Source organism: Allobosea sp. 2KB_26 (assembly GCF_052115715.1).
Taxonomy (GTDB): Bacteria; Pseudomonadota; Alphaproteobacteria; order Rhizobiales; family Beijerinckiaceae; genus Allobosea.
On record NZ_JBFRHE010000006.1, the window covers coordinates 1 to 230,686 of the forward strand.

197 protein-coding genes, 1 tRNA gene, 1 pseudogene and 1 riboswitch (1 of these 200 cut by a window edge) are annotated in these 230,686 nt (G+C 64.7%); of the genes and pseudogenes, 87 read left to right on the top strand and 112 right to left on the bottom strand.

Features of this window, described 5'->3' with window-relative positions; translation table 11 throughout:
• Positions 1-218: 218 nt before the first annotated feature.
• From AB4099_RS17485 to AB4099_RS17505, 5 genes are read left to right on the top strand one after another with little or no spacing between them, the layout of a single operon-like run.
• Positions 219-950 (top strand): amino acid ABC transporter ATP-binding protein, encoded by a 732-nt coding sequence (locus AB4099_RS17485; RefSeq protein ID WP_441479210.1) that lies wholly within the window; start codon positions 219-221, stop codon positions 948-950.
• Positions 951-963: 13 nt separating this feature from the next.
• Positions 964-1,998: a Gfo/Idh/MocA family protein gene (locus AB4099_RS17490; protein WP_441478961.1), complete on the top strand. Its 1,035-nt coding sequence runs from the start codon at positions 964-966 to the stop codon at positions 1,996-1,998.
• Positions 1,999-2,013: 15 nt separating this feature from the next.
• Positions 2,014-2,862 (top strand): shikimate dehydrogenase family protein, encoded by an 849-nt coding sequence (locus tag AB4099_RS17495; protein ID WP_441478962.1) that lies wholly within the window; start codon positions 2,014-2,016, stop codon positions 2,860-2,862.
• Positions 2,859-4,766, top strand: coding sequence for a bifunctional sugar phosphate isomerase/epimerase/4-hydroxyphenylpyruvate dioxygenase family protein (locus AB4099_RS17500; protein ID WP_441478963.1), 1,908 nt, complete (start codon positions 2,859-2,861; stop codon positions 4,764-4,766). The genes AB4099_RS17495 and AB4099_RS17500 overlap by 4 nt, the downstream gene beginning before the upstream one ends.
• A 10-nt stretch (positions 4,767-4,776) precedes the next feature.
• Positions 4,777-5,607, top strand: coding sequence for a 3-oxoadipate:acetyl-CoA acetyltransferase (locus tag AB4099_RS17505; RefSeq protein WP_441478964.1), 831 nt, complete (start codon positions 4,777-4,779; stop codon positions 5,605-5,607).
• Between the two features lie 240 nt (positions 5,608-5,847).
• Here the strand turns inward: AB4099_RS17505 and AB4099_RS17510 are convergent, their stop codons facing one another.
• Both AB4099_RS17510 and AB4099_RS17515 read right to left on the bottom strand, forming a co-directional pair.
• A complete protein-coding gene (locus tag AB4099_RS17510; protein ID WP_441478965.1) occupies positions 5,848-6,945 on the bottom strand; it encodes a pyridoxal phosphate-dependent aminotransferase in 1,098 nt (365 codons plus the stop codon).
• 35 nt (positions 6,946-6,980) lie between these two features.
• Positions 6,981-7,991, bottom strand: coding sequence for an amino acid ABC transporter substrate-binding protein (locus AB4099_RS17515; RefSeq protein ID WP_441478966.1), 1,011 nt, complete (start codon positions 7,989-7,991; stop codon positions 6,981-6,983).
• Between the two features lie 200 nt (positions 7,992-8,191).
• Here AB4099_RS17515 and AB4099_RS17520 point away from each other — a divergent pair, with 200 nt between their 5' ends.
• Genes AB4099_RS17520 through AB4099_RS17530 form a run of 3 tightly spaced genes read left to right on the top strand, consistent with a single transcriptional unit; the run spans position 8,192 to position 10,875 of the window.
• On the top strand, positions 8,192-8,992 hold the full coding sequence (locus AB4099_RS17520; protein ID WP_441478967.1) for an HpcH/HpaI aldolase family protein: 801 nt from the start codon (positions 8,192-8,194) through the stop codon (positions 8,990-8,992).
• A 16-nt stretch (positions 8,993-9,008) separates the two neighbouring features.
• Positions 9,009-9,923, top strand: a complete 915-nt coding sequence (locus tag AB4099_RS17525; protein ID WP_441478968.1) for a cupin domain-containing protein — start codon at positions 9,009-9,011, stop codon at positions 9,921-9,923.
• 10 nt (positions 9,924-9,933) lie between these two features.
• Positions 9,934-10,875, top strand: a complete 942-nt coding sequence (locus tag AB4099_RS17530; protein ID WP_441478969.1) for a DUF6282 family protein — start codon at positions 9,934-9,936, stop codon at positions 10,873-10,875.
• A gap of 164 nt (positions 10,876-11,039) precedes the next feature.
• Here AB4099_RS17530 and AB4099_RS17535 read toward each other — a convergent pair whose 3' ends face one another.
• The 5 genes from AB4099_RS17535 to AB4099_RS17555 all read right to left on the bottom strand — a co-directional run bounded on the left by AB4099_RS17535 (position 11,040) and on the right by AB4099_RS17555 (position 15,514).
• Entirely contained in the window at positions 11,040-12,023 is a 984-nt protein-coding gene (locus AB4099_RS17535; protein WP_441478970.1) for a Bug family tripartite tricarboxylate transporter substrate binding protein, read from the bottom strand.
• A 95-nt stretch (positions 12,024-12,118) separates the two neighbouring features.
• Positions 12,119-12,922: a DNA-binding transcriptional regulator gene (locus AB4099_RS17540; RefSeq protein ID WP_441478971.1), complete on the bottom strand. Its 804-nt coding sequence runs from the start codon at positions 12,920-12,922 to the stop codon at positions 12,119-12,121.
• 101 nt (positions 12,923-13,023) lie between these two features.
• The gene (locus AB4099_RS17545) at positions 13,024-14,007 is read right to left on the bottom strand and encodes an NAD(P)H-quinone oxidoreductase (protein ID WP_441478972.1); all 984 of its coding nucleotides are present in this window, start codon (positions 14,005-14,007) and stop codon (positions 13,024-13,026) included.
• Positions 14,007-14,648 (bottom strand): fumarate hydratase C-terminal domain-containing protein, encoded by a 642-nt coding sequence (locus tag AB4099_RS17550; protein WP_441478973.1) that lies wholly within the window; start codon positions 14,646-14,648, stop codon positions 14,007-14,009. The genes AB4099_RS17545 and AB4099_RS17550 overlap by 1 nt, the downstream gene beginning before the upstream one ends.
• Positions 14,645-15,514, bottom strand: a complete 870-nt coding sequence (locus AB4099_RS17555; protein ID WP_441478974.1) for a fumarate hydratase — start codon at positions 15,512-15,514, stop codon at positions 14,645-14,647. The genes AB4099_RS17550 and AB4099_RS17555 overlap by 4 nt, the downstream gene beginning before the upstream one ends.
• Before the next feature lie 185 nt (positions 15,515-15,699).
• Here AB4099_RS17555 and AB4099_RS17560 point away from each other — a divergent pair, with 185 nt between their 5' ends.
• Complete coding sequence (locus tag AB4099_RS17560) at positions 15,700-16,710, top strand: Ldh family oxidoreductase (protein WP_441478975.1); 1,011 nt, start codon at positions 15,700-15,702, stop codon at positions 16,708-16,710.
• Between the two features lie 51 nt (positions 16,711-16,761).
• On the opposite strand, the gene hpxZ is transcribed toward AB4099_RS17560, so the two are convergent.
• From hpxZ to AB4099_RS17595, 7 genes are all read right to left on the bottom strand, one after another.
• A complete protein-coding gene (hpxZ, locus tag AB4099_RS17565; RefSeq protein ID WP_441478976.1) occupies positions 16,762-17,166 on the bottom strand; it encodes an oxalurate catabolism protein HpxZ in 405 nt (134 codons plus the stop codon).
• Positions 17,167-17,310: 144 nt separating this feature from the next.
• Entirely contained in the window at positions 17,311-19,098 is a 1,788-nt protein-coding gene (locus tag AB4099_RS17570) for a peptide ABC transporter substrate-binding protein (protein ID WP_441478977.1), read from the bottom strand.
• Between the two features lie 461 nt (positions 19,099-19,559).
• Positions 19,560-21,002: an aldehyde dehydrogenase family protein gene (locus tag AB4099_RS17575; protein WP_441478978.1), complete on the bottom strand. Its 1,443-nt coding sequence runs from the start codon at positions 21,000-21,002 to the stop codon at positions 19,560-19,562.
• A 74-nt stretch (positions 21,003-21,076) separates the two neighbouring features.
• Complete coding sequence (locus AB4099_RS17580; RefSeq protein ID WP_441479211.1) at positions 21,077-21,844, bottom strand: amino acid ABC transporter ATP-binding protein; 768 nt, start codon at positions 21,842-21,844, stop codon at positions 21,077-21,079.
• Positions 21,844-22,512, bottom strand: coding sequence for an amino acid ABC transporter permease (locus tag AB4099_RS17585; RefSeq protein ID WP_043235261.1), 669 nt, complete (start codon positions 22,510-22,512; stop codon positions 21,844-21,846). Before AB4099_RS17585 ends, AB4099_RS17580 begins: the two co-directional genes overlap by 1 nt.
• Positions 22,513-22,599: 87 nt before the next feature.
• A complete protein-coding gene (locus tag AB4099_RS17590) occupies positions 22,600-23,412 on the bottom strand; it encodes a transporter substrate-binding domain-containing protein (RefSeq protein ID WP_441478979.1) in 813 nt (270 codons plus the stop codon).
• Positions 23,413-23,471: 59 nt separating this feature from the next.
• Positions 23,472-25,172, bottom strand: coding sequence for a thiamine pyrophosphate-binding protein (locus tag AB4099_RS17595; protein WP_441478980.1), 1,701 nt, complete (start codon positions 25,170-25,172; stop codon positions 23,472-23,474).
• A 107-nt stretch (positions 25,173-25,279) separates the two neighbouring features.
• Here AB4099_RS17595 and AB4099_RS17600 point away from each other — a divergent pair, with 107 nt between their 5' ends.
• Positions 25,280-26,035 carry an IclR family transcriptional regulator gene (locus AB4099_RS17600; RefSeq protein ID WP_441478981.1) on the top strand — a complete coding sequence of 252 codons (756 nt, stop codon included), beginning with the start codon at positions 25,280-25,282 and terminating at the stop codon, positions 26,033-26,035.
• 99 nt (positions 26,036-26,134) lie between these two features.
• Here AB4099_RS17600 and AB4099_RS17605 read toward each other — a convergent pair whose 3' ends face one another.
• From AB4099_RS17605 to AB4099_RS17625, 5 genes are all read right to left on the bottom strand, one after another.
• Complete coding sequence (locus tag AB4099_RS17605) at positions 26,135-27,430, bottom strand: NAD(P)/FAD-dependent oxidoreductase (protein ID WP_441478982.1); 1,296 nt, start codon at positions 27,428-27,430, stop codon at positions 26,135-26,137.
• Between the two features lie 136 nt (positions 27,431-27,566).
• A complete protein-coding gene (locus AB4099_RS17610) occupies positions 27,567-29,042 on the bottom strand; it encodes a protein adenylyltransferase SelO (protein ID WP_441478983.1) in 1,476 nt (491 codons plus the stop codon).
• 68 nt (positions 29,043-29,110) lie between these two features.
• Positions 29,111-31,738, bottom strand: coding sequence for an AAA family ATPase (locus AB4099_RS17615; protein ID WP_441478984.1), 2,628 nt, complete (start codon positions 31,736-31,738; stop codon positions 29,111-29,113).
• Between the two features lie 3 nt (positions 31,739-31,741).
• Positions 31,742-32,866: a metallophosphoesterase family protein gene (locus AB4099_RS17620; RefSeq protein ID WP_441478985.1), complete on the bottom strand. Its 1,125-nt coding sequence runs from the start codon at positions 32,864-32,866 to the stop codon at positions 31,742-31,744.
• Positions 32,867-32,972: 106 nt separating this feature from the next.
• Complete coding sequence (locus tag AB4099_RS17625; protein WP_441478986.1) at positions 32,973-33,911, bottom strand: GlxA family transcriptional regulator; 939 nt, start codon at positions 33,909-33,911, stop codon at positions 32,973-32,975.
• Positions 33,912-34,031: 120 nt separating this feature from the next.
• Between AB4099_RS17625 and AB4099_RS17630 the strand changes: the two genes are divergently transcribed.
• From AB4099_RS17630 to AB4099_RS17640, 3 genes are all read left to right on the top strand, one after another.
• Positions 34,032-34,841 carry an SDR family NAD(P)-dependent oxidoreductase gene (locus AB4099_RS17630; RefSeq protein WP_441478987.1) on the top strand — a complete coding sequence of 270 codons (810 nt, stop codon included), beginning with the start codon at positions 34,032-34,034 and terminating at the stop codon, positions 34,839-34,841.
• Positions 34,842-34,960: 119 nt separating this feature from the next.
• Complete coding sequence (locus tag AB4099_RS17635; protein ID WP_441478988.1) at positions 34,961-35,593, top strand: VOC family protein; 633 nt, start codon at positions 34,961-34,963, stop codon at positions 35,591-35,593.
• 439 nt (positions 35,594-36,032) lie between these two features.
• Entirely contained in the window at positions 36,033-36,947 is a 915-nt protein-coding gene (locus AB4099_RS17640; protein WP_113511141.1) for a pirin family protein, read from the top strand.
• 44 nt (positions 36,948-36,991) lie between these two features.
• Here the strand turns inward: AB4099_RS17640 and AB4099_RS17645 are convergent, their stop codons facing one another.
• The 4 genes from AB4099_RS17645 to AB4099_RS17660 are packed head-to-tail and all read right to left on the bottom strand — an operon-like array spanning position 36,992 to position 40,564.
• Positions 36,992-37,270, bottom strand: coding sequence for a GNAT family N-acetyltransferase (locus tag AB4099_RS17645; protein WP_113511140.1), 279 nt, complete (start codon positions 37,268-37,270; stop codon positions 36,992-36,994).
• Between the two features lie 54 nt (positions 37,271-37,324).
• A complete protein-coding gene (locus AB4099_RS17650) occupies positions 37,325-37,789 on the bottom strand; it encodes a DoxX family protein (RefSeq protein WP_441478989.1) in 465 nt (154 codons plus the stop codon).
• 22 nt (positions 37,790-37,811) lie between these two features.
• Positions 37,812-39,389 carry a DHA2 family efflux MFS transporter permease subunit gene (locus AB4099_RS17655; RefSeq protein ID WP_113511138.1) on the bottom strand — a complete coding sequence of 526 codons (1,578 nt, stop codon included), beginning with the start codon at positions 39,387-39,389 and terminating at the stop codon, positions 37,812-37,814.
• Between the two features lie 26 nt (positions 39,390-39,415).
• Positions 39,416-40,564 carry an HlyD family secretion protein gene (locus tag AB4099_RS17660; RefSeq protein ID WP_113511137.1) on the bottom strand — a complete coding sequence of 383 codons (1,149 nt, stop codon included), beginning with the start codon at positions 40,562-40,564 and terminating at the stop codon, positions 39,416-39,418.
• 256 nt (positions 40,565-40,820) lie between these two features.
• Here AB4099_RS17660 and AB4099_RS17665 point away from each other — a divergent pair, with 256 nt between their 5' ends.
• Positions 40,821-41,786 carry a LysR family transcriptional regulator gene (locus tag AB4099_RS17665; protein ID WP_113511136.1) on the top strand — a complete coding sequence of 322 codons (966 nt, stop codon included), beginning with the start codon at positions 40,821-40,823 and terminating at the stop codon, positions 41,784-41,786.
• A 604-nt stretch (positions 41,787-42,390) separates the two neighbouring features.
• Here the strand turns inward: AB4099_RS17665 and AB4099_RS17670 are convergent.
• The 5 genes from AB4099_RS17670 to AB4099_RS17690 form a co-directional block, all read right to left on the bottom strand.
• Positions 42,391-43,626, bottom strand: coding sequence for an FtsX-like permease family protein (locus AB4099_RS17670; protein WP_441478990.1), 1,236 nt, complete (start codon positions 43,624-43,626; stop codon positions 42,391-42,393).
• Positions 43,623-44,285 carry an ABC transporter ATP-binding protein gene (locus AB4099_RS17675; RefSeq protein WP_441478991.1) on the bottom strand — a complete coding sequence of 221 codons (663 nt, stop codon included), beginning with the start codon at positions 44,283-44,285 and terminating at the stop codon, positions 43,623-43,625. Before AB4099_RS17675 ends, AB4099_RS17670 begins: the two co-directional genes overlap by 4 nt.
• 34 nt (positions 44,286-44,319) lie before the next feature.
• Positions 44,320-44,784, bottom strand: coding sequence for a hypothetical protein (locus tag AB4099_RS17680; RefSeq protein ID WP_441478992.1), 465 nt, complete (start codon positions 44,782-44,784; stop codon positions 44,320-44,322).
• A gap of 28 nt (positions 44,785-44,812) precedes the next feature.
• The gene (locus tag AB4099_RS17685; protein WP_441478993.1) at positions 44,813-46,558 is read right to left on the bottom strand and encodes an alkaline phosphatase; all 1,746 of its coding nucleotides are present in this window, start codon (positions 46,556-46,558) and stop codon (positions 44,813-44,815) included.
• 407 nt (positions 46,559-46,965) lie between these two features.
• Positions 46,966-47,739 (bottom strand): SDR family NAD(P)-dependent oxidoreductase, encoded by a 774-nt coding sequence (locus AB4099_RS17690; protein ID WP_113511130.1) that lies wholly within the window; start codon positions 47,737-47,739, stop codon positions 46,966-46,968.
• A 104-nt stretch (positions 47,740-47,843) separates the two neighbouring features.
• On the opposite strand from AB4099_RS17690, the gene AB4099_RS17695 reads away from it, so the two are divergent.
• Positions 47,844-48,767 (top strand): AraC family transcriptional regulator, encoded by a 924-nt coding sequence (locus tag AB4099_RS17695; protein ID WP_441478994.1) that lies wholly within the window; start codon positions 47,844-47,846, stop codon positions 48,765-48,767.
• 131 nt (positions 48,768-48,898) lie between these two features.
• Here AB4099_RS17695 and AB4099_RS17700 read toward each other — a convergent pair whose 3' ends face one another.
• The 7 genes from AB4099_RS17700 to AB4099_RS17730 all read right to left on the bottom strand — a co-directional run bounded on the left by AB4099_RS17700 (position 48,899) and on the right by AB4099_RS17730 (position 57,885).
• Positions 48,899-50,737 carry a GH39 family glycosyl hydrolase gene (locus AB4099_RS17700; protein ID WP_441478995.1) on the bottom strand — a complete coding sequence of 613 codons (1,839 nt, stop codon included), beginning with the start codon at positions 50,735-50,737 and terminating at the stop codon, positions 48,899-48,901.
• A 71-nt stretch (positions 50,738-50,808) separates the two neighbouring features.
• On the bottom strand, positions 50,809-51,639 hold the full coding sequence (locus tag AB4099_RS17705; protein ID WP_113511127.1) for a 5-deoxy-glucuronate isomerase: 831 nt from the start codon (positions 51,637-51,639) through the stop codon (positions 50,809-50,811).
• Positions 51,632-52,696 (bottom strand): ABC transporter ATP-binding protein, encoded by a 1,065-nt coding sequence (locus AB4099_RS17710; protein WP_113511126.1) that lies wholly within the window; start codon positions 52,694-52,696, stop codon positions 51,632-51,634. The genes AB4099_RS17705 and AB4099_RS17710 overlap by 8 nt, the downstream gene beginning before the upstream one ends.
• The gene (locus tag AB4099_RS17715) at positions 52,689-53,759 is read right to left on the bottom strand and encodes an ABC transporter ATP-binding protein (protein ID WP_441478996.1); all 1,071 of its coding nucleotides are present in this window, start codon (positions 53,757-53,759) and stop codon (positions 52,689-52,691) included. Before AB4099_RS17715 ends, AB4099_RS17710 begins: the two co-directional genes overlap by 8 nt.
• 4 nt (positions 53,760-53,763) lie before the next feature.
• On the bottom strand, positions 53,764-54,897 hold the full coding sequence (locus AB4099_RS17720; protein WP_441478997.1) for an ABC transporter permease: 1,134 nt from the start codon (positions 54,895-54,897) through the stop codon (positions 53,764-53,766).
• Between the two features lie 7 nt (positions 54,898-54,904).
• The gene (locus AB4099_RS17725) at positions 54,905-55,891 is read right to left on the bottom strand and encodes an ABC transporter permease (RefSeq protein ID WP_113511123.1); all 987 of its coding nucleotides are present in this window, start codon (positions 55,889-55,891) and stop codon (positions 54,905-54,907) included.
• 80 nt (positions 55,892-55,971) lie between these two features.
• Positions 55,972-57,885, bottom strand: a complete 1,914-nt coding sequence (locus tag AB4099_RS17730) for an ABC transporter substrate-binding protein (RefSeq protein WP_441478998.1) — start codon at positions 57,883-57,885, stop codon at positions 55,972-55,974.
• Between the two features lie 138 nt (positions 57,886-58,023).
• On the opposite strand from AB4099_RS17730, the gene AB4099_RS17735 reads away from it, so the two are divergent.
• The 3 genes from AB4099_RS17735 to AB4099_RS17745 all read left to right on the top strand — a co-directional run bounded on the left by AB4099_RS17735 (position 58,024) and on the right by AB4099_RS17745 (position 60,768).
• On the top strand, positions 58,024-59,133 hold the full coding sequence (locus AB4099_RS17735) for a LacI family DNA-binding transcriptional regulator (protein WP_441478999.1): 1,110 nt from the start codon (positions 58,024-58,026) through the stop codon (positions 59,131-59,133).
• A 56-nt stretch (positions 59,134-59,189) separates the two neighbouring features.
• Positions 59,190-59,321: a hypothetical protein gene (locus AB4099_RS17740; protein WP_441479000.1), complete on the top strand. Its 132-nt coding sequence runs from the start codon at positions 59,190-59,192 to the stop codon at positions 59,319-59,321.
• Between the two features lie 139 nt (positions 59,322-59,460).
• On the top strand, positions 59,461-60,768 hold the full coding sequence (locus tag AB4099_RS17745) for a TAXI family TRAP transporter solute-binding subunit (protein ID WP_441479001.1): 1,308 nt from the start codon (positions 59,461-59,463) through the stop codon (positions 60,766-60,768).
• Between the two features lie 249 nt (positions 60,769-61,017).
• Here AB4099_RS17745 and AB4099_RS17750 read toward each other — a convergent pair whose 3' ends face one another.
• Positions 61,018-61,257 carry a hypothetical protein gene (locus AB4099_RS17750; protein WP_441479002.1) on the bottom strand — a complete coding sequence of 80 codons (240 nt, stop codon included), beginning with the start codon at positions 61,255-61,257 and terminating at the stop codon, positions 61,018-61,020.
• 218 nt (positions 61,258-61,475) lie between these two features.
• Between AB4099_RS17750 and AB4099_RS17755 the strand changes: the two genes are divergently transcribed.
• Positions 61,476-62,348, top strand: coding sequence for an undecaprenyl-diphosphate phosphatase (locus AB4099_RS17755; protein WP_441479003.1), 873 nt, complete (start codon positions 61,476-61,478; stop codon positions 62,346-62,348).
• 436 nt (positions 62,349-62,784) lie between these two features.
• Positions 62,785-64,029 carry an O-antigen ligase family protein gene (locus AB4099_RS17760; protein WP_441479004.1) on the top strand — a complete coding sequence of 415 codons (1,245 nt, stop codon included), beginning with the start codon at positions 62,785-62,787 and terminating at the stop codon, positions 64,027-64,029.
• A 479-nt stretch (positions 64,030-64,508) separates the two neighbouring features.
• On the opposite strand, the gene AB4099_RS17765 is transcribed toward AB4099_RS17760, so the two are convergent.
• The 3 genes from AB4099_RS17765 to AB4099_RS17775 all read right to left on the bottom strand — a co-directional run bounded on the left by AB4099_RS17765 (position 64,509) and on the right by AB4099_RS17775 (position 71,603).
• Positions 64,509-67,679 (bottom strand): efflux RND transporter permease subunit, encoded by a 3,171-nt coding sequence (locus AB4099_RS17765; protein WP_441479005.1) that lies wholly within the window; start codon positions 67,677-67,679, stop codon positions 64,509-64,511.
• A gap of 9 nt (positions 67,680-67,688) precedes the next feature.
• Entirely contained in the window at positions 67,689-68,972 is a 1,284-nt protein-coding gene (locus AB4099_RS17770) for an efflux RND transporter periplasmic adaptor subunit (RefSeq protein WP_441479006.1), read from the bottom strand.
• Between the two features lie 414 nt (positions 68,973-69,386).
• On the bottom strand, positions 69,387-71,603 hold the full coding sequence (locus tag AB4099_RS17775) for an amylo-alpha-1,6-glucosidase (RefSeq protein WP_441479007.1): 2,217 nt from the start codon (positions 71,601-71,603) through the stop codon (positions 69,387-69,389).
• 361 nt (positions 71,604-71,964) lie between these two features.
• On the opposite strand from AB4099_RS17775, the gene tkt reads away from it, so the two are divergent.
• The 8 genes from tkt to AB4099_RS17815 are packed head-to-tail and all read left to right on the top strand — an operon-like array spanning position 71,965 to position 82,839.
• Entirely contained in the window at positions 71,965-74,064 is a 2,100-nt protein-coding gene (tkt, locus tag AB4099_RS17780; RefSeq protein ID WP_441479008.1) for a transketolase, read from the top strand.
• Positions 74,061-76,889 (top strand): bifunctional transaldolase/phosoglucose isomerase, encoded by a 2,829-nt coding sequence (locus AB4099_RS17785; protein ID WP_441479009.1) that lies wholly within the window; start codon positions 74,061-74,063, stop codon positions 76,887-76,889. Before tkt ends, AB4099_RS17785 begins: the two co-directional genes overlap by 4 nt.
• A 27-nt stretch (positions 76,890-76,916) precedes the next feature.
• Positions 76,917-77,939 (top strand): phosphogluconate dehydrogenase (NAD(+)-dependent, decarboxylating), encoded by a 1,023-nt coding sequence (gene gnd, locus AB4099_RS17790; RefSeq protein WP_441479010.1) that lies wholly within the window; start codon positions 76,917-76,919, stop codon positions 77,937-77,939.
• Between the two features lie 5 nt (positions 77,940-77,944).
• Positions 77,945-79,558: a glucose-6-phosphate dehydrogenase gene (gene zwf / locus AB4099_RS17795; RefSeq protein WP_441479011.1), complete on the top strand. Its 1,614-nt coding sequence runs from the start codon at positions 77,945-77,947 to the stop codon at positions 79,556-79,558.
• Positions 79,555-80,379: a Cof-type HAD-IIB family hydrolase gene (locus AB4099_RS17800; protein ID WP_441479012.1), complete on the top strand. Its 825-nt coding sequence runs from the start codon at positions 79,555-79,557 to the stop codon at positions 80,377-80,379. Before zwf ends, AB4099_RS17800 begins: the two co-directional genes overlap by 4 nt.
• A 23-nt stretch (positions 80,380-80,402) precedes the next feature.
• Positions 80,403-81,341 carry a class I fructose-bisphosphate aldolase gene (locus AB4099_RS17805; RefSeq protein ID WP_441479013.1) on the top strand — a complete coding sequence of 313 codons (939 nt, stop codon included), beginning with the start codon at positions 80,403-80,405 and terminating at the stop codon, positions 81,339-81,341.
• Positions 81,341-82,072 carry a 6-phosphogluconolactonase gene (gene pgl / locus AB4099_RS17810; protein WP_441479014.1) on the top strand — a complete coding sequence of 244 codons (732 nt, stop codon included), beginning with the start codon at positions 81,341-81,343 and terminating at the stop codon, positions 82,070-82,072. The genes AB4099_RS17805 and pgl overlap by 1 nt, the downstream gene beginning before the upstream one ends.
• 8 nt (positions 82,073-82,080) lie before the next feature.
• Complete coding sequence (locus AB4099_RS17815; RefSeq protein WP_441479015.1) at positions 82,081-82,839, top strand: ROK family protein; 759 nt, start codon at positions 82,081-82,083, stop codon at positions 82,837-82,839.
• A 755-nt stretch (positions 82,840-83,594) separates the two neighbouring features.
• Here the strand turns inward: AB4099_RS17815 and AB4099_RS17820 are convergent.
• The gene (locus AB4099_RS17820) at positions 83,595-84,026 is read right to left on the bottom strand and encodes a GNAT family N-acetyltransferase (protein ID WP_441479016.1); all 432 of its coding nucleotides are present in this window, start codon (positions 84,024-84,026) and stop codon (positions 83,595-83,597) included.
• Between the two features lie 516 nt (positions 84,027-84,542).
• On the opposite strand from AB4099_RS17820, the gene AB4099_RS17825 reads away from it, so the two are divergent.
• Genes AB4099_RS17825 through AB4099_RS17835 form a run of 3 tightly spaced genes read left to right on the top strand, consistent with a single transcriptional unit; the run spans position 84,543 to position 87,641 of the window.
• A complete protein-coding gene (locus AB4099_RS17825; RefSeq protein WP_441479017.1) occupies positions 84,543-85,595 on the top strand; it encodes a type III polyketide synthase in 1,053 nt (350 codons plus the stop codon).
• Positions 85,592-86,098 (top strand): isoprenylcysteine carboxyl methyltransferase family protein, encoded by a 507-nt coding sequence (locus AB4099_RS17830; protein WP_441479018.1) that lies wholly within the window; start codon positions 85,592-85,594, stop codon positions 86,096-86,098. The genes AB4099_RS17825 and AB4099_RS17830 overlap by 4 nt, the downstream gene beginning before the upstream one ends.
• Positions 86,082-87,641, top strand: a complete 1,560-nt coding sequence (locus tag AB4099_RS17835; RefSeq protein WP_441479019.1) for a DHA2 family efflux MFS transporter permease subunit — start codon at positions 86,082-86,084, stop codon at positions 87,639-87,641. The genes AB4099_RS17830 and AB4099_RS17835 overlap by 17 nt, the downstream gene beginning before the upstream one ends.
• Positions 87,642-87,924: 283 nt before the next feature.
• Here AB4099_RS17835 and AB4099_RS17840 read toward each other — a convergent pair whose 3' ends face one another.
• Together AB4099_RS17840 and AB4099_RS17845 are read right to left on the bottom strand one after the other, a co-directional pair.
• Positions 87,925-89,250 carry an MFS transporter gene (locus AB4099_RS17840; RefSeq protein ID WP_441479020.1) on the bottom strand — a complete coding sequence of 442 codons (1,326 nt, stop codon included), beginning with the start codon at positions 89,248-89,250 and terminating at the stop codon, positions 87,925-87,927.
• A 564-nt stretch (positions 89,251-89,814) separates the two neighbouring features.
• A complete protein-coding gene (locus AB4099_RS17845; protein ID WP_113512762.1) occupies positions 89,815-93,543 on the bottom strand; it encodes a vitamin B12-dependent ribonucleotide reductase in 3,729 nt (1,242 codons plus the stop codon).
• A 733-nt stretch (positions 93,544-94,276) separates the two neighbouring features.
• On the opposite strand from AB4099_RS17845, the gene AB4099_RS17850 reads away from it, so the two are divergent.
• Positions 94,277-94,687 carry an NADH:ubiquinone oxidoreductase subunit NDUFA12 gene (locus AB4099_RS17850; protein WP_113512760.1) on the top strand — a complete coding sequence of 137 codons (411 nt, stop codon included), beginning with the start codon at positions 94,277-94,279 and terminating at the stop codon, positions 94,685-94,687.
• 64 nt (positions 94,688-94,751) lie between these two features.
• Here the strand turns inward: AB4099_RS17850 and AB4099_RS17855 are convergent, their stop codons facing one another.
• Positions 94,752-95,672 carry an alpha/beta fold hydrolase gene (locus AB4099_RS17855; RefSeq protein WP_441479021.1) on the bottom strand — a complete coding sequence of 307 codons (921 nt, stop codon included), beginning with the start codon at positions 95,670-95,672 and terminating at the stop codon, positions 94,752-94,754.
• Between the two features lie 172 nt (positions 95,673-95,844).
• On the opposite strand from AB4099_RS17855, the gene AB4099_RS17860 reads away from it, so the two are divergent.
• Positions 95,845-96,420, top strand: a complete 576-nt coding sequence (locus AB4099_RS17860) for a CGNR zinc finger domain-containing protein (RefSeq protein WP_441479022.1) — start codon at positions 95,845-95,847, stop codon at positions 96,418-96,420.
• Between the two features lie 174 nt (positions 96,421-96,594).
• Positions 96,595-97,161 carry a DUF2155 domain-containing protein gene (locus AB4099_RS17865; RefSeq protein WP_441479212.1) on the top strand — a complete coding sequence of 189 codons (567 nt, stop codon included), beginning with the start codon at positions 96,595-96,597 and terminating at the stop codon, positions 97,159-97,161.
• 20 nt (positions 97,162-97,181) lie between these two features.
• Here the strand turns inward: AB4099_RS17865 and aat are convergent, their stop codons facing one another.
• The 5 genes from aat to AB4099_RS17890 form a co-directional block, all read right to left on the bottom strand.
• A complete protein-coding gene (aat, locus tag AB4099_RS17870) occupies positions 97,182-97,856 on the bottom strand; it encodes a leucyl/phenylalanyl-tRNA--protein transferase (protein ID WP_441479023.1) in 675 nt (224 codons plus the stop codon).
• Positions 97,857-98,025: 169 nt separating this feature from the next.
• Positions 98,026-99,387, bottom strand: a complete 1,362-nt coding sequence (gene accC / locus AB4099_RS17875) for an acetyl-CoA carboxylase biotin carboxylase subunit (protein ID WP_113512813.1) — start codon at positions 99,385-99,387, stop codon at positions 98,026-98,028.
• A 29-nt stretch (positions 99,388-99,416) separates the two neighbouring features.
• Positions 99,417-99,875 carry an acetyl-CoA carboxylase biotin carboxyl carrier protein gene (accB, locus tag AB4099_RS17880; RefSeq protein ID WP_113512752.1) on the bottom strand — a complete coding sequence of 153 codons (459 nt, stop codon included), beginning with the start codon at positions 99,873-99,875 and terminating at the stop codon, positions 99,417-99,419.
• A gap of 82 nt (positions 99,876-99,957) precedes the next feature.
• Positions 99,958-100,416 (bottom strand): type II 3-dehydroquinate dehydratase, encoded by a 459-nt coding sequence (aroQ, locus tag AB4099_RS17885; RefSeq protein WP_113512750.1) that lies wholly within the window; start codon positions 100,414-100,416, stop codon positions 99,958-99,960.
• A gap of 124 nt (positions 100,417-100,540) precedes the next feature.
• Positions 100,541-101,356 (bottom strand): DsbA family protein, encoded by an 816-nt coding sequence (locus AB4099_RS17890; protein WP_441479024.1) that lies wholly within the window; start codon positions 101,354-101,356, stop codon positions 100,541-100,543.
• 350 nt (positions 101,357-101,706) lie between these two features.
• On the opposite strand from AB4099_RS17890, the gene AB4099_RS17895 reads away from it, so the two are divergent.
• Entirely contained in the window at positions 101,707-102,897 is a 1,191-nt protein-coding gene (locus AB4099_RS17895; protein WP_441479025.1) for a pyridoxal phosphate-dependent aminotransferase, read from the top strand.
• Between the two features lie 86 nt (positions 102,898-102,983).
• Positions 102,984-105,251 (top strand): mechanosensitive ion channel family protein, encoded by a 2,268-nt coding sequence (locus AB4099_RS17900; protein WP_441479026.1) that lies wholly within the window; start codon positions 102,984-102,986, stop codon positions 105,249-105,251.
• 4 nt (positions 105,252-105,255) lie between these two features.
• Here the strand turns inward: AB4099_RS17900 and AB4099_RS17905 are convergent, their stop codons facing one another.
• Both AB4099_RS17905 and AB4099_RS17910 read right to left on the bottom strand, forming a co-directional pair.
• On the bottom strand, positions 105,256-105,621 hold the full coding sequence (locus tag AB4099_RS17905; protein WP_441479027.1) for a hypothetical protein: 366 nt from the start codon (positions 105,619-105,621) through the stop codon (positions 105,256-105,258).
• Positions 105,622-105,679: 58 nt separating this feature from the next.
• Positions 105,680-108,448: an Rne/Rng family ribonuclease gene (locus AB4099_RS17910; RefSeq protein WP_441479028.1), complete on the bottom strand. Its 2,769-nt coding sequence runs from the start codon at positions 108,446-108,448 to the stop codon at positions 105,680-105,682.
• Between the two features lie 615 nt (positions 108,449-109,063).
• Between AB4099_RS17910 and AB4099_RS17915 the strand changes: the two genes are divergently transcribed.
• The 5 genes from AB4099_RS17915 to AB4099_RS17935 all read left to right on the top strand — a co-directional run bounded on the left by AB4099_RS17915 (position 109,064) and on the right by AB4099_RS17935 (position 116,012).
• Entirely contained in the window at positions 109,064-110,344 is a 1,281-nt protein-coding gene (locus AB4099_RS17915; protein WP_113512740.1) for an N-acetylmuramoyl-L-alanine amidase, read from the top strand.
• Positions 110,345-110,547: 203 nt separating this feature from the next.
• Positions 110,548-112,998, top strand: coding sequence for a penicillin-binding protein 1A (locus AB4099_RS17920; protein ID WP_113512738.1), 2,451 nt, complete (start codon positions 110,548-110,550; stop codon positions 112,996-112,998).
• Between the two features lie 120 nt (positions 112,999-113,118).
• On the top strand, positions 113,119-113,631 hold the full coding sequence (locus AB4099_RS17925; protein ID WP_113512736.1) for a DUF1697 domain-containing protein: 513 nt from the start codon (positions 113,119-113,121) through the stop codon (positions 113,629-113,631).
• Positions 113,632-113,751: 120 nt separating this feature from the next.
• Positions 113,752-114,880, top strand: a protein-coding gene (prfB, locus tag AB4099_RS17930) for a peptide chain release factor 2 (RefSeq protein WP_113512734.1) whose coding sequence is annotated in 2 segments (ribosomal slippage) — positions 113,752-113,820 and positions 113,822-114,880 — 1,128 coding nt in all. Because the reading frame shifts where the segments join, the coding sequence is not laid out codon by codon here.
• Positions 114,881-114,896: 16 nt separating this feature from the next.
• The gene (locus AB4099_RS17935; RefSeq protein WP_441479029.1) at positions 114,897-116,012 is read left to right on the top strand and encodes an SGNH/GDSL hydrolase family protein; all 1,116 of its coding nucleotides are present in this window, start codon (positions 114,897-114,899) and stop codon (positions 116,010-116,012) included.
• 479 nt (positions 116,013-116,491) lie between these two features.
• On the opposite strand, the gene mdoH is transcribed toward AB4099_RS17935, so the two are convergent.
• Together mdoH and AB4099_RS17945 are read right to left on the bottom strand one after the other, a co-directional pair.
• A complete protein-coding gene (mdoH, locus tag AB4099_RS17940) occupies positions 116,492-118,651 on the bottom strand; it encodes a glucans biosynthesis glucosyltransferase MdoH (RefSeq protein WP_441479213.1) in 2,160 nt (719 codons plus the stop codon).
• Positions 118,652-118,656: 5 nt separating this feature from the next.
• Positions 118,657-120,093 carry an OpgD/OpgG family glucan biosynthesis protein gene (locus tag AB4099_RS17945; protein WP_441479030.1) on the bottom strand — a complete coding sequence of 479 codons (1,437 nt, stop codon included), beginning with the start codon at positions 120,091-120,093 and terminating at the stop codon, positions 118,657-118,659.
• Between the two features lie 451 nt (positions 120,094-120,544).
• Between AB4099_RS17945 and glmU the strand changes: the two genes are divergently transcribed.
• Positions 120,545-121,915 (top strand): bifunctional UDP-N-acetylglucosamine diphosphorylase/glucosamine-1-phosphate N-acetyltransferase GlmU, encoded by a 1,371-nt coding sequence (glmU, locus tag AB4099_RS17950; RefSeq protein WP_441479214.1) that lies wholly within the window; start codon positions 120,545-120,547, stop codon positions 121,913-121,915.
• A gap of 121 nt (positions 121,916-122,036) precedes the next feature.
• Positions 122,037-123,863 carry a glutamine--fructose-6-phosphate transaminase (isomerizing) gene (gene glmS / locus AB4099_RS17955; RefSeq protein WP_441479031.1) on the top strand — a complete coding sequence of 609 codons (1,827 nt, stop codon included), beginning with the start codon at positions 122,037-122,039 and terminating at the stop codon, positions 123,861-123,863.
• A gap of 19 nt (positions 123,864-123,882) precedes the next feature.
• On the opposite strand, the gene AB4099_RS17960 is transcribed toward glmS, so the two are convergent.
• Entirely contained in the window at positions 123,883-124,281 is a 399-nt protein-coding gene (locus AB4099_RS17960) for a YbaN family protein (RefSeq protein WP_441479032.1), read from the bottom strand.
• A 165-nt stretch (positions 124,282-124,446) separates the two neighbouring features.
• Between AB4099_RS17960 and AB4099_RS17965 the strand changes: the two genes are divergently transcribed.
• A complete protein-coding gene (locus AB4099_RS17965; RefSeq protein ID WP_441479033.1) occupies positions 124,447-125,130 on the top strand; it encodes a DUF502 domain-containing protein in 684 nt (227 codons plus the stop codon).
• Between the two features lie 37 nt (positions 125,131-125,167).
• Here AB4099_RS17965 and AB4099_RS17970 read toward each other — a convergent pair whose 3' ends face one another.
• A complete protein-coding gene (locus tag AB4099_RS17970) occupies positions 125,168-126,001 on the bottom strand; it encodes an AraC family transcriptional regulator (RefSeq protein WP_441479034.1) in 834 nt (277 codons plus the stop codon).
• Positions 126,002-126,088: 87 nt separating this feature from the next.
• Positions 126,089-128,191: an ATP-dependent DNA helicase RecG gene (gene recG, locus AB4099_RS17975; protein ID WP_441479035.1), complete on the bottom strand. Its 2,103-nt coding sequence runs from the start codon at positions 128,189-128,191 to the stop codon at positions 126,089-126,091.
• A 145-nt stretch (positions 128,192-128,336) separates the two neighbouring features.
• Between recG and AB4099_RS17980 the strand changes: the two genes are divergently transcribed.
• A complete protein-coding gene (locus AB4099_RS17980; RefSeq protein ID WP_441479036.1) occupies positions 128,337-128,633 on the top strand; it encodes an FAD assembly factor SdhE in 297 nt (98 codons plus the stop codon).
• A 20-nt stretch (positions 128,634-128,653) separates the two neighbouring features.
• On the top strand, positions 128,654-132,202 hold the full coding sequence (mfd, locus tag AB4099_RS17985) for a transcription-repair coupling factor (protein WP_441479037.1): 3,549 nt from the start codon (positions 128,654-128,656) through the stop codon (positions 132,200-132,202).
• A gap of 115 nt (positions 132,203-132,317) precedes the next feature.
• Here mfd and AB4099_RS17990 read toward each other — a convergent pair whose 3' ends face one another.
• Entirely contained in the window at positions 132,318-133,334 is a 1,017-nt protein-coding gene (locus AB4099_RS17990) for an AMP-binding protein (RefSeq protein ID WP_441479038.1), read from the bottom strand.
• Between the two features lie 10 nt (positions 133,335-133,344).
• Positions 133,345-135,198, bottom strand: a complete 1,854-nt coding sequence (locus tag AB4099_RS17995; RefSeq protein ID WP_441479039.1) for an extracellular solute-binding protein — start codon at positions 135,196-135,198, stop codon at positions 133,345-133,347.
• A 243-nt stretch (positions 135,199-135,441) separates the two neighbouring features.
• Between AB4099_RS17995 and AB4099_RS18000 the strand changes: the two genes are divergently transcribed.
• The gene (locus tag AB4099_RS18000; RefSeq protein WP_113512717.1) at positions 135,442-136,239 is read left to right on the top strand and encodes an invasion associated locus B family protein; all 798 of its coding nucleotides are present in this window, start codon (positions 135,442-135,444) and stop codon (positions 136,237-136,239) included.
• 192 nt (positions 136,240-136,431) lie between these two features.
• Here AB4099_RS18000 and hspQ read toward each other — a convergent pair whose 3' ends face one another.
• A complete protein-coding gene (gene hspQ / locus AB4099_RS18005; protein ID WP_043242591.1) occupies positions 136,432-136,761 on the bottom strand; it encodes a heat shock protein HspQ in 330 nt (109 codons plus the stop codon).
• A gap of 116 nt (positions 136,762-136,877) precedes the next feature.
• The gene (locus tag AB4099_RS18010) at positions 136,878-137,936 is read right to left on the bottom strand and encodes an HpcH/HpaI aldolase/citrate lyase family protein (RefSeq protein ID WP_113512797.1); all 1,059 of its coding nucleotides are present in this window, start codon (positions 137,934-137,936) and stop codon (positions 136,878-136,880) included.
• Positions 137,937-138,203: 267 nt separating this feature from the next.
• Between AB4099_RS18010 and AB4099_RS18015 the strand changes: the two genes are divergently transcribed.
• Positions 138,204-139,175, top strand: a complete 972-nt coding sequence (locus AB4099_RS18015; RefSeq protein ID WP_441479040.1) for an AEC family transporter — start codon at positions 138,204-138,206, stop codon at positions 139,173-139,175.
• A 36-nt stretch (positions 139,176-139,211) separates the two neighbouring features.
• Positions 139,212-140,345, top strand: coding sequence for a CaiB/BaiF CoA transferase family protein (locus AB4099_RS18020; protein ID WP_441479041.1), 1,134 nt, complete (start codon positions 139,212-139,214; stop codon positions 140,343-140,345).
• Between the two features lie 11 nt (positions 140,346-140,356).
• Here AB4099_RS18020 and AB4099_RS18025 read toward each other — a convergent pair whose 3' ends face one another.
• Complete coding sequence (locus tag AB4099_RS18025; protein WP_113512711.1) at positions 140,357-141,544, bottom strand: UbiH/UbiF family hydroxylase; 1,188 nt, start codon at positions 141,542-141,544, stop codon at positions 140,357-140,359.
• A 237-nt stretch (positions 141,545-141,781) separates the two neighbouring features.
• Between AB4099_RS18025 and AB4099_RS18030 the strand changes: the two genes are divergently transcribed.
• Positions 141,782-142,756 carry a quinone oxidoreductase family protein gene (locus tag AB4099_RS18030; RefSeq protein ID WP_113512709.1) on the top strand — a complete coding sequence of 325 codons (975 nt, stop codon included), beginning with the start codon at positions 141,782-141,784 and terminating at the stop codon, positions 142,754-142,756.
• 86 nt (positions 142,757-142,842) lie between these two features.
• Positions 142,843-143,922 carry a hypothetical protein gene (locus AB4099_RS18035; protein ID WP_441479042.1) on the top strand — a complete coding sequence of 360 codons (1,080 nt, stop codon included), beginning with the start codon at positions 142,843-142,845 and terminating at the stop codon, positions 143,920-143,922.
• 440 nt (positions 143,923-144,362) lie between these two features.
• Here the strand turns inward: AB4099_RS18035 and rimO are convergent, their stop codons facing one another.
• The 3 genes from rimO to AB4099_RS18050 form a co-directional block, all read right to left on the bottom strand.
• Positions 144,363-145,682, bottom strand: a complete 1,320-nt coding sequence (gene rimO, locus AB4099_RS18040) for a 30S ribosomal protein S12 methylthiotransferase RimO (protein ID WP_441479215.1) — start codon at positions 145,680-145,682, stop codon at positions 144,363-144,365.
• A 587-nt stretch (positions 145,683-146,269) separates the two neighbouring features.
• Positions 146,270-147,628 carry a sensor histidine kinase gene (locus AB4099_RS18045; protein WP_441479216.1) on the bottom strand — a complete coding sequence of 453 codons (1,359 nt, stop codon included), beginning with the start codon at positions 147,626-147,628 and terminating at the stop codon, positions 146,270-146,272.
• Complete coding sequence (locus tag AB4099_RS18050; protein WP_441479043.1) at positions 147,625-148,305, bottom strand: response regulator transcription factor; 681 nt, start codon at positions 148,303-148,305, stop codon at positions 147,625-147,627. Before AB4099_RS18050 ends, AB4099_RS18045 begins: the two co-directional genes overlap by 4 nt.
• A gap of 341 nt (positions 148,306-148,646) precedes the next feature.
• Between AB4099_RS18050 and AB4099_RS18055 the strand changes: the two genes are divergently transcribed.
• Entirely contained in the window at positions 148,647-148,817 is a 171-nt protein-coding gene (locus tag AB4099_RS18055) for a hypothetical protein (protein ID WP_441479044.1), read from the top strand.
• A gap of 18 nt (positions 148,818-148,835) precedes the next feature.
• A complete protein-coding gene (locus tag AB4099_RS18060; RefSeq protein ID WP_441479045.1) occupies positions 148,836-149,237 on the top strand; it encodes a class I SAM-dependent methyltransferase in 402 nt (133 codons plus the stop codon).
• A 76-nt stretch (positions 149,238-149,313) separates the two neighbouring features.
• On the opposite strand, the gene AB4099_RS18065 is transcribed toward AB4099_RS18060, so the two are convergent.
• The 18 genes from AB4099_RS18065 to kdpF all read right to left on the bottom strand — a co-directional run bounded on the left by AB4099_RS18065 (position 149,314) and on the right by kdpF (position 167,386).
• Positions 149,314-150,186, bottom strand: a complete 873-nt coding sequence (locus AB4099_RS18065) for a sulfurtransferase (RefSeq protein WP_441479046.1) — start codon at positions 150,184-150,186, stop codon at positions 149,314-149,316.
• On the bottom strand, positions 150,183-150,620 hold the full coding sequence (locus AB4099_RS18070; RefSeq protein ID WP_113512696.1) for an OsmC family protein: 438 nt from the start codon (positions 150,618-150,620) through the stop codon (positions 150,183-150,185). The genes AB4099_RS18065 and AB4099_RS18070 overlap by 4 nt, the downstream gene beginning before the upstream one ends.
• Positions 150,621-150,690: 70 nt before the next feature.
• Positions 150,691-151,737: a sulfate/molybdate ABC transporter ATP-binding protein gene (locus AB4099_RS18075; RefSeq protein WP_441479047.1), complete on the bottom strand. Its 1,047-nt coding sequence runs from the start codon at positions 151,735-151,737 to the stop codon at positions 150,691-150,693.
• A gap of 12 nt (positions 151,738-151,749) precedes the next feature.
• The gene (gene cysW, locus AB4099_RS18080) at positions 151,750-152,625 is read right to left on the bottom strand and encodes a sulfate ABC transporter permease subunit CysW (protein WP_441479048.1); all 876 of its coding nucleotides are present in this window, start codon (positions 152,623-152,625) and stop codon (positions 151,750-151,752) included.
• The gene (gene cysT, locus AB4099_RS18085; protein WP_441479049.1) at positions 152,618-153,508 is read right to left on the bottom strand and encodes a sulfate ABC transporter permease subunit CysT; all 891 of its coding nucleotides are present in this window, start codon (positions 153,506-153,508) and stop codon (positions 152,618-152,620) included. Before cysT ends, cysW begins: the two co-directional genes overlap by 8 nt.
• Positions 153,468-154,502, bottom strand: a complete 1,035-nt coding sequence (locus tag AB4099_RS18090; RefSeq protein ID WP_441479050.1) for a sulfate ABC transporter substrate-binding protein — start codon at positions 154,500-154,502, stop codon at positions 153,468-153,470. Before AB4099_RS18090 ends, cysT begins: the two co-directional genes overlap by 41 nt.
• Positions 154,503-154,753: 251 nt before the next feature.
• Entirely contained in the window at positions 154,754-156,214 is a 1,461-nt protein-coding gene (gene cysG, locus AB4099_RS18095) for a siroheme synthase CysG (RefSeq protein ID WP_441479051.1), read from the bottom strand.
• Positions 156,211-156,450, bottom strand: a complete 240-nt coding sequence (locus AB4099_RS18100) for a hypothetical protein (RefSeq protein WP_441479052.1) — start codon at positions 156,448-156,450, stop codon at positions 156,211-156,213. The genes cysG and AB4099_RS18100 overlap by 4 nt, the downstream gene beginning before the upstream one ends.
• Before the next feature lie 3 nt (positions 156,451-156,453).
• The gene (locus AB4099_RS18105; protein WP_441479053.1) at positions 156,454-156,963 is read right to left on the bottom strand and encodes a DUF934 domain-containing protein; all 510 of its coding nucleotides are present in this window, start codon (positions 156,961-156,963) and stop codon (positions 156,454-156,456) included.
• Complete coding sequence (locus AB4099_RS18110; protein WP_113512680.1) at positions 156,950-158,620, bottom strand: nitrite/sulfite reductase; 1,671 nt, start codon at positions 158,618-158,620, stop codon at positions 156,950-156,952. Before AB4099_RS18110 ends, AB4099_RS18105 begins: the two co-directional genes overlap by 14 nt.
• Positions 158,621-158,623: 3 nt before the next feature.
• The gene (locus AB4099_RS18115; RefSeq protein ID WP_113512678.1) at positions 158,624-158,980 is read right to left on the bottom strand and encodes a DUF2849 domain-containing protein; all 357 of its coding nucleotides are present in this window, start codon (positions 158,978-158,980) and stop codon (positions 158,624-158,626) included.
• Positions 158,980-159,294 (bottom strand): 2Fe-2S iron-sulfur cluster-binding protein, encoded by a 315-nt coding sequence (locus AB4099_RS18120; RefSeq protein ID WP_113512676.1) that lies wholly within the window; start codon positions 159,292-159,294, stop codon positions 158,980-158,982. Before AB4099_RS18120 ends, AB4099_RS18115 begins: the two co-directional genes overlap by 1 nt.
• Positions 159,295-159,472: 178 nt before the next feature.
• Positions 159,473-160,168: a response regulator gene (locus AB4099_RS18125; protein ID WP_441479054.1), complete on the bottom strand. Its 696-nt coding sequence runs from the start codon at positions 160,166-160,168 to the stop codon at positions 159,473-159,475.
• Entirely contained in the window at positions 160,165-162,879 is a 2,715-nt protein-coding gene (locus AB4099_RS18130; RefSeq protein ID WP_113512672.1) for a DUF4118 domain-containing protein, read from the bottom strand. Before AB4099_RS18130 ends, AB4099_RS18125 begins: the two co-directional genes overlap by 4 nt.
• A gap of 10 nt (positions 162,880-162,889) precedes the next feature.
• A complete protein-coding gene (gene kdpC, locus AB4099_RS18135) occupies positions 162,890-163,483 on the bottom strand; it encodes a potassium-transporting ATPase subunit KdpC (protein WP_113512670.1) in 594 nt (197 codons plus the stop codon).
• Between the two features lie 23 nt (positions 163,484-163,506).
• Complete coding sequence (gene kdpB, locus AB4099_RS18140; RefSeq protein WP_441479055.1) at positions 163,507-165,543, bottom strand: potassium-transporting ATPase subunit KdpB; 2,037 nt, start codon at positions 165,541-165,543, stop codon at positions 163,507-163,509.
• A gap of 20 nt (positions 165,544-165,563) precedes the next feature.
• The gene (kdpA, locus tag AB4099_RS18145) at positions 165,564-167,273 is read right to left on the bottom strand and encodes a potassium-transporting ATPase subunit KdpA (protein ID WP_441479056.1); all 1,710 of its coding nucleotides are present in this window, start codon (positions 167,271-167,273) and stop codon (positions 165,564-165,566) included.
• A gap of 26 nt (positions 167,274-167,299) precedes the next feature.
• A complete protein-coding gene (gene kdpF / locus AB4099_RS18150) occupies positions 167,300-167,386 on the bottom strand; it encodes a K(+)-transporting ATPase subunit F (protein WP_069880828.1) in 87 nt (28 codons plus the stop codon).
• A 261-nt stretch (positions 167,387-167,647) separates the two neighbouring features.
• Between kdpF and AB4099_RS18155 the strand changes: the two genes are divergently transcribed.
• The gene (locus tag AB4099_RS18155) at positions 167,648-168,199 is read left to right on the top strand and encodes a flavin reductase family protein (RefSeq protein WP_441479217.1); all 552 of its coding nucleotides are present in this window, start codon (positions 167,648-167,650) and stop codon (positions 168,197-168,199) included.
• Between the two features lie 45 nt (positions 168,200-168,244).
• Here AB4099_RS18155 and AB4099_RS18160 read toward each other — a convergent pair whose 3' ends face one another.
• From AB4099_RS18160 to AB4099_RS18215, 12 genes and pseudogenes are all read right to left on the bottom strand, one after another.
• Entirely contained in the window at positions 168,245-168,505 is a 261-nt protein-coding gene (locus tag AB4099_RS18160; protein WP_113512664.1) for a hypothetical protein, read from the bottom strand.
• Between the two features lie 113 nt (positions 168,506-168,618).
• A pseudogene (locus tag AB4099_RS18165) lies at positions 168,619-168,807 on the bottom strand (helix-turn-helix domain-containing protein); the annotation flags it as partial.
• Positions 168,808-169,110: 303 nt separating this feature from the next.
• A complete protein-coding gene (locus AB4099_RS18170; protein ID WP_441479057.1) occupies positions 169,111-169,590 on the bottom strand; it encodes a hypothetical protein in 480 nt (159 codons plus the stop codon).
• Positions 169,591-169,767: 177 nt separating this feature from the next.
• Positions 169,768-170,601: a GNAT family N-acetyltransferase gene (locus AB4099_RS18175; protein WP_441479058.1), complete on the bottom strand. Its 834-nt coding sequence runs from the start codon at positions 170,599-170,601 to the stop codon at positions 169,768-169,770.
• A gap of 110 nt (positions 170,602-170,711) precedes the next feature.
• Positions 170,712-171,356 carry an amino acid ABC transporter permease gene (locus AB4099_RS18180; RefSeq protein ID WP_441479218.1) on the bottom strand — a complete coding sequence of 215 codons (645 nt, stop codon included), beginning with the start codon at positions 171,354-171,356 and terminating at the stop codon, positions 170,712-170,714.
• Complete coding sequence (locus AB4099_RS18185; RefSeq protein ID WP_441479059.1) at positions 171,353-172,021, bottom strand: amino acid ABC transporter permease; 669 nt, start codon at positions 172,019-172,021, stop codon at positions 171,353-171,355. The genes AB4099_RS18180 and AB4099_RS18185 overlap by 4 nt, the downstream gene beginning before the upstream one ends.
• A 3-nt stretch (positions 172,022-172,024) precedes the next feature.
• Complete coding sequence (locus tag AB4099_RS18190) at positions 172,025-172,822, bottom strand: transporter substrate-binding domain-containing protein (protein WP_441479060.1); 798 nt, start codon at positions 172,820-172,822, stop codon at positions 172,025-172,027.
• Positions 172,823-172,846: 24 nt separating this feature from the next.
• Complete coding sequence (locus AB4099_RS18195) at positions 172,847-173,950, bottom strand: ABC transporter ATP-binding protein (protein WP_441479061.1); 1,104 nt, start codon at positions 173,948-173,950, stop codon at positions 172,847-172,849.
• Positions 173,951-173,960: 10 nt separating this feature from the next.
• Complete coding sequence (locus AB4099_RS18200; protein WP_441479062.1) at positions 173,961-174,794, bottom strand: ABC transporter permease; 834 nt, start codon at positions 174,792-174,794, stop codon at positions 173,961-173,963.
• Entirely contained in the window at positions 174,791-175,681 is an 891-nt protein-coding gene (locus tag AB4099_RS18205) for an ABC transporter permease (RefSeq protein ID WP_441479063.1), read from the bottom strand. The genes AB4099_RS18200 and AB4099_RS18205 overlap by 4 nt, the downstream gene beginning before the upstream one ends.
• A gap of 5 nt (positions 175,682-175,686) precedes the next feature.
• Positions 175,687-176,754 (bottom strand): ABC transporter substrate-binding protein, encoded by a 1,068-nt coding sequence (locus AB4099_RS18210; RefSeq protein WP_441479064.1) that lies wholly within the window; start codon positions 176,752-176,754, stop codon positions 175,687-175,689.
• 170 nt (positions 176,755-176,924) lie between these two features.
• Positions 176,925-177,782, bottom strand: coding sequence for a LysR substrate-binding domain-containing protein (locus AB4099_RS18215; RefSeq protein ID WP_441479065.1), 858 nt, complete (start codon positions 177,780-177,782; stop codon positions 176,925-176,927).
• Between the two features lie 210 nt (positions 177,783-177,992).
• Here AB4099_RS18215 and AB4099_RS18220 point away from each other — a divergent pair, with 210 nt between their 5' ends.
• The 5 genes from AB4099_RS18220 (at position 177,993) to AB4099_RS18240 (ending at position 184,017) form a co-directional block, all read left to right on the top strand.
• On the top strand, positions 177,993-179,033 hold the full coding sequence (locus tag AB4099_RS18220) for an agmatinase (RefSeq protein ID WP_441479066.1): 1,041 nt from the start codon (positions 177,993-177,995) through the stop codon (positions 179,031-179,033).
• Positions 179,034-179,131: 98 nt separating this feature from the next.
• A complete protein-coding gene (locus tag AB4099_RS18225) occupies positions 179,132-179,302 on the top strand; it encodes a hypothetical protein (protein WP_441479067.1) in 171 nt (56 codons plus the stop codon).
• Between the two features lie 78 nt (positions 179,303-179,380).
• Complete coding sequence (gene acnA, locus AB4099_RS18230; protein WP_441479068.1) at positions 179,381-182,029, top strand: aconitate hydratase AcnA; 2,649 nt, start codon at positions 179,381-179,383, stop codon at positions 182,027-182,029.
• Between the two features lie 44 nt (positions 182,030-182,073).
• A complete protein-coding gene (locus AB4099_RS18235) occupies positions 182,074-183,042 on the top strand; it encodes a Bug family tripartite tricarboxylate transporter substrate binding protein (RefSeq protein ID WP_441479069.1) in 969 nt (322 codons plus the stop codon).
• Between the two features lie 72 nt (positions 183,043-183,114).
• Complete coding sequence (locus AB4099_RS18240) at positions 183,115-184,017, top strand: GntR family transcriptional regulator (protein ID WP_113512637.1); 903 nt, start codon at positions 183,115-183,117, stop codon at positions 184,015-184,017.
• 50 nt (positions 184,018-184,067) lie between these two features.
• Here the strand turns inward: AB4099_RS18240 and AB4099_RS18245 are convergent, their stop codons facing one another.
• From AB4099_RS18245 to AB4099_RS18285, 9 genes are all read right to left on the bottom strand, one after another.
• A complete protein-coding gene (locus AB4099_RS18245) occupies positions 184,068-185,081 on the bottom strand; it encodes a Gfo/Idh/MocA family protein (protein ID WP_113512635.1) in 1,014 nt (337 codons plus the stop codon).
• Positions 185,078-185,965 carry a sugar phosphate isomerase/epimerase family protein gene (locus tag AB4099_RS18250; protein WP_441479070.1) on the bottom strand — a complete coding sequence of 296 codons (888 nt, stop codon included), beginning with the start codon at positions 185,963-185,965 and terminating at the stop codon, positions 185,078-185,080. Before AB4099_RS18250 ends, AB4099_RS18245 begins: the two co-directional genes overlap by 4 nt.
• Positions 185,962-186,798 carry a carbohydrate ABC transporter permease gene (locus tag AB4099_RS18255; protein WP_441479071.1) on the bottom strand — a complete coding sequence of 279 codons (837 nt, stop codon included), beginning with the start codon at positions 186,796-186,798 and terminating at the stop codon, positions 185,962-185,964. Before AB4099_RS18255 ends, AB4099_RS18250 begins: the two co-directional genes overlap by 4 nt.
• Positions 186,795-187,700 carry a carbohydrate ABC transporter permease gene (locus AB4099_RS18260; RefSeq protein WP_441479072.1) on the bottom strand — a complete coding sequence of 302 codons (906 nt, stop codon included), beginning with the start codon at positions 187,698-187,700 and terminating at the stop codon, positions 186,795-186,797. The genes AB4099_RS18255 and AB4099_RS18260 overlap by 4 nt, the downstream gene beginning before the upstream one ends.
• Positions 187,701-187,764: 64 nt before the next feature.
• On the bottom strand, positions 187,765-188,985 hold the full coding sequence (locus AB4099_RS18265; RefSeq protein ID WP_441479073.1) for an ABC transporter substrate-binding protein: 1,221 nt from the start codon (positions 188,983-188,985) through the stop codon (positions 187,765-187,767).
• Entirely contained in the window at positions 188,958-189,944 is a 987-nt protein-coding gene (locus AB4099_RS18270; protein WP_441479074.1) for an alpha/beta hydrolase, read from the bottom strand. The genes AB4099_RS18265 and AB4099_RS18270 overlap by 28 nt, the downstream gene beginning before the upstream one ends.
• On the bottom strand, positions 189,944-190,594 hold the full coding sequence (locus tag AB4099_RS18275; RefSeq protein WP_441479075.1) for a GntR family transcriptional regulator: 651 nt from the start codon (positions 190,592-190,594) through the stop codon (positions 189,944-189,946). The genes AB4099_RS18270 and AB4099_RS18275 overlap by 1 nt, the downstream gene beginning before the upstream one ends.
• A 336-nt stretch (positions 190,595-190,930) precedes the next feature.
• A complete protein-coding gene (locus tag AB4099_RS18280; RefSeq protein WP_441479076.1) occupies positions 190,931-191,521 on the bottom strand; it encodes an NUDIX hydrolase in 591 nt (196 codons plus the stop codon).
• Positions 191,522-191,861: 340 nt separating this feature from the next.
• Positions 191,862-191,936, bottom strand: a tRNA-Lys gene (locus AB4099_RS18285).
• Between the two features lie 110 nt (positions 191,937-192,046).
• On the opposite strand from AB4099_RS18285, the gene AB4099_RS18290 reads away from it, so the two are divergent.
• The 15 genes from AB4099_RS18290 (at position 192,047) to AB4099_RS18360 (ending at position 204,282) form a co-directional block, all read left to right on the top strand.
• Entirely contained in the window at positions 192,047-193,027 is a 981-nt protein-coding gene (locus tag AB4099_RS18290; protein ID WP_441479077.1) for a threonine dehydratase, read from the top strand.
• Positions 193,020-194,102, top strand: a complete 1,083-nt coding sequence (locus tag AB4099_RS18295; protein WP_441479078.1) for a hypothetical protein — start codon at positions 193,020-193,022, stop codon at positions 194,100-194,102. The genes AB4099_RS18290 and AB4099_RS18295 overlap by 8 nt, the downstream gene beginning before the upstream one ends.
• Before the next feature lie 41 nt (positions 194,103-194,143).
• Entirely contained in the window at positions 194,144-194,455 is a 312-nt protein-coding gene (locus AB4099_RS18300) for an FtsB family cell division protein (protein WP_113512615.1), read from the top strand.
• Between the two features lie 298 nt (positions 194,456-194,753).
• The gene (gene pdhA, locus AB4099_RS18305; RefSeq protein ID WP_244523678.1) at positions 194,754-195,734 is read left to right on the top strand and encodes a pyruvate dehydrogenase (acetyl-transferring) E1 component subunit alpha; all 981 of its coding nucleotides are present in this window, start codon (positions 194,754-194,756) and stop codon (positions 195,732-195,734) included.
• Positions 195,735-195,813: 79 nt separating this feature from the next.
• A complete protein-coding gene (locus AB4099_RS18310; protein ID WP_113512611.1) occupies positions 195,814-197,223 on the top strand; it encodes a pyruvate dehydrogenase complex E1 component subunit beta in 1,410 nt (469 codons plus the stop codon).
• Between the two features lie 4 nt (positions 197,224-197,227).
• Positions 197,228-197,611 (top strand): hypothetical protein, encoded by a 384-nt coding sequence (locus AB4099_RS18315; protein WP_113512609.1) that lies wholly within the window; start codon positions 197,228-197,230, stop codon positions 197,609-197,611.
• A complete protein-coding gene (locus tag AB4099_RS18320) occupies positions 197,602-198,933 on the top strand; it encodes a pyruvate dehydrogenase complex dihydrolipoamide acetyltransferase (protein ID WP_441479079.1) in 1,332 nt (443 codons plus the stop codon). Before AB4099_RS18315 ends, AB4099_RS18320 begins: the two co-directional genes overlap by 10 nt.
• Positions 198,934-199,014: 81 nt before the next feature.
• Complete coding sequence (locus AB4099_RS18325) at positions 199,015-199,542, top strand: hypothetical protein (RefSeq protein ID WP_441479080.1); 528 nt, start codon at positions 199,015-199,017, stop codon at positions 199,540-199,542.
• Between the two features lie 32 nt (positions 199,543-199,574).
• Positions 199,575-200,174 (top strand): hypothetical protein, encoded by a 600-nt coding sequence (locus tag AB4099_RS18330; RefSeq protein WP_441479081.1) that lies wholly within the window; start codon positions 199,575-199,577, stop codon positions 200,172-200,174.
• Position 200,175: 1 nt separating this feature from the next.
• The gene (lpdA, locus tag AB4099_RS18335) at positions 200,176-201,615 is read left to right on the top strand and encodes a dihydrolipoyl dehydrogenase (RefSeq protein ID WP_441479082.1); all 1,440 of its coding nucleotides are present in this window, start codon (positions 200,176-200,178) and stop codon (positions 201,613-201,615) included.
• A gap of 72 nt (positions 201,616-201,687) precedes the next feature.
• Entirely contained in the window at positions 201,688-201,936 is a 249-nt protein-coding gene (locus AB4099_RS18340; protein ID WP_113512598.1) for a GlsB/YeaQ/YmgE family stress response membrane protein, read from the top strand.
• A 46-nt stretch (positions 201,937-201,982) separates the two neighbouring features.
• Positions 201,983-202,327 (top strand): GlsB/YeaQ/YmgE family stress response membrane protein, encoded by a 345-nt coding sequence (locus tag AB4099_RS18345; protein ID WP_441479083.1) that lies wholly within the window; start codon positions 201,983-201,985, stop codon positions 202,325-202,327.
• A 71-nt stretch (positions 202,328-202,398) separates the two neighbouring features.
• A complete protein-coding gene (locus tag AB4099_RS18350) occupies positions 202,399-202,683 on the top strand; it encodes a GlsB/YeaQ/YmgE family stress response membrane protein (protein WP_113512596.1) in 285 nt (94 codons plus the stop codon).
• 91 nt (positions 202,684-202,774) lie between these two features.
• The gene (lipA, locus tag AB4099_RS18355; protein ID WP_113512594.1) at positions 202,775-203,779 is read left to right on the top strand and encodes a lipoyl synthase; all 1,005 of its coding nucleotides are present in this window, start codon (positions 202,775-202,777) and stop codon (positions 203,777-203,779) included.
• A gap of 14 nt (positions 203,780-203,793) precedes the next feature.
• Positions 203,794-204,282 (top strand): type II toxin-antitoxin system RatA family toxin, encoded by a 489-nt coding sequence (locus AB4099_RS18360; RefSeq protein ID WP_113512592.1) that lies wholly within the window; start codon positions 203,794-203,796, stop codon positions 204,280-204,282.
• Here the strand turns inward: AB4099_RS18360 and AB4099_RS18365 are convergent.
• Together AB4099_RS18365 and AB4099_RS18370 are read right to left on the bottom strand one after the other, a co-directional pair.
• Positions 204,254-204,751: a CinA family protein gene (locus tag AB4099_RS18365; RefSeq protein ID WP_113512590.1), complete on the bottom strand. Its 498-nt coding sequence runs from the start codon at positions 204,749-204,751 to the stop codon at positions 204,254-204,256. The two genes, AB4099_RS18360 and AB4099_RS18365, sit on opposite strands and share 29 nt — an antisense overlap.
• Positions 204,752-204,762: 11 nt before the next feature.
• Complete coding sequence (locus tag AB4099_RS18370) at positions 204,763-205,968, bottom strand: bifunctional 2-C-methyl-D-erythritol 4-phosphate cytidylyltransferase/2-C-methyl-D-erythritol 2,4-cyclodiphosphate synthase (protein ID WP_441479084.1); 1,206 nt, start codon at positions 205,966-205,968, stop codon at positions 204,763-204,765.
• A gap of 164 nt (positions 205,969-206,132) precedes the next feature.
• Between AB4099_RS18370 and dusB the strand changes: the two genes are divergently transcribed.
• From dusB to hflX, 7 genes are all read left to right on the top strand, one after another.
• On the top strand, positions 206,133-207,155 hold the full coding sequence (dusB, locus tag AB4099_RS18375) for a tRNA dihydrouridine synthase DusB (RefSeq protein WP_441479085.1): 1,023 nt from the start codon (positions 206,133-206,135) through the stop codon (positions 207,153-207,155).
• Positions 207,156-207,231: 76 nt separating this feature from the next.
• The gene (locus AB4099_RS18380) at positions 207,232-208,317 is read left to right on the top strand and encodes a two-component system sensor histidine kinase NtrB (protein WP_441479219.1); all 1,086 of its coding nucleotides are present in this window, start codon (positions 207,232-207,234) and stop codon (positions 208,315-208,317) included.
• An 18-nt stretch (positions 208,318-208,335) separates the two neighbouring features.
• Positions 208,336-209,787, top strand: coding sequence for a nitrogen regulation protein NR(I) (gene ntrC, locus AB4099_RS18385; protein WP_441479086.1), 1,452 nt, complete (start codon positions 208,336-208,338; stop codon positions 209,785-209,787).
• A 130-nt stretch (positions 209,788-209,917) separates the two neighbouring features.
• Positions 209,918-212,200: a sensor histidine kinase NtrY-like gene (locus tag AB4099_RS18390; protein ID WP_441479087.1), complete on the top strand. Its 2,283-nt coding sequence runs from the start codon at positions 209,918-209,920 to the stop codon at positions 212,198-212,200.
• Positions 212,197-213,564, top strand: coding sequence for a nitrogen assimilation response regulator NtrX (ntrX, locus tag AB4099_RS18395; RefSeq protein ID WP_113512580.1), 1,368 nt, complete (start codon positions 212,197-212,199; stop codon positions 213,562-213,564). The genes AB4099_RS18390 and ntrX overlap by 4 nt, the downstream gene beginning before the upstream one ends.
• A gap of 212 nt (positions 213,565-213,776) precedes the next feature.
• Positions 213,777-214,025 (top strand): RNA chaperone Hfq, encoded by a 249-nt coding sequence (hfq, locus tag AB4099_RS18400; protein ID WP_069880868.1) that lies wholly within the window; start codon positions 213,777-213,779, stop codon positions 214,023-214,025.
• Positions 214,026-214,029: 4 nt separating this feature from the next.
• Positions 214,030-215,415 (top strand): GTPase HflX, encoded by a 1,386-nt coding sequence (gene hflX, locus AB4099_RS18405; RefSeq protein ID WP_441479088.1) that lies wholly within the window; start codon positions 214,030-214,032, stop codon positions 215,413-215,415.
• 95 nt (positions 215,416-215,510) lie between these two features.
• Here hflX and mazG read toward each other — a convergent pair whose 3' ends face one another.
• A complete protein-coding gene (mazG, locus tag AB4099_RS18410; RefSeq protein ID WP_441479089.1) occupies positions 215,511-216,356 on the bottom strand; it encodes a nucleoside triphosphate pyrophosphohydrolase in 846 nt (281 codons plus the stop codon).
• 37 nt (positions 216,357-216,393) lie between these two features.
• On the opposite strand from mazG, the gene arfB reads away from it, so the two are divergent.
• Both arfB and AB4099_RS18420 read left to right on the top strand, forming a co-directional pair.
• On the top strand, positions 216,394-216,813 hold the full coding sequence (gene arfB, locus AB4099_RS18415; protein WP_441479220.1) for an alternative ribosome rescue aminoacyl-tRNA hydrolase ArfB: 420 nt from the start codon (positions 216,394-216,396) through the stop codon (positions 216,811-216,813).
• Between the two features lies 1 nt (position 216,814).
• Positions 216,815-217,372, top strand: coding sequence for a regulatory protein RecX (locus AB4099_RS18420; RefSeq protein ID WP_441479090.1), 558 nt, complete (start codon positions 216,815-216,817; stop codon positions 217,370-217,372).
• Between the two features lie 23 nt (positions 217,373-217,395).
• Here AB4099_RS18420 and AB4099_RS18425 read toward each other — a convergent pair whose 3' ends face one another.
• Positions 217,396-218,376 (bottom strand): Bug family tripartite tricarboxylate transporter substrate binding protein, encoded by a 981-nt coding sequence (locus tag AB4099_RS18425; protein WP_441479091.1) that lies wholly within the window; start codon positions 218,374-218,376, stop codon positions 217,396-217,398.
• A 183-nt stretch (positions 218,377-218,559) separates the two neighbouring features.
• Here AB4099_RS18425 and AB4099_RS18430 point away from each other — a divergent pair, with 183 nt between their 5' ends.
• The 4 genes from AB4099_RS18430 to AB4099_RS18445 all read left to right on the top strand — a co-directional run bounded on the left by AB4099_RS18430 (position 218,560) and on the right by AB4099_RS18445 (position 224,405).
• A complete protein-coding gene (locus AB4099_RS18430) occupies positions 218,560-219,075 on the top strand; it encodes a class I SAM-dependent methyltransferase (RefSeq protein WP_113512570.1) in 516 nt (171 codons plus the stop codon).
• Between the two features lie 37 nt (positions 219,076-219,112).
• Positions 219,113-220,657, top strand: coding sequence for a VOC family protein (locus AB4099_RS18435; protein ID WP_441479092.1), 1,545 nt, complete (start codon positions 219,113-219,115; stop codon positions 220,655-220,657).
• 103 nt (positions 220,658-220,760) lie between these two features.
• A complete protein-coding gene (locus AB4099_RS18440; RefSeq protein WP_441479093.1) occupies positions 220,761-222,383 on the top strand; it encodes an ABC-F family ATP-binding cassette domain-containing protein in 1,623 nt (540 codons plus the stop codon).
• A gap of 216 nt (positions 222,384-222,599) precedes the next feature.
• Positions 222,600-224,405 (top strand): aminodeoxychorismate synthase component I, encoded by a 1,806-nt coding sequence (locus AB4099_RS18445; RefSeq protein ID WP_441479094.1) that lies wholly within the window; start codon positions 222,600-222,602, stop codon positions 224,403-224,405.
• Between the two features lie 11 nt (positions 224,406-224,416).
• Here AB4099_RS18445 and AB4099_RS18450 read toward each other — a convergent pair whose 3' ends face one another.
• From AB4099_RS18450 to AB4099_RS18475, 6 genes are all read right to left on the bottom strand, one after another.
• Positions 224,417-225,082: a class I SAM-dependent methyltransferase gene (locus AB4099_RS18450; protein WP_441479095.1), complete on the bottom strand. Its 666-nt coding sequence runs from the start codon at positions 225,080-225,082 to the stop codon at positions 224,417-224,419.
• Between the two features lie 12 nt (positions 225,083-225,094).
• Positions 225,095-225,862, bottom strand: a complete 768-nt coding sequence (locus AB4099_RS18455; RefSeq protein ID WP_441479096.1) for an ABC transporter ATP-binding protein — start codon at positions 225,860-225,862, stop codon at positions 225,095-225,097.
• Entirely contained in the window at positions 225,859-226,884 is a 1,026-nt protein-coding gene (locus AB4099_RS18460; protein WP_441479097.1) for a FecCD family ABC transporter permease, read from the bottom strand. Before AB4099_RS18460 ends, AB4099_RS18455 begins: the two co-directional genes overlap by 4 nt.
• 8 nt (positions 226,885-226,892) lie before the next feature.
• On the bottom strand, positions 226,893-227,921 hold the full coding sequence (locus AB4099_RS18465) for an ABC transporter substrate-binding protein (RefSeq protein ID WP_441479098.1): 1,029 nt from the start codon (positions 227,919-227,921) through the stop codon (positions 226,893-226,895).
• 276 nt (positions 227,922-228,197) lie between these two features.
• Positions 228,198-228,408: riboswitch (cobalamin riboswitch) on the bottom strand.
• 90 nt (positions 228,409-228,498) lie between these two features.
• Positions 228,499-229,626: a ribonucleotide-diphosphate reductase subunit beta gene (locus AB4099_RS18470; protein ID WP_441479099.1), complete on the bottom strand. Its 1,128-nt coding sequence runs from the start codon at positions 229,624-229,626 to the stop codon at positions 228,499-228,501.
• Between the two features lie 125 nt (positions 229,627-229,751).
• Positions 229,752-230,686 carry the final stretch of a ribonucleoside-diphosphate reductase subunit alpha gene (locus tag AB4099_RS18475; protein ID WP_441479100.1) on the bottom strand. Its footprint extends 1,972 nt past the window's final position, so 935 of the gene's 2,907 nt are visible here — the last part of the coding sequence; the start codon falls outside the window, past its right edge; the stop codon is at positions 229,752-229,754.

The following is a 230,686-nucleotide window of genomic DNA, read 5'->3' on the forward strand; positions in this document are numbered from 1 at the left end:
AAGGAGATCAACGCCGCGATCAACGCCTTCATCRACAAGATCAGGGCCAATGGCGAACTCCAGAAAGTCTACGACAAGTGGATGAAGGTTCCCGTCCACAAGTTCCCGGACAGCCTCGAAGGCATCTCCTTCACCGCAAGCTGAGCGCGGCAGGACAGAACGGAGGAGAGGCCATGAACAGCCAGTCCGCGACTGCAACCATTCAAGGGACTGACGCCATGATCAAAATGGCGGGCGTCGAGAAATGGTATGGCGAGTTCAAGGCCCTGACCGACATCAACCTGTCGGTCCGCCAGGGTGAGAAGATCGTCCTGTGCGGGCCGTCAGGTTCGGGAAAATCGACCCTGATCCGTTGCATCAACCATCTCGAACCCTACCAGAAGGGTGAGATCCGTGTCGGTGGGACGGTTCTCAGCGATGATTCCAGGATCATCGATGCCGTTCGCCGCGAAGTCGGGATGGTGTTTCAGCATTTCAATCTGTTTCCGCATCTGACGGTGCTGGAGAACTGCATGCTGGCGCCGATGCGTTCGCTTCGCGCCAGCAAGGCGCAGGCCGAAGCCACGGCGAGGCGCCTGCTCGGCCGGGTCAAGATCGCCGAACAGGCGGAAAAATATCCAGCCCAGCTCTCTGGCGGACAGCAGCAGCGCGTCGCGATCGCGCGGGCCCTGTGCATGCAGCCGAAGGTCATGCTGTTCGACGAGCCGACCTCGGCGCTCGACCCCGAAATGGTCAAGGAGGTGCTCGACACCATGATCGGGCTCGCCGAGGAGGGCATGACGATGATCTGCGTCACCCACGAGATGGGATTTGCGCGCCAGGTCGCCGACCGCGTCATCTTCATGGCGAGCGGTGCGATCGTCGAAGAAGCGCCGCCGGCTGCGTTCTTCACCAATCCGCGCCACGAGCGTACCAGGCAGTTCCTCGGTGAGATCCTGCACAAGCACTAAGGAGGAGGCCCGGATGGCCGATCTGCAATCAAGGCCGCTGCGTCTCGGTATCCTCGGTGCGGCGAACATCGCACGCAGCTTTGCGAGCGGTGTCGCGCCGTCGAAGACTGTCACGGTCGCTGCCGTTGCCAGCCGCGATGCCGGGAAGGCCGGACGCTTTGCGATGGAATGCGGCATTCCGCGCTTCCATGGCTCCTACGAAGCCTTGCTGGCCGATCCGGAAATCGACGCGATCTACAATCCGCTGCCGAACTCGCTCCATGCGGAATGGTCGATCCGGGCCATGCAAGCCGGCAAGCATGTGCTCTGCGAGAAGCCGCTGGCGATGAACGCGACCGAAGTCCGCGCCATGGCCGCTGCTGCGCGCCAGCACGGACGCCATCTCGTCGAGGCCTATCCCTACCGCGCACAAGCCCAGACGCTGAAACTGCGCGAATTGCTCAACGCGGGCGCGATCGGCAAGGTTCAGCTCATCCGGTCGAGTTTTGGCGTCGCCTTCTCCGACCCGGCGAATATCCGCCTGAAGCCCGAGGTCGGCGGTGGCGCCCTTCTCGACGCGGGCAGTTATGCCGTCAGCCTGGCGCTTCTCGTCGCAGGCGCACGGCCTGAGCGCGTCAGCGCGACCGCGCGCTGGAGCGAAACCGGCGTCGATCGCAGCGTTGCGGCCACGCTGGAATTTCCGGGCGGAGCGCTTGCGCAGATCTCGTGCAGCTTTGCCACAGCCTATCACCGCCATGCCCTGATCGCGGGGGAGGCCGGAACGATCGAGACGACCTATCTCAACCATCCCCCACTCGGCGGACCGCCTATGCTGACGATCCGGCGCGGAACGACCGTCCAGACCGCGCCCGAGACCATCGAGGTTGCGCCGGGCAATGGGTTCCTCGCGGAAGCGGAGTCGTTCGAGCGGCTGGTGCGGCGAGGGCCCGAGCACTGGACCGGCGCGACCCTGGCGGAATCCATCGATATTGCGATGACGCTGGATGCGATCCTGGCCAGCGCCCGGTCGGGCGCAGCCGTCAGCGTCGCTGCCGAGATCAACACCTAGGAAAGCCAGTTCGTCATGATTCGCGGCACGACGAAACTCATCGCCCATCTCGGCTATCCGACCGAGAGCTTTAAGGCGCCGATGATCTACAACCCCTATTTCGAGCGAGAAGGGATCGACGCCGTCGTGGTGCCGATGGGCTGCAAGGCGGATGATTATCCGGCCTTCCTCAGGCTCTTCTTCAGGCTCTCCAACGCTCACGGCGCCCTTATCACCATGCCGCATAAGGTGACGACAACCGGGCTCGTCGACGAGGTGCAAACCACTGCGGCGATTGCGGGAGCCTGCAATGCAGTGCGGCTCGATGCCGACGGCCGGTTGGTCGGCGACATGTTCGACGGCGAGGGCTTCGTGCGCGGTGTGCTGGGCAAGGGCCGCGTGCTCAAGGGGGCACGTGCGCTTGTCGTTGGCGCCGGCGGCGTCGGTTCGGCAATCGCGGCCTCGCTCGCCAAGGCGGGTGTGGCGGCGCTCGGCTTGTTCGATAGCCATGCGCCCTTGGCGAATGGCCTCGCTGACAGGCTTCGCAAGCACTATCCGGAACTGGTCGTCACGGTCGGCTCGAATGATCCGGCCGGCTTCGAAATCGTGGTCAACGCCACACCGCTCGGCATGAAGGCCGGCGATGCCCTGCCGATGGATGTCGCGCGCATCGCGCCTTCGGCCTTTGTCGGGGAGGTGGTGATGAAACAGGAGATCACCCCCTTCCTGGCCGCCGTTCGTGCCCGTGGCTGCGCTTTCCAGATCGGCGTTGACATGCTGTTCGAACAGATCCCGGGCTATCTCGAGTTCTTCGGATTCCCCACGACGACATCGGAGGATCTGCGCTCGGTCGCACAGCTCGGCTATGAGGAGACGCGCTCATGATCCCTTCCATCGCTACCGTCTGCGTCTCCGGTACGCTTCAGGAGAAGCTCGAGGCCATTGCGGTGGCCGGCTTTCGTGCCGTCGAGATTTTTGAGAACGACCTGATCGCCTTCCCGGGCTCGCCGGCAGAGGTTCGCCGGATCTGCAGCGATCTCGGGCTTGCGATCGTGACCTGCCAGCCGTTCCGCGATTTCGAGGGCATGCCCGATGCGCGGCGGGTGCGGACATTCGACCGGGCGGAACGTAAATTCGACCTCCTGCAGGAGCTCGGGACCGACCTGCTCTTCGTCTGCTCGAGTGTCTCGCCCGAGGGCTTGAGCGGCATCGACCGGCTCGCCGGCGATTTCGCCGAGCTTGGCGAGCGGGCCGCCAGACGAGGCTTGCGCGTCGGCTATGAGGCGCTGGCCTGGGGACGCCATGTCTTCGACTATCGCGATGCCTGGGAGATCGCGCGCCGGGCCGGTCGCGACAATGTCGGCATCATCCTGGACAGCTTCCACATCCTCTCGCGCGGGCTCGATCCCACCAGCATCGGCACCATCCCGCGCGACCGGATTTTCATGGTGCAGATGGCGGACGCCCCCAAGCTGCAGATGGATCATCTCTCCTGGAGCCGCCACTGGCGCTGCCTGCCGGGGCAGGGCGATCTCGATCTGGCCGCCTTCATGAGGGCGCTCGCGTCGACCGGCTATGACGGCGTCCTGTCGCTCGAAATCTTCAACGACCGATTCCGGGCCGGCTCTGCCCGCTCGGTGGCGCTCGACGGCCATCGTTCTTTGCTCTGGCTGTTCGACGAGACGGCACGGGAGCTCGGCCGGCCGGTGCCCGGCGCGGTCGCAATGCCGGCGCCCGAGCCTGTCGAAGCGGTCGAGTTCATCGAGTTCGCCATCGCCGAGGCCGAACGGCCGGGCTTCCAACGCCTTCTGAGCGCGCTCGGATTCCGCCGTGTCGGTGCGCATCGCTCCAAGGATGTCGATCTCTGGAGCCAGGGCGATATCCGCATCGTACTCAACAGCGATATCGACGGTTTCGCCCATAGCTACCAGATCACGCATGGGACCTCGGTCTGCGCGATCGCGCTGAGGGTTGCAGATGCGGGCGCGGCCACAGAACGCGCGACGGCCTTGCTCGATGTGCCTCATGCGGGCGCGGTCGGGCCGGGCGAGCTCGACATCCCGGCGGTGCGCGGCCTTGGCGGCAGCCTGCTCTATTTCCTGGATCAGTCTTCCGCCCTGGGGCGCTGGTCGGAGGTGGATTTCGGGCCCACTGGCGCGAATGGCTCAAGCGCCGGATTGGTGGGTGTCGACCACATCTCGCAGAGCATGCAGTACGAGGAAATGCTGACCTGGCTGCTGTTCTACTCGTCGCTGTTCAAGACGACGAAGACGCCGAGCCAGGCGGTGATCGATCCAGGGGGCGTCGTCCAGAGCCAGGTCATCGAGAGCGGACTGGACGGGCAGGCCGGCCATGGCCTGAGGCTCATTCTCAACGGCTCGCAAAGCCACCGGACGCTGTCGGCCCGCTTTATCACTGATTTCTTCGGCTCCGGCGTGCAACATATCGCCTTCGCTACAAACGACATTCGGGCGACCGTCGAGCGGGTGGTGGCCAATGGCGTCGCCATGCTGCCGATCCCGGAGAACTACTACGATGACCTCGAAGCGCGGTCCGATCTGCCTCCCGAGGAGATCGATGCGCTGAAGGCGCTCAACATTCTCTACGACCGCGATGCCGGCGGCGATTTCTGGCAGGCCTATACCGCGACGCTCGATGGCGGGTTGTTCTTCGAGATCGTCCAGCGCAATGGCTATGGTGGCTATGGTGCGGCCAATGCGGGCATCCGCCTGACCGCGCAGGCGCGCCTGTCCCGCCCGATCACCGTGCCCGCGCCCACCCATGCTTGAAGGCGCTGCCATGACCACACCCTGCATCATTACTGTCGCGATCACCGGCTCGCTGCCGACCAAGCGCGACAATCCCGCCGTTCCGATCACGATCGCCGAGCAGGTCGAGTCGACGCAGGAGGCCTTTGAGGCGGGGGCGACGCTGGCGCATTGCCATGTCCGCACCGACGAGGGCACGCCGACCTCCGACCCTGAGCGTTTTGGCCGCCTGCTCGAGGGGCTGCGCAAACATTGCCCAGGCATCATCGTGCAGCTCTCCACCGGCGGGCGCTCTGGGGCGGGCAGGGAACGCGGAGGCATGATTCCGCTCAAGCCCGACATGTGCTCGCTCTCGACCGGCTCATGCAATTTTCCGACGCGGGTCTATGAGAACAGCCCGGATCTCGTCGACTGGCTGGCGGCGGAGATGCTGGCCCACGGCGTCAAGCCCGAGATCGAAGCCTTCGATCTCTCGATGATCTTCAAGGCTGCCGAGATGGGCATCGCGGGCGCGATCAACGGGCCCCTGCATGTCCAGTTCGTGATGGGCGTGAAGAACGCGATGCCGGTCGACCGCGCCGTGTTCGAATTCTACATCGCGACATTGAAGCGGCTGGCGCCTGACGCGACCTGGACGGGCGCCGGAATCGGGCGCGACCAGATCACGCTGAACCGTTGGTCACTCGAACTCGGCGGTCATTGCCGCACGGGGCTGGAGGACAATGTCCGCCTCGACCGAGACACGCTCGCGCCGTCCAATGCCGCCCTCGTGAAGCGCATCGCCGAGATGGCAGGCAGCTACGGCCGCCACGTGGCGTCGGTCGCAGAGGCGCGGAGGCTGCTGTCGCTGCCGACGGCGTGAGGCCGTGGCCATTCAAGCTCCAGGTTGACGCTCCGCGACGTGGGGCGGGCAGCATGTGTTTGTCTGTCCCAGGGCAGCATCGCGGTGGCCGAAGAAGGGCGCCGTAGAAGGGCGCCGTAATGGCCCATGGCGGAAGCACCAACTCGCCATGCTCGGGTCGGCTTTAGCCACGCCGGAGCGCTGCAGCACGAAGCGGCGCCTGCCGGGCGCCGCCTGGGACAATGAAACGCTTGCGTTGGATCAGCCGACGGCCCGCTTCAGCACCGTGACCAGGGCAGCCATCTCATCCCTTGCACCGATCGAGATGCGCAGGGCGCCCTGTGTACCCGGGACATCGAACATCATGATGTGGATGTTTGCCGCCTTCAGTGCCGAGAAGAATTCGGCGGCCGGTGCGGGCGTAAGGACCGCCAGGAAATTCGCGGCGCTGGGCAAGGCCACGAAGCCAAGATCCTTCAACTGGTCCGCGAGCCAGTCGCGGCCGTCCGCGGTTCTGCTGAGCAAGTCGGTGAGATAGGCGGGCTCCTTCAAGGCCGCTTCGGCTCCCGCCAATGCTACGGCGTTGACGCTGAAATTCGTGCGGATCTTGCGATAGGCATCAGCCAGCGCCGGTGAGCCGACGATGCCGTATCCGACGCGGATGCCGGCAAGACCGAATGCCTTCGAGAAGGTGCGCGTCGAGATCCAGGGGCCGCTGCGGCGGCGCAGGATGGCGAGCACGTCCGGCCCGCCGGCATGATGGCCGAACTCGAAATAGGCCTCGTCGAAATGCAGCAGGACATGATCCGGGACGCCGGCGACGAGTTGCTCGACATCGGCCTCATCGAGCATGCCGCCGGTCGGATTATGCGGCGAGGCGACGAAGACGAGGCGTGTCCGGACGGTGATGGCGCTCAGGGTGCCCTCGATGTCGACGAGGCCATCGCGCCGGTTCGGAACAGCGACGAGCTGTGCGCCGCGCATTGCGGCGCCCTTGGCATAGGCTGGAAAGCCGGGATGCGGCGCCACCGCCTCGTCGCCCGCGTCGAGGGCCAATTCGGCGCTGGCGAAGAGGAGTTCGTTCGAGCCGGCCCCCAGCACGATCTGCGCTGGCGGTACGGAAAGGCGCGAAGACAGCGCTTCGATCAGCGTGGCGCCGTCATGGTCGGGGTAGCGATTCACCTGGCCGGCGGCGGCGCACATCGCCGCCACGACGCTCGGAGCGGGCGGCTCCGAGGACTCGTTGAGATGCAGGCTGACCGGCGGCGGCGCTCCCTCCGTGGGAGCGGGAGTACGCCGCGCCGGGACATTCTGCAGGCGTGCAATACGCGGAACCGGGATGACGGTGGGGTTCGACACAGGTTTCTCCGTAGTGGGCGCGGCAACGCGAGTGGTCAGCGTACCGGTGGCGAATATTGCAGGCCGCCCTTGCTCCAGAGATTGTTCAGCCCGCGCGCGATCCCCAGCCGCGAGCCCGCGCCGACATTGCGGTCGTGGGATTCGCCGTAATTGCCGACCTGCTTGACGATCTGCATCGCCCAATCGTTCTTCAGGCCCATCGGCTCGCCGAACTTGCCCTCGCTGCCAAGCAGGCGGCGCACCTCGGGAGAGCCGGAGGCGGCGAGCTGGTCGGCATTGGCCGAGCTGACACCGAGCTCTTCCGCAGCAACCATCGCAAAATAGGACCAGCGGACGATGCTGTTCCAAGCCTCGTCGCCCTGCCTCACGACTGGCCCGAGCGGCTCCTTCGAGATCAGTTCGGGCAGGATCACGAATTCTGCCGGGTTGACCAGCTTCAGCCTGTAGGCCGACAGCGCCGAGACGTCGTTGCTGAAGACGTCGCAGCGTCCCGACTCGAAGGCCTTGGCAGCCTGATCGCCCGATTCAAAGCTGACGGACTCGTATTTCATGCCATTGGCACGAAAGAAGTCGGCGATGTTCAGTTCCGTGGTCGTGCCGGTCGGCACGCAGACCGACGCGCCGCCAAGCTCCTTGGCGGAGCCCGCATTGAGCGACTTGCGGATCATGAAGCCCTGGCCGTCATAGTAGTTGATCCCGGCGAAGCGCAGGCCGAGTTGCGTGTCGCGCGAGAGCGTCCAGGTCGCCTGACGCGAGAGCACGTCGATTTCGCCGCTCTGCAGCGAGACGAACCTGTCCTTCGGACTGAGGGGGATGAACTTGACCTTGCTCGCGTCGCCCAATGTGGCGGCGGCGACGGCCCGGCACAGGTCGACATCGAATCCGGTCCAGCGACCGGCCTCGTCCGGGACGGAGAAGCCCGCCACACCCGGGCTGACGCCGCAGAGCAGCTGACCGCGCTCGCGGACCTTTTCGAGTGTGCCGGCCTGGGCGGAAACCGCCAGCGCCAGAGTGAAGCCCAAGGCCGTGGTCAAGCGAGCGTACATGTGATGATCCTCCCCATTTGTCTGTGGTGGTGGGCGATCCATCGGCCGACCACAACGGGGTTCTTTGTTCGTTTCATTGTTTGAAACGATGGGCGCCGCGCGCGCCATTTCACGATGCGAAATGTGCGGAGATCGCCATGCTGCGCCGGCGCCGGATGCGATGATGGCCCATCCCAGCCGCTCGATCCCGTGCCGAGTCCATGCAGAACACGCCCCACAATTCCTTCCGGCGCCGCTTGCTCGATCGCGAGTCCTTGATCGGCAGCTTCATCAAGACACCGACCGGCCACGCCATCGAGATCCTCGGCGCAGTCGGCTTCGACTTCGTCGTCATCGACCAGGAGCATGCCCCCTTCGATAGGGGCTCGACCGATGTGGCGCTTCTCGCGGCCCGGGCTGCCGGGGTCGCCGGGGTCGTGCGTGTTCCGGTGCTTTCGCATGACGCGATCCTCTCGGTCCTGGATTGCGGCGCGGTCGGCGTCCTGGCGCCGCATGTCTCGAGTGTCGCGCAGGCTCGTACCCTTGCAGCCGCCTGCCGCTATCGGGGCGGCGCGCGCGGTTTTTCGGGCGTGACCCGGGCCGGCGGTTATGGCGCCTTGAAGATGTGGAGCCATGTTGAAGCGGCCGACGCCGCTACGGCCGCCATCGCGATGATCGAGGATCCCGCTGCACTCGAGGAGATCGACGCGATCCTCGCCGTCGATGGGCTCGACGCCGTCTTCATTGGCCGTGGCGACCTCACGGTTGCTTTCGGTGCGCCGACACGGGACGCGCCTGTGGTCCGCGATGCGGTGGACAGGATCATCGCCGCAGCGAAACGGGCGAACAAGCCGGTCTGCGTCATGACCGATGGCGCCGATGAGGCCGCCGATTTTGCCGAGCGCGGTGCAAGCGCCTTCATCGTCTCGTCCGACCAGGGCTTCCTGAGGAAAGCGGCCGGCCACGCATTCAGCGAGATGTCGGCGATGAAAACCCGTGCTTCGCAGGCTGCTGTCGGCTGAACTGGAGAGATTTTCGATGTTCCACCCAACCGATCCCCGCGCCAAACTCGCGACCGGGGCGCCTGCCAAGGCTTCTCCCGTTTCGGCCTATGCCGGCGCGGATTATGCGCGCTTCTATGCGCAGGAGCCGCAGGAGGCCGGGCCCGATGCCCGCACCTGGATCGCGCGCGGGCAGAATTTCATCGTCGCTTATTCGGAGGTGCGCGCAGGGGCGAGCCTGGCGCGCATCGGCCAGCCGGATGAGTATTGCGTGATCCTGCCGGACGCTGCCATGGGCGCGTCCCTCTCTGCCCGCGGGGAGAGCCTCGCCGCGCCGGGCGCATCCATCCTGTTCGTGCCGCCCGGAGATTCCGAGGTCACGGCAGCCAGCGATGGCCGCGTCATCCGGATTTTCTCCACTGCTGCGGCCGATCTGGCGGCGGCCTGCTCCAATGCCTCGTCCTATGCCGAGCCGCATGCCAATGTCGCGCTCCTGGAGCCTTGGCCCGAACCGCGCGGTGGCTGGAAGCTGCGGCGCTACAGCCTGGAAGGTGAGGGGGGCGAGAGCCGCTTTGGCCGGATTTTTCGCTGCACGACGCTGATGGTGAACATGCTCGATCCGCGGCTCGGGCTGCGCGACATCACCAAGCTCTCGCCGCATCACCATGACGATTTCGAGCAGGGCTCGCTCGTTATCGACGGCGCCTACATCCACGATATCCGCTGGCCCTGGACGCCAGATATGAGGATCTGGCGCGAGGATGAGCACGAGTTGATGGCGGCTCCGTCGCTGACGGTCATCCCGCCGCCCTCGATCCACACGTCCCGGTCGGTGCTGCCCGGCCTCAATCAGATGATCGACATCTTCTCCCCGCCACGCATGGATTTCTCGGAAAAGCCCGGTTGGGTGATCAACGCCGCAGATTATCCAATGCCTGGCGAAACGCCCTGAGGACTTCAGCATGCTTCTGGACAAGGCCCCCCAAATCGACCGTGCCCGGCAGGTCGCGGATCTGCTCGTCGGTGCGGTCGATCTGCACTGTCACAGCGGCCCCGCCGCGATGCCGCGCATCCTCGACCATCATGAGGCGATGCTCGACGCTGCCTCGGCGAAGTTCCGCGCCCTTGTCTACAAGGACCATTTCTACCTCGGCACCTCGCATGCCGTGATGCTGGAAAAGCTCTTCCCCGACAATGGCCTGAAGCTGTTCTCCGGCGTGGCGCTGAACAATGCCTCGGGCGGGTTCAATCCGCATGCCGTCGATCATTGCATCAAGATCGGTGGCAAGATCGTCTGGTTGCCGACCCTCTCGGCCGCGAACCATATCGCGGTCCTGGCGTCAGGCGCCGTCAAGACCTTCCCCAAGACCGCAGGGAAGATGCTGGATGCGCTGCCGCTCACCGCGCTCGATGCGAACGGCACGGTGACGGACGCGGTCAAGCAGATCCTCGACCTGATCGCCGAGGGGGACATCGTTCTTGCGGGCGGCCACCTCCATGCCTCTGAACTCCACCTCGTGTTCGAGGAGGCGCGTGCGCGCGGCGTCCGCAAGATGATCGTCAACCACCCGACCTATATCGTGGGCTGCACGGATGCCGACATCCGCCAGCTCGTTTCGCTCGGTGCCTATATGGAGCACTCGATCTGCATGTTCGTCGAAGGGCGCTCGAAGAAATACGAGATGTCCGACCTCGCTCATCTGATCGAGGTCGCCGGTGTCGAACGCACCCTGCTGTGCTCCGATCTCGGCCTGCTCGGTTCGCCGCGCCCGGTCGATGGCTACCGCGAGATCGTCGGTGGGCTGCTCGACCTGCAGTTCGGCGAGAAGGATATCAGGACCATGATTGGCGGACATGCGGCAGCATTGCTGAATCTCGACGTCGCTTCACCGAACGCCGCCTGATCCTGAGAACGCAGAAACCCCGGGTGAGCGGTTGCGCTCGCCCGGGGTTTTTCTTTGCGGTGAAGGTTTGGATGATCGGCCCGGATATCGTATCGGGCGCGATGATCTAACCTTCTGTTTGCTTCGGCTGTCCCGAAAGCCGCATTCCGCGTTCGGGGCGATGCTTAGTCGAGGGCGATGGCGGCGGTGCGGATGACCTCGCTCCATTTGGCGATTTCCTGCGCCTGGGCCTTCCGGACGACGTCCGGTCCGCCGCCGAGCGAGCGCACGCCGATCGGATCGAGCTTCGCCCGGCCCTCCGCGCTCAGCACATAGTCGTTCACGATCGTGCTGATCCGGCGCGAAATCGGCTCGGGAAGGCCCTTGGGGCCGACGATCGCATACCAGGAGGAGGCGTTGACACCTGTCAGTCCCGCTTCCGACAGGGTCGGCACATCGGGCAGTTGCGGCGCGCGCTCTTCGGCCGTGACCGCGAGTGCGCGGATGGCTCCGGATTTCACATGCGGAATATAGGGCGGCAGGAAATCGACGGCGACATTGACGATTCCTGCGAGGAGATCGGTCGCCAGCGGCGCAGACCCGCGGTAGGGCACATGGGTCATCTGGAAACCGCCCTTGCGCTGGATCAGTTCGCCGGCGATGTGCCCCATCAGGCCGAAGCCCGGGCTTCCGAAAGTGAGCTTGCCCGGATTGGCTTTGCCGTAGGCGATGAGCTCAGACAGTGTCTTGACCGGCAGGGAAGGGTGCGTCGCCACCACAACCTGCACATCTCCGATCATGGCGATCGGCTCGAAATCGACGAGCGGGTCGAAGCTGAGCGTCTTGTAGAGCAGCTTGTTGGTGACGAGCGGCCCAGACGAGGAGACGAACAGCGTATGCCCGTCGGGGGCGGCGCGCACGACGCTGGCCGCGGCGAGGTTTCCGCCGGCACCAGGTTTGTTCTCGACGATGAAACCTTGCCCCAGCTCTGCGCGGAGCCTCTCCGCGAGCAGGCGGGCCACGACATCGGTGGCCGCGCCGGCCGGGAAGGGGACGATGATGGTCACCGGCCGTGCCGGCCAGCTCTGACCGAGCGCGCCCCGCGTGCTCGCCAGAGCACCGAGGCCGACGAGCGACGCCGCGAACGCGCGGCGAGAATACAATGACATGGTGGCTGTTCCTCCGGAGCGGCAACCGATCGTTCGGCGCGGTTGTGCCTCGGAACTATGCGCGGCTTCCTGGCGATGGAGGTTGGGAAGGCGGCCTATTTCTCATCCTGAAACGCGACGCCCATTGATTGCGACAGCGCCTTGAGTTGCGTCTCGATGCTTGCCGCCGCCTTCTTCAGGGGATGGATGATCCGCGCGCGGTCATCGGGTGTCGCCACGACGGACCGGAAGAAGGTGACGCCGAAGGTCGCTAGCACGCGCTCGCCCAGCATGATGGGAACGGCAATCGTCGCAGAAGTGCGCGGCTCGACGGCAGGGTCGCGCTCGGTGTAGCCGCGCCAGCGTGCCTGGGCGATCAGCCGTTCCAACTCCTCGTCGCCGAGGCCGCTGTTCTCGGGGTCCAGGGAAGCCAGCATCGCAGAGCGCACGATCGTACGCTCCTCTTCGGGACAGAATGCGAGATAGGCCCGCCCGAGCGCGCGCCCTCCCAGGCTCAGCCGATGGCCGAGTGTCGCGTGGAACGGGGAAATCGGACTGTCGGGTATGGTGCTGAAACGCACGATCACGGCGTCGTAGTCGAGGACGCAGACGGCGCAGGGCCATTTGATTTGCCGGGTAAGGGCCGTCGCCCAGGGGCGCGCGGCCTCGATCACCATCGGCGCACCGTGGAAGCCGGCGCTCAGCCGGTTCACGCCGGAGGTCACCTGATACCCCCGCACACGGCTGTCGCGCATGACATAGCCGGTGGCGATGAGCGTTTCGAGGAGCCGCACGATCGTCGGCTTGGGCAGGCCCGTTCGCCGATGGAGATCGCCGACCGTGGCCAATCCGCTGCGGTTGATTTCGGCGAGAAGGTCGAGCGCCTTGACGACGGACTGGACGGGAGTGAACGAGGGCAAGAGGCGGTCCCAGCCAGACGGATTGTTATGCGTGATGCTGGGGCATCCGCCTGCTCGATGCCAAGGAGACCTGCTGCCCGAAGCGATGTCAAACGCTGGTGTCAGCCATCGAGCGTGAGGACGACCTTGCCCACCTGTTCGCCGGCGTCCATCAGGGCATGGGCGTCCCGTACATCGCGCCAGTCGAAGGTTGCGCAGATGTGGTTGCGAATGCGCCCGCTCTCAAGCAACGGCCAGACATGGGCGACAAGCTCCGACGCGATCCGCCCCTTATAGGCCGCAGGGCGCGGGCGCAGGGTCGAACCGGTCAGGGTCAGGCGACGCCGGACGATGTTGCGGACATTGACTTCCGCCACCTGGCCGAGATGGCTGGCGATCAGCACGACGCGGCCGTCGGGCGCAAGCAGCTGTAGCTGCTTCTCGGTGTAGGGGCCGGCCTGCGCGTCGAGCGCGACGTCGACCTGCTCTGCGCCGATTGTCGCAACGATCTCGGCCGCCCAGTCCTCCCGATAATTTACTGCGTGATCGGCGCCGATCTCCCGGCAGATGTCGAGCTTCGCGGCTGTTCCTGCCGTCGCGATCACGCGGGCCTGCCGCAAGCTCTTGGCGATCTGGATCGCTGCCATGCCGACGCCGCTGGTGCCGCCTTGCACGAGCAGCGTTTCACCTTCCGCGAGCCGTCCAAGCCAGATCACATTGTTCCAGGCGGTGAAGAAGGCTTCAGGCAGTGCCGCAGCTTCAGTGAAGCTCGCTCCCTTCGGCATGGGCATGCACTGAACCGCGGGCACGGCGCAGAGCTCGGCATATCCGCCGCCATTGGCGAGCGCGCAGACTGCGTCACCCGTCCTGGGCCATTCCACCTCCGCGCCGACGGCTTCGACGATGCCTGCAACGTCGAGGCCAGGCAGGTCGGTCGCGCCGGGCGGTGGCGGATAGAGCCCGCGCCGCTGCTGCACATCCGGGCGGTTCACGGCCGCGGCCCGGACCCGGATGAGGACGTCATTGGGGCCAAGCGCAGGGGACGCGCGCTCGCAAAAGGCCAGCACCTCCGGCCCACCGGGCCGGGTGATCTCGATCGCTTGCATCAGTGTTTCTCGTCGACGGGGGTAGTGGGAGCCCGCAGGGCCTGCAGGATTTCCGGCAGGCGCGCCTGGGCGGAGGTCATCAGGCGCTCATAGATCGAGTTGCCATGGGCATCGATCGCAACCGTCACCGGTCCGAAACCTCCCAGCCTGACGCGGTTCAGCCGGAACTGCATGATCAGGTCGTTCCAGGCGCTGTCGACGACCTCTTCGACGCCTTCGCTGAGCAGCGCCGACGCGCCACCGACGAAGGAGAAATAGACGCAGCCGATCTCGAGCATGGCGTCAGCGCTTTCGCGCGACAATCCGCCCTTGCCGCCGACGGAGGTCAGGCCGAGCTCCCGGATCAAGGCAGGCATCAGGCCGTTGAAGCGGCTCGAGGTCGTTGGATTGACATAATGGAGGCGTCCCGGCCTGCCATCCACTTCGTCATAGCTGACGCCCATATGGAAGAAAGCGCCGCCCCGCATCGGTGTCGGCATCTCGCGACCGGCCGCGACCTCGGACACCATGCGCTTCTGCGTGGGCATGCCGACTGTCGCCACCGCTTCGCCATCGAGCAGGAAGAGATCGCCCAGCTTCAGAGCCCGAGCCGCGGCAGGTGTCAGCGGTAGCTTCAGGCGGGGCAGGTCGAAGGAGCTCATTCGATCCGCTCCACAACGCCTGAATTGTGGATCTTCGCACGCGTCCGCCGGTTGATCCAGCAATTGAAGGAGACTGCGACAGGGGTGAAACCGTGGCCTGACGCGTACTCGACATGCACACCGAAGGTCGTGGTCGAGCCGCCGACGCCCATGGGCCCGAAACCGGTCTGGTTGACCGCCCTTGTCAGGCGCACCTCCATATCGGCGACCATCGGCTCCGGATTATGGTGGCCGAATGGCCGCAGCGTCGCGTCCTTGGAGAGCTTCGCGGCATGGTCGAAGGTGCCGCCGATGCCGACGCCGATCACCACGGGAGGGCAGTGCTGACCGCCGGCACGCATGACCATATCGAGGATGCAGCGTTCGATCTCATCGAGGCTCGGGCTGACCAGCGTCTCGATCGCAGCCCAGCGGCCCCCGCCGAGCGCCTTCGGCGCGCAGGTGATATCCATGTAGTCGACATCGCCAAGCAGGTCATAGGAGACCAGCGGCATGTCCTTGCCCTTGTAGCTGCGCTCATTCGTCAGCGGATTGGTGACGAAGCGCAGGATCGGCGGCTGGATCGTCTGGACCAGGTGCTCGAAGCCATCGGCGATGGCCTGGCGGATGTCGCCTTGCATCTGGACACCCGATCCGATCTTCACGGCATAGCTCGGAACCCCTGCATCCGAGCACAGGAAGCGCCCGGTCCGCTCTGCCGTTTCCGCACTGTCGAGCATGAAGGCCAGCGTCTTGCGTGCATGGGGCACGGTCTCGGTCTCGACCGCATTGCGCAGGGCGCTCTTCGATGTCTCCGGGATCCGGCGCAGCGACCAGTCATAGAGATTGGCCGTGACCTCCTTCACCAGATCATATGTTATCGCCATGCGCCGCTGCCCAGTTCACCTCTCCCCAACCTAGCGGGCCCGGACAGGGGGATGGTTCAAAGCGCCGGCGTTTCGCACGATGAAATGAGCGCGCTGTGCATACTTTGCTATCCAGCCCCTCCTAGGATCGATCGAGTTTCACAGTCACAGGCCTGATGATGTCGCAGATACCAAGCGCCGTTCCGATGCGCGTTGCCGATCTTGTCGCGGAGGTTGCCGCTGTCTTTGCCGGCGCCGGACTCTCTCCCGCCGGCGCGAGCCGTATTGCGGAAGCCCTGGTCGAAGCGGAGCAGCAGGGCCTGAGCTCTCACGGGCTGATGCATGTGCCGCTCTATATCGAACGCCTGCGCAAGGGCTCGGTCTCGTCGCATGACGAAGCTCTGTGCGTGAGCGACCATGGCGCCGTTGCGGTTCTCGACGGCCGCCACATGCTCGGTCATCTGGCCGCCGAGCAAGCCATGGCGCTTGCCATCGCAAAGGCCCGGAGTTTCGGCATTGGCGCGGTCGCCGTGCGTCATGGGTTTCACTTCGGTGCCGCCGGCCGCTACGCCGCCCAGGCTGCCCAGGCCGGCGTGATCGGGATTGCGATGTCGAATACGCGGCCGTTGATGCCGGCCCCTGGCGGGGCTGAGCCGGCTGTCGGCAACAATCCGATCGCCATTGCCATTCCGACGGCGGACGAGCCCGCGGTGGTCGTCGATGTCGCCATGAGCGAAGGCGCTCTCGGCCGCATCCGCCATCACCAGCAGCGCGGGGAGCCGATTCCAGCGAACTGGGCCGTAACATCGGAAGGGCTTCCGACCACCGATCCAGCCGAGGCGATCAAGGGGCTGCTTCTGCCCACCGGCGGTCCCAAGGGATTTGCCCTCGCGCTTGCGGTCGACATGCTGTGCGGGCTCCTGTCAGGTGGTGCCGTGGGCGCGGAGGTGAAAGCGCTCTACGGCGACGCCGCGCAACCGAATGACTGCTCGTTTCTGTTCCTGACCCTGAATCCGGGCGCTTTCGGCGCTGAGGCCTTGCCGCGCCGCGCCGCGGCCGAGCGGGAGCGCATCAGCAACGGGCGCCGTGCGCCCGGTGCTGCGGCCATTCGTGTGCCCGGCCAGGCAAAATGGGAGAACGCCAAGCTCCGGCAGGAGATCGTGGCGGTCGACAGCCGGACGCTTGCCGCGCTGAGGGCAAGCGCCATTGGAAGCTGACTGGGGACCAGGGGCCCCCGACTGTCAAAGCGAAACAAGCGGCGCGGCTGCTCACCAGAGCCGCGGCCCGTCCATCGTTGATACGTGAGCGGAGATCACCTTCCAGCCGAGATCGGGGAAGCGCGCCCAGGTCTGGCTCTGCCGGCCGATTATGTCCTGCCCGCGGACCTTGAACTCCAGGTTCACCGTGGCAACGTCCCGCCCCAGAGTGAGAATCTCCAGCCGCAGCCGCTCTTCCTTGATGCCGGGGCCTGGCGGGCGAGCGGCGCGGTGCGCGTGGATCTCCGAGAAGCCATAACCATTCTCGTGCAACGCATAGCGGATGGTGTGCGGACTGTCCCAGAATGCTGCATCCAGCACAGCCACATCCTTGTCGATCAGCGCTTGCTCGTAGCGTTCGAACAATGCGGTGATTTCGGCAACGACATCGGGCAAATTCGGTGTCAGATCGGCCACGGTGCAGCCTCCATGAATGGTGCGCCGACGATCAAGCTGGCCCCCGTGCCCCGACACCGGATGATCAGAATTTCGCCCGCCCCCATCCGAATGGGGGCGGGCGGTGAAGCGATGGACCAGATTCGGTCGCGGAGTGCTGGACGGCTAGGTGCGGTACCAGCTCGCAAGGTTCCAGGTCGTGACTTCCCAACCCGAGATATCGGGCACCAGATTGTTCGCCGACGCGCCTACGATCGTGCGGGACAGGAGCGGCAGGATGATGTTGGCCTCGCAGAAGATCTCGTTGACCTTGATCAGCAGCGCGGCGCGCTTCACAGGGTCGAACTCCTTCTGCGCAGCCTTGTAGGCGTCATCCGCTTCCTTGCTGCCATAGCGCGAGACGTTGCGGCCGAGCCACTTGTTCTCTTTGTTGGCGATCTCCCAGGACACGAACTGGTTCAGGAAGCGCTCCGGATCAGGCTGCGGCTGCGTCGTGGTGTACATCTCCATGTCGCAGTAGAGCTTGGTGTAGGTGTCGGGATTGGAGACGTCCGAGGAGAAGAACACGGACGCGGTCACCGACTTCAGCTCGAGATCGATGCCGGCGCGCTGGCAGGCCTGCTTGATGATCGCCTGCGTCTTCTGGCGTGGCGCGTTGATCGAGGTCTGGAAGACGTATTTGAGCTTCTTGCCATCCTTCTCGCGGATGCCGTCGGCGCCCTTTTTCCAGCCGGCGTCATCGAGGATCTTGTTCGCCTTCTCGACGCTGAATTCATACTTCAGCTTCGGCGACTTGAACTGCTTCGGCTCGTTGACGAAGCTCGCCGTCGCGGCTCCGCCACGGCCGTAGATGAACTTCTGGATCGAGTCGCGGTCGATCAGCAGGTTGATCGCCTGGCGCACGGCCGGGTCGCTCAACGTCGGGTGCTTGGTCTTGACGCTGGAACGCTCGCCGTCGACTTCGGTCCACGGGTCCGTGGGGTTGAGGATGATGAACTCGACGTCGCCACCGGGAACCACCACCACGCGCCCGCGGCCACCGGTTTCCATGCGCTTGAGGATCTCGTCCTCGACCTGCATGTTCCAGGCATAGTCGTATTCGCCGGTCTGCAGCACGGCACGTGCGGCCGAGACCGCATCGCCGCCGCCCTTGACCTCAAGCGTGTCGAAATGCGGCTTGTTCTTGACGTGGTACTCGGTATTGCGTTCACCCGTGAGCAGGTCGCCCGGCTTGAACTCGACGAACTTGTAGGGGCCGGTGCCGACCGGCTTCAGGTTGGCCGGAGCCTCGCGCGACTTGGCGCCCTTGTACTCACCGAAATGATGCTTCGGGATGATCATGCCGGCGACGCCGACGAAAGCATCCGCCCAGAACGGCGTGGGATCCTTGAAGATCACCTTGACGGTGTGGGAATCCACCTTCTCGACCTTGATGTCCTTGTAGGCGCCGGTGGTGTAGGCGGCTGTCGCCGGATCGGCGGCATATTCCCAGGTGAAGACGACGTCGTCGGCCGTGAACGGCTTGCCGTCGTGCCATTTGACGCCCTGCTTCAGCTTCCAGATCACTTCCTTGCCGTCGGCAGAAAGTCCGCCATTGGCCTTGGTCGGGATCTCGGCGGCGAGCTGCGGGACGAGATTGCCCTCCTTGTCCCAGCCGGCGAGCGGCTCGAAGAACACGCGCGAGGCGATCTGGTCCTTGGTGCCGGAGGCGAAATGCGGGTTCAGCAGGGTGGGCGCCTGCCAGAGCAGGATCTTCAGCGGCCCGCCGCCGCCGGCCTTGGTCGGCTTGTAGTCGTCGGCCGGCTGCGCCATCGCAACGCCATTCCAGGCCAGCATCTGGGTCGCAATCGGTGCGCTCAGCCCGATCGCCACCATTTTTTGCACGAAGGAGCGCCGCGACAGGCCGCCTTCCTTCACATCCGCGATCAAACCTCGCAGGTCGTGTTCGTTCATAAATACCCTCCGCCGACAGGCCATTGACAATGTTCCGGGGGTCTTGCGCCCCCTGCTTTTCCCTCAAGCAGCCGCCAGCAAGGCATGGGCCAGCGAAAGCGTCAACTGGGCGCTGCAGAATGGCCAATGCTACATGGGCCGATCGTGCCGGCGTTCATGCAATGAAGCGTATCGGCGTGGATCACGGCGCAGCCGCAGCAAGCAACCGGGCTTCATGACATGGCTTTGGAGAAGGTTTGGGCCGACGCCAAGGGGGTGGCAGAAGGCAAACGATAGACATGCCCCGAACCCGAGGCGCGGGCCGAAACCAGCCGAAGGTCATTTCGAGATCGAATGGGCTCCCGCCAGCGTGCTGCCAATACCCGCGTTGCAGCATACGCCGGACGTCTGCCATCCCGGCGCAGTGGGCATTCGGAAGAATGCCCGTGATTCGGCCAGCCGTTTCTCCACCTCTCCGGCGGCTAGACCGGAAGCGTGTAGGCGGTCTTCACGGTCGTGTAGAATTCCTGCGCGTAGCGGCCCTGTTCCCGGGGACCGTAGGACGAACCTTTGCGGCCACCGAAGGGCGCGTGATAATCCGTGCCCGCGGTCGGAAGATTGACCATGACCGTTCCGGCCTCCGCGTTGCGTTTGAAGTGGCTCGCATATTTGAGGCTGCTGGTGCAGATGCCGGCCGAGAGACCGAACCTGGTATCGTTGGCGGCGACAAGCGCGGCGTCATAATCCTTGACGCGGATGACTGCTGCGACGGGGCCGAAGATCTCCTCGCGGGCGATCCGCATGGTCTGGTCAATGTCGGTGAACAACGCCGGCGACAGATAGAATCCAGGCGTGGAGCGCGCGAGAACCTCACCGCCGGAAGCGAGCCTGCCGCCTTCGTCCTGACCAAGGCGGATATAGCGCAGGTCCTGGTCGAGTTGCCTCTGGTCGACCACGGGTCCGATGCTTGCTGTCGGCTTGAGCGCATCGTCGACGACGAGCCCGCGAATGGCATCCATCAAGCGTTCCACGAAGCGGTCATGGATCTTGTCGGTGACGATCAGTCGGGACGCGGCGGTGCAGCGTTGGCCGGTCTGGTAGAAGGCGCTATTGAGCGCACAGGCAACCGCCACGTCGATATCGGCATCGTCGAGCACGACAAGCGGGTTCTTGCCGCCCATTTCGAGCTGCATCTTCTTCATCCGGTCGGATGCGACGCAGGCCTCTGCGACCTTGCGGCCGGTGGTGACAGAGCCGGTGAAGGAGATCGCGTCCACGTTATCGCTGCGCAGGATCGCCTCGCCGACGACAGATCCCGATCCCATCACGAGGTTGAAGACGCCGGCCGGGAGGCCGGCTCTGGCAAGTATGTCAGCCAGCGCATGCGCGGAACCCGGCACCAGTTCGGCAGGCTTGAGGACGATGCAGTTTCCATAGGCGAGGGCAGGCGCGATCTTCCAGGCCGGAATCGCGATGGGAAAGTTCCAAGGCGTGATCAGGCCGACGACGCCAACGGGTTCGCGGGTGATGTCGACCTCGACGCCTGGACGTATCGAGGCCAACCTGTCGCCTGCCAGGCGCAGGCACTCACCGGCAAAGAAGTGGAAGATCTGTCCGGCCCGTACGACCTCGCCAATGCCGTCGGCCAGCACCTTGCCCTCCTCACGGGAGAGCAGCATCCCGAGTTCGTCCTTGCGAGCGAGAATCTCGTCGCCAACGCTCTTCAGGATATCGTGCCGGAGCTGGATCGAGGAGCGCGACCAGGCCGGGAAGGCCGTCGCTGCCGCCTCGATGGCGTCTTGCACGTCGGCATGACTGGCCTGCGCGTAATGGGCGACGATGTCATTGGTGTTCGACGGATTGATGTTGGCGATGGCCTCACTTGCGTGACGCCACTCTCCGCCAATGTAGTTCGGCTGGACCATTGCAGGGGACTCGTGTGGCGGCGCACCGGCAGATGAATGCCGGCGCTGCGCGAGGGGAAGGCAATCGCGAAGGATCAATCGTTGATGATGGCCCGCAGGAAGCGGCGGGTGCGTTCCTCGGCCGGGTTCTCGAAGAAGGCGCGGGCTGGGGCCTCCTCGACGATCTGTCCGGCGTCGAGCAGCATGGCCCGGCTGGCAACGCTCTTGGCGAACCCGATCTCGTGGGTCACCACGACCATTGTCATGTTGTGCTCCTGGTGCACCTTGCGGATGACCTGGAGAACCTCCTCGCGCATCTCGGGGTCGAGCGCCGATGTCGGCTCGTCGAACAGCATCAGGGTGGGGTTCATCGCCAGCGCCCGGGCGATCGCCACGCGTTGACGCTGCCCGCCTGAGAGCTGGAACGGATAGACATTCGCCTTCTCCGCCATGCCGACCTGTTCGAGCAGCTTTCTGCCCTGTTCCGTCGCGATGCGGGGCGGCGTCCCGAGAATCTTCATCGGCGCGATGGTGATGTTCTCAAGCGCCGTCATGTGCGGGAACAGATTGAAGTTCTGGAAGACGAAGCCCGTGGACAGGCGAATTTTCTGCAACGTATCGGGATTGGCCGTTTCGACATTGCGCCCGCCCACGGAGATGTCGCCGCGATTGATCGTCTCGAGGCCGTTGATGCAGCGCAGCAGCGTGCTCTTGCCGCAACCGCTGGGGCCGCAGAGCACCAGCACTTCGCCCTGTGCGACGTCGAGGGAAATGCCGTTGAGCACGCTGACGGCACCATAGGATTTGTGGACGTCGCGAATACGGATGAAGGCCTGAGCCGAGGCTGCCGGTGCGCCCGTCATCAGATCGGTTGCCATTTTTGAAGCCTTTCGAGCATCCGCATGAGCAGGGCGTACCCCCAGATAAGCGCCACATACAGAACGGCTGCGCCAGTATAGAACTCAAGCGGGCGGAAGAATTGGACCGTCAGTTCCTGAGCCCGGAACATCACCTCCGGTACCGCGATCAGCACTGTTACGGTCACGTTCTTGATGACTGTGATGTGGACATTGGTGAGGGACGGCAGGGTCGCGAAGAACGCCTGAGGCAGCGTGATGTAACGCATCACTTTCCAGCGCGAGAACCCGAGGGATTGTGCGGCCTGGGTTTGCGTGGCCGGGATCGCCTCAAGGCCGCCGCGAAACGCTTCGCAGGCAAGTGCAGCCCCGTTCAGGGATAGCGCGATGATCGAGCTCACGGTCGGAGAAAACGAAACTCCTGTCAGGATCGGCATGACATAGTGGATCCAGATCAGCAGGACCACGACGGGAAGCGTGCGGAACAGGTCGACGAAGACCACCGAGGCGCCGCGCAGCAACCAGCGCCGCGACATGCTCATCGCCGCCAGTACGACGCCGAGAATGGTCGTGATGATGATGCTGGGAAAACTCGTCCACCACGCGTGCCAGAGTCCGCCCGCGAGATAGGGCCCGTATTCGGTCAGAACGCCGAATTGAAATGTGTAATTCATGATCTCATTCGACCAGCATTTTCCGGAGCAGAGACGTGCCAGGGGGCGGATATGCGACGGGCGTCCGCCCCTTGCCTGGTTCGTCGGCTAGCGCGGCCCTACAGCCAGTTCAGGCGGCAGGTTCCATTTCTCGGCGAGGGTGCGGTACCACCCCCGCAGCTTCATGGAGCGGACATAGGTGTCGAGGAAGACCAGAAGGTCGAGATCGGCATATCGTACAGCATGGTTCATGCTGGTCCATTCCGTCTGATCGCTGGCGAACTTGATATTCCGCAGCTCGGCCGGGCGCTCCTGAGCGCGCAACTCATTCGAGACGGAATCGCCGATATAGGCCGTCGACCGCCCTTGCATGACCTCGAGCACCGCCGCTCCCGTATCGGAAAGCGGCGTGACCTTCGCCTTCTTGAAGGTGCGCTGGGCATATTGCTGGGCAGCGGTGCCCGAGACCACGGAGAGGACATTGCCCTCCTTGTCCAGGTCCGCGAAGGACCGTACCGGGCTATCGGCGCGAACCATGGCTGTGGACGAGAGGTAACCGAAGGCCTCTCCAAACGCGACCGCCGTTGCGCGCTCGGGCGTCGCTCCGAGCCCGCTCATGATGACGTCCCATTTGCCGGCCTGGAGGCCGGCCACGAGGCCGCTCCAGGTCGTGTTGACGAGCTCGACCTTGATGCCGGTCATCGCCTCGAGATTGCGAATGTCGTCGACGATGAGGCCTTCGTACTGGCTGGTCTTCGGGTTCAGCAGGACGAACTTGTTCCAGGGCGCGACGCCGACGACCAGCTTCTTCTCGGATATGATCCGATCGAGCGTGGGGCCTGCGGAAGCTCCGGAGGCAGACAGCGCGACGACCGCTGCGACAGCGGCCGACGCAAGTGTGTTGGCGATGGTTCTCAGCATGCTCTTCCCCTTTTGTGGCGCTGTTGAACAGATCGGCTCTCGTGAGGTGATCGACCGCATCAATGGACCGCGTCGCGGGCGAGGATGGTCTCGAAGCCGACGATCGGTGCCGTGGCGTTGGGATCGATGACGACGTCGATGACGAAGGGACCATCGGCAGCAAGGCCTGCGGTCAGGGTCGCGGCGATCGCCTCCGGATCCGTGACGCGCTCGCCGCGGCATTTCAGGGCTCGACCGACTTCCGAATAGTCGATGTCGAGGAAGTCGCACTCGAGATAGCGGCCCATCACCTTCTGCTCCCAATGCCGCTGGAAACCGAGGGTGCCGTTGTTGAACACGACGACGAGGAGATCGACGCCGTAGCGGGCGGCGGTTTCGAGCTCGTTGATGACGTAGCCAAAGGCGCCGTCGCCGGTCACGCAGACGACCTTGAGCGACGGATCAGCCATTTTGGCGCCGATGGCGGCGGGCAGGCTCCAGCCGATTCCGCCGGTTCCTCGCGGCGAGAGGATGAAGCGCCCCGAACCCGGCACATCGATATGGCTCATCGCCCAGCCGGTGATGTAGCTGGCATCCGTGACGATGAGGGTCTTTTCGTCGACCTGCGCCGAGATTTCGGCGAGCAGGCGTTCGGGCCGGATCGGCGTCTGCGTCGATTCCGCGACCGGCCGGAACTCGGCCCTCCAGTTCGCCGTCAGCTGGTCGATTCGCGCCCTGGTCTTCGGGTTGGTTCGGGCCAGGCCGCGATCGGCGCAATGGGCCATCAGATCGCGCAGGGTATCACGCACGTCGCCGACCATGGCGATGTCGGTCGCGAAATTTCGGCCGATTTCGGCCGGGTCGATATCGAGATGGATCAGCTTGGTTTCAGGCTTGGGCAGCGACCAGTCGCTGTAGCAGATCTGGCCGGTACGCGAGCCGAGCACGAAGACGACGTCGGCCTCGGCGAACAGTGCGTTGGAGATCTGCCCGCGACCATAGCGCCCACCCGTGGTGGACCCGAGCGGGCCCACAGCAAGAGGGTGTGCATCGGCAATAGCTCCGCGCCCGGTCATGGTTGTGGCGACCGGAATGTCGAACAGTTCCGCCAGCATCCGGATTTCCTCTTCGGCACCGGAGATGATCGATCCGCCGCCCGCGATCAGCAGCGGTCGCTGGGCCGTCGCGAGCAACTCGGCCGCCTTCTCGATGGATTCGCGGCTGGCCCGGACCCGGTTGGCCGGGAAATGCGTGTAGGCTTGGTCGGCCCAGGTCTGGGCTTCGGCTTCCGCGGCCAGGACATCGCCAGGGCAAAGCAGGACCACGGGGCCCGGCCGCCCCGATGTTGCGATCCGGAAGGCCTTGCGCACTGCGTCGGCCGCCTGCTCCGGAGCGTCGATGCGTGTCACGTCCTTCACGTAGGGCGCAAGGGCAACCGCATGATCGAGCGCGCTGCTGGCGTTCTTGTTCTTGAGGCGCAGCGGGTGGTCCTGGACGAGTGCGATCACCGGCACGGAGGAGCGCTGTGCCTCCAGCAGACCGGTGATCAGATTGGTCGCGCCCGGTCCGAAGGTGGCGGCGCACACGCCTGGCCGGCCGGTCACCTGGGCATAGCCATGCGCCATGATTGCCGCATGCTTCTCGTCGCGCACCGTGACGATCCGCGTGAATGCGCGGTCGACGGCGTGGAACACATGGATCGGATCCTCCATGCCGAACAGGCAGGTCACCCCGTAGCTCTTCAGGGTTTCGTAAAGTAGCGCGCCGCCGGTGCCCCGCATGGGTGTCTCCTCTTGACAGTCGGAAAAGTGTTGCTTATTACGCAACATGTTGATTATTTATCGTACGCAGGACATCTGCGCGGCGTCAAGCCGCCAAGCGAGCGCTCATGAAATCGATTGAGAAGGCCGTTAGTGCACTGCAATTGCTCGTCAATTCGGGAGGCGAGCTGCGGGTTGGTGAGACCAGCCGTCACTTGAAGGTCACCCGCAGCAGCGCCTCGCGACTGCTGGCTTCGCTGGCGAGCGGGGGGCTGATCGAGCAGGATGCGGCGACGCAGCGCTACAGGGCGGGCATCCTGGCCGTGCAGCTGGCTGCCAGCTTTCACCGGAATTTCGATCTGGTGGAACAGGCGCAAAAGGAAATGGAGGAGCTCGCCCGTCAGACCGAGCACACGGTGTGGTTGGGCGTGTTGTCCGGCACCGAGGTCGTCGTCCTCAAGACGGCGCGCGGCTCGCAGCCGATCCAGTTCACGGTCGAGCCTGGCCACAGGCTACCCGCGCATGCAGCCGCCATGGGGAAGGCGCTTCTCGCCGTCAAACCAGACGCGGAGATACGCAGTCTCTTTGCTGCAGCGCTCGACCCCGTGACGAAGCAGACTCTGGTCTCGATCGACGATTTGCTGCGCGAGGTCGCGATGTCGCGATTGCGCGGCTATGCGATCTCGAACCAGGAACTCTTCGACGGCGTGAAAGCCATCTCCGTTGCCTTTGAGGATCCGCACAAGGGCATGAACATCGCCATCAGCGTTTCCTACCCGCTATTCGCCTTCGAAGGCGGGAGCGACCAGCCGGTCGTCGATGCGCTGCTCCTGTTCGCCCATCACTTCGGTTCCCGGATCGGGGACAAACGCTGGACGAAGTAGGACACGCTGACGAGAAAGCGCCGCGGGCGACGTGATCTTATGGGCATCCGATGCCGGCGCGGCATGCCAGCCCGGGGGCTCTTCTTCCCTTGGGGGCTGCTATCGCGGTTTCGGCAGGCCTTCGTTTTCGCGCCCCTGCGTGATCAGGCGCGAGCTTCTCTGGTCGCGCGTATGCACCCACAGCCAACTCAACGCCACACTCACCCGATTGCGGACGCCGATCAGGAAATAGATATGGGCGAGGCCCCATAGCCACCAGGCCAGTGCGCCGCGGAGCTTGAAAAGGCCGAAATCGATCACCGCAAGCCGCTTCCCGATCGTCGCCAGACTGCCCGCGTGCTTGTAGCGAAAGGCGGGCAGCCCACGCTCTCCGCGAAGCCGGAGGCGGATTGCCTTCGCGACGTATTGTCCCTGTTGCTTGGCTGCGGGCGCGATGCCCGGAACAGGGCTGCCATCGGGCGCAGCCACGCTTGCCGTGTCGCCAATGACGAAGATTTCGGGTCTGCCTGGTACGGTGAGATCTGGCTCGACCTTGACCCGTCCGGCCCTGTCCGCGGGAGCATCCAGCCAGCCGGCTGCGGGGGACGCCTGCACGCCGGCAGCCCAGATGATCGTCGCCGCGGCAAGCGTCGTGTCGCCATAGACCACGCCCTCGGCGGTGCACTGCGACACTGGTTGTCCAAGGAAGATCTCGACGCCGAGCCTTTCAAGGGCGCGATGGGCATAGGCGGACAGGTCGGGCGCGAAGCCGCCAAGCACGCGCGGAGCGGCTTCGATCAGCACCACGCGCGCCCTGCGGGTATCGATGTTGCGGAAGTCCTCGGGAAGGGTGGAGCGCGCCAGTTCGGCAATCGTGCCCACCAGTTCGACGCCGGTGGGGCCGGCACCGATGATGACGAAGGTGAGCAGTGCAGCCTGTTTCAGCGCATCCGTTTCCCGTTCCGCCTTCTCGAAGGCGAGGAGAATGCGGCGCCTGATCGTCGTGGCGTCCTCGAGGGTCTTCAGGCCGGGCGCGAAGGGTTCCCAATCATCATGCCCGAAATAGGCATGTCGCGCGCCGGTCGCCACGATCAAACTGTCATAGGCAAGCGTGGATCCGTCGTCGAGGATAACGCGCCTGGCCTCGGGGTCGATGTCATTGACGCTGGCCAGGAGTGTCGTGATTTCCGGGCGCTTGCGCAGGAGATGCCGGATCGGCCAGGCGATTTCCGACGTCGCGAGCGAGGCGGTGGCCACCTGGTAGAGAAGAGGCTGAAACAGGTGGTGATTGCGACAATCAACGATGGTGATCCGGACAGGCGCGCCGGCGAGGCGGTGGACCGCCTCGAGCCCGCCGAACCCGGCGCCGACCACGACCACATGATGGCGGTCGGAGAATGCATCTTGTGTCGCCACAGAAGGATACTCGAAATGACGGGCCGGCTTACCGAGAGTAGGGGGCTTGAGAGCGAGCCGACAAGGCGAGATTTGGCAACGGGCCCGTCGTTAAGCGTTTCGAACAGACCCCGGCCCGGAACCAGCCCGGCAGAATTCAGGTTCCGCAGAACGTCGCGAGCACGCGCTCATGAGCCGCCGGGGGGCGGGCGTAGTCCTCCCGCCCTGGCTGCTCGTCATAGGGATTTGCCAGAACCGCCAGCAAGTCCTCGAAGGGAGCGAGATCTTGCCGCTCCACGGCCGCCTCGATTGCGACCTCGACACGATGGTTGCGGGGGATGAACAGCGGGTTCACTGCGCGCATCGTCTTCACCCGTTCCGCGGGAGAAATGGCTTCGCGCGCCAGCCGTTGCTGCCAGGCGCTTTCCCAGTTGTCGAACTCCGCGGGATTGCCGAACAGGTCGCGGCAAGCGCTCCCTGCCGCAGCCGCTGTCCCATCCGAGCTCAACCGCCGGAATACGAGCGTGAAATCGGCCTGGCCGCGCTGCATCGTGTCGAGCAGGGTCTTGATCATCACGACATCATCCGCCTCATCGGCGAAAAGCCCGAGCTTGCGGCGGAAACCACCGATCAATGCACTTTGGAACTGCTCATCGAACTGGTTCAGCGCCGCCTGGGCCAACTCAACCGCGTGGTCCTGGTCGTCGGCCAGCAGGGGGAGCAGCGCTTCGGCGAATCGTGTCAGATTCCAGCGCGCGACGGGCGGCTGGTTGCCATAGGCGTAACGCCCGCGCTCGTCGATGGCGCTGAACACCGTGCCCGGGTCGTAGGCATCCATGAAGGCGCACGGCCCATAGTCCAGCGTTTCGCCCGCAATCGACATGTTGTCGGTGTTCATCACGCCATGGATGAACCCGATCTGCATCCAACGCGCGACAAGTGCAGCCTGTACGGCGATGACGGCCTCCAGCAAGGCCAGATACGGTGCTGTGCTGGCCCTGACATCAGGATAGTGCCGGGCGATGACGTGGTCGGCGAGGAGGCGCAGTCCCTCGACATCACTGCGGGCCGCGAAGAACTGGAATGTCCCAATCCTGATATGGCTGGAGGCGACGCGGGTCAGCACCGCTCCGGGGAGCAGCGTCTCGCGCCTGACCGTTTCGCCCGTCAACACTGCGGCGAGCGCGCGCGTCGTCGGCACGCCCAATGCAGCCATCGCCTCGCTGACGATATACTCCCGCAGCACCGGCCCCAGTGCCGCCCGCCCATCGCCCCGACGTGAGAACGGTGTCAGCCCTGCACCCTTGAGCTGGATGTCGCGGCGCTTGCCATCGCGATCGATCACCTCTCCGAGCAGGACGGCGCGTCCGTCGCCGAGCTGCGGGCTGAACCCGCCGAACTGGTGACCGGCATAGGCCGTGGCAATGGGCTCGGCCCCTTCGGCAACACGGTTGCCTGCAAGCATCTCCGTGCCGTCGGGACCCGCCAGCCAGACCGGATCAAGGCCGAGCTGTTCCGCGAGCGCCGTGTTCAGCCGCAGGAGCCGCGGCGAACGGACTGCGCTTGGGGTTACTCTCGCGAAGAAGCGCTCGGGGAAGCGGACGTAGGAATTGTCGAAGGGAATGGCGGTCATAGGACGTAGATAAGCCTTGGCAGCAACAGGGCAACTCTGACCCCGGGCCCGTATCCTCTCGGGCGAGGCTAAATGCGCCTGATCGGAGCGCCGAGCTGGATGAAATCCTTCTCTCGACAGGTCAGGATGAGGATCTGCAGGGAACCGGCGGCCTTGTTCAAGACGAGGTGCATCCGGTCGAGACGCTCTTCGTCGGTGTTGACCAGGGCGTCGTCGAGGATGACGATGGATGGTTGGCCAAAGCCCCGCAGGATGTCGGCCAGTGCCAGGCGCGTGATTACCGCTGTCTGCTCTCTGGCGCCCATGCTGAGCTGTCTGAAGGGCTCTTCGATTCCAGCGCGGACGAAGTGCTCGATCTCGAGCGTGTCTTCATTGAGCACGATCTGGCTGTCGGGATGGAGCAGGCGCAAATAGGGCGCAACCCGTTCACGCACCGGGCCGAGCCAGCGGTCCTTGGACTCGCGCTGCGCGTCCGCCAAGGTCTCGTAGAGAAGTCGGGCGCCATCGGCCTGGGCCCTTGTCGTGCCGAGCTGCTTTTGCTTGAGCGCGATCTGACCTTCGATCTCGGCCAGCTGCTCACCTAATCCATCGCGACCAAGCGCCCTCAGTTCGATCTCGAGATCGCGAGCCTCGCGGGCCGTCCTCTCAAGATCGGCGCGGATATTCTCAGCTGCGTTCCGGGCTCTGGAGAGGGCCAGAGAGGCGGCTTCTGGGTTCGCCTGCTCAAGTGCGCGAATGGCAGCCTGTTCAACCTCCTTGGCGGTGCTGTGGGCCGATTGGGCTGCGTCAAAGCTAGCCTGCAGCTCGGCATCCGAGATCTTGGAGCGAGCCTCGATGAGGTCGCGCACCTTCTCGTTGGCGTTCGTGATTGCGGCATTCAGGCGTTCGTTCCAGACCGCTGCTTCAAGCGTGGCCTTGTCATGCTGGGCGCGGTGCCGGGCCGCGGCGTCTTCGGCGGCCTTCTCGTCCTGGATGCCGATCCGTTGGGTCTCGACGGCCCGGGCGCGGCTCTCATCCGAGGCTTCACCTGCGTCGATGTCCCGCGCAGCAAACTGGGTGGCGATCGCGCGCTGGTTCTGGGTCTCCTGTCGAAGGGCCTCGAGCCCCTTGGGGGCTGTGGCGCTGATCAGTTTCCTCTGCAGCTCCGCTTCGGCAATCGCTTCGGCCTTGTGCAGCACTTGCGATCTTGCCGCCTCGAAGCTGGCGCAACCGGTCTTGCGCAGCTCGCTCTGGAACACGCGTTCCGCTTCACTCAAAGTTTGCGCGAGATCATCGACGCCGCCCCCTGGATGGACGACCAACTGGCCGAACCCTTCGAGTTCGATCGTGGCGTCCTTTGCCAGCAGCAGGGGCGCACCCGGCGAAATTGGCTTTCCGTCCGAAGAGACGCTTTGTCCGGCGTTCGGCTTGAATTCGATCCGGACACTCGCCGCCTCGAGCCGGGCCCTGGCTTTGGCAACCTGTTCGGCGGCCCGCTCCAGCGTGTCGATCTCGGCCTTCGTGACGGTGATGGCTGCAGCTGCGGCCAATGCGGTCATGCGCTTGCTGTCAGCCTCTTCAGCGCTCCTGAGATCGAGTTCCAGGCGGGTGAGGAGATGCAGCGCGCGGCTGCGATCGATGGCCTGCTGGACCGCGGCGAGAGCTTCGTCCGTAGCAGCCCGGGCAGCCCGGGCTTGCGCCAGCGCCGCAGTGGTCGTGGCGGTCGTTCGTTCGAGCCGGCTTACAAGGCTCTTGGCATCCTCGGCATCGTGAGTGGCCTGGGCCAGCGCTGCGCGCGCGGCATCGGCCATTTTCACGAGCGTTTGCCGCGATGAGAGCCGTTCCGCAGCTGCCTCGGTCTCCGCCTTACAGCGTGTCGTGTCGCGGCGGGCGTCAGCAACGATCGTCTCAAGCATCTCAGCCTGTACCATCGCCTCCTGCGCAGAGGCGAGAGCGGACAGGGCTTTCTCGAGAGACGCGTCCTTGTGATAGCGCGCGATGATCTCGCGCTTCCTTGCGAGTTCGCCGACCTTGCTGTCATGGGCCGCGAGGCGAGAGGACATCTCTTCGCGACGAGCGGAGAGGGCGTCGACATCGTCGAGCAGCGCCTTGTAGTCACCGCGCGGCTTGTAGCGCTTGTCCCAGTAGGTGCTGCGCCGGGCCTCGGCTGCAGCAATGAGAGCTCTTCCGCGCTCTCCGCCTATGACCTGACCGACTTCGGATTCAAGTGCCGAGGAGAGCGAGTCCCGGCCGGCGCCGATACCGAGCGCCTGATGGGAGAGCCCTTGCTCGACCCAGAGAAGCCCGAAGATGCCCTGGTGATCCTGCGGTTTGGAAGCACCGCGGCCGGGTGGCGTAAACCCGAACAACTCCGCCAGGCGATCATCGGCCGCGTCGCCGATGTGACGTTCGTTGGCCCCGATCAGCTCGGCCTCGGGTTTCTGGCAGAAGGCCTTGCGAAGCGACCAGGCCTGCCCATTGAGCTCGAAGTCGACTTTGACCTGGGGCCGGACATTCTGGTTGTAGGGCAGCATTGCCTGGGCGGCTTCGCCACCGACGCGGTGACGCTCGAAGAAGGCGGCTCGCAGGGCTGCGAGAATGGTCGACTTACCGGCTTCGTTGTCTCCCGAGATGACATTGAGGCCATCCTGGAGGTCGCCGATGACGACGGATCGGAGCTTCCGGAAATCCTCGATCTCCAGGCGGCGAAGGAACATGACTCAAGCGCCCTTGGAGAAATGGTCGAGATACATCATGCGAAGCGCCATGCGCGCAGCGCCAGCCTCCGGATCGCTGTCATTGGCTGCCTTGGCGCGCAGCCGCTCGACAGCGGTGCGAACGAAGCCGGATTTGTCGAGCGCATCGAGATCATCGGAGGTCGGCTCATCGACCAAGCCGCTGTCGTCGATCTCGAGATGGTGAAGGCGGGCCTCCCAGGAACGAAGCTCGCTTTCGAGGCGCCGGCGTTCGGCAAGGCTAACACTGCCTGCCAGCGAGAGCGAGACCACCTGGTGGCGATGGCTCGCGGCGAGATCGCTGAGCGTTTCGATGGCGCGATCGCATGTGCCGTCGATGAGTTCGACCGCGACCTTGTTCCAGCGAAAGTGCCCGACAGCGACGGTCTCGACGATCTCCGACGCACGCGGTCCGGGGATGTCGACGATGTTAACCGACCCGGCGTCGTTGGCCTTGTGACGGTCAGGTTCGGGCGTCCCGGAATAATAGGTCCGAAGGGCGATCTTCAAAGCTCCGTGCCAGTCGCCGAGCGCAAGATAGCAAAGATTGGCTGTCTCGGATCGATCCTCCGGGATTTCGTTCGACGATTCCGCGGCGCCCGGCAATCGATTGGCAACGCTGCCATGGGCCAGGCCAATACGGCATGCTCCATCCGGGGACGGCGCATCGACGAACCAGGTGGTCTGGTCGATGGCCTCTCGTCGGCGACGCAAGGGGGCGGGCAGAACGACAGCCCTCCCGCTCCAGAGATCGAGCGGTTCCGGCTTGTCGGCGATGATGACGTTCGCCGCGGGGCCCATGGCCTGAATCCGTGTCCAGACACTGTGGGCCAGGGCCGCGTCATGGTTTCCGGGCAGGAATATCCACTGTCCCTTGAAGGCGGCGAGGGCTTCGAGCGTGCGCACGATGGTCCGGTCCGAGACCGAGTTGCTGTCGAAGGCATCGCCTGCAACCAGCACGGCATCGACCTGTCGCTCATGCGCCAGGCTGGCAATCGTCTCGACGGTCTTGATCCGCTGTGATCGCAGTTCCGCCCCGGGATCGCCGACAATGTTGGAGAACGGCTTACCGATCTGCCAGTCGGCGGTATGAAGAAAGCGAAATGCCACTGCGTCCCCCAGCCAAGTCGCCACCATCGTCGCTGGGCGTGAAAATGCAAGCTTCGGCTGCCGGTTTCTCGGGGACGGGTGGTTCCCGATGACCGCGATCGCCGCGCTAGCCCGTGGCGCGTGCGTTGCGCCGGATAGCCTGTGGCGGCTGGCCATAGTTTCTCAAAAAGGCACGCCGCATCCGCTCGCGGTCGGCGAAGCCGGTTTGCTCGGCGATGGTCTCGACGGGATGGCCAGTCTGCTCCATCAACAGGCGCGCGGCTTCGACCCGCAGGTTCTCCACCGCCTTGGCTGGGGACTGGCCGGTCTCAGCGCGGAAGGCGCGGCTGAACTGGCGGGGGCTCAGCCGGGCGGCCTCCGCGAGATCCTCGACGCTCAAGCGCGACTGGAGATTGCTCCTGGCATAGTCGAGTGCTGACTGAACCCGGTCGGACTTGGCGTCCATGTCGAGCAAGGCGGAATGCTGCGACTGGCCGCCGGCGCGGCGGAGATAGACAACGAGTTTTCGTGCCGTCAGGCGTGCGACTTCAGGGCCGAGATCCTTCTCGATCATGCCGAGCGCGAGATCGATGCCTGCACTTGCGCCGGCGGATGTCCAGATCGGACCATCGACGACGAAGATGCGATCGGGATCGACCTTGATCCTGGGATAACGTGCGGCGAGATCCCTGGCGCTTGCCCAATGGGTCGTCGCCTGGCGTCCGTCGAGCAGGCCGGCCTGGGCCAGCACGAAGGCACCCGTGCAGATCGAGGCGACCCGGCGTGCCTTGGTCGCCGACCGGCGCACGAAGTCGACCATCGCGGGCGACACCTCCGATCCCGCGAGATCGCCACCGAAGATCATGGTGTCATGGGGTGCGTCGTCGAAGGGGTCGGTCTCCAGCATCAGGCCGAGTGAGCTCTTCACAGCTCCTCCGCTCTGCGACATCACCCGCACGTCATAGAAGGCATGGGGTACCGAAAGGTTGGCGAATTCGAAAGCCGAGAGCGCAGCGAAGCTCATCAGCTGGAAGCCCGGCGAAACGACGAAACCGATCCGATGCATGGCACACTCCGATCAGGTCTTTGATGTCCTGAAAGGTGGTATAAATGACATTTGAGACGCGAGCAAGCAGCCCTAGATTTCGTCGCCATGGAGCCCCCTTGGGGCAATGGAGATGAAACAATGAGCCAGGGATTCAAGGGTTTCGCACTGATCACCGGCGCCTCGTCCGGTATTGGCGCGATCTACGCCGAGCGTCTGGCACGCCGTGGCCACGACCTCATTCTCGTGGCGCGCAATGCCGAACGGCTGCGCAAGCTGGCCGACAGGATCGCAGCCGAGACGGGCCGCAAGGTCGAAGTGATCGCTGCGGATCTCGGCAAGCGCGACGATCTCGCCAGGGTCGAGGCGGAACTGAGGAGCGATCGGCGGATCACCACGCTGGTCAACAATGCCGGTGTCGGTGCGACGGCTCCGCTCCTGCAGTCGGACATCGAGGGGATGAGCGACATGATCGCTCTGAACGTCGACGCCTTGATGCGCCTGACTTACGCCGCCGTACCGGGATTCGTCGAACGCGGCGGCGGAACGATCATCAATATCGCTTCGATTGTCGCGGTCGCACCGGAGCGCCTGAACGGCGTCTATGGTGGCTCCAAGGCCTTCGTCCTGGCCTTCAGCCAGTCCTTGAAGCATGAACTGTCGGACAAGGGCGTGCGGGTTCAGGTCGTGCTGCCGGGAGCGACGGCCACCGACTTCTGGGAGATCGCCGGAAAGCCGGTCGAGTACCTGCCGAGCGAGATCGTGATGACAGCTGCGACGATGGTCGACGCGGCCTTGGCTGGCCTGGACCTGGGTGAGTTCGTCACCGTGCCGTCCCTGCCGGATGTGGCTGACTGGGCTGCCTTTGAGGAAGCACGGCAGGCGCTGCTGCCCAATCTTTCCCGCGCCGAACCGGCTGCTCGCTATGGCGTCAGGCCCGAAGCGGCGTAAGCTTCCCGATGGGCGGCCGGTCGAAGGGCGACATATGTCTCAATCGCCTGGATCTCTGTCATTTCAGGCGATTGGAGCTGTGTCGCAACTCTCACTCATCTGCATGGAAGGAGTTCGACATGAGCGATACTCAACTGCGCAGCGAAACTGCAGACAAGAGCCTCGGAGCCCTGGCGGCCGACCTGAAGCTTGAGGTCGTGAGCATCCCCGTTGCGGATGTCGATCGCGCCAAGCGCTTCTACGATGGCTTGGGCTGGCGCCTTGATGCCGACATTGCAGGCGACAATTTCCGGGTCATCCAGGTCACGCCTCCGGGCTCGCCCGCTTCTGTCATTTTCGGCAAGGGCAACACGGTGGCCCCCTATCTCATCGTCTCCGATATCGTGGCGGCGCGCGCTGCGCTCGCCGCTCGCGGAGCCGAGGTGAGCGAGATCTACCATTACGGCGAGCAGGGAGACCGTCGCAGCGGGCCCGAGCCGACACGGCGCAGCTACGCGTCGTGGCTCTCGTTCAAGGATCCGGACGGCAACGAATGGCTGCTGCAGGAGGTCACCCACCGTCTGCCCGGACGGGTCGAGGCGGGCGATACAAGCTTCGCCTCATCCAGGGAGCTCGCAGCCACGCTCCGGCGTGCGGCGGCCGCGCATGGCGAGCACGAGAAGCGGAACGGCGGCCGGCATGATGAGAACTGGCCGGACTGGTATGCCGAATACATCGTGCAGGAACAGGCCGGCAAACCGCTGCCGACATAAGGATGTGCTGCGACGTCATCGGCCGCTCGTTGGGCCGGAACTGCTCACAGATCCGGTTGAAGCGAGCGGCCAGCGCGTGACCCGCATTGCTTGCTCCTGAGCCGCGGCGCGCCCGTCAGGATCAGGAGACCGCGTCCGGATTGGCGATGGCCCGCCACGATGACCTTTCGGCGGGCCGTTCGCGAGAGCGGAGGGTTATGCCGCGTCGGCGGCGGCAGCGCTCCTTGCAAAGCCCAGCGCCGGATCGATGAAGTTCGCCGACGGCGGCGGAAGCGCTCCGCTCCCGAACTCTCTGTTCTCGCTGGTCGAACAATGGCGCTGTGCATGATCTCGCCATCCTCGACGGTGAAGCTCATAATCTACTCCCGGAAACGAGGCCGATGATGCGCCGCGGCGATCGATCCGGTTTCCGCTTGGTCCGTGCGCAAGGGAGAAGCCGATGAGCTGGATGCCGACGGAAGACCCGATCACGGGCGATCGAAAATCCTGCGATGCGCTCGAACTCGTTATCGTTCCGCGTGTGCGCGATCTCGGCGGCTTCAATGTCAGGCGCGCCTTGCCGCACGGAAGGCGCCAGATGGTCGGCCCCTTCATCTTCTTCGATCATTTCGGGCCTGTGCAGTTCATCGCCGGTCATGGCATGGATGTCAGGCCGCATCCCCATATCGGTCTTGCAACAGTCTCCTACCTGTTCGACGGCCGCATCATGCACCGGGACAGCGAAGGCAATGTGCAGGAGATCAGCCCGGGCGCCATGAACCTGATGACGGCGGGACGGGGCATTTCCCATTCCGAGCGCACGCCGGAAACCGACCGCGACGGGACCCATACGATGCTCGGGCTGCAAAGCTGGATTGCGCTTCCTGTCGCGCAGGAGGAGATTGCTCCCTCCTTCCAGCATTACGGCGCGGCCGATCTGCCGACCATCCGGGACAAGGGCGTGAAGGCGCGGATCATCGCCGGTTCCGCCTTCGGCACGACGGCGCCCGTCAGCATGGCATCCGAGTGGTTCTATGTCGAAGTGTCGCTTGGCGCAGGCATGAGCGTTCCGCTCGACGCCGATCACGAGGAGCGTGCGATCTATGTCGTCGGCGGCGAGATCGATATCGCGGGCGACCTGTTCGAGGGCCCGCGCCTGTTGATCTTCAAGCCGGGCGACCGGATCACGGTGCGCGCGACCAAGCCGACGACAATGATGTTCCTGGGTGGCGCCGCGCTCGAAGGGCCCCGTTACATCTGGTGGAACTTCGTGTCATCGAGCAAGGAGCGCATCGAGCAGGCCAAGGAGGATTGGAAGCAGGGACGTTTCGGGCATGTACCGGACGAGAGCGAGTTCATTCCTCTTCCGGAATAATCGGGCCGTTCGCAGCGGGAGCGCGGGCGGTTCCTCACCCGCGCTCAGCCGTCGATGATATCGTCATATTCAGGATGCCTGCTGGCCCAACCCGCCATGAAGGAGCAGCGGAGGACGATCTTTCGCCCGCTGGCACGGATGAGGTCGAAGGTCCCTTTCGCCAGCCTGGAGCCGATACCCTGGCCCGACAGTTCCTGTGGTACCTCCGTGTGGGTCAGCACGACACGGTTTGCGTCGAGCCGATAATAGGCCAGCGCCAAGCCTCCATCGACTGCGAGCTCGAAGCGATTCAGATCCGGCCGGTCGATGACGGTGCCGTCCATGGCTTGCTTCCTTCCGTTTCAGCTCACGCGGGTCCGATGCTGCTCCGTTCCCGGTCATCGGGAACGGAGCCGCCCGAGCAGGATGCGGATTTGACGACGTCCGCCTCCCATTGCCAAGGCGAGCAGAATGCCGCCGAACAGGCCGGCATTCTGGAGCAAGATCACGCTCTGGGGCAGGGGGATGGGGCCTGCATCATTCCAGGGGGCATGCGCAATCAAGGTCGCCATCGCAGTAAATCCCGCGAGCAGTCCCGCGCCGATCCAACTCGTCCGCTGCCAGATCAGCAGGGCTGATCCGCCCAGCTGTGTCCCGATGACGGCGACTGCCATGAGGGTCGGTAGCGGCAATCCATTATGGGTCATTTCCTGTACTGCGCCGCCAAAGTCGAACAGCTTGCTGACTCCGCTGAAGATGAAGGCTCCGGCAAGCAGCATGCGTGCGAGCAGATATCCCGAATGATGTGTCTCGACTTCGGGCGAAGCCCGGTCGCTGGACGAAGATGGTGCTCTGATAGGCATGGGGTGTTCTTTCCCTGCGTGATTACAAGAGCTTCCCGGGCAGCATCGTCCGGCGGAAGCCAAGGGTGATCAGGAGCGACGCGAGCATCATGACGCCGAGCAGCAGGAACGCGTCGCGATAGGCCAGGACGAAGGCTTCCCGCTGCAGCGTGCGGGCGATGAGAGCGGTAGCGGCCCGCGTCGCCTCGATCTCGGGTAAGTGCGACGAGAACATCTGCGACAGCGCCTCGATCCGCTGCGTCGCCTGATGGCTTGCGGCTGTCACATGTTGGCCGAGCAGGTTTGAATGCACCTGTTCCTGAATCCGGACGAAGGTGCCAACTGCGGCCACGCCAACCGCCGAGCCGACCGTGCGCAGGATGTGAACGAGCGATGCGATCCAGGGAATTTCGCGTAGCGCGATGTCTTCGGTGATCATGACCATGATCGGAATGGCCAGGAATGGCGCTGCGCTGGACTGTACGACAAGCGGAATGAGAACCTGGTTCGCGTTCCACTGGCTCGTGAGGCCGGCCATCATCAGGAGGCCAGCGCCCTGCAGCACAGCGCCGAAGAGCAGCAGGCGGCGTGGATCGACCCTGTAGCAGAGGCTGGCTACGAGCGGCATCAGGAGCAACTGCGGCAAGGCGGAGGCCAGAAACACGCTGCCGCTCTCGAGTGCCCTGTAGCCCTGCACCCGCGCGAAATATTGCGGCAGGACGAGAGCCGACGACATCACTGCGATGCGCGTCAGGAACATCATGAACAGTCCGAGCCCGGTATTGCGTCGCCAGAGCAGACGGGGATCCACCAGCGGATCGTGATGCAGGAGCGCATGGACCAGAGCGCCGCCGAGAAGAAGCACGGCTGCGGCTGCCAGTCCGGTCATGAGCCCCGAGGCGAACCAGTCGAGGCGGTTTCCCTGATCCAGCACAGTGACGAGAGCCGCCAGCCCGAGCGAAAGCGCGATCAGGCTGAAGCCGTCGGGCCGCCGAAAGCGCATGTACTTGATCGGATCGCGCGTCAGGCCGTAGGACCCGGCGAACAGCGTCAATGTTCCCGGCAGCACGTTCAGCCAGAACAGATACTGCCAGGTGAAGTGATCCATCACCCAAGCTTCGATCGACACCGAGAGGCTCGGCGTGAAGGCTGAGATCAACGCATAGAACGATAGGCCATACAGACGCATAGGCTGAGGCAGATGGCGCATCGTCACCGCATAGGCCATCGGGATCAGCACGCCGGCGCTGAGCCCGCGCAAGGCCTGGACCATCAGCAGAACCGTGAGTGACGGACTGAACGGCGCAGCCAGCGAGAAGAGCGTGAAAAGCAGGGAACCAAGAAGCACGCCGCGGGCTGGGGACAGGATCCCGCGTAACCAGACCGCGGCCGGAATGGCGGCAACTTCCGCCGTTATGTAGGCGGTCGTGATCCAGGAGCCTTCATCGGCTCCGATACCGAGCGCGCCCCGAATGTCGGCGAGGCCGATTTCAGTCAAACGCGCATTCACGAGCGCGGTGAACGTGCCGAGCAAGACCGCGGCGACACCGACAAGTGCGCGCAGGCTCGGTGCGGCCACCACTGGACGTGCAGCAGCTGCGGGATGGATTGCCGTGGCCATGGATCGAGCCTCCCAAGGTAGCGGGCTCAGCGTTGAGTCTGTTCCGGCGCCAACCGGTCGGTGTGGATCGTCGTGACGACCGACATTCCGGGACGCAGCAGTCCCTCCAGCTCCGGCGTCGGATCGAGCGCGATCCGGACTCCGATGCGCTGGGCGACCTTGGTGAAATTGCCGGTTGCGTTGTCTGCCGGCAGCAGGCTGAACTCCGCGCCGCTGGCGGGCGACAGACGCTCGACGCGGCCCGTCAGGGCGCGGCCCGGGAAGGTATCGATCGTCACGCTGACGGCCTGGCCTGGCCGGACCTGCGAAAGCTGGGTTTCCTTGTAATTGGCCACGACATGAACCCGTGGCAGCGGCACGATCGAGATGAGCTGCGAACCCGTGCGGACATATTGTCCTTCGCGAACCGAACTCGCGTTGGTGATGCCGTCGATCGGAGCGGAAATTCGCGTGTAGCCGAGATCGACGCGCGCAAGGTCGAGGGCCGCGCGCCGGCTTTGCAGTTCGGCACGAGCCTGCTGATCCTGGGTGCCGAGCACCGCGAGCTGTTGGCGCTGAACTGAGATTTCAGCCCGCTTCTCCAATAGGCGCGCATCGAAGCGCTTCGTATCGGCGACGGCGAGTTCGAGCCGCTGAGCCGTCGTCCAGCCATCGCGTGTCAACGCTTCCTGTCGACCGCGTTCCTGAACGGCACGGTCGCGATCGGCGAGGATGGCCGCGATACCGGCCTCCGATTGAGCGATGACATGATGCTGCAGTTCGGTCCGGCTTTCGATATTGCGCAGCGCGGCATCCGCCGCTGCGACGCCGGCTTCTGCCTGCCTGACCCGAGCCGCGTGTTCCGTATCCTCGATCGCGAACAGGGCATCACCCGCCTTTACCGGCTGAAAGTCCGCGACCGCGACCTGGGTAATCCGGCCGCCCGTTTGGGCGCTGATGGGGACGGTGTCGGCACGAAGATAGGCGTTGTCGGTCGTCTGGTCGGTAAGTCCCGCAATCCAATGTCCCCAGCCCAGCGGGATGACGATGGCAAGCCCGACGCCCCCCACCAGCACGGAGGTACGGGCGAGGTTGATCAGCGCGCGGCGCGGCTTTCTCTTGTGCTGCGCCGGTTGTTCGCTTGTCGTGGCGGGGTGCCCCTCTGGCGGGCGAAGGCGGGCGATTGCAGCGCTCATATCGATGTTCCCCACCGGCCAATCTGATTTGCCGGGTGCGGCCCGAATATGGGATCTCAGCGCTTATGATTGAAATGAAATGACGCCATTTGAAGAATGAGCCACAATCATATCATCTGCATCGGCGACGACGTGGCACGTCATGAACTTGAGAGAGCCGCCGGGGTGCTTCGGCTGCTGGCTGTGACGTCGGGAATGCGCCAGACGAGGCTGCTGCAAAGGCCGACCGGTTCCCCCATGGACAACGCTCCGACCCATGAGCATCATTCATAAGCTTGATTTGAATCTCATCCGCATATTCGATGCGGTCATGGAGGAGCGGGGTGCGTCGCGCGCCGCCGCTCGCCTGGGCTTGACCCAGTCGGCCGTCAGCCACTCGCTGAACAAGCTACGGCGCATCCTCGACGACGAGTTGTTCGTACGCGGCCCCGGCCGAATGCACCCGACTCCGCGCGCCGAAGAGCTGGCGCAGCCGATAAAGAGCGCGCTTCGTCAGATCGAGGCGGCGTTTCACGGGCCGGTTTTCGATCCGGGTTCATCCGAAACGCGATTTGTCATTGCGACATCCGACTATGTCATCGGCGCCTTGATGCCGAGCGTTCTTTCAAAGTTGCGACGGATTGGGCCCGGGCTGCGCTTCTGGCTGCGCCCGTTCAATGATCTCAATCTGGTGGAAGAGCTCGATCGCGGAACCCTGCATCTCGTCATCGGAGCGTTCGGGCGCGTTCCATCCCGGTTCGTCATGGAGCCACTCTTCACTGGACCGAATGTCTGGGCCATGCGGAGAGGCCACCCCGCTGCGACCGGCATCTTTGGGATGGAGGAACTGGCGGAGTTTCCCCATCTCGACATTCTCATTGCGGGCCAAGGAGCAATGACGGCGGGCGGAACAATCGATCAGGAAGGTCTCGAGCGGGCCTATGTCAGCAGCAACCCTCTCCAGCTCGAAGCACTGATGGCGGAGCATGGCCTGACGCGCAAGGTCGGAGCGATCGTGTCACATATTCTCACGGTGCCCCCGATTATCGCCGCCACCGATATGATCGCGTTCGTCCCCCAGCAGCTGGCGGAGCAGAACCCAGCTCTTGAATTCCGCGATCCACCTTATCCGAGCCCGGCGCTTCAGATCTCGATGCTTTCGCATCGCACGATGGGCGCGCACCCATCGGTTGCCTGGTTGCGGCAGGAATTGGTCCAGGAGCTTGCGAGCCTATCGGGCTAGGCGTGCTCCGACCGCAATGGATCCTGGGGACCATGCGCGCATTCGGGGCCTGTGCCGGCCAGCGCAGGGGCAGGGGCGGGGGGAAGGCCTCTGCAGGACCCGCGGCCTATCTCTTCGGAAGGGTGAGTTCATTGCCGCGGTGGCCGGGGCATAACGTGCAGCGTCGCCCCTAGACGTCACTCCCACCTCGTTTCAATTCCCAGGTCAGTATCGCCAGTGCGAGCCGTTCGAGCTCCAGGTCTGTCATCGGATTATGGGCGGCGGCGGCGTGGATCTCACCGGCACGCGCACAAGCACGCAGGTAATCAGCCTCCGAATTCAGCACGATCGGGCGCCGGCCAGGGAACTCGGGAGCGCGGTTTCGGCGGCGCTCTGGTCGTTCGTCACGCATTCCTGATCATCGCGTTTTTGACCGCCATCGATTGCCATCCTCGAATGCCATCATGGTGCGGCGAGAGGTTAGGCTCATCGCGGCCGATGACAACCCTGCGTTGCGGTCATTGGACGGTTTCGTTAACCAACCACTAACCGCCGGGAATGGCACCATGATCAGCCCCGGCCGTTCGGCCTTGGCCTTCGGCAGTGAAACGGAAGCAGCGGCGCTTCAGTCGCGCAGTCCCGATGCGATGGGACTGGCGAATGAAGCGACGGCCGGCAGCAGGCTGAGAACGGTGCCGATGACGAACAGCAGCCCGATCTGCAGGAATTCAGGCTTGTCCAGCGAGATCGCGAGGCGAAGCCCGGTCTGTGCCTCGATCAGGCCTGACAGGACACCGGCGGCAGCGCCACCGAGCAGCAGCCCTGTGATACAGCCGAGCGCCATCAGCAGGGCCATTCCGATCCAGATCACGAGCAGGACATAGAGCCGGGGTGCGCCCATGGCACGCAATACGGCGTAGCGCCGCCGCCGCAGCCCGGTCACGGCAATCAGCAGCAGAAGGATCGAGGCCAGCACCAGCGTCGCGTTCAGGGTGGAGGCGAAGACAAGGACACCACGGGCGTCACCGAGCGAGCGATAGATCCCGACCAGGACTTCGGCGGGAAAGAACGCCATGGTCCCACCCTGGCGGTACTGGCTGCGCAGGGCATAGGCCCCGGCCACGCTGCGCGGCTTGACGACGATCGCGGGCACGCCGGGCACAGGCACGCCATCGAAGGGCGGCCCGATCGACTCAATTCCCTGCGCATGTCCATTGCCGAGCCCGTGAACCTCCCAGACGCTTTCGATCGGCACCAGGATCGCGCGGTCCCAGGGCGATCCGAGCGGGGGCAGGCGTCCGACGATGGTGTAGTCGTGGCCGGCATGGCGATGGCCTGCCTCGTCTTCAGCCTCCTCGCCCGGCTTGTGCGTCTGGCCGGCAACGCCATGCGACGGCGTGATGCTCTCGCCGAGCCGATAGTCGACATCGGCGCCGATCAAGGCTTCGCCTTCCCTGGCGAAGAGGCGCCCCTCGCTCGGTGCGACGCGGCCCCAGCGTGTGGCAAAGGCCGCGGTCGTGCCGATGATCGGATAGCCGCGCGTGACGTCTCCGAAGGCGATCGGCGCGAAGGCTGCGACACGCTCATCCCTCGCCAGTGACTGGAGGACGCTCCCCTCCATCAGCGGGATCGCGTCGAGTTGCAGATAGACCGTCGACATCAGCAACTGGGTCTGGCTGCCGGGCGCACCGATGAGCAGGGCGAAGTCATCCGCAGCTGCGGCCGAGCTCTGTCGCAGCGCGCGCTCCTGCGCGCCGATCGCCACGCCGACTGCAACCGCCAGCGCCACCAGGGCAACGATCGCGGCCGCCGTCCAACGCAGCGCACGAAGATCGGCGAGGACCATTGCAAAGGGGTTCATGCGGCCTGCTCCATGATCGGAGTGGCGGCCTTGATGTCGAGCCGCCGCTTCAGCCGTGCCAGCAGTGCGGCGTCATGCGTGGCGCAGATCAAGGTGGCGCCGGCCTCATTGGCCGCATCGACCAGCAAGGCGCCCACCTCATCGGCATGGGCCGCATCCAGACTGGCCGTGGGTTCGTCGGCGAGGATCATGGCAGGCCGCCGGCAAACTGCGCGTGCAATCGCGACCCGCTGCTGCTCGCCACGTGAGAGAGTGCCTGTCCGGCGGCGCAGATCAGCGAGGCCCATGCGCGCGGCGACGATTTCGGCATGCTCCCGCTCGGCCGGGCCAACCCTCCAGGATGAGAAGGTCGTGGGCAGCGTGATGTTGGCGAGGATGTCGAGTTCCGGGATCAGGTGGAAATCCTGGAAGACGAAACCGAGCGTCGAGAGACGCCAGCGGTCGCGACCGCCGGGCGACAGGGAGGAGACCTCCGTCTCGCCCCAGGAGACCTTGCCTGCGCTCGGCACGATCAGCCCTGCGATCAGGTGCAGAAGCGAGGTCTTGCCTGAGCCCGAGGGACCGCGCAAACCGATATGAGCGCCGGAAGGCACTGTGAGTTCGGGAATGTCCAGCACGCGGAAGGGGCGCCCGTCGCCGCCGCGATGGTCGAGCGTCACGCTTGAAAGCCGCAATATCTCGGCGGCGGATCGCTCAGGCGAGTGTGAAGCGGGCATCGACGAGTCTGATCTGGCTGACGAAGCCGGTTTCCGGGTCCGTGGCCGAGCCTATCTCCAATCGACCGGACACGACGACCTTGCGGCCGGCGCTGACCATCGGCGTGATCTCCTTCATGAAGACGACGACGATGTCGACAGGCCAGTCGGCATCCGACTGGCAGAACGGGCAGATCGCCAGCGGCTCGCGCGTGAGCACGAAGAAGCGGCTTTCAGGCTTCAGCGGGGGCGCCATGTAGCCGGTCAGGCGCACCTCCTGTCCGCGCAGGGCCGTGACGCGGTCGGAAAACTGGAAGCCGAGCACACCGAAGGATTTGTAGAGGCTGTCGAAGGCGATCGTGGCTGGCTCCGCCGCACGGACCTCGCTGCAAAGCAGGGCCACCGCGAGACCCATCAGGGTCACGCGGCGGGTGGTCAGCATCTCATGGCGTTGCCGTTGCATCGCTCGTCCCTGTCGGCGGCTGGTCGGCTCACTTGCCGCCGAGCGCCAGCGCTTCCGCCATGACGCGGAAGACATAGGTGTTGGGCTTGTGGCCGCGGAACTTCTCGGCGCCGGGGCCCATCGCGGTCAGGATCACGTCGTCGGCGGCGTGGACGCCGCTATTGGCGTCGAAGGGCAGATTGCCTGTCCGGCGCGCGGCCAGCGGGCCGGTGCAGTCCTTCTCGTTCGCGATATTGGTCTTGCCGTCCGGGCCCTTGACCGCCGGTACGCGTTCGCCGGTCATGTCCGGGCGGCCGGTATCGCAGGTGTCGGGATAGCTGCCATAGACCACCGCGAGGCGGCGCGAGGTGTCGACCTTGGTGGGGTAGCCGTCCGCGTCGAGCGGGCCGTAATTCGGCGGCACGGAGTCGGCGTAGACGCCGAGCTTGTCGCGCAGAAGCTGGCCCGGACGGTCGTCGTCATAGGTGCCGATGATCGAGATCGGGTGGGCGTGATCGGGCACCACGATGATCAGGGTGTCGTTGCGGTCGCCGGCGAAGTCCTTCGCCGCCTTCACCGCGTTGTCGAGCATGATCGTATCGAACACCGAACGCTCCCAGTCGAGCGAATGGCTGTACTTGTCGATGCGGGCCGACTCGACCATCAGGAAGAAACCGTCCTCATTGCCCTTGAGCATGTCGAGCGCAGCCTTGGTCTGCTCGACCACGTCCGGCTGGTCGGGGAACTTCGCAACCGTGCCCTTCTTGGTCAGCCGCAGATCGAACGCGCCGTCGATGTTACCGGTGTTGTAGAGGCCGAGCAGCTTTTTCGAGCCGGCGGCGACAGCCGCGTTCATTTCCGTCTTGGTGGTCGCGAGCGTGTAGCCCGCCTCCTTGAACTTGGCGATGAAGTCGAGCTCATCGGTCCGCTTCGAACCGGGTGTCGTCTTGGACAGGAAGTTCGGGGAGCCGCCGCCCATGATCACGTCGGGCTGCACATCGTGGAACATCTTGACGATATCGTTGAAATCCGAGCGGCGTCGGGTGTGGGCCACCATCGAAGCCGGGGTCGCGTCCTCGATTTCCGAGTTGGTGACGACGCCGATCGCCATCTTGCCGCGGCGCTTGATCACCTCGGCAATGGTTTCGACCTTGGGATGGTCGAGTGTCAGGGCGTTCTTGGCGCAGTAGACGCCGAGCGCATTGACGCAGGATTTGTGGCCCGTGGTGTAGGCATGGGCTGCATTGGCGCTGTCGGTCACGATCGAGTCCGTGCCCGAGGTCGAGATCAGCGCCATGTTGGACATGTCGTCCATGGCGAGCTCGCCATTGTAGCGACCTTCGTCCCAGCCCTTGGAGAGAATACGGGCCGCGGTGCGGTTGGCGACCGACATGCCGTCACCGATGAAGAGGATGACGTTCTTGGCGCGACGCGGCTGGGTGGTGGCGAAGACCTCCCATTTGACCGTCGCCTTGTTGGTTCCCTGCGTCGCGTCGACGGTATAATTGCCCGCCGGAAGCGTCGCGCCACGCAGCCACAGCGCAGAATGCTTCTGGCCTTCCTCGTTCTGCATGAAGGTCGTGGCCTTGCCGAAGATTTCGGCGGCCGGCTTGCCGTTGATCGTGACCGCGACGTCGGCCGAGGTCGGAGCGTTCGGGAACTCGACCTTGAAGTCGAAGCGCGAGCCCTCGAGGATTTCGGCACGGTTGATGGGATAGATCGTCTGCGCGGCGACCGGGGCCGCAGCGAAGGCGCTGCCAAGTGCTACCGCATGCCAAAGCGTTCTCAGTTGCATCCCCAACCTCCGATAATCCGTGATCCCTTGGATGGGGTGAGCTAGTTGCAGCCGCACATGACAGGATGGCGACAGCCCTGCATGTTGTTGCGCAGAATAGCACCCGGCTCGGCCCGCCCCAATAACGACGGGCATCAAAGGACGGTCTGCAGACCGATGCGCTGCTGCGCCACTCCGGAGATGGGCGGCCTCGACACCTGCGTCCCGGGCATACGCGACGCGACGGCTGGCCGCCGGGAACATGTCATCATGGCGGGAGACGACGGCTCGCTCTGAGACGCCGGCGCGTTCGCAGAAGAATCGCCCGGGATCGTCGGGGGGGCGGGTTGGGCGAGTGTCCAGCTGCCCGACTTCCCGTGCAGCTTGGATGGTCGCGGCTCGACCTCAGGAGGCGCTGCGGTTTCGCCTCAGCAGGCGAAGGACAGTCTGGCGCCGCCGGACGCTTCGATGGACTGTCCGGTGACCCATCGGAATTCATCCGAGAGCACGGCTGCGATCACGGCGCCCACATCGCTGGCTTCTCCGAGACGCCCCAACCCGGTCTTCTCGACGATCGACTGAATGATCTCCGGATAGCGATCGAACGCATCGTCGCCGATCCGGGTCCTGGTGGCGCCCGGCGCAACGGCGTTCACGCGGATGCCGCGGCGGCCGAACTCCTTGGCCATGTAGCGGGTGAGCACGGTCAGGCCGCCCTTCATCGATGCATAGGCGGAATAGCCCGGCTCCATGCCGCTCTGCAGGGTCGAATTGCTCGTCACATTGACGATGGCACCGCCGTCAGCAAGCACTGGAAGCAGAGCCTGGGTCAGAAAATAGGGGCCCTTGAACAGCACCCGCATGAAGGAGTCGAAGAGCTCCTCGCTGGTGTCCTCGAACAGGGCCATCTGTCCGAAACCGGCATTGTTGACGAGGTAGTCGAAGGAGCCTGTGTTCCATTCGCGCTGCAGCACTGCCGTTGCCTCATCCCGGAACGCCGCGAAGCTGTCGCTGCGCCCGACATCCAGATGCAGGGGTATCGCCTGGGCGCCCCTTTGCCTCGCTGCTTCGACCACATCGCGCACGCGATCCTGGTGGCTGTTGTAGGTGACGATGGAATCGACGCCGCGCTCAGCGAGCGCGACGGCCGTTGCAGCGCCGATGCCCGAGCTGGCGCCGGTGATGATGGCGATCTTGCGCATGGGAACTCTCCTTGCAGGTCTGTTGCGATGGCGAAGACCTAGGCCAGCGATGCAAGATGATCTATAATGCATCATCCGAAATTCATTACGGATCGTCCAAAGCTATGGAACCACTCGCCGATGTGATCGCCTTGCTTCGCCCTCGCGCGGCCGGGACGAAGATGATTCAGGGGGCCGGGCGCTGGGGCGTGCGATATTCGCGCATGGACTATGCCGGCTTCGGCCTGGTGGTGGCCGGAGGTTGTTGGCTCGCCGTCGACGGTGATGAACCCCATCGCCTGGCCCGAGGCGACTTCGTCCTGATGCCGGCCGTCCCAGGGTTCACGATCACCAGCGACCTGGAGGTCGAGCCTCTTCCGCTTGATGCATATGAAGCGGTTGCACGGGGAGCCAGCGACGTCCGGCATGGCGACGCGGAGCGCGAGGCCGAGTTCAAGCAGCTTGGCGGCTATTTTCAGCTGGAGCCCGGCAACCGCGGGCTGTTCGCCGGCCTGTTGCCCGGCCTCGTCCATATCCGGGCTGCCGATCCGGCGGCGGAGCGCCTCGTTAGGATGATCGACCTGATCACCGACGAAGCGCTCGCCAACCGGCCGGGACGCGACCTCGTGATCGACCGGCTCATCGAGGTCCTGCTGGTGGAGGCGCTCCGCTTCCACGCAGCGAGCGCAGGCGTAGCGGCGCGGCCAGGGCTTCTGGCGGGGCTCGCGGATCCGCTTCTCGCCCGCGCCCTGCGGCAACTTCATGGCGATGTGGCGCGCGGGTGGTCGGTGGATGCGCTGGCCCGGCAGGCGGGCCTGTCCCGCTCGGCCTTCAGCGAGCGCTTCAATCGGAAGGTTGGGGTGCCGCCGATGCAATATCTGATCGAGTGGCGCATCGCCTTGGCCAAGGCGATGCTCCAGCGCGACGCGCCGCCGCTCGAGGCTGTTGCGGCCGCGGTAGGCTATCAATCGGCCAGTGCCTTCAGCACCGCCTTTCGCCGCGAGGTCGGCAGCTCACCCAGCCATTTCATGCGGGCAGCTGCTGCTTGAGCGCGGCTTGGCGATGCCGACGCCGACCGCGCGTATTGTGCTGCGGTCTGCGTCTGCCAGCGTTCTGGCGCAGCGGCCGGTTTGGCACGCCGCAGGGATCGAAGCTCTTCCTTCTCAGGTGAGGGATCGGCTCAGGCCTTGATCGTCGTCGACTCCTGGCTGGTCCGGCCGAACAGGTCCCGCGCCCTGACGCGGTAATGCCCCTCTGATTGGGTCGGATGCAGGTAAACGCTCGACAGCAACCCGACCGGGTTGATGACCTGCCACGGCCCGTTCTCCGTCGCGCTCCAGAGCACGTCGAAGAACTGCACGCTGCCATGCATTGCGGGCTCCCAGAACAGCACCGTGTTGCTGCGGCCGTTGAGGCCGCCGAAGCGGCGCGCCTTCAGCCCTGTCGGCGCCTGCGGCACCTCGCCATCGCGCCGCACCAGGGCGACGAGCGCGACCGAAGGCAGGGGCATGTCAAGCGGCAGCGTGCAGCTCGTCTGTGCCCCGCCAATCTGGAGATGCTCGATTGTCAGTGCTGGCTCCTGGGCGAGTCGCATCGCCTCCAGCTCGGCCGGGTTCGGCAGATCGGGCGCGCCGAGATCCTCCCAGACGGTGAAGGGGTCGCCCTTGCCATGAGCAATCCGGAACGTGGCGAGTGCGTAGGCTCCCGGCTGGAGGCCGGCGAAGTCGATCTCGGCCTTGCTCTCACCGGACTGCCAGATGCGGTCGACGCTGTTATAGAGCAGCACGGTTGCCCCGGACGTCTCGTTCTCGTGGCCGAGCGCGGTCGCCATGGCGCCCAGGCCGCTGCGATCCGGATCGAGCCCCTGGTTGCCGAGGACGATGCGCCGTTCGCTCAGCAGTCCCAGCAGTTCCATGATGCTGAGCGCCGGCTTCTTGATCAGCTCGAACGGTTCGGGATTGGCTTGCCTGGCTTCCAGGGCGCCAATATCGGTCTTGTGTTCGGCCTGCGCGGCGCGGACCGGGCGGCTGCCAAAATAGGTCAGATGCGTGCGGTGCCCCCAATGGCCGACGAAGCCATTGTCGTTGCTGAGTATTTCGTAGTCGACGCCCTCGGCATCGACCATCAGTCGCTGGTGCTGATCGATGATCTTGGCGGCCAGCCCGGCGAAATAGGGCATGCCATGCCAGGTATGGCAGAGATTCCAGCCGATCTGCGGGTCGCATTCGTCGTTGATGAAGGGAAGGGCGGCGAAGCGCGGGTGGTGCTCGCGGATGTAGTCGACCGCCATCATCTCGTGCCGGACGATGGAGAGGCTGTTCGGGGTGAGATCCTCGGCGTGTTTCTTGGCGCCCTTCTCATGGACCGAGATGAAATCGAGTCTGACGCCAGTCTCCCCGGTGAAGAGGTTCGTGCCGGTGTCGCAATGGGCCAGGAAGGATTTGAAGATCGGCGGGATGCGCCGCGCGACGCCGGGGCCGCCGAGCTTGAGCGCGGGATCGACCGCCTTCAGCGCCTCCGAGCAGGCATCATAGTAGTTGTTGAAGCCGATCTCGCCACCGAGCTTCCACCAGATATCGGGCTCGTTCCAGGTTTCGAAATACCATTGCCGCAGTTCGTCAGCGCCATAGCGTGTGCTGTAGCGCTGAGCCAGTTCGGTGATGAAGTCGCGCCAGTGATGCGCCTGCTTCACGTCGTTGAAGTCAGTGTAGATGTAGGAGGGGTTGCCCATCAGCTCGAGGAATGGGCGGATACGGTGCTCCAGCATGATGTCGAGTGCCGCATCGAGCCGCGACCAGTTGTAGCTGCCGAAGGCGGACGCTGTGACGAGGTCGAGCATGTAGTGCACGCGCATGTATTCGATGCCGCGATTGGGCACGCCGCCGACATAGGCCAGCGTCTGCGCCATTTCCGGCTCCAGCAGCAATTCGCCCGGCGAAAAACCGGTGCTGCGCCAGAAGCGCCGGAAGGCTTGCGTCGGAGCTGAGAGGTCGACGCGGATGCGGGTCGTATCGGACATGACGGATCCTTCGCAGAGAGGCGGATGAAGGTGAGTTGCCGGCTAATGTGATGGGATGGCGCGCTTGGCTCTCACTTGAACTTGTCGCGCATCGACTGGATGCCGGGGATCGCCGCCATCAGATGGGCGTGTCGATCATCAAAATGCTGAACCAGCCCGCGGCTCGTCTTTCCGACCAGGATTGTGAAGATGTAGCAGCGATGGCCGGGCGAGGTGACGGTTGGGTGATAGCCCTTGTCGACGAGGATCGTGTCGCGATCCTGGACCATGAAGCACTCGGCCTTGCCGTCGGCATAGATGATCTGAGCGCCGAAGCCCGTCCCTGGGTCGTAGCGGTAATGGTAGAGTTCGTCATGGGCCGTCTCGCCCTCGCGGTCGGCATCGTGCTTGTGCGGGGGATAGCCCGACCAGCAGCCGGGATCGGCATAGAGTTCGCTGACCAGGAGATTGCCGGCGCGGCCCTCGCCGTTCTGGCCGAGAATGTGGAAGATGCGACGGCGGCTATGGGTCTCCGGCGAGCCGACATCGACCATGGAGACCTCGTCCGGGGCGATCCGGAAGGGCTTCAACTTGGTGTCGTGGAGCCCGCCGGCGACGGCGATTTCGGCTGGCCCGCCGCCGTTCTCGATCCGTATTGCGCTCCCGACCGGCGCATAGACGGAATCCGCTTCGCCCGACCAGATGTCGCGCCGCCGCCCCACACCCGCAAAGCGCTGGCTATCGACGATGATGTCGACCGTGCCCGAGAGCACGACATAGACGCTTTCATGCTTGCGCAGGGTTTGCTCCAGCGCATCTCCCGGTTTGAGCTTCAGGAGATTGAAATAGACATGCGGCAGGGCGGGGTCGTCGGTGACGATCGCCTTGTTGGCATTGTCGCTGTCTCGAACGTGCTTAGGCATGAGCGGCTTGTCCGGGTTGGATGGATTCGACGCCGTTGAGCGAGAGTTGTTCGGCGTGGTGACAGGCGACGCTGCGGCCACCGAAATCGCGCAGGGGCGGCGGCGTGGTGCGGCAGGTTTCGGTGGCGAAGCGGCAGCGCGGATGGAAGGCGCAGCCGGAGGGGCGATTGGCGGGATCGGCGACCTCGCCGGGCAGGCGGATGCGCCGCCCCTGCCGGCGCTGCGCCGGATCGGGGATCGGCAGGGCCGAGAGCAGCGCCTCGGTGTAGGGATGGAGCGGCTTGGCGAAGAGCCTGTCCGAGGGCGCGACCTCGACCACCTGGCCGACATACATCACGACGACTCGGTCACAGATGTACTCGATGACGCTGAGATCGTGGCTGACGAAGAGATAGGTCAGCCCGAATTCCTCCTGAAGATCGCGCAGGAGGTTGAGCGTCTGCGCTCGAACGCTGACATCGAGCGCCGAGACCGCCTCATCGAGTACGACGAGGCGCGGACGCGTTGCGAGCGCCCGGGCGATGCCCACGCGCTGACGCTCGCCGCCGGAGAAGGCGTGCGGATAGCGCCGCGCATATTCCGGCCTGAGACCGACCTTGGCGAGCAGGTCTCGGACGGTCGCTTCGATCTGGTCGGGCGGGACGAGCCGATTGACCTTCAGCACCTCGCCGACAATGTCGCGCACCTGCAAACGAGGGTTCAGCGAGGATTGCGGGTCCTGGAAAACGATGCGCAGGTCGGTGCAATAGGCCAGCCGCTCGTTCTCGGAGAGCTGGTCGAGATCGACACTGCCGCCATCCTTCTTGCGATAGCGCATCGTGCCCGCGCTGGGCTCGTGGATGCCGAGCAGCAGGCGCGTCACCGTCGACTTGCCGCAGCCGGATTCGCCGACGAGGCCGAGCGTCTCGCCCTGCCTGATCTCGAAGGAGACATCGTCGACGGCCCGGATCGGATTTGAGGTCTTGCGCTGGAACAGCGTCTTGCGCGGCTTGAAGACCTTGGTCAGGCCCCGCACCTCGAGCAGGATATCCGGGGACATTTGCGCGCGATCAAGCATGGCTGGTGCTCCCCTCCGTCGCCACCGAATCTGTTGATGGAGTGCGCTGGAGCACGCAGCGGACGTCGCGCCGCGGCCCGAGCGTGATCGTGCCGGGGTCCTCGATCTCGCAAAGGCCCTTGATCGCGAGGTCGCAGCGCGGATGGAAATCGCAGCCGGCCGGCCGATCGAAAGGCGAGGGCACCATGCCGCGAATGGCGGCGAGGCGGGTATGTCTTCCGGCGCCGAGGCGCGGTACCGATTTCAGCAAGGCCTGCGTGTAGGGATGGCGCGGATCGGCGAAAATCTCGTCAACCGTGCCGCGCTCGACGATCCTACCGAGATACATCACCGCGACATCGTCGGCGATCTCGGCGACGACGCCGAGATCATGGGTGATGAACAGGATCGAGAGCCCGTATTCGCGCTGCAGTTCCTGCAAGAGGTCGATGATATTGGCCTGCGTGGTGACGTCGAGCGCAGTGGTCGGCTCATCGGCGATCAGGAGGCGCGGCTGGCAGGAGAGAGCGAGCGCTATGCAGACGCGCTGGCGCATGCCGCCGGAGAATTCGAATGGATAATTGCCCAGCCGCTCCGCTGGTTTGGGAATGCCGACACGGCCGAGCATTTCGACAGCCCGCGCCTCGGCCTCGCGCCTGGAGAGGCCGAGATGACGACGGATCACAGGCACGAGCTGCTGGCCGATCGTATGGACCGGCGAGAGCGCGGCCATCGGCTCCTGCGAGATCAGCGAGATGTCCTTGCCGCGCAGCCCGCGGATCTGTCGACCGCGTGGATCGAGCGCGCCGATGTCGATCGCCTCGCCTGCGCGGTCGGTATAGGTGATGTGGCCGGCGGCAATGCGCCCGCTCGGCGGCAGCAGGTTCATCAGGGCCCGGCCGGTAATGCTCTTGCCCGAGCCGGATTCTCCGACGAGGCAAAGCGTGCGGCCGCGCGGCACGTCGAAGGTGACGCCGTCGACCGCGCGTACGAGGCCGTCATCGGTGCCGATCTGGACCTTGAGGTCCCGCACGGTGACCAGTGGCTCAGGCTGTGCCACGGCAGTCACCGGAAGAGCTGACATGCGCTCAAGCATAGGGATCGGCCGCATCGCGAATTCCATCGCCGAGGAAGTTGAGGGCGAGCACAGCGACGACCACGGCCGCGCCGGGCGCGAGCAGCCAGGGCGCGGTGGTCAGCGCCAGGATGCTCTGGGCATCCTTGAGCAGCACGCCCCAGCTCACGACGGGATCCTTCAGGCCGATGCCGAGGAAGGAGAGCGCCGTCTCGGCAAGGATCATGCTCGGGATCGCCAGCGTCACCGAGGCGACGATATGGCTGGTGAAGGAGGGCACCATGTGCCGCCAGATCACGCGTTGCTTGCTGCAGCCGTCGAGCCGCGCTGCGAGCACGAAGTCCTCGGTGCGCAGCGAGAGGAAGCGCCCGCGCACCACGCGCGCCAGGTCCGTCCAGCCGATCAGCGAGAGGATGATGGTGATCCAGAGATAGACCAGCAGCGGGTCCATATTGGCCGGTACCGCGGCAGCGAGCCCCATCCAGAGCGGGATGGTCGGGATCGACTTCATGAAGTCGATGCTGCGCTGCACAACCTCGTCGATCCACCCGCCGTAATAGCCCGACATGCCTCCCAGCAGCAGGCCGAGGAACAGGCTGATCGCAACGCCGACGAGGCCGATCGACATCGATATGCGCGCGCCGTGGATGGTTCGCGACAGCACGTCCCGGCCCAGCCTGTCGGCTCCCCACAGATACATCGGCTGCGACGGGTCGGCGGGGCCGATCAGGTGACGGTCCCACGGGATCAGGCCGAAGAGATGATAAGGCTCTCCCCTGGCGAAGAACACGACCGGATTGAACGAGTTCTGGTCAACCACGAAGCTCCGCTTCAACGCCACAGGGTCGAAGCTCATCTTGTAGCCGTTGACATACATGAAGCGCAGCTCGCCGCCGGCATCGCGGCCGAAGAACTGCAGCGGCTGAGGCGGCCCATAGGTGTAGCGGGCGTTGTAGGTATTGGCCGAGAACGGCGCGACGAACTCGGCGAAGAGCGCGACGAGATAGAGGCCGAGCACGACGAAGGCGCTGGCATAGGCGAGCCTGTGCCGGCGGAAGCGCCGGAAGATCAGCGCCCATTGGCCGGTCTCGGCGAGCTTGCGGCCGGCAGGCACTGCGGCGGCGATGGGAGCGGCGAGATCGGTCATCGACGCCTCACGCGTAGCGCACGCGCGGATCGAGCCACGCGAGCAGGAGGTCGGAGATCAGGGTGCCAATGACGGTGAGCGCGCTCAGCATCAGGATGAAGCTGCCGGCGAGGTACATGTCCTGTGCCAGCAGCGCGGACAGCAGAAGCGGCCCGGCGGTCGGCAGGCTCATCACCACCGAGGTGACGATCGCGCCCGAGACGAGATTGGGCAGCACCCAGCCGATGGTCGAGATGAACGGATTGAGCGCAACCCTGACCGGGTACTTGAACAGCAGCTCCATTTCGCCGAGGCCGTTGGCGCGTGCGGTCTGGACATAGGGCTTGTAGAGCTCGTCGATCAGATTGGCGCGCATCACCCGGATCAGGGCCGCGGTGCCATGCGTCGCCAGGACGAAGACCGGCAGCCACAGATGCATGGCGAGGTCGCCGACCTTGGCGAGGCTCCACTCGGCGTTGACATAGGCTGGCGAGAACAGCCCGCTGACGCTCATCCCGAAATAGCGGGAGAATACGTACATCAGTGCGAGCGCCAGCAGGAAGCTCGGCACAGCGAGGCCCAGGAAGCCGAGGAAGGTCACGACATAGTCGAGCCAGGAATAGCGCCGGACCGCGCTGTAGATGCCGATCGGCAGCGCGACGATCCAGGTGACGATGAGCGTGATGCCGGAGAGCAGGACGGTCATTCCAAACCGGTCCCACATCAGCTCGGAGACCGGCTTGTTCCACTCGAAGGACTCGCCGAAATCGCCGCGGAACAGGATGCCGGAGATCCAGAGCCAGTATTGCACATACCAGGGCTGGTCGAGGCCGTAGCGCAGCTTCAGCGCCGTCAGCGCGTCACTGTCGAGGGCGCCGCCCTGTTCGGCAAACTTGGCACTGAACGAGGTCAGGAAGTCGCCTGGCGGCAATTGGATCACCAGAAAGGCGACAACCGAGACGGCCGCGAGCGTCGCGAACGTATAGACGAGCCGTCGCAGCACGTAGCGAAGCATCGCAGCCTCCAGCGCATTCGGATCGAGGGGAGGGCCTGGAGCCGATCGAGGGCCCCAGATCCATCAGCTGAGCGCGGGTCTCATTCGTAGAAATACTGCTCGGGATTGGTCGGCCCCGGCGTCATGTAGAAGAACGTGTCCGGCATCACCTCCGGGACGTTGCGCATGTTGTTCTTCACGACGCCGTAATTGTCGGCCTCCATATTGGTGCCGATGACGTAGAACTGGTCGCGCGTGATCTCGAGGATCTGCTTCATCACCGCGAACTGGCCGGTCGCGCCAGGTGTCTTCTGCATCTGGACGTAGAGAGCCTGCTGCTTCTTGACGTGCTCAGGCGGCTCTTCGGCGTTCGGATCGTTCGGGTTCTGGAAATAGATACCCCAGGCCGAGGCGAAGGCCGCCTGGTTCTCATAGGGGAAGTACCATTTCGGATCGAGCAGGCCGAGGAAATCGTACCCGCCGCCGCCGATCCAGACGAGGCCATCCTGTTCATTGGCAAGCATCCGGGCAAAGGCGAAGGATTCCTCGACCGCGCGCACCTGCATCTCAACGCCGACCGCCGCCCAGTATTTGCGGACGAGTTCCAGCGCATCGATCTGGTAGCGCCGCGAGGTTGCGGCATCGATGGCAAAGGAGATGCGCTTGCCGTCGGGGCCGAGCCGGAAGTTCTGCGCATCGCGCTTGCTGAAGCCGGCCTTGTCCAGCATCTCGTTGGCAGCCTTGGGATCGTACTTGGTGTATTGCGTCGCCATCTGCTCGTCATAGAGCGCCGTGCCTGGACGGGGAGCCGCCTGATAGGGCTGCGATTGCCCGGCATAGATCAGGTCGTTGAGCTCCTCCCGGTTGATCGCGAGCGAGAGGCCGACGCGGAACTCCTTCTTGCGAAAGATCTCGCGCAGCACCGGGTTCTTGCTGGTCTGGTTGAGGGCGATGCACATCGCGTTCGACCAGGCAGGCTGCGCCTTGAAGAGACGGTAGCCGCTGCGCTCGCGGTTCTGGGCCAGCACGATCCGCGTCTCCAGCCCGTTCAGGCGCTGGTTCTGCATGTCGAGCTCGCCATTGATCGCCTTCAGGACGATCGCCTGCTGGTCGCCCATGATGTCGAAGGTGACGCGGTCGATATAGGGCAGTTGCTGCCCGTTCGGGTCGACCTTGAAATAGTAGGGATTGCGCTCCAGCACGACCTGAGTGGTGCCGCCATAGGGCACGGTCAGCTTCCATGGATCGAGCACCGGTCGCCCTGTATTGCGCCAGCGGCCGGGGAAGCTCGTCTTGTTCAGGAAGAGGGCAGACCAGTTCGCCGCCTTCGCCTCGGCGACCAGCTTGTCGATACCGTCGGGATTGTACTTCTTGTGGAACTGCTTGAGGTAGTGCGCCGGCGCCGCGGCGAGGATATCGGAGCCGAATGTCGTTGCCATGTTCTCGAGCAGCATGCCGTTGGGGCCGCTGAAGCGGAATCTCACGGTGCTGTCGTCGATTTTCTCGACGATGACGGGATCGCTGCCGCTCCTGAGCCAACGCGGCACAGCCGGCGTCAGCTCCTTGTTCATCAGCACGTCCTGATACCAGAACATGATGTCGTCGGCGGTGAAGGGGGCGCCGTCGGACCAGCGCATGCCCTTGCGCAGATGAAAGACGTATTCGGTGCCATCGGGATTGATGTCGATCTTCTCGGCGACATCGGGAACCACTTCGGTCCAGGCCGGGTTCCAGCGCACCAGACGGGTGTAGCCGATCGAGCGCTCGATCAGAGAGTCGCTTCCACCCATCAGGGCCTGCCGCCAGGTGCCGCCGTACTTGCCGGATTTCTCGACCGGTTTGAGGACAAGCGGTTTTTCGGGCAGCCGTTTCTCAACCGGTGGGAGCTTGCCGTCCTTCACGAGCCCGGCGAGGGCCGCAGGTTCCTTGAAATCCGCCGCAGATGCGGTGCCTGTCCATGCAATGAAAAGGCATAGGGCTGCGCGGCCAAGCGCGCCTTGGCAAATACGTCCCATCGCTTCCTCCGCTGCGCCTTCTGGTCTGGCCGGGCGCTATTGGAGGTACGTTATCGTTAACGTATAATCGGCGTCAAGCCTCGGCGGCACCAAAATTGGACATCTGAGACTATCGGGTTTAATTGCTGCATTTCGTGATTGATCCATGCCGTTTTAGTGCGCTACATCGGATTTTTGGCACGAGCAGTAATGCCACTGGAAAGAGATAACGTTATCGTAAATGATGCCGAGATGATCATTAAGCCGACTCCGCGCTCAGCGACGATCACCGATGTCGCCGCTGCCGCTGGCGTATCGCCAATGACGGTCTCGCGCGTCCTCAATGGACGCGACGGAGCGGGCGAGGAGACGCGTCAGCGGGTCATCGAAGCAGCACACGCTCTGAACTACCGGCCGAACGCCTTTGCCAAGAGTTTGAAGAACGATCGTTCGAATACGGTGGGCATCGTCGTGCCTGATATCGTCAACCCGTTCTTTCCCGAGATCATCCGTGGAGCGGAGCTTGCTGCTCGCCCCGCCGGCTACACGCTTCTGTCGTGCAATGTGGTCGAGGACCCCGAGCGCGAGGCGGAAGTGCTCGACACCTTGCTTGATAAGCGGGTCGATGGCGTCATCATCTGCAGCGCTCGCCTGGATGATGAGCGGCTGATGCGGGCTATCGAGCCGCACCGCGCGGTCGTGCTGATCAACCGCAGCCTGCCGAAACGTGCCGTCGGCACGATCGAGGTGGATTATCGCATTGGCGTAGAGGCGATCGTCACGCGGCTGATCGGGCAGGGGCGCCGCCGCTTTGCCTTTGCTGCGGGGCCGGCCAACTCCCATGGCGGCAGGAGGCGGCGCGACGGTCTCGAGGCGGTCCTGTCTCGTCATGGCCTTTCGCTGGCGCTCGACATGCCCTGTACGCCCGACCTCCAGGGCGGAATCGATGTTGCCGCCAGGGTCGTGCCCTTGGCTGCAGAGATCGATGTGGTGCTCTGTTACAACGATCTCATTGCGCTAGGCCTGATGAAGCAACTGGAGGCAGCGGGAGTGGCTGTCCCCCATCAGGTGGCCATCGTCGGATGCGACGACATTCCCGCTGCTTCGCTCGTCTCGCCGCCGCTGACGACGCTGCGGATTGCGAAGCAGGATCTCGGCGAAATGGCCATGCGGATGCTGCTGGATCGGATCGCCGGCCGCAATGCGCAGCAACGGATCATCATCGAGCCCGACGTGATGCTCCGCGCGACGACGCCGTCCGACCGCTAGAGACAAGCTCCTCGGGCGCGTCACCGTCGTTCTCACCGAGGCCGGCGTTGTCGGGCGTGAGAGTGTATACGGCACTCGGCCTGCTTCTGCGCCAGGTCACATTGCGCTGCGAGGAATGGATCACCTTGATGCGCCGTCCGGAGATGGACGGCAGCGGGCGGCTGCCTCATCATCACCCGCAGGCGTGATGGGTGCAGACGTCCCAGTCAATGAGAGCAGTTCTGTCTTCCCGTCGTGTCTGGCCGTCGGACAGCCTGCACGATTCCCGCAGCGGCCTCGTCGCTGGCCGGTATCGGCCAGATCGGCGGATGATTGAGGAACAGGGTTGTGCGATTTGCAGCATGGACAGCGGGTTTTCTCGTCGTTGCCGCTATTGCCGCGACGATCCATTTCTGGTCACCCCACGCGACCGTGCGGGTGACGACGGGAGCGCTTGGCACTGACGCGCAGCGTCTCGTTGGCGCCCTCATCACGGAGACGACCAGGGATCATCCCCGGATCAGACTTCAGCCACTGCCGGTCAAGGATCTGGCTGCGAGCTCGAAGGCGATCGAATCTGACGAGGCGGATCTCGCGGTGATCCGCAGCGACGTGTCGCCACCGACCAACGGACAGACGATTGCGATCCTTCGTCGCGACGTCGTCGCTTTCGTTCTGCCGCCGAAATCGCCCATCGACAGTATCGGTAAGCTTTCCGGCAAGACGATCGCAATCCCGCAGGGCCGTCTGCAGGACGTCAACGCCGCGCTACTCGATGTCATCCTAGGCTATTACAATGTCGCGCCTGGCGACGTGAAGCGGGTGTTTCTCCCGCCTGACGACATGATTGCCGCGGTTCACCAACGGCATATCGCGGCCATCCTTGCCGTCGGGCCGGTCGGGCCGGGGGAGGTCGTCGGCGCAGTCCTCGCCATGGCCAAGGGGACCGCAGGCACTCCGACGATCCTGGCATTCTCTGACGCCGATGCCTTCAATCGACGCTTTCCGGCCTTCGAATCCTACGATGTTCCGGAAGGCGCGTTCAGATCGCACCCCGCGACCCCCGACGACACCGTGACGACACTCGCAGTGACCTACCGACTTGTCGCGCCCGACACGATGCTCAATCTCGTCGCAGGGGCGATAGGCCGGACCCTCTTCGTCTCAAAGACCAAGCTGATGGCGCTCACGCCCTTGGCGAGCCAGATCGAGGCCCCCGATCCGGATAACAAGAATCCAATCCTGCCCATCCATCCCGGCGTCGCCAACTATCTCAGCAACGGTGAACAGAGCTTCTTCGACGAGTTCCAAGGCTATTTCTATCTTGCCGCGGCTCTCCTCAGCGTCCTGGGTTCGCTGACAACGATCGTCCTGGGGCGTGTGAAGATGTCGCGGATGCGCCAGGAGCAGAAGCGGATCGGGCAGTTCATTCAGATTGCGGACCAAGCCCGCAAGGCCGATGCCGAAGGGCTTGAGGCCCTGGACCATTCCCTTCATCAACTGGTCGATGAAGCCGTCGCGTCCGGGGGGCGTTCAGGCGAGGATGCCACGATGGCCCTTGCCGTCAATCACGCCCGCTACTCCATCACGGCGCGCCGGGCATCTCTGAGCCCCCAAAGCGGGAAGGCGCTAGCTCTCAAGGCGATGCCTTCGTAGGCGCGCTCGCGTCAGGTTCTACGCGGCGGGAGCCTGGTCGCCACCGTCTCGTCGCGCGCATGCGCATGGCCCATCGCCGTGCCTGATCAAGAGGTCGTGGCCATGTCCTGCGCGCGTTCGATACACAGGTCGGGGTGGAACGCACAACGACTGGAGGTTGCCAGCCGTTGTCATCGCTTCGTCTGCGGCGCGCTTCATCCAATCGAGGCCGCGATGCTCAAGCCCCTTGGTCACCGCGCAACTGATGCGTCACGCTCCGACAGCGTCACTGACGCACTTCTTAGTGAAACTTGACTTCGCGGCGCCCGACAGTTTTCGTTCGGCGACAGTCACGTCGCACGCTTTAGCAGCGTCGCTTTCGCATTTTTTCATGAAGCTCGTCAGTGCAGCACCGGCAAGCTTCTTGTCGGCGGCGGAAGCCTTGCAAGTATCCGCCATCGCGGTCGTCGCGCTCAGAATAAGGCCGGCCAGAACGATTGCTACGCGCATGTATAATCTCCCTGCGATGGACCATCTGCCGAATTGTAATCCGATTCTCCCGTGAGAACAGATGGAAGCGCAATGGCGGCGTGCAAGCGCACCTTCGTGGAGCCAGAGTGGCCAAACCTGAGTAGCCTCCCGCAGGTGGCATGCTTCGACAGCGTCAAGACAGACATGTAAGAGGAGAGAGCTGGCCGAGTGCCGGAACTCGGCGAAGGGCGTTCCAGATGGCCGATGCATGTTCCGCCGGTATCGATACCGGATTCGCTGCGCTGGATTTCGGACAGATGATCGTTCTCGGACTCGTTCAAGGGGTCAGCGAGCTGCTGCCGATCTCCTCGACGGCCCATATGCGCGTCGTTCCCGCCGTGCTGGGATGGCCGGACCCAGGATCGGCATTCTCGGCCTTGATGCAGTTGGCGGCCCTCACCGCTGTGGTGACGTATTTTCGGCGGGACGTCCGCGAGATCGCGACAGGTTCATGGCGTGGCTTGACGCGCCGCGAGACTGGCGGACCTGAGTTCAGGCTGGCGGTTGGAATTATTCTGGCGACGGTCCCGATCGTGCTGGCCGGCGTGCTGCTAGCGCCGTTGCTCAATGCCTGCAATTCACCCTTGCGCTCGCTTTGGGTCATCGGCGCGAGCTCCATTACAATGGCGCTGCTCCTGGCCGCGACCGAATGGTTTGCGCGCCACAAGCGGACAGCGGGGCAAGCTACGCTTCGAGATTTCATTCTGATCGGTGTGGCTCAGGCCGGCGCGCTCATTCCCGGGGTGTCCCGCTCAGGGTCGACCCTGACAGCTGCGCTCGGCCTGGGTTTCAAGCGAGCTGAGGCTGCGCGACTGTCCTTCCTCATCGGCCTGCCGGCGATAGCGCTGGCGGGTCTGAAGGAAGCGGCGGAACTGGCGAGGGCCGGCATCGACGCCCATGCGGTCTCGCTGCTGGCGGTGGGGCTCTTCGCCGGCTCGCTGGCTTCCTTTGCTGCGATCTGGGGTCTCATGCGCTTTCTGGAACGCATGTCGAGCTGGCCGTTTGTTGTCTATCGCGCCTGTATGGGCATCCTGCTTCTGGCCGGCGTTGCGACGGGGTGGTTGCACTAGGCGCTTCGACAGACCCTTCGCCAGCACCTTCTTCGACGGGTGGATTCGACTGGCCGGACGATCGTGCCTCCGCCGGACGGCGGGCTCGCGGGCAATTCCAGCTGCCTGGCGACAGCCCCTGCCGCAAACGCGGACTGTCCCCCTTCGCCCCTCGGCTTGCGCATTGCGTGAATGATGCCGGCTAAGCATCAAAATTTGATGCTCTCGACACGGAACGAAGCATTCGCCGCCACTCACGGGGTGGGAAAGGCTCGTGCAGCAGGCGGCAGGTCCTGGCCAGGGCGCGCAGGCGACGCGCCCTCAACACCCTTTGGCCTCTCGCAGGCGGAAAACCGGCCTCCCCATAGGCTGCGGCCGAGCGGTCCAGCCGATTGGACGCCTCCGTTCTGCTGGCACGGGAAATGCCCACCATCCCCGCGGCAATCAGGAACAGATAGTGGCTATCGCGACCCCGACACCAGCTTTGGACGCTCTGGAAGGAACAGGCCACGGACTTCTTGCAGCCCTGCCGGTCATCATGGTCTTCGCCAATCGCTCGTCTCCGCTCGTGCTTGGGCTTGCCGCCCTGCTCCTGACGGCATCGCTCGTTGGACACGGGCTGGGGCCGACACTGACCCGCAAGGCATCGGCCCTCTGGCTTTCTCCCCTCGGCAGGGTCGGGATGATTGCGCTGGGCTGGGCGGCGGTCTCCACGGCATGGAGTGCGGAGCCTGGCAATTCTCTACGGGCCTTCGGCGAACTGCTGGTGCCCGTGCTCGCGAGCATGATACTCGCCGCATGCTGGCAGATCAGGAAGCCGCCCGACTGGTTCGTCCCGGCACTGTCGGTCGGGCTATGCCTGTCCGGCCTTCTGATCATCGTCGAGGTGAAGCTCGGGTTTCCCTTCCGCACCGCCTATGGGGGCCGCCTCGACCTCTACGTAGAGAACCGCCCGACCATCACGGCCCTGCTTCTCCTCTGGCCTCTCTTGATTTGGCCATGGCAGCGTGCGTTGGCGACCCGCATCGCCATGGTGGCGATCATCGCTGGTGCCGTCACCGTCTCCTATAGCGGCGCGGCAAAGCTCGGGCTCGCCGCCGGGCTGGCGGCCTCCGGGCTCACCTGGCTGCTGCCCCGTCATGCGCCGCGCCTCGGCATCGGAGTGTTGATAGGTCTTCTCTGTATCCAACCATTCGTCGGGACGATCGCGGGCGCACTCCTGCCGGAGCCGCTCGTGAAGGCCACGGAAGAAGCCCATTCACGCGAACGCATCGCCATCTGGCAAAGTTTCGGCGATGTCGCCCGGGCACGCCTTGCGACCGGTATCGGCTTTGGCGCGTCGGCCCGAGCAGGGCAGGATGCGGTCGCTGGCGAGATCGTCTCCGATCGCAGGGAGATGCTTGATGTCGGGCATCCGCATGATGCCCTGCTGCAGGGATGGGTCGAACTCGGGCTTCCCGGTGCCGCGCTGATCGCCTGGATGCTGGTGCTGCTCTGTGCCCTGCTGGAAAGGGCAACCAAGCTGAATCGTCTCTCAGGGCTCGGGCTGTTTGCCAGCGCATCCGCGATCGGCCTCGTGGGCCATGGCGCCTGGCAGGGCTGGTGGGTCGCAGCCATTGGTCTGGCCTGCGCGCTGCTCGCCCTCCCGGTTCGCGCGCCCGCCGGGCCATGCTCACCATCTCCTCCTGGACGAGGCCCATGAAAGCACTCACGATCCTGATGCTGGCCTCAGTCGCCACGCCGTGCGCGGCATGGGCCTCAGACTGGCGCTACTGCTATGCCTCATCGGACATGGACCGTCGCTTCTATGTTTCGCAGCCTTTCGCGGCGTCGAAGGGGCTCGAGACTTTGGAAAACGAGCTGCGATCCTGGCTCGACGAACGATCCATCCGCCATGACAGCATTGGCTGCCCGCGTGGAAGCGACAGGCAAAGCGTCGAGTCATCCATTCGTTCGGCTGCCGCCTATAACGAGCGAAATGGGCGAGCGACCAGTCGCATCGATTGGGGTCCCTGACCGGAGAGCCTAGGCCTGGCGTCGCCCACGCCAGGATGCCGGGCAGGGCCTTTGCCAACACAAGCGGCTGCGACGAGCGCTCAGCACTATCGGCCAACCTCAAGCCCGATTAGCTCTGCGACCCTGCGGCTACGCGCGGCCAGTTCCGCGCGTAGCCGGCGAGCCCTAACCGGCATGGCCGCCGTCATCGCCCTGAGCAAGCCTGGGGGATGGCACAGGGGCGGGAACGGCGCCAGCCAAGCGGGGCGAAGGCTGGCGACCTTTCGTCATCCGGTGCGACAGGCGGTCGAGATAGAGATAGACCACGGGAGTGGTGAACAGGGTCAGCACCTGGCTCACGGCGAGCCCTCCAAACATGGCAAATCCGAGCGGCTGGCGCAGCTCCGACCCTGTTCCGTGGCCGAGCATGAGGGGCACGGCACCAAGCATGGTGGCCATGGTCGTCATCATGATCGGACGGAACCGCACGAGCGCAGCTCGGCGTATGGCATCCTCGCTGGAGAGGCCGTCCCGGCGCTCGCCCTCGATCGCGAAGTCGACCATCATGATGCCGTTCTTCTTGACGATGCCAATCAGCAGGATGACGGCAATCAGCGCGATCAGGCTGAAATCGTAGCCCAGGAGCATGAGGGTGGCGAGAGCACCGATCCCGGCCGACGGCAAGGTCGAGAGGATCGTCAGAGGGTGGACATAGCTTTCGTAGAGAATCCCGAGAATGAGATAGACGATGACCAGGGCGCCGACGAGCAGGAGCGGCACTGTCGACAGCGACTGCTGGAAAGCCTGGGCTGTCCCTTCGAAGCCGAAATTGATCGTCGGCGGCAGGTCCATCGCATGCAAGGCTTGCGTGATGCTGTTGGTGGCGTCGCCAATCGAGGTGCCCGGCGCCAGATTGAAGCTGATGGTGACCGAGGGAAATTGGCTCTGATGGCTGATCTGCAGCGGCTGAACCGGTACGGTGCTCCAACGCGCCAGCACCGACAGAGGCACGTCGGCGCCCGTCGAAGACTTCACATAGAGCTTGTCCAGCGTGCCGACATCGCCCTGGAGCGACGGCAGAACCTCCATGATGACGTCGTTGGTCGAGAGTTGGGTGAAGTATTGTGCGATCTGGCGCTGACCGAAGGCATCATCGAGGGTGTTGTCGATGGCGGCCGGCTGGATGCCATAGCGTTGCGCCTGGGCCCGGTTGATCGTCAGGGTGAGCGTCGTGCCGGAGGTCTGCTGGTCCGAGGCGACGCCGGCGAGGCCCGGAAGCGACTGGAGTTTGGCCAGCACCTTGGGAGACCAAATGCTCAGTGCGGCGACGTCGGGGCTGGTCAGGCTCATCTGGAACTGGGTGCGCGACACCCGACCGCCGACCCGCACATCCTGCGCCGCCTGGAGGAACAGATGCGCGCCCTCCACGGTCTCCAGCTTGGGCTGGAGCCGGCGTATGATTTGCCCCGCGCTTGCCTGGCGCTCATCGCGCGGCTTGAGCGTGATGAAGACGCGTCCGCTGTTCAGTGCGTTGCCAACGCCCCCGACGGCCATGGCGACGCTCGCGACATCCGGATCGGCCTGGACGATTTCACCGAGAGCTCGCTGGCGGCCGAGCATCTTGGCAAAGGAAATGTCCTGCGCGGCTTCCGACTGGCCAGTGATCAGTCCCGTGTCCTGCTGCGGAAAGAAGCCCTTGGGAATCCAGATGAACAGCAGCACGGACAGCACGAGGGAGGTGCTGAAGACGAGCAGCGTAACCAGACGGAACCGCAGCGCGGTATCGAGCGCGCGTTCATATCCATGGGCCAGAGCATCGAAACCGCGTTCGCTCCAGGCGTAGAGCCGGCCCCGCTGAAGGGCTTTCTCGCTGCGCAGGAAACGAGCGGCCAGCATGGGGATAAGCGTCAGCGAGACGAAGGCCGAGATCAGGATCGTCATCGCAAGCGTCAGCGAGAATTCGCGAAACAAGCGCCCGATGATCCCCCCCATCAAGAGCAGGGGCAGCAGGACGGCGATCAGTGACAGGCTGATCGACAGAATAGTGAAACCGATTTCGCCGGAGCCGGCGATGGCGGCGGAAAGGGCGTCTTCTCCCTCATCGATATGGCGCTGAATGTTCTCGAGCACGACGATTGCATCGTCGACCACGAAGCCCACGGCGATGGTCAGGGCCATGAGCGACAGGTTGTCGAGCGTGAAGCCGGCGATCCACATCATCGCGCAGGCGCCGAACAAGGCGAGCGGCACTGTCAGGCTTGGAATGGCAGTGGCCCTGAAACTGCGCAAGAACACGAAGATCACGGCGATCACGAGAACGATGGTGAGCAAGAGCGTGTTGCGCACGTCGTAAACCGCGGCGCGAATGGTTTGCGTCCGGTCGCTCAGAACGCCGATCTTGATGCCGGGCAACATGCTGGTCGTCAGGCGCGGCAGTTCGGCATTGATCCTGTCGACCGTGTCGATCACGTTGGCGCCAGGCTGCTTGAATATGATCAGGAATATGCCGCGCTTGCCATTGGCCCAGGCGGCTTGCTTGTTGTCCTGGGCTGCGCTGACGGCCTGGCCGATATCCCTGACATAGAGTGGCGAGCCGTTCTGATAGGTGACGATGACATCGTTCCACTTCGACGCTTCGGTCAGCTGGTCGTCGGTATAGATCGTATAGCTGCGAGTGGGGCCGTCGATGTTGCCGGTGGGGTTGTTGCTGGTCACGCCGTTGAGCTGGGTGCGCACATCCTCGAGCGTCAGCCTTTTGACGACCAGTTTGCCCGGATCCAGCTGCACGCGGATCGCAGGCTTCTGCTGCCCCCCGTAAAGAACCTGCGCGACGCCGGGGACCTGGCTGATCTGCTGGCCGAGTTTTGTTTCGACTTCATTGTCGACGGTCGTCAGCGGCAATGTATCTGACGTCGCCGAGAGCAGCAGAATAGGGGAATCGGCAGGGTTGACCTTCCGATAGGTCGGCGGGCTCGGCAAATTTGCAGGCAATTGTCCAGACGCGGAATTGATGGCTCCTTGTACGTCGTTTGCCGCACCGTCGATGTTGCGGTTCAGGTTGAACTGGAGCGTGATCTGGGTCGAGCCGAGCGAGTTCACGGACGTCATCTCGGCTACGTCTGCAATCTGCGCGAACGCGCTTTCCAGCGGCTGGGCAACCGACGAGGCCATGATCTGGGGGCTGGCGCCAGGTAGTTGCGCGGATATCTGGATGGTCGGGAAATCCACCTGCGGCAGCGGGGCCACGGGTAGCAGCGGGTAGGCGGCAATGCCGACCAGCAGAATGCCGGCCATCAGAAGCGAGGTCGCAACCGGATGTTTGATGAAGGGAGAGGATAGCCCGCCTGTCGCAGCCATGCCGAACCCTCACTTCTGCGCCCGGGTGTTCGGCCCCGCATCGGGAGAGGGCGTGACCGACGAGATTTGTGTGCGACCCGCTCCAACCGGGGGCGCTTGATCCGGCCTGCGACCATCGCCGACGGCCCTGAGCAGAACGCCCGGCTGAACGCGATAGGCGCCGTCGGTCACCGTTCGTTCGCCGGGCTGAATCCCTTCGCTGACCACCGCATCGCCATTGCCGGTCTGAGCGACCTTGATTGGCCGCATCTGCGCTTTACCGTCGGCGTCGACGACATAAGCGAACAGCCCATCAGGACCATGCTGCACCGCGTTCTCGGAGACCAGCACAACGTCCTTCAATGTGCTGAGGCGCAGCCTGACGGTGACGGACTGGCCCGGCCACAACGCGTTGTCCTCATTCGCAAATGTCGCCTTGAGGCTGATCGTTCCCGTGGGCACGTTGACCTGGTTGTCGGTGTAGGAGAGCGTGCCCCGCGACAAGATGGTATGGCCGTCCTCCGCCATTGCCAGGACCGGAGCGGCCCCGGTACCGAGCGCCGTGAGAATGACCGGGATATCATCCTGCGGCGCCGGGAAAACCACGCTGATCGGCTGGACCTGCTCGATCGCGACGATGCCGGTGGCATCGCTCGGTTGGACGACATTGCCTTCATCGACGAGGCGGAAGCCCGCTCGCCCTCGCAACGGCGAAACGATGCGGCAGAATTGGAGATTCACATTCGCGGCCTCGACGGCGGCCTGGTCGCTCTCCACCGTCCCCTTGTCCTGGGCGACGAGTGCCACCTGCGTGTCCAGCGTCTGCTGCGGTATCGCCTTCTGCGCGGCCAATCCCTTGTAGCGGGTCAGATCGACCTCGGCGCCCTGCAGCAAGGCCCGGTCTCGCGCGAGTGCGCCCTTGGCCTGGTCGAGTGCTGCCTGGTAGGGGCGCGGGTCGATCTGGGCCAACAGATCGCCTGCATCCACCATATTGCCTTGGGTGAAGCCAATCTTGATGATCCTGCCGGCGACCTGCGCACGAACGATGACGGTGTTGAGCGCCTGCACCGTGCCAAGCGCATCGAGATACATCTCGAAATCGCCCTTCCGGGCCGCGGCGAGCGTGACCGGGACGCCTTCATCCTGTGCCGGCCGTTGCGCCGTTGCCTTGTCCGCGGAGCCGAGGAGCCCGGTCAGCCTGTCTGCCAGATGGCCGCGCTCGAGATACGCCCCGCCGAGGACAAGGACGACCAGAACGCACAGCGCGATCCTCCTGCGGCCCTTTGGCGTCGGCGGACGCTCGGTCTCGCGCATGGCACTACATCCTGACGCGATGGTCTCAGTCGACCACGGGCTGGAGATGCGGGAACTTCGACAATACTCGTACGTTCCGGCATTTCCGCGGCTCGCACGCGATTGTGAGCGTCGAGCACATTGCTGGCCCGCCGTCATGTTGGGCGCTTGAGCCGATGCCGTTGCCGTCGCTGTCGTCTTTCACGTCGCGTTCGCGGACGCCCCCGGCTCGATCTCCAACGCGCAACCGATCCTTCACTGCGCAGCCGCAGCCGCCGCAATGCGTGCAGGCGCCCCAACGAGATTTGCCTGCCGAGACAGCGCGACGGGCTCTCCGCCAACGCTCGGCCGACGGCTTCCGCGCCGGACACTCTTCCGTGCATACGCGGGCTAAGGTCGGCGCGGCGCTTTTGGCCGGGCAGCGTTTCCCATTCGCTATTCGCCACTCGCCAGGCGCAACTCGCCTCGCTCGGTCACCGCCGGGCCGGCTTCGGTGGCCCTGGCCTCGGTGATGAGGATGCTCTGCCACTCCACCGCTTCGCGATGGCCCTTGAGCACGTCGAACTTGGTGTCCTTTCCGTCGCGCCAGAAGCGGATATCGAAGCGTCGGCGGCCGAGCCGAAGATCGATCAACGTCACATCGGGCATCCAGTCGGGCAAGGCAGGATCGACATAGAGCTTGCCGCGCGGGGCATCCTGCTGCAGCCCGAGGATCGCTTGCAGCAGCACGAAGGGGGTGCCTGCCGCCCAGGCCTGCGGCACATTGGCGCCAAGATATTGCACCGGGAAACTGGTCGGGTCGCGCTGCAGGCCGCCATAGAGCTCGGGCAATTGGTTCAGAAGGAAATGGCTGGCCGCGCCGCTGATGTCGCGAGCGATCGCCGCGGCCTCGGCGGCGAAGCCGTAACGCCGCATGCCGAGCGCGATCAGCGAGTTGTCATGAGGCCAGACCGCGCCAGTCTGGTAGTTATAGGGGTTGAAAGCGGGATGGCTCGCCGACAGGGTGCGGATGCCCCAGCCGCTCCACATGTCCGGGCTCATCAGCCGTTTGACCACGGCTCCGGCGCGCTCAGGGGCGATGATGCCGGACCACAGGCATTGTCCGACATTGGAGGCGACCGACAGGACCTTTTTCTTCTCGCCATCCAGGGCATAGGCATAGAAACCGCTCGCCTCGTCCCAGAAGACCTCGTTGAACGCCTTGAACAGGACGGCTGCCTTCTTGCGCAGACGTTTGGCCTTCCTGGTGTTGCCAAGTTCGTCATAAATCTCGGCCATGCGCAGCCACGCGTCATAGACATAGCCCTGTAGCTCGCACAGCGCCTTGGGGCCGCGCACCAGCGTGCCGTCGGGATACATCACCGCGTCGCCGGAGTCCTTCCAACCCATGTTCTCGTAACCCGCGGTCGAGCGCGTCTGATATTCTTGGAACCCGTCGCCGTCGCGATCGCCAGAGTCATCGATCCAGGCGAGGGCGGCTTCGGCGTTCGGCAAATGCCGCTCGATCAGGGAGCGCTCTCCGGTCGCCCGCCAGGCCGCGTGCAGTGCCACGAGATAGAGCGGCGTGGCGTCCGCCGTGCCGTAATAGGGCGTGTGCGGGATCAGCTTGAAATGCGCCAGCTCGCCATAGCGCAGCTCGTGCAGGATCTTGCCCGGCTCGGCGTCGCGATAGTCGTCGCGCGCGGTCGCCTGGTACTCGCCCAGCACCTCCAACGCCCCCTTGGCGAATTCAGGGTAGACGATCATCGTCTGCAGCGAGACGATCAGCGTGTCGCGGCCGAACAGCGCCACGAACCAGGGCAATCCTGCGGCGGGCACGAAGACCATATGGTCCGTGCCCTCCAGCGGCAATCGCAACGCCGCCATGTCCTGCACACCCTGGCTGTAGCAGCGGTAGAATTCCTCATTGCTGGTTTCGATCTTCAAAACTGTGCGCTGCCATTCGGTCATCTTGCAGGCATGGTCCGATGTCGGGCTGGTATGGGCGCAGGCACGCGGCGCCAGTTTGCGCTTCCCGCCGTCCTCCAGGTCGTAGATGAGGCAGCGATGCCAGGCCTCGCCCGGTTTCAAGGCGATGTCGAAGCTCAGACGCCCATTGGCGGTCACCGTCGGCTCGCCGCCGCCATCGGCGGTGTGGATGATCACCGCGCGGCCGAAATCCTTGTTGCGATAGGTGATCCGCAGCACCTGGCGCTTGTCCGACCAGGTCGTGATGATGCGTCCGCGACGTACGATGTGGTCGCCCTTGACCTCGAAAATATCGGCGAAATCGGCGCGGATCGCCAGTTCGAGGTTGAAGCGCACGGGGATCTGGCCGTTGTTGGTGAGGTCCAGGTCCTCATGCAGCCCGCCCTCGATATGGCGGCCGATTGTCAGGCCAAGAGTGCGCGGCGCGATCGGCCCATCCTCGGTCAGGAAGGCGCGGTTGGTCAGGAAGATGCGCGCCGCGTGATGCGCTACCGCGCCACCGTTCAACAGGTCCCAGGGCTCGCCATTGGCATAGATCGCCCAGGCACTGATCAACCGTGTGTCGCGGAAAAACAGGCCGTGATTGCTTGGCCAACTGATCTGTCCATCAGGTTCCGTCAACAGCACCGTCTGGCCCTGGTGGATGGCGATCTGCTGCGGGCCGACCTGAACCTTGAATGTCATGCGAGGTCCTCGTTCCAATGCCGGCCCGACCTGGCGTTCCCGGCGTGCCCAAACGGTCTCGCAGGCGGCCTCGTCTGGCTGCGCGTCATGCTCAACGCCGGAAAAGGCTAAGAAGTTCGTTCCTCTCCGAATTTATGCGGGCGCCCGGCGGGTCGCCGGTCGCCCCCTCGTGAATTCGGCGAGGGAACCAATCGTGGAACCAATCGACAGCGAGGGCGTTTCAACGCCGGAGCTACTCATATGGCGTGGCACATCGCCTTTCGCGCCGGTGAGACGTTGTCCTTCCAGCCTGACACCACGTTCTCATGCTGGCCCATCCCGCATGAGCGCCGCCTGACGCACTCTGGTCGATGGAGGACGTATGGATCGGGATCATGGCGGACGGGATAACGCGCTCGGATCGCTCGACGAACTCTGCATCAATACGATCCGCACCCTGTCCATGGATGCCGTTCAGCAGGCCGATTCCGGCCATCCCGGCACGCCGATGGCTCTTGCGCCCGTGGTCTACACGCTTTGGCAGCGTTTCCTGCGGTTCGATCCGGAGGATCCGACCTGGCCTAACCGCGATCGTTTCGTGCTCTCCAACGGCCACGCCTCGATGCTGCTCTATTCCATCCTGCATCTGACGGGCGTCATGGCGGTCGACCCAGAGGGTGACCGGCTGCCGAAGCCCGCGGTCACGCTCGACGACATCAAACGCTTTCGCGAGATTGACAGCAAATGCCCGGGCCATCCCGAATATGGCGTGACCACGGGGGTCGAGACCACCACTGGCCCGCTGGGCCAGGGCTGTGCCAACAGCGTCGGCATGGCGGTCGCCGGGCGCTGGCTGGCCGAGCGCTTCAATCGGCCGGCGGCCACCCTGTTCGATTACGCCGTCTATACCCTGTGCGGCGACGGCGACATGATGGAGGGGGTGGCGAGCGAGGCCGCTTCGCTGGCCGGACATCTCAAGCTCGGCAATCTCTGCTGGATCTACGACAGCAACCACATCACGATCGAAGGCAACACGGCTCTCGCCTTCCGCGACGATGTCGCGGCGCGCTTCCTCAGCTATGGCTGGGACGTCACGCGCGTGAGCGATGCCAATGACATAGATCGCATCGCTCGCGCGATCGAGACCTTCCAGCGCACCGCGGATGTCCCCAGCCTGATCATCGTCGAGAGCCATATCGGCTATGGCGCGCCGCATAAGCAGGACACGAGCGCCGCCCATGGCGAGCCGCTCGGCGAGGACGAGATCCGCCTGGCCAAGCGCAGCTACGGCTGGCCTGAAGATGCCAAGTTTCTCGTGCCTGAAGGCGTGCGCGAACATTTTCGCCAATGCATGGGCCAGCGCGGGCGCCAGCTGCGGATGCGTTGGCAGACAGACAGGATCGCTTATCGCGCCGCCCATCCCGATCTCGCGGGCCAATTGGACAGCATGGGGAGGCGCGGGCTTCCCGATGGGTGGGCCACTGACTTGCCAACCTTCCCCACCGACCCCAAGGGGCTGGCGAGCCGTGAGTCATCGGCCAAGGTCTTGAATGCCATCGCGCCGCGCTTCCCCTGGCTGATCGGAGGCGCGGCTGATCTGGCTCCATCGACCAAGACGCGCCTGACCTTCGATGGGGCAGGGGACCTGGAAGCCGGCAGCCCGGGCGGGCGCAACATGCATTTCGGCATTCGCGAACATGCCATGGGCGCGATCCTGAACGGGCTCGTCTTGTGCGGGATCCGGGCCTACGGCTCGAGTTTTCTGATCTTTTCCGACTACATGAAGCCGCCGATCCGGTTGAGCGCCCTGATGAGCCTGCCGGTCATCTTCATCTTCACCCATGATTCCATCGGCCTTGGCCAGGACGGCCCAACCCATCAGCCAGTCGAGCAGCTTCTGTCGCTGCGCAGCGTTCCTGGCCTCATCACGCTCAGACCGGCCGATGCCAATGAAGTGGCCGAGGCTTGGCGCGTCATCATCGGCTTGAAACATCAGCCCGTCTGCCTGGTGTTGAGCCGACAGGCGCTCCCGACCATCGACCGCGCGCGCTATGCGCCTGCAGCCGGTGTCGCGAAAGGTGCCTATGTCCTCGCCGATTCTGCCGAGTCCAGGCCGGAGGTGATCTTGATCGGCACCGGCAGCGAGGTGTCGCTCTGCTTGGCCGCCCATGAGCAGTTGACGCGCGAGGGCATCGCCGCGCGCGTCGTCAGCATGCCCTCCTGGGAACTGTTCGAACAACAGGGGCAGACCTATCGCGATCAGGTTCTGCCGCCGGCAGTCACAGCCCGCGTCTCTGTCGAAGAAGGTTCGGTGATCGGCTGGGACCGCTACACCGGCAGCGCCGGCGCCAAGATCGGCATGCACACCTTTGGCTCGTCGGCGCCGATCCAGGATCTCATGACGAAATTCGGGTTCACGCCCGACGCGGTGGTCGCCTCGGCCAAACGTCAGTTGGCGCGCACCAAGGAGACGACCGCATGAACCCGTTGAAGCAGCTCGAATCCTGCGGCCAGGCGCCCTGGCTCGACTATCTCAAGCGCAGCCTGATCGAGACGGGCGAGTTGAACACCCTGATCGCGCGCGACGGGGTGAAGGGCGTCACTTCCAACCCGTCGATCTTCGAAATGGCCATCGGCGAGAGCGACGACTATGCCGGGGCCCTGCAGCAGTTTCAGGCCTTGGGCGACCACCCGGTTTCGGCGATCTACGAACATCTGGCGATCGCCGATATCAAGGCCGCCGCTGATCTTCTGCTCCCGGTCCATGTCCTGACCCAGGGGAGCGACGGCTATGTCAGCCTGGAATGCTCCCCGTATCTCGCCAACGACACCGAGGCGACGATCGCCGAGGCACTGCGGCTCTGGGCCGCGGTGGATCGGCCAAACCTCATGGTGAAGGTGCCGGCGACGCCGGCCGGGCTTCCGGCGATCCGCCGCCTGATCGGCCAGGGCTTGAACATCAACATCACCTTGCTGTTCTCGGTCGCTGTCTACGAGCAGGTGGTGGACGCCTATATTTCCGGGCTCGAGGATCTGGCGCGGATCGGCGGCGATGTCGCCAAGATCGGCAGCGTCGCGAGCTTCTTCATCAGCCGCATCGATATCGGCATCGACAAGCGGCTGGACAAGATCGCGGACGTCAAGGCAGCGGACGCATTGCGCGGCAAGGCAGCGATCGCCAATGCCAAGCTTGCGTACGTCCGCTGGAAGAACCTCTTTTCCGGACCGCGCTGGCAAGCCTTGGCGGCCGCCGGCGCCGAGCCGCAGCGGCTGCTCTGGGCTTCGACCAGCACCAAGAACCCAGCTTACCGGGACACGCTCTATGTCGAGGCGCTGATCGGCCGCGACACGGTCAACACGATGCCGCCCGCGACCATGAGCGCGTTCCGCGACCACGGCGAGGTGACGCCTGATGCGATCGAGCAGGATGTCGCCGGTGCCCGCGCGACGCTGGCGATGCTGGAAGGCCTCGGCGTCTCGATGGCCACGGTCACCGCCGAGCTGGTCACCGATGGTGTGCAGCAGTTCGCCGGCGCCTTCGACAAGCTGCTTGGTTCGGTGGCGCGCCGCCGCCGGGCCTTGATCGAAGGGGGCCGTACTGGCTTGGCGATCGAGCCGGGCTCGCCCGATATGACGGCTGCTTTCGATGCGGAAATGGAGACCTGGCGCCGGGATGGCCGCATCCGCCGGCTCTGGGCCGGCGACAAGGCGCTGTGGACCAGCCAGGACGAGGGCGACTGGCTCGGCTGGCTCGGGATCGTCGAACGGGAATTGGCCGATATCGGCCGGATGAGCAGCTTTGCCACAAGCGTGCAGCAGCGGGGCTTCACCGATGTCGTCCTGCTCGGGATGGGCGGGTCGAGTCTCGGGCCGGAGGTGCTGGCCGAGGCCTTCCCACCGCGGCCCGGCTGGCCGCGCTTCCATATGCTCGACAGCACCGATCCCGCCCAGATCAAGGCCGTTGACGCGGCGGTCGATCTCGCGAAGACCCTGTTCATCGTCTCCTCGAAATCCGGCGGCACGCTCGAGCCCACAATTTTCATGAACTATTTCCTCGCGCGGGTCGGCACCGTCAGGGACAAGGACACGGTTGGCGAGCAATTCGTCGCGGTCACCGATCCCGGCTCCGCCCTGGAGCGGCGGGCCAGGGAACTACACTTCGCTCATGTCTTCCACGGCGTGCCGTCGATCGGCGGCCGCTATTCCGTCTTGTCGAAATTCGGTCTGGTGCCGGCGGCCGCTATCGGTATCGACGTCAAGCGCCTGCTCGAGACGGTGTTGCCGATGGAGCGCTCCTGCGGCCCCGATGTGCCGCCGCTGGAAAACCCGGGCGTCCGGCTCGGCATCGCCATGGGGGTCGCCGCCAAGCAGTTCGGCCGCGACAAGGTGACGATCATCGCTTCGCCCGGTATCGCTGATCTCGGCGCCTGGCTGGAACAGCTTCTGGCCGAGAGTACGGGCAAGCAGGGTCGTGGCCTGATCCCGGTGGCCGACGAACCGCTCGGCGCTGTCGGGCGTTATGGCGGTGACAGGTTCTTCGCCTTTCTGGAGCTCGAAGGGGATGCCGACCCGGCACAGCGCCAATTGGCCACTGCTCTGGAACAGGCGGGCCATCCGGTCGCGCGCCTCGCCGTCAAGGATATCTGGCACATCGGCCAGGAGTTCTTCCGTTGGGAGATCGCCACTGCCGTCGCTGGCGCCATCATCGGCATCAACCCCTTCGACCAGCCGGATGTGGAGGCGAGCAAGACCCGGACGCGCGCCTTGACCGAGGCCTATGAGGCCTCGCGCAGCCTGCCGGTGGAAACGCCGGTGTTCCGCGAAAACGGCCTGGCGCTCTATGCCGATCCGCGCGACGCGGCCGAACTTGGCCGGCACAATACGCTGCCCGGCTATCTCAAAAGTCAGTTCGGCCGGGTCCGGGCAAACGACTATGTCGTGTTGCTCGCTTATATCCGGCGCGATCAGGCCACCTCCGACGTTTTGACCGCGATGCGCGGGCGCATTCGCGATCGCACCCAGGCCGCTACCTGCCTTGGCTTCGGGCCGCGTTTCCAGCACTCGACCGGCCAGGCCTACAAGGGTGGACCCAATTCCGGCGTGTTCCTGCAGGTCACCTGCAATGATCCCGCCGATATCGAGGTTCCAGGCCATACCTACAGCTTCGGCGTGGTGAAGGCAGCGCAGGCGCGCGGCGATCTCGAGGTGCTGGTGGAGCGCGGTCGACGCACGCTGCGGGTCCACATCGGGGATGTCGATGCCGGGCTGGCCGAGCTTGCACGGGCACTGGACGAGGCTCTCGCGTGAGCGGCATCTGGTTCAGGAGTTGGTCAAATGCAGATCGGTGTGATCGGGCTCGGCCGCATGGGCGGCAATATCGTCCGGCGTCTGATGAAGGCGGGCCACCATTGCGTGGTGTTCGACGCCAACGCCGCGCCGCGTGACGCGCTGGCCAAGGACGGGGCGACCGCGGCCGGTTCGCTCGAGGCGCTGGTCAAGGCGCTCGCCAAGCCGCGGGCTGTCTGGGTGATGCTGCCGGCCGGCGAGATTACCGAGGAGACAGTCGCAAGCCTCGGCTCTCTGATGGAAGCAGGCGACATCATCATCGATGGTGGCAATTCCTTCTACAAGGACGACATCCGTCGGGCCAGGACGCTGGCGGAGCGGCGGTTGCACTATGTTGATTGCGGCACATCGGGCGGCATCTGGGGCATCGAGCGCGGCTATTGCATGATGATCGGCGGCCCGAAGGACGCGGTCGGTTACCTCGACCCGATCTTCTCGGCCCTTGCACCCGGGTTCGGCGACATCCCGCGTACGGCTGGCCGTGACAATACGGATTCCAGGGCCGAGCGCGGCTATATCCATGCTGGACCGTCCGGTGCCGGCCATTTCGTCAAGATGATCCACAACGGCATCGAATACGGCCTGATGCAGGCTTATGCTGAGGGCTTCGACATCCTGCGCAACAAGAACTCGAAAGACCTGCCCGAGGACGAGCGCTTCACGCTCAACATGCCCGATATCGCCGAGGTCTGGCGCCGCGGCAGCGTGGTGGCGTCCTGGCTGCTCGATCTCAGCGCGGCGGCGCTCGCCAAGGATCCGCAGCTCGAGCAGTTCTCCGGCTATGTTCAGGATTCCGGCGAGGGCCGTTGGACGGTCGAGGCGGCCATCGAGGAAGCGGTTCCAGCCGATGTGCTGTCCACCGCGCTCTATGCCCGGTTCCGTTCGCGCCAGGTCCATAGCTTCGGTGAGAAGATGCTTTCGGCCATGCGCTTCGGCTTCGGTGGCCATGTCGAAGGGCAGGAAGCCATCGATCCTGCGCCAAAGTCTGCGACCGGCCCCGCCACGGAGTAGACGCCATGTCCGAGCACGATCCGGCCGAGAGAGCCCATGGCGCGCAGGTGATCACCTGTCCTCCACGGCGCCAGGCCAAGCCGGCCGATCCCTGCGCCATGGTTATCTTCGGCGCGAGCGGGGATCTGACGCGGCGGTTGGTGGTGCCGGCGCTCTACAATCTCGCCCGGACCAAGATCCTGCCAGAGAATTTCGCGCTGATCGGCGTCGCCCGCGCGGAGAGCACCACTGAAAGCTGGCGCCAGGGTCTCTATGATGGGCTGAAGAGCTTCGTTGGGAATGCCGCGACCGAATTCGATGTCGACAGCATCGACGAGGCGGCCTGGAATCAGCTGGCGGCGGGGATGTCCTATGTCCAGGGCGATGTCACTACGCCGGAGGTCTATGAGACGCTACGCGACGCGCTGGCGGAGGCCGAGAAGGCCCATGGCACGCGCGGCAATGTCATTTTCTATCTGGCGCTGGCCGACCGGTTCTTCGGACCTGTGGTCGATGAACTCGGCAAGGCCCGGATCACCGCCGAGCCCGAGGACCAGAAGGGCCAACGCCATTTCTGGCGCCGGGTCGTGATCGAGAAGCCGTTCGGCCATGACCTGCCCTCGGCGCGCGCGCTGGACGTTCGCATCCTGCACCGGCTGCGCGAGGATCAGATCTTCCGCATCGACCATTTCCTGGGCAAGGACCCTGTTCAGAGCATCATGGCGTTCCGCTTCGCCAATGGGCTGTTCGAACCGGTCTGGAACCGCGACCGGATCGATCACGTCCAGATCACAGTGGCCGAGACGGTGGGCGTGGAGCAGCGGGGCAAGTTCTACGAGGCCACCGGTGCGCTGCGTGACATGGTGCCGAACCACGTCTTCACCCTTCTGTCGATGGTGGCCATGGAGCCGCCGGTCGGCTTCGATGCCGCCTCGATCCGTTCGAAGAAGGCCGAGCTCTTCGCCGCCATGCCGGCGGTCGTGCCGAAATACGCCGTCCGCGGCCAATATGGCGGGGGCACGGTGCTCGGCAAGCCGGCAAATGCCTATCGCCATGAGCCTGACGTGGCCGCTGATTCCGACGTCGAGACCTTTGTCGCCATGCGGCTGGAGATCGACAATTGGCGTTGGGCCGGCGTGCCGTTCTTCGTCCGGACCGGGAAGCACATGTCGGCGCGCAAGACCGAGATCGCCATCTGCTTCAAGCATGCGCCCTATGCGGCGTTCCAGGCGACACCGGTCGACAGCCTCCAGCCGAACTGGTTGGTTCTCAACATCTCGCCCGACGAAGGCATTTCCCTGCAATGCGAGGTCAAGCGTCCCGGGCCGCAGGTCGATCTCGCCACCGTGCGCATGGATTTCCGCTATGACGACTGGTTCCCCAAGGAGCCGAATGTCGGCTACGAAACGCTGCTCCATGACGTCATGACCGGTGACGCAACGCTGTTTATGCGCGCCGACATGGTGGAGCAGGCCTGGCGCATCGTGCAGCCGGTGCTCGACGACTGGGCCGCAGGTCAATCCGAGATGCAAGTCTACGCTTCCGGCAGCGATGGTCCGCAAGCGGCTGACAACCTGATCGCGCGCGACGGCGCCCGGGCCTGGCGTCCGGTCGACGGACCCACGGGGCCAAAACGGTGAGCCGGCCCCGCGACATCAAGCTTCTGCTGGCCGATGTGGACGGCACGCTGGTCACGCCGGACAAGATGCTGACCGAAGCGACGAAGGAGGCGGTGCGCGATCTTGGCCGCGCCGGCATCCAATTTGCGGTCACCAGCGGCCGGCCGCCGCGCGGCATGAGCATGCTGATCGAGCCGCTGGCGCTGGTCGGGGCACTCGCGGGGTTCAATGGCGGCGTGTTCGTCCATCCCGACCTTTCGGTCATCGAGAGCCACCGGCTCGATCCGACGACCGCGATCAAAACCCTGAAACTGCTGCAAGATCAGGGGCTGGATGCCTGGGTTTATACCGAGCAGGCCTGGCTGGTGCGCGACAAGGCGGCGGCCCATGTAGCGCGCGAGGCCTGGACCGTGAAATTCGACCCAGAAATGGTACTGTCCTTCACAGCGGCCCATCTGGCCCATGTGGTGAAGATCACGGGCGTATCCGACGATCTCGAGCGAGTCGTTGCCTGCGAGAAACTGGCGCAGACCCTTCTGGGCACCACCGCGAGTGCAGCCCGTTCGCAGCCCTATTATCTCGACGTCACCCATCCCCAAGCCAACAAAGGCACGGTGGTGACCACGCTCGCCAAGCTCCAGGGGCTTAGACCAGAGCAGATTGCGACGATCGGCGACATGCCGAACGACGTCCTGATGTTCGCCAAGAGCGGCTTCTCCGTCGCCATGGGCAATGCCAGTGCCGCGGTAAAGGCGAAAGCCAGCGCGGTGACCGAGAGCAATGAGAACGAGGGATTCGCCAAAGCTGTACGGACACTGGTCCTGCGGCAGGCCACGGCCTGACCGACGCGATAGGAGAGATAACGATGACACCGGCGGTGAAGGAGATCCTGAGCTGGTATGGCGCGGACAGCCCAGGCACATTGACCAACCTGGCGCGGCTCCTCAACCACGGCCGATTGGGTGGCACGGGCAAGCTCGTGATCCTGCCGGTGGACCAGGGCTTCGAGCACGGGCCGGCGCGCTCCTTCGCGGCCAACCCACCGGCTTACGATCCGCGTTACCATTTCGAGCTGGCGATCGCGGCGGGCTGCAATGCCTATGCGGCGCCTCTCGGCTTCCTGGAGGGCGGTGCGCGCGATTTCGCCGGCGATATCCCGCTGATCCTCAAGATCAACGACAACGACTCGCTGCGCGACGACAAGGATCCGAACCAGGCCCTGACGGGCGGCGTGCGCGACGCCCTCAGGCTCGGCTGCTGCGCCGTCGGTTTTACCATCTATCCGGGCTCGATCCATGAACTGGCGCTCTACGAACAGTTGCGTCTCTGCGCCGCCGAGGCCAAGCGCCACGGACTGGCGGTTGTGGTCTGGTCGTATCCGCGGGGCGCGGCTCTGAGCAAGGACGGCGAGACCGCGGTCGACGTCATCGGCTATGCCGCCCAGATCGCTGCCCAGCTCGGCGCCCATATCATCAAGGTGAAACTGCCGTCGCGCCATGTCGAGCAGGAGGCTGCCCGCAAGGTCTATGACGACAAGCAGATTCCGATCGCAACCCAGGCTGAACGGGTCCGTCACGTGGTCGACTGCGCTTTCGCCGGCCGCCGCATCGTCATCTTCTCCGGTGGGGCCGCAGTCTTCGACAATGACAAGCTGCTCGACGAGATTCGCGCCATCCATGCGGGCGGCGGCTTCGGCTCGATCATCGGCCGCAACTCGTTCCAGCGTAGCAAGGCAGAGGCGCTGACCATGCTCGGCGCGGTCATGGACATCTATGCCGCGGCACCGGCGGGCAAGGTGTCGTAATGACCCGTCCATCCCCGGCCCAATGCGAGATCCTGGCCGATCCGGAAGCGCTCGCGCGCCGGGCGGCAGAGTGGCTGCTCGCGGCCGCGCGGGCCAAGGACGGCGTCTTCGCCGTCGCGCTGTCCGGCGGATCGACACCGCGCCGGCTCTATGAGCTCCTGGCCGAGCGGCCCTCTCGCGAGGCCTTCCCCTGGTCGCGCAGTCACTGGTTCTGGGGCGACGAGCGTTTCGTCCCGCCCGATGATCCCCAGAGCAATTTCCACATGGCGCGCGAGGCGATGCTCGCCCATGCGCCGGTGCCGGCGGCCAATGTCCATGCCGTGCCGACCGACGGTCTTGGCCCGACGGAGGCGGCTGCGGCCTATGAGCGCGCGCTCAAATCCTTCTACGGCGCCGAGCAGCTCGATCCGTCCCGACCACTCTTCGATGTCACCCTGCTTGGGCTTGGGCCGGATGGTCACACTGCTTCGCTATTTCCGGGTACGAATGTGCTCACCGAGCGACGGCTCTGGGTTGCCGCGGTGCTCGGCGCCAAGACGGAGGCGCGCATCACGCTGACCTATCCGGCTCTCGACAGCAGCCGGCAGGTGGCTTTCCTGGTCGCCGGTGAGGAGAAGCACGCGATCCTCAAGCGTTTCCTCGGCGGCGATGCGGCCCTGCCGGCCACCCATGTTCAGCCACTTGGCAGCCTGCATGTCTTCGCCGACGTGGCGGCCGGTGCCGATTCCTAGGGGCAGCGATGAAGAGCAAGCGCATCCATTCGGCCTCCCGCGCTGCCGGCCTCCTGCGTACCCTGGCGATCGATATCGGCGGCACCGGGCTGAAGGCTTCGGTGCTCGATGGTGCCGGACACATGGTGGTGAAGCGTCTGCGCGTGCCGACGCCCCATCCCTGCCGGCCGGAGATCCTGATGCGGGCGATCGCCGATCTGGTCGCGCCGCTGGCCCCGTTCGACCGCATCTCGATCGGCTTTCCCGGTGTCGTCCGTGACGGCAATGTGGTGACATCGCCCCATTTCGACGCCGATGCCTGGCGCGATTTCCCGCTGGAACATGCGATATCCCATCATTTCGGCAAGCCGGCGCGCCTGCTCAACGATGCCGAGGTGCAGGGCCTGGGGATCATCGCCGGACGGGGCCTCGAAGTGGTCCTGACGCTTGGCACCGGCGTCGGCAGCGCGGTGTTCAGCCAGGGCGCGCTGACCCCCCATCTGGAGCTCGCCCAGCATCCGATCCGCAAGGACATGACCTATAACGACTACGTTGGCGACGCGGCGCGTCACGACCTGCGCAAGAAGAAATGGAACAAGCGTGTCGTCAGGATGATCGCCATCGTCGACAGCCTGCTGCACTTTGACGTGCTCCATATCGGTGGCGGCAATGCCGCCAATCTCCATGTCGACCTGCCCGCTAATGTCCGTCTCGCCTCCAACGACGCCGGTCTTACCGGCGGCATCCGGCTCTGGGACGAGGCGGTCTGGGCGGCGGTCCGACGGTGACGCAGCGCACCGGGGGACGTCTGGCGGGTGCGTGCGCGGATGAGCTGTCAGAGCAGCAGCCGAAAGCGCTCTTCGTCATCCCCGGCCGATTGAGCGAAGCGAAGGGGGTAGCGGGACACGGGGGGCGACAGCCGGCGCTGTCGGTCCATGAAATCAGCCTGAAGACGATGGAGACCCGGTGCCTCGCTGCGTTTGGGCTCTGAGTTGCAGCCTTGGATCGCATGCCCCTCGCAGCGCTCGGCCGGGGATGACGTGGTGGGCTGCAGGCAGTGGACGCTGCTCCTCGCGCCTCTTGCTACCCGGCACGTCTCTTTCCCTCCTTGGTGGGTGGGGCAGACCTGGATGGGCCGTGCCGGCTCAACTCGTGGTCACAAACCGAATGTTGCCGCGCCGGGACAGGACATGGGGGCCACGAGATTGGTCGCCAGCCCCTGTCGGAGCCCGCGGGCATGGACGACCGTATTGGCCCTGGTGGTTATCGCTGGGCGCTTCTCCATCAGACGACCGCGGCAGGCGGGCAGGAGCCGTGCCAGATCGCATGCCGGCCAAGCTGCGGTGAATGTCGAGATAATCCGCTGCCATGCGCTCGACGGAGAACCTCTCCCCGAAGGCGGCCCGTACCCCAGTACGCGACAGCGCGCGGGCGAATTTCGCGTGCCCGCCCTTGCGGCATTTGCCGCTGGACTTACGTCCATTTTGGCGCCTTCACTCGAAAGAAACGGCGCGCATCTCATAACCGAACCTCGGAACCCCGGTTATTTCAGTGGAATTAGCCCGGCATCTGTAGATTTGAAACCGCAAGCGTCGAAGTAAAATGCCCTAAGGTGCGGGTCGAAATCTACGTGGAGCCATTCGCAGCCGGTCTGTTTCGCACGCTCGACCGCTTCCTCAATCAGGGCTTTCGCGATGCCTTGGCGCTGAAGTTCTGGCGATACCATAGTGTCCAGAACGAAAGCATGGACACCGCCATCCCATGCGATGTTCACGAACCCGATCAGTTTCTCTGATCGACGGGCACAGACCCAGCCAAGACTGTACCGGTTGACTTGTAACCACCAATCATCCTCAAACATCCGATGTTCAAAGCATTCGGCATGGAGAGCATTGACCTCAGTACTTTCGAACGTCCCTCGCCACTCGGTAATCTTGTCGGTCGAGCCTGAGCTTTTCGATGACATTTGTTCCATGCCCGCTGCTACATCAGGCGTTTCGTTCCGCGTCAATGCCCGGCTACTAGTCCGATGCGAAGAGCAGCCCGAGCCCTGGACGCCGCGGTCCTCGATGGACAGGTCGCGGATGAGCGATTTCCGGTCAGCGCATCGCAGGGATTAGCGGTGATGAAGCGGCAGCGACCCAAGATGGAACGTCTTCCCGAAATTGCGCGGATCAATCAGAACGAGGCCATCGTCGAAGTGCTCCGCGAGGCAGAGCGACCGGCGGACTACACCTGCCGGAAGGCTGGACGAAGCCGTAATGGAGACGCCTGCTTGATTTCATCCATTCTTACGGGATGTCAGCAAACAATGTGGCGTGCGACGCGACCGTCGCGGACATAGCGTTTGTCGGTTGCTGGTCTCCCTTTCGCCCGCGTCGTAATCACGCAGCCTGCCTCTGGAACTTGAGGGCGCGGTGAAGCATAGTTGACATGGCGCTGCAGGTCCGCCCGCATCGGGCGGCACCGCCCGCCATGCCTGGAAGTGGCTATGGCTCACCCGGTCAAGCTCGTTTCCGTCGCGACGGCTGTCCCGCCCCATGAGTTTCGCCAGCGCGATGTGGCAGCAGCCGCCCATCGGAGCTTTGCCGGCCGCTATCCCGATTTCGAGCAGCTTGCGCGCGTCTTCGAAAGTTCGGGCATCAGCCGCCGATATGCCGTCCGGCCGATCGAGTGGTATTTGCAGCCATTGGGATGGCCCGAGCGCAGTGCCGCCTACATCGCTGGCGCTTGCAACCTGTTCGTGGATGCAACGACGAAGGCGCTGGGCGCCGCCAACCTTCAGGCGTCCGAGATCGACACGATCGTGACGGTCTCATCGACGGGCATAGCGACCCCCAGCCTCGATGCCCGTGTCGCCGAGAGACTTGGTTTCCGAAGCGACGTCGAACGTGTGCCGGTGTTCGGCCTGGGATGTGCCGGCGGCGTATCGGGCTTCTCGATCGCGTCTCGATTGGCCGCGTCCCGTCCTGGTTCGACAGTCCTGCTCGTGGCGGTCGAGATCTGCACGCTGGCATTCCGACTCGATGTTCTGACGAAGGCCAACATCGTTGCGACCGCCTTGTTCGGCGATGGCGCCGCAGCCTGCATCCTGAAGGCAGGGCTGGATGGCATCGCCACGGTCGAGATGACCGGGCAGCACATGTGGCCCGACACGCTGGATATCATGGGATGGACTATCGATCCCCAGGGCTTTGGCGTGATCTTCGACCGGGCGATCCCGCCCTTCGCGGAGGAGCGGATCAATCCCGCCATTGCGGGGATCCTGGAGCGTGAAGGGCTATCGCTGTCCGACATCGATCTGTTTGCCTGTCATCCCGGCGGGAAGAAGGTGATCGAGGCCCTGGAAACCGCGTTGGCGCTCGGGGAAGGAGCGCTCGACCATGAACGTTCCGTCCTGTCCGACTATGGCAACATGTCAGCTCCGACGGCCCTCTTCGTCCTCCAGCGCGCGATCGCGGCAGGCCTGCCCCCGCGCACCCTGCTGACGGCAATGGGGCCGGGCTTCACCGTGAGTTGCGCCTCCCTGAGGCAAGCGGCATGACGCCGGCCATCCTGTTGCTGGCCCTGGTGACTGCCGAGCGGATCGGAGAACTCTGGCTCGCGAACAGAAATACGTCTGCCTTGCTCGCCAAGGGCGCAGTGGAGAAGGCTGCGGGCCACTACCCGCTGATCGTCCTGCTGCACGCAACCTGGCTGATCGGGCTCTGGGGGCTCGGTTGGGCACAAGCGCTCCATCTCGGCTGGCTAACGGTTTTCTGCCTGCTTCAGGGGCTGCGCCTTTGGGTGCTAGTGACGCTGGGCCGTCGTTGGACGACCCGCATCATCGTAACATCGGGCGAGACGCTCGTGGCACGGGGCCCTTATCGCTTTGTGTCGCACCCGAACTACATCGTCGTCATCGGCGAGATCGCTGTCTTGCCGCTGTGCCTTGGCCTGCCATGGTTTGCGCTTGTCTTTTCGATCGCCAACGGTCTCGTCCTGGCGATCCGCATCCGCGCGGAGAATGCTGCGCTTGACGAGGCTCGTCATGCCGCCACTGGCTGATGCGATGGGCGAAAGGCGCGTCACCGTGGCGACATGGATCGGCTTTGCCGCCATGTGCATCGGCATGTTCATGGCGATCCTCGACGTGCAGGTCGTCGTCACGTCCCTGCCGACGATCCAGAGCGCACTGGACATTCCGCCCGACCAGATGAGTTGGGTCCAGACCGCCTATCTCATCGCCGAGGTCATCGCGATTCCGCTGACGGGTTTCCTGACCCGCGTTCTCTCGATGCGCTGGCTGTTCGTCGTGGCGCTCGCCGTCTTTACCGCAGCCTCCATCGGCTGTGCGGCGAGCCAGTCGTTCCCAGCCCTGATCGCCTGGCGCGTCCTCCAGGGGTTTTCAGGCGGCACACTGATTCCCGCGGTTTTTTCGGCTGTCTTTTTGCTGTTCCCGCCGAGCAAGCAGCCCATCGCGACGACGTTGGCTGGCGTCTTTGCCGTGCTGGCGCCAACGGTCGGGCCGATCGTCGGTGGTTGGATCACGCAGACTTATTCCTGGCATTGGCTGTTCCTGATCAACGTCATTCCCGGCATCCTCTCAGCAGGATTTGCTGGTTTCCTCCTGCCACGTGACAAGCCGAGTCTCACCGAAGCGCGCACGCTCGATGCCCTGTCTCTGGTGATGATGACGATCGCGCTGGCAGCGCTCGAGATCGCCCTGAAGGAGGCACCTCAGCGCGGCTGGATCTCGGGTCTGATCCTGGGGCTCATCGCGCTAAGCCTGGCGAGCGGTTTCGGCTTCATCAAGCGGACGTTGCAAGCCGACGATCCGATCGTTGATCTGAGAAGCTTTGCGGACCGAAATTTCACGATCGGCAGCATCCTCAGCTTTGTTCTCGGCATCGGGCTGTTTGGATCCGTCTATTTGATGCCGGTCTTCCTGGCCTTCGTGCGCGATCACAATGCGCTCGAGATCGGTCAGATCATGCTGGTGACCGGCGTCGCCCAACTTGCCATCGCGCCGGTCGCCGTCGCTCTGGAGCGTCGTGTCGAGGTCCGCCTGTTGACCGGCATCGGCTTTGCGCTCTTCGCCCTCGGCTTGGGACTGAGTGCACTTCAGACCCCGCAGACCGACTATGACGCGATGTTCTGGCCGCAGGTGGTCCGTGGCCTGGCAATCATGTTTTGCCTTCTGCCACCGACGCGTCTTGCATTGGGGCAGCTTCCTCCGATGCGTGTTCCAGACGCCAGCGGCCTGTTCAACCTGATGCGAAACCTTGGCGGCGCGATCGGTCTCGCCCTGATCGACACCGTCATCTACAGCCGCTCGCCTGTGCACGGAACGGCGATCATGGAACGGCTGCAACGAGGCGAGGTCGAGACGGCGACGTTCATCGGTGTGCCCCTGGAACTCATGGCAGCGCGCCCGCCCGGGCCGCTCGACGCTCAGGCCCAGGCGCTGCTTCAGCCACTGGTTGAGAAGGCAGCTCTCGTCCTGTCGATCAACGAGGCCTGGGGACTGGTTGCCGTCCTCACGATCGCAGCCCTGGCGTTTGTTCCCTTTGCCAGGAAGGCGCCGATCGGCGATCAGGTTCGCGTCTGAGGGGCTTGGCGCCGAGCGATGCAACAAGCACAGTGCCAGAACCCTCTGCTTCACCGGCTCGAACGGGCTCCACAACTGCCGGAAACGAACTCAGCGCTGCATAATGGCTTGGGGGCAAGGTCACAGACACTCTCCGGGGCGAAACACACCCTGTCCCCAAACCTTGTTCTGTCGACCTCGCTTGGGGGCCGGAGAGCTTCTCATTGGCCCACCCCTCTGGCGCTCCGTCCGGCTCGTGGCGCGCCGAGTCGGCGGCGCCAGCGGCAGCCAGGGGGACCGTGCCCTATTCGTATTCGCCCTCAATGTCCCTCCCGGTATAGTCCGTCATCAGCGCTGTCGCGATCAGACTGAGCACCGAGCAGGCGAGAATGTAGAAGGCGATCGCGTAGGCCGTTCCATACCTGCTGAATAACCACGCGGCGATGAGCGGAGCCGGGCCGCCGGCGATCACGGAGGCGAGCTGATAGCCGAGCGACGCGCCGCTATAGCGCAGCCGACCGGTAAAGGATTCCGCGATCAGCGCCGCTTGCGGTCCATACATCATGTTGTGCGGCACGAGCGACATCACGATGGCGATGAAAATCAGCGCCGCAGAGCCCGTGTTCAGCAGCCCAAAATAGATGAAACCGAACACGCCGACAGTCGCCGCGCCAATCATGTACATGCGCTTGCGTCCGATCAGATCAGAGATATGGCCGAAGAGGGGGATCGAAACGAAGGACAGCATCGAGGCTGCCAGCACGGCGATGAGGAGAAAGTCGCGCGATACCTTCAGCGTCCCGACGCCATAGGAGAAGATGAAGGCGGTGAAGATGTAGAAGGGCGCCTGCTCCGCCTGGCGCAGAAGCGCGCAGAGCAGGATCTCTTTCGGCTGGTGCCGCACGACCTGCAACATCGGTGCGCGCTCGACTTTGTTTTCAGCAACGAGCTTGCTGAAGATCGGCGTCTCCATGATGCCCAGCCTGATCCAGAGGCCGACGGCAACGAGCAGGAGGCTCAGGAGGAACGGAATGCGCCAGCCCCATGTCAGGAACTGATCGCCGGATAGCCAACTGAACACGAGGACTGCGAGATTGGCGAGGAAGAGGCCGCAAGGCACGCCGAACTGCGGCCAGGATGCGATGAAACCGCGATGGCTGGAGGTCCGCGCCCATTCCATCGAGAGCAGCACGGAACCGCCCCATTCACCGCCCACGCCGACGCCCTGGATAAAGCGCAGCGCCGTCAGGATGATCGCGCCCCAAATGCCGATGCTGTCGTAAGTCGGAACGAGCGCGACCAGAAAGGTCGCAATTCCCATTAGCATGAGCGTTGCGATGAGCGTCGATTTGCGGCCGATCCGGTCGCCATAGTGGCCGAAGATCGCCGCGCCGACCGGCCGGGCGAGAAAGCCGACCGCATAGACGGCAAATGCCTCGAGCGTACCGACGAGCGGCTCCGATCGCGGGAAAAACAGCCGCGCGAAGACGAGGCCGGTCACCGTGCTGTAAAGGAAGAAGTCATACCATTCGATCGCGGTACCGACCGTGCTCGCTACGATGGCACGTCGAAGCTGTCTGCCATGCTCCTGCTCGGACAGCATGCCGGCGCCAAGATCCATGGTTGTCATGATCAGCCTCCACGCATCGTCGCTTCCGCTGCATAGGCCATCTCAGGAGATAGTGAGGCATAGCTCCTTCCTCAAGCTCTGCAGACGTTTACGATGTCTGCTTCATGACGCCTCACTGATGAGTTCACATGCGAACCAATGTTCGTGGCGATCCAAGAGTCTCCTGACCTGTCGCTGAGAGACTTGTGGCCTTCGCGGAACTCGGGTGGGAAGGGCACCACACGGCCGCGCCAGAGCATGTTGTCGATCAGGCCGCTGGGCCAGGTAAGGCGCAGAGTGGCGGCATGGAAGTCCGAGACATCGAAGCTGGAGGGGCGGCGAGGCCGCGAGCTCATGCGCTTTGCGCGCGGTCAAGCGAGGCAAGCTCCTGAAGAGCGTGGAGTACGCGTCCTATCGAGAGGACATTCTCGGGCGACAGATCCACGTCCGTCCCTGAAAATCCAAAGCCCGGCCGAAGCCGGGCCTCTCTGTTCGTTCAGCGGCTTGATGACTCCACTCGGGAGACCGACCGCAGCGGTGCCGCGAACGTCCGGGTGCGGCGCCTACACAACCGGTCGGAGCAAATCAGGAGCACCCGGTCGTCGAGCCGCAGGTGTTGCACTTCAGGCAGGTGCCGTTGCGGACCAGTGTGAAGTTGCCGCACTCGCCGCAGGAGTCGCCGACATAGCCCTTCATGATCGCTTCGGCGCGACGCTCCGAGGCGGTCGGCTGGCCGGCGGGGGCCGCGAAGCCGAGCTTGGCCAGTTCGGCTTCGCCCACGGCCTCTTCTTCGGCGTCCGGCTTCAGCGCGGTCGCACCTGCCGTTGCGAAGGAGGTGACGTTGCTGCTGCTACGAGCGACGGCCTCGTGGACGATTCCGCCCTGGATGGCGAGCAGGTTGATCGGCTTGCCACGGCGGAATCCGGTCGAGGCCAGCGGGGTCGAGGTGATCGGACCGATAGCATCCGGCGCCTTGTCCTGGCCGACGCCGCCGCCGATCACGTCATGGCCGATCTCGCTCGGGTCGACATGGGCGAGGTCGTTGCGCGAGAGATAGCTGATCGCCAGCTCGCGGAAGACGTAGTCGAGGATCGAGGTGGCGTTCTTGATCGACTGGTTGCCCTGCACGAAGCCTGAGGGCTCGAAGCGCGTGAAGGTGAAGGCCTCGACATATTCTTCCAGCGGCACGCCGTATTGCAGGCCGAGCGAGACTGCGATCGCAAAGTTGTTCATCATCGCCCGGAAGGCAGCGCCCTCCTTGTGCATGTCGATGAAGATCTCGCCGAGGCGTCCGTCCGAGTATTCGCCGGTGTGCAGGTAGACCTTGTGCCCGCCGACGACGGCTTTCTGGATATAGCCGGTGCGACGGTCCGGCATCTTCTCGCGTTCGCGCTTGCGTTCGATCCGTTCGACGATGCGCTCGACGATCTTCTCGGCGACATGGGTGGCGCGCGCCGCCATCGGCTGCTGGTGCAGCGACTCGACCGCGTCCTCGGCGTCGTCATCCTCGTCCGAGATCAGGGCCGAGTTCAGCGGCTGCGATAGCTTCGAGCCGTCGCGGTAGAGGGCGTTCGCCTTCAGGGCCAGCTTCCAGGAGAGCAGATAGGCGCTTTTGCAGTCCTCGACGGTGGCGTCGTTCGGCATGTTGATGGTCTTCGAGATCGCGCCCGAGATGAAGGGCTGCGCCGCCGCCATCATGCGAATGTGGCTCTCGACCGAGAGATAGCGCTTGCCGATGCGCCCGCACGGATTGGCGCAGTCGAAGACGTTGTAATGCTCGAGCTTGAGGTGCGGCGCGCCTTCCAGCGTCATCGCTCCGCAGACATGGACATTGGCGGCCTCGATCTCGGCCTTCGAGAAGCCAAGGAAGGGCAGGAGCTCGAACGACATATCGTTCAGCTTCTCGACCGGGACCTTGAGCTCATTGACGAGGAAGTCCTCGCCCAGCGTCCACTTGTTGAAGACGAACTTGATGTCGAAAGCGGCCTTCAGGTCCTTCTCGACGGCGTCGATCTTGGCCTGCGGGAAGCCTTTGGCCCGAAGCGAGCCGTGATTGATGCCGGGCGCCTGGGCAAGCGAGCCATGGCCGACGGCATAGGCCTCGATCTCGGCGATCTCGGCCTCGCGATAGCCGAGCGAGCGCAGCGCGTCGGGAACGGCGCGGTTGATGATCTTGAAGTAGCCGCCGCCGGCAAGCTTCTTGAACTTCACCAGCGCGAAATCGGGCTCGATGCCGGTGGTGTCGCAGTCCATGACGAGGCCGATCGTGCCGGTCGGCGCGATCACCGTCGTCTGAGCATTGCGATAGCCGTACATCTTGCCGAGCGAGAGGGCCTCGTCCCAGACGGCGCGGGCGCGTTCCGACATGGTGGCGCTGGAACCGCCGAGGCGGGCGAGCGTGCCATGGTCGAGCGGCACCGGCGTGACCTGCAGGCCTTCATAGCCGGAGGCCTGCCCATGCGCGGCGGTGCGGTGGTTGCGAATGACGCGCAGCATGTGGCTGGCGTTCTTCTTGTATCCGGGGAAGGGGCCAAGCTCGCCCGCCATTTCGGCCGAGGTTGCGTAGGAGACGCCGGTCATGATCGCGGTGAGGGCGCCGGCAAGCGCGCGGCCTTCCTCGGAATCATAGCCAAGGCCCATGGTCATCAGCAAGCCGCCGATATTGGCATAGCCGAGGCCGAGCGTGCGGAACTCGTAGGACAGCTCGGCGATCTCGCGGCTCGGGAACTGCGCCATCGTCACCGAGATCTCGAGCACGACGGTCCAGAGCCGGCAGAGATGCTCATAGGCGGCGACGTCGAAGCTCTTGGTCTCGCGGTCGTAGAACTGCAGCAGATTGGCGGAGGCCAGATTGCAGGCGGTGTCGTCGAGGAACATGTATTCCGAGCACGGGTTCGAGGCGCGGATGCGTCCCGAGGCCGGGCAGGTATGCCAGTCGTTCATCGTGGTGTTGAAGTGCAGGCCGGGATCGGCGCTCGCCCAGGCGGCATAGCCGATCTTCTCCCAGAGATCGCGAGCCTTCAGCGTCTTCAGGACCTTGCCGGTGGTGCGGGCGGTGAGGTTCCAGTCCGCATCCGCTTCCACCGCGCGCAGGAAGTCGTCGGTCAGCGAGACCGAGTTGTTCGAGTTCTGGCCGGAGACAGTGAGATAGGCTTCCGAATCCCAGTCGGTGTCGTAGATGTCGAACTGGATGTCGGTATAGCCCTGGCGGGCGAATTGGATGACGCGCTTGATATAGTTGTCCGGCACCATCGCCTTGCGAGCGAGCTTGACCTCGCGCTTCAAGGCCGGGTTCTTCTCGGGGTCGAAGCAGGAATCGCCGTCGCCTTCGCAATTCACGCAGGCCTTCATCACGGCCTTCATGTGCTTCTGGACGATTTTCGAGCCGGTGACGAGCGCAGCGACCTTCTGCTCCTCGCGCACCTTCCAGTCGATATAGGTCTCGATATCGGGGTGATCGACATCGACCACGACCATCTTGGCGGCGCGGCGCGTCGTTCCGCCCGATTTGATGGCGCCCGCGGCGCGATCACCGATCTTGAGGAAGGACATAAGGCCGGAGGAGCGGCCACCGCCGGCGAGCTTCTCGCCTTCGCCACGCAACATCGAGAAGTTCGAGCCGGTGCCGGAACCATATTTGAACAGGCGCGCCTCGCGGACCCAGAGGTCCATGATACCGCCTTCGTTGACGAGATCGTCGGCCACGCCCTGGATGAAGCAGGCATGCGGCTGCGGATGCTCGTAGCTGGACTTCGACTTCACCAGCTTGCCGGTCTTGAAGTCGACGTAAAAATGGCCCTGGCCGGGGCCGTCAATGCCATAGGCCCAGTGCAGGCCGGTATTGAACCATTGCGGCGAGTTCGGGGCGACGCGCTGGGTGGCGAGCATGAAGCGCAACTCGTCATGGAAGGCCGCGGCATCTTCTTCCGAGGAGAAATAGCCGCCCTTCCAGCCCCAATAGGTCCAGCAGCCGGCGAGGCGGTCAAAGACCTGCTTGGAGGAAATCTCGGAGACGTAGCGCTCGCTCTCCGGGAGTTGGGCAAGCGCCGCCTCGTCGGGAACAGAGCGCCAGAGGAAGGAGGGAACCTCGTTCTCCTCGACACGCTTCAGCGCTGCCGGCACGCCCGCCTTGCGGAAGTACTTTTGCGCGAGCACATCGCTCGCCACCTGGGACCAGGCCTCGGGAACCTCGATGCCTTCGAGACGGAAGACGATCGAGCCGTCAGGATTGCGGATCTCGCTGACAGCCGAACGGAAGGGAATCGCGGCGTAGGGCGACTGTCCGGTGGTGGTGTAGCGGCGCTCGATGCGCATGATCTTGGTCCCCAATGCATGCCGCGGGCGAAAATGCCCCGCGCGGCCGGTTGATCACCGGCTCCTGATGTCAGCCCAACTCGGTTTGATGCCCCTGGATTCCGCAGCGGTGTTTCCCGCCGTCGGTACTCCGGACGCCACCAGACAGACCGTACGCCACCGTTCGCCGCCGCCAGGGATGGCATGCCACGCGGTGATCACCTCGACCCGTCCGGGAACTCTCTCGCGGGTGTCGAAGGCGTCTCCGCCAGCCGTCACGCGACTGACAAAAACTAGTCCCGACTGGGGTGGTCCGTCAAGGATTAGTGCGCCGCAAACCCTGTGGACACGACATCTTGTATGTATCTGTGTGTTCTGGGGATAAGTTTCAAGCCGCCAGCTAAGCACCCGGAATCACGAGCGGAATCGGTACGCCTGGGCGAAGGGTGGACGATCTCGCAGGCGGCGGAAAGCATAAAATTCGCGGCAGTCATGGTTGACCATGGGTGAATGGGCCCGTCCCGCCTGACCATCGCAAGCGCCATCTGCAGAGCCTGCGCCAAGTGCCTGGAGACAGGTAATCTTCGCGTTTCGAACCGTGCCTGGAGCGTGTTCGCAAGGTGGCCGAATCATGGTGGCGCGCCTTCCGGCGACGCGCCCTTCCGACGAAACTGCCGTGAATCCTCCTGCGGGCTGGACAGGGCCGGATGCTCTCGCCATAAGTCGCGCGACGCGGACCGGGCGGACGAGAGCCATGAAGCAAACGTTGCTGCAGATCTTTACCTGGTGGAACGGCCAGACCATTGGCACGCGCTTCCACACCTGGCGCTTCGGCGAGAAGGTCGGCCAGGACGAATTCGGCAATACCTATTACCGCACCAAGGGTGGGGTGAAGGACAAGGCGCTGGGCCTGCAGCGGCGCTGGGTGGTCTATAACGGCCCGGCTGAAGCTTCGACCATTCCGGCTGGCTGGAATGGCTGGCTGCATCACACCGTCGATATCGCTCCCTCCGAGGAGAGCTATCAGCCGCGCGAGTGGCAGAAGCCGCATCAGCAGAACTGGACGGGAACGGCGCAGGCCTATCGTCCTCAGGGCTCGACCCTGGCCGAAGGCGAGCGGCCACCAGCAACCGGCGATTACGAGGCCTGGACGCCCGGGCGCTGACGCCTGAACGGACGGTTTGAAAAGGGGCCGCGGCGAATAATCGCCGGCGGCCCTTTCGATTCAATCAGGCGCTCACTCGGCCCTTCGGCAGTCGCTTCATGAAGGCGTCGATTCGTTCCGCGATCTCGCCGGAATGGGTCTCCAGCGCAAAATGTCCGGCATCGAACAGATGCACCTCCGCAGTCGGCAACTGCTCCTTCAGATAGTCGACGCCCGTCAGCATGAAGAATGGATCGCTCTTGCCCCAGACGATCAGCGCGGGGGGCTGATGCCGGGCGAGATAGGCCTGCCAAGCCGGGTAAGCGGCAAAATTGCTCTGATAGTCATACAGAAGCTGCAGCTGGATGTCCTGATTGCCCGGGCGATCCAGCCCGGCCTGGTCATGGTGCCAGGCATCCGGTGAAAGCCGCTCCAATCTGGTCGCGCCATGCGTGTACTGGAACTTCGTGCCGTCGGCCTTGAGCAGATCGCGGAAGGGCCTTTCGGTATCGGGCGTCCAATTGCGCCAGAACGGCTCCATGTCCCGGCGGGCCTCCGCGCTCCAGGCGCCTGCATTGGCCACGGCATTCTGAATGATCAGCGCGCGAATGTGCTCCGGATGCTTGAGCGCGAGGCGAAAGCCGATCGGACCGCCATAGTCCTGGATATAGAGCGCATAGCGGGTGAGGCCGACCTGCTCCGTGAAGCCGTCGATCACCTCGGCGAGCCTGTCGAAGGAGTAGGCGAATTCGCTCGGCGCAGGCGCGGAGCTGTGACCGAAGCCGGGATAATCGGGCGCAACGACGCGGTAGCCCTTGGCCAGCAGCGGCAGCAGGTCGCGGAACATGTGCGATGAGGACGGAAAGCCGTGCAACAGCAGGATGGCGGGAGCGTCCCGAGGTCCGGCCTCTCGATAGAAGATGTCGAGGCCCTCTATGCGGGCAGTGCCGTAGCGGACCGCGACTGAYGGGGCGAGGATGGGCACAACGGACGGTGCGGTGGACATGAGGGGGCTCCGAGAATGTGAAACATGGCGACTGCGGCAGAACTGATGGACGATCGTATTCGAGTATGTAACCTGTCATTATGCGATTTAACGGTGTCATTTGACATGTAACCTGTCAACAAATAAATTAGAGGTTACAAACGACATTGACCGATGGCCTCCGGAGCGGCTCTTGCCTGCGACCCCAACCAATGATGATTTCCGGGACGGCTTTCCCTTCATGGGCGGCCGACCTTGGCTCGATCTGCTCAACACCAGGCCGGTAACCGAGACCGGACCTCGTGATCTGCTCGGTGAGCCGCAGTCCATGGCTGCGTGGCTCGCCGCGGCCGGGCTAGGCGAGGGGGAGACGCCCGAATCCGGTTTTGAGCTCAAGGGCTTGCGTGAAACCCTTCGTCCGGCCTTTGACCTGTTGCAGCAGGGCAAGCCGCTGCCGGAAGCGTCGCTCGCTGCGATCAACCGCCTGCTCGTGCCGGTGACCGAGCGCTATCAGTTGCACAGGGGTGACGAGGGCTATGCGCTCATGGCCGTGGCGAATCGGGGCCTCGGAGCGGCATCGAGAATCGCACTCGATTTCGCTCGCTTCGTCTGCGACCACGAGCCGGCACGGCTCAAGCACTGCGCCAACCACGACTGCGTGATGGCGTTCTACGACAGAGGGCGGAACAATACGCGGCGCTGGTGCACGATGAGCACCTGCGGCAACCGCGACAAGGTTGCCCGCTTCCGGGCGCGCAAGAGCCCGTGATGTGGTGCCGCCGCAGGTCCCACTGTGGCCCGGCTGCCCTTTTTCCGCTGCGATTGCCGTGTTAAGCCGCAGCCCCCGTCTTCTGGCGGGAGGGGAGATTCGTAGCAGAAGATGCGGTCCGTCAGCAGATTGTCGAAGGTGGCGGCCCTGGCCGCGCCAGCTCTCGCGGCCCTGATGGCCGCCCAGCCTGCGAAGGCCGACCGCATCCGCAATCCGACTGCGGTTTTTGCCGGCCTCGACAAGATCACAGGCCGGATCATCTCCTTCGAGGTGGCGATCGACGAAACCGTTCAGTTCGGTGCGCTGCAACTGACGCCGCGCGTTTGCTGGACCCGCCCGCCGACCGAGAACCCGCAGACCACCTCCTTCGTCGAGGTGGACGAGGTGACCTTCGCCAACGAGTACCGGCGCATCTTTACGGGCTGGATGTATGCCGCGAGCCCCGGTCTGCATGGTGTCGAGCACGCGATCTATGATGTCTGGCTGACAGACTGCAAGGGCGGTACCGAGCTTGTGGTCGATCCCAAGGATCCGGAAGCGCCGCCGCCGCCGGAAGAGCGCAGGCCGCGCACGCCGCCGCGCGACGTCAACCAGTTGCCGCCGGGCACGCAGCTTCCCCCGGGACAGCGCATGGATGTGGCTCCGCCGCGTGGCGTGCCGGTTGAGCCCCGTCAGGCGCCGAGCCAGCGCTTCTTTCCGACCAATCCTGTTCCCGGACGCGATCCCGCCGGCAACAACTGAGGCAGGGGCTGGGGCTGAGCTCAAATGAACTCAGCCAGGGCCTCGCGACCACTGATGTCCTGGCCCTTTGGCCAGCTCCACCATTCAGCGTCATGTGCGATCGCAGCTTCGAGCAGCATGCGATAGGCCTCGCGTGGCACCTCCTGTGTGCCGAACTGGGCCAGGTGCGTGGTCTGGAACTGGGCATCGAGCAGGCGGTAACCGCCGCGCTTCAGCCGGGCCACCAGATGGACAAGCGCGACCTTCGAGGCGTCCGTCGCCCGATGAAACATGCTCTCGCCGAAGAACGCTGCACCTAGGGACAGGCCGTAGAGCCCGCCGACAAGCTTTCCATCGCGCCAGCATTCGACGCTGTGGGCGTTCCCGAGCTGGTGAAGTGCGCCAAACAGCTCCCTGATCCGCGTATTGATCCAGGTATCGGGCCGGTCCGGACGTGCTTCGGCGCAGGCCGCGATGACCTGGTGGAAAGCAGTATCGACGCGGATCTCGAAAGGATCGGCACGGACCGTACGGGCAAGGCGTGAAGGCAGATGGAAATTCGCGAGCGGGATCACGCCTCTGACCTCAGGCTCGACCCAGAACAGGTTTGGATCGTCGGCGCTCTCCGCCATCGGGAAGATGCCGGCTGCGTAAGCGCGCAGCAGGATTTCCGGTGTGATCACGGGCGAGCGTACTGGCGCTGAACGAGCCTTCATCTGCAGATGGGAGCGTGAGCGCGGCGCCAAGTCAAACGCGAAAGCTGCGCTCTTTCGTCATGGCCGGCCCCGTCGCGACAGTCCCCGTCACTATGGTGCGGCTTGCGACCGGGACATCGTGGGGTGTCGATGCCCGCCATTGGGCGGGCATGACAGGGCGTGACCGACGTTATTGTCCTTCGGGCCCCATGCCGCCCGCGGCCAGGAACTTCTCGAGCCAGTGGATATTGTAGTCGCCGTTCAGGATGTCGGGATTACGTACGAGCGTACGGAACAGCGGCAGGGTCGTATCGACACCATCGACGACGAACTCGTCGAGCGAGCGGCGCAGGCGCATCAGGCATTCCGCCCGGTTGCGACCATGCACAATCAGCTTGCCGACCAGAGAATCGTAATGCGGCGGGATCGAGTATCCCTGGTAGGCCGCAGAATCGACGCGGACGCCAAGCCCGCCCGGCGTATGGAACGAGGCGATCTTGCCGGGCGAGGGGCGGAAATTCGCGGGATGCTCGGCATTGACGCGGCACTCGATGGCGTGGCCCTCGATGATGATGTCGCTCTGCTTGAGCGAGAGCGGCGCGCCGGCGGCAATACGGATCTGCTCGTTCACCAGATCGATCCCGGTGATCATCTCGGTGACCGGATGCTCGACCTGGATGCGGGTGTTCATTTCGATGAAATAGAACTCGCCGTCCTCGTAAAGGAACTCGATCGTACCGGCGCCGAGATAACCGAGATCGGCCATCGCCTTGGCGCAGATCGTGCCGATCCGGTCACGCTCGCCGGCATTGAGCGCAGGCGAGGGCCCTTCTTCCCAGACCTTCTGGTGGCGGCGCTGCAGAGAGCAGTCGCGCTCGCCGAGATGGATGGCATGGCCGCGGCCGTCGCCAAGGATCTGGATTTCAATGTGGCGCGGCTTCTCGAGATATTTCTCGATATAGACAGCGTCATCGCCAAAGGCGGCCTTGGCCTCGGTCCGTGCGGTCTGGAGCGCAACGACGAGATCATCCTCGCTGCGCGCCACCTTCATGCCGCGTCCGCCGCCGCCGGCCGCCGCCTTGATGATGACGGGAAAGCCGATATCACGCGCGATGCGCAGGGCTTCCGCATCCTCGCTGACACCGCCCTCTGAGCCGGGGACGCAGGGAATGCCGAGGCGCTTGGCCGTGCGCTTGGCCTCGATCTTGTCGCCCATCACCCGGATATGCTCGGCCTTGGGGCCGATGAAGGCGATGTTGTGCCGATCGAGAATCTCGGCGAAGCGGGCGTTCTCCGACAGGAAGCCGTAGCCGGGATGGACCGCATCGGCGCCTGTGATCTCACAGGCCGCGATCAGGGCTGGAATATTGAGATAGCTTTCGCGGGCGCTCGGGGGGCCGATGCAGACGCTCTCATCGGCGAGGCGCACATGCATGGCATTGGCATCCGCGGTGGAATGGACCGCGACGGTCGCAATGCCGAGCTCCTTGGCCGCGCGCAGGACGCGCAGCGCGATCTCTCCGCGGTTGGCGATCAGGATCTTGTCGAACATCTTCGGCTCGTCCGCGCCCGCTGCCACACTCACTCGATCACCAGAAGCGGCTCGCCGTACTCGACCGGCTGCCCGTCCTCGACCATGATCGCCGTGACCTTGCCGGCGCGCGGCGCGACGATGTCGTTGAAGGTCTTCATCGCCTCGACGAGAAGGACGCGTTCGCCCGCCTTCACCTCCTGGCCGATCTCGACGAAGGGCTTCGCTTCGGGCGAGGGGCGGCGATAGGCGGTGCCGACCATCGGGGAGGGAACGGTACCGGGGTGGGCGGCGGCCGACTTGGCCTCGACCGGCGCGGTCACGACCGGTGCATGGACCGCGGCCGGGGCATGCGAGGCGACGGGCACCTGCACGGTTGCAGAGATGGTGCGGGCCACTCGGACGCGCAGATCACCCTTCTCGACCTCGATCTCGGACAGGTCGGTCTCGTTGAGGAGCTGCGCGAGTTCGCGCACCAGTTCGGGATCGATCGGGCTCTTGGTCGCCATGGCGGGTTTCACCGTCTTCGTCGTCTTGGTTGAGAGGATGGGCAGCCGCGAGGCGCCACCCTGCTGGATTGAACCGGCCCGTTCAGGCCGCCGTCTTTTCCGCGCGCTTCTGGAGAAGCGGCACGATCGCGTCGAAAGCAAGATCATAGCTGGCGACGCCGAAGCCGCAGATCACGCCGACGCAGACCGGCGCCATGTAGGAATGGTGCCGGAATTCCTCGCGGGCGTGCACATTTGAGACATGGACCTCGATGGCGAGCGCCTCGGTGCCCTTGATCGCATCGCGCAGGGCGACGGAGGTGTGGGTGTAGGCGCCGGCATTGATGATGATGCCGGCTCCCGCCAGCCCTGCCTGCTGCACGCGGGTGACAAGCTCGCCTTCGAAATTGGTCTGGCTGAAGGTCAGCTCGACCCCGGCAGCGGCGGCCCTCGCCTTGAGACGTTCCTCGACGCCGGCGAGCGTCACCGAACCGTAGGTTCCGGGCTCGCGGGTGCCGAGCAGATTCAGATTGGGTCCGTTCAGGACGTGGACGGCGACCATGGCTCGCGTTGATTCCTCAAGCCGCGAAGCTGCGGCGTCGGCGTCGTCTTAACCGGAACGGCGGGACAGGGGAAGCCTGTGACACCGGCCTGCGATGAGAGCCACCACAGGCCGGCCGGTTTCATCAGCCGCTGCAGGTGGCCTTGCCGCATTTGCGGACGGCTTCGATCTTCTCCTTCAGCGCTGCAGCGCCAACGGCGCCGAAGACAACTTCGTCACCGATGATGAAGGCCGGTGTGCCGGTCAGGCCGAGCCGATCGCCGAGAGCGACAGTGGACTCGATCGCGGCGCGCGTCGCAGGCGCGTCCATGTCCTTGCGGGCGCGCTCGACATCCGCGCCGGCGTCCTTGGCGATCTCCAACGCCTTGGCACCGTTGATCCGGCCCTTGGTCGCCATCAGCTTGTTGTGGAAATCCCAGTACTTCTGGCCCTGGAGCTGGTTCTTCACGGCGATGGCGACACGGCTCGCCTCGACCGAATCGGGTCCAAGGATCGGGAAATCCTTGATCACGACGCGCAGCTTCGGGTCGTCCTTGGCGAGCGTGCGGACATCGTCGAGCGCCCTTTTGCAGAAGCCACAATTGTAATCCATGAACTCGATCAGGGTGACGTCACCCTGCGGATTGGCGGCGATGATCGATGTCGCGGGATCGACGAGGTTCGCCTTTTCGCTGGCGACGGCGCTGCGCTGCGCCTCGGCCTGGGCGACCTGATTGCGCCGCTCGAGCTCGACGAGCGCTTCCTGGATCAGTTCAGGGTTCTTCAGCAGCGTCTCGCGAATGAGATCGGTCACGGCCTTGCGTTGCTCGGGGGACAGGGGCTGTCCCTGCGCCTGAACCGGACCGGCAGCCAGCGTTACGGCGAGGCCGAGCCCGCCCAGGACCAGACCCGCGCGCCTGATTCCAGCGAAGGCCAGGCGGAGCAGGGGGAACAGAGCCATGTCGTCATCCTTTCGGGCTCGCCGGCCTTTGGCCGCGGCGAGCGTTGAACCGGTCATCTTGCGCCCCTTCTCCGCTCTCGCGTGGGCAGCGTCAATTCACAGCTTTGCCAGCGGTTGCGGCGGGAGCATGACCTGACCTGCGCGTGGGGTCGCTCAGCACCATCACGAGTGCGATCTTCAGCCACCTTTTGTCGCCGGGTTGGAGGCAGGTTGACGCGCAGACTGGCCTCTCGAAGGAGGGGGTGTCGTCTCCTGCGCCCACAAACGGCTTCCCACGCTCCCTCCTGATGCTTTAGGGCACTGCTTCAAGTGGCGGGCGGGGCTCCGCCGGTTCCCGACGCGAGATCTGCATGACGACCGATGCTCACCGCCTTGCGACGCCGCCCGCGCTCTCCGCCCGTGCGGCCGAGGTCGCGCCCTTCATTGTCATGGACGTGATGAACCAGGCTGCAGCGATCGAGCGAGCCGGTGGTTCGGTCGTGCATATGGAGGTCGGGCAGCCCTCGGCGCCGACACCGGCCAGCATCCGCGCTGCAGCGGCGCGCGCGCTCGAGCATGGTCGCATCGGCTATACGCAGGCACTCGGTACCGATTCTCTTCGGGACCGTATCGCGCGCCACTATCAGGACGCCTATGGCGTCAGCATACCGGCCGAGCGTGTCATCGTGACCACCGGTTCGTCGGGTGGCTTCATTCTCGCATTCCTCGCCTGTTTCCAGCCGGGTGCGCGCGTCGCAATCACGGCGCCGGGCTACCCGGCCTATCGCAATATCCTGACCGCGCTGGGGCTGGAGCCGGTCGCGATCGAAGTCGGCCCGGAGACCCGCTACGCGCTGACCCCGGACCTGATTGCGAAGGCTCATGCCGAACGCCCGCTCGCGGGCGTCCTGACCATGAGCCCGGCGAATCCGACCGGCGTGGTGATGGCACCGGACGCGATCGCGGCCGTTGCCGCCGAATGCCGCCGGCTTGGGCTGTGGTACATTTCCGACGAGATCTATCACGGGTTGACCTATGAGACGCCTGCGACGACGGCGCTCAGCGCCGATCAGGACGCGATCATCGTCAATTCGTTCTCGAAATATTACTGCATGACCGGTTGGCGCGTCGGTTGGCTCGTGGTGCCGCAGCGCATGGTGCGCACGATCGAGCGGCTGCAGCAGAATTTCTCGATCTCGGTGCCGTATCTCAGCCAGGTTGCGGGCGAGGCGGCCTTCGAGGCGACTGCCGAGTGCGAGGCAATCAAGGCCGGCTATGCCGCGAACCGCGCCTATCTGCTGAAGGCCTTGCCCGAAATCGGCCTCGGCGATTTCCTGCCTGTCGACGGGGCCTTCTACATCTATCTCGACATCGGGCGATATTCGAACGATTCCATGGCCTTCTGCCGCGACGTGCTTGAACAGGCTCATGTCGCGATCACGCCTGGCCTCGATTTCGACGAGGCGCGTGGCGCCCGCACGGTGCGACTTTCCTTCGCGGGTTCGCTGGCCGAATGCGAGGACGCGGTCTCGCGCATGCGCAACTGGCTGAAACAGCGCTGAGGGCCAGTAACGACGCCAGCGCGGAATGCTTGCCAAACGCCTGTAATCCCGTCCAAGTCATAGGAGACACGAGGGAGCCGGTTTTGATGCGAATTTTCTTTGCGTCTTCACGCGGCCATGCCTTGCCGTCGGCGCTGGTTCTCCTTGCCTTTCTGCTCATGCTCTTCGGATCGGTATCGGCAGCGTTCGCCCAGGCGTCCGGTGACAACAGCGTGACCCTGATCCTGCGCGGGGACGAGGCTCCCGACGCGCTGCGCAAGACCATCACGACGCTGGAGGCGGGGGGGCGCAAGGTCATTCTCCGCATGGCTGGTCCCGGCGAGGCCGTCGCAACGGCACCGGCGGCAGCGGCAACACCTGTTAAGCCCGCGCCAACGGAAACGCGCGTTGCGGTCGCCGAAACGCGCCTCGAGGAGGTTGCCAACCATTTCGTCGACGGCTTCGACTATGGCAACGCGTCGATCCCGTCCGCGACGCGGATACCGAGCGACTGGGCCCGCGCCTGGGCCGCCAATCAGAATGGCGCCACGGGATTATCGGCGGCGGTCCGCATCCTGCTCATCCTGTTTGCTGCTGCGGCCTTCGCCGTCATCCTCTGGAACATCACGCGTGGCTTGATCTCCAGGCGCCTGGTGCCTCGGGACGATACGCTGTTCGAACGTTTCGTTGCCTCCTCAATCGGCCTTCTGCACGATTTCGTCGCGCTCGTGGCGCTATGGCTTGCCGGGCGCACCTTGGTGCACTGGCTTCTGCCGCAGCTCGATTTCGCGCAACACATCGCCACAGCCGAACTTTACGGGTTGGGGATGTTGTGGTCGTTCGCGATGGCCGGGCGGTTCTTGCTTGCGCCGGGGCACCCGGCGCGGCGCATCCTGCCCCTGCCGCGCGCCGAACGGCATTTCGCTCTGATCATGATCTATGCGTTCTTCGGCCATATCGCTCTGGTCGTGAACGCACTCGGCGAACGCTCGGCCTCGGATCCGGCCTCTATTGCTGGATGGTTCGCACTGTCCTCGCTGCTGCTGACAGCCTATAAGGTCTGGTGGTTCTGGTATGCACGGCATGACCTTGTCAGCTTGGCGCAACCCGGCACCCCGGCAAGCGGCTTGCGCCGCGGGGTGGCTGCGGCGACGCCCTGGCTCTTGATGGCGAGCGCCGTGTTGATCTGGGCCGTGGGCCGCAGTGCGGCGGTCATGCCTGATGGCGCGCATTGGGGCGTGAAAGCGGGAACCACGCAGTTCATCGTCGTGCTTGCGCCGATCGTGGCGTCGGGGCTCGGGGCGCTGATCCGCTCTTGGCTGAACTGCCGCGCTGCGGAGCAGACCCCGATCTCGCGTGCGCTGGGCAGGACCTTGCAATCGAGCGTGGTGGGCTTCGTCTGGCTCTGCGCACTCTATTTGCTGGTCCGGCTCTGGAGCGGTTTCGTCATGGACGCCGATGCGCCCGATACCGTGTCGTTCGGTCAGCGCCTCCTCAGCGTCGCCACCCTGGCATTCATGGGATGGATCGCGCTGACCTTCCTGCGCGCCTTCTTCGACGCCTATACGCCGAGCGCAGTGCATGCCGGGCCGGCTGATGAGGATGCGCCCCACGACGACCATGTGCCGTCCCGGCTCGGCACGGTGCTCCCGGTGCTGCGCGGTGTCGTGCTCGGGGCCGTGATTGGACTGACCAGCCTTGTGGTGCTGTCGCGGCTGGGTGTCGACATCGGGCCCCTCCTGGCCGGCTTCGGCATCCTGGGACTTGCGGTTTCCTTCGGTTCGCAGGCGCTCGTGCGCGATATCGTCTCCGGCTTCTTCTTCATGGTCGAGGATGCCTTCCGCGTCGGCGAATATGTCGATACGGGGCGGCTGAAGGGCACGGTCGAGAAGATTTCGCTACGCTCGGTACAGCTGCGCCACCAGAGCGGCCAGATCCACACGGTGCCCTTCGGTCAGATTCCGTCTCTGACCAATGCTAGCCGTGACTGGGCGACGGTGAAGTTCAACGTCCGGCTCGACCGCTCCGCCGATATCGAGAAGGCGCGCAAGACCATCAAGAAGATCGGCCTCGCGTTGCTGGAGGACCCGGAATTCGGACCTCACTTTATCGCGCAGCTCAAGATGCAGGGTGTGGCCGAGATCGCCGACACCGCGATCGTCATCCGGCTGAAATTCACTGCCAAGCCGGCTCAGGCCGGCGCGCTCCAGCGCGAGGCGTTAAAGCGGATGTACCAGGCGCTCAACGATGCCGGCGTAGCCTTTGCCTCGAACGCGGTGACCGTCAGGGGCGGTGAAGGGCAGGCTTCTGCCGGGGCCGCTGCATCGATCACGACCATCCAGCCGCCGACGCCGCTGGCGCCTTCAGCCGGGTAGGCCCTCAACGGCTGGCCTCGAGGATGAAGAAGAAGCCGAAGCCAATGGCGGTCAGCAGGAGGCCAAGCCCGAGTCCGAGGCGGGCGGCAGAAATCTGGGCGATGAGCTCTGTGCGAAAGCCCGCTCTTTCCGCCTCATGCTCACGGCCATGTTTGTGGAACTGGCTGGCATAGAGATCCGGAGTCATCTGGTGGCCGACCGGCCGGTTCTCCTCGAGCTCAAAGCGGATCGCTACGAAGGCGATGAAGAGGCCGAGCAAGCCGACGCCGAACCAGCCGATCGCCTGCAAAGCCAGCCAGGCGAGACAGAGCAGCGCCGCGACGCTGACGACGAGGAGCGCCAGTCGCTCAAAACTTCTCGGCGGCGGCATCGACGGTCACCCCCATAACGAAGAAGGCCGCTGCGAGTGATCGCAGCGGCCTGAGGTCTTACTTGCGTCCGGCGAGCTTGTTCCACCAGCCGCCGCGCTTCGGACGGTCCGGATCCGGCGGGGTCAGTACGACCGCGACGGGTTCCTCGACGACACGCGGGGCGGCGGCGGGCTCGGGAGCCGGTTCAGCTTCGGAGGCGATCGGCGTCTCGACCGGAGCAGCCGGAATTTCGGCCACTGGAGCGGGGGCCTCGGCTGCGACACCGTCCTCGGTGATCGGGACGACCTTCTTGCGTGCCCGGCTGCGCTTCGGCTTCTCGGCCGGCGCGGCTTCCGCGACAGTCTCCGTCACGCCTTCGGCAGCCTTCGTGGCTTCGGGGGCTGCCTCCTGCTCGGTTTCGGCCTTGGTCTTGCGAGTGCTGCGGCGGGCGCGGCGCGGCTTGGTCTCCTCGACGACTTCAGCTGCAACCTCAGCGACAGGCGCTTCGACCGGCTCGGCTACAGGAGCGGGGATGGCTTCCGCGACAGCGGGGCTGTCGGCGTGCTCGTCGCCCTCCTCGTCGCCTTCATCGCCTTCGGCATCGCTGCCGCCTTCGAGCTGCTGGCCATTGGCATCGCGCTCGCCACCACGCCGGCGCCGGCGACGACGGCGGCGCTTGCGTCCGCCGTCCCCACGGGCTTCGCCATCTCCGCGGGCTTCGCCATCCTGGCGTTCCGCAACGGCGTCCCCCTGTGCCGCGTCCTCCTGCTCGTCTTCGCTTCCTCCGGCGGCCTCCGCCTCGGCTGCTGCATCGAGCGCATCGTCATCGACATGCGCGATCGCCTCGGCCTTGAACGGGCTCGGAACGACACGGCCTTCATTGCCGACGAACTCGCCGCGCTCGACCTCGAAATAGCGGGTGCCGAGCAGGGTGGCGTCGGCCGAGACCGTGATCGCGATGGCGAAGCGCATCTCGAGATCGGTGAGATGCGCGCGCTTCTGGTTCAGAACATAGAGCGCCACTTCCGGCCGCGTCCGGACCGAAAGATTGTGCGAGGCGCTCTTGATCAGGGTTTCTTCGAGCGCGCGCAGGATCTGCAGCGCCACCGAGGAGGTCGAGCGGATCATGCCGGCACCAGCGCAGTGCGGGCAGGGGACCGAGGAGCTCTCGAGAACGCCGGTGCGGATGCGCTGACGCGACATCTCCAGCAGGCCGAAGGCCGAAATCCGGCCGACCTGGATGCGCGCGCGGTCGTTCTTGAGGCAGTCCTTGAGCTTCTTCTCGACTGCACGGTTGTTGCGGTTCTCCTCCATGTCGATGAAATCGATCACGATGAGACCGGCGAGATCGCGCAGCCTGAGCTGGCGGGAGATTTCTTCCGCCGCTTCCAGATTGGTCTTGAGAGCCGTGTCCTCGATATTGTGTTCGCGGGTCGAGCGGCCCGAGTTGATATCGATCGCGACCAGAGCTTCGGTCTGGTTGATGACGATGTAGCCGCCGGATTTCAGCGTGACGGTGTTCGAGAACATCGCGTCGAGCTGGCTCTCGACGCCGAACGAGGCGAAGAGCGGGGTCTGGTCGCGATAGGCCTTCACGCTCTTGGCATGGCTCGGCATGAGCATGCGCATGAAGTCTTTTGCCTCGCGATAGGCCTCTTCGCCGGCGACATGAACCTCGTCGATATCCTTGTTGTAGAGATCCCGGATCGAGCGCTTGACGAGGTTTCCTTCCTCATAGACGAGCGCCGGCGCGACGGAGCCGAGCGTGAGTTCGCGCACGCTCTCCCACATCCGCATCAGGTACTCGTAGTCCCGCTTGATCTCGACCTTGGTGCGCGAGGCGCCTGCCGTGCGCAGGATGATGCCCATCCCCTCCGGCACCTCCAGTTCCTGGGCGATTTCCTTGAGGCGCTTGCGGTCCTCGGCATTGGTGATCTTGCGGGAGATGCCGCCGCCCTTGCCGGTGTTCGGCATCAGGACCGAATAGCGGCCGGCGAGCGAGAGATAAGTGGTGAGCGCCGCGCCCTTGTTCCCGCGCTCTTCCTTGACGACCTGGACCAGGATGATCTGGCGGCGCTTGATCACCTCCTGGATCTTGTACTGGCGGCGCGAGTGGCGCGGGCGCTCCGGCATATCGTCCAGGGCGTCGCCGCCGCCGAGTTGCTCCGGCTCTTCCTGCGGCTCGTCGTGGCCATGATCCTCGCTGTCTTCGCCGTTCTCGTCCTCTTCGTTCTCGGACGGGCGGCGCGCTTCCTCGGTGTCCGCAGAAGCCTCGTCGGTTTCTGCAGACACTTCGATCACGGTCTCGAAGGTCAGGGGCGCAGCGTTCTCGAGGACGGCCTCGTCGCTCGATTCTGCGACGGCAGGTGCAAAATACTCGCCGAAGGCGGGCGCGCCCTCGTTGACCATGGCGGCTTCCTTGCCGTCGGTCTCGACGACATCGGCGCTGACCGTCTCGTCGTTGCTCGCCTTCTTGGCGCGTCCGTCGCGGTCACGCCGGCCACGGTCGCGGCGGCCACGCTTCTCGCGGCGCTCCTCATCGCGCTCCTCTTCGCGGTCGGCGCGTGCCTCCTCGGCGAGCAGGGCCTGCCGATCGGCAACCGGAATCTGGTAGTAATCCGGATGGATTTCGGAGAAGGCGAGGAACCCGTGACGGTTGCCGCCATATTCGACGAATGCGGCCTGGAGCGAAGGTTCGACCCGCGTCACCTTCGCCAGATAGATATTGCCCCGCAGCGGCTTGCGGCTGGCAGATTCGAAATCAAATTCCTCGACGCGCGAGCCGCGCACCACCACGACCCGGGTCTCTTCCGGGTGTGTTGCGTCGATAAGCATCTTGTTGGCCATAAGAGATTTCCATTGGCGCAGCCGCCGACAGAACCCGCCGGGCTGCGGAAGGATATCCGCTGCCGCGGGCAGGGGCGCCGCGCATGAGCCGGCTTGAACCGGCATGTTGCAGGAGGGAGTGAGGGATCAGGACGCAATGGCGGATCGGGAAGCCTGCCCGGGCAAAAAGCCCGCCGCAGTCCCGAAGGTATGGACGATGCACCGATGAGCTAAGCGGCGTCGTATGCCCCGACATCTGACCTAACCTGCAGTGCGTGCGTCGAAGACGATTGCACCGCGTTTGCACGCTCGCGAAAGACTGCCATGCGCCGAACCTCATGCCTGACGCAGGCCGTCCGCGGACGATCCGTTGGCGGCTGCCCTGCCGCGACAAGTCCTGAAAGGGCCTGTCGCTTCGCCGTGTCCCGGACGCCAACGGATCCTCGAATCCGGATGCGCGCTACGGGTGGCTTTGCAATGCAACCACCCCCATTACAGACAGGTGACAGTGATTTGCAAGTCACATCGTTTGGGCAACATCATGGCGGTGGCCCCCGGGCGGTTCTCGCCATCACAATTGCGTGGTAACCGGCTGTTAAGCTTCTGCGTCGCTATGGTTAAGCCTTGGTGACGCCAATGGGATCCATTCGCCTGACGTTCCATTCCTACAGCGCTGGCCTGAACCGGCTGACGGTTTCAGGCGTGGTCCGTCTGATGCTCGGGTCCTGGTTGATTCTGGCGCCATGCGCGCCGGCAGGCGCCAATCCTGCGTCCAGGCCCGCGAATGAGTTTCCGGTCGCGACCGATGCCAGGATCGAGCAGGCCGGCGAGGTCGTCAGGCTCATCATGGCGCTCTCGCGTCCCGTCGAGATCAGCGCCTCGGTGATGGCCGCGCCGGATCGGGTGGTGATTGATCTGCCCTCGGTCAATTTCCAGGTTCAGCCGAACGCGGCACGCAAGGGGGCCGGATTCGTCAGTGCCTTCCGGTTCGGGATGTTCACGGCCGATCGGTCCCGCATCATTCTGGATCTGGCTCAGCCAGCCGTCGTCGCGAAGGCTGAGGTCCGCAAGGTACGCGGCGGATTCGGTGAACTGGTCGTCGAGTTGAAGCGCACGAGCAGGGCCGAGTTCCAGGCGGCTTCGGTTCGCCCGGCACCGCAGTCGCAGGAGGGGCCGACTTCACAAGCGCCCAAGCCGCATGGGGAAACACGCCAGCTCGTGGTGATCGACCCCGGGCATGGCGGGATCGATCCCGGTGCCGTGGTTGCCTCGATCGCCGAGAAGTCGGTCGTGCTCGCCTTCGGACTGGCTCTGAAGGAGCAGCTCGAAGCCGGCGGCCGCTATCGCGTGATGATGACGCGCGATGACGATACCTTCGTGCCATTGGGGCAGCGCGTGAAGATCGCCCGCGCCGCCGGCGCTGATCTCTTCATCTCGATCCATGCCGACTCGCTGTCACAAGCGCAGGATGTCCGCGGTGCAACGATTTATACCGGCTCGGAGCGCGCCACCGACGCCGAATCGGCGCGGCTCGCGGCCAAGGAAAACCAGGCGGACGCCGTCGCGGGCCTCGACGCAGCCGAGGATGTGCAGGACGTCGCGGGCATCCTGATGGATCTCGCCAAGCGAGAAACGCGGACGTTCTCATCGGTCTTCGCGCGAAATCTGGTCGAGAAACTCGGCGGTTCGGTCAAGCTGCACAAGGTACCCTTGCGTTCTGCAGGATTTCGTGTCCTGACCGCGCCGGATGTTCCCTCCGTGCTGATCGAGCTCGGCTATATGTCGAGCCCCAAGGATGCGGAGTTGCTGAATTCGCCGTCCTGGCGAGCACAGGCAGTCGGGGCGGTCCACAACGCGATCGATGGCTATTTCACCAGTACGCTTTCGGCTGGAAAAGCTGCCACGAACCAACGTTGAGACCTGTTGATGCGGTTGGCGAAGATTGTGGTCGTTAGGCCACGGTTCCGCCATCTCAGCCGTGTTATAGACCTGATTTGGAAGCGACGAGGACGAGAGCTGGGAGCGAGACGGTGGCAACCGATTCTTGCACGAGATCGGCTCTGTTGCGGCGAACCCGGCGAGACCGGTCACTGCACAGCAATCAGGGGCATGGGCCTTAGATGCGGTTTATTCTGCGACTCTTCGGGTGGCTATTCGCTGCGGGCACGATCGTATTCGTCATCGGCGCCGTCGTGGCCGGCGGGTTCATCTGGCATTATTCGAAGGATCTGCCCGACTCGGCGCAGCTGCGGAACTATGAGCCGCCGGTGATGAGCCGCGTGCATGCCGGTGACGGCAGCCTGATCGCCGAATTCGCCCGCGAGCGCCGCCTCTATCTGCCGATCCAGGCGATTCCCAAGCTGGTCGTCGACGCCTATCTCTCGGCCGAGGACAAGAATTTCTACAAGCATATGGGCGTCGACCCCGAAGGGCTTGTCCGCGCTGCGATCACGAATTTCCGCAACCGCGCGTCCGGCCGCCGGCCGCAGGGCGCCTCGACCATTACCCAGCAGGTTGCGAAGAACTTTCTCGTTGGTTCGGAACAGTCGCTGGAGCGCAAGATCCGCGAGGCGCTGATCGCGCTGCGCATCGAGGGAACCTATTCCAAGGACAAGATCCTGGAGCTCTACCTGAACGAGATCTATCTCGGAGCGCCGGCGCCGGGGCAGGGCAGCTACGGCGTTGCCGCTGCGGCACTGAATTATTTCGGCAAGTCGGTGCATGAGCTGAACCTGCAGGAGGTCGCCTATCTCGCGGCTCTGCCCAAGGCTCCGACCGACCTTCATCCCTTCCGCAATCGCGAACGGGCGATCGAGCGTCGCAACTATGTGCTTGATCGCATGGCCGAGAACGGCGTGGTCAAGCGCGAGGAGGCCGAGGCCGCCAAGAAGCAGCCGCTCGGCGTCAACCCGCGTACGGTTTCGCCCAACAACATCGCGGCCGGCTATTTTGCCGAGGAGATTCGCCGCGAGCTGCAGGATCGCTATGGCGAGAAGAAGCTGCTCGAGGGCGGCCTCTCTGTGCGCGCCACCGTCGATCCCAAGATGCAGCTGCTTGCCCGCAAGTCGCTGGTCGACGGGCTCGTCCGCTTCGACGAGGCGCGCGGTTGGCGTGGCGCCAACCAGAAGCTCGACATCAGCGCGCGCGACTGGGGCATTGCGCTCGGCGACCTGCCGGTGCTCGGCGATGTGGCACCCTGGCGCCTCGCCGTCGTGCTCGACGTGAATGGCGACAGCGCCCGGCTTGGCCTGCATCCGGGGCGCGAAAATTCCGGCCACCTCCGGACCGAACGCGATACCGTGACGCTGACGGGCGAGGGCATCCGCTGGACCCGACGCGCCCGCGTTGCCCAGGCCGTGTCGGTCGGCGACGTCGTCTATGTCGAACCGATGGACAGCAGGCCCGGCCAGGTCCGTCTGCGCCAGATGCCTGAGGTCAACGGCGCCATCACCGTGATGGATCCGTATTCAGGCCGCGTGCTGGCCATGGTCGGCGGCTTCTCGCATGATCAGTCGGAGTTCAACCGCGCGACGCAGGCGCTGCGCCAGCCGGGCTCGTCCTTCAAGCCTTTCGTCTACGCCACTGCGCTCGACAACGGCTATACGCCGTCGAGCATCGTGCTCGACGCGCCGATCGAGGTCGATCAAGGCGGTGGTCTCGGTGTCTGGCGGCCTGAGAACTATGACGGCAAGTCGACCGGGCCGCGCACCCTGCGCTACGGCATCCAGTTCTCCAAGAACCTGATGACTGTGCGCCTTGCCAAGGATGTGGGCATGCCGCTGATCGCGGAATATGCCCGCCGCTTCGGCGTCTATGACGACATGCTGCCGGTGCTCTCGATGTCGCTCGGCGCCGGTGAAACCACCGTGATGCGCATGACGGCGGCCTATTCGATGCTGGTCAATGGCGGCAAGCGCATTCGTCCGACCTTGATCGACCGCATCCAGGATCGCTTTGGTGGCACGATCTATCGTCACGACCAGCGCATCTGCGAAGGCTGTAATGCCGACAAATGGGCGAGCCAGAAGGAGCCGCGCCTGATCGACAATCGCGACCAGGTGCTCGATCCGCTGACCGCCTACCAGATGGTTTCGCTGCTCGAAGGCGTGGTCCAGAACGGCACGGCGCAGGTGGTCAAGTCGGTCGGCAAGCCGCTCGCGGGCAAGACCGGCACGACCAACGAGGCCAAGGACGTCTGGTTCGTCGGCTTCTCGCCTGATCTCGCCGTCGGCGTCTATATGGGCTTCGACAAGCCGAAGTCGCTGGGCAACTCGGCGACCGCCGGCCAATATGCCGCTCCGATCTTCCGCGACTTCATGATGGCTGCGCTGAAGGACAAGCCGGCGACGCCGTTCCGCGTGCCGGCCGGCATCAAGTTGATCCGCGTCGATCCGCGCAGCGGCATGCGTGCCGGTGGCGAAGGCGGCATTCTCGAAGCCTTCAAGCCGGGTACCGCTCCGCCTGACAGCTACTCGGTCATTGGCGCTGCTGGCGAAGGTGGCGGCGCACCGCTCAACGTCTCTCCCGGCGGCGGGCGTAGCGTAGGGTCGGGCACCGGCGGCCTTTACTAGATCCATTTTCGCCGGCGTGGGAGCGAAGGTCAGATCGGCCCTGTGTCTCGTGCCGGCGTTCTGTATCCCGGTCGGCGAGGGCGCCGGCATCGGGGCGAACTCTGCATTCGACGAGGCGTCATGACGGCCTATGTAGCTTTGTTGCGCGCGGTCAATGTCGGGGGAACGGGAAAACTCCCGATGAGCACTTTGAAGGCGATGTGCGAGGAAGCCGGCCTGCGGCAGGTGCGCACTTATATCGCCAGCGGCAATGTGGTGTTCATGAGCGATGCGGACGAAGCGCAGGTCAAGTCGGTGCTTGAGGACAAACTCCGGACCTACGCGGGAAAGCCGGTCGGTGTGCTGGTCAGGTCTGCAGCCGAGATGTCCGGGGTGCTGGCGCGCAATCCCTTTGCGGACAAGCCGGGCAACCGCACCGTGGCGATCTTCGTCGACGAGCCGCTTCCCGCTGACGCCCTGGACCATGCCCGCGGTATCCGGGGTGAACTGATGCATCTCGCACAGCGCGAAGCCTATATCTTCTATGGCGACGGGATGGCGGATTCACGCTTGCGCATCCCGGCCTGCGACGCCGGCACGGCGCGCAACATGAACACGGTGGCGAAGCTGGTGGAGATGACGGCATCTCTCTGATCGCCTCGCGGAGGCGGGAAAGCACTCTGCGCCGTTTACACCCGCGCCTTTCGCCCCTATCTGAACAACTCCGTCCGGCATGCCGGATCGAATCCCATCAAGGAAAGCTCTGCCGGCATCATGCGTCCTGAAGTTCAGACCCAACTTGATAACGCCAAGCAGTCGATCGGACTGCTGAGGAGGCATCTTTGACTGGGATGTCGCACAACGACGCCTCGCGGAGCTGAACGCGCTTTCCGAAGGCCCCACCTTCTGGGACGATGCCGAGCAGGCACAAAAGCTGATGCGCGAGCGGACCTCGCTCGAAGACCAGATCAACGGCATCCTGAAGCTCGAGCGCGATCTCGACGACGCCCTGACGCTGATCGAGCTGGGCGAGATGGAGAGTGACGCTGCCTCCGTCACGGAAGGCGAAGGCGCGATCAAGGCTGTCGAGCAGGAAGCCGCACGGCGGCAGGTCGAGACCTTGCTCTCCGGCGAGGCCGACATGCTCGACACCTATGTCGAAATCCATCCCGGCGCCGGCGGAACTGAAAGCCAGGACTGGGCTGAGATGCTATTGCGCATGTATCGGCGCTGGGGCGAGCGGCGGAAGTTCAAGGTCGAGATGCTCGACTATCAGGATGGCGATCAGGCCGGCATCAAGTCGGCGACGCTGCAGTTCAAGGGCCATAATGCCTATGGCTGGCTGAAGACCGAATCGGGCGTGCACCGACTTGTGCGCATCTCGCCGTTCGATTCGAACGCCCGCCGGCAGACCAGCTTCGCATCCGTCTGGGTCTATCCCGTCGTCGACGACCGAATCGTCATCGACGTCAAGGAATCGGATTGCCGGATCGACACCTATCGCGCCCAGGGCGCTGGTGGGCAGCACATCAACACGACCGATTCGGCGGTGCGCATCACGCATATCCCGACTGGGATCGCGGTCACCTGCCAGCAGGAGCGCTCGCAGCACAAGAACCGCGCCAAGGCGTGGGACATGCTTCGCGCCCGCCTCTACGAGGTCGAGCTGAAGAAGCGCGAGGAAAAGGCGAATGCCGAGGCGGCCTCGAAGACCGATATCGGCTGGGGCCACCAGATTCGCTCCTATGTGCTGCAGCCCTATCAGCTGGTGAAGGATCTGCGCACCGGAGTGAGCTCGACGGCACCGTCGGACGTGCTTGACGGTGATCTCGACCCGTTCATGGAAGCGTCGCTGGCACAGCGCGTCTATGGTACCGAGGTCGAAGTCGAGGATATCGACTAGAGCAATGAGCGGGAGCATGACGGTGGAGAAGTCTCGCTCCCGCCTGCATAACGGCCTGATCAATCTTGGCGTGTCGCTGGCCAGCCTGCTGGTGTTTCTCGCGTTTTGCGAGCTTGTTCTGTTCCGTTTCGTGCTGCCGGGCAGCGACGTGCCGCGCAACGACTTCGTCAACGAACTCGTGCGCTATGCTCCGAACCAGACCGGCGTCTGGCGAGTACGCGACGAGATCGCGGCGCCGTTCTCGATCAACGCCAAGGGCTGGAATTCGCCCTTGCCGGATTATCCGGCAGAGCGCGTTCCGGGGCGTCGGCGGGTCGCCTTTGTCGGCGACAGCTTTGTCGAGGCCCTGCAGGTTCCGGTCGGGCGCAGCTTCGCCGACGTGATTCAGGGTGGCCTTGCCAGCGTGGGCCCCGTCGAGGTCTACCGCTACGCCATCGCAGGCGCGCCCTTCAGCCAATATATCCAGATGATCGACCGTGAAGTGCTGGCGGCGAGGCCGGACCAGATCGTCGTGCTGCTGGTCCATAACGACTTCGACGAGAGCTTCGTCTTCACGCCGGGCCGGTATACGTCGAGCTTCCTGAAGCTGCGTGTCGAGGGCGGCAAGGTTCAGGGCGAGATCGCGCCTGAGCCCTGGCGTCCCCGCGCCGTGGAATGGCTCAGGCAGACCGCAACGGCACGCTATTTCCTCTACCGCTGGCAGGTGCGTCCGCAGGCTCTCCTGGATGCCTTCCTCGGGCCTGCCCAGGCCGAGGACACGCGTTTTGCGGCCAATATCGATGTCGCGTCGGTGCTCAGTCGTGAGGCCGATATCCGCGCCGCGACGGATTACATGATGGTCCGTCTGGCGGCGCAGGCTCGCAGCATCGGCGCCAAGTTGTTGGTCGCGATGGATGGCGATCGCAGCGCGATCTATGCCGGCCGCCCCGACAGCCCGGCGCTGAAGCTCAACCGTATCGCGGCCGAGGCAGCCTCACGGGCGGGAATCGCCTTCCTCGACCTGCATCCCGTCTTCGCCGAGGACTGGGCTCGCAACCAGCGGCGGTTCGAGTTCGCGGCGGATGCCCACTGGAACGAGAATGGCCACGCCGTCGCCGCTCGGGCGATCCAGGATGTCCTCACCAAGCAGTGAGCAGCCCGAAGACTTAAGTGCCAGACGGCGAATGCGCGTTGGCACGAGGCTGGTGATTTCGGCTGGGATGATGCGGATACGCGGATCTCCTGGCGGCTGGAAAGTTCCCAAGCCCCTGACTGAGCCAATGAGGGCGCTCTTCCCGCATGGGACATGCTCCGCGCAGCCGTAGCAGCGTGGTCGGAAACACGCTGTTTTGAATGCTGCGTGGTCTGGGAGACTCGGCCGTTTGCGAGGCCGTCAAGGCCAGGAAGAGCTAGCCGGGGGATGAATTGTCGAAGGCAGGCACCGGGGGGCGGGTTCCATCGCATGGCGCGTGCGCGACGATTGGTTCCGGTCCCCTGCCGTCTGTCCGAAGCTGACGAGCTTGCTCTGTCTTATATCAGCGGACCGGAAATGGTATCCGGTCCGATGATCTTAACCCTTTGTGTTTGCATCGGCTTTCCCGAAAACCGCAATCCACTTTTCGGGCCGATGCCTTAGTCCTTTGATGGCTGGAGCGAGGACAGCAAGCCAACCAGAGCGCGGTCGTGAAGCACGACCATACGTTCCCTCGGCTTCAGCCAGATCGCCGCCTCGTCGATCGTCTCCGCGTCGACCAGCTTTGCCTGTGCGACGGCGCGCTCGGGTTCGACTTCACCGCGACGGCGCGGATGCCCCTCGGGGAGCATCATGTCGTGCTCGGCGCGCAGGCGCGGATCGGCATGCAGCGCCTTGAGGCCGTCGGCTTCGTCGAAGCCCGCCTTGGCGAATTCCTCCTGCAGCGCATTGGCACGCAGCGCGATCGCCGGCGGGTCGCCTTCCTCCGGCGTCACCAGGAGCTTGTGCCGCTTCAGCCAGAGCCCGAGCGCGAGCTGGCCCGATGCCCAGGACAGCGGGATCGCCAGCACGAGACCCACGATCGTCGGCGACATCCAGGCGAAGAGCGAGGTCGCGATCATGAAGGCCGAGATACCGGCGATGGCGCCGAGTGCCGTGTGCATTCGGTGGCGCCGGATAATGTCCTTCAGCGGAATCGAGCCGTCGTCGCGGCGCTGCGGGTTCCAGCCCGTGTCGCGTCCGAGCAAGATCTGGAAGACTGAGCCCGACTGGATCAGCATCATGATCGGCGCGAAAAAGGCCGAGAACAGGATCTCGAGCAGCGACGAGAGGATCAGCCGGATGGTACCGCCGCAGGCGCGCCGCAGCTTGCCGTCAAACAGGGTCAGCAGCAGACCAAAGAGCTTTGGCGCGAGCAGGATCGCCATCGTCAGGGCGAACAGATTCAAGGCGCGTTCGGGGTCGAAGCGCGGCCAGACCGGGAAGAGCGTGAACTCCTGGGTGAAGTACTCAGGGCGCGCGTAATTGACCTGCAGCACGATCAGGATGCCGACCACGAGCTGCATCAGCCAGAACGGCGAGGCGAGATAGCCCATGATGCCGGTGGCGAAATGCTGGCGCGTCGACCAGACGAAGCCCTTGGCGCCGATGATGCGGGAGTGCTGCAGGTTGCCCTGCGCCCAGCGGCGGTCGCGCACCGAGATGTCGATCAGGGAGGGCGGGCTCTCCTCATAGGAGCCGGTCAGGTCGGGAAGCATATAGACCGACCAGCCGGCACGGCGCATCAGCGCGGCCTCGACGAAGTCATGGCTCAGGACATGCCCGCCGAAGGGCGGCTTGCCCTTCAGATCGGGCAGCCCGCAATGGTCGGCGAAGGCCTTGGTGCGAATGATCGCGTTATGGCCCCAGTAATTGCCGTCGCGGCCCGACCACATGGCGAGGCCGGTCGCGATCACCGGTCCGTAGACCCGTGCCGCGAATTGCTGCAGCCGCGCGAAGAAGGTGTTGCGGTTGATGATCAGCGGCAGCGACTGAATGATGCCTGCGTCGGGATCGGCCTCCATCGCGGCAGCGAGGCGCACGATGCAGGTGCCGGTCATCAGGCTGTCGGCGTCGAGCACGACCATGTGCTCGTAGTCACCGCCCCAACGGGTGACGAAATCGGCGATGTTGCCGGCCTTGCGGTGATGGTTCTTCGGGCGGTGTCGGTAATAGACCCGCGCGCCGGGGCCGAGCCGTTCGCGAAGGGCGAGAAAAGCCCGCTCCTCGGCAATCCAGACATCGGGATTGGTCGTGTCCGAGACGATGAAATAGTCGAAATGCGCCCCGAGGCCCGTGGCCTCTACCGATTCCCGGATCGCGGCCAGCGCCGCGAAGGTCCGCGCCGTCGACTCATTGTAGATCGGCATCACTACGACGGTGCGATGCTGCAGGGATTCCGCCCTTTCGGTCCGGCCGGTCCGGAACAGCAGGCCGAAGAACCCCATCAGCGCGCTGGTGAAGGCGAGTGCGATCCACGAGAAGTTGACCGTGAACAGCAGCAGCAGGACATACTGGAGGAAGGTCGTGCGGCTGACCGACACGACGTGGTACATTTCCCAGGCGCCATAGGCGGTGAGCGCGAGCCCGCCGCCGAAGACGAAGAGGCGCTTAAGCCACGGCGTCGTCCAGGCCAGTGGCGCGGCGGGTTTGCGGCGTTCCGAGGCCTTCCAGCTGCGGAAGGACTGGACCGGCATCACCAGCCGGTTCTCAGGCGGGGTCGCTGCCTCCGGACGGGGCAAGCCCGGACGGGGAGCGGTTTCGACCGCGCGCGGCGGCATCTCGGTCACCACGTCCATCGATTTAACCAGGTTTCCGATACGGGCTGGCCGCCGGCTTCGAGCACAAGTCGCAGTTCGGAGAGATTCTCGTTGCCAGGGTCGACCTCGAAGCGGACCCGCATCAGCTTGCGTTCCGGATAAGGCCAAAGACGCAAACCATGGATCGCCCCGGTCGTCGTCGTGATATTGGCGCGCGTCGCGGCAACCACAGCGGGGTCCGCCAGCTTGTCACCTGTGAACTCGACCAAGAAGCGCCGACGCCGACCCTGCGTGCCCCGGCCTTGACGCATCCGCGTGGCCAGGGCGAGCGGTGGTCGCTCGGGTGGCTGCCAGCACCAGGCCTGGCGATAGGCGATCGTGGTTTCACTGCCCGCGGCGATCGGCTGGCGCGGCCGCCAGTAGGAAATGATGTTGCTGTTGATATCAGAATCGCTTGGGATCTCGATCAGCTGGACTGAACCGGCTCCCCATTCTCCAAGCGGTTCCATCCAGACACTGGGGCGAAGCTCGAAGCGTTGGTCGTCATCCTGGAACGCCGCCGGATCACGCTCGCGCTGGACGAGACCGAAGCCGCGCGGATTGGTGTCGACGAAAGAAGAGACCTGCAGATTGGTCGGGTTGCTGACCGGGCGGTAGATCCATTCGCCGGCGCCGGTGAGCATCTGGACACCGGAGACCTCGTGCACGGCCGGGCGGATGTCGTCGAAGGTCCGGCGGCTCTGAGGCCCCGACATGAAGGTGCCCGTAGTGCAGCCGAAGCCGACATGGTCTAGCACCTGCCGCGCGAACAAGGTCATCTCGACATCGATGAATGTGACGTCGCCAGGACGCAGTGTCATCCGGACCGCACCTGACAGGCTCTCGGAATCGAGCAGGGCGTGAATCACGAGCATGCCCGATGCCGGATTGGGGCGCTCGATCCAGAAGGCGCGGAAGAAGGGAATCTCCTCGCCGCGGGTCTCGCCGGGGCGCAGGATCAGCGCGCGTGCCAGCGCGCCGAAGTTCTGGCCGCGTGCTACAGCGCGGAAGAAGGTCGCTCCCTGGAAGATCGCGACCTCGTAAGGCCGCTCGAGCCCGGCGGAGACCCTGAAGCCGGAGAACTGCAGATCGACCCCCGCCGGCGGCGGCGCAACCTTGCCGTAGTCGAACTTGCCGCGATCGAACGCCACGCGGCGCACCACTTCGTCCTCGACAGTGAACAGGCTGACGGGAGCAGAAAAGACGTAACCGCGATGCAGAGGTTCGACCGTGAAGCCGCGATTCTCTCCCGCCCAGATCAGGCCGCCGGGTTGCGCGCGAATCCCGGAGAACTGGTCGAAGGGCAGGGTGGCGTAGCCTTCGGGCAGATCATTCGTCGTCGCCGGCACCATCGGCCGCCGCGACAACATGCGGGCGGCCTCGACAACCAGCGCGGGATCGAAACGCTGACCTTCCGCGATCACTGACTGTACGGTTGCGGCCCAGCTGGCCTGAGAAAATGCAGGGCGGACGCCCATAAGCGGAGCGGCGGCGAGGCTGTACGCCGCGCCCTCCAGAAACCATCGGCGATTCACGGAATTCGACATTATTTCCAACATACGCGGGCGGCGCAGTCGCACCCCAGCGCTTCTAGATCATTTTTCGGCTGACTGAAAAGCGGTCGGCGCTTAAAAATTGCGTGCGGTCAGCGACTTGGGCAACGCGTTCGCGTTGCCGGCGGAAAGGTATTGCCATTGCGTCTCGCCCCTCGAATACGCCGGCCGAAGATCTCTCCGGAGGTTTTGGCAAATGCCATCAGGATCGGCTATCCACGGCGACCGCAATGCCACCATGCACCAAATCGCCCACGCGACACCATCAGGGTCACGGGAGCGAAAGGCTAGCTCCGCAGGGAAGCCGACAATCATGACCGAAATGCAGCCCGGACGTACCTGCCTCGCAGTTATTCTCGCCGCGGGCGAGGGCACCCGGATGAAATCGCAGCGTCCGAAGGTGCTGCATGAGATGGCCGGCCGCTCGCTGCTCGGTCATGCGCTTGCGGCGGTCGCTGCGGCGGGAGCGGATGCGGTCGCTGTGGTGATCGGGCCGGATCGCCCGGATGTCGCAGCCGAGGTCGCGGCGCTCTTGCCGTCGGCGCGCGTCTTCGTTCAGGTCGAGCGCCGTGGCACGGCGCACGCGGTGCTCGCGGCGCGTGCGGCACTGGCCGAGGGCTATGACGATGTCCTCGTCGCCTTCGCGGATACGCCGCTGGTTCGCCCGGAGACGTTCCTGTCGCTGCGGGCTGCGCTTGCCGATGGTGCGCCGGTCGTTGCGTTGGGATTCGAGGCTGCCGACCCGACTGGCTACGGGCGGTTCGTGATGCGTGACGGCGTTCTGGAAGCCATCGTGGAGCACAAGGATGCGAGCACAGCTGAGCGGGCAATCGGGTTCTGCAATGCCGGGCTGATGGCGTTGGACGGTCGGCACGCCCTTGCCATTCTCGATTCAATCGGCAGTTCGAACGCCCAGAACGAATTCTATCTGACCGACGCCCCGGCGCTTGCTCGCGCCAGGGGCTTGAAGGTGGTCGCGCTGAGCGCCCCCGAAAGCGAAGTGCAGGGCGTCAATGACCGCGCCCAACTCGCTGCTGCGGAAGCAGAATTCCAGCGCCGCAAGCGCTTGGCGGTGATGAAGGAGGGTGCGACGCTGATTGCGCCCGAGACCGTGTTCTTCAGCTTCGATACGACAATCGGCAGCGATGTCCTGATCGAACCCAATGTCGTCTTCGGCCCCGGTGTCAGCATTGCCGATGGCGCAGTGATTCATGCCTTCTCGCATCTGGAGGGCGCGGAGGTTGGCCCGCAGGCGAGTGTCGGGCCTTATGGCCGGCTGCGCCCCGGCGCGAAGCTGGCGCGTAAGGCCAAGGTCGGGAACTTCGTGGAGATCAAGGCGGCGGATATCGGGGAAGGGGCCAAGGTCAGCCATCTCACCTATATCGGGGACGCGAGCGTCGGCGCCGAAGCCAATATCGGTGCCGGTACGATCACCTGTAATTATGACGGATTCTTCAAATACAAGACGACGATCGGTGCCGGCGCCTTTGTCGGTTCGAACTCGTCGCTGGTCGCCCCGGTGACGATCGGCGATGGGGCTTATGTCGGCTCCGGTTCGGTCATCACCACCGATGTTCCGCCTGACGGGCTGGCGATCGCCCGCGGCAGGCAAGTCGGGCGGGACGGTTGGGCGAAGGTGTTCAGGGAGAAGGCAAAGGCCAGGAAGCTGAGTGCGGCCAAGAAAACAGATTGAAGAGCACGGATTGAATCGACGACGAAACCGCCTGTTCACAGTCTGACATTCAACGTGATTGGGTGTTTTTGGCGTTCGCAGCTACACGGGCCGGCAACGGCAACACTCAAAGAGGTCGGGCATGTGTGGCATTGTGGGGATCCTGGGCAAGGAAGCCGTAGCCATTCAGGTGGTCGAGGCGCTGCGGCGGCTCGAATACCGCGGCTATGATTCCGCCGGCGTCGCGACGCTGGAGAAGGGTCTGCTCACGCGCCGCCGTGCCGAGGGCAAGCTCAGGAATCTCGAGATCCGCCTGTCGAACGAGCCGCTCGATGGGCTGATCGGCATCGGCCATACGCGCTGGGCGACGCATGGCAAGCCGAACGAGACCAATGCTCACCCGCATGCGACCGAGAAGCTCGCGGTCGTGCATAATGGCATCATCGAGAACTTCCGCGAGTTGCGCGCCGAGCTCGAAGCTGCGGGCCGCGTCTTCGAGACCGAGACCGATACGGAGATCGTCGCCCATCTCGTCACCAGTGAGATGGAGCAGGGCAAGGATCCGGTCGCGGCGGTCGCGGCCAGCCTGCCACGTCTGCGCGGTGCCTTTGCGCTCGCATTCCTGTTCCAGGGCGAAGAAGACCTGCTGATCGGCGCTCGCAAGGGCTCGCCGCTCGCAGTCGGAGTTGGCGATGGCGAGATGTATCTCGGCTCTGACGCGCTGGCGCTCGCCCCTTTCACCAATCTCATCGCCTATCTGGAAGAAGGCGACTGGGTCGTGCTGCATCGCAAGAGCGCGACCTTCTACGACGTCACGGGCGCGCAGGTGGAGCGTCGCGCGCAGCGCGTCGCCGCCGGCACTTTCCTGGTCGAGAAGGGCAACTACCATCATTTCATGGCCAAGGAGATCCATGAGCAGCCGGAGGTCGTCGGCCATACGCTGACGAAGTATCTGGACATGGCTGCGGGGACCGTGCGCCTGCCCTTTGATGCCCCCTTCGACTGGAACGCGCTGTCGCGGCTGTCGATCTCGGCCTGCGGAACGGCCTATTATGCCGGGCTGACGGCGAAGTATTGGTTCGAGAAGCTGGCGCGCTTGCCCGTCGAGATCGATGTCGCCTCCGAGTTCCGCTATCGCGAGGCGCCGCTGCCCAAGGACGGTCTCGCGCTCTTCGTCTCGCAATCGGGCGAAACCGCCGATACGCTCGCCTGCCTGCGCTACGCCCGTCAGGAAGGGCAGCACGTCCTTTCCGTCGTGAATGTGCCAACCTCGACCATCGCGCGTGAGAGCGATGCCGTGGCACCGACCCTGGCCGGGCCGGAAATTGGAGTGGCCTCGACCAAGGCCTTTACCTGCCAGCTGACCGCGCTGGCGAGCCTGGCCCTTGCGGCAGCTCGCGGCCGCGGCACGCTCTCGGAGGCGGAGGAGGCCCGATATGTCCGCGAGCTGATCGCTCTACCGGGATTGATGGCGCAGGCGCTGACGCTGGAACCCGAGATCGAAAAGCTCGCCCGAAAGCTGTCGAAAGCGCGCGACGTGCTCTATCTCGGCCGTGGCACGAGCTTCCCGATGGCGCTCGAGGGTGCCCTGAAGCTCAAAGAAATCAGCTATATACACGCCGAAGGTTATCCGGCAGGTGAGCTGAAGCATGGTCCTATCGCACTGATCGACGAGGACATGCCGGTCATCGTCATCGCACCGCATGATACGCTGTTCGAGAAGACCGCCTCCAACATGCAGGAGGTCGCGGCACGTGGCGGCCGGATCATCCTGATCACCGACGCCAAGGGCGCCGCCGAATGCGGCATCCAGCCCGAGGTGACGATCGTGATGCCGGATATGGACCCGCTGTTCGCACCGATCGTCTATGCGGTCCCGATCCAGATGATCGCCTATCAAACAGCGGTTTTCATGGGCAAGGACGTCGACCAGCCGCGCAACCTGGCAAAATCCGTCACTGTCGAGTGATCATTCCTCGGTCGAGTGATCAATCCTCGCGGGTCGGCTCCGGCCGGCTCGCCACATAGGTTCCGGCTGCGAGCAGGCTGGCACCGCTGGCCCAGAGCGCGACAGGCGGAGCGTCGCTCAGCGCCACCAGTCCGAAGCTGAACAGCATGGAGCCGCAGGCGATCCATTTCGCCCGACGGTCGATCGCGCCGGTTGCGCGCCAGCGACGGACATGCGGACCCAGTCTGGGATGGCCAAGCAGCCAAGCCTCGAAGCGAGGCGAGGAGCGTGAAAAGCACCAGGCCGCGAGAATCAGGAAGACTGTTCCCGGCATCAGCGGCAGCACGAGGCCGATAACCCCGATTCCCGTGAACACCCAACCAGCGGCGAACATCAGCGGCCTGTACCAGCGGCGGAGTTGCCGGGGTGTTTCGGTCACGAAATCCATCCGCATTCGCGTCGGCACGTCAGACGGGGCTGGTCAGCAGCACCGGCTCGGCTATCCTGCTCATATCGCGATGCAGCGCCGCCGAGGCAAGCACGCCATTTGGAGATCGGATTCCGGACCGCCATGACATCAGACGGCCCTCCTGATCCCAGCCTCATGCTTCAGCCGGACTTGCTGCGGCCGACTGCGGGCACGCGGCTGCGCCGCTATTTCCTGACCGGGCTCGTGATCGCGGGGCCGCTGGCGATCACCGCTTCGGTGACCTGGTGGTTCATCAACCTGATCGACGGGGTGGTGAAGCCGCTGATCCCGAACAATTATTTGCCCGAGACGTATCTTCCCTATCCGATCCCGGGCTTCGGGCTGGTGATCGGATTGATCGGCTTGACCCTGCTCGGCTTCCTGACGGCCAACCTGGTCGGACGTACCCTGCTCGATGCGGGAGAGGCGATCCTGCACCGGATGCCGGTGATCCGCGGCCTCTACAAGGGCGTGAAGCAGGTTTTCGAGACGATCTTCTCGCAATCGGGCACTTCGTTCCGCAAGGTCGGCATGGTGCAGTTCCCACAGCCGGGCATGTGGTCCATCGTTTTCATCTCGCAGGAGGCGGCGCCGGAGATCGGCTCACGGCTGCCGGATGGCAGCGAGCAGATCGGCGTCTTCCTGCCCTGCACGCCGAACCCGACCACGGGTTTCTTCTTCTACCTGCCGCGCCGCGAGGTGGTGGAGCTTTCGATCTCCGTGGAGGACGGTGCCAAGCTCATCATGTCCGCCGGGCTGATCCAGCCGGGCGAGAACGGCTCGAAGGCGCCGCAAGGCAACGGCAAGTCCCAGAACTGATCTGCGGACTTGCCGTCCTTTCCCATCCGGGGGGGCGTCAGGCCTTCAACGGAATCCAGATTTCGACGGTTCCGGTACCGCTTTGCGGATCGAAGCGCTCGTCATAGCGCTCGAAGCTCGGCCCTTCCGAGGCTTTCCAGCCCTTCTTCGGCAACCAGTCGCGCCAGATTGCGTCGAATGTGCCCTTGATGCCCGAGATATGGCCGTGATGCAGGAACACGACATAGTTCTGCTCGGGAATGCGGATGCGATCGAATTCGGGTGGCAGGTCGGAAAAGGATTTCACCTCGACGCCAGCAAGATAGTCGAAGCTGCCCTCGTCATCGGCGTTGTAGCAGACGCCGTAGCCGATGCTTCCGATCTGGTCCGGGACATGGCCGAAATGCGGAGAGAGCTTCTGCCAGAGCGACGGAATGCCGGCTGTGGTCTCATAGGTGTAGCGGCTGCCGAACCCGGCAACGAGCATACTCTTGCCGGTCAGTGAGCGAGGTTCTTCCAGGATAACGGTTGGGTTTGCGTCCATGACGATGGGCTCCACGAGCTTGAGCGCCGAGAGATCGCGCCGCTCGCGCAGTTCTTCGGGCGTGAGGCCGAATTGCTCGCGAAAGGCGCGGGTGAAGGCCTCGTGAGAGCCGTATCCCCAGTCCAGCGCGACGGAGAGGATGTCGGGTGCGCCATTCGCCAGTCTCCGGGCGGCTTCGGTCAGCCGGCGCTCGCGCACATAGCGCATCACCGAACGGCCGGTCGCGTTGCCGAAGGCGCGGCAGAGATGGAAGCGCGAGACGCCGCTGACCGAGGCGATCTCGTCGAGCGAGATCCCGGAGGCGAAGCGGCTCTCGACGCACCACACGGCTTTGCTGATTGGGTCCATTGTGGCTCTCACGAAGGCGCACCGGACGATGCCGATCCCGCGTTAGGGGCGCTTGATCGGGATTGATCTCCTGCAGGATCGTGAGTGCTACCCCGCGCGCAAGAGCCTGATCGCGACGTCCCGCTCGAACAGATAGAGCAGCGTCCTGACGGCCTCGCCGCGCTCCGCGGCGAGGTGCGGGTCGCGCTCGATCAGGAGCCGCGCATCATCGCGAGCGGCGGCCAGCAGATCGCCATCGATTTCGGGGCGAGCAACGCGCCAGTCGGGGGAGCCGGACTGGCGCGTGCCGAGTACCTCGCCTTCGCCACGCAGGCGCAGATCCTCTTCGGCGATGCGAAAGCCGTCCTCGGTCTCGCGCATGATGGTCAACCGCGCTTCCGCGACCGGGCCCAGCGGCCCCTTGTAGAGCAGGAGACAGGTCGATGCGGCCGATCCGCGCCCGATCCGCCCGCGCAGCTGGTGGAGCTGTGCCAAGCCAAAGCGCTCGGCATGCTCGATCACCATGACACTGGCATTGGGCACGTCGACCCCGACTTCGATGACGGTGGTCGAAACCAGGATGCGCGTCTCGCCGGCAACGAAGGCCGCCATCGCAGCGTCCTTTTCGCGCCCGGGCATCTGGCCATGCAGCAGCCCGACCCTTGCGCCGAAATGCCCGCGCAACTCCTCGAAGCGCTCCTGCGCGGCGGCGACATCGAGCGTGTCCGATTCCTGGACGAGCGGGCAGACCCAGTAAACCTGCGCGCCGGCCTCGAGCGCGCGGCCGACGGCCCCGACGACCTCGTCATAGCGTTCGAGCGAGATCGCGCGTGTCGAGATCGGCTTGCGGCCGGCCGGCTTCTCGGCGAGTACCGAGACATCCATGTCTCCGAACCAGGTCAGCGCCAACGTGCGGGGGATCGGCGTTGCGGTCATGACTAGCACGTCGACGGCCTCGCCCTTCGAGCCCAGCATCAGGCGCTGGTGGACGCCGAAACGGTGCTGTTCGTCGACCACCGCCAGCGCGAGATCATGGAAGACGACGCCTTCCTGGAACAGGGCATGGGTGCCGACCACGATGGCGATCTCGCCGCTCGCCAACCGCTCGAGCACCTGGCGTCGGCCAGCGCCCTTCTCGCGGCCTGTCAGCAGGGCGAGCGTGAGCCCGGCGGAGTCCGCCAGTGGCGCCAGCCGCTCGGCATGCTGGCGCGCCAGGATCTCCGTCGGGGCCATCAGGACCGATTGCCGGCCGGCCTCGGCGGCTGCGACCATCGCCATCAGGGCGACAACGGTCTTTCCCGAGCCGACATCGCCCTGCAGCAGGCGCAGCATGCGCTCGGGCTTCTCCATGTCCGAATGGATGTCGGCCACGGCTTGACGCTGGCCATCGGTGAGCGAAAAGGGCAGGGCCGCCTCGATCGCCTTGAGTATGCGGCCGTCTCCGGCGGTGACGCGCCCGGCTGCCTTCTTCTGCTGCCGGCGCACAAGCGCAAGCGCGATCTGGCTCGCCAGCAACTCGTCATAGGCAACGCGCCTGCGTGCGATCGTGTCGCCCTCGACGGCGCGCAGGTCGGGCGGGTGGTGCAGGGCGCGGATCGCCTCGGCGAAGGAGGCGAAGCCGGCCTTCTGCAGAAAGCTGCGATCCTGCCATTCGGCGAGGTCCGGGCATTTTTCCGCCGCTGCTGCCACGATCCGCGTCATGACGCGGGGGCCGATGCCTTCCGTCAGGCCGTAGACGGGCTCGATCGCTGGCAGGCTGGCGAAGGCCCGAGCATCCATGATGCGGTCGGGGTGGACCATTTGGCGCATGCCGTCCCAGAGCTCGAGCTTGCCTGAGATGATGCGGAACTCGCCGACCGGCAGCGTCTGCAGGAGGTGGCGGACATCGGCATGGAAGAAGACCAGGGTCACATCGCCGGTCTCGTCCTCGACGATGACGCGATAGGGGGCCTTGGCCTTGCCCGGCGGGGCGGGGCGATGCTCGGTGACACGCGCCGAGAAGGTCGCGACACCGCCGACCGGAGCGTCGGCGATGCTGGCGCTGGGGCGACGATCGATGGCGCCTGTGGGAAGGTGGAACAGCAGGTCCACGACCCGCGCAGGCTGTGTCTCGTCGCCGAGCAGCTTGTCCAGCAGCTTGCCGAGCTTGGGGCCGACGCCGGGCAATGTCGTTGCGGGAGCAAAGAGTGGATCAAGCAGGGAAGGACGCATCTGCCTCGGGCGGGAACCGGAATTGCGGGAAACGCGGCGGTTCGGCCACTGACTCGCCCCGACGCCATCGCTATATAGCCTGCATCGGCAGGTTCCGCGACGGGGCCGGCCCGTTCCGCCGTTTGCGTTTCATGCGAGGCTTACGATGAGTGGCTCTTCCCGCACCAGTGCCGATCTCGATCCGCGCCGTCGCAAGATCCTGTTCCGGGCCTGGCATCGCGGCATGCGCGAGACCGACCTGATCATGGGCCGCTTTGCCGATGCCGAGATCGGCGCGTTGAGCGATGTCGAACTCGACGAGTTCGAGCAGTTGATCGAGGTTCTCGACCGAGACCTGCTGTCCTGGATCACGGGTGAGGCCGCGGTGCCGGAGAACTACGATACAGCTGTGTTCCGGCGGCTGAAGGCGTTCCACAATCACAGCAAGCCGATTCACGTCTGAGTACGCAGCGACAATCCGACATGAGCATTCCGCCGCCCGCCCAGCTTGCCAAGCTGCAGATCGACCGCATCCTCGACGCGCTGAAGCGGGGCGACAAGCCGACGCTCGCCAGCGTGCCCGACGGGTTCGACGCCGTCGTCCTTGCCGATCTCGTCCGGACCCGGGCGAAGAAGGCGGAAGGCGCAGCGATGCTCGTCTTTGTCGCGCGGGACGGGCAGCGACTGCAGGTTCTGGAGAATGCGCTCCAGTTCGTGGCGCCCGATCTGGAGGTGATGAGCTTCCCGGCCTGGGATTGCCAGCCCTATGACCGCGTCTCGCCGGCACCGGCGATCGTGGCCCATCGCATGACGACGTTGTCGCGGCTGGCCAAGACCAAGTCCGGCGAGAAGCCGCGCCTGCTGCTGACGACGGTCAACGCCGCGCTCCAGCGGGTGCCGGCCTTCGGCAAGGTCGCCTCGGAGAGCTTTTCGGCCGCGCCGGGCAACATGGTCGATACAGAGCAGCTTGCCCGCTGGCTCGACATGAACGGCTATCTGCGGACCTCGACGGTGCGCGAGACCGGCGAGTTCGCGGTGCGCGGCGGCATCGTCGATCTCTTCCCGCCCGGCATGCCTGCGCCGATCCGCCTCGACTTTTTCGGCGACGCGTTGGAATCGATCCGGACCTTCGATCCGGAGACACAGCGCACCACAGGCCAGTTGCGCGGACTCGATCTCGTACCCATGTCCGAGGCGCAGATGACCAGCGAGAGCATCAAGCGCTTTCGCCAGTCCTATATCGCGAGCTTCGGTACGCCTGGCCGCGACGACATGCTCTACGAAGCGGTCAGCGAAGGCCGCAGGCCCGCGGGGCTCGAGCATTGGCTGCCTCTGCTGGCCGACCGGCTCGACACGCTCTTCACCTATCTGCCGGATGTACCGCTGGTCCTCGATGCGCAGGCCGAGGACGCGGTCGGCGAGCGCATCAGCCTGATCAAGGACTACTACGATGCGCGCAAGGCCGCCCTCGACCAGGGCGGCACGGGAGGGACGCCCTACAAGCCGTTGCCGCCCGATGCGCTTTACCTGTCTCCGGCCGAATGGCGCGGCGTGATCGACAATGCCGGTGTCGCCTCGCTGACGCCGTTCCAGCTGCCCGACAGCGACGGCAAGCTGATCGTCGATCTCGGCGCCCGCCAGGGTCGCAGCTTTGCAGCCGAGCGCGCCGACAATGCCGGCAGCGTCTTCGATGCTGCTGTGGCCCATGTGAAGGCGCTGCAGGCCGATGGCCGGCGCGTCATCCTTGCGGCATGGTCGGAGGGCTCCCGCGAGCGCCTGGCCCATGTGCTGGCTGATCATGGCCTCAAGACCGTGCAGACCACGGGATCGCTACGCGCAGCTTTCGATCTGAAGCCCGGCACCACGGCACTCGCGGTCTGGGGCTTCGAGGCTGGCTTCGAGGCCGGCAAGCTTGCGGTCATCGGCGAGCAGGACATCCTGGGCGACCGCCTCGTTCGCCCGCGCCGCAAGACGCGCCGGCCGCAGGATTTCATCGCCGAGCTGTCATCGCTCGCGCCGGGTGATCTTGTCGTCCATGTCGATCACGGCATTGGCCGCTTCATCGGATTGCAGAGCATCACGGCGGCCGGAGCTCCGCATGACTGCCTCGAAATCCACTATGCGGGCGATGCCAAGCTTTTCCTGCCGGTCGAGAATATCGAGCTGCTCTCGCGCTATGGCTCGGAGGACACCGAGGTTCCCCTTGACCGACTGGGTGGTGGCGGCTGGCAGGCGCGCAAGGCCAAGCTGAAGCAGCGCATCCGCGAGATGGCGGGCAAGCTGATCCAGATCGCCGCCGCCCGCGCGCTCAAGGAGGCGCCGCGCCTCGTTCCGCCGGACGGGCTCTATGATGAATTCCGGGCCCGCTTCCCGTTCGAGGAGACGGAGGACCAGCAGAATACGATCGACGCGGTACTGGACGATCTCGCCGCCGGTCGGCCGATGGACCGACTGGTCTGCGGCGATGTCGGCTTCGGCAAGACCGAGGTGGCGCTGCGCGCTGCCTTCACGACGGCGCTTGCCGGCAAGCAGGTCGCGGTCGTGGTGCCGACGACGTTGCTCGCCCGCCAGCACTACCGGAATTTTGCTGAGCGCTTTGCCGGGTTGCCGGTGAAGGTCGGCCAGGCCTCGCGCTTCGTTTCGGCGCCAGATCTCAAGGCGGTCAAGCAGGGCATCGCCGACGGCACAATGGACATCGTCGTCGGTACCCATGCGCTGCTCGGCAAGGGCGTCGCGTTCAAGGATCTCGGTCTCGTCATCGTCGACGAGGAGCAGCATTTCGGCGTCAACCACAAGGAGCGCCTGAAGGAGTTCCGCGCCGAGGTGCATATGCTGACGCTGTCGGCCACGCCGATTCCACGCACGCTCCAACTCGCCATGACCGGGGTGCGCGAGCTCTCGATCATCGCGACACCGCCGGTCGACCGGCTGGCCGTGCGGACCTTCGTCACGCCGTTCGATCCGCTGATCGTGCGCGAGGCGCTGCTGCGGGAGCGCTATCGTGGCGGCCGCAGCTTCTATGTCGTGCCGCGTATCGAGGACATCGCCGAGGTCAAGGACTTCCTCGACAAGCAGGTGCCCGAGGCCAAGGTCGGCATTGCCCATGGCCAGATGGCGGCGGGCCAACTCGAGGACGTGATGACGGCCTTCTATGAGGGCCAGTACGACGTTCTGCTCTCGACCACGATCGTCGAGTCCGGGCTCGATATCCCGACGGCGAACACCCTGATCGTGCATCGCGCCGACATGTTCGGCCTTGCCCAGCTCTATCAGCTGCGCGGTCGCGTCGGTCGCTCGAAGATCCGCGCCTATGCACTCTTCACCATGCCGGCCAACCGCAAGCTGACCGAGCAGGCCGAGCGCAGGCTGAAGGTGTTGCAATCGCTCGATACGCTGGGGGCTGGGTTCCAGCTCGCCAGCCACGATCTCGACATTCGAGGCGCCGGCAACCTGCTCGGCGACGAGCAATCCGGGCACATCAAGGAGGTCGGATACGAACTCTACCAGCAGATGCTCGAGGAGGCGGTGGCGCAGCTCAAGGCGGGCATCGACATCGTTGCCGAAAGCCAATGGTCGCCAAGCATCCAGATCGGTGCGCCGGTGATGATTCCCGAGCACTATGTCACCGACCTGACGCTGCGCCTGACCCTCTACAAGCGGCTCTCGACGCTCGACGAGGATGGCGAGATTCAGTCCTTCGGTGCCGAGCTGGTCGACCGTTTCGGGCCGCTGCCGGAAGAGGTACAGCAACTTCTGGAGATCGTGGCGATCAAGGCGCTTTGCCGCCGGGCCAATGTCGAGAAGGTCGAGGCCGGACCGAAGGGCATCATCGTTGCCTTCCGCGACAACGAGTTCGCCAATCCCGAGGGGCTGGTCGGCTATGTCGCGAAGCAGGGAACGCTGGCCAAGGTCCGTCCCGACATGCGCGTCGTCTTCATCGACGATTTCGAGACGGCGGAGCAGCGGCTCAAGGGCACGCGCCGGTTGCTGACCGATCTGGCGCGCATTGCCGAGCGCAAGAAGGCGGCGTGATCATCAGTCGGAGGCGCTGGCCTTCTCCTCGCCTGTCAATGCGAGGAGTGCGAAGCAATCTGGGCCTCCGTGAGGGGATTGCTTCGCCTACAAGGACGCGCGCCTTCATCTTGGGCTAGCGCCTGACGACGTCGATCTCGGTCGCCGAGCGCACGTCGACATCGACGATCGCGAGATCGGGACGATCGATGGCCGGATAGGAGCGTGCCTCGGCTGGCCGTTGCACGAAGACCAGGCTGGCGAGAGCAGGGTGGCTCGCCAGTTTCGAGCGCGCCAAGGCTGGCTCCATGGCCCCCGGAAGCACCAGATGCGCTGTCCGCCCGCCTTCGAGGCAGGCATGCAGGTCACCGAGGCTGAACAGGCCGAGCGGCAGCAACTCGACACCGGTCAGGATCGCCATGCCTGGCCCGGAGGCCAGCGCAGCAAGGTCGCCGCCGACCAGCGTGGTGATGATCCGTGACGAGGCCAGCGGCTTCAGCAGGCGCGAGATCTCCAGTGCCTTGCTCAGCAACACGCGTTCCGAGATGGCCTGCGGTCCTGCAAAGCTCCTGCTGTCGACGACCTGCAGGGCCGGGCGTTCCGTCGATTCCGGCAGGGGGTGGCGCACGCCGTTTGCAATCAGGGCATCGAGCGGAGCGACGCCATCGGGAATGTCACGGCCGAAACCGCCGACGAAGCGTGTTCCGAAGGCGCGCATGGCAAGCGTGCGCAGCATCAGCAACGGGCGAACATGACCAATGCGGCCGGCACCGAGAGCCATCACGGCGCCCGATGCCTCAATCAATCGCAGCAGTTCCAGTTCATTGGCGTGGAGCGGCAACATCAGCGGCGAGAGGCCCGCACGCAAGGCGGCCAGAATGGAAACGAGTGCCTCGGGCCCCAGCGGAGCAAGGATCGCGACGCTCGCGCCGGGCTGGGCGTGATTGGTGCTCAGAAGCCCGGCGAGCCGTGCGACCCGGTCGTCGAGATCCACGAAGCTGAGGGAGCGGGGCTGCTCGTCGCTCCAGCTGCGGCGTCCGGGGGGATCGCGCAGCGCTGTCTCGTAGCCGCGGCTGCGCACCAGGGCCTGCAGCAAGGTATCGAGATCGAGGCCGTCTAGCAGGGCAGCAGCGTCGTCGAAGTCGGCCCGCATCGACGATCCTTCAGTTCGCCGGAGCCGGCAGCGCCGGGACGCGGGCCAGAACTTCGGTGGACAGGAAATAGGCCGGCCTGCGAGCGGGCAGCACGACATCGCGTGAACGAGCGAGCCAGGTCTCAGGCAAATAGTAGAGCGGTACGACATAGAACCCGGAGATCAGAAGCCGGTCGAGCGTGCGCACCGAGGCAACGAAATCGGCGCGTTCGCGGGCGGAGAGCAGCGTCTTCAATACCGCGTCGACTGCCGGAGATTTCACGCCGGCATAGTTCAGCGAGCCCTTGCGCTCGGCATTGCTCGAATCCCAGCGCCCGACCTGCTCGTTTCCGGGAGAGGCCGAGGCCGGCCATGTCCACTGGATCATGTCGAAATCGAAGGTGGAAAGGCGGCGCCAATATTGCACATCGTCGATCAGCCTGACCGTGACGGCGATGCCGAGCCTGGTCAGCGACGTCGCGTAGTTCAGCGCAAGCCGCTCTTGCGGCCGGCTGGTGACGGTGATCTCGAAGGTGAGTGCCTCGCCGCTCTTGCTGTGGCGCAACACGCCATCCTGCAGGGCATAGCCAGCTCCCTGCAGCAGATCGAGCGCCTTGCGCGCCTGATCACGGTCACGCCCGGAACCGTCGGTCGCCGAGGGCGTCCAGGTTCCGGCGAGAACGTCCTCCCGGACGGCTCCCGGGAAGCCCGCGAGCAGTGCCTTCTCGCGGGCATCGGCCGCTACTCCGAGCGCGGAGAGTTCCGAATCCGCGAAGAAGCTGCCGGCCCGGCGATAGACCCCGTGGAACAGGTTGCGATTGGCCCACTCGAAATCGAACAGGATGCCGAGCGCCTCGCGTACCCTGACATCGGCGAAGACCGTGCGGCGCGTGTTGAAGACGAAGCCGGTCATGCCCTTCGGCGCCTCGAAGCGCAGGGCCTCCCGGACGATGCGGCCATCGCGCACGGCGGGAACATCGTAGCCTGTCATCCAGCGGGTCGGGTCGCCCTCGAGACGGATATCGTAGAGTCCGGCCTTGAACGCTTCGAAGAGCGTATTGGCGTCTCGATAGAAGTCGTAGCGGATCTCGTCGGCGTTGAAGAGACCGCGAGTCAGCGGGTGATCCTCGGCCCAGAAGCCGCTGCGCCGCTTCAAGGTCAGTGCCTCGCCCGGCTTCACGTCACTCACGAGATAGGGGCCGGAGCCGAGAGCGGGCTTGAAACTGGTCTCGGCGAAGGTTTCCGCATTGGTCGCGTGCTTGGCGAAGATCGGCATGGCGCCGATCACCAGCGGCAATTCACGGTTGGAGCCGTCGCCGAGCTCGAACTCGATCCGGCGCAGAGAGGGCACTTCGACCCTGGTCACGCGCCCGAGGCTGGAGCGATGGAATGGCTTACCCTTGGTCCTCAGCATGTCGAAGGTGAAGCGCACATCTTCGGCGGTGACAGGCTGACCATCCGAGAAGGTGGCCCGCGGGTCGATCTCGAAGGCGAGCCGCGTGCGGTCGTCATTGAGCTCGACCTTGCTCGCCAACAGGCCATAGGCCGTGAAGGGCTCGTCAGCCGAGCGGAAGAGCAAGCTCTGCTGCACATAGCGGGGCACTGCGTCCGGGGCGACGCCCAGCACCACCAGCGGGTTCAGGCTGTCGAAGGTGCCCTGCAGGCCAAAAATGATTCGCCCACCCCTGGGAGCGGCCGGGTCGGCATAGGGCAAATGCGCAAAACCCTTCGCCAGAGCAGGCTCGCCATGCATGGCGATGGCGTGATCGATCGATGGCGATTCGGCGCGCGCAACGGCGCCCACCGCCAGAACGACGGCAAGAACTGCGAAGATATGCCGTACCGCAACGCCAATCGCTGCAGCCGGCGCAAGATATGAACCCATTGCCTGACCTGATTCCCAGCGGCAAGAATAACACGGCTTGCCGGCCGTCACGTAAGCTGTTCAGACTGGAAACCTGCAGCAGAACTCGCTAAACGCAGCGCGAGGTGTCATTCAAACGCCGCAATCGCAACCGATGTGCACGGCCTTCCAGGGGCTGGCGCGCGTGAGCGATTGAGCCCGTCGACAATGATGCGCGCGGCTTGCGAAGTCGTGTTTCGAGATTCGCCTGGTAAGGAAAACCATATGACCGCTTCGTTCAGCCCGTCTCAGCGCCTGTCCGCCCGAGCGTTCGGCCTGGCCATGAGCGCCGTGATCGGCCTCAGCCCGGTCGCCGCCATCGCCCAGCAGCAGCGTCCTGCCCAGCGCCCGGCCCAGCCGCCGGCTCAGCAGCAGCCCGCGCAGCCGCCGGCCGGCCAAGCTCAGCAGGGTGGTCCGACAGTCGTTCAGGTCAAGCCCGAGCCGTCCCAGACCAGCTGGACCAAGGTTTGCGGCAAGGACCAGGCCAACAACAAGGAAATCTGCTACACGACGCGCGATTTCGTCTCGGACCAGGGCCAGCCGGTGCTCGCGGTTGCCGTCTATGACGTCAAGGGCGATCCGAGCCGGATCGTGCGCTTCCTGATGCCGCTCGGCCTGATGCTGCAGCCTGGTGTCCGCTTCGGCGTCGACACGGCGCAGCCGGTGCCCGGCCGCTATGCCATCTGCTTCCCGAACGGCTGTTTCGCAGAGGCGCAGGTAAAGGACGATGTCATCAACGCGATGAAGAAGGGCAACACGCTCAACATCAGCGTCCAGAACCAGACGGGCCGCGAGGTGACCTTCTCGATTCCGCTCGCCGATTTCGGCAAGGGTTTCGACGGCGCCCCGATCGACCCGAAGGTGCTCGAGGAACAGCAGAAGCAGCTTCAGGACGAGCTGTCCAAGCGCCAGGAAGAGCTGCGCCAGCGTCTCGGCGGCGGCGGCGCCAATGCGGCTCCGGGCGCACCGGCGGCTCCCGGCGCGGCTCCCGCTCCCGGCGCTCCGGCTGCTCCCAAGCCCTGATCGGGTTGCCGTTCGCACAAACAGAAAAGGCCGGCCCCGAGGGGCCGGCCTTTTTCATGAGCGGCGACGCCAGGCCGTCGGGCCCGATCCCGTATCAGGTTTGATGAGCTAAGCTTCTGTGTTCGCATCGGCTTTCCCGAACACCGCAAGCCACTCTTCGCGCCGATGTTTTGGTCGGGCAGGGCCGCGCGATCAGTTCAGGTCGGCCTTGTCGATGAGATAGCGGCCCTTGCGGTCGCGCCTAAAGAACTCCTTGGCCTGCGGATGGCGGATCGGTCGGCCGGATTCGTCGATCACGAGATTTTGCTCGGAAACATAGGCGACATATTCCGTCTCCTCGTTCTCCGCGAAGAGGTGGTAGAACGGCTGGTCCTTTGACGGGCGCAGGTTCTCCGGGATCGCCAGCCACCATTCCTCCGTATTGGAGAAGGTGGGGTCGACGTCGAAAATCACCCCTCGGAACGGATAGACACGGTGTTTCACCACCTGCCCGATCCGGAATTTCGCTGAACGCGCTTCCATGTCTCGCCTTGATCGTCCTCAAGCCGGCAGGCTCTCATACTGCCGGCTAACGTCGCCATCTCGCGCATGCGGTAGGATTGCGTCGCAAATAGGTCAAGATCAACGGCCGAAAGCCGCTAGTTCGGCGGCAATCCATAGCGCTCGGCGAGAGCCGGATCGCGAGCGGCAACCTGTTGGGCCAGATCGACAATGACCTTGGCCTGTTTCCAGGTGGCGTCATCCTGCATCTTGCCGTCGATCATGACCGCGCCCGACCCGTCGGGCATGGCCTCCAGGATCCGTCGTGCGAACGCAACCTCTCCGGGATCCGGACTGAAGACGCGCTTGGCGATCTCGATCTGCGAGGGATGCAAGGTCCAGGCGCCGGCACAGCCGAGCAGGAAGGCGTTGCGGAACTGGGCTTCGCAGGCGGCCGCATCCGAGAAGTCGCCGAAGGGGCCGTAGAATGGCTTCAACCCGGCGGAAGCGCAGGCGTCGACCATCTTCGCCAGCGTGTAGTGCCAGAGATCCTGTTGGGCGACGGCGCGAGCGCCGCCTTCGGGGGAGGGGTCGGCGATTACCTTGTACTCGGGATGTCCGCCGCCGACGCGGGTCGTCTTCATGGCGCGCGAAGCGGCCAGATCGGCGGGGCCAAGGCTCATGCCGTGCATGCGCGGTGAGGCGGTGGCGATGGCCTCCACATTCTTCACGCCTTCTGCCGTTTCCAGAATGGCGTGGATCAGGATCGGCTTGCGGAGCTGATGCCGCGCCTCGAACTGGGCGAGAAGCTGGTCGACATAATGGATGTCCCACGGGCCCTCGACCTTCGGCACCATCACGACATCGAGCTTGCCGCCGATCTCGGACATGATCGTGCTGATGTCGTCGAGAAACCAGGGCGAGTTCAGGGCATTGACCCGCGTCCATAGGCCGGTCGCGCCGAAGTCGACGGACTTAGCCATCATGATGAAGCCCTCGCGCGCCGCCGTCTTGGCGTCGACCGGGATCGCATCCTCGAGATTGCCGAGCACGATATCGACCTGACCGGCGAGCTCGCCGACCTTGGCGCGGACCTTTTCAAGATGCGGGGGCACGAAATGGATCATGCGCTCCAGTTTCAGCGGCAGCTCCCGCAAGGGCTCCGGCGCGCCAATGGCGAGCGGGCGGAAGAACTGGCGCGGCGTCTTGGTCGGCATGGTGGGCTCCATGGTGCGTTGCAGCGAATGTGCCGGACCATGCAGCGCCCGTCCATTGGCCTTTTGCAGCGAGCGAGGAATCGAGATAAGAATAATAACCTAGGAAAAAAGACCAAAAACGATGGCTGATCATATTCCTAGGGGATGCGCTGCCCGGATGTGAGCGATGCGCTGCGCGGCTTTGCCGTTGGCTTTCAACCCGTTAAACCGCGGCGATGCGCCTGCCTGCCATCCGGGGAGGTGCGCCCGCCCGAGGTTCCAGCGTTTATGGCCGAGCTTGCCAGCCTGTTCAATCTGGTCGCGCCGTTCTTCGGCCTGATCGTCCTTGGCTTTGCTGTCGGGCGCTACAAGCGGCTCCCCGAAGAGGGGCTGGCCTGGATGCAGTACTTCCTGATCTACATCGCCCTGCCGGCGCTGTTCTACCGCCTGATTGCCGACAAGCCGCTGAGCGAACTCTCGAACTGGGGATTTGTTGGCGCCACGACGCTCGCCACCTTCTGTGTCTTCTCGCTCTCGTTCCTCATCGGCTTGAAATCGACGCGGGGGCATATGCCGCAGGCAGTGATGCAGGCTGTCGCCGGCTCCTACTCGAATATCGGCTATATGGGCCCACCGCTGATCCTGGCCGCCCTCGGGCCGGTCGCAAGCGCGCCGGTGGCGCTGATCTTCGTCTTCGACAATATTCTGCTGTTTTCGCTGGTGCCCTTCCTGATGGCCCTGGCCGGCGTCGAGAAGAAGGGTTTTCTCGCGACGGCCAGCGAGGTGCTCTGGAAGGTGGTGACGCACCCCTTCAATCTCGCGACCCTGGCCGGCGTGATTGCGAGTTACACCAAGCTCGAATTGCCGACTGCACTCGACAAGATGACGCTCTGGCTGTCGCAGGCGGCGGCTCCTTGCGCGCTGTTCCTGCTTGGCGTCACGGTGGCACTGCGGCCAATGAGGTCGATGCCCGCGGAAGTGCCGGCCCTGGTTGCGGTCAAGCTCATCCTGCACCCGCTCCTGGTCTGGGTGCTGCTCTCGGCGCTCGGAAACTTCGCCGATCCCTGGGTCTATGCGGCGGTGATCATGGCGGCGCTGCCGCCGGCCCTGAACATCTTCGTGATCTCGACGCAGTACAAGGTCGGCGTCGAGCGCGCCTCGGCCTGCATCCTCGTCGGCACCATCGTCTCCATGGTGACGCTGACGGGCTTCCTGTGGCTGGTGAAGACGGGCAGGATGGCGGCTGACCTGTTTCCCTGACGGCTGCCCTGCGCCCGTCCAATCCCCGGGATCGCGATGCTGCCGCTCGACGACCTTCTGGTTCTGGATTTCTCGACACTGCTTCCGGGCCCGCTCGCGAGCCTGTTCCTGGCCGAGGCGGGTGCCGAGATCATCCGGATCGAGCGGCCGGGCGGCGAGGACCTCCGCCGCTTCCCGCCGCGCTTCGGCGAGACCTCGGCTCCCTTCGCCGCGCTCAACCGCGGCAAGAAGAGCATCGAGATCGACCTGAAGTCGTCCGATTCCGTTGAGTTGTTGCGCCCTCTGGTCGAACGCGCCGACATCCTGATCGAGCAGTTCCGCCCTGGCGTGATGGAGCGGCTTGGTCTCGGTTTCGAAGCCCTCCACACGATCAATCCCCGGCTGATCTATTGCTCGATCAGCGGCTATGGCCAAACTGGGCCGCGCTCCCAAGATGCTGGGCACGACATCAATTATCAGGCGATCGGCGGGCTGCTCGGCCAATCGCTGAAGCGCGGCGAGCCGCCACCGCTGCCGCCGACACTCGTTGCCGATATCGGAGGCGGGGCGATGCCGGCGGCGCTCAACATCCTGCTGGCGCTGCGCCAGCGCGAGCGTACCGGTCGCGGCTGTCATCTCGACATCGCCATGAGCGACGCGATGCCGACCTTCACCTGGTACAGCCTTGCCCAGGGGCAGGTGACCGGGAACTGGCCGGAAGGCGGCGAGGGGCTCCTGACCGGCGGAAGCCCGCGCTACGGGCTCTATGCGACCGGCGATGGCTGGTTTCTCGCGGTCGGCGCTCTGGAGCAGAAATTCTGGGAGGTTTTTTGCGAGGCGATTTCGCTCGATCCCGCCCTGCGCGATGACGGCATGAACCCGGAGGCGACGCGCTCCGCGATCGCCGCCATCATTGCGTCGGAGCCGGCGCCGTACTGGCGCAGCTATCTCGAGCCGCGCGATTGCTGCTGCACGGTCGTGCGCAGCCTCGAGGAGGCGCTGGCCGATCCGCACCTGACTGCGCGCGGCCAGCTCGACAACCAGGCAGAGGAGCCGGGAGGCAGGCGCCTTGTCTCGACACCCTTGCCATTGGCCCCGGTTTTCCGGGAACACGCGCCAGCCTTGCTGCGCGTTCCGTCGAGCGGCGGTGATCAGGAGTTGCTGCAGGCAGAACCCGACAGGGGGGACTGACAGCGGGCTGCTCAGTTGGCCATGCCGCCGGCCAAGCCCTGGCGCATGACGATCCGGCGCAACGGCCCGATTTGCGAGAGCGCGAGCAGACCTGCGCCACGCATCAGATCGGCCGGGAGCAGGTCGGTCAGCAAGGTCCGGTTCAGGGCGTCGACCGCGCCGGTACGTAGCCGCACATCCGTTTGCCGTGCCGAATCATAGGCGGTCATCACCGCGTCGCTGCCCGGGTCGTCAGCGTCCTGCAGGACACGACGCAGGGCTGCGACGTCGCGCAGGCCGAGATTGAGCCCCTGAGCGCCGATCGGCGGGAAGACATGTGCTGCTTCCCCGATCAATGCCATCCGGTTCGCCCCGAAACGTGTGACCGAGAGGCCGCCCATGGGAACGCGTCCACGCGCCCCCTCGACGATCATGGCCCCGAGCAGGGAATGCGTCTGCGTCTCGACGCTGCGGGCGAACGTGGCATCGTCCAGCGCGGCAATACGCTCGGCCTCCTTCGGCTCGAGCATCCAGACCAGCGAGGAGCGACGGCCGGGCAGGGGGACGAGCGTGCAGGGGCCGCTGCGGGTGTGGAATTCCGTCGAGGTCTCACGATGATCGCGGCGGTGGCCGAGGATCGCCGTCAAGGCAGTCTGCGGATAGCGCCAGTCCCTGGTGGTGATCCCGGCAGCGTCCCGGACGCGCGATTGGCGACCGTCCGCGCCGATCACCAGCCCGGCGCGGAAGGGCCCGAACTCGGCACCGGAAATCCTGACGCCGTCAGCAGCGGCTTCGATCGCCGAAACCATATGGGGCACGGTCCGGATATTCGGGTTGGCCTCGACATGCGCGGCCAGCACGGCAACGAGATCGGCATTCTCGACATTCCAGCCGAAAGCGTCGAGCCCGAGTTCGGACGCGTAGAACTCGACCGGTGGCTGCCGGAACAGGCTGCCGGTGTCATCGACAAGGCGCATCACCGCGAGCGGAGCCGCCTTGTCATCGAGGGCCGGAAGCAAGCCGAGCTCGGCGAGCATGCGCCAGGAGCCGTCGAGCAGCGCCACGGTGCGACCGTCTCGCGGGGCGACCGGGCGGCCGAATACGGTGACCTGCCAGCCATCTGCCGCACAGGCGAGCGCGGCGGCCAGCCCAACGGCGCCGGCGCCGACGATGGCGATCTCGGCTTGATCAGGATGCGGGAGCGTAGCGCGCGAAGTCATGACACTTGGCTAGCCGACCCGAAGGCGTCTGGCCAGTCCGCGCTGCGTCGCAGGTTTACACTGAGGCCACGTGACGATCAGCCGTAGCGAAGGGCGGAAGCGCTCATGGCGCGCGCCGATCCTGCACCCTCGTCCGCCCGGCCCGGCGTTGGGCGCCGGCCCGCCCCGCGGCCCGGCCGTTGCGCTGATGCGATGCAAGTCCCTATGGTCCGGCCTTCACGTGATGGAGCGATTTCAATGGTCAAGGCGATACGCGTTCACCAGACCGGCGGACCCGAAGTTCTGAAATACGAGGACGTTACGTTGCCGGCCCCCGGGCCTGGCGAGCTTCTGGTGAGGAACCGCGCGATCGGCCTCAACTTCATCGACACGTATTTTCGGTCGGGCCTTTACGCGGCGCCCAAACTGCCCTTCGTGCTGGGCAATGAGTCGGCAGGTGAAGTCCTTGCCGTCGGCCCCAATGTCACCGAGTTCAAGCCCGGCGACCGCGTCGCCTGCGTTGCGACGCTCGGAGCCTATGCCGAGGAGCGCATCGTGGCGGCTGCGTCGACCGTGGCGCTGCCGGCTTCGATCTCCTTTGAGGTCGCTGCCAGCATGATGCTGAAGGGCTTGACCGCCGAATACCTGCTGCACCGGACCTACAAGGTCAAGCCGGGCGACACGATCCTCGTGCATGCTGCCGCAGGTGGCACCGGTCTGATCCTGTGCCAGTGGGGCAAGGCACTTGGCGCGACCGTGATCGGCACCGCAGGCTCCAAGGACAAAGCCGAACTCGCTAAGGCCCATGGCGCCGACGAGGTCATTCTCTACCGCGACGAGAATGTCGCGGCGCGGGTCAAGGACATCACCGGCGGAAAGCTCTGCGACGTGGTCTATGACGGCGTCGGCAAGGACACGTTCATGGCTTCGCTCGACTCGCTCAAGCCCTTTGGCGTGCTTGCGAGCTTCGGCAATGCGTCGGGCGCGGTCGAAGCGTTCAATCTCGGCATCCTCGCTGCAAAGGGCTCGCTCTATGTCACCCGTCCGACACTGAACTCTCACACCGCAAAGCGCGAGACCATGGTCGAGATGGCGAAGAACCTGTTCGGCGCCGTCACCTCGGGCAAGGTTACGATACCGGTGAACGCAACCTTCCCGCTGAAGGATGCAGCCGAGGCGCATCGCACGCTGGAGAGCCGCGCTACGACGGGCTCGACGGTCCTCATTCCGTAGCGTTCAACGCCTCGTCGCAGCAATCTTGCCCAGATTCCTGACTAAGCGTTCTGCCGCCAGGGCGGCAGGACGGGTGGCTGGGCACGATGAAGAAGGCGATTCAGGCACTTTGTGTCGTGCCGGCGCTGATCGGTGCGGGAGCATTGGTGCTGCCGCGCGGATGGAATGGCCTGCAACTGCAGGCGGCGGCCCATGATCCCGTCGCCCTGTCTGACCTGCGTCTGCAGGGCGTGCTTGCGTCCGGGCGCATCGCAGAGGAGATCGATGCCGCGATTGCCGCTGGCGACACCGAGCTTGGCGGCAGCTTTGTCGATCTGGCCGCCGAGCATCGCATCACCGTCACTGAGGACCAGCGCGAACGCCTCGCCCGTTTGCAGAACGAGGCGACGACACGCGCGCTCAAGGATTTCGGGTCCGGTTTCGTGTCGGGCGAACGCGTGAGCAATGCCGGCTTCGCCGGGGCGGTGGTCAGCGACGTTGTCGGTGTCGGCGACCTGCGAGACCTCGCCGGCGAAGGCCAGAAACTGCTCCGCGGCGAGACAACGGATTATGTCGTCCTGGTGCTGGCCGCGGGCGGGCTCGCTCTGAGCGTTGCGACATGGGCGAGCCTGGGCAGCGGCCTGCCGGCGCGTGGCGGTCTCAGCGTCGTCAAGGCAACGGCCAAGGCCGGCATGCTTTCGCCAAAGCTGACGGCCAATCTCACCCGCATGGCCGCGGGAGCCGTCGATCTTCCGGCTCTGACGGCCAGTCTCACCGCAGCTGCGCGCTTCGACCTGGCAGCAGCCCGCGCATCCTCGGCTGCGATCGTGCGGCCGGCGGCGATGACGCGCCTTGCCACGCTTGGGCAGGATGCCGGCGCGCTCTATGCCCGTACCGGCCAGGCCGGCCTGCGCCAGGTTCTCGCGGTTGCCGACAACGCCGGTGATATCGGGCGAGCGGCACGGCTGAGCGCCGCCAAGGGTTCCACCACCCGTGCGGTCCTAAAAGTGCTCGGACGGTCGGCGCTGGTGCTGGGGGCGCTCAGCCTCACGACCACGAGCTGGATCTTCGCCCTGTTCGGTTATGCGGTGGCGCTGGCCATGCTCGCGCAGAGATTTGGCTGGTGGCTCGGGCGCCTCGGTTCCGCCAGGCGACGGCAGAACCAGTCATCGTTGCGAAGCGTGTGAACCTGTTCCGGAGATGATGCGACCAATGAGGGGCAGCCGTTGCTGACCCTCATTCGGGAGACATGTCATGAACCGGACACTTCGCTTCACCGGTCTGCTCCTGGCCTCTCTCACCATTTCGACGGTCGCAATGGCTCAGCAAAGCAGCGGCGGCGACGGAGGTCGTCGGGACGGTGAGGGTGCAGCGGGCGCAAGCGCCCCTTCGGTGTTTCAGCTGCTGCGCGAAGCCCCATCGGGGAAGGCGCGGCTCACTCGCGCCGTCGAGCTCCGCGGTGGCCGCGCAAATGGCGCAAGGCATATCCGTAGCGCGCCGCCTCCGACACGGAGCCCGCCGATGCGTGCGGTCGCGCTCCTTCGGACCTGCCTGAGGTAGCGAGGTCCTCAATCATGCGGCGCGGCGACAGATCATCCGCGCCCCTTGCGCAAGCAGCCCGGCCCGATCAGACCGCCATTCCGTGCAGATCATAAGCGTCGGCCCGCTCGATCTTCACGGTCACGATGTCGCCGGCCCTGAGCGGCCGACGGCTCGCAACATAGACATTGCCGTCGATCTCGGGCGCATCCCATTTCGAGCGGCCCTTGGCGACCGTTGGGCCGGCCTCGTCGATGATCACCTGAATGCGCTTGCCGACCCGGCTCTTGACGATCCGGGTGCTGATTTCTGCCTGCGCCTTCATGAAACGATGCCAGCGCGCTTCCTTCTCGTCCTCCGGGATCAGCGGCAGGCCGAGATCATTGGCAGGCGCACCCTTGACCGGCTCGTATTTGAAGCAGCCGACGCGCTCGAGCTTTGCTTCCTTCAGCCAGTCGAGCAGGAACTGGACATCCTCTTCCGTCTCGCCTGGGAAGCCGACGATGAAGGTCGAGCGGATGGCGAGATCGGGACAGATCTCGCGCCATTTGCGCAGGCGGTCGAGCGTGCGGTCCTGGTGAGCCGGGCGCTTCATCGCCTTGAGAACGCTGGGAGATGCGTGCTGGAAGGGAATATCGAGATAGGGCAGAATGAGCCCTTCCTGCATCAGCGGGATGACCTCGTCGACATGCGGATAGGGATAGACATAGTGCATCCGCACCCAGACCCCCATCTGGCCGAGTTCCCGCGCCAGCTCGAAGAAGCGCGTGCGGACCTCGCGATCCTTCCAGAGCGAGGGGGCATATTTGACATCGAGGCCGTAGGCGCTGGTGTCCTGGGAGATGACCAGCAGCTCCTTGACGCCAGCCTTGACCAGTTTCTCGGCCTCGCGCAGCACATCGCCGATCGGTCGCGAGACCAGGTCCCCGCGCAGCTTCGGGATAATGCAGAAGCTGCAGCGATTGTTGCAACCCTCTGAAATCTTGAGATAGGCGTAGTGCCTCGGGGTGAGCTTGATGCCCTGGTCCGGGACCAGGTCGACAAAGGGATCGTGCCTGGGCGGCACCGCTTGATGCACAGCCGAGACGACGCTCTCATAGGCCTGCGGGCCGGTGATCGCCAGCACGTTCGGGAAGGCGTCGCGGATTTGCTCGGGCTCGGCGCCCATGCAGCCGGTGACGATGACCTTGCCGTTCTCAGCCATGGCCGAGCCGATCGCCTCCAGCGACTCCGCCTTGGCGCTGTCGAGGAAGCCGCAGGTATTGACGATGACGAGGTCAGCGCCCGCATGGCTCTTGCTGAGCTCGTAACCTTCCGAGCGCAGCGAGGTGATGATGCGTTCGGAATCGACGAGGGCCTTGGGGCAGCCCAGGGAGACGAAAGAAATCTTCGGCGCGACGGCGTTCATCGGCGACAAGCTCGGACACTGGATCAGGAAGGGGCGCGGCGGGGCCGGCGCATATGGCGCTTCCTTTGACGTGTTTTTAGAGGTTTTGCAAATTGCAGCCGGGATCGCAGGCAGAGCCGTCGGATTCCTTGTCACTTGCAATGTTCATTCAATCAAGCCCCGCGACGATGCCGGCGGGCGAAGGCAGCTGTTGCTTCGCCGCGCAGGGAAATCACGATGGACAGGGCTCGCACCAGCATTGCCAGAGGCGTCGCCGCCCTGCTGACGCTTTCGACCTCCGCCGTTTCGGCGGAGGCGCATCCCCAATCCGGCTTGATTCCGGCATTGCCCGCCAACGCGCCGCCCGTGCGATCGGTCCAGGACGAACGCGAGCCCTATTCGCCCTGCAGGGATGGGCGCTTCAGCTTCGGCCGAGCGGTCGATTGCGAGGCGGAGCTGCGGCGCTGGCACGCAGGCCGCGCGCCCTACGATCCGTGCACGGACGGACGCTCCAGCTTAGGAGAGGCGTATGATTGCCATGCGGTGTACCAGCTCCGGAGGTGGCGGGAGAGGGCGAAGGACAACGGCTTCTGGAAATAGCTGCGGGCTCAGAGGGCCAGGTCTGGCTGGGGGAAGACCATCCTGAGACAGGCACCACCCGACGCTGAATCAAGCGCAAGCACCTCGCCTCCGTGACGATGCATGATCTCGCGAACGAGGTTGAGACCGAGGCCCGAGCCTCGGCTTTGCGCATGAAGCCTCTGAAAGGGCTCGAAGACACGTTCGCGCTGCTCGCGTGGAATGCCGCATCCTTCGTCCTGGATGTCGATGATCGCGGAGTGACCGACGCGAACGGCAATCGTTCCGGCGCGGCCGCCATGCTCGATCGCGTTCTGGACCAGATTGGTCAGGGCTCGCTCGACTGAGAGCGAATCTCCAATGACCGTAACCGCATCTCCCTCAGGCTTGAACTCCATCTGATAGCCTGCGGCGAAAGCCAGGGGGGCGAGGTCGACCACGACCCGCTTCGCAATCGCGTTGAGGTCCATGGGCGTGAACGTGTCCGTCTGCTGATCGAGTCGCTCAAGGTCGAGAAGCTGCTCCATCATGGTCGCCAGGCGCGCGACATCCTGGAGGAGGCGCACTTTTTCTTCGCCCGCAGGCAGAGATGCCAGCCTCGTATTGAGAATGGCGACGGGTGTCCGCAGTTCATGCGCGGCTGCCGCGAGGAAGCGCTTGTGTTGCTCGTAGCCCCGGTCGAGACGTCCAAGGGCGGCATTCACCGCCGTGACCAGCGGCGCGATCTCGGCCGGCACGTCATCAAGGGGCAAGCGAACGCCCCGCCGGTCGATCTCGATGCGCCCGGCCTGCTCCGCTGCCCTGCCCAATCCAGCCAAGGCTCCTCGGACCACCAGCGGAGTGGCGAGAAGGGCAGCGACCGCCATCACGGCGAGAACGGGCAGAACCTCCTTAAGGAACACGAGGCTCATGCCCAGGGTCACAAGATAGAGCGATGCCCGGGTCTCGGTGCCGGTCACGACCTGGACTTCGCCGGCTGCGCTGCTGACCCATCTGATTCGTGCCGTGGGGCGAGGAGGATCGCCGATATTCCAGCCGAGCCGGGCCTGGCCGATGTGATCGAGGCTGTCGCCGAGCTGGCTGAAATCCGCGGGGACGGCTCCTTCGGATACGCGATGGCCCGTGCGGTCCCGGATGACGAACCAGAGATTTGGATTCGCGGCCCGCATCCGCGTCAATTCGCGCGTGGGCCGCAGCACCAACTTGCCGGTCGGTCCGCGCACCACCGCACCCCTCAGGGTTTCGATGGTGCTCTCGACCGACGAGAAGTCGAACAACGCCCCTGTGGCGAAGAGGCCAGCGACGATCAGCATGATGGCGGCCGCCTGGAAAGCCATGAGCCGCCCGATCAGCCGGCGCTTGAGGGAATGCCCGCCATTCATCGTCAGGTGGTTTCGCGGATGAGGTAGCCTACTCCGCGAATCCCATCGATCGTCGCGCCGGCATCGGCTTCAGCCAGCTTGCGGCGCAGGCGAGAGACATGGGTATCGAGCGCATTGGACTGGATCTCGTCATCCAGGCCGAACACCGCCTCCATCAGGAAGGTTCGCAAGACCATTCGCCCCATCCGGCGCATCAGGGATTCGAGCACCAGCAATTCGCGCCGCGGCATGGCGAGCATCTGGCCTGCCACGCGGGTCTCACGGTGGACGAAATCGAAGGACAGGCGACCGATCCGCACAGTATCGGACCGCATGCCGGGAGGCCGGCGCAGGAGTGCGCGCAGCCGCGCCAGAAGTTCCTCGAAAGCGAAGGGCTTGCCGAGATAGTCATCGGCTCCATGGTCGAGACCCGCGACCCGGTCGATCAGGTCCCCGCGCGCCGTCAGCATGAGGACAGGCACCGTATCGCCCTTCGCCCGCAGTCTTCGGACCAGATCCAGGCCGTCGCCATCGGGCAATTGGCGGTCAAGCAGCACTGCATCATAGATGCCGCGGCTTTCGCTCAGCATCGCCTCTGCATCCGCTCTGGTCGCCAGATGGTCGACGATCATGTCCTGGCGGGTCAGCGCACTGCGCAGGGCTGAGGCCATTGCCGGCTCATCCTCGACCAACAAGATGCGCAACGCGGAATCTCCCGCTCCTCAGGGGGAGCCGCCTAACGACTGCGGATTGCGCCAACCTTGCATGACAGGCCGATCCCGACTTCGCCGGGGGAGTTCATTCGGGCCTCGTCGAGCCCGCCACGCCCCTACGCCTCTGCATGACAGGTTGGCTCAATCCGGTCGTGGGATCGGTGCCGACAGCGCCGCGAAACAAGGGTGGTGCACTCATGGAAGCTCCGGGCCCGCTCAACCGTTGCGGTGGCCGCCACTGGGATGGACTGCACATGTCATCGAGAATGCCACCCTGCGCCGGGCGAAGCCTCCGCATTGCGCCTGAAGACACCTCCGGGCAGAGGGCCGGCATGCGGGATTCTGACAACTGGTCTTTCTTCCGCGCCTGGATTGGTGCGCCGTTGCGTGTCGCTTCGGTGACGCCGTCGGGCACCGCACTGGCGGATCTGATGACACAGGAGATCACGCCGGAAACCGGGCCCGTCATTGAACTTGGACCGGGAACCGGCGCGTTTATCTAGGCGCTCATCAGGCGCGGCATGCCCGAGCACGACCTGAGGCTCGTCGAGTGCGGGTCCGATTTTGCGCAGCTGCTCGAAATGCGCTTTCCCGAAGCCCGTGTGCGCTGGATGGACGCTTCACGCCTTCGCGAAGCCGCTCTTTACGAAGCAGGAGGGGCTGGCGCCGTGATCAGCGGCCTTCCCGTGCTCTCGATGTCGCCGCGACAGGTCATCGCCATTCTGAGGGGCGCGTTTGGCTATTTGCGACCGGGTGGCGCCTTCTATCAGGTTACCTATACGACGCGCTGCCCCATCCCGAAGCCGATCCTGGAGCGCCTCGGCCTTCGCGCGACCCGCATCGGCTCGACATTGCGCAACATCCCGCCGGCGGCCGTCTACCGGATTGCCCGGCATAGGCCCTCGCGGTCGAGCCTGGTCTGAAAGGGGCGAACGACAACTGGATTCAGGCAGGGCGCGAGCGGAGGCGCGCGTCAACGCGCGCCTCCGCTCGGCGTTATCAGGCCGCCTGACTATCCCTCGTTGCAACCGGGCGTTCCAAATCCTGCGTCCAGTCGGTCATCGAGCCGTCATAGAGCGACACCTCGTCGTTCCCCAGAAGCTCAGAGAGCACGAACCAGTTCAGCGCTGCGGTGTGGCCTGTGTTGCAATAGGAAATCGCCGGTCCGTTCGGCACGCCGGAGAACAGGGCGGACAGATCGCCTGCTGCTTTCAGACGGCCGGTCGAGAGATCGAAGGCCTCTGCGTAGTCACGCGAAATGGCGCCAGGAATATGCCCAGCGCGCGTTGCTTCCGCAGCCTTCTCGCGGCCCTCGAAATAGCTCGCCGAACGGGCGTCGACCAGGGTCGCGAGCCTGCTCTTCGAGGCGACGAGGGCGGCATCGGCGGTGCTGCGCAGCCGCTGCTGCACGACGACGGGATAGGGCTCGGCCGGATTTGGCGCGGATGGACCGGCTTCGATCGATCGCGACGGGTCGGCGCTCCACGCGCGGAAGCCGCCATCGAGAATGGCCTGCTGGCCATGGCCGATCAGCTTCAATGTCCAGTAGACCCGCGCGGCTGCGGCGAAGTCGGTCGCGCTGACACCCGCCGGTACGATGACGACATCATCATGCGGCTTGATGCCGAGGCTGCCGACCAGCCCGGCCAGATGGTCGAGCGGCGGCAGCATGCCCGGTGCATTGCCGACCTTGGCGCGCCAGCCGTCGGCGACGTAGTTGGTGTGCACGGCGCCTGGGATATGTCCCGCTTCATAGGCCGCCCTTCCGCCACCATCGACCGATGAGCGGATGTCGAGAACGACGAGGTTGCTGTCGGCCAGACGCGGGGCCAGGGCCTCAGGCGTGATCAGTCCGGAGAAGGTATCGCTCATTCCGCCGCCACCTGCTGCAGTTCATCGACAACTTCGAGCGCGTAGCTCATCTCGGCCGTCGCCCCGAGCATGATCGAGGCGGAGCAGTATTTTTCCTTCGACAACGTGACGGCGCGCTCGACCTTGGCTTGCGCCAGCCCGCGGCCGGTCACGCGATAGGAGAGATGGATCTTGGTGAAGACCTTCGGGTCTTCAGTCGCGCGTTCGGCCTCGACTTCGACCTCACAACCCGTGACGGCTTCGCGGCCCTTCTTGAGGATCGAGACGACATCGAAGCCGGTGCAGCCCGCTAGACCGATCAGCAGCATCTCCATCGGCCGGATGCCGATGTTGCGCCCGCCATATTCCGGAGCTCCGTCCATGACGATGGCGTGGCCGCTGCCGGCCTCACCCATGAAGGCCATGCCCTCGACCCAGCTTGCCCGTGCTTTCATCGTCGTGTCCTCTCAAAGCCTGACTCGGCGAAAGACTTAAACGGTCGGTGGCGATGAGGCGAGGGCGGCGTCACGCCGCGGCGAACAGGCTGCCATGGGTGATCCGCAAACGCACGCGTTCGCCAATGGCGGGTGCGACCTGGCTTGCGAGATCGACATCGATCCGTCGGATCAGGCCTTCAACGGCGACTTCGGCGCGCCGCAGCGGCCCGTTGCGGCGCAAATCCTCGACCACGCCGGGCAGGGCGAGCGGGGTATCGTCAACGATGCGCATATGCTGCGGCCGGACATAGAGCGAGGCTGCCCCGCCCTGGTTCTGCTGCAAACCGCCGAGGACCGGCCGGTTGCCGAAGAAGGCCTGCCCGCCGACGACCTCGACAGGAAGCTTGTTGGCCTCGCCCAGGAATTCGCAGATGAAGGGCGTCGCTGGATGGTCATAGACGTCATCGGGCGAGCCGACCTGCTCCAGCCGCCCGTCGTTCAGGATCGCGACGCGGTCGGCCAGCTCGAGGGCCTCTTCCTGGTCATGGGTGACGAAGAGGGTGGTGTGGCCAGTGCGCCTGTGAAGGTCGCGCAGCCAGCCGCGCAAATCCTTGCGCACCTTGGCATCGAGCGCTCCAAAGGGTTCGTCGAGCAGCAGCACGCGCGGCTCGATGGCGAGCGCACGGGCAAGCGCGACGCGCTGGCGCTGGCCACCGGATAGCTGCGTCGGAAAGCGCCGCTCAAGCCCGCCGAGCTGGACGAGTTCGAGCAGTTCGGTGACGCGCCTGGAGATTTCGCTCGCGCTCGGCCGCTCGCTCCGCGGCCGGGCCTTGAGGCCGAAGGCAATGTTGGACGCGACATCCATATGCCTGAACAGCGCGTAGTGCTGGAAGACAAAGCCGATCCGCCGCTCGCGCAGGCTGAGCCGGCGCGTATCGGTTTCGTCGAACAGCACGCGGCCATCATCGGCCTGTTCGAGCCCTGCGATCAGCCGCAGCAGCGTGGTCTTGCCCGAGCCCGATGGGCCGAGCAGCGCGACGAGTTCCCCGGGCTGCACGTCGAGCGAAACGCCGCGGAGGGCAGCAAAATTCGAGAAGCTCTTCTGGACGCTCTCGATGGTCACGGCAACGGACATTGGTAGCCTCCGTCAATGGCGCGACTTGGCGGAGATCGCATCCGCGAAGTGCCATTCGAGATAGGTCTTGAGGGCGAGGGTCACCAGTGCCAGCCCGGCCAGTAACGAGGCGACGGCGAAGGCAGCGACGCTGTTGTATTCATTGTAGAGAATCTCGACATGCAGCGGCATCGTCGTGGTCAGACCCCTGATCCGGCCGGACACGACCGTGACGGCGCCGAACTCGCCCATGGCGCGGGCGTTGCAGAGCAGCACGCCGTAGAACAGGCTCCACTTCACATTCGGCAGCGTGATGGTGAGGAAGGTGCGCCAGGGCGAGGCGCCCAGCGTCAGGGCCGCCTCTTCGTCGCTGGAGCCGAGCGCCTGCATATGCGGAATCAACTCGCGCGCAACGAAGGGGAAGGTGACGAAGATCGTCGCCAGCACCAGCCCGGGCAGCGCGAAGATGATCTCGATATCATGGGCCTTGAGCCAGGGCCCGAGAAAGCCCTGCGCACCGAAGAGCAGAACATAGACCAGGCCCGAGATCACCGGAGAGACCGAGAAGGGCAGGTCGATGAAACTGATCAGCAGGCTCTTTCCCCGGAACTCGAACTTGGCGATGGCCCAGGCGGCAGCGACACCGACGACCAGATTGAAAGGCACCGCGATGGCGGCAACCAGCAGGGTCAGGCGAACGGCGCTCAGGGCATCGGGCTCCGTTATGCTCTCCAGGAAGAGCCCATACCCCTTCGCAAAGGCTTCGACGAAAACGGCGATCAGCGGCAGGAAGAGGAACAGCAGCAGAAAACCCAGTGCCAGGGTCAACAGCAGGGCGCGGATCCAGAAGCCGTCGCGCAGTGCGCGGTCGGTCCTGTAGATGGCGGCCGGCAGGGGCGTGTCAGACATGACCCAGTCTCCCGCGGCTCCAGGACTGGATTCCATTGATCGCCAGGATCAGCGCGAAGGAGACGATCAGCATGATCGTCGCAACGACGGAGGCGCCGGCATAGTCGAACTGTTCCAGCCGGATCACGATCAGGAGCGGGGCGATTTCGGAGAACATCGGCACGTTGCCCGCGATGAAGATCACCGAGCCGTATTCGCCGACGGCACGGGCGAAGGCGAGGACAAAGCCGGTCAGCAAGGCGGGCACGATGCCGGGAAGGATGACCCTGAAAATAGTGCGCAAGCGGCTGGCGCCGAGCAGCGCGGCCGCCTCCTCGATATCCGCATCGGCCTCCTCCAGCACCGGTTGCACGGTCCGCACCACGAAGGGCAGGCCGATGAAGACGAGCGCCACCATGACGCCGAGCGGGGTATAGGCGACCTTGATATTGTAGGGAGCCAGCAGGGCGCCGATCCAGCCGTTCGGCGCGTAGATCGAGGCGAGGGCGATGCCTGCCACAGCGGTCGGCAACGCGAAGGGCAGGTCGACTGCGGCATCGAGCAGCCGCCGGCCGGGGAAGCGGTAGCGCACCAGAACCCAGGCGATGATCAGCCCGAAGATGGCGTTGAGGATCGCAGAAAACAGGGCAGCGCCAAAGGAGAGCCGCAGGGCGGCCTGGGTGCGGGCCGAGGTGATGATCGCCCAGATATCAGCAGGGCCAGCGCTTGCCGCCTTGAGGAAGAGAGCCGCGAGCGGGATGAGCACGATCAGCGACAAGGCGCTGATCGTGATGCCCAGCGACAGCCCGAAACCGGGAAGGATGCTGGGCTGTCGCCAGGAGCTGGCTGTTACCGCCACGCAGTCACCGCGCCGGCTTGTAAAGCTGATCGAAGGTCCCGCCATCGGCGAAATGCTCCTTCTGCGCCTTGGTCCAGCCACCGAAAACTGTGTCGATGGTGATCAGCTCAAGTTTGGGGAAACGCGCGAGGTCCTCGGGTGCGGCGGCTTCCGTGTTCCGCGGCCGGTAGAAGTTCTTCGCGATGATGGCCTGTGCAGCCGGCGTATAGAGGAATTCGAGATAGGCCTGGGCTGCGGCACGCGTTCCCTTGGCATCGACATTGCCGTCGACGATCGTCACCGGCGGCTCTGCCAGGATCGAGAGCGAGGGCACGACGATGTCGAACTTGTCGGCGCCGAATTCCTGCAGCACGAGGAAGGCCTCGTTTTCCCAGGACAGGAAGACGTCACCCTGGCCGCGCTGGGCGAAGGTCGTGGTCGAGCCGCGCGCGCCCGTGTCGAGCACCGGCACGTTCTTCAGCACGGCAGCGATATACTCACGCACCTTCGCCTCATCCTTGCCATAGGCCTTCTCGGCCCAGGCCCAGGCCGCGAGATAGTTCCAGCGCGCGCCACCTGAGGTCTTGGGGTTCGGGGTGATGACGCTGATGCCGGGCTTGGCAAGGTCTCCCCAGTCCTTGACGGCCTTGGGGTTGCCCTTGCGGGTCAGGAACACGATCGTCGAGGTGTAGGGGGATGAGTTCTGAGGCAGGCGCTTTTGCCAGTCGAGCGGGATCTTCTTCGAGCGCTCGGCAACGGCGTCGATGTCGCCGGCCAGCGCCAATGTCAGCACGTCGGCATTGAGCCCGTCGATCACCGTGCGGGCCTGGGCGCCCGAACCGCCATGTGACTGGCGGATCGTCAGCTTCTGCCCCGTCTTCTTCTGCCACTCGGCGGTGAAGGCGGTGTTGATGGCGCGGTAGAGCTCGCGGGTCGGATCGTAGGAAACGTTGAGCAGCTCGCCCTGGGCGCGGGCGCCGCTGACGATCCCGAAGCAGATGGAAAAGGCGCCGACGATCAGGGCTGCCTGGATTATCCGGCGAATGCGCTCTCGCGTCATGTCAGTGCTCCGTCGAAATCAATGCCGTCAGCTCATATGAGCGGGCAACCGTTCTGAATAACAAACAAAGCGTACTGAATTGGCGGTATTTCCTCAACCTACCGGTGCAGTTGGGCCCTTCCAAACTTTGCCTCTTCCGGAGAAAACGTCTCTCCTTTCAAGGCGTTCCAAGGCAGATGCGGCAATCGCGTCGTTCAGGCGGGTGCCGGACACAAACCCGCATATCGGGGTCAGGCGATTCGATCGGCCGGTCAGGCGCTGCGCAGATTTTGCAGATCGACCGCCTCGGCTGCAACACCTTCGAGCGCGCGTCCGATTAGCACAAGGAGCGGCCCTTTGGGCGGCAGCTCGCCAAGCCGCTCCGGCAGGGTGGCGATCGTTGCGCGCAAACGCGCTTCGCCGGGCTGGGTCGCGGCGACCACTGCGACCGCCGGCGTCTCGGGGGCGAGCCCCGCGGCAATCGCCTGCTCGCGGAAGGCGGCCAAGGTGTTCCGCGCCATATAGATCACGGTCGTGGCATAGGGATCGGCCAGCGCCCGCCAGTCGAGATCTTCGGGCAGCGTCCCGGTGCGGGCATGGCCGGTCACGAACTGCAACCGCCTGGCATGGTCGCGGTGGGTCAGGGAGAGGCCGAGCGACGCCGCTGCCCCCTGCGCCGCCGAGATGCCGGGCACCATGACGACGGGAATACCGGCCCGGGCGCAGGCTTCGATCTCCTCGCCGGCGCGGCCGAAAATGCCGGGGTCGCCGCCTTTCAGCCGCACGACATGCTTGCCGTGGCTCGCGAGCGAAACGATCAGTGTGTTGATGTCGTCCTGCTTGACGGAGGGACCATAGCCGGTCTTGCCGACCAGCATGCGTTTGGCCTCGCGGCGGGCGAATTCCAGCACGCCCGCGGAGACGAGGTCGTCATAGAGGATGATGTCGGCGCTCTGCAGCGCGCGGATCGCCTTCAGGGTCAGCAACTCCGGATCGCCGGGGCCAGCGCCGACGAGCGTGACCCTGCCGATGCCCTGATGGCCGCTCTCGAGACGGTCGAGTGCGGTAAAGAGCTCCGCTTCGTCGTGAGATTGCGGCGCGCGTTCCGGTTCCGCCATGGCGCGGCGGGTGAATTTCTCCCAGAAGGCACGACGCAGCGCGAAGGGCAGGTCGCGGGCCTGAACTGCAGGCCGCCACTCCTTGGCGGCCTGCGCCCAGTCCTTGAGACCGGCGGGAAGCAGGGCTTCGATCTTGGTACGGATGGTCTGGCCGAAGACGGGCGAGGCGCCGTCGGTCGAGATCGCGACGACCAGCGGGGACCGATTCACGACCGACCCGAAAGCGAAGTCACAGAATTCCGGCTTGTCGACGACGTTGACCGGCACGCCGGCCTGCCGTGCGGCGGCGGCAAAGGCGTGCGCCTCCTCGTCCTCTTCGATCTCGCCGATGGCCAGCGCCGCGCCATCGAAGTCGCCCGGCTGCCAGTGGCGGCTGTACAGGGTGATCCCGGCGGCAGGCGGGTCAGCGACGAGACTGTCGAACAGGTCCGTCTCCACACCGGCAAGAATAAGGAGATCGGCTCCAGACGCCGCGAGCAGCTCGGCCTTCCAGAGCGCACCTTCGCCCGTGCCCGCCAGCAAGACCTTGCGCCCGTCCAGCTTGTGGAACAGCGGCAACGTCGCCAGCCGCTCGATGCGGCGCGCAGTCGTCGGTTCGGGCGCTCGTTGCGTCATCGCGTGGTTTCTGCCGCCTTCAGGTCAACCGGCCGATCCGGTGCGCCGGCCGGCGGCATCAACAACCAGAATCCGGCAAGCGCAAGGATGATAAGCCGAAAGCAAATATCGAACCAGCGCTCATAGGGGCCAGGCGGGATCGCGCGCAACAGGTCGCCGTCCATGCTGTCCTCCGTCAAATCCTCGCCCTTATGGGCGCGCTGGCGGCCTGCCTCGCTCTGCGAGAACCTGGCCATGAATCAACCTGCTGCAGCGCGGGCCGCGCGCCGCTGGTCGAGAATGTTGCGGCTGTCGCCGTAGCCGCGCTGATAGCCGTGGCTGATGCGGCCGGCCGCAGTCAGCCATTGCTCGACCGGCTGGCGCGCTGCGCTGGTTTCCGGCAATTCGATCTCGTCGAAGCCGCATGAGAGCGCATAGGCGAACTGGTCGGCGATCAAAGGGCCGCTGGCGCGCAGGGTTCCGGTGAAGCCGTGGTTGCGAATGAGCTTGGCCAGGCTGAAGCCGCGCCCGTCCGAGAAAGCCGGGAAGGCAATGCTCACCAGCGAGAGCTGCCGGAGGACGAGCTTGAGCTCGGCGATCCCGATATGATTGGGCACGCTCACGCCGATGCGCTGGTCGCGGGCTTTCTGCCGCAGCGCGTCCGGCAAGGCCTCCCAGTCGACGAGGGCATGCGAGAGATTGTCGATGGCCGCACCTTCGCTGCGCGTCCAGACATCCGTCTTGGTGCCGGTGCGATCAAGCAACAGCATGGGCGACCTCCTGGAATGCGGCCTTGAAAGGTCCGAGGCCGAGCCGGCGGACGGCGTCGATAAAGCTCTCGTTCGCCTGGCGCGTCTCGACATAGACATTGACGATGCGCTCGATCGCATCTGGCACGTCCTCGGCAGCAAGGCCGGGCCCGAGTATCTCGCCGATCGCCGCGTTCTCGGTCGCGTCACCACCCAGCGTGATCTGATAGGACTCGATGCCGCGCTTCTCCAGGCCGAGAATGCCGATATGGCCGACATGGTGATGGCCGCAGGCATTGATGCAGCCGGAGATCTTGATGTTGAGCTCGCCGATCTGGCGCTGACGCTCGGCATCCGCAAAGCGATGCTGGATGGCCTGGGCGATCGGGATCGAGCGGGCTGTCGCCAGCGCGCAATAATCGAGGCCGGGGCAGGAGATGATGTCGGTGATCATCCCGACATTGGCGGAGGCCAGGCCCGCCTCGCCGAGCCTCTGCCAGACCGCAAAGAGATCGCGCTGGCGGACATGCGGCAGGACGAGGTTCTGCGCGTGGGTAACACGCAGTTCGTCATGCGAATACTGCTCGGCCAGGTCCGCGACGAGCCGCATCTGCTCCGAGGTCGCATCGCCCGGCGCCTGGCCAATCGGCTTCAACGAGATGGTCAGTGCCGCATAGCCCGGGGCCTTGTGCGGAGCTGTATTGACCTCGACCCAGCGCGCAAAGGTCGGGTTTGCGGCCTTGGTCGCCTCCAGCACGCGGCTGACGGTCGGCAGGACTTCGTAGGCGGGCGGAGCGAAATACGCGGCGATGCGCGCGACTTCCGCGGGATCGGCATTGACAGAGGGACCGTCGAGCCGTGCAAATTCCTCCTCGACGCGCCGTTTGAATTCCTCGACGCCGATCTCGTGGACCAAGATCTTGACCCGAGCCTTGTACTTGTTGTCGCGGCGGCCTTCGAGGTTATAGACCCGCATGATCGCCTCGAGATAGGCGAGCAGATCGGCCTTCGGCAGATAGTCGCGCACCACCTTGCCGATCATCGGCGTGCGGCCGAGGCCGCCGCCGACACTGACCTCATAGGAGATGGCATTGGTGTCGGGATGCCGCCGCAGGCGCAGGCCGATGTCATGGGCCTTGATCACGGCCCGGTCATGCTCGGCACCCGTCACCGCGATCTTGAATTTGCGCGGCAGGTAGCTGAACTCGGGATGCAGGCTCGACCATTGCCGGATCAGCTCGGCGGTCGGGCGTGGGTCCTCGATCTCGTCCTGGGCGACGCCGGCGAAATGATCAGCCGTGACATTGCGGATGCAATTGCCCGAGGTCTGGATGCAGTGCATCTCGACATCGGCGAGGAGGTCCAGGATCTCCGGAATATCACGCAGCTTCGGCCAATTGAACTGCAGGTTCTGGCGCGTCGTGAAATGGCCATAGCCACGGTCATAGCGTTCGCCGATCAGGGCGAGCTGACGCAATTGGCGCGAGGAGAGCGTGCCGTAAGGCACGGCAATGCGCAGCATATAGGCGTGAAGCTGGAGATAGACGCCGTTCTTCAGCCGCAGCGGCTTGAACTCGTCCTCGGTCAGCGAGCCATTGAGCCGGCGGCCGACCTGGTCCCGGAACTGGGCGACCCGCTCGCGGACGAAGCGCGCATCGAATTCATCGTAGCGATACATCTCTCAGGCCCTCCGCTCGGCTGCGATGCCGTCCCCGGCCTGCTTGCCGAGATCGGGACGGTTGCTCGGTCCGAGCGTCTTCATGCGTTCGCGATAATGCCGTGGCACCGGCTGGCCGGCCTCGATCGCGATATCAACGAGATAGGCATCGACGACATGCTGGGCTGCGAATTCGCTGCCGGCATAGGCCTCCAGCCGCGCGGCCGCGGCATCGTCGGCCGCGACAAGCGCCAGCGCGGGATCGCGCGTCCAGGCAAGCGCACCGGTCGCTGCGACCGACGCGAAGACGACGTCGCCATCAAGCAGATCATTAGCGAGAAGGATTGCCGGAAGGGGCGGGCGCTTGGGAGCAGCGGCCATCACGCAGCCTCCGCCAGGGTCAGCGTCAGGCCGTCTAGCTCATCGGACCAGATGATCTGGCAGGAGAGCCGGGAGGTCTGCTCGATCAGCGGCAACGTATCCAGCGCATCGATCTCGTCCTCGCGCGGCTCGGGCAGTCGCGCGGCCCATTCCGGCGCGACGATGACATGGCAGGTGGCGCAATCGCAGGAACCACCGCAGACGCCTTCGATCCCGACGCGATAGTCGCGCAGGATCTCCATGACCCGCCAGCCATCGACGGCCTCGAGTTCATGAGGCCGACCCTGCCGGTCGATGACGTTGAGAATGGCCACCTTCAGCGCTCACCCTGTTCGCTATTCCGAACATCTCAAATACGGCAGCGCAGCGGTGGGTTCAATTCACGTCTGGTAGCGTGTTTTTTCTTATTCCCATTGAAAAGGAGGATATTTGTCTTTGCGCCCCCAGCCGAAGGGGCGGGAGCAAAAAAATCCTCTCAAGGCGACAATGACGCTAGACCAGCCCGCCGAGCCGGTAACCGACGCCGGGTTCGGTCTCTATCAGCTTCGGGCTCGTCGGGTCTTGCTCGAGCTTCTGGCGGAGCTGACCGACGAAGACGCGCAGATATTGCACATCGTGCTCATGTGCCGGCCCCCAGACGGAAGTGAGGATCTGACGATGGGTCAGGACCCGGCCATTACCGCCGGCGAGCGAGGCGAGCAGGTCATATTCCTTCGGTGACAGCTTCACATGCGTACCGTCGCGGCTGACGCGTCGATTGACGAGATCGATCTCGACTGCGCCCGAGCGGATCACAGCATCGGCGCCCTGACGCTCGATGCGATGGCGCAGCGCCACGCGCAGCCGTGCCAGCAATTCGCCGACCCCGAAGGGTTTTTCGACATAGTCGTCGGCACCGGCGTCGAGCGCATCGATCTTCTCGGTCTCGCGATCCCGCGCCGAGAGGATGATCACCGGGCCGTCATAAAAGGCTCGCGCCTTGGCCAGCGCTTCCTTGCCGTCCATATCGGGCAGGCCGAGATCGAGGACCACCGCATCCGGCGGCTTTCGTGCCAGCTCGCGCAGGCCGGCAGCGGCATCATCGGCGCGAACCGGCTCATAGCCCGCGGCATCGAGCGCGGGAGCGAGGAAGCGATGGATCTGCGGTTCATCGTCGATGACGAGAATACGGGGGCGAAAGGCCGTCATATCGTTGCTCCGGGCGCGCTGTCCTTGCGCAGGCTGATCAGGATGCGGGTGCCGCCGGGAGTTCCGTCCGGACGGTCCTGGATCGGGCTCGCGGCTGCGATCCGACCCCCCATCGCCTCGACGAAGCCCTTGGAGATGGCGAGGCCGAGGCCGGCGCCCTTGCCACGTTCTCCACCACGGTCGGTCGATTCCTCGAGCCTGCGGAACTTCTCGAAGACGCGTTCCAGCTCGGCAGTGGGGATACCGCGACCTTCATCCTCGATCGAGATCACGACATTGCCTCTGTCCTCATAGGCTGCCGTCTCGATCAGCGAGCCGTCCTCGCTGTAGGTGATGGCATTTTCCAGGATATTGACCAAAGCCTGCTCGAGCAGGCCGGGGTCGGCTCGCACAGCCGAGAGCGCTGCGGGAAAATCGCGCTGGACGCGGCGGTGCTCGAGGCGGCGAGAGACGCGCTCGATCGCGGCGGCAATCACGTCGCGCACATCCGTCCAGTCGCGGCGCGTCACCAGCGCCCCGCCTTCCAGCCGCGACATGTCGAGCAGGTCGCCGACATAGCGATTGAGCCGTTCCGCCTCCTCGCGGATCGACAGCAGCAGGTCGTCGCGCACGGCGGGCTCGACCGTCTTGCCGAAGTCGATCAGCGTCGTCGCCGATCCTAGCACCGTCGCCAGCGGCGTGCGCAGATCATGGCTGACGGAGTTGAGTAGCGCCGAGCGCAGCCGGTCGCTGCGGCGAAGCGCTTCGGCGTCGACGGCCGCGGCGGCCAGTTCGGCCCGCTCCAGTGCGATCGCCCCCTGATCGAGCAGCGCCAGTGCAAAGCGTTCGTTCTCGGCATCGAGCAGCGCCTGCGGTTCGAAACCGACGACGCCCGAGCGCGAGCGCACACCCTGCAGCGCGCGGAATGTCCAGGCGGCATTGGGCAAGGTGCCGGTGCCGGCGCCGGCAGGCTCGCCGCGCGTCCAGGTCCAGCGTGCCGCGGTCATGTCTGCTGTGGTAAGCGCTTCGAGCGCAGGCGCTCCGGCCGCCGCGGCGATTTCCTCGCCATGCGGCAGGAAGACGACAACCTTGCCGGAGGTCGCGGCCGAAAGCTGCTCGGCCAGGATCGTGGCAGCATCCTCCTTCCGCGCGGCTCCCGAGAGCCGCCGGCTCGCGGCGAGCAATGCGGTGATCGCCGAGGCCCGTCGCGCGGTTGCCCTGGCCTGATCCCGGACCCGCCCCGTAAGGCCACCCGTCGTCATCGCCACCGCGAAGAAGACGAGGAATGTCAGGACATCCGCTGGATGGCCGATCCAGAAGCTCAGCAGCGGCTCGAGGAAGAAGAAATTATAGGCAACAGCGGCGAAGGCTGCGGCTGTGACGGCCGGCCAGAGACCGAATGCGAGCCCCGATATCAACACGCTGACCATGAACAGCATGGCGAGATTGGCATTCTCGACACGGTTCTGGATCATCTCCCCGATGAGGATCGTGCCGCCAACCAGCGCAGCGGAGGCCAGATGCCCGCCCCATTGCAGCACCCGCTTCGGAGCCGGGGCTGACGGAACGGCAGGTCCAGACGCGGTTTCGGTGATGATGTGCAGCGCTGCGCCGTTCTGTGCCTCGAGCAGGGCTGGTGCCAGCGATCGGTGAAACCAGGCACGCCAACCCCGGCGGTGCGACTTGCCGACGACGATCTGGGTAACGTTGTTGCGCCTGGCATAGTCCAGCACGGTGGCAACGAGATCGTCGCCGGTCAGCACGACATTGGCGGCGCCAAGCTGTTCGGCGAGCTTGAGCGCTTCCGACAGGCTGCGGCCGCGGGCCGAATCCGGCTCGACGCGGTTCGGTCGCTCGACATGTGCCACCGTCCAGGGCGCGTCCATCATCATGTCGGAGAGGCGCCGTCCCGCGCGCACCAGCGAACTCGCCATGGCGTCCGGCCCGATCAGGACCAGGATGCGCTCGCCGGCAGCCCACGGACCCTCGACACCGGCACGCTTCATCGCCTGGCTGAGCTGGTCGTCGACGGTCTGGGCGGCGCGGCGCAGCGCCAGTTCGCGCAGCGCCGTCAGGTTCTCAGGCTTGAAGAAATTGTCGGCCGCAAGCCGCGCCGTTTCGGGCAGATAGACCTTGCCCTCCGCCATGCGCTGGCGCAGTTCGGTCGGGGTGATGTCGATCAGCTCGATCTCGTCGGCCCGGCTGAGGACGCTGTCCGGCACCGTTTCACGCTGGCGCACACCGGTGATCTTCCAGACCACGTCGACGAGGCTCTCCAGATGCTGGACGTTCAGCGTCGTCCAGATGTCGATACCGGATTCGAGCAGTTCCTCGACATCCTGCCAGCGTTTCGGGTGGCGGCTGCCGGGAGCGTTGGAATGGGCGTATTCGTCGACGAGCAGGAGGCGCGGTTTGACGGCCAGCGCCGCATCGAGGTCGAATTCCAGCAGGGTCCGGCCGCGATGCTCGATCGGCCGGCGCGCCATGACCTCGAGCCCGTCGAGCAGGGCCTCGGTCTCCCGCCTCCCATGGGTCTCGACCACGCCGACAAGGACCTCGCCATGCTCGGTCTGGGCGCGGCGGCCCTGGGACAGCATCTCGTAGGTCTTGCCGACGCCTGGAGCCATGCCGAGAAAAATCTTGAGCCGGCCGCGTTTGCGGCCGGCCTGCGCCAGAAGGGCATCGGGATCGGGGCGTCCCTGCTCCCGGAATCTGGTCTCGTCTGCAGTCATAGTGCTGGGCTCATGGCGCCTTAGCTTGCGGCTTCGGATAACGCGCGTCGAGGGCGAGATTGGCAGTCAGCACGTTTACACGCGAACGACCGAGAAAGCCGAAGGTCGGCCCCTGCGTATTCGCTGCGATGATCGCCGCAACCTGGTCCGGGGCGATGCCGCGGGTTTTGGCGATGCGAGCGACCTGGCGGGCCGCGTTCTCCGGAGAGATATGGGGATCCAGACCCGAAGCGGAAGCGGTGACCGCATCGGCCGGCAGGGAGCCCTTCCCGTCGGCCTCCCGCAGCGCCTCGGCATCGGCCTTGATCCGCGCAGCGAGGTCCTCGTTCATGGGGCCCAGATTCGAGCCCGAGGAGCCGGCTGCATCATAGCCGTCCTTGCCGGCGGCGGAGGGGCGGGGACGCAGATAGGCGTCACCCTTGAAGTTCTGGCCGATCAGCTGCGAACCGACGATCTCGCCTTGCGCATTGCGGATCAGCGAGCCGCCGGCCTGGGACGGGAAGGCCGCGCCGGCGATACCGGTCACGCCGAGCGGGTAGGCGAGGCCGAGGAGGAGGGTGAAGAACACCATCGAGACGATGGCGGGGCGAAGATGGGACAGCATGGTGGTGCTCCTTGTCCGCGGCGTCAGGCGAGCTTCAAGGCTGTGACGATCATGTCGATCAGCTTGATTCCGACGAAGGGCGCGATCAGCCCGCCGATGCCATAGAGGGTGAGGTTGCGCGAGAGCAGCTTGGCGGCGCCGATGGCGCGGTAGCGCACGCCGCGCAGAGCCAGCGGGATCAGCGCGATGATGACCAGCGCGTTGAAGATCACGGCAGAGAGGATGGCGCTGTGCGGGCTCGTGAGCCCCATGACGTTGAGGGCGCCCAAGGCCGGCAGCGCGGCCACGAACAGGGCCGGGATGATCGCGAAATACTTGGCGACGTCGTTGGCGATCGAGAAGGTGGTCAGCGCTCCGCGTGTGATCAGGAGCTGCTTGCCGACCTCGACGATCTCCAGGACCTTGGTCGGATCACTGTCGAGATCGACCATATTGCCGGCCTCGCGGGCGGCCTGTGCACCGGTCTGCATGGCAACGCCGACATCGGCCTGCGCAAGCGCCGGGGCATCATTGGCGCCGTCGCCGCACATCCCGACGAGACGGCCCTTGGCCTGCTCGGTGCGGATCATGCGCAGCTTGTCTTCCGGCGTCGCCTCGGCGAGGAAATCGTCGACGCCGGCTTCGGAAGCGATGGCTGCAGCGGTGACGGGATTGTCACCGGTGATCATCACGGTCCGCACACCCATGCGGCGAAGATCGGCGAAGCGATCCTTGACGCCAGGCTTCACCACATCCTTGAGGTGGATGACGCCGACCAGCGCACCGTTCTCGCTGACCGCGAGCGGCGTGCCGCCCGAGCGGGCGATGCGGTCGACGGCGTGGCGCATCTCGGTCGGAACCTGGCCGTCGCGCAGATCTAGCATGGTCAGCACAGCATCGACCGCGCCCTTGCGCCAGGACTGCCCGTTATCGTCGAGGCCCGACTGACGCGTCGTCGCGCTGAAGGCGATCGCGGTCGCATGGTCCGGGATGCTGGCGGTTATGCCCTGCTCCCGCGCGAGTTCGACGATCGAGCGGCCCTCGGGGGTCTCGTCGGCGAGAGAGGCCATGAGTGCGGCGCGCAGCGCGTTGTCCGGACGAACGCCCGGCGCCGGGATGACCTCGACCGCCATGCGGTTGCCAAAGGTGATCGTGCCGGTCTTGTCGAGCAGCAGCGTGTCGATATCGCCCGCCGCTTCGACGGCGCGCCCGGAGGTCGCAAGCACATTGACCTTGAGCAGCCGGTCCATGCCGGCGATGCCGACTGCGCTGAGCAACCCGCCGATCGTGGTCGGGATCAGCGTGACGAAGAGCGCGCCGAGCACCATCGGATCGAGCGAGATTCCGGAGAAGGCGCCAAGGCCGGTCAGCGTGACGACTGCGACCAGGAAGACGAGCGTCAGGCCGGCGAGCAGCACGGCAAGCGCGAGCTCGTTGGGTGTCTTGCGCCGGTCGGCACCTTCCACCATCGCGATCATGCGATCGAGGAAGGAGGAGCCCGGCTGCGACGTGACCTTCATCTTGATCCAGTCGGAGACCACTGTGGTGCCACCGGTGACAGCCGAGCGGTCGCCGCCGCTCTCCCGGATCACAGGAGCGGATTCGCCCGTGATCGCGGCCTCGTTGACCGAAGCGACACCCTCGATGATCTCGCCATCGGCCGGGATCACATCGCCGGCCTCGACCAGCACGAGATCGCCGGGAACGAGCTTGTGGGCCGGGGTCTGGATCATCGCATTCCGCTCAGGGTCGATGATCAGCTTGGCCTTGGTGGTGACGCGGGCGGCGCGGAGCGAATCCGCCGCTGCCTTGCCGCGCCCCTCGGCAATGCTCTCGGCAAAATTGGCGAAGAGCACGGTCAGCCAGAGCCAGGCCGCGATCTGGATCGGAAATCCGGCAGGCGCGCCGGAGGAAAGGGCAACCGCGGCGGAAACCGTCGCGAGCGCCGCGACGACCTCGGTGGCCAGGATCACGGGATTGCCGGTGAGCTTGCGCGGGTCGAGCTTGACGAAGGCGCTTTTCAGCGCCGTCAGCACGACGCTCTGGTCGAAGCTGGAGGATTTGACGAAGGACATACTCATGGAAGCTTTCCTTTGTCGGCTCAACGAGCCGCCGCAAGCACCTGGAAGTGCTCGACGATTGGTCCGAGCGCGAGCGCCGGGAAGAATTGCAGGCCACCCAGGATCAGGATGATGCCGATCAGCAGGCCGACGAAGAGCGGGCTGTCCGAGGGCAGAGTGCCGGCGGTGGGCTGGAGCTTCGGCTTGACCGCGATGGCGCCCGCGATGGCGAGCACCGGGATGGCATAGGCGAAGCGGCCGAGCAGCATCGCGATACCGAGCGTGGTGTTCCACCAGGGCGCATTGGCAGTCAGACCCGCATAGGCCGAACCGTTGTTTCCGGTCGCCGAAGAGTAGGCGTAGAGGATTTCGGTCAGACCGCGCGGCCCCTTGTTGAGCAGTCCCTCGAGCGCGACGGGCAGCACCGCAGCGATCGCGGAGAAGCCGAGAATCGAGAGCGGCAGGATGAGGACCGCCAGCATCGCGAGCTTGATCTCACGTGCCTCGACCTTCTTGCCGAGATATTCGGGTGTGCGCCCGACCATCAGGCCGGCGACGAAGACCGCGAGCAGCGCCATCACCACCATGCCGTAGAGGCCGGAACCAACGCCGCCGGGCAGAATCTCGCCGAGCTGCATCAGGAACATCGCAACGCCGCCTCCGAGAGGCATGTAGCTGCCATGCATGGAATTGACCGAGCCATTCGCGGTACCCGTAGTCTGGGCGGCCCACACGGCCGACGTGGCGGCGCCGAAGCGGACTTCCTTGCCTTCCATGTTGGCGGATGCATCGGGAATGCCCGCGGCGATCATCGCCGGCTGCGGCGTCAGCGTCTCGGACGCGTAGATCGCCGAGGCCGCAACGCCGACGAGGATCGCCATGACCGCGATCAGCGCGCGCGCCTCGCGGCGCGCACCGGCGACACGGCCGAAGGCGATGACCGTGCCAAAGGCGAGTGCGTTCAGTGAAACCACCTCGATCAGGTTGGTCAGCGGCGTCGGATTCTCGAGCGGGTGCGCCGAGTTGACGTTGAAGATGCCGCCGCCATTGGTGCCCCATTGCTTGATGGCTTCCTGGCTGGCGGTCGGGAACAGCGAGATCACCTGCTTCGCACCTTCGACAGTCGAAGCCTCGACATTTGCGAGCAGCGTCTGCGGCACACCGGCTGCCACCAGGGCGAGGGCCGTGAGGATGGACAGGGGCAGCAGCACGTAAAGCGTTGTACGCGTCAGATCGACCCAGAAATTGCCGAGGCCTTCGCCGCGGTCCGCAGCGAAGGCGCGCGACAATGCAGCGGCGACCGCGAGGCCGGCACCGGCCGAGACGAAGTTCTGCACGGTGAGCCCAGCCATCTGGCTGAGATTGCTCATCGTCGTCTCGCCGCCATAGGACTGCCAGTTCGTGTTGGTGACGAAGCTGACGGCGGTGTTGAAGGCCAGGTGCGGCGACAGCCCGTCAAAGCCTTGCGGATTGAGCGGCAGAATGCCCTGCAGACGCAGCATAGCGTAGAGCAGCGCGAATCCAGCGGCGCTGAAGGCAATCAGCGCGCCGGCATAGCCGAACCAGCCTTGCTGCCGGTTGCGGTCGACGCCGAAGGCCGCATAGGCCACGGCTTCGACCGGCTTCAGCACCGGATCGAGCCAGGTTCGTTCGCCCGCCCAGACGCGAGCCATGAAAATTCCGAGTGGCCAACCCACGGCCACAGTCAGCGCGATCGTGAAAACGATCTCGGCCCAGCCCCGCCAGTCCATGCGAGGTCTCCTTTATGAAAGCTGTGTCAGAAGCGGTCGGGGCGCAGCAGCGCAGCGACCATGTAGACCGCGAGCCCAAGCGCCGCGGCCCCGTAAAGCCAGGTGAGCGCCATGGTCGTCAGACCTTGCGCAACTGCGCAGCATAGGCCGCGAAGAGCACGAAGGCTCCGAGCCCGAGCGCAATGAAGACGATGTCGGCCATGGCCAATCTCCAGTCAGGTTAGACCGGAGATGTGGTGCCTGGGGCAGTAAGGGGTCGAGGGGAAAGGCAGGGGGGAGGCATAAGGGTTCCATAAAGATCGTCTGCAGCAACGATCTTTCGCTGGTCACCGGCGTTGTGCGTTGCAGGGTCCAGCGGAGCGATGGTCATGACCATTCAGGAGATGCCGGCATCAAAGGCCTATCGCCTGCTTGAGGCCGGACCGATCGTTCTCGTCACGACATCGGACGAGGGGCGGCCAAACGTCATGACCATGGGTTTCCACATGGTGATGCAGCATGCGCCGCCGCTGATCGGCTGTGTCATCGGCCCCTGGGATCACAGCTACAAGGCGTTGCAGGCGAGCGGCGAGTGCGTGATCGCGATCCCGACCGTCGACCTCGCCCGGAAGGTGGTCGATATCGGCAATTGCTCGGGCGGTGAGATCGACAAGTTCAAGCGCCTCCGGCTCACTGCCAAGCCGGCGAAGGACGTCACGGCGCCGTTGATCGGCCAATGCCTCGCCAATATCGAGTGTCGCGTTGCCGATCGGAGCATGATCGAGCGCTACAATCTGTTCATTCTCGAAGCCGTGCGGATCTGGGTCGACGCGGAACGGAAGGAACGTCGCACGCTGCATCATCGCGGCGACGGTACCTTTGTGGCCGACGGCAAGATCATCGACCTGCGCGAGCGCATGGTGCTGTGGAAGCAGTTTCAGGACTAAGCCGCACCCATGCCGAGCCCGGCGCGACGGGGCTAGAAGCAGCACTCACCAATACCAGGGGCGCCCGCCATAGGGATAATAGCCCCAGCCGGGGCCTCCTGCCTGTTCGAAGCGATAGAGACGTGCCGCGGAGCGTGCCAAATCGACGTCGAGCAGGCATTTCGCAAATGCGTCGGTGCCTGGCCGGAAGCCATAGGATCGGCAGCGCATCTCGTCGGCGCTGCGCTGCTCTGCCGCGGTGATGGTTTGACAGGACGCGAGGCCGCCGGAAATCAGCATCATGGCGAGTAACGAGGCTCTCTTCATGATGCGGCTCCTCTGTAGGCAACGACTGGATCGTTTGCCACATTGATGGCCAAGATGTGGCCGCATGGGCCGCCGAGCCAATGCAAGCGGCCCATGAATCGTGCCAAAATCTCTTAATGCGTGGATTGGCCGGCCTCTGGAATCTCGTAGCCGTGAGAGGCATAGGCGCTCAGCTTATTGCGGAGCGTTCTGATCGATATGCAAAGCATGGCGGCCGCATGGGTGCGATTGCCGCCGGTTTCCTTCAAGGTGGCGAGGATCAGATCGCGCTCGACATCTGCGACAGGTCGCCCGACGAGATGTTCGGCACCGTTCTCAGGGTCGAAAGCCTGCATGTCATCTTCCCTTTGTGAGCCCCCAGCTCCAACTCAGAAGACGATCCAAAAGGGGGCGAAAAGGGTTAATGGGAGGTAAATGCCCATCCTGGTCACGCGATCTTCCGTAGCAGCATCGGATGTGTGCTGGCCTCCATCCCGCGAATCTCGCCGCACTGGGATCGCTGGATAGCCTCGACCTCGAAACCTCATGTCCTGATGGCGAAAGCTCTGGCTTCTTCATGAAAACAGTCAGTAATATGGCGGCGGCCTGAGCCGCCGCCAACTCGGTCAGCTCTTGAGCTTAGCGTTGCACTGGCTCCAGTAGCCGCCGCCCTTCTCGATCCATTTCAGAGTGCCGTTGGCGTTGGCGGTCTTGTTGGCATTGTACTGATCCGCGCAGGTCTTCAGCCGAGCTTTGCCGGGCGACTCATCCGAGTATTTCTGCGCGACGGTCTTGGGGAAGACCGCCGCCTTTGCCCGAGCAGGAGCGGCGGCCGGCTTGGCTCCGGGCGTTGCCGGTGCGGCAGCTGGAGCCGGAGCGGCGGGAGCTTCCTGGACAGCTGCGGCCGCATCGCTCTCTGCGGCATCGTCATCACCGCACTGGGCCTTGCGGAAATCGTTCCACTTCTGCCCCTTCAGCGTATTCGCCTTCTTGGCGTCCTGATACTTCGTACTACATTCCTTCATCGTCAGTGCCTGGGACGGTGAGGAAAAGACGGTCGCGAGCACGAATGCCGACGCGGCTGCCAGGATCACTTGTCTAGCCATGGTCTGGTCTCCCAATGCCCGGCCACTGCCGGCCTGGAGATGGCACTCTATTTTCGCGGTTCAGGCAAGCGCCGAGGGTAAGATCGCGACCGTGCCGATGCGGGCCTTCGGCCCGACGAAGGGGCGAGACCGGATCCGGCGACATCGCCGAAGCAACTCGCCTTGCTGCTGTGCCGCCTATCCGAGTTCCAGGGTGGTCACGCCAAACAACTCGGGCGGGAGAGGAAAGGGCCTGCCCAGATACATTCGCGTCGTCTCGAATCCGGGCCGAAGGCCGCCGTCGACCAGCATGTCGATGAACCGCTGCCGTGCGGCCGGAACGTCGATATGGACGTCACCTTCGGCAAAAGAGCCCAGATGCTGAACCAGCGTGGCGGCCGTCGCGTCGTCGACCGCAGATAGCCCACCGATCTTCCAGCCCGAGCGGCACTTGCGCATCACGCCGTACCCAGTCACCGCGCCATCCGAGGTTGCGACACATGCATGATGTGGCGGCATGAGCCAGTGCGTCAGGAAAGGTTCCCGCGTCTCCGGAAAGCTCCTTCGATCAAAGGCCATGACTTCGGGCAGGAGATTCGGGGTGACGCTGTTCACGGTCCGATTTTCAACCAGGCGGTGCTCGAAAGCGCCTCCGAACCGGATGGTTCGGTAGGCGGGCGCAAAACCTTTTCGCCGATAGTTCTCGAATTGCTCGTCGACGCCGTCGAGCCCAATTATGCGCCCGTCGAGCCGGGCCATGCCTGCGTCCCAGACAGCCTTGCCATGACCTCTGCCGCGCATGTCCTTGCGGCAGATATAGAGGCCGATGAATCCGTAGGTCGTTCCATAGGCGACCGCCGAGATGCCCGCGACCATCTCGTCATCGACGAAGGCGCCAATGAAGCCATCAGGGTCGGTCGCACGGAACGCTACCGCGTCATCGAGGCCGGGATTCCAGCCCTCCGCGGCAGCCCAGTCCACGAGTTGATCGACTTCGAGCATCTCGAGCTTGCGAATGATGCGCTCGCTCATTCCGCTGCAAGCCTTTGCGGTGTGGGGAGGTGCATGGATCCGATCTAACGCTTCGCGCTGGGCCTTGCATAGTCACCGCGCTCCGAGGGCGTCAGCCCCGCTTTCGTCTTTCAGGCCGGGGCGTAAGCCTGCAGATGGCGAGCGTAGCGCGTGAGCGGCAGACAGATGACGAAATAGATCAATGCGACCAGGCCATAGACGGTGAGGGGCTCAAAGGTCGCATTCGAGATGGCGTTGGAGGTTCGCATCAACTCGTCGAATCCGATGATCGAGGTCAGCGCCGTGCTTTTGACGAGCTGCACGAGATAGCCGACCACGGGGGCCCGTGTGATCGCGAAGGCCTGAGGCAGGATCACCAGCCGCATCTGATTGGGGTAGTGCAGGCCGAGGCTTTTGGCGGCATCCCATTGGCCCTTCGGCAGGGCCTCGACCCCGCCGCGCCAGATCTCCGCGAGATAGGCGCTGGCGCAAAGGGTCAGGGCGACGACGGCCGCCGACCAGGGTTCGATGCGGAAGCCGATCAGCGGAAGCCCGAAGAAGACCAGGAACAGTTGCATCAGCAGGGGCGTGCCCTGGAACAGCCCGATATAGAGTTCGGCGATATGACGCAGCCAGTGACGGGCTGATACCCGTGCCAGCAGGATCGCCATCCCAACGACCCCGCCACCGATGAAGGCGACAATCGAGAGCAGGATCGTCCAGCGTGTCGCGAGCAGCAGATTGCGCAGGATATCCCAGAAGGTGAAGTCCATCAGGAGGCCCCCCCGATCAGGACTTTCCGTCCGGTGAGGCCCAGGATGCGGCGCAACCCGATACTCAACGCCAGATAGACCAGGGTGACGACGAAATAGGTCTCGAAAGCGCGGAAGCTGCGCGCCTGCAGCATGTCCGCCTCATAGGTCAATTCGCGCACCGAGATCTGCGACACCGCTGCGGATTCCAGCATCATGATGATGACCTGGCTCTGCAACGCCGGGAAAATCACCTTCAGCGCCTGTGGCAGGACAATCTTGACGAAGACCAGCGCGGGGCGCAGCCCAAGTGCGCGACCGGCCTCCCTCTGGCCATTGGGCACGGCATCCAGCCCGGCGGCGACGATCTCGGTGCCATAGGCCGAGAGGTTGATCGTCATCGCGAGGATTGCTGCGACTGCCGGATCCAGCCGCAAGCCAAGGCTGGGCAGGCCGAAGAAGATGAAGAACAGCTGGACCAGAAACGGCGTGTTCCGGATCAGCTCGACATAGCTGCCGACCATGCCGCGCAGCCAGGGAGAGCGGCTGCGCACTGCCGCCGCCCCCAACACGCTGCAGACTGTTCCGAGCACGGTCGTGACGGCGATCAACCCCACCGTCGCCATCGCGCCGCGCGCGATGGGTTCGGAGGCCTGGCTCAGCCAGTCGAAGTTGAGGCTGTAGGCCAAGCTTCAGAGATCCTTGGGATCAAGTGGCTTGCCGAGCCACTTGAGCGAGGCCTTGTTCAGCGTGCCGTCGGCGAGCAGCTTGGCGACAATCTCGTTGATTGCCTGCTTGAGGCGCGGCTCGTCCTTGTTCAGCGCGATATGGTCCGGCGACGTCATCAGCTGGAATTTCTGCTCGGGCTTCAACGTGGTCTGGCGCGAGAGCACCTGGGCGCCGACATCGTTGCCGACGACCATCAGCTGCGCCTGGCCCGAGATGAAGGCCTGGATGACGGAGTTGTAGCTGTCGAAGCGCTTGATGTCGGCGGAGGGCGGCGCAGCCTCGGTGAGCGAGGTGTCTTCCAGCGTGCCGCGGCTCACCGCGATCGACTTGCCGGCGAGGTCAGCCTTGCCTTCGACCTTTACGGCCTGCGGTCCGATGACGGCGATGTAGTAGGGGGCGTAGGCGGCGGTAAAATCGATGACCTTCTCGCGTTCGGCGCTGTGGCCGACGCTGAGCAGGATGTCGACGCGACGCTCGGTCAGATACGGAATGCGGTTCTGGCCGGTTACGTTGACCAGGTTGAGCTTGACCTTCAGCGCGTTGGCGATGGTCTCGGCGATGTCGATGTCATAGCCCTTGAGGCTCATATCGGCGCTGGCCGATGAGAAGGGCGGAAAATCCGCGAAGACACCGACCTTCAGGGTGCCCGCCTTCGTGATGTCGTCGAGAGCGTCGGCACGAACCGGGGCCGTCGCAAGGCCGATGCCGGCCAGCAGGCTGAGTGCCAGCAGCGATGTCTTGATCGAGGAGGTCGTGGTCATATCGTTCATCCTTCCCTGAGAACGCTAGAGTGCGGCGGCAAGCCCGGTCGCGTTGCCGGACGGCATGGTGATGCAGGCATCGACCGGAAAGCCGATCGTCACGGCCTGACCTGGGCCGAGACCGTCGCCGACGCGGTTGGCCTGCATCACGAGAATCTGCTCGCCGCCGGCCGTCTCGACCAGGATCTGGCGGGTGGAGCCGAGCAGGGCGACATTGAGGATCCGGCCCTTCGCACTGTTGGCCATTCCAGCCGGATCAGCGTCGGCGGCGGTGGACAGGATGATGTTCTCGGGGCGGACACAGATGTCGATTGCGTCCGATGGGCAGTCCGGCACGGTGAGCGACAGGCCCGATCGGCTCAGGGCCCGGGCGAGGCCGGTTTCGCGTCGCGTCACCTGGGCTTCGATCCAGTTGGTGCGCCCCATGAAATCGGCGGCGAAGCGCGAGCCGGGGCGACCATAGACGTCTGACGGGGCGCCGACCTGGACGATACGGCCGGCCTGCATCAGGAAGACGCGTTCACCCAGGCTCATCGCCTCTTCCTGGTCATGGGTGACGACCATCGCAGTCGAATTGACGGCGGCCAGGACCTGCTTGAGTTCGGCGCGCAGGTCCTGCCGCAGCTTGGCGTCGAGCGCCGAAAGCGGTTCGTCGAGCAGGATGAGGCCTGGCCGCGTGGCCAGGGCGCGGGCGAGGGCGACGCGCTGCTGCTGGCCTCCGCTGAGCTGATGCGGCCGGCGGCTGCCGAAACCCTGCAACCTTACGAGCGCCAGCATCGCCTCGACACGATCGGGAATCTCGCGCCTGTCAGTGCCGCGGTGGCGCAGTCCGTAGGCAATGTTCTCCGCAACGGTCATGTGCGGGAACAGGGCATAATGCTGAAACAGCAGCCCGACATTGCGCTCATAGGGCTTGAGCGCAGTGACGTCGCGCCCCCCGATGCTGACCGTGCCGTGGTCGGGCCGTTCGAAGCCGGCAATGACCCGCAGGATGCTGGTCTTGCCGCAGCCGCTTGGCCCCAGCAGAGCGACGGTTTCGCCGGCGGCGATCGAGAAGGAAACGTCATCGACGGCCGTGACGGCACCAAAGCGACGGCTGACCCTATGAAACTCGACGGCGTTGCTCACGGCGTGACCCCTATGAACGAAACAGCCCCTGGCCCAACAGGCGGTCGAAACCGACGAAGCGCTCGAGAACGATGATGAGGACGGCGCTGACCGCCATCAGGAGAACGGCAGCGGCTGCGATCGTCAGATCGAAGGACGCGCGCATGTTGCTGACGAGGGCGACCGGCAAGGTGTAGGTCGAAGGGTCCGTCAGGAACATGCTGACTGCGACATCGTCCAACGACACGGCGAAGGCGAAGACTGCGCCTGTAACCATGCCGCTTCGGATCAGGGGCAAGGTGATGTTCCAGAAGGCTTGGTGTTCCGTCGCGCCAAGGACCAGCGCCGCTTCTGTCAGACGCCTGTCCCGACCGGTGAGGCTGGCGAGCACCGTGCGCACGACATAGGGCAGGGTGATCACGATGTGGCCGCAAAGCAGTCGGGTGAAGCCGTCGACGATGCCGATGCGCGACAAAAACAGCAGCAGGGCAAAACCGATCACCACCGCCGGCACGATGAGCGGCGAAAGGAACACGGCCATCACCAGGGAGCGACCGGGAAAATTGCTGCGGTCGAGCGCGACCGCAGCGGCCGTGCCGATGAACACATCGACGGCTGTGGTCAGGACGGCGATCTTGAGGCTGGTCGCCAGGCCGGTGGTGACGTAGTCGAGCGAGACCAGCTTCTCGAACCAGCGCATGGACAACGCCGGGGGCGGCAAGGGACCAAGGAAACTGCGCGCGTCGAAGGCGAGCAGGCAGGTGACGAGAAGCGGCGTCACCAGGAAGGCAAGCACCAGCCCAAGCATCGCGATCATCGCGCCACCGAGGAGCCGATCGCCAAGGCGCTTTGCGGTACCGGTCATGAGCGCGAGCCCCTACGACGTTGCACCAGCGAAACCAGAGACAGCACGAGCAGCGAGATGACGAGCATCACGATGGAGACCGCGGCGCCGCTGGGATAGTTCGCGACATCGCTGAAGCGCGTGTAGATCGTGTTCGAGAGAAACAATACGCGGCCCTTGCCGAGCACCATCGGAATGACGAAGGCGCTGATCGAAAAGGTCATGGCGATCAGGAATGCCGAGACCAGCCCGGGGAGGGCCAGCGGAACGGTGATGCCGAGATGCGCCTTCCAGGCAGGGGCGCCCAGCGATTGCGCTGCATCGCAGAAACGAGGATCGATATTCTGGATCGTTCCCAGAAGGGTCAGCGTGCACATCGGCACGACCGCATGCAGCAGGCCGGCCGCGACCAGGGTTTCGGTGTACCAGCGGCTTGTCGGCGAAATCCCGAGCGCCAGGAACAGGGGACGCGCAACCCCGACCGAGCCGAAGGCCAGTTCCAGCGCGTAGGTGCGCACCAGCATGCTAAGCAGGACCAGCATCACCAGAAGTCCGATGCAGGCGGCGCGCTGGCCCGGCGAAAACCGCCGCACGATGCAATAGGCCAGCGGAAACGCCGCCAGCAATCCAGCAAGCGATGCTGCTGCGCTCAGCTTGAAGGTTTCGTAGAGCACACCCGCGAAGGATGGCGTCGCGAGCTCGCGATAATTCTCCAGCGTCAGAGGCGCATCGACGGCCGAGCCCACCCGGCCCGGCACATATTGCTTGAGGCTTTCCAACACGAGCCCGAACAGGGGCAGGGCAAAGATAGCGAATAGCAGCAGCAGACCCGGCGCGAGCAGGAAGAGCGTCGTGCGGGGCGGCGCCGGGATCGCGATCGGCGGGTGTTGGACTGGGATGGCGGTCATGGCAATCACAGCAGTGGCGCGATGTCGGACTCCCACCGTTTGGCCCAGGCGTCCTGCTGGCCCAGCACGACCTTGTAGTCCGGCACATGCACGAAACTCTCGAACTCCTTCGGTGTGAAGGAGAGATGGGCCAGCTCTGGCGGGATGGCAGCCTTGCTGTTCAGCGGCGCTTCGCCAGCCACCTTCGCGTAGAGCGTGCTCATCTCAGGGCTGATCGCAAAATTGATGAAATCGCAGGTCGCCTTGCGGTTCGGCCGGTTCTTCATGACGGCAAAGCCGCTTTGGTAGAGGAAGGTCGCCATGCCGGCCTGCTTGGTCAGGCGGGTGATCTTGAAGTTCTTGGCGACGGCGGCCCAGCTCGGCTCGGCAAAGAAGCCGACGGAAGTCTCGCCGGAGGTGAAGGAATTGGTGAAATCGACGTCGGTCACGGCAATGCGGCCGATATTGCCTGACTTCGCCAGATCCTTCATCAGCTTCCAGCCCGGCTCCATATTGGATTCGTTGCCGCCGCCCTGCAGCGCCAGCGCGACGATCTGCAGCATCATGCTCTGGGTTGGCCCGGGCCAGCAGATCGCGCCCTTGAGGCGCTTGTCGAAGAGGTCATCGATCTTGCTGATGGCGAAGGGGGCGGTGTCGGTCCGGTAGCCGAAATACATGCCACCAATAGCGCGAGGCACCGCTTTCACATTGCCCTTGGCATCCCTCATCATGATCTTTTCCGGAATGTCGGCCAGATTGGGGACATCGGCCGCCGTGATGGTCTCGACCCAATCCTCGGCGATCATGCTGTTGAAGGACCCCTCCCAGCCGGCGATGTAGTCGTAGTCGACCTTGGGCCAGGCCGCCTTGATCTTGGGGAGGATCGCTCCGGCGCCGCCCTGGTGCAGGACCCAGTTGAACTGTGCGGCGGATTGCTTGGCGGCGACCTGCTTCATCGCCTCGACGACATCGCCGCCCCATTCGACAGCGGTGAGGCCGCTCGCAGTCTGAGCCGTGGCCAGATGCGGCCAGGCGAGCCCTGCAGCGCCGGTCGCGCCGATCAGGGACAGAAGATGTCGGCGTGTCATCGTCATGGTGTCAGGTCCTTCGCGCCGGAGGGTCGAGGGGCCACAGGCTGTGCCGATCGTGCGGGACGATCAGGCTCCCGAGCCGTTCAGAGGCACAATTGCACTCGCAAGCAGGCCGCGGCGGTAGGGCGAAAATGCTTGTCCGGCTATAAGCGGGCGTGAATGCCGGAGCCGGTTCAGGGGCGGCGCAGGTCGCTCTGCTGGGCGATGAAATCCGAGAGGTAACGCGCTTCGCTCGGTGCGCCGGTCCGTGAATAGAGCCCGATGCTGACCTCGACCGGCTCAGGCAGTCCGGCGGCATGGTCGAGCACCCGGCAATCCTCCGGGATCGTCGCCGCGATCATCGGGCCGATGCCAATGCCGACGCGCACGGCCGTCGCCATGGCGACCAGCGTTGAAGCTTCGCAGACGATCTTCCACTGCAGGTCATGACCCGACAGTGCGGCCAGCGCAGGCGTGCGCCAGGGGCAGGATTCCTCGAACATGATGATGGGCAATGGCGAACTCGTCGAGATCACCATGTCCGAGCGCACGACCCAGAGCAGCTGGTCGGACCAGACCAGGGTCGGCTTGCGGTTGAGCCGGGTCGTGTCGCAGACCACGATGTCGAGCTTCTCGTTCTCGAACATCGCGGCAAGGCGCTTGTTGGGCTCGACGATGATATCGATGTCGACCTTGGGGTTCTGGTCGCGAAAGGCTTTCAGGATTTCAATCAGACGCGTCGCGGCGAAATCCTCGACGACCCCGAGTCGGACCCGCCCTTCGATCATCTTGCCGTTGAGGCGTTTTCCGATCTCGCTGTTGAGCCTCAGGATTTCGCGGGCATAGGGCGTGAGCAGGACGCCGTTATTGGTCAGCCCAAGCCCCTTCGACGAGCGCTCGAACAGGTCGCTGCCGAGCAGTTCTTCAAGCTTGCGAATCTGCATGCTGACCGCCGCCTGTGTGCGGTTCAGCGACAAGGCGGCACCATTGACCGTTCCGACTTCAGCGACGGTCAGGAAGGCGCGCAGCAGATAAGGATCCAGTTCCAGCATCGCGCCCGCACCATATCATCGAAGCTGGTTCTACGCAGCCATACCGGCAGGCCTGCGGCCGCCTGACCCGCGCGTCCACCCGCCCCCGAGAGGAGGCAAAGGGGGGCGCTATTCAGTTTCGCTTATAGGGCCGCGTGCCTTTTCGCCGTTCCGGCCGCCTCGTTCTTTTGCCAGCCTTCCGGGCTTCCGCATCATTCCCTGCAGGTTGCCATGCCCTTCGACAATGCCGCCCTCGACCGCTTGCGCCAGCGCTACGCTTCGGCCGGCGGTGGCGAGATGCACGATCCTCATTTCAAGGCCGTCGCGGACACCATTTTTCAGGGCGCGGACCGGCGCAAATGGCCGTTCGCCGATCCGGCAACTTTCCTCGACGCTCCCTTTCTGGCGGACGGGCTCTCGGCTGAAAAACTGGCCGGGCTCGACGTCGCATTGATTGGCGTGCCGATGGACCTGGGCGTGACCAACCGTGCCGGCGCCCGGCTTGGGCCCCGCGCTGTCCGCGCCGTCGAGCGCATCGGACCGTATGAGCATGTGCTGCGCGTTGCGCCGCTCGGCAGATTACGCGTTTCCGATGTTGGAGATATCGCGCTCAGCAGTCGATACAGCCTGGCTGATTGCCATGCAGATATCGAAGCTTGCTACCGTATGATCGGCGAAACCGCGACGATACCGCTCTCGGTTGGTGGCGATCATTCGATCACCGGCTCAATCCTGAAGGGACTGGGCGCCAAGCGCCCGGTCGGCATGATCCATATCGACGCGCATTGCGACACCGCAGGACCCTATGAAGGCTCGAAATTCCATCACGGTGGCCCGTTCCGGGAAGCGGTCCTCGCCGGCGTGCTCGATCCCACGCGGACGATCCAGATCGGAATCCGGGGTGGCGGCGAATATCTCTGGGAGTTCTCCTTCGATTCCGGAATGACCGTGATCCATGCCGAGGAGATCGGCGCCATGGGGCTTGCAGCGGTGATCGAGAGGGCGAAGGCCGTTGTCGGTTCTGGGCCCGTCTATGTCTCCTTCGACGTCGACAGCCTCGACCCGGGCTTCGCCCCTGGTACCGGCACGCCCGAAGTCGGAGGCCTCCTGCCGCGCGAAGTGCTCGAGATCCTGCGTGGCGTCGCAGGCATCGACATCATCGGCGGTGACGTCGTCGAGGTTGCTCCGCAATACGACCCGACCACCAATACCGCGCAAGTGGCGGCGCAGGTTCTGTTCCAGCTGCTCTGCCTCGTGGCCTGCAAGAAGTGATCCTGCCCGAGCCTGATCGCGGCGCAGGTCAATTCTCGGGCTGCCGCATGCCACGTTTCACCGGTGCCGGCCCCTGGCTCAGCTTGCCTGATCTGTCCATGACCGGAGTCCAGGCGCCGGGCGCGGAAGCGGTGGCTTCACGGGGCGCCTGGTGCGTCCTGCACGGAAATGGCGGCGGCGATTGGCGCGGTGCCCTGCTGGCCGCCGGCTCCAGCGACTGGAAGGGCTGTCGGGTGGGGCAGCGCCCGCAACGTCTGGACGCTCAGTGACGATCGAGGCACGGTCAGCGGTATTGCATTTATAGTCGTCAATATGCATTATTGGGCATGGTTCCGAACCCGTCCTTGATGTCCCGGACAAGCCGCCTTGCCGGCCGCGACTATGTGGTTGCGGACTTGCAGGCGAATCTGGGGGCCGATCTCCTTCGCCTGCCGCATGTCCTGCGCATTCTCGCCGAGAACGTCATTCGGCAGCCCATGGGAGCTGACGAGCGCGAAGCGGTGCTGCAGGGCTTTCGCGCCTGGCTCGCGGGCGGGCGTTCGGATGCCGAGATCGCCTTTTTGCCAGGGCGTGTTCTCATGCACGACACGACCTGCACGCCCGCGCTGGTCGATGTCGCCGCCATGCGTGACGCGATCGCGGAAAGCGGCGGTGATCCCAGGGGCCTCAGCCCGATCCTTCCGGTCGACGTCTCGGTCGATCATTCGCTCGGCGTCGATCTTTCGGCGTCGCCGGACGCGATGCGCGTCAATCTCGAACGGGAATACAAGCGAAACGGCGAGCGCTACCGCTTTCTCAAATGGTCGACGCAGGCCCTTGACGGGGTCCGGGTGCATCCGCCCGGCACCGGCATCATGCACACGATCAATCTGGAGCAACTCGCGACGGTCGTGACGACCCAGACCATCGACGGTCGACATTGGGCCGTCCCGGACACGCTGATCGGCACCGACAGCCACACCCCGATGATCAACGGCATCGGCGTCCTCGGCTGGGGCGTCGGCGGGCTCGAGGCCGAAAGTGTGATGTTCGGCATGCCGGTGATGATGCGCATCCCCGAGGTGATCGGCGTGCGCCTGATCAACCGCCTGCGTGAAGGTGTCAGTGCGACGGATCTTGCGCTGACGGTGACGCAACGGCTCCGTGCGCAGGGCGTTGCCGGCGCATTCGTCGAGTTCTTTGGGCCAGGGGCTGCGACACTGTCAGGTGGTGAGCGCGCCGTCATCGCGAATATGGCACCGGAATTCGGCGCCTCGACCGGATATTTCCCGATCGATCAAGCGACGCTGGCCTATCTCGCTCAGACGGGCCGCAAACCGGATCATATCGCGTTCGTCTCTGACTACGCCCGGGTCCAGACGCTCTGGTTCGACCCGCAGGCGCAACCACGCTTTACCGAGATCGTCGAGATCGATCTGGCGGAGATCTCGATCAGTCTCGCCGGCCCCCGCCGGCCGCAGGATCTGGTCGCGCCGCAGGAGGTGGTCCCCGCGCTCGAAGCCATGCCGCAGCCGAAGTCGGTCGCGACCGGGTTGCCACGCTTTCCCATTGCGATTGCCGCGATCACAAGCTGCACCAATACATCCGATCCGCGGTTGCTGGTGGCCGCGGGCCTGGTCGCGCGCAAGGCGCGCCAACTCGGCCTCAAGCGTCCAGCCTGGGTCAAGACATCACTCGCACCCGGTTCATCCGCGGCTGAGCGTTATCTTCGGCGCGCTGGCCTGCTCGAGGATCTCGAAGCGCTCGGCTTCGGCATCGTTGGTTACGGCTGCACCACCTGCATCGGAAATTCCGGCCCACTTCTCCCCGCAATGGATGAAGCGGTCCGCGCGGGCACGGTCTTGCCTGTCGCGATCCTCTCCGGCAACCGCAACTTTCCCGGCCGCGTCCATGGCCAGATCGACGCCGGCTTCCTGGCCTCTCCGGCGCTGGTCGTCGCCTATGCGCTGGCGGGAGATGCCGATCGCGACATCACCAAGGGCACTCTCACGACCACGGCCGAGGGAACTCCTGTCGACCTGGCGGCACTCTGGCCGAGCGGGGCCGAGATCGATTCCGCGTTTGCGCGAGCGCTTGATCCCGTCGATTTCGCTCAGGCGTTTGCGCAGGCCTCTGCGAGTAGAAGCTGGAAGGAACTCGATGCTCCGGCGAGTGCGGGTTTCCCCTGGGATCCGTCATCGACCTATCTGCGCCCGCCCCCCTTCGCCCGCGCAGATCAGCCAGGCCGGCTCGGCCATTATCGCGCCCACCCCCTGATCGTGCTCGGTGACGACATCACGACCGATCACATTTCGCCCGCAGGCCAGATCCCGTCCGAGAGCGAGGCAGCGCAATGGCTGATCGCACAGGGCGAAGATGCCCAGGACCTCAACGTCTATGCCTCGCGGCGCGGCAACTGGGAGGTCATGCTGCGTGGCCTCTTTACCAATCGCACGGTCGTCAACCGTCTCGCGCCGCGCATCGCGCCCGGCTCGACCATCCATGTTCCGAGCGGCGAGACCCTGCCGCTCTGGCGGGTGGCAAACCGTTATCGCCAGTCAGGAGAGGCGATGGTCGTCGTCGCGGGTGAGCGGTACGGCACCGGTTCATCGCGCGACTGGGCGGCCAAGGGGCTCGGCCTGCTCGGTGTCGCGGCCGTTCTGGCTGAGAGTTTCGAGCGCATCCACCGGTCCAACCTGATCGGGATGGGCATTCTGCCGCTGTCGCTCTCGGCCGGGGAGGGCGTGGAAGCGCTGGCGCTTGCGCCAGGCGACATGATCGAGATCGAAGCCATGCCGCACGCCATCCTTCCGCGCTGCGAGGTTCCGGCAAGGCTCCATCGCAAGGCTGGGCATGCCCAATCGCTTGTTCTGCGCGCCGCCGTCGAAACCGCGCTCGAATGCGCGACGCTGCGCGCCGGCGGCATCATTCCGTTGATCCTCGGGCGCCACCTGACGGCACCCGCCACGTCCTTCACCGTCAGCGGCGAAGAGTTGCCCGGCCAAGCGCGGGCGTAACCGGCGCAACCGCGCCCAATCCAACACGATCGGGGAGGATCGAGATGACCATCGGCAGAATTTTCGCAGCGGGCCTGCTTGCCGCGATGGCGATGACGCCAGAACTGGCGACGGCCCAGACGCCGCCGCAGGAACTCAAGATCATCGCACCCGCCGGGCCAGGCGGTGGTTGGGATGGCGCCGCCCGCTCGATCCAGCAGGTGCTGACCGAGACGAAGGCGGTCCGCGGCGTCCAGGTCACGAATGTCACCGGTGCCGGCGGCACGATCGGGCTTGCCCAGTTCATCAACGGTGCCAAGGGCGATCCGAACCAGCTCCTGGTCAACGGCATCACCATGGTCGGGGCGATCCTGACCAACAAGTCGCCGGTCACGCTGGACCAGGTGACGCCGCTTGCGCGTCTCACCGGCGATCCGCTGGTCATCGTCGTTCCCGAGACGTCTCCACACAAGTCGATGAAGGACTTCCTCGCCGCGATCACGTCCGACGTCGCCCGAGTAACCTGGGCCGGTGGATCGGCCGGGGGGGCCGACCATATTCTTGCTGCGCTCGTGACGAAGGTGGCCGGCGCTGATGCCGGCAAGGTCAACTATGTCGCATTCTCCGGTGGCGGGGAGGCGCTTGCGGCCATGCTCGGAGGCCGTGTCACGGCTGGCGTTTCCGGCTATGGCGAGTTCGAGGGCCAGATCAAGGCCGGCAAGCTGCGCGCGCTGGCCATTTCCTCGGGCAAGCGGCTGGACGGCGTCGATGTGCCGACGCTGAAGGAACTCGGCTACGATGTCGAGGTGGTCAACTGGCGAGCGGTCATGGCTGCGCCGGGCATCAACGCCCAACAGAAGGCTCAGTTGACGAAGCTCTTCGATACGATGGTTGCGAGCGGCGAGTGGAAAGCGCTGCTGAAGGCGCGCGGCTGGGACGACTACTATCTTGCCGGGGAGCCCTTCGCAGCCTTCCTCAGGAAAGAGCAGGTTCGGGTCGGTGACATCCTGCGCACGATCGGTCTGGTGAAATAGGCACCTTGCCTGCGAGACGTGTCATCACCTAGAGCCACTGTCGGGGGCGCTCGCGCCGGCAGGGCTGGGACGATGGCAGGCAGTGGGAGACGAGACCTGGCGATCCCGCTCGCAGCTCAGATTCTCGATCAGATCCGAGAGGGGCATCTGGGCGCCGGGACACATCTGCGCTCACAGGATATCGCGACGCGTTTCGGCGTGTCGCGTTTTCCCGTCGGTCAGGCCTTGCAACTGCTTGCCGACAAGGGCGTCCTGAGCCACGAGCACAATCGCGGCTATTTTGTCGCTCAGGGGACGCCTCCCTCCGGCGAAGCCCTTGGCCTCGCCGAGCAGGACGGCGTCACGAAGGCCTATTTCCGCATCGCCGATGATCATCTGCGCGGCCGGTTGTCCGAACACGTCACCGAGTCCGATCTCAGGGACAGCTACGGACTGACCCGTGCCGAACTCCATGCAGTCCTGACGCGGATCAGCCAGGAGGGCTGGGCCGAGCGCCGCGCCGGCTATGGCTGGAGCTTCACGCCGGTTCTCACCACCCCGGAGAGCCTCGAGCAGACCTACCGTCTGCGGCTGGCGCTGGAGCCTGCCGCATTGCTCGAACCCGGCTATCATCTTGCGCCCGAGAGCATCGCTGCTTGCAGGGCTGCCGAGCGGAGGCTCCTCGACGGAGCGATCGAGACAGACAGCGCGGACGCGCTCCACGAACGCGGTGTCCGCTTCCACGAGACGATCGTCGCCGGCTCCGGAAATCCGTTCTTTCTGGAGACGATCCGACGGATCAACCGCATCCGCCGGCTGCTGTCCTATCGTTCGATGCTCGACCGCAAACGCTATCGGAGGCAATGCGAGGAGCATCTCGCCATTCTCGATAGCCTGGCCGCCGGCCGCCAGGAGGAGGCGGCCGAGAGGCTGCGGCAACATCTCGCCCACACGATCGAGAACCTATCCAGCATCCGGCCGCTCCTCGCCCCCTAGCAGGCTCCCAGGCGCAGAGGCGCAGCGTCCCGAAGGGGGCGCAAGCAGACTCAACGCTCGGCGACGACCTGTTCGAGCAGCGCCATGGCGGCAGCGCCATCGGCCGCGTTCGGTGCGGTCGTCGGCTCGCCGCGTGCCGCACGAACGAAGTCGCCGAGAAGCGCGTGATAGCCCTTGTGGTCCTCGTTGGCGGCGGCCGTCAGATTCGGCTCCCAGACCAAGGTGTCTTCGCCATCGATCAGGCTGGCCTCGGCCCGTGAGACCTTGAAGGGGGGCGCTCTGAAATAGCGCACTTCATGGACATTGCGGACCTCGACGCGGGTATGGTCGCCCATCACCTGCCACCATTCCATCGGCGTGCCGCGCGACTGATGCGTGCCCAAGACCAGGGTGCCGATGCCACCATTGGCAAAGCGGAAATCGACATGGAGCAGCAGCTTGCCCGGCGCCAGTTCGTGCCGCCTCGCGCTCACGCTCGCGACTTCGCCCATCAGGTGCGGCACGAGGTCGAAATAATGCACGCAATGATGCAGGTAAAAGCCGGAATAATCCGGATTCCCCGCGAAATAGGTCGGCGCGGTCATGTACTCGCCGAGGAAGCTCGCGGTATCGCCGAACTCCTTCGTGCGGATGACGTTGGCGGCAATGCGGTTGGCAGTCGAATAGCGCTTCATGAAGCCGAGCACGACCGGCACCTTGCGGCGTGCGGCCGCTTCGGCCAGTTCGGCCGCTTGTCGCGCCGTTGGGGCCGGCGGCTTCTCGATGAAGAGCGGCAAGCCGCGTGCGATCGCTGCCAATCCGATCTCGTGATGCAGGGCAGGACCGACCGCGAGGCCGACCGCGTCGAGATCGTCACGGGACAGCAGGCTACGCCAGTCGCGCAGGCGGCCGGCCTCGGGGACGCCGTAGCGCCGGCCGGTGGTATTCAACCGCGCCTCATCCGTGTCGCAGAGCGCTGTGATCTCGACATCATGCCGCGTCAGCTGCGGCAGCAGCATTTCGTTGGCGTGGACGCCACAGCCGATCCAGCCGACCCGAAGCGCGCCTGTCCTGGAACCAGTCATGCCGTCCTCCCGGCGAATGCGAGGGCGGCCTTCAGGAAGGCGACGCTGGCGGCCAGCGGTTCGTCTTCGTTCTCGTTGGGCGCACGCCACTGGGCCAGGGGAGTGCCGGCTCGCTCGTCGCGGCGTCGGAACGGTTCGAGCACGATCGGCCCGCGATAGGCGACGTCGCGCAGCGCACGGGCGATCGCCGGCCAGTCGATATGCCCGGAGCCGACGAAGCCGCGATTGTTCTCGTTGGCCTGGAAATGCACGAGTTTCGATCCTGCCTGCCGGATGGCATCGGAGAGATCGAATTCCTCCATGTTCATGTGGAAGGTATCGAGCATCACGCCGATGGCGGGATTGTCCACGCGCTCGACGATTTCGAGTGCGTGACGGGTCGTATTGCAGATATCGGTCTCGAAGCGGTTGAGCGGTTCGACGCCGAACTGGATGCCGGAGTCGGCGGCGCGCTTCCCAGCCTGCGCCAGGCCGGCGACGATGGCGTCGATGCGGCGCTTGCGCTCATCGTCGTCGACGGGGGCGGGAGCTCGGCCGGCGAAGACGAGGGGCGCGCCATAGAGCGGCCCTCCGACAATGGCTGCGCCAAGAGCTGCGGCAACATCGACGCATGTTTCGAGATAGGTGATGCCCGCGTGGTGGGCGCCGGCATCGCCGCTGGCAAGGTCGCGGTTGAGGTTGACCCGGGCGGCGAGCACGCAGGAGAGGCCGGCATCGGCGATGGCAGCGCGGGTCTCGACCAAATCGAGCTCACCCGGCTCCGGCACCAGCAGCTCGACGACATCGGCTCCGGCCCGTTTCATCCGCTGGAAGCAGCCGAAATGCTCGCGCGTGAAGGGCCGCGCATAGAACATCGAGATAACCCCGATCGGATTTGTCGTCATGATTTCACCGCACCGGCCGTGAGCCCGCCCACGAGCCGCCTTTGCACCAGAAGGAAGAGGAAGGTGACCGGCAGCGCGATCAGGGTGCCGCCGGCCGTGAGAAGTCCCCACTGGATGGTGAACTCGCCGATGAAGAGCTGGAGCGCGACCGTGACGGTGCGCACCGCCTGGCCCGAGAGCATCATCGCGAAGAGGTATTCGTTCCAGGAGGTGATGAAGATGTAGATGCCAGCCGTGACGACGCCGGGCATCAGCAGGGGCAGGATGATGAGGCGGATGGTCTGCAGGCGGCTGGCGCCGTCGATCATCGCCGCTTCGTCGAGATCCTTGGGGATCGCATTGAAATAACTCGTCAGCATCCAGATCGCGAAGGGGATCGAGAAGGTCGAATGACCGAGAATGACGCCGAGATAGGTGTCGATCAGCCCGAGCCGGCGCATCATCAGGAAGAGCGGGATGATGAGCAGCACGACCGGGAACATGTTGATGACGAGGAACCCGGTCAAAAGCCCCCGCCGGCCGGAGAAGCGGAAGCGCGAGAAGGCGTAGGCTGCGGGGATGCTGACACCGAGGCCGAGCACGCTGGCGCCGACCGCAATGATCAGGCTGTTGCCGAGGCTGCCGGCGAAGCTCGTGCGGGCAATCAGATCGCGGTAATGCTCGAGTGTCGCGTCCCGTGGCCAGTAGTGGAGCGGCCAGGCGGAAAGCTCCGCCTGGGGCTTCAGCGAGGTCAGGATCATCCAGACATAGGGGCCGAGCGCGAAGAGAACGATGAGGAGGACGGGAAGCTCCACCTCCAGGACGCGCCGGATTCTGGTGCGGCGTTCGATCATGTCTCGATGCCTCGGGCCGCCCGCCTGACATAGAGATAGACCACACCCAGCAGCATCGCGGTAAGGATCAGCGCGAGCGCCGCGCCATAGCCGAATTCCATGCTGCTCGAGGCGCGCAGGAAAGCGTAGAGCGGCAGGGTATGGGTGGCGTAGCCCGGTCCGCCGCCGGTCATGACCAGGATGACGTCGAGCGAGTTCGCGACCCAGATCGTGCGCAGCAACAGTGCGGTCGTGATGACATCGGCGATCGAGGGCAGGGTGACGTAGAAGAGCTGCTGTCGGGCGGTGGCGCCGTCGATCTCGGCCGCCTCATAGAGTTCGGCCGGCACCGTCTGCAGGCCGGCCAGAATGGTGACGGCGAAGAAGGGGAAACCCTGCCAGATCAGCGCCAGCATGATGGCGTAGAGTGCGGTATCGGGCCGCGCCAGCCAGGCGATCGGTGCAGCGATCAGGCCGAGACGCATCGCGATGTCGTTGATGACGCCGAGATTGAAGTCGTACATCCAGGTCCACATCAACCCGATGATGACGCTCGGCAGCGCCCAGGGAATGATCACGAGCGAACGCGCCAGTCCGCGCCACCAGAAGCTCTGGTTGAGCAGCAGGGCGGCGGCGAGCCCGAGCAGGAATTGCAGGCCGACCACGCCAATGATCCAGATGAAGGATTGGCCCAGGGATATCCAGAAAACCTCGTCTCGCGCGATCCTGGCGAAGTTACCCAGTCCGACGAAGCGGGCGTTGTCGGGATCGTAGAGCAGGTAATCCTGAAGGCTGAGCCAGGCCGTCTGCGCGACGGGGATCAGGACGACGCCCGCTGTGACCAGGATCGCCGGCAGAAGGAACCAGAAGGGCGTCAGGCTGCGGCCGAGAGGCTGCCTGTGCGCGAGGGTAAGCGAAGTCACGATTCAAACCTGTCGAAGCGAGGGCTGGAGGCGGCAGCCGGGGGCCCGGCCGCCGCCAATCCCGTCAGCCGTGAAAATGCTGCTCGATGGCGCGCATCATCTCGTCAGGCTGGATCTGGCCGAGCAGCGCCCGTTGCATGTTGGCCGGCCAGATCCGGGCGATGAAATCCGGCGTCTTGGGCGAATCCGGCAGCGAGGCCGCGAATGGCAGTGAGGCCGCGCTCGCATCGACGAAGCGCTTGGGGTGCAGCGTCCAGTCCTTGGCCGCCGAGGTCGCGATCGGCAACTGCCCGGTGAACTTGTTCAGCACGACGTTGTTCTCGGCCGTGGAGAGGAAGGCGCACCATTTGAAGGCCGCCTCCCTGGCCTTGCTGGCGGCGAAGACGGCGTTGGACTCGTCGCCGAAATAGGTCCAGCCCTTGCCGTCCGGGCCACGCGGGACCGGCACAGCCGAAACCTTGTCGCCGAGCACGCCGACGATCTCGTTGGCCGAGCCGACATGGTGGATGGTCATGGCGGTCCTACCGGCCTTGAAGGTATCGACGATCTGCCGGAAGCTGTCGGTCGGGGCCGAGGCCGGCACCACCTTATCCTTGACGGTGAGGTCCACGAACCAGCGGTTGGCTGCGAGCGCCTTGTCGCTGACCATTCCGCCCTTCTCGAAATTGGCGCCGCCGCCGAGCACGAACGGCCCCCAGTGATCGAAGCCACCTGCGCCGCCGCGCAAGCCGAAGCCCGAGACATCGCCCTTCGTGAGGGCCTTGGCCGCCGCACGGAATTCATCGAAGGTTCCCGGCGGTTTCAGCCCCGCCTGCTCGAACAGGTCCTGCCGATAATAGAGATAGAGCACGACATATTGCAGAGGCAGGTAATATTGCTTGCCGTCGGCGCCCCTGTTGATTTTCCAGATGTTGTCCGCAATGTCGCTGCGCCCGTCCCAGCCGGCGATCAGGTCATCGATCGGGGAGAGCGCCTTCATCTGCTGGAAGCGCGCAGCCCAGGACAACCGCACCATCGCGCAGTCGGGTCCATTGCCCGCGACGAGGGCGGCAAAGAGCCGGGTCTGGTAGTCGTTTCCACCGCCCCAGGGGATGCTCTCGGCCTGGACCTTGATGCCGGGATTCGCTGCCTCGAACTTGGCGATAAGCTCGGCCGGCGAATGCTGCGGGTTGTCGAAATGATACCACCAGCGCACCGTTGTGGTGCCTTGGGCGATGGCCGGGCGGGCAAGAGGGCTGGCGAGAGCGCTGGCGCCCGCTAACTTGATGAAAGTCCTGCGTTCCATGGTTGGTTTCCTCCGGTTTTTTTATCGTTGAGGTGATTGGCAATGTGGCGGCCGCCAGCCGCGATCATGTCGGCGGCGGCCGAGAGTTCCCTGCTCATGCGCAGGCAGCCGTGCACGACGCCGGGAACATGGTCGAAACGGAAGGACACACCGGCCTCGCCCAGGCGCTGGGCCAGCCGGATGGTGTCGTCGCGCAGCGGATCGAGCCCTGCGGCGGAGAGATAGAGCGGCGGCAGGCCGGCAAGCGCTGCCCGGGCGGGTGCGGCCAGACTCTTCGTCTCGTCCGGCTCGTCGCCAAGGAAATTGCTCCAGTACCAACGCATGTTGGCGCTGGTGAGCAGGTAGTCGCCGCCGCCGAAGGCCGCATGGCTCGCCGTCGAGAAGTCAGGCTCGTAGCAGCCGTAGAACAATGCCGCGGCGGATAGCGGCGGCAAGCCCTCGTCGCGCTGGCGCAGCAGGGCTGCCAGCGCCAGGTTGGCGCCGGCGGAATCGCCGGCGATCGCGATCTGCTCCGCCGGTATGGGCGTGCCCAGGCCGCCGCGTTCAACGAAGGCGATGCTGGCCAGGAGATCGTCGAGCGGCGCTGGAAACGGGTGTTCCGGAGCGAGCCTGTAATCGACGCCCAGCACGGCGCAGCCCGCTGCCACCGCGAGATTGCGCATCGTGCCGTCATGGGTCTCGATCGAGCCGAAGGTCCAGCCGCCGCCATGGGCATAGACGATGACGGACGCTGCCTGCGCGCCTTCGGGCCGGTAAAGCCGCGCGCGCATCGCGCCGGCATCCGTGGGAATGACCAGATCGCTTGCCGGGATGGCCGGAGCGCCATCGCTCCACGGCAATGTTGCCGCATCGACGGTTGCGCGTGCTTCGGATATCGGCGCGGAGCGGAAATCGAAGGCGGGACCAGCGCGCAGCCGCTCCAGAATCACCTGCATCTGCGGGTCGACCCAGATCTTCATCAGACGGCTCCGTCACGCAGGACGATCGTATCGATATGCTCCGCCATCGCCCGCGACAGGCCTTCGCCATCGCGAGCCTCGAGCAAGGCGATCAGCAAGCGGTGGCGTGTCGCGGTCTCAGTCAGCGGGCGGCGATGTCCCGGAGCCCAGAGCTTTGAGCGGTGCGAATGCAGGGTGCAGCGGGTCAGGATCTGCTCGAGCGCGTCCAGTCCCGACAGACGGAAGATCGTCAGGTGGAAGGCCATGTCGAGGATGATGAGGGCGTATTCGTCGCCGGCTGCAGCGGCAGCATCCATGTCGGCCTGTATGGCGTAGAGCCGCTCCAGACCGCCGCGCTCGACATGCTGTACCGCCCGCAAGGCGCCACGGATCTCGATCCGGCGGCGCAGAGCCAGAATTTCCTCCGCCTCCTCCGGGTCGAGCCTGGTGACCATCGTGCCGCGGTGTCCCGAGCGCGTCACGAGCCCGTCTTCCTGCAAGCGCAGGAGCGCCTCGCGGATCGTGCCCTGGCTGCAACCATGCTCACGCGCCATGCCGAGCTCGGTGAGCGCGCTCTCGGGGCGCAGCTCATTCAGCATGATCTGTCGCTTCAGTGACTCGTAGACGACGTCACGGGGCCTGCGAATCTGGTTGGGAATGAGTGCGTTCATCAATATCGATAATGATATTGATATTGGCCATGTCAAGTAAGCTTGCGAGGACGATGCTCGGACCGCAATCCCAGGGCGCACTGCTGCTGTCGCGGTCAGGGATGTGTCTGCCTCGACGAAACCTAACCCGATCGAGCTGGACGGCCGCGAGCGCAGTCCAATCGCACGGCGCCGTGGACAAGGGGGTTGAGGGGGGTGATGAAGTCGGCGGCGTCCGTCCTTGAAGTGCTCACCGGAATGAGCCAGCAGTGAATTCGTGCTGCAGGACGGGCGCGTCCAGGCGCTCCTTCTCGACGCTTACCGAGATAATGTCCGCCTGCTTCGGCGCCAGTTTTGCTAGCGGATACTCAAATTCAGAGGGGCTGATCTGGGAGAACCAAGCGCGAGATGCCCAGAGACAGAAAGGGCGAGCAGCAGGGCGGAAACGTGTTGCGAATGCTTGAGAATCCCATCGTGTAGCCGATCCAGGATCTCCCGCACGGGCATAAGATGAACGCTCATCCCCTCTTCGCTGGCGTCCAGTTTCCGGCTCCCCGTCAACTCTGCACCCGTTGCAAGATAGACGTGGACTCTGTTCGGCTGGGTGGCTGGGTTGGCGAAGAGCGAAGAAACGAGGCGCAACTCCTTCGCGCGATAGCCGGTCTCCTCCTCGAGTTCACGTGCAGCTGATCGCCCCGGGTCGAGATCGCCTTCGTCCATCGTCCCTCCTGGCAGCTCGAGGAAAGTATCCGCCGCGCCGTGCCTGTACTGGCGGACCAAAACAAGCTGGTCGCAGGGCGTAATCGCGACCGTTTGAACCCAATCGGGATAAGAGAGTACGTAGTAGGGCGAGACCCTGTGCCCTGTCGGCGTCAGGCACTCATCCGCCCTGACGTCAATCCAGCGATCTTTCAGCAATGTCCTGGAAGAGAGGGTACGCCATTTCATGTCCATAGTTTTAGCTATACCCAGCACGCCCTGGCACGCCAAGACGGCGGTGTCGCCCGCAGGGACCCTCAATGCGATCGTCACATTCGAATCGAGGTGGCGTGAGCTAGCCGCTCGATCGCGGCCTCAACACCACGCCACATCTTGTCCAAGGACCACCCACGTGCGTGTCTGGCAGCAGGATCTGAGCCCGATACGGGCGTGATCTCGCCATTGCCTGAGTGAGTGGATCCACAGAGCCCACGGTAGCAGCAAATCGATGCCAACATATGTTTGGCCCCGCTGAGGCCGAACGAAATGCGGTCAATTCGCTTTATCTATTTGATATAGGGGTGTTTTTTGGTGAGCGGGGAGGGGATCGAACCCTCGACCACATGATTAAAAGTCACGTGCTCTACCACTGAGCTACCCGCCCTCACAGGGCGCTGACATACGGACGCCCCGCCCGCCGGTCAACATCGTTCGCACACTCCCGTCATTGTTCGATGGCTTTGAGATGTGGCAGAAGCGCTCCGGAGGATCCGCATGACCGATTTGCCCACCCTGTCCGAGATCAAGGCCGCCAAGGCTCTTGTGGACACTGTCTTCCCGGGAACGCCACAATATGCCTGGCCGCTGCTGAAGCAGCGCCATGGCTTCGAAATCGTGGTGAAGCACGAAAATCACACGCCGATCGGGGCTTTCAAGCTGCGCGGCGGCATCGTCTATCTCGACCGGCTGAAGCGCGAGCGCCCTCAAGTGAAGGGCGTCGTCTCGGCGACGCGTGGCAATCACGGCCAGAGCATTGCGATGGCGGCAAGCGGAGTCGGGCTGCCTTCGGTCATCGTCGTGCCGCTCGGCAATGCTGTGGAAAAGAACGCCGCCATGAAGGCGCTCGGAGCCGAGTTGATCGAAACCGGCCGGGATTTCGACGAGGCCAGGGCCGCAGCTCAGCAAATCGCCCGCGAGCGCAATTATGAGATGGTGCCGTCCTTCCATCGCGACCTCGTCTGCGGCGTCGCAACCTATGCGCTCGAGCTCTTCATGGCATGGCCGAATCTGGCGCGCGTCTATGTCGGGATCGGACTTGGCTCCGGTATCTGCGGCTTGATCGCCGCGCGCGATGCGCTCGGCCTCAAAACCGAGATCATCGGTGTCGTCTCGGAGATCGCCGATTCCTATGCCCGCTCGGTCGAGGCGAAACAGGTCGTCCCCGTCGAGGATGCGCCGAGCTTTGCCGACGGCATTGCGGTTCGGGTGCCCGATGCCGGCGCGCTTGCGATCATCCTGAAGGGAGCGGCGCGGATCGTGCGCGTTAGCGAGGATGCGATCGCCGACGCCATCCGGAGCTATTATCTCGACACCCATAATCTCGCGGAAGGGGCGGGGGCTGCGCCGCTGGCGGCAGCAGCAGCCGAGGCCGAGCTCAACCGGAGTGCCTCGGTCGGCGTCGTACTTGGGGGTGGCAATATCGACATGCCGGTCTTCCGCAAGGTTCTTGCCGGGGAAACCCCTCGCATTGGCTAGTTCGAAGGCCACCGGTGCCGCGGGTTGGAAGGGTTGGTCGCTGGCATTTCTCAGCTCCGCGATCGTCCTGGTCCTGCTTGTCTTTGGCTTCATCGCAGTGATGGATCCGTTCGGTTCGCGCCTTGCCGCCGGACAGGCGGCGCGCCCGCTGATGGATCTCAATCAGCGCTACATGTACCCGCAGCTTGTCCGCTCGGGCGCTTTCGATGCTGCCATCTTCGGGACATCGACGATGCGGCTGCTCGACCCCGCCGTCCTGTCGCAAGGCCTCGATGTCCGCATGGCCAATCTCGCCATGAACGCCGCCACGCCGTGGGAGCAGGTCCAGATGGCGGAGTTGTTCGCGCGCAAGACGGCTGCGCCCAAGGCGGTGATCTGGGGCATCGACACGAGCTGGTGCGATCCCGACGTGACCGAACCCGCCAAACGCCTGACGCCTCGCCCATTTCCGCCCTGGCTCTATGACGACGCGCGCTGGAATGACTGGCCGAAGCTGATCAACCTGACCACGCTGGAAATCGCGGGTCGCCTTCTGGCGCACAGACTCGGATATCAGCCTGAGCGGATCCGCCGCGACGGCTACGAAGTGTTCACGCCGCCGGAAGAGACGTACGATCTGGCGCGGGCTCGCTCTCACTTGTTTCACGACTCTGGCGGCGTTGCTCCGGATCTGACGCCGATGGTGCCGGCGGCGAAGGTGGACGCGAGGGAGCGGGATGGCTGGCGCTTTCCGGCGCTGGACTGGCTCGACACGGCCCTGGCGGCACTGCCCGGGCAGACGAAGAAGCTGATCGTCCTTCCGCCGGCTCATCTCACTGCGCTGCCGCGCGAGGGCTCGGCAGGCTGGCAGCGCTATGCCGCCTGCAAGGCGGAGCTCCGATCCCTGGCCGCACGGCGCGGCGCCGTCATCGCCGATTTCGCGCATCGCTCAGTCGTCACGCAGCAGGATGGCAATTACTGGGATCCGCTGCATTTCAGGCTGCCGATCGCGCGGCGTGTCGAGGCTGACCTGATTGCGATCGCGCGCGACGCCGAGGTGAGTTCGGATGGCTTCGTGCAGGTCTTCCGGCCCTGATCGTTAACGCGGCATAAACCACGCAAGACTAGCCTGCCGGCATGGTCGTCCGCCGTGGTCTCAGATCCTTTTTCATCACGCTCGCGCTCTATCTCGTATCGAGTGGGGCGGTCGGCTACTTCATGTTCCATGCCCAGCATGGCTCGCGTGGGCTCGAGGCCCGCGGAGGCCTGCAGGAATCGCTGCGGGTCATGGAGGATGAGCTCAAGGAGCTCACCACCGAGCGCAAGAGCTGGGAGCAGCGCCTCGCCCTGATGCGCGACGAAGCTGTCGATCGCGATCTGCTGGAAGAGCGCGCGCGCGCATCGCTCGGCCGGATCCATCGGAACGATGTCATCATCATGGGGCGCTGAGCAACGGGAAAAGCCGCAGAATAGTTCCGGTTACATCGATTAACTGAATTGCAGTTAATACATGAAATCGTAGAAATATCAGCGACATAACTCATGCTGCATTGCGAGATACCTCCCTCGCCAAGGGGTATGTGATCCTCTACAACCAAGGTCGAATGATCTTGGAGGATCGCCGATGGCCGTTGCCGCGCGCAAGACGAAAGCTCCCGCTCAAGCCAAAACCGCGACCAAGGGCGCGGCAAAGGCCAGTTCAGCCAAGACACCTGCGGAGAAGGGGGCGGCCAACGCGTTGAGCAACATGCCCGCCTTCACCAGGGAGGAAGACCTTCACGCCTATTACGAGATGCTGCTGATCCGCCGCTTCGAGGAGAAGGCGGGGCAGATGTACGGCATGGGCCTGATCGGGGGCTTCTGCCACCTCTATATCGGCCAGGAAGCCGTCGTCATCGGCATGCAGATGGCCTCGAAGGATGGCGATCAGGTCATCACCGGCTATCGCGACCACGGTCACATGCTCGCGACCGGAATGGAATCGCGCGGCGTGATGGCCGAGCTGACCGGGCGCCGCGGAGGCTACTCCAAGGGCAAGGGCGGCTCGATGCACATGTTCTCCCGCGAGAAGAACTTCTATGGCGGGCACGGCATCGTCGGCGCCCAGGTATCGCTCGGTGCCGGCCTCGGCTTCGCCAACTGGTACCGGGAGGACGGTCGGGTCTCGATGACCTATTTCGGCGACGGCGCGGCCAATCAGGGCCAGGTCTATGAGAGCTTCAACATGGCCCAGCTCTGGAAGCTGCCGGTCGTGTTCGTGATCGAGAACAACCGCTACGCCATGGGCACCTCGGTCAATCGCGCCTCGGCGCAGACCGATTTCTCCAAGCGGGGCCTCTCCTTCTCCATTCCCGGCGAGCAGGTCGACGGCATGGACGTCCGCGCCGTGCGCGCTGCCGGCGAGCGCGCCATCGCGCATGCCCGCTCGGGCAAGGGTCCCTACATTCTCGAGATGCAGACCTATCGCTATCGCGGTCACTCGATGTCTGATCCGGCAAAGTACCGCTCTAAGGACGAAGTCCAGCGGATGCGCGAGGAGCATGATCCGATCGAGCAGGTGAGGGGGCGCCTGACCCGCGATTTCAAGATCGCCGAGGACGAGCTCAAGGCGATCGACGCCAAGATCCGCGAGATCGTCAACGACGCGGCTGAATTCGCAACGCATGATCCGGAGCCCGATGTCTCGGAGCTCTTCACCGATATTACGCTGGAGCACGCCCGGGCCTGAGGCCCGGACCGCGCCTAAGTCTCTGCCGGCCTTGCCGGCCTCTCCTGATCCCGCGTCCTTTCAAATTCCGGGTGTGTTCATGCCGATCGATATCCTTATGCCCGCGCTTTCGCCCACCATGGAGGAGGGCAAGCTCGCCAAATGGCTCAAGGCCGAGGGGGATGCCATCAAGGCAGGCGACATCCTGGCCGAGATCGAGACCGACAAGGCGACCATGGAAGTCGAAGCGGTCGACGAAGGCATTCTTGCCAAGATCCTGGTTGCCGACGGCACTGAGAATGTCGCGGTCAATACGCCGATCGGCGTGATCGCGGCGGATGGCGAGGATGTGAAGGCGGCTGCGTCTGGCGGTGCCAAGCCGGCGGCGGTTGCCGAGAAGCCGGCCGAGCCCGAGGCCAAGGCGGAGAAGGCCTCGACCGAAGCGCCTGCGGCCACCGCCGCACCGAGCGTACCTGCTCAGGCGAAGTCCTATGACGCGTCGAGCGAGTTCCCCGCGGGTGCGGAGGTCGTCACCATGACGGTCCGCGAGGCGCTACGCGATGCCATGGCCGAGGAGATGCGCCGGGATGGCGATGTCTTTGTCATGGGCGAAGAGGTCGCCGAGTATCAGGGCGCGTACAAGGTTACGCAGGGCCTGCTCCAGGAATTCGGCCCCAAGCGCGTCATCGACACCCCGATCACCGAGCACGGCTTCGCCGGTATCGGCGTCGGTGCGGCGCTGACCGGCCTGAGGCCGATTGTCGAGTTCATGACCTTCAACTTCGCCATGCAGGCGATCGACCAGATCATCAACTCGGCGGCCAAGACGCTTTACATGTCCGGCGGCCAGATGGGCTGCCCGATCGTGTTCCGCGGACCCAACGGTGCTGCCGCCCGCGTCGCCGCCCAGCACAGCCACGACTACGCTGCCTGGTACTCGAATGTGCCCGGCCTCAAGGTGGTGATGCCTTACAGCGCCTCGGACGCGAAGGGCCTCCTGAAGAGCGCGATCCGCGATCCGAACCCGATCATCTTCCTGGAGAACGAGATTCTCTACGGGCGTACCTTCGAGGTTCCGAAGGGCGATGATTTCCTGATCCCGATCGGCAAGGCCAAGGTCGTGCGCCCGGGTACGGATGTCACCATCGTCTCCTTCGGCATCGGCATGACCTATGCGCTCGGCGCCGCCGAAGCCCTGGCCAAGGAAGGCATCGAGGCCGAAGTCATCGACCTGCGCACCATCCGGCCGATGGATATCGAGACGGTCATTGCCTCCGTGCAGAAGACCAACCGCTGCGTCGCGGTCGAGGAAGGCTTCCCGCAGTCCGGCGTCACCGCCGAAATCGGCATGCGCATCATGGAAGCGGCCTTCGACTATCTCGACGCGCCGGTCGCCCGCGTCACCGGCAAGGATGTGCCGATGCCGTATGCGCATAATCTCGAGAAGCTCGCCCTGCCGAACGTCGGCGAGGTCATCGCGGCGGCGAAGGCCGTCTGCTACAGGGCCTGATGCCGTGGCGCTGACCGTCCCTGCCATGATCGCAGCGGTCGGCCTCGCAGCTGCCGGGGCCTCTGGAGCGGTCGCGTATTTCAAACCTCGGGAGCGGCTTCGGCCGCGCCCGCTGGCTCCGCCGCATCTGGCGGGCGCCCGCCTGCGCCTGCACCGCCTTGATCTCTGCGCCTACCTGCTGGCAGCGGGCGGTGTGCTGACGCTGATCCCGGAGGCAGTCCAGACCTTCGCTCCCGAGCTGATGTTCGGGAGGACGCTGGCCGGCACCGCTCTGGAACATCTCGACTATATCGCCTTCGTTTTCGTGTCCCTCAGCTTCGGCATGGGCCTGACACGCCGCCTGCTGCTCATCCAATTGGAAAAAGCGAGCCTCCAGCCATGCCCGTAAACATCCTGATGCCCGCTCTCTCGCCGACCATGGAGAAGGGCAATCTCGCCAAGTGGCTCAAGAAGGAAGGGGACGCCATCAAGTCCGGCGACATCCTGGCCGAGATCGAGACCGACAAGGCGACGATGGAGGTCGAAGCCGTCGACGAGGGTATCCTGGCCAAAATCGTGGTGCCGGAAGGCACGGCCGATGTTGCGGTCAACGAGATCATCGGCGTGATCGCCGGCGAGGGCGAGGACGCAAAGAGCGTATCAGCCCCCAGCGCCGCGCCCGCCAAGAGCGAGGCTGCGCCGAAGGTCGAGGCCAAGGCCGCAGCGGCAGCTCCCGCTGCTGCCCCGGTTGTGGCTGGGCAGCCCGCTGCGCCTGCCGCCGACGGCAGCCGCCCCTTCGCCTCGCCGCTGGCGCGCCGCCTCGCCAGGGATGCCGGGCTCGATCTTTCAAAGGTACAGGGCTCGGGCCCGCACGGACGGATCGTCGAGCGCGATATCGAGACGGCCAAGGCCGGCGGCGGCGCCAAGGCTGCGCCGGCAGCCGCTCCTGCGGCTGCTGCGCCCAAGCCGGCTGCTGCGCCGCTTGCGGCCGGCCCCTCCGACGAGGCGGTCAAGAAGCTGTTCGAGCCGGGCTCTTATGAGGAGATCCCACATGACGGCATGCGCAAGACCATCGCGCGCCGCCTGACCGAAGCGAAGCAGACGATCCCGCATTTCTACGTGACGGTCGATTGCGAGCTCGACGCGCTGCTGAAGTTGCGCGCAGAGCTCAATGCCGCGGCGCCCGAGAAGGACGGCAAGCCGGCTTACAAGCTTTCGGTCAACGACATGGTGATCAAGGCTCTCGCCCTGGCGCTGCGGGCCGTGCCGGATGCCAATGTCAGCTGGACCGACGGTGCCATGCTCAAGCACAAGCATGCCGATGTTGGCGTCGCGGTCTCGATCCCGGGCGGTCTGATCACGCCGATCATCCGCGACGCCTGCCACAAGCCGCTGAGCCAGATCTCGAACGAGATGAAGGACATGGCGGCGCGCGCCAAGACCCGCAAGCTCAAGCCCGAGGAATACCAGGGCGGCACGTCGGCGGTCTCCAATCTCGGCATGTTCGGGGTCAAGGATTTCGCCGCGGTGATCAACCCGCCGCATGCGACGATCCTGGCGGTCGGCGCCGGCGAGCAGCGCGCCGTGGTCAAGAATGGTGCGCTTGCGATCGCGACCATCATGTCGGTGACGCTCTCGACCGACCACCGCGCGGTCGATGGCGCGCTCGGGGCGGAACTGCTGCAGGCCTTCAAGGGCTATGTCGAGAAGCCGATGGCGATGCTGGTGTGACTTGGGCGCGTTGCCAGTTCTGATGCAGCAGCAATCCCACCCGTAGCCCTTCCCTGGGAAGGGCGCTTTGAGGCGCTTCCGATGCTCTATCGCGACGTCGTTCCCACACAGGTCAACGGCAGTGCTTCTGTCGTTGACAGAGGGCCGGCGGTCGCCATCGCGCGGCATCTGCGCGCGTCAGCCCTTGCAGGGGCGTTGCTGGTCTTGGGTGGAAGCCTTTCCAGCGTGGCGGCGCAGCAGCCAGCGAGCCGCGCGCCGAGCGATCCGGCTGTGCGTAGCGCGGGGCTGAAGATTGCCGGCCGGACGTTCCTTGCTGCCAGTGAAGGCAATCTCAGGGGAAGTATCTACTTCGGCCCAAACGGACAGGCTGTTCAGGCTGCGCGGGATCGCGGGACGCAACGCCTGCGCTGGGGCATCGTGAAGGAAATCAAGGGGCTGAGCGGTCCGGCGGTCTGTTTGATCGGTGACTATTATCCTCTCTCTGCAGCAGGCAGCACGGTCAGCATGCAGCGCAACGGCCAGACGATGACCTGCTCCGCGGTGTCTTCGTTTGTGCGTATCCGCAGCAGTCAGGGGAATGTGCTGGGCCTGGGGACCGTCATTCAATGATAGGGCGCTGGCGCTCATTCCGAAGCGCTACCTTGGCCCTTCTGGCCACTGTCGTCCTTGCCGGCTGTCAACCTTCAAGGACGGCGCCGGGAAACGTCTTCGATCCTCCTGCGCCTGCGATCTCGTCTTCGTCAACGATGAGCCCATCACCGCCGCCGGGCATTCCCGGGATCATGTCGGTCGATGAATTTCGCAGTCTGCTGATCGGCAAGACGTGGATGAGCTATGAGCCGCGGCACGGCACCCAGGTTACCTATATCGCCGCAGATGGCAGTGCTTTCCTCTGGTATCCAGGGAACAGGGTCATCTTGCCGTCCCGTTGGGCGATCGTGCAGCAGCGACAGCATTTCATGTACGACCACCCCGAACTGGGGCGCATGCAGTCGATGGAGTCTACGGCTGTGATCTGCTTCCAATATGCGGGAACATCGGCGAATCCGGTAACTGGAAATACATCCGGTCTGGAGTGCGCAAACTCCTCCGTGTGGCAGAGATATCATCATGATTCGCGGCAGGGTGACGTCCTTGGCCTCTCAACGATGGTCACTCCGCCATTCCCCCTGTCAAAGGACAAGTCGACGCTAGCGTTGTTGTTGCGACGCACCAAGTCGGTTCAAAGTAAGGGTCAATAACATGGCTGACTACGACGTCATCATCATCGGCTCCGGCCCCGGGGGGTACATCGCGGCCATCCGCTCGGCGCAGCTCGGCTTCAAGACGGCGATCGTCGAGCGCGAGCACCTTGCCGGCATCTGTTCGAACTGGGGCTGCATCCCGACCAAGGCGCTGCTGCGTTCGGCGGAGATTCTGCATTACAGCCAGCACGCCAAGGATTATGGGCTGGTGCTCGAAGGCTCCTTCAAGGCCGATCTTGCCGCCATCGTCCAGCGCTCGCGCGGCATCGCCGCCCGCATGAACAACGGCGTCCAGTTCCTGATGAAGAAGAACAAGGTCGACGTGATCTGGGGCGAGGCCAAGCTGACCAAGCCCGGCACGATCACGGTCGGCAAGACCGCCAAGCCTGCCATGCAGCCGCAGGTCCCGCCGCCGAAGAATGCCAAGGGCGAGGGCAGCTACACTGCTGATCACATCATCGTCGCGACGGGCGCTCGTCCGCGTGCTCTCCCCGGCCTCGAGCCGGATGGCAAGCTGATCTGGACCTATTTCGAGGCCATGGTCCCGCAGAAGATGCCGAAATCGCTGCTGGTGATGGGCTCGGGCGCGATCGGCATCGAGTTCGCCTCATTCTACCGCACCATGGGTGTTGAGGTGACGGTGGTCGAGGTCCTGCCGCAGGTCGTGCCGGTCGAGGATGCCGAGATTGGCGCCTTCGCCCGCAAGGCCTTCGAGAAACAGGGCATGAAGATCATCACCAGCGCCAAGGTGACCAAGGTCGAGAAATCGGCGGATTCGATCACGGCCCATATCGAGGACGAGAAGGGCGGCAAACAGACGATTCAAGCCGACCGCATGATCTCCGCCGTCGGCGTCGTCGCCAATGTCGAGAACCTCGGCCTGGAGACGCTCGGCGTGAAGACCGATCGCGGCTTCATCGCCATCGACGAATTCTGCCGGACCAATGTGAAGGGCGTCTACGCGATCGGCGACGTCGCTGGGCCGCCGATGCTGGCGCACAAGGCCGAGCATGAGGCTGTGATCTGCGTCGAGGCGATCAAGGGCCTGCATCCGCACCCGATGGACAAGAACATGATCCCGGGCTGCACCTACTGCCACCCTCAGATCGCCAGCGTCGGCCTGACTGAGGCCAAGGCCAAGGCTGCAGGGCACGAGCTCAAGGTCGGGCGCTTCAACTTCGTCGCCAACGGCAAGGCTGTCGCGCTCGGCGAAGACAGCGGCCTGGTCAAGACGATCTTCGATGGCAAGACCGGCAAGCTGCTCGGCGCGCATATGGTCGGGGCGGAAGTGACGGAGCTGATCCAGGGCTTCGTCGTCGCCATGAACCTCGAGACGACCGAGGAAGAGCTGATGCACACCATCTTCCCGCATCCGACGCTGTCGGAGACGATGAAGGAAAGCGTGCTCGACGCCTATGGGAAGGTGTTGAACGCGTAGAGATACTGAACCGGGTGCTCTCCGTGCCGGGTTCGGTGATGGCAGACTGACACACGAGAGCTGGAGACCACCATGGATCTGCGTTCGATTATCGTCGCCATCATCATCGGTCTCGTCGCCGGCTGGCTCGCCAGTATCGTCGTCGGTGGTGGTGGGCTTGTCCGTTACATCATCACCGGCCTGATCGGGGCCTTCGTCGGCAGTTTCCTGCTCTCGGCGCTTGGCGTGAATCTCGGCATCGGCAACCCGCTGGTCTCGCAGATCATCACGGCGACGATCGGCGCCATCGTCGTGGTGCTGCTGGCGCGGCTGATCGCCTGACATTCCCGGTCTGGAAACTCGCGCCGTGCGAGGGCATATCCCAGCGATGACGACACGCCCGCGCACGCGCAAATCCCGTGGTCCCGACCGCGTCATCCCCGATGACAAGGTCGAGGTACTGCCCCCCGGTCGCGGCCTGCCGCTGGATTGGCGGGCGCTGGCGCCGACGATCCTGCTCGGGACCGTGACCGGCTTCGTCGCCAGCCTCGTGGTGGGCGGCGGCGGGCTGATCCGTCACGCCGTTGTCGGTGTGCTCGGCATGCTGGTCGGGCAGGGGCTGGTGCGGATCACCGGCTGGCGGGTGCGGACCGGACATGCCTTCCTCGACGAGGCGGCGATGGCGGTGCTCGGCGCGATCCTGGTGGTGCTGCTGGCAAGGTTCATCGCGTAACGACCGGTGCAGGCCGTCCCCGGCCTGCCCGGCAGATTTATCCTGCAGGCTGACGAAAGGGACGACGGATCATGGACAGCCCCATCTACGCCGCACTCGGTACGCCCGGTTACGGCTTCTTCGCGACATTGCTGATCGGCCTGCTTGCCGGCTGGGTCGCGGAACGCATCACGTCGTCCGATCACGGCCTCTTCACCAACATGCTGGTGGGAGTAGCAGGCTCCTTCGTCGGCAGCCGCCTGGCCGAGCTGCTCGATATCCCGATCTACGGCTTCCTTCGCACCCTGGTCGCGGCCATCGCGGGCGCCTGCGTGGTGATCGTGATCTGGAACGCGTTGCGGAAACCTGTAGCCTGACGCGACCTCCGGTCAGGTTGCCGCCGGGCCTGATGCAGATTAGCTAGAGCAAATTGGTGCCCTTCACAGGCACCGGGTGACTGGAAACGACATGGCTCTCGTTCTCGATCTTCTGAACCGCGACCCGCGGCCCAATGTCGGCAATCCCAAGGCGGATGCCAAACCTGCGGCCGAGTTGCGCCATCCCGAGAAGCAGAAGCGCCCGGAGAATCCCGTCCTTCGCAAGCCGGACTGGATCAGAGTGAAAGCGCCCGGCTCACCGAAATGGGCCGAAACGCAGAAGATCGTGAAGGAGAACAAGCTCGTCACGGTCTGCGAGGAGGCGGGCTGCCCGAATATCGGCGAGTGCTGGGAGAAGAAGCACGCCACTTTCATGATCATGGGCGACACCTGCACGCGGGCCTGCGCCTTCTGCAACGTCAAGACAGGCGTGCCGCAGCCGCTCGACCTGGAGGAGCCGCGCAAGGTCGCCGAGGCCGTCGCCAAGCTCGGCCTCGAGCATGTCGTCATCACCTCGGTCGATCGCGACGATCTCGATGATGGCGGCGCGGAGCATTTCGCTCGCGTGATCCGCGCGATCCGAGAGGCCTCGCCCGGCACGACGATCGAAATCCTGACGCCGGATTTCCTGCGCAAGCCCGGCGCGCTCGAAGTGGTCGTCGCGGCCAAGCCGGACGTGTTCAACCACAATCTCGAAACCGTGCCCGGCAAGTACCTGAAGGTGCGCCCCGGCGCGCGCTACTTCCATTCGCTGCGCCTGCTGCAGCGTGTGAAGGAGCTCGACCCGACGATCTTCACCAAGTCCGGCATCATGGTCGGTCTCGGCGAGGAGCGGAACGAGATCCTTCAGCTGATGGACGACCTGCGCTCGGCCGACGTCGATTTCATGACCATCGGCCAATACCTCGCGCCCTCGCGCAAGCATCATGCCGTGATCCGGTTCGTCACGCCCGACGAGTTCAAGGGGTTCGAGGCGATCGCCTATGTGAAGGGCTTCCTGATGGTGTCCTCGACGCCGCTGACGCGGTCCTCGCATCATGCGGGTGAGGATTTCGCGCGGTTGAGGGACGCCCGCGCCGCCAAACTCGGCGGTTGAGCGCGTAGCATCCCATGCCGATGTTCAACAGCACCCGCCGGGTGAAGCACTCGCCGGACCGGATGTTCGCGCTCGTTGCGGATGTCGAGAAATACCCCGCCTTCCTGCCGCTGTGCGAAGGCTTGGTGGTACGACGCCGGACGCCGCGCGAAGGCGGCGGCGAGGTGCTGATGGCCGACATGACTGTCGGCTACAAGGCGATCCGCGAGACCTTCACCAGTCGCGTCACGCTTGATCCAGCCAACCTGAAGATCCTGGTCGAGTATGTCGACGGCCCGTTCCGGCATCTCGAAAACCGCTGGAGCTTCAAGGCGATGGACGGAGGCTGCGAGATCGCCTTCTTCATTTCCTACGAGTTCGCCAGCCGGATGCTCGGCCTGCTGATGGGCACGATGTTCGACAAGGCCTTTCGCAAGTTCGCCGAGGCTTTCGAGCGACGGGCCGATCTGGTCTATGGCCGTGCCCGGACTGCCGTCACCGATGGCTCAGCGCCGCCTGCTTGAGCATGTCGAGCGCTTCGATGACCGAGAGGCGGCGGATTTCTTCTCGCCCCTGATCGCCGAAGCGTCTTTCGCGATGCGTGGTCATTGCAGTCGACGCGTAGCCGAAATGGACGAGGCCGACGGGTTTGGCGGCGCTGCCCCCGCCCGGCCCGGCAACGCCGGTGATCGCGACGGCAAGATCGGCCTTGAGCATCGCGCGGCCGCCCTCCGCCATGGCGCGGGCAACCGGCTCGCTGACCGCGCCATAGCTGTCGATCAGCGTCGCATCCACTCCGGCCAGCGCCGTCTTGGCAGCGTTGGAATAGGTCACCAGGCCGCCATTGACGACGTCCGACGAGCCCGGGATTGCGGTCAGCGCGCCCGAGACAAGCCCGCCGGTGCAGGACTCGACCGTCGCGACGCTCAGCCCACGATCGCGGCAGATCGTCAGAACTTCGATGGCGAGGGTGGTGATCTCGGGATCGAACATTATGGTTGCCCCTATTCGTCGTTCGGCAGGCGCAGCGTGGCCGTTGCCAGGGCCGCGAGCCCTTCGCCGCGACCGGTAAAGCCCATGCGTTCCGATGTCGTCGCCTTGAGCCCGACCTGGTCGAGCCGCACTCCTGTGACCTCCGCGATCCGCGCCCGGATCTGCTCACGATAGGGGCCGACCTTCGGCGTCTCGCAAACGATGCTGAGATCGAGATGGTCGATCACGCCGCCGCGCCCGCTGACGCGCTCAGCGGCAAATGCGAGAAAGCGGTCGGATGAGGCGCCGCGCCATTGCGGATCGCTCGGCGGAAAATGCGTGCCGATATCGCCATCCGCCAGCGCCCCGAGAATGGCATCGGTCAGGGCGTGCAGCGCGACATCGCCGTCGGAATGGGCTCGCACACCGCGCGTGTGCGGAATGCGGACACCACCGAGCCAGACATGATCGCCGTCGGTGAAGGCGTGGACATCATAGCCGGTGCCGACCCGGGTGGTCAGCTGCCTGCGCAGCCTCTCTTCCGCCAGGACAAAATCCTCGGGATGCGTCAGCTTCACGTTCATGGCCTCTCCAGGGAAGGTCGTGACCGCATGGCCCGCCCATTCGATCAGGGCGGCATCGTCGGTGAGACCGGTGACAGCCGCAGCAGCTGCCGCCTCATGGGCTGCCAGCAAGGAGCGGAAGGCAAAGGCCTGGGGCGTCTGCACGCTGACGAGTTGGTCGCGCGGCGGCGTCTCGATGATATGCCCGTTGCCGTCCACACGCTTGATCGTGTCGGTGACCGGCAGGGCAGGGATAGAAGCCGAACCGTTCTGCGCGGCTTCGATTGCGCGCTCGATCAAGGTTGGGGACGCGAAGGGTCTGGCTGCATCATGCACCAGCACGGTTCCCTCGAATCCTGATGCCGCCAATGCCCGCAGGCCAAGCCGCACCGAGTCCTGCCGGGTCGCCCCCCCCGTGACGGGGGCGAGCAGCTTGCGGGACGAGAAGCCTGCGACAGCGTCGTCATAGCAGGCCTCGTCACCTGTCCCGATGACGACGACCACATGGGATATTGCCCGCTCAGCCAGCAATGGAAGCAGGGTTCGCCGCAGGACCGGCAGGCCGGCGAGAAGGCGATATTGCTTTGGCACGTCTCCGCCGGCACGCAGGCCGCGCCCCGCCGCAACGACGAGGGCCGCCACCGACGGAAGACTTGTCACTGTTTCGGACGACACGGCGAGGCTCCAGCTAGAGCCCGGTTGATAGTCGCCGGTCATGCAATCGCCAAGTGCGGCGCAAGGCACTGCGACCATCCGCACCGGGCTGCGGCGATATTGCGTTGCAGCATCAGTTCGAAACCCCCTTGCGCTGATGCAGCAATGTCCAATAAATAGCCACAATGGATATTGCCTCAAAATCGGGCGACGAACTCTCCGGCATCGCCGGGGTTGCGATCGCCTCCCGAGCTTTTCTTGCACCGATGTCGGGCGTCACCGACGTCGTGATGCGGCGCATCGCTGCGCGTTTCGGCGCGGGGCTCGTCGTCTCCGAAATGGTCGCATCCGACGAATTCGTGCGCGGCAGCGAAGAGGCCCGGCTGCGTGCCGAGGGGGCGGGGGTCTTCCCGCATGTCGTCCAGCTTGCCGGCTGCGATCCGCACTGGCTCGGTGAGGCCGCCCGCCTGGCCGAGGCCACTGGGGCGCAGATCGTCGATATCAATATGGGCTGCCCCGCCAAGCGCGTGACGGGCGGCTGGGCCGGTTCGGCGCTGATGCGCGATCTCGATCATGCGCTCTCGCTGGTCGAGGCGGCGGTCAGCTCCGTGACCATTCCGGTTACTGTGAAGATGCGGCTTGGCTGGGATGATGCGTCCCGCAACGCTCCTGAGCTCGCGCGCCGTGCCGTATCCGCCGGCGCCGCGATGATCACGGTCCATGGCCGCACCCGGCAGCAGTTCTACAAGGGCGTCGCCGACTGGAATGCGATTCAGGCTGTGCGCGAAATCGGTGATTTCCCGCTCGTTGCCAATGGCGACGTTCACGGCGTCGCGGATGCCGAGGCATGCCTTGAGCGCTCGGGCGCGAATTGCGTCATGGTTGGACGCGCGGCGCTGGGGCGGCCCTGGCTTGTCGGCGCCGTGGGTGACGCGCTTGCCGGGCGCCGGACGACGGAGTTGAGCGCAGCGCAGAAGCATGCGGTTGCGCAGGAGCACTATGAGGGCCTGCTGTCCCTGCTCGGTCGTGAGCAGGGCGTGCGTCATGCCCGCAAGCATCTGGCCGCCTATGCCGACGAGGCGGTCGCGACCGGCTGCGCGCCTGATCCTGAGCAGCGCCGCGCGCTCCTGACCACGGATGATCCTCATCAGGCTCTGCGCGCGCTGGCTGCCCTGTTTTCCACTGAATGCAGCCGCGAGGCAGCCTGAGCGAGGACTATTGCATATGGCGATGGCATTTGCCGATGAGGTGGTTGGCGATGAGCGGGATCTGACCTTGCTCGATATGGTTGAAATGCAGGCGCTGAATGTCCTGCCCATGCCGGTGCTCGTCATCGGCGAGGGGCACGGCATTCTTTACGCCAACACTGCGGCCGAAGACTTCTTCCAGTCCAGCGTGGTCGTGCTCAAACGCCAGCGCCTGGATGATGTCATCGCCTTTGGCTCGCCCGTGCTGTCCCTGGTGGAAGACGTGCAGCGGCGGGGCGCCAGCGTCACCGAGTATCGACTTGATCTCGGCTCGCCCCGGATCGGCGTCGAACGCATCGTCGATGTCTTTGCCTCTCCCTTGCCCAATCAAGGCGATGCCGTCGTCCTGATGCTGCAAGAACGGACAATTGCCGAAAAAATGGACAGGCAACTGACGCATCGGGGAGCAGCCCGCTCCATCACCGCGCTCGGTGCGATGCTTGCTCACGAGATCAAGAACCCGCTCTCCGGCATTCGCGGCGCAGCGCAGCTTCTTGAAGCCTCTGTGTCCGATAGCGATCGGATGTTGACCCAGCTGATCTGCGACGAGGCGGATCGGATCGTAAAGCTGGTCGAGCGCGTCGAACTGTTTGGTGATGAGCGCCCGAGCGAGCGCGGGCCGGTCAATGTCCATGACGTGCTGGACCATGTGAAGCGCCTGGCGCAATCGGGCTTCGCCCGGCACATCCGTTTCAACGAGATTTACGATCCTTCACTCCCCCCGGTCGCCGGTAACCGCGATCAGCTGGTCCAGGTTCTGCTGAACCTGATGAAGAATGCGGCAGAAGCCATTGGTGAACATGCGATTGACGGTGAGATCACGCTGACCACGGCCTATCGCCCCGGCATCCGCATGCAGCATGCCGGCTCGGCAAGTCGGATCGCCTTGCCGCTGGAGATCGGCATCCGCGACAACGGCCCGGGCGTGCCTCATGACCTGCTGCCGCATCTGTTCGATCCCTTCGTCACCACCAAGGTGCAGGGCAGTGGCCTTGGACTTGCACTCGTAGCGAAGGTGATCGGCGACCACGGCGGAATCGTCGAGTGCGAGTCTGTGCCGCGGCGCACGACATTCCGGATTCTTCTGCCCCTGCATGAAGCGCGTCCCACACGGAGCGCTTGAGGTTCACAGGATAATTGAATGCCCACCGGTAACATTCTCATCGCCGACGACGACGCCGCGATCCGCACGGTGCTCAACCAGGCCCTCGCTCGGGCCGGGTACGAGGTTCGGACGACAGGACAGGCGGCGACACTCTGGACCTGGGCAGCGCAAGGGCTGGGCGATCTCATCATCACCGACGTGGTGATGCCCGACGGGAACGCCTTCGATCTTCTGCCGCGCATCAAGCGGGTGCGGCCCGACCTGCCGATCATCGTGATGAGCGCGCAGAACACCTTCATGACCGCGATCAAGGCGTCCGAGCGCGGCGCCTATGAATATCTGCCAAAGCCCTTCGATCTGAAGGAGCTCGTCGCGATCGTCGGGAGAGCGCTCTCGCGGCCGCGCGGCGACGGCGGGCGTGCCAATGCCGTGGCCGAGGCGGACGATATTCCCCTGATCGGCCGTTCACCGGCGATGCAGGACGTCTACCGGGCTCTCGCAAGGCTGATGCCGATCGACCTCACCGTGATGATCAATGGCGAGTCCGGCACAGGCAAGGAGTTGGTTGCCCGCGCGCTCCACGATTACGGCAAGCGCCGCAACGGTCCCTTCGTCGCCATCAACATGGCCGCCATTCCGAAGGACCTGATCGAATCCGAGCTGTTCGGCCATGAGAAGGGCGCCTTCACCGGTGCACTCACCCGCTCTTCCGGCCGCTTCGAGCAAGCGGAGGGCGGCACGCTCTTCCTCGACGAAATCGGCGACATGCCGATGGAGGCCCAGACGCGACTCCTGCGTGTGCTGCAGCAGGGCGAATACACGACGGTCGGTGGACGCACGCCGATCAGGACGAATGTCCGCATCGTGGCGGCGACCAACAAGGATCTGCGCATCTCGATCGCGCAGGGCCTGTTCCGCGAGGATCTGTTCTTCCGCCTCAACGTCGTGCCGATCAGGCTGCCGCCGCTGCGCGAGCGGGTCGAAGACATTCCGGATCTCGTCCGGCACTTCTTCTCGCTGGTCGAGAAGGAAGGGCTGCCGCGCAAGCAGATCGATTCGGAAGCGATGGACGTGATGCGGCGCTATCGCTGGCCGGGCAATGTTCGCGAACTGGAAAATCTCGTCCGGCGCCTTGCTGCGCTCTATCCACAGGAGACGATCACCGCGCCGATCGTCGAGGCTGAACTGCAGCCGGCCTCCGCGACGTCGAGCTTCGCCCACAGCTCGGGGCCGGAGCGAGCGGAGACCTTGTCCGGTTCGGTCGAGCGTCATCTCGGTCAGTATTTCGGCGGTTTCGGCGATAATATCCCGCCACCCGGCCTCTATCACCGTATCTTGCGCGAGGTCGAACCGCCGTTGATTGCCGCCGCGCTCGCGGCAACCCGGGGCAATCAGATTCGCGCGGCCGAGCTGCTCGGGCTCAATCGCAACACCCTGCGCAAGAAGATTCGTGAGCTCGACATGCAGGTGGTCCGCTCGTCACGCTGAGCATTTGTAAGGCGGGGCAACGGTTTCCTGCCTTTCATATGTCATATTTTGACAACACCGTTGCGGCGGCGCATCAGTGCGCCGAGCCGGGTACCTTTGGGGCCGGCTTCCGCGGAGTTGTTGAGACAGAGTGACCGCCTCCATCAGCGATATCAGGATCACGCCGCGTGGCGAGGATACGCCGCGACGCGTCTCGGGCTGGCTCGGGGCTCTCGTCGTCGTATTCGCGCTTGTCTCCGCACTGGTGACGTTCCTCGTCCTGTCGGGCGCGACTCCGATTGTGCCGGTGCACGAGGTCGTCATCGGCGTCTTCGTGCTCAACGGTTTCCTGATCCTGCTGCTGCTGATCATCGTCGCGTTCGAGACGGCGGTGCTGATCCGGGCGAGGCGTGCCGGTGCCGCAGCTGCCGGGCTGCATGTCCGCATTGTCGGCCTGTTCAGCATCATCGCGGCCTTGCCGGCGGTGCTCGTGGCGGTGATCGCGACCGTCACCATCGAACGCGGCCTCGAGCCCTGGTTCTCGGATCGGATGCGCGATGCGATCTTCAAATCGGTCGAGGTCGCGGACGCCTATGCGGCAGGCCAGTGCCAGTCGCTCGGCCGTGAAATCCGTGTGCTGGCGGACGATCTGACGCGGGCGAAACCTGCCTTCGATGCCGACCGCAAATGGTTCGAGAACTTCCTGACAGCCCGTGCCACGGCGCTCGGCGTCCCGGTCGCCTCGATCATGCGCCCGCCGGCAACAGTCCTCGTCAGGGCGAATATCGATGTACTGCGCGATGCGCCGAAGCCTGATGATGCCGCGTTCGAGGATGCGCTATCCTCGCCTGAGCCGATCTGCGTGCTGCCCTCGACGGGGCGCATCTTCGGCGCGCTGGTCAAGCTGCCGACCTATGACAATGCCTTCCTCTATGTCGCGCGTGAGGTGAATCCGCTCGCAGTCGAGTTTCCGGCCGTCGCCCGTGGCGCCGCGGTCGAGTATCTCTCGATCGATGCTCGCCGGAAGGGCGTGCAGATCGCCTTTGCCTCGATGTATGCCCTGATCGCCGTCATCCTCCTGCTCTCGGCGATCTGGATTGGACTCAGTTTCGCCAACGGGCTGGTGGCGCCGATCCGACGCATGATCCACGCGACGGACCAGGTCTCCAGCGGCAATTTCTATGTCCAGGTCCCGATACGACGATCGGAGGGCGATCTCGCTCATCTCGGTGAGACCTTCAACAAGATGACGGCGGAGCTGCGCCGGCAGCGCGACGGGCTGGTCACGGCCAGCGAAGTCATCGATCGACGACGGCGCTTCACCGAAACGGTCCTGTCGGGTGTATCGTCCGGTGTGCTGGGCCTCGATGCCGACGGCCACATCACGATCATGAACCGCTCGGCGGAGATCCTGCTTGGCGCCGGCGGGCGTCTGCTGGGCGAACCGATCGGTCAGGTCGCGCCCGAAATCGCGGGTTTCGTTGCCGAAGCGCTGCATAATCGGCAGAGACAAAGCTCCGGCCAGATTGCGATCACGCGTGCCGGCCGCGACCGGATGGTCAATGTCCGCGCCGTTCGGGAAGGCGAAGGAGCTGGCGCGGGCCTTGTCGTGACGCTTGATGACATCACCGATCTGGTCTCGGCGCAGCGTACTGCGGCTTGGGCCGACGTCGCGCGCCGCATTGCGCATGAAATCAAGAATCCGCTGACGCCGATCCAGCTCTCGGCCGAGCGTATCCGTCGCAAGTTCGGGCGCGTGATCGTCGACGACAAGGAGATCTTCGAGCAGTGCACGGCGACGATCGTGCGCCAGGTCGAGGATATCCGGCGCATGGTCGACGAGTTCTCGTCCTTTGCGCGCATGCCAAAGCCCTCGCTGGCGCGCGAGGATATCGTCGAGACGGTGCGTCAGATCGTCTTCCTGATGCGTGTCGGCAATCCGGAACTGACCCTGTCGGAGGACCTGCCTGCGGAACCGGTTCTGGCGCAGTTCGACCGCCGGCTGATCTCGCAGGCCCTCACGAATGTCATCAAGAACGCCACCGAAGCGATCGAAGCCTTGCCGATGGAGCAGCGCGGCCCGGGCAGGATCGATGTCTCTTTCCAGCGCCGCGAGGATGGCATGATCATCATCGACGTGATCGATAACGGCAAAGGCCTTCCCATCGATCAGCGCCAGAAGCTGCTAGAACCCTATATGACGACACGCGAGGGCGGCACCGGGCTCGGTCTCGCGATCGTCGGCAAGATCCTCGAGGACCATGGCGGGGGCATCGAACTGCTCGACCGACCTGACGTCCATGAGGGCGGACGCGGCGCGCGCGTCAGGCTCTGGTTCCCCGAAGCCGGGCCGGAGCACCAACCCGACGATGCCGAAGCCGGTGGCAAGCCCGCCGATATCGCCATGAACAAGCAGAACGGAACTCAGGAATGAGCGCTGACATTCTGGTCGTAGACGACGAAGTCGACATCCGGGAACTGGTTTCCGGCCTGCTCGAGGACGAGGGCTACCGCACGCGCAAGGCGGGATCGGCGGACGAGGCTCTGGCGGCGATCGCCGCCCGCCGGCCGAACCTGGTCTTTCTCGACATCTGGCTGCAGGGCAGCCGGCTTGACGGCTTGCAGGTGCTCGACTTGATCAAGGAAAGCCACCCGGACCTTGCGGTGGTGATGATCTCCGGTCACGGCAACATCGAGACCGCCGTCTCCGCCATTAAGAGCGGCGCCTATGACTTCATCGAGAAGCCGTTCAAGGCCGACCGCTTGATCCTGGTCGCCGAGCGCGCACTCGAAGCGTCGCGGTTGCGGCGCGAGGTGCGCGAGCTGAAGACGCGCTCGGTGCAGGCAAGCCGGATCGTCGGCAAGTCGACCGTCGTCAACCAGTTGCGCCAGACCATCGACCGCGTCGCACCGACCAATGCGCGCGTGCTGATCACCGGCGAGCCCGGATGCGGCAAGGAACTGGCCGCCCGAACCCTGCACGAGGCCTCCAGCCGGTCGACCGGCCCCTTCATCGTCATCAATGCAGCGACGATCACGCCGGAAACGATGGAGGAGGAGCTCTTTGGCGTCGAAGGTGGGGAAGGGCGTTCCCGCCGGGTCGGTGCACTCGAAGAAGCCCATGGCGGTTCTCTCTATATCGACGAAATCGGCGACATGCCGCGAGAGACCCAGAACCGCATTCTGCGCGTTCTCGTCGATCAGAATTTCCAGCGCGTCGGTGGGGCGACGCGCGTCCATGTCGACGTCCGCATCATTTCCTCGACCAGCCGCGATCTCGCCCAGTTGATTGCCGACGGGCATTTTCGCGAGGATCTCTATCATCGGCTTAGCGTGGTGCCGGTGCGCGTACCGTCGCTCTCCGAACGCCGCGAGGACGTGCCTGAGCTGATCGAGTTCTTCATGGACCAGATCTCGGTCGCGACCGGCCTGCCGAAGCGTAGAATCGGCGGCGACGCGATGGCCGTCCTGCAATCGCATGAATGGCCCGGCAACGTCCGCGAGCTGCGTAACAATGTCGAACGGCTGATGATCCTGACCAAGGGGGATCCGAGCGCCGACATCACCATCGAGATGCTGCCCGCCGAGGTTGGCGCCATGGTGCCGACGACGCCGTCGGGGTCAGGCGGCGAACGCTTGATGAGCCTGCCACTGCGCGATGCGCGCGAGATTTTCGAGCGCGAGTATCTGATCGCACAGATCGCTCGCTTCTCCGGAAATATCTCACGCACGGCCGAATTTATCGGCATGGAGCGCTCGGCCCTGCACCGCAAGCTGAAGTCGCTCGGGGTCGGCTGACGGAGAGGCAGGCGCGATCTGCATGTGCGCCTGCGTCGAACGCAGGACTTTCTGCTGCGCATGCCCGTCGAACCACTTGCATTGCAGCATATGCACGCGGTCTAATGACCTATCGGTGTTCCGAAATGCCCCGGCGCTCGGCCGGACGCTGAACGGAACGAATTGGATCGCCAACGCAACCCGAAGCGCGATCCCAACAACAGGGGCTGAACATGGCCGCAGAGCGGGCTCAAAACCTTCAGGACACCTTCCTCAACCACGTCCGCAAGCAGAAAATTCCGTTGACGATTTTCCTCGTCAACGGCGTGAAACTGCAGGGCGTCGTCACCTGGTTCGACAATTTCTGCGTGCTGCTCCGTCGCGACGGACATTCGCAGCTCGTCTACAAGCATGCCATCTCGACGATTATGCCCGGCCATCCGGTCCAGCTCTTCGAGCCTGAGGAAACGGACAAGGCCTGAGGCCGTGGCAGGGCGCGCGGGCACGGGCGATGTACCGGCCGCGGTGAAGCCGCTCGACGAGATCGAGCGCGACATTGCGGCCAATACCCGTGCCTTCGTCATTGGCCCTTACCTGCAGCGCCGCGGCGCGGCGACGGATGCGAATCAACGCTCCTTCGCCGCGCGTCTCGACGAGGCGGTGGGGCTTGCGGCTGCAATCGATCTTTTCGTGGTTGAGCCCATCTCTGCGCTGCTGACGGCGCTGAGACCGGCAACCTATCTCGGCAAGGGCAAGGTCGAAGAGATTGCCGAGCGCATCACCAACGAGGAGATCGGCCTCGTCGTGATGGATTGCGCGCTGTCGCCCGTACAACAGCGCAATCTTGAAAAGGCCTGGGGCTGCAAGGTCATCGACCGGACCGGCCTGATCCTTGAGATCTTCGGCCGGCGCGCCCGCACCAAGGAGGGCGCGCTGCAGGTCGAACTCGCCCATCTCAATTACCAGAAGAGCCGCCTGGTGCGGTCCTGGACCCATCTGGAACGCCAGCGCGGTGGCTTCGGCTTCCTGGGCGGCCCAGGCGAGACGCAGATCGAGGCCGACCGGCGTGTCATCCAGGAGCGAATGACCAAGATCGAGCGCGATCTCGATACGGTCAAACGCACCCGTTCGCTGCATCGTGTCAGCCGGAAACGCGTGCCTTATCCGGTGGTTGCGCTGGTTGGGTACACCAACGCTGGAAAGTCGACGCTGTTCAATCGACTGACCTCAGCCGATGTCCTGGCCCAGGATATGCTGTTTGCGACGCTCGACCCGACGGCGCGCGCAATCAAGCTGCCGCATGGTGCCCGCATCATGCTCTCCGACACCGTCGGATTCATTTCGGACCTGCCGACCCAGCTCATCGCGGCCTTCCGGGCCACGCTTGAGGATGCGATCGAGGCCGATGTGCTGCTGCATGTGCGCGACCTCGCGCATGAGGATACACAGGCCCAGGCTGCCGATGTGCAGGCCATCCTGAGGGACCTCGGCATCGATCCGGATGACGGGCAACGCGTCGTCGAGGTCTGGAACAAGGCCGACCTGCTTGTCGGAGACGAGCACGATCGGCAGCTCGCGCTGGCAGAGCTCAGGCCGGTTGCCTCTCGCCCTGTGCTGGTTTCAGCCCTGACCGGCGAAGGGGTCGATCGCCTCACCGACGCGATCGAGACCCGCATCGCCCGCAGCCGGCCAGTCTACCGGCTCACTCTCGAACCGGGGGATGGCAAATCGCTTGCCTGGCTGCACAGCAATGGTGAAGTGCTCAGCCGCGAGGATGCGGAGGATGGCGCTCTCGCCCTGACCGTGCGGCTTCCGCCGGAGCGGGAAGGGGCGTTTGGCGCGCGCTTTCCCCAGGCAGAGCGCCAGGGTTAGATCATTGGACCAGAGATCGTATCTGGGCCGATGATTTCACTTTCCGTGCTTGCACCGGCTGTCCTGACAACCGCAATCCACTTTCGGGCCAATGCCTAGCCAGCGCTGACCTTCGCCTTCTCCGTCCGCTTTACCGCCTGCCATAGCGCTTCCAGCTCGTCGAGCGTCGCGTCCTTGGCGTCCCGGCCCTCGGCGGCAAGGGCGTCTTCGATGCCGCGGAACCGGCGTTCGAACTTGGTGTTGGCCGCGTTGAGGCAGCCTTCAGGGTCGGCATCGACATGCCGCGCCAAGTTGGCAACGACGAAGAGCAGGTCTCCGATCTCCTCCCGAATGGCCTCCTTGTTGCCACCGGCGAGCGCCTCGTCGATCTCCGCCGTCTCCTCGCGGATCTTGTCGAGAACGAGCCTGGCATCGTTCCAGTCGAATCCCACGGTGGAGGCCTTGGCCTGAAGCTTCCAGGCGCGGGTCAGCGCAGGCAACGTATGGGGAACGCCGGCAAGAACACCCCTGTCCTCGCTTACCTCGGGCAGCCCGGCAGCGCGGTGGGCTGCGGCCTTGTCGGCCTTCTCCTGTGCCTTGATGCGGTGCCAGAGCGCCTTGACCTCGGCCGGCGAGAGGTCTCGCGCATCGCCGAAGACATGCGGGTGGCGGCGGATCAGCTTGCTGGTGATCGCCTCGACCACGTCGGCAAAGGCGAAGGCGCCCTCTTCTTCGGCCATGCGCGAATGGAAGACCACCTGCAGGAGCAGATCGCCGAGTTCGTCCTTGAGATCGATCTTGTCACCGCGTGCGATCGCGTCGGCGACCTCATAGGCCTCCTCGATCGTGTAGGGAGCGATCGAAGCAAAATCCTGCTCCAGATCCCAGGGGCAGCCGGTGCCGGGTGTCCGAAGCGCCGCCATGATCTCGATCAGCCGGGCAATATCGCGAGAGGGCTTCAACGCTGCAATTCTCCGGAGGTTGAGCTACCGTCCTCCCATGATTCAAGTCACCCCGTCCATTACCCTCGACGAGAGCGAGCTCGAGGAAAGCTTCGTGCGCTCCTCCGGGCCAGGAGGGCAGCATGTCAACAAGGTGTCGAGCGCGGTCCAATTGAAGTTCGACGCGCGCCGATCTCCGTCCCTGCCGAATGATGTGGCGATCCGGCTGATGAAGATCGCGGGCAGCAGGCTGACGCAGGACGGTGTGATCGTCATCGTCGCCCAGGCGCAGAGAAGCCAGAAGCGCAATCGCGAGGAGGCGCTGGAGCGCCTGCTGGACATGATCCGCGAGGCTGCGGTCCGCCCCGAGATACGCAGGCCGACCAAACCGACCAAGGCATCCAAGGAGCGCCGTCTTCAAGGCAAGGACCGGCGCTCATCGATCAAGTCCGCACGATCGAAACCTGGTCTGGACTAGAATGAGAGGCGCCAATGGGGACGGCGATCAGCGCAGCGTCGGGACGCGCAAAGAGCCACGGCGGATCAGCGCCGATTATCTGCAGCGTGCGGCGATGCATTACCTCGAGCGCTACTCGGCCCCTGCCGGGCAGTTGCACCGGGTCCTCCAGCGCAAGGTGATAATGAGTTGCCGCCATCACGGCGACGAACCGCAATCCTTCGCCGCACTCATCGATGAAACGGTGGCGCGCTGCGTTGCCGCAGGGCTGGTCGATGACAAACGCTTTGCCGAAGGGCGGGCGGCAACCTTGCGCCGAAAGGGGCAGTCCGCCCGCGCCGTTGCGGCGCGGCTTGCGGCCAAGGGCGTCGGGCGCGAGCTCGTCGCGGAGGCGAGCCGCACCACCGAGGATGAGGAACTGGCTGCGGCGCGGATTGCCGCCCGACGCAAGCGGCTTGGTCCCTGGAGCCGCAGGGACCGTGCCGAGAACCGTCAGAAGGATCTCGCGGCACTCGCCCGGGCTGGTTTTGCTATGACAATCGCCCGCGCCGTGATCGACGGCGCGGGCGACGAAAGCTGATCGCCATTTCCGGGAAGGGCGCTTCAGTCGAGCTTGATCTTGGCGTCGTCGACGACCTTGCCCCAGCGAGCCACTTCCGCTGTGACGAACTTGCCGAAATCGGCGCCGTAGATCGCAGGGATCGTGGAGCCGTTCTTCTTCCAGGCCTCGGTGATCATCGGAGCCTTCAGCGCCTTTTCGATCTCGCCGCGCATGCGCGTCACAATCTCGTCCGAGGTGTTCTTGGGCGCCCAGATGGCGTACCAGGTCGCGACCTCGTAGCCGTCGAGGCCGGCCTGCTTGGCGGTCGGTACGTCCGGAATGGCATCCGAGCGCGCCGGGGCGGCGACCGCCAGGGCCCGCAGCGCACCGCTTTGCACCTGCGCGGCCGAGGAGCCCAGCCCATCGAACATCACATCGACCTGGCCAGCCACCAGATCCTGCATCGCCGGCCCGGCGCCGCGGTAGGGGACATGGGTCAGGTTGGTCTTGGTGACGAGCTTGAAGAGCTCGCCGGCAAGATGGTGGGTGGTGCCGTTTCCGGCTGATGCGTAGTTGAGTTTGTCCGGATTTTTCCTGGCGTAGTCGATCAACTCGGCCAGCGTCTTGGCCTGGACCTTGCCCGGATGGACGACGACCACCTGGGGCGGCTGGGCGATGACACCGACCGGAACAAAATCGGTCTGGATGTTGTAGTCGAGCTTCGGATAGAGCGCGGGCGCAATCGCATGATGCGCGGCCCCGACGAAGAAGGTGTAGCCGTCCGGAGCCATCCGCGCCGCTGCGGAAGCGCCCACCGTGCCGCCGGCACCACCACGATTGTCGATGATGATGCGCTGCCCGAGCTGCTGCTCGAGCTGGGCGGCGATCGGCCTGGCGAAGGCATCGGTGCCGCCGCCGGCCGGGAAGGGCACGATGAAGGTGATGGGTTTCTGCGGCCAGGCCTGCGCCTGCGCCGGAGCAGCGGCCGCCACGCCGAAACCCGCAGATACCGCAAGCGCGATGAGCCAGCTAGACTTGATCATGAATGCTCGTCCTCCCTGAAGCGAAAACCAGGCTCTTGATGGCCATTGACGCGATGCCATTGCGGTATTCTGTATGCATCTAAATGGATTAGGGCATCGGCGGCTGCAAATGACAAGCAAGCCATTTGGCCGATGCGAAGCGCGCAATTGCGATTGCGCCGATGCTGGAGACAGACGCCTTTCATGAGCCGCCTCGACAGTTTCATCCGCCGCCTCGAAGCCCAGCGCCGTATCCTCGACTGGGCGGCAGAGTCCGTCACCAGCCGGAATGGGCTCGTGCTCGAGCTTGGCCTCGGCAATGGCCGCACATATGACCATCTGCGCGAAATCCTGCCGAAGCGGGAGATCTATGCCTTCGACCGTGAAGCCAGGGCCAATCCGCGTTCGATGCCTCCGGAGAGCGCTCTGGTGCTCGGCGACATGGCAAAGACGCTACCGGACTTCGTGGAGCGCCATGGTCGTAATGCCGCGTTGATCCATGTCGACGCCACGACAGGTGTACCGGAACGCGACCGTATCCATCTGGCCTGGTTGCCGGAGCATGTTGCGGCACTGGCGCAGGATGATGCACTCATCATCAGCGGTTCCGATCTAGAACATCCTGCGCTGGTTGCCGTTTCACTCCCCGATGACATCCCGAAGGGGCGCTATTTCGCCTATCGCCGCGCGGCTCCGCAAGGCGTGCACTCGGAAGCCTGAGCCGATGGCCGAGGCGAAACCTGTCTGAGGAGACGACATGACTGGCGGCATCCACCACCTCACGCTGATCACGCGCGATGCGCAAGCCAATGTCGATTTCTATGTCGGCTTCCTCGGCCTGCGTCTCGTCAAACAGACCGGCGGCTACGAGGATGCGGAGCAACTCCACCTGTTCTATGGCGACCGCCTGGGTTCGCCTGGGTCGCTGGTCACATTTCTGGTCTGGCAGGACGGCTCGCCCGGTCGGGTCGGGCACGGGCAGGTCAGCGAGATCGCGCTGGCCGTGACACCGGCAAGCATCGGCTTCTGGCTGACGCGGGCACTGACGCAGCATGTGCCCGCTGAGGGGCCGAAGCAGGAATTCGGCGAGCCTGTCTTGCGTTTGCGCGACCCCGACGGGGTGATCGTGAAGCTCGTGGGAACGGATATGCCGGCCGCGGCGCCATGGCAGGCGCCCGGGATCGCCCCCGAGGATGCGATCCGCCGGGTCCGCGGCGCAACCATCTTGTCCGAAACACGGGAGGAGACTGCCGCCTTCGTCGCTCGCTTCGGCTACCGGCCGGCCGCGGCCACCTCCGCTGTTCAGCGCATGGTGTCCGACAGCGGCGACGTCATCGACATCCGCGGTGCCGGCGGATTCTGGCCTGGCGCACCGGGGACGGGCATCGCGGATCATGTCGCTTTCCGGGCCGAGGACGAGGCCGCAGTGAAGGCCGTCGAGAGTTCTCTGGCGCGCCTCAATTCCTCGATCACCACGCTCCACGACAGAAAATACTTCACCTCTCTCTATGTCCGCGAACCCGGCGGCACCCTGATCGAACTGGCGAGCGACGGCCCGGGATTTACGGTCGACGAGCCCGAGGACAGGCTTGGAACCAGCCTGATGGTTCCTCCCTCCGATGAGGGGCGGGATTCGGATATCCGCGTCGTGCTGCCGCAATTCTCCCTGCCGGGGGAACCGCGCATGACCTATCGTGACCTGCCCTTCGTGCACCGTTTCCATGTGCCCGCAACGACGGATGGCAGCACTCTCGTGCTGCTCCACGGCACCGGCGGCAACGAGGCGGATCTGATGCCGCTGGCGCACCGGATCGCACCGGAAGCGACCTTGCTCGGCGTGCGGGGACGCAGCACGGAGGAGGGCACGTCCCGCTGGTTTCGCCGATCGTCGCCGACCGAATTCGATCAGGCCGATATTCGTGCCGAGTCCGCCGCCTTCGCCGCCTTTGTCGAGAGTGCGACAAAGGGGTACGGGCTCGATCCGGCACGCACGACCTATCTCGGCTACTCCAACGGCGCGAATTTCCTGGCCGCGATGATGCAGATCCATCCTGGCCTGATCCGCAGGGCCATCCTGCTGCGCGCAATGAACGTGCTCGAACTGCCGCAGCAGACCGATCTTGCAGGGGTGGATGTCCTCATCCTGACCGGGGCTTCCGATCCCTTTGGTGTGCATGCGGCGGAGCTGGAAACGCGGCTGAGGCAAGGCGGCGCCCAGGTCGATGCGCAAGTGATTGCAGCGGGGCATGAGCTGTCGCAGGCCGATGCAGCCGCAGCCCAGGTCTGGCTGGCGGCGGGCTGAAGATCCTCAGCAAGAGCCGAATGAATTGCAGGCAAACCCTTCCGTGGGCGCAGCCCATGGCTTAAAGGCGCGGGACCTCCCTGAAATTTGGTCGCGTAGAAGCATGATTCGTCTCGAGAACATCGGCAAGCAGAACGGCAAGCAGATTGTCTTCATCGAGGCATCCGCAGCGCTCCAGAAGGGAGAGAAGGTCGGTCTTGTCGGCCCCAACGGCGCCGGCAAGACAACGCTCTTCCGCATGATCACGGGGCAGGAGGCGCCCGACGAGGGCCTCGTGGCCGTCGATCGCGGGGTGACGATTGGCTATTTCAGCCAGGACGTGGGCGACATGTCCGGTCGCAGCGCCGTCTCCGAGGTCATGGACGGCGCGGGCCCGGTCAGCGCCGTTGCGACCGAGCTGAAGGAGCTCGAGACCGCCATGGCCGATCCCGATCGCGCGGACGAGATGGACGAGATCGTCACGCGCTATGGCGAGGTCCAGGGGCGGTTCGAAGAGCTCGACGGCTACGCGATGGATGGGCGGGCGCGCGAGGTGCTTGCCGGCCTCGGCTTCAGCCAGGAGATGATGGAAGGCGATGTCGGTTCTCTCTCCGGCGGCTGGAAGATGCGCGTCGCGCTGGCCAGGATCCTGCTCATGCGCCCTGACGCCATGCTATTGGACGAGCCGAGCAACCATCTCGACCTCGAGAGCCTGATCTGGCTCGAGGACTTCCTGAAGGGCTATGATGGCGCGCTGCTCATGACCTCGCATGACCGCGAATTCATGAACCGGATCGTCGACAAGATCGTCGAGATCGATGGCGGGGCGCTGACGACCTATTCGGGCGATTACGAGTTCTACCAGCAGCAGCGCGCGCTCAGCGAGAAGCAGCAGCAGGCCCAGTTCGAGCGCCAGCAGGCGATGCTCGCCAAGGAGATCAACTTCATCGAGCGCTTCAAAGCGCGCGCCTCGCATGCCGCGCAGGTGCAAAGCCGTGTGAAGAAGCTGGAGAAGATTGACCGGGTGGAGCCGCCCAAGCGCCGCCAAACGGTGCAGTTCGAGTTCCAGCCGGCGCCGCGTTCCGGCGAGGACGTGGTCACCCTGAAGAACGTCCACAAGCGCTATGGCAGCCGCAGCATCTATGACGGGCTCGATTTTCAGGTGCGCCGCAAGGAGCGCTGGTGCGTGATGGGCATCAATGGCGCCGGCAAGTCGACGCTGTTGAAGCTGGTGACCGGTGCGACCGAGCCGGACGACGGCACGGTCGCGCTCGGCGGCACGATCAAGCTCGGCTATTTCGCCCAGCACGCCATGGAGGTGCTGGACGGTGACGCCACCGTGTTCCAGTCGCTTGAAGACTCGTTTCCCCAGGCCGGGCAGGGCTCGCTGCGTGCGCTGGCTGGCTGCTTCGGCTTCTCCGGCGACGATGTCGAGAAGCGCTGCCGGGTCCTGTCCGGTGGCGAAAAGGCGCGGCTGGTGATGGCGAAGATGCTCTACGATCCGCCGAACTTCCTGGTGCTGGACGAGCCCACCAACCACCTGGACATCGCGACGAAGGAAATGCTGATCACGGCGTTGGCGCAATATGAGGGAACCATGCTGTTCGTCTCGCATGACCGCCATTTCCTCGCCGCACTGTCCAACCGGGTTCTCGAGCTGACGCCCGAGGGCGTTCACACCTATGGTGGCGGCTATACCGAGTACGTTGCGCGCACGGGCCAGGAGGCACCCGGTCTGCGGAGCTGAGCTTGGCGGCGGAGCCCCATGGCTCGCCCTGATCCGCAGGGATGTGAGTCGCTCTGGCAACCGCTGGCTGAGCATTCGGCGCGGCTCTCGTCGGGCTCACGCCGGGAAGCGATCGGGCCTACAATTGCAGGCTGCCATCGGAGCGAGGCATCGCCGTGATCCGCGAAGCCGCACCGAGCTCGACCTCACCGCTCCCAATCAGAAGCCACGCCGCCGATGCCGCTTACAATCGACACCATGCTCACGACGCGGCGCCCGTTTGTGCTTCTGGAGGACCGGCTCGCGCAGACCGCATCGGCGCAGCTCTACTGTGATCCGATTGAGGTCGTTCGGTGTGACCACGTCGAGGAGGTCTCGTCTGCGCTTGGCCGAATCGAAGACGGCCTGTCCCGCGGGCTGCATGCCGCCGGCTTCTTGAGCTACGAACTGGGATACGCCTTCGAGCCACGCCTCGTTGCGTCGATACTGCAGGCGAGGGCGCTTCCGCTGCTGTGGTTCGGGCTGTTTCGCGAGCCACTGCAGATTCCTTTAGCGCAGCTGGACGAAGCCTTTGCGGCACTGGGGCCTCCTGCACCGCTCGACGCTGTTCGTCCGCAGCTCGATGCGCCAGCGCACGCGTCCAAGGTCCAGCGTGTGCTGGACTATCTTCACGCCGGCGACGCCTACCAGATCAACCTGACCTTTCCGATCGACTTTCGCTACGAGGGCGATCCCCTCGCGCTCTATGCCGCCTTGCGGTCGAGCCAGCCCGTGGCGCATGGCGGCATCGTCGCCATCGATGATGCGGCCATCCTGTCGGTTTCGCCGGAGCTCTTTCTCGAGGTGGCGTCCGGCCGGGCGACGACGCGCCCGATGAAGGGAACAGCACCGCGGCGCGACGGACCGGAGGCGGAGCGCGCCGCCATGGAAGAGTTGAAGGCCGACCCCAAGCAACGCGCCGAGAACCTGATGATTGTCGACCTGCTGCGCAACGATCTCGGACGGATCAGCTCCATCGGTTCGGTCGAAGTGCCGAGCCTCTTCCAGGTTGAAACCTATCCGACATTTCACACACTGACGTCGACGGTGACATCCAGGTTGCGCCCCGGCCTCTCGCTCGAAGATCTGCTGCGGGCTGTCTTCCCGTGCGGCTCGATCACCGGCGCACCGAAGCTGCGTGCGATGGAGATCATCCGCGAACTCGAGGATGGGCCGCGCGATCTCTATACCGGTTCGATCGGGCAGATCTCGCCCAATGGCGATCTTCGCTTCAATGTCGCAATCCGCACGGCGACGATCTTTCCGGGCGGTGCCGGCCGTTATGGCGTTGGCGGCGGCATCGTCACGGATTCGCGGGCTGCGGACGAGTATGCGGAGTGCCTGCTCAAGGCCCGGGTCCTGACCGATCTCGCTGACGATTACGGGCTGATCGAAACGCTGGGCTGGTCACACCAGACCGGTTTTGCACGGCTGCACCTGCATCTCGACCGCCTCGACCGTTCGGCAAAGACACTGGGCTTCCGCTTCGACCCCGCTGATGCGGAAACGCGTCTCGCGGCGCTGGCCAAAACCTTCGCGCCGCAAGAAAATCGTCGGATCCGCTTCGAGCTACGTCGCACCGGGATGCTCGATATCGCCGCACCAGTTCTTGGCGCCGAGCCAGACCGGCCTCTCGAGGTCGTCCTCGCCGCCGCAAGGGCCGACGAAGGCGACCCATTCCTGCGGTACAAGACAACGCGCCGTAGAACCTACGAGACCGCATTTGCGGCAGCCGTCGAGCGCGGGGCCGATGAAGCCGTCTTCCAGAACCGCGCAGGCTTTGTCACCGAAGCAACGCGCAGCAACATCTTCGTCGAGCGGGACGGGCTCCTGCTCACGCCGCCCCTGTCCGATGGTCTCTTGCCGGGTGTGCTGCGCCAGGCCCTGATCGAGAGCGGACGGGCCGTCGAGCGGCAACTGCGTCCTGGCGATCTCGCTCAGGCCGAGTACTGGTTCCTGGGCAATAGCCTGCGCGGATTGAGGCCCGCTCGACTGACGAGCTGAAGCCTTCGAGGCTAGCCAGCGCGCGAGCACGCGGTCAGGACGAAGACGGGGACATTTCCCGGATAGGGGGAAGCGGGGAACAGGTGCTGCCAGCGTCTGAACCCGGAGAAACCAGCTCGCGTGAGCAGGTCCTGCGCTGCAGCTTCCGTCAAGCCATCATGCAGGGGTAAGCGTGCCGCAAGCTGCTCTGGATAGGTGGAACGATATTCAGGAGCCACCGACCACAATCCGTCGGACACGAGCACGAGACCGCCCGGTCGCAGAATGCGGTGAGCCTGCAGCAACGCTTCGATGGGGCGCTCGAGCGTCCAGAGGACATTGCGGAGCGTGACGATATCGGCGGACGCATCGGTGATCTCGGCCGCTTCGATCGTGGTGTCCTGAAACGCAATGGCGAGGCCGGCTTGCCGAGCCGCCGCACGGGCGACCGCCAGCATGTTCGCAGACCCGTCGCAGGCGCGGACGCGATGCCCCAGCGACGCGGCAAGGAGGGCGCAAGCGCCCGTCCCCGTCCCGAGATCGACAATGTCCTTGGGGCCATCCGCCTCGAAGGCGGCCTCAAGCACGGCTCGCCAGAGGTCGCGCTGGGCGACATGCGAGGCAGCACCATCAAATTTGGGGGCACGGGCGTTCCAGTAGTCGGTGACACCGGCCCCAACGCTTCGCTGCATCGTCATGGCTTTTCCGCCTCAAAAGGGTTCGATCAGATACTCGATGTGCCTTCGGCCCGATGCGGCGCGGCGGATGGAGACCGCGACACCGAAGACATGCTGGATCAGCGGTTCGGTCATCACGGTTTCCGGCGTCCCGGCATCGACCAGCTTGCCCTCATGCAGCACGGCGATCTCGTCGCAGAAAAGCGAGGCCAGGTTGAGATCGTGCAACGCCATGATGCAGGTGATGCCCAGGCGCCTGATCAGTGTCAGGATCGATAGCTGATGCTGGATATCGAGATGGTTGGTCGGCTCGTCGAGGATGAGTTCACTCGGCATTTGTGCCAATGCGCGCGCGATGTGGACGCGCTGGCGCTCTCCGCCCGATAGAGTGTGCCAGAACTGGTCATGCCGATCGGCCATATCGACGCGCGCCAGCGCGGCCTCGACCGCGTCTTCGTCGGTCCTTGTCCAGGAGGCGAGTGCGCCGCGATGCGGGGTCCGTCCGAGTCTGACGACGTCGCACACGGAGAGCTGGATCTCGGTCGTCGCCTGCTGCTCGACAAAGGCCAGGCGCCGGGCGAGTTCGTGCCGCGGCAAGGTGCCGATTTCACAGTCATCGAGTGTCACCACGCCGCTGGCGACCTTGCGCAGGCGGCAGAGCAGCCGCAACAGGCTCGACTTCCCCGAGCCGTTGGGGCCGATGAGACCGAGAATCTTTCCGGGTTTGGCGTGCAGCGTCACGCCGTCCACGATCATGCGCCCACCGGCGCTCCAACGGACGTCACGCGCAGCCAGCGTCATGCCGGCCGCCTTGCACGATAGAGTATGAAGGCGAAAGCCGGGGCCCCGAACAGCGCCGTCACGACGCCAATCGGCAGAATCTGCTGCGGCACCAGCGTCCGCGACAGAATGTCGGCAAGAATCATGAAGATTGCACCGATGATCAGGCATGCCGGGAGTAGCCGGGCATGGGCTGGGCCCGTCAGGAAGCGCGCGGCGTGAGGTATGACAAGACCGACGAATCCGATCGTGCCGACGATGCTGACCATGGTCGCGGTCATGACGGCCGTGGTCGCGAATAGCACGATGCGCACGCGGGTCACCGCCACGCCCAATGCGGCGGCGGCATCCGCCCCGAAGGCGAACGCATCGAGCGCCTTCGTATGAAAGATGCAGACGGCGAAGCCCGCGAAGGCCACTGGCGTGGCGAGCCAGACATCGGGCCAGCGCACGCCTCCGAAATTGCCGAGAAGCCAGAACATCACGCCGCGGGCCTGTTCGGCACTGGCCAGCGTGGTGACGATCGTCGCGGTCGCCGCATTGAACAGCTGCGATCCGGCGACGCCTGCGAGAATCACGCGGTCGGTCGCGCCGCCGGACCCGGCGGCGAGCAAGGCCACGATGACAAGTGCAGCAATGGCGCCGAGGAAGGCTCCACCGGATATGCTGAGTGCAGCGCCGCCGAAGCCCAGGATCATCACCGCGACCGCACCCGTCGAGGCTCCGGCCGAGATACCAAGGATATAGGGTTCTGCGAGAGGATTACGCAGGAGCGCCTGCAGGATCGCGCCCGAAAGCGCGAGCGCTCCTCCGCAGAGGGCCGCCACCACAGCCCGGCTCAAGCGGTAGTCAAAGATGACGCCCTGCTGGATCGCGCTCACGGGGTAGTCGAGATCGAACAACCCGTTGCCCAGGGCTTTGAAGACCGTGGCAAGCGGGATCGACATCTCTCCGATCGTCACGGCGAGTGCGATCGCGAGTATCAGCAGGACGAAGGCGAGGAGCGCTACTGCGCCCCTCGCCGACCAGTTGGGCCGAACCACTCCATGGCTCACTTGGTGAGGCCGAAGCTCTTGATGCCGTTGGCCAGCGCCTCGATGCCGTCGATCGTATCAAGCCCGGCCCTGGTCGCGCCGACATCCATGATCACGATCCGCTGCTGCCGGCTGGCGTCGAGCTTGCTCGCAACCGCGTCGGTCTTGAGGAAGTCGAGCTTGAGATTGATGTCGTCTGCCGGGAAACGCCGGCGATCCATCTTGACCACGACGATGACGGCAGGGTTGGTGGAAGCGACGGTCTCCCAACCGACCAGCGGCCATTCCTCGTTGGTGGTGATGACGTTCCGGGCGCCGAGCTTCGACAGGATATAGGCAGGCACGCCATTCTTGCCGGCCAGGAAGGCGTCCCCCTTGATGTCCTTGCTGGAGAACCAGACGACGACAGGAACATCCTGCGGCTTGATCCCGGCAACAGAAGCGACCGCCTTGTCCTCGCGCGCCTTCAATTCAGCGACCAGCGCCTCGGCGCGATCGGAGACATCGAAGATCTGCCCGAACTCGCGAATATTGCGATAGACGAGTTCCATCGTGAACATCTGCGTGCGGACGCCGTCGCCCGGCCCGGAATTGTCCTTGCCGACGCAATCGGTGGGGGAAACGTAGGTCGGCACTTTCAGCTTCGCAAACTGGTCGCGCTTGCCGACGATACCGTTGGGGCCGATATGCCATTCGAACATCGCAGTCACGAGGTCCGGCTCCTGGGCGACGACAGCCTCGAAACTCGGATCGTTGTCGGCAAGCCGCTTCACCTTGGCGTTGACCGCCTCATAGGGCTTCGCGACAGGGCTGAACCACACGGCTGTGCCCACGACCTTGTCGCCGAGCCCGAGCGCGTAGAGGATCTCGGTCTGCGTCTGTCCGACAGCCACGACGCGCTTTGGCGCCTGGTTGAACGTTATCGTCTCCCGGCAATTCTCCAGCGTCAGCGGATACTGCGTCGGTGCGGCCAAGGCCGCTCCCGACATCGACATGCCGATGGCTGCGACGAACGAAAGGCAAGAAAGGCGTGCAGCGCTGCGCATTGAAATCTCCGATAGCGTCGAGCGGCCGCATGCGTCGCGAAGCTCGTGGGCCTCGCACGGTCGATCTTGAAATGTAACAGTATTACAATTTTGATAGGCCGCTCGATACGTCTGCGTCAAGCGCTCTGCCACGACTGCGATGGCGTGGTTCAGCATCATGGACATGGAATTCATCGCTCCCCGAGATGACGAGCCGGGAGCTTGAGCGGATCGGTTCGGGGGTGCCGGTCTACGACCTGCCGCCGACGCAAATCCCCCCGGACACCCCGCCCGAAAGACGCTTCTGCGATCAGGGCAGGTCTCCTGGCTCGCGGGTCAGCGCTGGCTTCGCCCGGCCTTCCCGGCGTTGAGAGCGCCAGTGGACGATGGGAGAAGAGCTCGCCGCTTACAGTTGCGGGGGCAGCCTCGGATTCGGCGCAGGGCGCCTCACCGAATTCCCTCTTAGCTTCGGGCCTGAGCCCGAAGAACCTTGATCGCGGCCGACCATAGAGGGGCCCAACGCGGCGTCAAGCCGCAGGCACCGACCACACCGCTTGCTGATGGAGCCCTGCAGTGAGGCGGCCCCATCCTTCTCGGCTCACTCCCAGCTCAGGGCGCCGCCGTTCTGGTATTCGATGACGCGGGTCTCGAAGAAGTTCTTCTCCTTCTTCAGGTCCATCGCCTCGCTCATCCAGGGAAACGGGTTTTCCGTTTCCGCGAAGACGGGGCTGAGGCCGAGTTGCGCACAACGGCGGTTGGCGATGAAATGCATGTACTGCTCGCAGAGCGCGGCATTGAGGCCGAGGAAACCGCGCGGCATGGTGTCCCGGCCATAGGCGGCCTCAAGTTCGGCAGCGTTGCGAATCATGCCGCGCAACTCGTCCTGGAAGGCCCTGGTCCAGAGATGCGGGTTCTCGATCTTGATCTGGTTGATCACGTCGATGCCGAAATTCAGGTGAATGCTCTCGTCGCGCAGGATGTACTGGTACTGCTCGGCGATGCCGACCATCTTGTTGCGCCGGCCGAGCGACAGGATCTGGGCAAAGCCGGTGTAGAACCACATGCCTTCGAAGATCACGTAGAAGGCGACGAGGTCGCGCAGGAAGGCCTGATCGGCCTCGGGCGTGCCGGTCTCGAAATCGGGGTCGTCGAGATGCTGGGTATGCTTCAGCGCCCAGGCCGCCTTGTCGGTGATCGAGGGCACCTCGCGATACATGTTGAAGAGCTCACCCTCGTCGAGGCCGAGGCTTTCGACGATGTACTGGAAGGTGTGGGTGTGCACCGCCTCCTCGAAAGCCTGGCGCAGCAGGTATTGCCGGCATTCCGGATTGGTGAGATGGCGGTAGATCGCGAGCACAATGTTGTTGGCGACGAGGCTTTCGGACGCCGCGAAGAAGCCGAGATTGCGCTTGATCGCGCGACGCTCGTCCTCGGTCAGCCCGTCCTTCGATTTCCACAGGGCGATATCGGCCTGCATCGAGACCTCTGTCGGCATCCAATGGTTGTTGCAGCCGGCGAGGTACTTCTCCCAGGCCCATTTGTACTTGAGCGGCAACAACTGGTTCACGTCGGCGCGGCAGTTGATCATTCGCTTCTCGTCGACGCTGACGCGCCCGCCGGAGCGATCGATCTCGCCGAGGCCGGTGGCGTCGGCTTGGGCTCCGCCGGGGGCGGCCGGATTGGGATCGAGGGCGGCGGCAGGCTTGCTGTCTGACCAGTCGAGCATGATGAATATCCAATCGGGTCTGAATGTCGCGGCCGGGTTTGCCCCGGCCGTCCGTATCGTTCGCTATCGGGCAGGGCCGGGCGTCCATGCGCGCCGCGAAGGCGAGCATGGACGCTGCCGCTGCCTCACTGGCAGGCTTCGCAGGTCGGATCGTCGATCGAGCAGGCGTTCGGCACGGCCATGCCATTGTCGAGCGGGATGTCGACAAGGATCGGCTTGGCCGTGGCGGGGACCATTGCCGACACCGCGTTGAGCTTGCCGTCGGTGCCCTTCAACGTCGACTTTTCGACATGGGTCGCCGAGAGCGCGCGCAGGTAATAGGTCGTCTTCAGACCGAGCCGCCAGGCGAGGCGATAGGCCTCGTCGAGCTTCCTGCCGGAAGGCTGCGCCATGTAGAGATTGAGCGACTGGCCCTGGTCGATCCATTTCTGACGGCGTGCGGCGGCGCGGATCAGCCAGCTCGTCTCGATCTCGAATGAGGTGGCGTATAGCGCCTTGAGATCGTCGGGGACGCGATCGATCTGACTGACCTTTCCGTCGTAATATTTCAGGTCCGAAACCATGACCTCGTCCCAGAGATCGCGCGCCTTGAGATCGCGGACGAGGTCGGCATTCACGACCGTGAAGTCGCCGGACATGTTCGCCTTGACGTAGAGCTGGCTATAGGACGGCTCGATCGACTGCGAGACACCGACGATGTTGGAGATCGTTGCAGTCGGGGCAATCGCCATGCAGTTCGAGTTGCGCATGCCGGTGGTCTTCACCCGCTCGCGCAGGCTGTCCCAGTCCAGCGTCGTCGAGCGATCGAGCTCGACATCGCCGTCGCGGGCGTCGGAGAGAATGTCGAGCGAGTCGATCGGCAGGATGCCCTTCGACCAGAGCGAGCCCTCGAAGCTCGGGTAGCGACCGCGCTCGGCGGCAAGAGCGACCGAGGCCGAGATCGCAAACCAGCTGATCGCCTCCATCGAGCTATCGGCGAAGGCGACGGCGCCCTCGGACGCGGCGGGCAGGCGCAGGGTCTGCAGCGCATCCTGGAAGCCCATGATGCCGAGGCCGACCG

Bases quoted from the DNA above. Each gene is read 5' to 3' on its own strand.
- AB4099_RS18020 (WP_441479041.1), top strand. From the start codon at position 139,212: ATGCTGCCGCTCGACGACCTTCTGGTTCTGGATTTCTCGACACTGCTT.
- AB4099_RS18465 (WP_441479098.1), bottom strand. From the start codon at position 227,921: ATGCGCAGCGCTGCACGCCTTTCTTGCCTTTCGTTCGTCGCAGCCATC.
- AB4099_RS18000 (WP_113512717.1), top strand. From the start codon at position 135,442: ATGACCGCTTCGTTCAGCCCGTCTCAGCGCCTGTCCGCCCGAGCGTTC.
- AB4099_RS18340 (WP_113512598.1), top strand. From the start codon at position 201,688: ATGGATCTGCGTTCGATTATCGTCGCCATCATCATCGGTCTCGTCGCC.
- AB4099_RS17525 (WP_441478968.1), top strand. From the start codon at position 9,009: ATGTTCCACCCAACCGATCCCCGCGCCAAACTCGCGACCGGGGCGCCT.
- rimO (WP_441479215.1), bottom strand. From the start codon at position 145,682: ATGAACGCCGTCGCGCCGAAGATTTCTTTCGTCTCCCTGGGCTGCCCC.
- ntrC (WP_441479086.1), top strand. From the start codon at position 208,336: ATGCCCACCGGTAACATTCTCATCGCCGACGACGACGCCGCGATCCGC.
- AB4099_RS17715 (WP_441478996.1), bottom strand. From the start codon at position 53,759: ATGTCAGCTCTTCCGGTGACTGCCGTGGCACAGCCTGAGCCACTGGTC.
- AB4099_RS17925 (WP_113512736.1), top strand. From the start codon at position 113,119: ATGACGGCCTATGTAGCTTTGTTGCGCGCGGTCAATGTCGGGGGAACG.
- AB4099_RS17720 (WP_441478997.1), bottom strand. From the start codon at position 54,897: ATGACCGATCTCGCCGCTCCCATCGCCGCCGCAGTGCCTGCCGGCCGC.
- AB4099_RS17615 (WP_441478984.1), bottom strand. From the start codon at position 31,738: ATGTTCCTTCGCCGCCTGGAGATCGAGGATTTCCGGAAGCTCCGATCC.
- AB4099_RS18030 (WP_113512709.1), top strand. From the start codon at position 141,782: ATGGTCAAGGCGATACGCGTTCACCAGACCGGCGGACCCGAAGTTCTG.
- AB4099_RS18290 (WP_441479077.1), top strand. From the start codon at position 192,047: ATGACCGATTTGCCCACCCTGTCCGAGATCAAGGCCGCCAAGGCTCTT.
- recG (WP_441479035.1), bottom strand. From the start codon at position 128,191: ATGCGTCCTTCCCTGCTTGATCCACTCTTTGCTCCCGCAACGACATTG.
- AB4099_RS17965 (WP_441479033.1), top strand. From the start codon at position 124,447: ATGCTTCAGCCGGACTTGCTGCGGCCGACTGCGGGCACGCGGCTGCGC.
- AB4099_RS18175 (WP_441479058.1), bottom strand. From the start codon at position 170,601: ATGAGCGAGCGCATCATTCGCAAGCTCGAGATGCTCGAAGTCGATCAA.
- AB4099_RS17640 (WP_113511141.1), top strand. From the start codon at position 36,033: ATGAGCTGGATGCCGACGGAAGACCCGATCACGGGCGATCGAAAATCC.
- ntrX (WP_113512580.1), top strand. From the start codon at position 212,197: ATGAGCGCTGACATTCTGGTCGTAGACGACGAAGTCGACATCCGGGAA.
- glmU (WP_441479214.1), top strand. From the start codon at position 120,545: ATGCAGCCCGGACGTACCTGCCTCGCAGTTATTCTCGCCGCGGGCGAG.
- AB4099_RS18250 (WP_441479070.1), bottom strand. From the start codon at position 185,965: ATGACGACAAATCCGATCGGGGTTATCTCGATGTTCTATGCGCGGCCC.
- AB4099_RS18035 (WP_441479042.1), top strand. From the start codon at position 142,843: ATGAAGAAGGCGATTCAGGCACTTTGTGTCGTGCCGGCGCTGATCGGT.
- AB4099_RS17710 (WP_113511126.1), bottom strand. From the start codon at position 52,696: ATGCTTGATCGCGCGCAAATGTCCCCGGATATCCTGCTCGAGGTGCGG.
- AB4099_RS18170 (WP_441479057.1), bottom strand. From the start codon at position 169,590: ATGGCTAGACAAGTGATCCTGGCAGCCGCGTCGGCATTCGTGCTCGCG.
- AB4099_RS17890 (WP_441479024.1), bottom strand. From the start codon at position 101,356: ATGGCTCTGTTCCCCCTGCTCCGCCTGGCCTTCGCTGGAATCAGGCGC.
- AB4099_RS17730 (WP_441478998.1), bottom strand. From the start codon at position 57,885: ATGGGACGTATTTGCCAAGGCGCGCTTGGCCGCGCAGCCCTATGCCTT.
- AB4099_RS18255 (WP_441479071.1), bottom strand. From the start codon at position 186,798: ATGATCGAACGCCGCACCAGAATCCGGCGCGTCCTGGAGGTGGAGCTT.
- AB4099_RS17550 (WP_441478973.1), bottom strand. From the start codon at position 14,648: ATGAGCTCCTTCGACCTGCCCCGCCTGAAGCTACCGCTGACACCTGCC.
- AB4099_RS18350 (WP_113512596.1), top strand. From the start codon at position 202,399: ATGGACAGCCCCATCTACGCCGCACTCGGTACGCCCGGTTACGGCTTC.
- gnd (WP_441479010.1), top strand. From the start codon at position 76,917: ATGCAGATCGGTGTGATCGGGCTCGGCCGCATGGGCGGCAATATCGTC.
- AB4099_RS17505 (WP_441478964.1), top strand. From the start codon at position 4,777: ATGACCACACCCTGCATCATTACTGTCGCGATCACCGGCTCGCTGCCG.
- AB4099_RS18010 (WP_113512797.1), bottom strand. From the start codon at position 137,936: ATGCCGACCAAGACGCCGCGCCAGTTCTTCCGCCCGCTCGCCATTGGC.
- AB4099_RS18270 (WP_441479074.1), bottom strand. From the start codon at position 189,944: ATGAAGATCTGGGTCGACCCGCAGATGCAGGTGATTCTGGAGCGGCTG.
- AB4099_RS17845 (WP_113512762.1), bottom strand. From the start codon at position 93,543: ATGCGCATCGAGCGCCGCTACACCACCACCGGACAGTCGCCCTACGCC.
- AB4099_RS18105 (WP_441479053.1), bottom strand. From the start codon at position 156,963: ATGCTGTTGCTTGATCGCACCGGCACCAAGACGGATGTCTGGACGCGC.
- AB4099_RS17750 (WP_441479002.1), bottom strand. From the start codon at position 61,257: ATGCGCGTAGCAATCGTTCTGGCCGGCCTTATTCTGAGCGCGACGACC.
- AB4099_RS17495 (WP_441478962.1), top strand. From the start codon at position 2,014: ATGATTCGCGGCACGACGAAACTCATCGCCCATCTCGGCTATCCGACC.
- accB (WP_113512752.1), bottom strand. From the start codon at position 99,875: ATGGCGACCAAGAGCCCGATCGATCCCGAACTGGTGCGCGAACTCGCG.
- AB4099_RS18300 (WP_113512615.1), top strand. From the start codon at position 194,144: ATGGTCGTCCGCCGTGGTCTCAGATCCTTTTTCATCACGCTCGCGCTC.
- AB4099_RS17920 (WP_113512738.1), top strand. From the start codon at position 110,548: ATGCGGTTTATTCTGCGACTCTTCGGGTGGCTATTCGCTGCGGGCACG.
- AB4099_RS18130 (WP_113512672.1), bottom strand. From the start codon at position 162,879: ATGACTGCAGACGAGACCAGATTCCGGGAGCAGGGACGCCCCGATCCC.
- kdpB (WP_441479055.1), bottom strand. From the start codon at position 165,543: ATGAGTATGTCCTTCGTCAAATCCTCCAGCTTCGACCAGAGCGTCGTG.
- AB4099_RS17755 (WP_441479003.1), top strand. From the start codon at position 61,476: ATGGCCGATGCATGTTCCGCCGGTATCGATACCGGATTCGCTGCGCTG.
- AB4099_RS17610 (WP_441478983.1), bottom strand. From the start codon at position 29,042: ATGACCGCCATTCCCTTCGACAATTCCTACGTCCGCTTCCCCGAGCGC.
- AB4099_RS18320 (WP_441479079.1), top strand. From the start codon at position 197,602: ATGCCCGTAAACATCCTGATGCCCGCTCTCTCGCCGACCATGGAGAAG.
- glmS (WP_441479031.1), top strand. From the start codon at position 122,037: ATGTGTGGCATTGTGGGGATCCTGGGCAAGGAAGCCGTAGCCATTCAG.
- AB4099_RS17980 (WP_441479036.1), top strand. From the start codon at position 128,337: ATGAGTGGCTCTTCCCGCACCAGTGCCGATCTCGATCCGCGCCGTCGC.
- AB4099_RS17865 (WP_441479212.1), top strand. From the start codon at position 96,595: ATGGCCGCCCAGCCTGCGAAGGCCGACCGCATCCGCAATCCGACTGCG.
- AB4099_RS17595 (WP_441478980.1), bottom strand. From the start codon at position 25,172: ATGCGGGGCACCGGCGGCGCGCTACTTTACGAAACCCTGAAGAGCTAC.
- cysT (WP_441479049.1), bottom strand. From the start codon at position 153,508: ATGGCGGGACCTTCGATCAGCTTTACAAGCCGGCGCGGTGACTGCGTG.
- AB4099_RS17585 (WP_043235261.1), bottom strand. From the start codon at position 22,512: ATGAATTACACATTTCAATTCGGCGTTCTGACCGAATACGGGCCCTAT.
- AB4099_RS17680 (WP_441478992.1), bottom strand. From the start codon at position 44,784: ATGCAACGGCAACGCCATGAGATGCTGACCACCCGCCGCGTGACCCTG.
- AB4099_RS17895 (WP_441479025.1), top strand. From the start codon at position 101,707: ATGACGACCGATGCTCACCGCCTTGCGACGCCGCCCGCGCTCTCCGCC.
- AB4099_RS17535 (WP_441478970.1), bottom strand. From the start codon at position 12,023: ATGTCATTGTATTCTCGCCGCGCGTTCGCGGCGTCGCTCGTCGGCCTC.
- AB4099_RS17655 (WP_113511138.1), bottom strand. From the start codon at position 39,389: ATGGCCACGGCAATCCATCCCGCAGCTGCTGCACGTCCAGTGGTGGCC.
- AB4099_RS17600 (WP_441478981.1), top strand. From the start codon at position 25,280: ATGAAATCGATTGAGAAGGCCGTTAGTGCACTGCAATTGCTCGTCAAT.
- AB4099_RS18015 (WP_441479040.1), top strand. From the start codon at position 138,204: ATGGCCGAGCTTGCCAGCCTGTTCAATCTGGTCGCGCCGTTCTTCGGC.
- AB4099_RS18245 (WP_113512635.1), bottom strand. From the start codon at position 185,081: ATGACTGGTTCCAGGACAGGCGCGCTTCGGGTCGGCTGGATCGGCTGT.
- AB4099_RS18100 (WP_441479052.1), bottom strand. From the start codon at position 156,450: ATGGCCAGGTTCTCGCAGAGCGAGGCAGGCCGCCAGCGCGCCCATAAG.
- AB4099_RS18425 (WP_441479091.1), bottom strand. From the start codon at position 218,376: ATGATCAAGTCTAGCTGGCTCATCGCGCTTGCGGTATCTGCGGGTTTC.
- AB4099_RS18220 (WP_441479066.1), top strand. From the start codon at position 177,993: ATGCCCTTCGACAATGCCGCCCTCGACCGCTTGCGCCAGCGCTACGCT.
- AB4099_RS18365 (WP_113512590.1), bottom strand. From the start codon at position 204,751: ATGTTCGATCCCGAGATCACCACCCTCGCCATCGAAGTTCTGACGATC.
- AB4099_RS17625 (WP_441478986.1), bottom strand. From the start codon at position 33,911: ATGCATCGGATCGGTTTCGTCGTTTCGCCGGGCTTCCAGCTGATGAGC.
- AB4099_RS18455 (WP_441479096.1), bottom strand. From the start codon at position 225,862: ATGACGCTGGCTGCGCGTGACGTCCGTTGGAGCGCCGGTGGGCGCATG.
- acnA (WP_441479068.1), top strand. From the start codon at position 179,381: ATGTCCCGGACAAGCCGCCTTGCCGGCCGCGACTATGTGGTTGCGGAC.
- AB4099_RS18055 (WP_441479044.1), top strand. From the start codon at position 148,647: ATGCGGGATTCTGACAACTGGTCTTTCTTCCGCGCCTGGATTGGTGCG.
- AB4099_RS17725 (WP_113511123.1), bottom strand. From the start codon at position 55,891: ATGCTTCGCTACGTGCTGCGACGGCTCGTCTATACGTTCGCGACGCTC.
- AB4099_RS17650 (WP_441478989.1), bottom strand. From the start codon at position 37,789: ATGCCTATCAGAGCACCATCTTCGTCCAGCGACCGGGCTTCGCCCGAA.
- AB4099_RS17905 (WP_441479027.1), bottom strand. From the start codon at position 105,621: ATGCCGCCGCCGAGAAGTTTTGAGCGACTGGCGCTCCTCGTCGTCAGC.
- lipA (WP_113512594.1), top strand. From the start codon at position 202,775: ATGGCTCTCGTTCTCGATCTTCTGAACCGCGACCCGCGGCCCAATGTC.
- AB4099_RS17665 (WP_113511136.1), top strand. From the start codon at position 40,821: ATGAGCATCATTCATAAGCTTGATTTGAATCTCATCCGCATATTCGAT.
- AB4099_RS17660 (WP_113511137.1), bottom strand. From the start codon at position 40,564: ATGAGCGCTGCAATCGCCCGCCTTCGCCCGCCAGAGGGGCACCCCGCC.
- AB4099_RS17635 (WP_441478988.1), top strand. From the start codon at position 34,961: ATGAGCGATACTCAACTGCGCAGCGAAACTGCAGACAAGAGCCTCGGA.
- AB4099_RS18235 (WP_441479069.1), top strand. From the start codon at position 182,074: ATGACCATCGGCAGAATTTTCGCAGCGGGCCTGCTTGCCGCGATGGCG.
- AB4099_RS18205 (WP_441479063.1), bottom strand. From the start codon at position 175,681: ATGACCGCCATCCCAGTCCAACACCCGCCGATCGCGATCCCGGCGCCG.
- AB4099_RS17690 (WP_113511130.1), bottom strand. From the start codon at position 47,739: ATGCGCAAGATCGCCATCATCACCGGCGCCAGCTCGGGCATCGGCGCT.
- zwf (WP_441479011.1), top strand. From the start codon at position 77,945: ATGTCCGAGCACGATCCGGCCGAGAGAGCCCATGGCGCGCAGGTGATC.
- AB4099_RS18325 (WP_441479080.1), top strand. From the start codon at position 199,015: ATGCTCTATCGCGACGTCGTTCCCACACAGGTCAACGGCAGTGCTTCT.
- AB4099_RS18225 (WP_441479067.1), top strand. From the start codon at position 179,132: ATGACCGGAGTCCAGGCGCCGGGCGCGGAAGCGGTGGCTTCACGGGGC.
- AB4099_RS17500 (WP_441478963.1), top strand. From the start codon at position 2,859: ATGATCCCTTCCATCGCTACCGTCTGCGTCTCCGGTACGCTTCAGGAG.
- AB4099_RS18345 (WP_441479083.1), top strand. From the start codon at position 201,983: ATGACGACACGCCCGCGCACGCGCAAATCCCGTGGTCCCGACCGCGTC.
- AB4099_RS17805 (WP_441479013.1), top strand. From the start codon at position 80,403: ATGACACCGGCGGTGAAGGAGATCCTGAGCTGGTATGGCGCGGACAGC.
- pdhA (WP_244523678.1), top strand. From the start codon at position 194,754: ATGCCCGCCTTCACCAGGGAGGAAGACCTTCACGCCTATTACGAGATG.
- kdpA (WP_441479056.1), bottom strand. From the start codon at position 167,273: ATGGACTGGCGGGGCTGGGCCGAGATCGTTTTCACGATCGCGCTGACT.
- aroQ (WP_113512750.1), bottom strand. From the start codon at position 100,416: ATGGTCGCCGTCCACGTCCTGAACGGACCCAATCTGAATCTGCTCGGC.
- AB4099_RS17515 (WP_441478966.1), bottom strand. From the start codon at position 7,991: ATGTACGCTCGCTTGACCACGGCCTTGGGCTTCACTCTGGCGCTGGCG.
- AB4099_RS17570 (WP_441478977.1), bottom strand. From the start codon at position 19,098: ATGAACGAACACGACCTGCGAGGTTTGATCGCGGATGTGAAGGAAGGC.
- AB4099_RS18380 (WP_441479219.1), top strand. From the start codon at position 207,232: ATGGTTGAAATGCAGGCGCTGAATGTCCTGCCCATGCCGGTGCTCGTC.
- AB4099_RS17705 (WP_113511127.1), bottom strand. From the start codon at position 51,639: ATGCCTAAGCACGTTCGAGACAGCGACAATGCCAACAAGGCGATCGTC.
- AB4099_RS17850 (WP_113512760.1), top strand. From the start codon at position 94,277: ATGAAGCAAACGTTGCTGCAGATCTTTACCTGGTGGAACGGCCAGACC.
- AB4099_RS18440 (WP_441479093.1), top strand. From the start codon at position 220,761: ATGATTCGTCTCGAGAACATCGGCAAGCAGAACGGCAAGCAGATTGTC.
- AB4099_RS18065 (WP_441479046.1), bottom strand. From the start codon at position 150,186: ATGAGCGATACCTTCTCCGGACTGATCACGCCTGAGGCCCTGGCCCCG.
- mfd (WP_441479037.1), top strand. From the start codon at position 128,654: ATGAGCATTCCGCCGCCCGCCCAGCTTGCCAAGCTGCAGATCGACCGC.
- AB4099_RS17630 (WP_441478987.1), top strand. From the start codon at position 34,032: ATGAGCCAGGGATTCAAGGGTTTCGCACTGATCACCGGCGCCTCGTCC.
- arfB (WP_441479220.1), top strand. From the start codon at position 216,394: ATGATTCAAGTCACCCCGTCCATTACCCTCGACGAGAGCGAGCTCGAG.
- AB4099_RS18360 (WP_113512592.1), top strand. From the start codon at position 203,794: ATGCCGATGTTCAACAGCACCCGCCGGGTGAAGCACTCGCCGGACCGG.
- AB4099_RS18240 (WP_113512637.1), top strand. From the start codon at position 183,115: ATGGCAGGCAGTGGGAGACGAGACCTGGCGATCCCGCTCGCAGCTCAG.
- AB4099_RS17825 (WP_441479017.1), top strand. From the start codon at position 84,543: ATGGCTCACCCGGTCAAGCTCGTTTCCGTCGCGACGGCTGTCCCGCCC.
- AB4099_RS18265 (WP_441479073.1), bottom strand. From the start codon at position 188,985: ATGGAACGCAGGACTTTCATCAAGTTAGCGGGCGCCAGCGCTCTCGCC.
- AB4099_RS17530 (WP_441478969.1), top strand. From the start codon at position 9,934: ATGCTTCTGGACAAGGCCCCCCAAATCGACCGTGCCCGGCAGGTCGCG.
- AB4099_RS18090 (WP_441479050.1), bottom strand. From the start codon at position 154,502: ATGACGCGAGAGCGCATTCGCCGGATAATCCAGGCAGCCCTGATCGTC.
- accC (WP_113512813.1), bottom strand. From the start codon at position 99,387: ATGTTCGACAAGATCCTGATCGCCAACCGCGGAGAGATCGCGCTGCGC.
- AB4099_RS18075 (WP_441479047.1), bottom strand. From the start codon at position 151,737: ATGTCCGTTGCCGTGACCATCGAGAGCGTCCAGAAGAGCTTCTCGAAT.
- hspQ (WP_043242591.1), bottom strand. From the start codon at position 136,761: ATGGAAGCGCGTTCAGCGAAATTCCGGATCGGGCAGGTGGTGAAACAC.
- AB4099_RS18470 (WP_441479099.1), bottom strand. From the start codon at position 229,626: ATGCTCGACTGGTCAGACAGCAAGCCTGCCGCCGCCCTCGATCCCAAT.
- AB4099_RS17520 (WP_441478967.1), top strand. From the start codon at position 8,192: ATGCAGAACACGCCCCACAATTCCTTCCGGCGCCGCTTGCTCGATCGC.
- AB4099_RS17575 (WP_441478978.1), bottom strand. From the start codon at position 21,002: ATGGTCCAGCCGAACTACATTGGCGGAGAGTGGCGTCACGCAAGTGAG.
- cysG (WP_441479051.1), bottom strand. From the start codon at position 156,214: ATGACGCAACGAGCGCCCGAACCGACGACTGCGCGCCGCATCGAGCGG.
- AB4099_RS17830 (WP_441479018.1), top strand. From the start codon at position 85,592: ATGACGCCGGCCATCCTGTTGCTGGCCCTGGTGACTGCCGAGCGGATC.
- AB4099_RS17770 (WP_441479006.1), bottom strand. From the start codon at position 68,972: ATGCGCGAGACCGAGCGTCCGCCGACGCCAAAGGGCCGCAGGAGGATC.
- kdpF (WP_069880828.1), bottom strand. From the start codon at position 167,386: ATGGCGCTCACCTGGCTTTACGGGGCCGCGGCGCTTGGGCTCGCGGTC.
- AB4099_RS18280 (WP_441479076.1), bottom strand. From the start codon at position 191,521: ATGAAATGGCGTACCCTCTCTTCCAGGACATTGCTGAAAGATCGCTGG.
- AB4099_RS17645 (WP_113511140.1), bottom strand. From the start codon at position 37,270: ATGGACGGCACCGTCATCGACCGGCCGGATCTGAATCGCTTCGAGCTC.
- lpdA (WP_441479082.1), top strand. From the start codon at position 200,176: ATGGCTGACTACGACGTCATCATCATCGGCTCCGGCCCCGGGGGGTAC.
- AB4099_RS18115 (WP_113512678.1), bottom strand. From the start codon at position 158,980: ATGGCCGCTGCTCCCAAGCGCCCGCCCCTTCCGGCAATCCTTCTCGCT.
- AB4099_RS17560 (WP_441478975.1), top strand. From the start codon at position 15,700: ATGCGCGTTGCCGATCTTGTCGCGGAGGTTGCCGCTGTCTTTGCCGGC.
- AB4099_RS18275 (WP_441479075.1), bottom strand. From the start codon at position 190,594: ATGAACGCACTCATTCCCAACCAGATTCGCAGGCCCCGTGACGTCGTC.
- AB4099_RS17915 (WP_113512740.1), top strand. From the start codon at position 109,064: ATGGGATCCATTCGCCTGACGTTCCATTCCTACAGCGCTGGCCTGAAC.
- hfq (WP_069880868.1), top strand. From the start codon at position 213,777: ATGGCCGCAGAGCGGGCTCAAAACCTTCAGGACACCTTCCTCAACCAC.
- AB4099_RS17835 (WP_441479019.1), top strand. From the start codon at position 86,082: ATGCCGCCACTGGCTGATGCGATGGGCGAAAGGCGCGTCACCGTGGCG.
- AB4099_RS17695 (WP_441478994.1), top strand. From the start codon at position 47,844: ATGGAACCACTCGCCGATGTGATCGCCTTGCTTCGCCCTCGCGCGGCC.
- AB4099_RS18430 (WP_113512570.1), top strand. From the start codon at position 218,560: ATGAGCCGCCTCGACAGTTTCATCCGCCGCCTCGAAGCCCAGCGCCGT.
- AB4099_RS17765 (WP_441479005.1), bottom strand. From the start codon at position 67,679: ATGGCTGCGACAGGCGGGCTATCCTCTCCCTTCATCAAACATCCGGTT.
- AB4099_RS17555 (WP_441478974.1), bottom strand. From the start codon at position 15,514: ATGGCGATAACATATGATCTGGTGAAGGAGGTCACGGCCAATCTCTAT.
- AB4099_RS18200 (WP_441479062.1), bottom strand. From the start codon at position 174,794: ATGACCGGTACCGCAAAGCGCCTTGGCGATCGGCTCCTCGGTGGCGCG.
- AB4099_RS17900 (WP_441479026.1), top strand. From the start codon at position 102,984: ATGCGAATTTTCTTTGCGTCTTCACGCGGCCATGCCTTGCCGTCGGCG.
- AB4099_RS17815 (WP_441479015.1), top strand. From the start codon at position 82,081: ATGAAGAGCAAGCGCATCCATTCGGCCTCCCGCGCTGCCGGCCTCCTG.
- AB4099_RS18110 (WP_113512680.1), bottom strand. From the start codon at position 158,620: ATGTATCGCTACGATGAATTCGATGCGCGCTTCGTCCGCGAGCGGGTC.
- AB4099_RS18025 (WP_113512711.1), bottom strand. From the start codon at position 141,544: ATGACTTCGCGCGCTACGCTCCCGCATCCTGATCAAGCCGAGATCGCC.
- AB4099_RS18190 (WP_441479060.1), bottom strand. From the start codon at position 172,822: ATGACCACGACCTCCTCGATCAAGACATCGCTGCTGGCACTCAGCCTG.
- AB4099_RS17490 (WP_441478961.1), top strand. From the start codon at position 964: ATGGCCGATCTGCAATCAAGGCCGCTGCGTCTCGGTATCCTCGGTGCG.
- AB4099_RS18060 (WP_441479045.1), top strand. From the start codon at position 148,836: ATGCCCGAGCACGACCTGAGGCTCGTCGAGTGCGGGTCCGATTTTGCG.
- AB4099_RS18310 (WP_113512611.1), top strand. From the start codon at position 195,814: ATGCCGATCGATATCCTTATGCCCGCGCTTTCGCCCACCATGGAGGAG.
- AB4099_RS17700 (WP_441478995.1), bottom strand. From the start codon at position 50,737: ATGTCCGATACGACCCGCATCCGCGTCGACCTCTCAGCTCCGACGCAA.
- AB4099_RS18125 (WP_441479054.1), bottom strand. From the start codon at position 160,168: ATGACGGCCTTTCGCCCCCGTATTCTCGTCATCGACGATGAACCGCAG.
- AB4099_RS18420 (WP_441479090.1), top strand. From the start codon at position 216,815: ATGAGAGGCGCCAATGGGGACGGCGATCAGCGCAGCGTCGGGACGCGC.
- AB4099_RS17580 (WP_441479211.1), bottom strand. From the start codon at position 21,844: ATGACGGGCGCACCGGCAGCCTCGGCTCAGGCCTTCATCCGTATTCGC.
- pgl (WP_441479014.1), top strand. From the start codon at position 81,341: ATGACCCGTCCATCCCCGGCCCAATGCGAGATCCTGGCCGATCCGGAA.
- AB4099_RS17545 (WP_441478972.1), bottom strand. From the start codon at position 14,007: ATGCAAGCGATCGAGATCACCCGGCCCGGTGGGCCGGAGGTGCTGGCC.
- AB4099_RS17785 (WP_441479009.1), top strand. From the start codon at position 74,061: ATGAACCCGTTGAAGCAGCTCGAATCCTGCGGCCAGGCGCCCTGGCTC.
- AB4099_RS18160 (WP_113512664.1), bottom strand. From the start codon at position 168,505: ATGAAGAGAGCCTCGTTACTCGCCATGATGCTGATTTCCGGCGGCCTC.
- AB4099_RS17590 (WP_441478979.1), bottom strand. From the start codon at position 23,412: ATGCTGAGAACCATCGCCAACACACTTGCGTCGGCCGCTGTCGCAGCG.
- AB4099_RS17840 (WP_441479020.1), bottom strand. From the start codon at position 89,250: ATGACAACCATGGATCTTGGCGCCGGCATGCTGTCCGAGCAGGAGCAT.
- AB4099_RS17970 (WP_441479034.1), bottom strand. From the start codon at position 126,001: ATGGACCCAATCAGCAAAGCCGTGTGGTGCGTCGAGAGCCGCTTCGCC.
- AB4099_RS18445 (WP_441479094.1), top strand. From the start codon at position 222,600: ATGCCGCTTACAATCGACACCATGCTCACGACGCGGCGCCCGTTTGTG.
- AB4099_RS17990 (WP_441479038.1), bottom strand. From the start codon at position 133,334: ATGCGGGCCGACTTCGACGACGCTGCTGCCCTGCTAGACGGCCTCGAT.
- AB4099_RS17910 (WP_441479028.1), bottom strand. From the start codon at position 108,448: ATGGCCAACAAGATGCTTATCGACGCAACACACCCGGAAGAGACCCGG.
- AB4099_RS17775 (WP_441479007.1), bottom strand. From the start codon at position 71,603: ATGACATTCAAGGTTCAGGTCGGCCCGCAGCAGATCGCCATCCACCAG.
- AB4099_RS17820 (WP_441479016.1), bottom strand. From the start codon at position 84,026: ATGGAACAAATGTCATCGAAAAGCTCAGGCTCGACCGACAAGATTACC.
- AB4099_RS18215 (WP_441479065.1), bottom strand. From the start codon at position 177,782: ATGCTGGAACTGGATCCTTATCTGCTGCGCGCCTTCCTGACCGTCGCT.
- dusB (WP_441479085.1), top strand. From the start codon at position 206,133: ATGGATATTGCCTCAAAATCGGGCGACGAACTCTCCGGCATCGCCGGG.
- AB4099_RS17935 (WP_441479029.1), top strand. From the start codon at position 114,897: ATGACGGTGGAGAAGTCTCGCTCCCGCCTGCATAACGGCCTGATCAAT.
- AB4099_RS17485 (WP_441479210.1), top strand. From the start codon at position 219: ATGATCAAAATGGCGGGCGTCGAGAAATGGTATGGCGAGTTCAAGGCC.
- AB4099_RS18450 (WP_441479095.1), bottom strand. From the start codon at position 225,082: ATGACGATGCAGCGAAGCGTTGGGGCCGGTGTCACCGACTACTGGAAC.
- AB4099_RS18070 (WP_113512696.1), bottom strand. From the start codon at position 150,620: ATGAAAGCACGGGCAAGCTGGGTCGAGGGCATGGCCTTCATGGGTGAG.
- tkt (WP_441479008.1), top strand. From the start codon at position 71,965: ATGGATCGGGATCATGGCGGACGGGATAACGCGCTCGGATCGCTCGAC.
- AB4099_RS17685 (WP_441478993.1), bottom strand. From the start codon at position 46,558: ATGCAACTGAGAACGCTTTGGCATGCGGTAGCACTTGGCAGCGCCTTC.
- kdpC (WP_113512670.1), bottom strand. From the start codon at position 163,483: ATGCTGTCCCATCTTCGCCCCGCCATCGTCTCGATGGTGTTCTTCACC.
- AB4099_RS18435 (WP_441479092.1), top strand. From the start codon at position 219,113: ATGACTGGCGGCATCCACCACCTCACGCTGATCACGCGCGATGCGCAA.
- AB4099_RS17995 (WP_441479039.1), bottom strand. From the start codon at position 135,198: ATGGGTTCATATCTTGCGCCGGCTGCAGCGATTGGCGTTGCGGTACGG.
- aat (WP_441479023.1), bottom strand. From the start codon at position 97,856: ATGAAGGCTCGTTCAGCGCCAGTACGCTCGCCCGTGATCACACCGGAA.
- mdoH (WP_441479213.1), bottom strand. From the start codon at position 118,651: ATGCCGCCGCGCGCGGTCGAAACCGCTCCCCGTCCGGGCTTGCCCCGT.
- AB4099_RS17670 (WP_441478990.1), bottom strand. From the start codon at position 43,626: ATGAACCCCTTTGCAATGGTCCTCGCCGATCTTCGTGCGCTGCGTTGG.
- cysW (WP_441479048.1), bottom strand. From the start codon at position 152,625: ATGTCTGACACGCCCCTGCCGGCCGCCATCTACAGGACCGACCGCGCA.
- AB4099_RS18210 (WP_441479064.1), bottom strand. From the start codon at position 176,754: ATGACGATGACACGCCGACATCTTCTGTCCCTGATCGGCGCGACCGGC.